This window comes from Blastopirellula marina (assembly GCF_002967715.1).
GTDB lineage: Bacteria > Planctomycetota > Planctomycetia > Pirellulales > Pirellulaceae > Bremerella > Bremerella marina_B.
Genome location: NZ_PUIA01000016.1, coordinates 57672 through 288357, shown reverse-complemented (window position 1 = coordinate 288357; position 230686 = coordinate 57672). Strand labels below are relative to the sequence as shown.

Below are 230686 nucleotides of genomic sequence, written 5' to 3'. Positions count from 1 at the left end.
GCGAATCGGCACTGTGATTTCTCACGGGGCAATAGCCTACCGATTCTGTCAGTCGACGAGCCAATCTATCGCCGTCTCCCATGTTTTCTCATTGCGACGGTCGATAAATTTGCCGCGATGCCGTGGACAGGCGAAGTCGGCGGGTTCTTTGGACGTGTCGACCGCGTCGATGCGGAAGGGTTCTATGGACCATGCAATCCTTCCTCAGGACGCCCTTTACCAGTCGATCGACTGCCACCGATAGACCTGGTGATTCAAGACGAGTTGCACTTGATTTCAGGACCGCTAGGAACGATGGTCGGGCTATATGAATCGGCGTTGGATGAATTGTCGGCGAGAGAGGTGGATGGCCAACACATTCGCCCGAAGATTATCGCTTCGACGGCAACGGTTCGGCGCGCCCAGAGCCAGATTAGAGCGTTGTTCAATCGGCGAGACGTCGATGTGTTCCCGCCGCCAGGGCCAGACATTCGAGATTCATTCTTTGCACGTACGCACACCACGCAGGAAAGCAATGCCCGTCAGTACGTGGGAATTGCGGCGCAAGGCCGAAGCCCCAAGGTGATTATGTTGCGTGTGTACCTGGCTCTGCTGGGTGCAGCCCAGAAAGCTTACGATGAAGCCGGTGGCCGCAAAGTCGAAAGCAATCCGGCTGATCCCTACATGACCCTACTTGGCTACTTTAATAGCTTGCGAGAACTAGGTGGCGCACGTCGGTTAATTGAGGACGAAGTCCGCACCCAGCTGATAGCTCGTGGTTCTCGCAGGCGTATCGGTGAGGTAGACGGACTGTTCAAGGACCGCACAATAGCCTACGAGCCGGTTGAACTTACTAGCCGAGTTACGACCGACAAGGTTTCCGAGGCCAAACGTCGTCTGGAACAGCAATTCAAAGAAAAGGAACATGTCGACGTGGCGATCGCCACCAACATGATTTCGGTCGGTCTCGATATTACACGGCTAGGCCTTATGGTTTGCTTCGGCCAGCCTAAAACCAGTTCCGAGTACATCCAAGCAACTAGCCGCGTTGGACGTGATGATCAGCGACCTGGCCTCGTGGTTACGATTCTGAACATCCATCGCCCAAGAGATCGTTCGCATTACGAACGATATGCAGCCTTCCACGAATCTTTCTATCGGAGTGTGGAGGCAACCAGCGTGACGCCATTCTCACCACGAGCACTCGATCGTGGCCTTGCAGGCACTTTAATCTCTCTGATTCGGCAAGGGCACTTGCCGATGACGCCACCTCGGGGAGCCACGGAGATACTGAGAGAACTTCCTAGACTTGCATTTGCCGTGAAGCTACTCGCAGAACGTGCCTTCGAGACACAGACACACGACACGAGCCAACAAATAACAGATGCCAGGGAACTGCGCATGAAAGTCGAGGCACGATGCAAGGATCTCCTCGACGAATGGGAGAAGATAGCCAAGGAACTTCACGACTCAGGGGGAGCCTTGCAATACCAGACGGAAGCAGGAAGCGCCCAGCGGTTATTGTACGAGTTTCTAAATCCTGAATTGAAGACGCTTCCACCTCGGCACAAGAAGTTTCGAGCCAATCGCTCGATGCGAGACGTTGAACCAAGCGTCAATCTGTGGCTTAAGACGATCGACGGCGTTGAAATCGAGAGTGAGGAGGAAGACACATGAGTCGCCGACCAGGAAGCCGGCCGCATGGCCAAGTCAGACGCAGCCAGTTAATCACATCATTCGGTCCGGGCTCCATGATGGACCTGCCCAACCATTCTGTACTGATTGGTGGTCTGGATTCGTGGACTTTGGGTGGAGATGAAATTATAGAACCACGCTTGGTCGACAAGCTGAAGGATCTTTTCGATCCCCCTCTTCAAAACCTGAAGCTCTATACTCCTCCTGCCGACAATGACGATCCAACAGCCCCCCAAACAGGAATAACGGCATGGCAGTTCCCTGAATGGTTCATAACACAAGATGTGGATAGCGAACCACGAAATGGCGTGATTCGAGCGCGCATGCTGGTTCATCGTCGAATGTTATCTAAAGGCAAGTTTATCGACGACGCCAAGAAGAAACGCAGTGTCGTTCCCGTACGTTTTGTGCGAGCCTGCCGTAATGGACACATCGGTGATATTGACTGGTATTTTTTCGTTCATGGTGGTCATACGGACTGCCGACGCCAAATGTGGATCGAGGAACGGGGCACGAGCGGTGATCTTGCCGAAGTCTGGGTACGATGTGAATGTGGGAGAGGTGAGCGTAACATGGCTCTGGCTGCCGAATCTCCGCAAACGCTGGGACGATGCGATGGGCACCGCCCTTGGTTAGGTGCACTTGCCAATGAATCATGTGGAGAGCCTAATCGCCTGCTGATCCGAACTGCCAGTAACGCGTATTTCCCTCAACTCATGAGTGTGATTTCCCTGCCTGACCGCAATGAAACGTTGCGTGAAGCCGTCGAGGCTGTATGGGATTTCATCGGTGAAGTAGAAGATGCGGGCGAAGTTAAATACGAACGCAAGAAGGCGAAGGTTAGTGCGGCGCTTGATGGCTTCAAGGATGAAGAAGTGTTTGCCGAGATAAAGGTCCGTAGAGGTCAATCCGCGGGAGCCGGCAAGTCCATTAAGCAAGCCGAGATGGAAACACTGATCGCGAGCAAGGACGCGATCGGTGATGATAAACCGGACGGCAATTTCTTTGCTCGCAACCTCCCACGAAACGAGTGGGATATGCCCTGGATGAACCAAGTGGAACGCGTCGTACTCGTCCACCGCCTACGCGAGGTCATGGCTCAGGTTGGCTTTACGCGATTTGAGGCTGTGTCACCAGATATCGACGGTGAATTAGAGATGGGCGTTCGCCGTGCATCACTGGCCAGGGAGATTAGCTGGCTACCTGCCATTGAGAACCGCGGTGAAGGCGTCTTTATTCAATTTCGTAAGGACGCGGTCGAGCAATGGGCGGCTCGCCCAGATGTGATTACCCGAGGGAAGCGACTTCTGGCGGGATATGAAGCCTGGAAGGGAGAGCACTCTGGGGCAAGCAAGAAATTCGTCGAAGCAGGTGGCATGCTTCCTTACGTATTGTTTCACTCGTTCTCGCACCTGCTGGTCACCGCCGTCTCGCTGGAATGCGGATATCCGGCCAGTTCGATCCGGGAACGCATCTATACGATTCCTGAAATTGGATATGGCGTCCTCCTCTATACCGGGACATCGGATGCAGAGGGGACGTTGGGCGGTCTCGTGCAAGTGGGACGGCGAATCCATGAACACATCCGCAACGCACTGGAGATGGGTGAGCTTTGCTCGAATGACCCGGTTTGTGCCCAGCACGAGCCTGCGAATCAACACGAGCGCCGTTTTTTGCACGGCGCGGCATGCCACGGGTGCCTACTGATATCGGAGACCTCTTGCGAGCAACACAATGAGTTCCTCGACCGGGCTCTTGTTGTCCCAACGGTGGATCATCTCGGAGTCGAATTCTTCCGTTCGGGAGGCCAATGAACGGCACCCTAGTAGAACTTAGCATTAGTGACCTGCAATCGATCGTTTCGGCACTGCGATCGGAACGACTTCGTCCACCCTTCTCCGCGCTACAGGTTGGCCGACTTGTGCCCGGTTCCGTGGTCGATTCTACCCGGTTATCTCTCACAGAATTGGCAGAACAGGGGTTTTCCGTTAAGCAGATCGCCACGGCGCTTGATTTGATTGTGGCAGATCGCACTCGACACCAAAGATCGAAGCCTCCGATTGACCTAGTTACATCTGGCCCAGAAGCTCCAGGAATAACAAACCGCGATACTTCGGTAGTCGTCCGCGAGTTATTCTCTCATGCAAAGGATTCCGTCGTCGTTATTGGCTACGCCGTTTATCAGGGACAACAAGTCTTCGAGGCGCTTGCGCGTCGTATGGAGCAAATTCCTTCGCTTCAGGTCCAGTTTTTCCTCAATGTCCCCAGGTCTGATGGAGACGCGACCTCCTCCGAAATCCTTGTTGCTAAGTTCAAACAGCGTTTCAAAGACAAACAATGGCCCAAGGGCTGCCGACTTCCTGAAGTCTATTACGACCCACGATCGGTGTCAGACGATGTCCCAGTGCGATCTTCGCTACATGCCAAATGCGTAGTGGTCGATTCAAGAAAAGTGTTTGTCTCATCAGCGAATTTTACTGAGGCCGGCCAAGAGCGAAATATCGAAGTCGGTCTTCGGATCGAAAGCAAGTGGCTTGCTGGACAAATCACAAACCACTTTCGACAACTACACTACCATGGTTTTGCGAAACGCGCCTTTTGACAAGGACGTTCTTTAGCATTCTAGGTACTAGCCAATCCTCTCCCCCGACAGACCCTTCCCATAGCAACGTCGAAACAATGAGCCACAGCAACGAACTTCTCAAGGCCCTTCTTGACCGACTCGCCAAGCAACACACTTGCACTACCGTCGAAGCGGCGGAGCTTCTTACCCAGCATGATTGGAAAGAGGTGGAGGAACGCGAGGCATTCTATCCTCAACTGAATGAGGTTCTGATCCGCTCGCCTCTCAACACGAATGATATTCAGAGTTGCATTCAAAAACATGGATCGACGATCCTAGGAGGGCATGCGGTTTTTCGGAGCAGAGTAAAGAGTTTTCTCGAATGGGACGGGGCTGAATCGGCACTCAGCACTTTGATTCAAAGTGGCGATGCCATTCCAACAGTCGAGTCAATCGATCACTTCGTCCAATTGGTCACTGATCATGGATTTCATTCTCCAGAGGGCAATCCATCGGGTGGAGGTGCTGCCTACTTCACAAGCGTGTTGCTAACGGCAGTATTTCCCGATCATTTTCTAGGTTGTCGTCTCACTCGTTGGGATTGGATGGCACGCCAGTTTGATTTACCTCCAGATTCCGATATGGAATCTTATGGAAAGCGAATCGATATCGCATCCGCAGGGGCTCGCGAGCTTGTAGCATCTTCGGCCTTCGAGGAATACTTTCCTTCTGAGCACCCCTTGTGGACACTGGGCGGTTTAACCTTTTTGCTACATCGCGAAAAGGAACTCCGGCAGCTTGTAGAAGAAATTGCACTTACTGCGGACCATGACGCCAGTCTTAAAACCGTGTACCGTCGATTCAAGGCAGACCGGCAGGCTCAATTTGCCGTACGCTTAAGACACCACCGGGCAGCACAGCTTCGGAAGCTGCTTGCCGACCCACAAGCCATCGATCTTGACGCGTTCAATCGCGAGGTTTGGGTTGTTTGGCACTCGGCTTTTCTCAATGGAAATGATGTGTCGAGTCAACTGACTCACGACGCTTCCATTTCGAGTGAACAATTGAAAACCCTCGAACAGGGACTTGAGTCCGGAACGCTTGAGGTTCACGGAAACTGTATGTGGGGGTCTGGAACAAGAATCTATGGCCCAATGCTCACAGGCGGCGATGAAGTCAGACTCAAGAATATTCAGCGAGCATTGACGATCCTAAATGATGACCAATTGAGCCCTATGGCCAAGGCCAAAGATATCGAAAAAATTCCTGGCTTCGGTCAAAACATTGCGACTGGGCTCGTCATGACATTTCATCCGGATTCGTTCGGGATTTGGAATGGGCCATCGAGTGATGCAATCCTCAAGCTAGGATATCAAGCGGCGGACTTGGACAATTTCGAGCAGGTGATCTCTGACATCCGAGAGGTTCTGGGAGCTGAGGATTTCATCGAACTTGACTACTTCTTCTTTTTAATCAATCAAGGCTTCTATGAATTTGAAGCCAAGCAACCTGGCTGGTGGATTTGCCAGGGAACGATGTACGATTCGGAGAATGCCAAGGGATACGTATTCGCTCCTATGGAAACAGCGAACGGCCGTTCGGTTCAACACCACGACAATCTCGCACTTATGAGGCCAGGCCAGAAAATTCTGCATTATTCAGGCAAGGCGATTCGCGCGGTTGGCACGGTACGGGCATCTGCCATTGAGCAGACTCGACCTGACACGATGCCGGGGGAGGAGTCAGGGCGTTTGGGGTACTATGTATCTGTGCACTATCGCGAACTAAAGAATCCGATCAAGCTCGATGACATCCCAGAAGAGTGGCGTACGAAGGGAGAACAGCCATTCACTAGGAAAGGAAAGGTAAAACAAGGATATGCATTCCCATTATCACAATCATTTCTAAAGAATCTCGAACAAAGGTTTCCCGAATTGGCTGATCCGCAGGAATTACCCCCTAGCTCTGATCGACGCATTGTGAAGATAGCCCCCGGTGGTGGTGCCAAGTTTTGGGAAGAATGTCTTTCGGAAGGGTTCATCTGTATTGGATGGGGCGATGTCGGAAACCTACTCGATTTCTCATCGAAAGAACAGTTCCAGGATCGCTTTGAGGAAGTTTACAGCGATTTCTACAACAATCACGGTCCGACCATAAGCCGAAAAGGTAATGAACTGTGGAAGTTGACGGAGTTGAAGCCTGGTGACCTTGTCGTAGCAAACCAGGGAGTTTCGCACGTACTGGCTATTGGCGAAGTTGTTGAACCAACCTACGAATTTCTTCCATCTCCAAGCCGCGACGATCACTCGCATGTAATCCATGTGAAATGGGATACCTCAGTCGCAAAGGATATCCCGAAACAAGGATTCTGGGGGACCACAACCATCGCCGACGTCCCGGCTGACCTGTATGAATTCATCATTAGCGAGGAAACTATCCCGACAGCATCAACGGCAGATTACGTTGAACCCTCTTTCGCCGATATCAAGACGCGAATCCAATCCAAGGGTTTGCGGATCAGCGATAGAACGCTCCGAAGATATCACCTATCGCTTAAAACCCGTGGCTTCGTGATTCTTTGCGGACTAAGTGGGTCTGGTAAAACCTGGCTCGCAGAGCTTTATGCCGAAGCGATTGACGCCGAACGTGAGTTGGTTCCGGTGGCCCCTAATTGGACCACCAATGAAGATCTTATCGGTTACCTAAATCCAATGGATGGGCAGTATCATGACACTGGATTCAGCCGTTTCCTTCGTCGAGCCAGCGAACACTATGAAGAAGCAGTTGCAGCCGGCAAGATCGCACGCCCCTTCCATTTGATTCTTGACGAGATGAACCTGGCCCGCGTCGAATATTACTTCGCCAAATTCCTTTCGGCGATGGAGCAGCGATCGCGAACGAACGACGGAAAGATAGAACTCGGCGGTTCAACGCATGTTTTGCTACCACCGAATCTGCACTTCGTCGGGACGGTTAACGTAGATGAGACGACGCATGGTTTTGCCGATAAGGTCTACGATCGAGCACAACTAATTGAAATCACCGTTGATCGAGATCTTCTTGCCGAACATTTGGGAAAGACTCCTTACACCGAGTCATTGTTGAGCGTTTGGGACGCGATCGGTGAAGTTACACCCTTCGCGTTTCGAGTTTTGGACGAAATTAAGACCTATGTAGATGAAGCAACCAAACTTGATGTCCCGTGGCAGGAAGCTGTCGATGAGCAACTACTTCAAAAGGTTTTGACCAAGATCAAAGGAGCAGAACAAAGAGTCGAGAACGCCCTGCAAGCATTTATCGAGATAGCCACCGACAAGTTTCCACTCAGTCAAGCCAAAGCAAACGCTATGCTGGAGGTGCTACGGCATCATGGAATCACATCTTACTTCTAAGATCTGCTTTCGGGACATAGCTGGGGCCAAAATCAATAGTCCAAGCGAATGGGCTCCTGCACTGATTGAGTTGTCACTGCCAGTCGAAGAATGGGAAGCGGCTATTTTAACACTAAACTCTCATACCGTGCCCATTCGCTTGGCCAAGCTTAGCGACAAAGTTTGCGTGCTAGCAGATTGGCCACTCTCAAATCCCGGGCACTATTCCTTACATCTACGTTGGTCCGAAGGGGAGGAAAAGCGGACGATTTCGATCTTACCGTCGAAGATCTCAACAGCAAGTTTCGACCGACTATTGTTGGACTTGGAATCGGACCTTCCCTCTGCGATTTCAATCGCACTACAAGATATGGGGGCTTTGTCAGGAGTCGCAATACTCCCACCCGATGATTCACTGCTTTCGCAGGAACTTGTGAAGCTGCATCGTGCCATTCACGGCACATCAGAAAGAGCAGGACTCGCCGCCATACTCGAGGATTTATCCGAGCGACCGCATGAAATCCTGCATGCGGAACAGGTCTGGGTGAAGTCCGAATTCGCGAGGCGACCTCATCCTGCCCGACTGAAAGATGCGATTTGTCGGGGATACAATCATACGGACAACGGATCTCTCAAATCCGTCTTAGACACCCGTGTTCGTCACACGTATGATGTCTATGAAAATCGTCTACTCAAGACCTTTGTCGCTCAAGTTAGTCAAAGAATACGTGCCGTTAAACGATACTCAGCCCGCAAGAACTTATCCCCGGCCATCGACGAGCAACTCTCTCAATTTGACTTATGCCTGAGCAAGGCAAATCGTCGGGCCAAATTTCTAGAACATGTTAGCCTTCCCCGTCAGTTGCCCGCTCGAACGACGATGGTTCTACTCAACCGCCCTCCGTATCGCTCCGCTTTTCAAGGACTGCTTGAGTTTAACAAGAGCCTAGCCCCTAGAATCAACGAGCCCAAGTTAGAATCTCCCCTTAAGAATCTTCCCTATCTGTATCAACTCTGGGGCACCTTAATGGTGACACAGGTCCTTCTGGAGGTCGGCAAAGAGCTAGGTTATCAAGTTCATCTACAGAAACTCGTTAGAAGGGAGTCGGGTAATCTCTTCGTACGAGTCATGCCAGACGGAAAACCATCGATCATTCTCCGACACCCCGAGACTTTCACGGAAGTAACGCTTATACCCGAAAGAAGCTACTCCTCAACCGGTACTTTGAGGAGCATCAGTTTCTCGCAACGCCCCGATATCGCCATCGAGATTCGCTATCCAGATGGACAAACTGCGATTGTTCTGTTTGATCCAAAATACAAACTCAGAAGTGAACAGGCCTCAATCGAGGAGGAAGACGAGTCGGAGCCATCACCCCAACCCGGAACCCCCAAAAAGATCGACATCGACAAAATGCATTCCTATCGAGATGCTATCCGAGATAGCGAAATCCGGCGAGTTGTCCAATATGCGGCAATTCTTTACCCGGGAAAGGAGTTTCGATACGCCGATGACATTGAGGCACTTCAAGCCAATCCATTGTTAAGGTCACACCTCACGGTCCGCGTTAGGCAAGTTCTGATTGCAGCACTATGCAATGAACCAGTCTGCAAGGACACGGTTGACTGAGTTGCACATTGTATTCGCCAATCCATACTCCGAACTCTCCTACAACTCGGATTGATTCCGCGACCTCCTCAGAAATTGGAATCGGCTGGCAGCTTGCATCTGGGTTTAGGCGTTGATGCACAATAGTATAATGGGGCCAGCCCTCTAGATGGACTTCCTTCGTGAATGATAGCGATTCACCATTTAGTAGCCTCTATCTTCCGGGTCGGAATGTTAGTTTGCTTGATAGAACAAGAGCCCCTTCCCGACTGCCAGCCTGACATGGTCGAAATAGGCACTGCGTCCCTGTCCGAATGGGAATTATCACATCAATCAAGACGATCTCAATGACAGCTCTAAGTCAAACCTCCGAAGAATTGGAAGCCACCGTTGCGGCAGCGAGTTCAACGAAAACTAGAAGACTTGGGAATTCGTCAGCCAGAGCCTGGTATCATCGTCGATGGTACGATCCCTTCTCAAGGCGGCTAGGGCAGGAGTTTCGGGAATGACGCGAAAGGCACTCAATCAAACTCTTCTGAGTCGATACGAGCTAGGGAAGTCCTACATCGATAAACGGTCCGAAGCTCTTGCGACATCCAAGAGCGAAGCCGAATTCTGGCGCAGCTTGGCAAAAGGCACGTTGGCTCGGGAACTAATGAACCAGCATAGCCAGAGTCTTGGCATTTCTTTCAAGACCCTAAGGTCGGCTGTTGAATTCGCAGAGGCAGTTGAATCACTACTCGCCAACTGTGGAAATGGGGCAATGGAAACCATTTTCCACGGCAAATACCTGCAAACAGAAGAAGCGATCAAAAAACTAAGCCGTACGTCAGACGTACGTCAACAATACCGCATGCTTGGGGTGTCTGAGGGGCGATTTCGGTCCCTCGCGCCACAGCCAACCGATCTGGTTTTTGATACGGTTTCATTTCAGGAGGTCAACAGCCGCTTAGCTCGTGCCCGCGGGGCAATTGTAACCATGGACACTGAATCCAGGAGCGGTAAGCCACCCTCCACTCTTTCAATTGCGATACCAATTCTTGAAGACACCAAGAAGGCCGCATTTCTACTTGCGAAGTTTCTCGACCTAACGTCTGTGTCTGATTCGGATATTCCAGAGAAGCTGACGAAGAAGTCTATTTGGGAGAAATTCAAATCGGGTGAACGTGCCGGCACATTTGTTGGAAAGGCTCGCTTAGCTCTCCGTCTCACGATTAAATCGGCATGGGATTATCCCGAGATGTGTCGACGACAACTCCGGCCTTCCAAGGAAGACGCAGAATGTACCAGGCGAGAAGTTAAAACGATTTCTAAATCGATCGCGTCCTTAAAAAGAACATGGCAATTCGCCCAAAACAGCAAGCGATAGTGGGCCTTCGTACCTAAAAAGCAGTTTTGAGGTCGTCCGATCGTCATTCGTAGCCTGGTGCCTCAGTTTCCAATTACACCAACAAACTCTCCCACAACCCTGATCGAGTCCGCTACATCCTCAGTAATAGGAATCGGTTGGTAGCTTAGATCTGGATTCAGTGGTTGAAGCTCGATCGTCTGATGCGTCCAACCATCCGCATCGGTCTGCTTCGTGGAATGGTATCGCTTGACGGTGTAGCGGCCTCCGTCCTCCGGATCGAGATGCGTGTTCACCTGAACGAGAAGGAGCCTTCCTTCTCTGCTGCCTGCTGGACATGGTCGAAACAGACACCACGATCCTGATGGAATAGTCGGCTCCATGGAATGACCTGTAACCTGTGCGGCGAACATTCCTTCTCTCAGGCGTTGGTTCGGTACAGGGACCCAGCCAATGGCTTCAGGACTTCCCTCGATACCCCAGTTGCCGGCCGCGATAAACAGGTCGTAAACGGGAGCATGCGTGGTGAATTGTTCTTCGACGGGGATGTCATCGAGGATTTCGATCGTGGAAACATCCTCAAGTAGATCGGGAACTTCTGCCGGGTGAACTTCGGGCATGCCCTCGGGCTTGGCTTGCCAACCTTCACCGCGGTTTTCAAACTCAACCGTGAAATTGGTACCAGGTAGACCGGCGTTTGGCCCGAACCATTCTTGAAGAAGTGAGCCAAGCTGATTCTTGGTTTCGCCCAAAGGCTTGGCCACGTTACATGCCACCTTAACGAATTTGAACTCCCAAACCGCGCCATCGGGAAGTTGGACCTGGGTCACTCCCACTGGGCGATTCGGCTCCTTCGACTTATCAGGCACGAACAGAATGGGACGCCCGCCAGCATGGGAGACCTTCGCGGTGAATGCTACTTCACCAGGCTCGGTAGCTACCAAACGCCGGCTTTTGGCATAGGCTGCCAGTCTCCATTCAACGATCTCTTCCGTCATTGCTTCAAATGCCGACTTCATGTGCTCGGGAACGTCGAATGCCAGCCGGAAGTGCTCACCTTCCTGGAGAAACCAGGTCTTGTCTTTTTGCTTGGCGAGCCAGCGACCGATCGGCCATTGGTTCCACCAGGCAGTCCAAGCTTCATCCTCCGCCGTCTCATGATTAAGAGCGTGCCCGTCTCCTTCAAGATCGCGACGGAGAACTTGGTGATTCATGAGGTATTGCCGGCATTGGCTCGCAAACTCTCCCAGGTCTACGCCTTCAAATAGCTTTCCCTGGTCTAGGAGAACTCGCAAAACAACCATCTTGTAGGATTTATTGAGATTGGTGGTCTCAAGCATTCTTAGCCAGCCAGCAAATTCAGCGGTAGCTTCTTGCTCATCCTTGGACAAATCGCCTTCCGACTCAGCAAATGGGAACCAACTGCCTTCTGCGGCTGATATAGTTCGCGGGAGAAAGCCACGTGAAAACACTTCCAACATGGCCGGCCGTCGCCCCAAGTCGTCGCGGATGCTCCGATATCCTTCGATCGCAGCTGATCTGCCTTTGGGAAGGAACTCCTTAAGCATGTCCTGGGCATCCAATTCGACATCCAGCAAGCATCCCTCGGGTAGATTCGGCGGGTCGCCGCCGAGCCACTGCCTAAGAGTCTGCCATCCTTCCTGAGAACTCCGTAACGAAAGAAGGTGGATGATTCGCTGGGCGAAGACTCGATGGTTCCCGACAAAATCGATCACCAACAGGCGAGACTTGCCCTCACTAGCTCGTAGCCCTCGACCAAGTTGCTGTAGGAAGATGACTTTCGACTCGGTCGGTCGCAACATGACAACGCGATCGACGGCCGGAATATCGAGCCCCTCATTGAACATGTCGACGACGCAGAGAGTCTCCAGCTTGCCGGTCCGCAAGGCCTCCAGAGACTCACCGCAGCTATCACTGCCGGCCCCAGAGAAGACAGCTGCGGACGACATGCCGATTGATCGAAGCCAGTCCCGGGTGAATAGGGCATGTCTTCGAGAACAGCAGAAGACGATCGTTCGCTCACCGGGATGCGAGTTGAGGGCAACCTGAAGGCGATCCATGCGTTCGCTTGTCTCGACGCGTTGTTCTAGTTCGTCGAGGTCAAATCGACCATTTCGCCACGGAATTTGCTGGAAGTCGACAGTGTCCTTGATCCCGATGTAATGGAACGGCACCAGCGACTCCTCGGCAATACCGTCGCCAATGGTCGCATGATAGGCCAGATTGTCGTCGAAGATGGCGGCCACGTCGAAACCATCCGTCCGTTCTGGCGTAGCAGTCAGCCCCAGAATAAAGCCCGCCTGGACCTTGGCGAGAACTCGCCGGTAAGTGGGAGCATGAGCATGGTGGACCTCATCGACAATTACGTAGTCGAACTCTTGCTGGGCGATTTGCTCCAACCCCTCAGGACGTGAGAGCTTCTGAATCGAGGCAATGACCGTATCGCCGTCCAAGTTACTTCGATCGCCTACATACCAAGCCGTCGTCCCTGCGGCGTTAGCTGCGTCTAGAACCAGCGAAATGGCAGCTTCGATTTGAGCCAGGATCTGGGCGCGGTGAGCAATCACGAGGACTCGCGGCCGGCGTTCCAGGCCCGCTCCGACTTGCCTCACATCAAAGGCTGCCAGCCATGTCTTGCCCATTCCTGTGGCTACTGCGACTAAGCCCCGCTGATAACCTGAGGAACGAAGGTTATCGAGAGCCTGAAGGGCTTCTGCCTGCCAAGGACGTGGAACCAGCGGCACTTCGCGAAGGTCCGTTGCCTCAGGCTCAAAATGCTTCGCCCGGTATTTGGCGGCAAGCTGCGAGTAGTCTTCAACCAGTCCTGGCGTTAAAGGAGAAGCGAGTTCCCACAACGAATCGAACTCGGTGGTCGCCTGAGAATGGGCTTCAGGCTCCTCCTCTTGAGTCGAAAGCAGGTTCCACTCGACACCTGTCTTTAATGCGGGCCTTGAGAGATTACTACTCCCAATCGAGATAAAGCCATGGTGATCGTCGGCAATTCGCCACGCCTTCGGGTGAAACGATGCCGGCTTCGATGGCAGCTTAGCGATCTCCACCAACTTGACGAATAGCCGCTCCGCTTGAAACTCCTCAACGGCCAGGTCACACCACCCCAGCAGACGCCGCAGCGCCTGAGCATCGGAGATGTAGAGATAGTCACTCACCAGAATGCGGACGCGTGCTTCATTCCGTATGGCATCAAAGATCCGCTCCTCGATGACATCCAAGCCTGATAACTGGACAAACGAGGCCAGGATATCTACAGAACGAGCACCGGCGATTCTCCAGGAGAGATGTTCCCACAACGGCGAGTCCGGGTATCCCGAGCTAAGCTGTAAGCCGATCTGCTTGGAGCCAGATAAGCCCTGCTTCGGCGACTCCAGCAAATAGTTACCTTTGCTGGGAATCACATGGCGAACGCCACCACGGGGGTCGGACATATCGCCCAGGTAACGCGGAATCACATGAATGTGCACATGAGGTACTGTCTGCCCAGCTGCTTTTCCCGCATTGAAACCCACGTTATAGCCATCGGGCTGCGGTTCGAGTGTTTCATCGAGCCTTGCCTTCACCTCTTTGACCAGGCCCATCAGGCCAACTTGTTCGGCCGACGTGGCATCGAACCAAGTAGGCACCAGACGCCGAGTGATCACCAAAGCGTGCCCAGGGCTGACGGGAAAGCCGTCAAAGATTGCGAAGGCAACCTCGTTGGATGCAATCCACTCGCTGGAAGGAATCGAAAGAAATACCGATGGCGGCATACACCGGCCCCCAAATCATCTGTAGTTGGCTCAAAGCTGGACAATGGTTGCCCTATGATCCAATCCAAGCCGCACAGATGCAAGTCGGCGTCACTGCCCCAACACTAGGACGAGGCATACTATTCCAGTGGAACAACTCATCCCGTGTTATTTCAAAGGGGCACCTGAAATGACCGAAAAGCATGTCGAAAAGAAGCGTATCCTCGTCGGAGACCGTGTGACTCTCGTCCAGCGTGGCAAGAAGAGAATCTGGCAGATGGATTTCTATTATAATGGGCATCGGATACTGACAACCAAAACCCGGAACCTGAAAATCGCCCGTAAGAAAGCTCTCGTTGTGGAGGCACAACTCATCCAAGGCACGTTCGGTTCCAATATCCAGGAAAACAGAATCGTCAGAACTGATCTTGCGGACGCTATCAAGCAGTTCATGGAATATCGAGTAACCGAAGGCAATCGCCCGGGAACCATTGCCCGCTACTCTTCAATCCTTGATCGATTCAGTGATTTCGCTTCCAAGGCGAGAGTGCAGCGTGTCGACCAAGTTACGGTTCCGCTCTTCGATCGCTATCGCAGCATGCGAAAACCGGTCATCAGTGGGCATTCCCTTTGGCAAGAGTCGCGACTGTTGAAGGACTTTCTCCACTGGTGTTTTACGCGTGGCTACATCGAGACCAGCCTTCTAGCCAACGAGAAGTTCCACGTGCCTAACGTGAAAAAGAAGTCGGTGCTCGCGTTAGAACAAGTGAATCTGATCCTTGGGTCAGCTACACCAAGCCGCCAAACGATGTTTAGTGTGCTGGCCCTCATAGGCATACGCAGCGGCGAACTGCGAAACCTGCTGACTGAAGACGTGGATCTCGAAAACGGCTGGATCTACATTGTGTCTCGAAAAGGACGAGAAACCAAAACCGGCCAAGATTGGAAGGTTCCCATCCACCCACGACTTCGCGACGTCTTACTAAGGTACCAACCCAATAAGACAGGCTGGTACTTCACGGCGATGGCCAGCGAAAAGTACCCTGATGGAAATCATCACATTGATCCCGATGATCTAAACGACGACTTTAAGGCAACACTCCGAAGGGTTGGAATACCTGATGGCCAGAAAAGCGGAGGTTTCACGCTTCACTCTCTGAGGCATTTCTTCAAGAGCCACGCGATTGCCCAAGGTGTTCCCCGTGAATATGTCGATGATTGGCAGGGACATACTCCCAATTACAAGGTCGCCTCGGATGCTTACGTTCATGTCCAGGATGATGACAGTCAACGCTGGATTCGGAGAATTGACTTTTCAGAAATTGAAGACGTCCCAACTGCACGTAACAACAGAGCAAATCAGATTCCCTCGAACAAAAACGGGCTGAATGCTAAACGCACAATGACTCACGGTGATAGCTCTTAAACAGGCGTTCGGAGAAATAAGTCGTGCGTTACGAGTCTGCCAGGCAGTTGCTACCTCCCAGTTGCTTATAGTGTTGTCGTCGAAACTACCTCTGCGTAATCACCACAACCGTAATCATTAAAAAAGCCATACATATTTCGAAGCAGGCGGGGGCATGGAAACATACATCAAGGCTAATTTTTGTTTGTGCTAGGGCACACTCTGCAATACCATAGAGGGGGGATAAACCCATCGGTGTTCACGGATGATCTAACTACGATTTGACGCCTCAGCCAGCTGGCCAGTTTGAATGATGTTTGCGCGGATCACCCCAAAGAACTTTGATGTATTGTTGTCTCGCCAGAAACTCAAGTACCAGCGATTAAATGCCATTCGTCGTCCCGAATGACCCGGGGGCGGACTAGTGGACACAAACGCTTGGGTAGAAGCATTGGATAAGTTCTGGGGAAACCAGGCTCCGGGTTCATTTGCGCTGTTGATGCTTGAGCCATCGCAGCTTCCTCATATTGCCGAACTTGTCGGCTCTGAGTTTGATTCTCCCGAAGAAGCGGAAATAGACTTCCTTAGGGTTGCGAATGGTTATTTGTGTTCGAAGGCCAATCGTCCCTGGTATCCCGAACCATTTTATGCGAACCATCCGCCGCGTTTCTTACTTCAAATTGCCGTACAGGTTTATGCGGCATCAAAAATGGCCGACGATCCGGATGGTGAACATACGTCAGCGGCTTACTATGTTCAGCTTCAAAACCTAGTCGGCGAGTATGGAGCCAGGGAGCGATTCAACTCGAACGATCAAGGGGATTATCACCAGATATTATGGCGAGAACGTTTGGCGGAGTGGGCCAAGGCGAGAGAGCTTCGGCTCGATTTGCCCGAAGACCATAGCGGTGCCGGACGACACGTTCAGCTTCCCAAATCGCAAACAGCATTTCGCGTCGGGGACCTAGCGCGTTTACCGTTGTTCTTCCATAAATATGGATTTGAGCCAATAGGCTCAGAAGTCGAGAAGGCGGACAGTCAAGTCAATCGCATCGGCAATCAACTGTTCCGACAAAGACACGACTCCGTTTGTTTTTCATCCTGGGCACAGAGGGTCCTTGACGATAAGCGGAAATTCCCAATTGCTAAGGCCCAAGTCGAGTATGCCTACAAAGCGTGGGATGGTCGCCTTGCCCTTCGTGATCCTGCCCGCGGATCATACGTTAAGTCCGAAAGAACTCATTGGATATGGCTCGATATGCGTCTGCCCCAAAGACAATTGCGAGCGGTCGGTGGTACTTCAGCGGCGATAGCCAAAGGGATGATACTCGACGACTTTGCTGCTCTGCTCTCGGGGAAAAAAATCAATGACAGATACCGGCTAGAATTTCATGATGGCTTGGCGTTATTTTCCTATGAATCCGAAGACGCCGCATTCAAGCAAGCCGAATACATTGATGCAGGTAACCGCGGAATACTTCTAGCCGGGCCAGAACAGCCGGTGAATTGGCATCATGTTCTGAATTGTGATCGCGTTGCATTCATCGAAGAGCAGTTCTCAAGTGAAGACGAAGCTGAATGGCAGATGCTGAATGGGTTACCCTTGGGATGCCGTGCAGTCGTCTTCCGTGTTTATAACTCATTGCCAGATGCCGAGTTTATTCCGGAAACCTGGCATCCATTCCTTCGCCTTCCTCCGGCAAGACTGTCGTTATCAGGCGGCTTGCGAATCGGACGCAAAGAACATTTCATCGCTGGTGCCGGGCCGCAGCTCATGATCTCTGGCAAGATCATGCCGAGGTTTCTCTTCGTTGATGGACAAAAAGTTAGAATCCACAGTCGAACGGTTCAGCTGGCGCAGTTTTCACTAGCAGGCGATCACGAGATCGTTGCCAGGATCGACGGAAAAACTACCACGAAGCGATTCAGGGTTTCACATCCCAAAAATGTGCTCCCTCGTGATATGCCTCACCAAGGCTGGCAACTCTATGGCGACAAGTGGCCGACATGGGACTCAACACTGAGACGGGAAAGCGAAAAGGAACCATCTGCCGACGAAAGCAAGCCGCGAATTTTTGGCATTCGAGGTGCCGGCTTGGGGATGACTGACCAGAAGAAATCGGAACCTGTAGACAATTGTGCCACGGCTATTCGGCTGTTGGCGGGCATGCCACTACGCGAAAGACCAACCTCTGCTTCAGACCATCCGCTAGTGCGACAACTGTTAATGCAATCAGATGAGCGATGAGGAGTACTTTAGGTTATATCATGACCATGACCGCAGAAGAACTAGTCGACAAACCCGTTGTTTTCGCCTTAGCACAGCAACCTCATGAGCTGAATCCGGACGAACTTATTGCTACGTTATGGCCGCTGATGTGCCTCACCACGGGCCGCCCAGTCAACGCATCGGCATCAACTTTCCCGAGTGCCGGCTTTGCACGCTGGTATCGCGTTCCCCCGGGAGTCTGGGAGCATGGCGACCTTGTCATCGGCCATTTGCGCCGCAATGAAAGAGGATATGGTCTCGAAGACAAAGAGTGGTATCAAGTCTTTGGCGATGCGGGATATCACGCGGGCGGTCAGGTGTGTGAGCTATTCGACTTAGCCGAGCCTCTCGCCAAACTAGGCGACCTTTTAAGGAGGCCGCTACCAAAGACACGCATTCCTCGCGGTGATGTCTATTTTCGGTGCCGCGATGCCGTCGCTGGCCCATTTCGGGTCGCTAACGGTGATGGTAGTCGATCTGGTAATTTCTACTTCACCCCTGACAGGAAGGCCGAATGCGACGTCGATGTCTTTGATCGACAAGCGTTCGACAATGCAAATATCTCGATTGTTCGTAGCAGGGCGGTCATTTCTCCGTCTGAGTACATGCCGACCTCTGGTCGGGGCGGCGCGTACGAAACGAACTATCAGATCTTTCGCAAGCAGGATCTCGATCAAGCAACTCTTGAAAAACGTGTCAAGTACTTCCTAACAGATGAACTGTTAGTCACTAAAGCATGCAAGCAGATTAAACATGGTAAGAGCTGGAAAAAATTACGAGATGAATTGAAGCCGCTTGTTGCCCTTTTGGATCAGGACACCCACGGAGTATCTGAAGCGGTCATACAAGGGTTACCTGAATTGATCGGTGAAATAGAGCAGAGGATCACGATGATCGATCCACTGGTCGAGGCGATGATGCAAAGTGCAGCGATCGCAGAAAGGATTCGGCAGGAAGGAAATGCAGCGGTGCAAGCACAAGTCAAGGCGAAAGCTATTGAAATCGAGCAACTTGCAAAAGAAGAGGCCGCTTCCAAGTTGATTGAGTTGGAAGGAATTGAGAAGAAGGTTGAAGCCGTCCGCAAAGAAAAAAGTCAGCTTCTAGAGGAGTTGAAAACACTGGTTAGACAGCGAGAGCAGGACGAGTCACGTGCCGAGGACCTGATTGCTCGAGTAGATGAGCGGTTGCGAAGTGGTCGTAATGAGTTACTCTCTGACTTAGCTTTGATTACGCCACTATTGCAGCAGTTCGCATCAGTACCTTCATCGAGCAATGGGCATGCGACTAAACAAACGCACGATTTGAAAGCAGACGCTCACCCTTGCTCGCAACAGCCCACTTCGACCGACACGCCTTTGGCAAAATCGCCTAAGTTGACGGAGAGTGAATTCGTCGAAAAGCGATTGTGGCCGATACTGAACAATCATGCAGCTAGTGTTGACCTCCGCGAAGCGGGGCTTTTCCACGCTTCGATCGTAGCTGGCCGCCTCATAGGCGTTCCGCATCCAGGCTGGGCCAGTGGCTACGCAGCTGCCATGGGTGAAACGGCACGATGCATTACGGTCGCTGCATCACCACGTTGGATCGATTTCGATTCGATAGCCAACGGGAGTTTGTTGTCGAACTGGCGATCGGCAGTAGCAGATGATCAATGCCTCCAACTGATCGTAATTGAGGGAATTGATCGTTGCCCAACTCATGCTTGGCTTCGACCTTGGCTGAACATTCTTGCCGGTTGGTCTACGTCCTTACCCGATTCCCAGCAAACGGGTTGGCCCGAACATGTCCGCCTCGTTATCACGGAGGAAAAGTCTACTTCTTGCTTTGACCTGACCGATGAACTACGGCGATGGGTGTTCGCATTCAGTTCGCGTGGGAAGCCACAAATAGTTACGAATGCCATATCGGGGCACCTTCCGTTTCAAGTTTGGGAATTAGCTTCGTCCAGCTATGACAACAATAGCTTGGACACCTACCTGAAAGCGTTACAGTTCCCTATCGGCGACCCCAGCACGCCAATGAAGACGAGTCTAGCATGTCGGCTGCGCGAAGCCTTAATGCGTCTGCACCCGAATGACCCACCAATGGCTTCAGAGCAGGTAATCATTCAACGTCTGTTCAACTGCTGGCTTGCGGAGGAAAAAGCGTGAGCGGACGTCCACCCAATCACTGGGACAGCATGCTTGCCTGGCTATCTACCGAATCAAATCACAAATGGAGCAACGTCAAAGCAAGATGCATGCGATTGTCGGCGATATCGCCGCCTCGACGCGAGCTGACGCCGTATGGTCATGCGATGCGTTGGACAGATCCATTGATTCGCCTCGGGCACGCGGAGTATGATCCCAGCCGGCGAACGCTCAACGCTATTTCGCCGGGACTCATCTTCAGTAGTTCGTTGGGCAAAGCAATTTGCTACGGCTACTGGGATCCGATACGAATAAGTGCTCTTCGGCGTTATGAGTTTAGACCTCTTCGCCACGCCCCCAAACTTGGTCCCACTTGCCGAGCATTTCACGGGGAACGCCAGCAACTTCTGACATTCGCAGCGAAGGAGGGTGTTTGGCTTGCCGATGACCCGGGCATTGATGTGCTTAGCCGCATGCCTACGCTGTCACATGCACTACACGACCTAGAGCCTTGTCCTTTTGTTTCCAAAGGATCTTGGGAACGTTATGAGTTTCGATCCGCACTGTATGGTGAGTGGCGCAACTCCCCTCAACTCCCAATTGAACGGGGTTTATATCGGCACCGTGATGGGAAGTTGCAGCAGATCTTTATTGGAGAAGATCTTCGCTCCTATAAAATCGAAACTCGCGATCAGAAAATCGCTGCAAAGTGGTCGTGCTACAAATCGCGTTCGGCTTGGATCTACAACCCGAAAACGTGGCAACTCTTTATTCCCCATGGAACGCCGGAATTGCCCGTTCTCGTCTCGCGAGGTTTAACTACAAAGTCAGCACGAATGGCGACACGTGTTGCGTTTGACAAATCACGATGGTGGCAATATGTCGCTGTCGATCAGTTACAGGCAGAGCACGCTGCTCGTATCATGCAGCAGAAACTTTTGGTAAGGAATACTTTGAATGTCTGATGCGGCCGCGATGAATGATCCCATTGGATTGGCAGATCACTTATCGAATCTATATTTGCAATACATCGACAGTGCGATTCCCCTACGAGACGAGTCACTTCATCGAGAGCGTAACGAATTACTTCGTGCGTCTGGACGGCTCCGACAGGAACCACGAATTGAATTCATTCCCCGTTACCGGGAGACCTCAAACCTGCATGCCATCTGTGATGAGCTGGGCATTGAGCGAGACCTTGCGGATTTAGCCGATTGTGGCCTATTCCCCTCAACACGAAGGCTGTACGAACACCAAAAGCAGTCTTTGGATGTAGTCGCCAATCAACGTCGCAATATGGTGGTCACTACTGGTACAGGTTCAGGCAAAACTGAATGCTTCCTCCTGCCACTTTTCCAGGCCTTGGTCGCTGAATCAAAAAAATGGTCCAGCGCCTCTCGACCACGTGCCTTACGCTCCCTGATCCTCTACCCTCTCAATGCGTTGGCTGAAGATCAAATGGTCCGTTTAAGAACGGCTTTAGATAGCCCTGACCTATTGAACGGCGAGGGAAAAGGAGCGAGATCGTGGTTTGCGAAGAACCGTAAAGATCGTTTCTATTTTGGGCGATACACTGGCCGAACTCCTGTTCCAGGAAGACCAACCTCGACCAAACAGAGAGAACTGGCTTCAGAGGAACGCCGATTACAGCGTCAAGCCACCGAGGTAGCCGAAGATCTGCGACTGCGGTTTCAGTTTCCTAGTCTCGACAAGGAAAGCGGCGAGCAATGGCATCGCTGGTCCATGCAGGATGCTCCTCCAGACATTCTGATCACAAACTATTCGATGCTAAACATCATGCTGATGCGTACCATCGAATCGCCTATCTTTGAGGCAACAAAAACCTGGCTGGCTCAAGATGCCGGCAACACGTTCCACTTCATCGTTGATGAGTTGCATTCGTATCGTGGGACCGGTGGGACTGAGATCGCGTTACTAATTCGCCTCTTGCTCGATCGATTGGGTCTCTCTCCGGATTCACCGCAGGTCAGGTTTATCGCGTCATCCGCTTCGATCACCGAAGACGCCAAAAGCAAAAAGTTTCTTTCGCAGTTTTTCGGCGCTTCCGGCGACAGTTTCACAATTGTGAAGTCGCCAACGCGCAAGACGGACCCGGAGTCCATCCCCACAATCCGAAAATACAGGTCAAGCTTTGCTGAGTTCTCTAGTGAAGGAGGTTTCAAAAGCACAGAGGCGCTCGATAAGTTGTTGAATGCGACCGGCGCGACGGACATCAATACCGATTCTATGTCCGTGAAAGCATACAGTGTTGTTAAGCAGACGATGGCGGACGACGCGGCGCTCGTAGAATACAACCGGCCTGAGACGCTAGGCGAGTTATCTCTACGTGTGTTCGGTTCAAGGAACGACCTCCACGCAGCCAATGGGTTGTTGCAAGTATTAGCACAATCCAGGACAACGACCGACACATTTGCGTCAGCTCCGCTGCCGTTTCGATTGCATTTGATGTATCGAAATGTTGGGGGTCTATGGGCATGTTGTAATCCAGAATGCGATCAGATCGAACATCGTGACGGAATCCATCGTCGCGTCGGAAAGCTATATACTGCCCCACGGCTGGTTTGCGATTGTGGGTCGCGAGTGCTTGATGCATTGCTTTGTTCTCAGTGTGGCGATCTCTACTTTGGAGGATTTCGACAGATTGACGAAAGAGATCCAAACGGCCCTTTCAACTTAGTTCACGACCAACCGGATCTTGAAACTCCATCTGCCTCAGGACGTGACCGCTTCTATCGCCGCTATGTCGTGTTCTGGCCAACTACCGATGAGCCATTGTGCAATCCATCTTGGCAACAAGGTGTTCGTGTGGATGGCAACTCATATTCCGTTAGACGAATGTTTACGCAGGCACACCTCAATCCGGCAACTGGACAAATGACGTTCGGTGCACAGATGAGCGGAGAACCGAATGGTTGGCTGTATCGGATAAATCTCGATGGAGTACCAGACGACGCGACCCAGGTACTAGCAGCAATGCCATCAAAGTGTTGCCGCTGCGATGAAGACTGGACCCGAGTCGGTTCTGGGGGCAGGGTTCAAGAGGCGTCCCACATCGAAGATATTGCTAGTCCGATTATGCGACATCGGACTGGTTTCCAGAAGGTCAATCAAGTACTCGCTGACGGCTTAATGCGAGAATTACAGCCTATGGACGAGTCCGCGCAGAAGCTGGTTGTTTTTACTGATAGCCGACAAGATGCGGCGAAATTGGCTGCTGGTGTTGAACTTGACCACTACCGAGACTTGGTCCGTCAAACACTCTTACAGGGTCGCGGTGATCTTGGTGGCTCGCTTGATGTATTTCTTCGCTGGGCCGACCGACCAGCAGAAATGCCGCCAGACGATCGAGATATATTTAACTCGTTCATTAATGAAAACCAGAATGATGCTAATGCCTATTTTGCAGTTCGTGATGGCTATGCCACCCCTGAACAAACTCAACGAGTCGCAGAGCTTCGCGGTTCTAGAAATGGGCCATTTTCGATCACGGCATTGTCACGACGAGTAGAAAACTCATTACTGCGACTCGGCGTCTGCCCCGCTGGCCCAAGTCGGGAACATTCCGAACTTAGCGGCAAATCTTGGCCTTCTTTGTATCTGTGGAATGACGAAAAGAACATCGTCGCCAAACAGTCCAATGCGTTGGAAACCGCTGAAGAGCGGTGGCTGGAACGAATTCGACAGGCTTGTAAGTCAGGCTGCCTAGGCACACTGTTCTTCCACCGCCGAAAATCGATCGAAGCACTTGCGTTAGGAATGGTCGTTCCCGATCCGAACATATCGCCGATCCGTATAGCTGGCCTAACCCAAGAAGAATCGGCAGCATTACTACTCGTTGCGATTCGTATGCTCGGAGAAAAACTGCGTTTTGATTTCCCTGTATTTCAATACGCCTATGATATGCACGAACTTCCCGCACCAATTCGACGTTACATCGAGCATGCCGGACATCAAGGTGATGTCGCTCAAATCTCGTCGGATCTAATGTCAGGGATGATCGAGAAGGGGCTGCTTACTCCCACGGTCAAATTGCTTGACCAACGGCTTTGCTTGTCGCTGATGACAACCGATGCACCGGTGTGGCGATGTACGCAGTGTGGCCTGAAACATCTTCATCGAGGTCTTGGGATTTGCATTAGTTGCTACCAAGATTTGCCGACGTCGCCCAACAAAACACAGGCAGACAGTGAACAGGACTATTATGCCTATTTAGCCTCGTCAGATGCTTCTGCGTTCCGTTTACACTGTGAAGAATTGACCGGGCAAACAGAAAAAGACAAAGCCGGAGATCGCCAACGCCACTTTCAGAGCCTATGCCTGGATGGTGAAAATGCCCGTGTTGATACGATCGACTTGCTGAGCGTAACGACAACGATGGAGGCAGGCGTTGATATTGGCTCTTTGCTGGCGGTAATGCTGGGCAACGTTCCCCCCAGACGTTTCAACTATCAACAGCGAGTCGGCCGTGCCGGTCGACGAGGTGCCGGCTATTCAATTGCTTTGACGGTTGGACGTGGACGCAGCCACGACGATACCTATTTCACAAATCCCCTGCCGATGATCGCGGGCGATGCACCATCTCCGTACTTGGATATGGATCGCCCCCGCATTGTCCGGCGAATGCTTCATAAGGAAGTCCTGCGTCAAGCGTTTGAAACAGTCAACTTATCAGAAGCGGGCGTCAGCGCCGCAGAACAAGGCCCACAGATCCACGGGGAGTTTGGCAAAGCGGAACAGTGGTCCGATGTCGCCAAATCGGTACAAATCTGGATCACCGATAACATAGATCGTGTTGAGCGGATTTCTGATTTGCTACTAAACGGTACAAACCTCAGTGCACATCGAGGCGAGTTGATCGAATACGTTCGCGATAGCTTGGTCGATAAAATAACCGAATGTGCTCTGGACAATGAAAGCTTCAATCAAGATAGCTTGAGCGAGCGACTTGCATTTGCAGGTGTCTTGCCCATGTTTGGTTTTCCAACACGCGTTCGCAATCTCTACGCAAGGGAACCTCGCCGATTTCCTCCTAAGGGCGTCGTTGACCGCCCACTCGACATTGCTGTCAGCCAATTCGCGCCGGGTAGCCAAACCGTGCGAGATAAGCAAGTGCTGAAAAGCGTAGGCATTGTTGACTATGAACCGGATACACCACGTCCTCCACGAAGTGTCGATGGTCGCGGTTGGCAATCACGCTGTGGCGTATGCCGGCAATGTCAAGCTCTTGTGCGAAATCCTCAAGACTCACAGTGTTGTCCCGTTTGTGCGTCAACGTCGCGGTACAAGGTAGTCAACGCATGGGAACCCCGTGGATTCACGGTAGAGCCGGGAGTTCCCTTGCCCGACTTCGATGGGAAGTTTGAATGGCAGCCACGATCGACAATAGCTCGAATGGATTGCCAGCTTGCACAAGGGTTCACTACCCTACCCGGCACGTGTCTTCAAATTGCTTCCGATGCAGACCTCTCTGTATTAACTGTAAACGACAACAACGGTCGGCTGTTTGACTTTCGGCGCATCAATAATCATCGGGCTTGGGTGGTTGAGGAACATCTACGAACCGGATTTGGCTGGCGGAATCAACTGATTGCTGGGAGATCTACACAAGCCGCGTTAGTTGCTCGAAAGCAAACTGATGTACTTTTGCTTCGAATCGCCGTCGATTCACCTGAGATACAGCTTGACCCGCTGGATATTCGTAGCGGCTCAGCAGTCCGTGCAGCATTTCTCTCATTGGCGAATCTAATTCGTCGACAAGCTTGCTTGTCACTTGATATTGAATCGGACGAGTTGAATGTTGGGGTTCGATTGGTGGCAGGTGAAGATCAACGATACTTCGAAATCTACCTTACTGACACGCTCGAGAACGGAGCAGGTTATTGTGCCCACCTTGGCGATCCAGATAACTTCCAGGAACTCATTCTCAATCCGCTACTGCCAGGTGGTGATGCCTATCAACGTTTACGGGATCATGGAGATGAATGCGACAGCTCTTGCTACGATTGTCTTCGCGACTACGGAAATGCGGGCGAGCACGCACTCCTGGATTGGCGTCTCGGCCTTGATTTAGCTCGTCTAAGTTGCGTAGCCGATCCTCAACCACCTACATTAGATGACTATTGGCTGCCCGTTGTGCGAGCTGCATCGCAGGGCTTAGAAAAGGCTTTACCCGGGTCATCGATTCAATCAGTTGGAGGACTTTCTTGCATAGTTCGCAACGGTTTCGTTCAGTGCGTCCTAACCCATCCACTATGGCCGGTATATCACGAATCAGTTTGGCGTGCATCCGATGAACTGGGAATTTCGGTGACTCGTTTACCAACGGCAAATCTATTTGATGCTGTGCGGCGGCTAGGGATGATCGTTAGCGGGATTGAAAGTCGGACTACAACTCAACGAGTAGCCGTAAACCAAACATCACAGCCAGAAAACGAAGATACAAGTCGAAAGGTTCAGGCACTATCGCTTGAAGATCTCCCGGAGAAGCTTCCATCACGAGGTGAATTTGACCTTTTGCTTAGCGACGATCGTATGCAACGGTTAGCATCAGCTGGATCGACCCTAAGATTCCGGAAACTTCCTAAAACAGTAAAGCCCGACGAACTTCGCTCCAAGGTCGTCATCGTCGAGAATCCAGAAGATCACACGGAAGCTTTGATCGGCAAACTGCACTTGCAACCGATGCAAGACTCCGATGGACGACTATTGGAAATCCGAGTCGCACTTCGACCACAGACAAAGTCCGACTTCGAAAGCTATCGCTGGACGATCCCAATTGATCAATGGCCTGATAGCTTTAATGCCATAGCACAACTATCTGACTAACCAACTTGTAACTATTTGATGGCACGCCTCATGGCTCGACTCTTCCCAAATCTGGACCCTGAAACGATCACACTTAAACCCGAGCGTGACGTTGCTCGAGCGCTCGTCCGAGACCTTCCCGACGACTGTCTTATTTACCATAGCTTTTGTTGGCTGCGTCGGGATGAGAACGGCAACCGCGAGACACTTCGTGAAGGTGAAACGGACTTTCTAATTCTCGATCCGAACTTCGGAATCCTGATTCTTGAGGTTAAGGGCGGTGACGTGCGTCACCGCGTGCGAAATGGCCACGACGATTATTATCGAGTGCTACCTGGAGGTGGTGAAAGGGACCCAGGCAATGCGTTCGAGCAGGCGAGGAAGAGCATGCATGCAATTACTGAGATTCTACAAATCAAGGACTTGCCTGATTGGTTCGGTGGCTGTTTTGGATACGCCGTCAGTTTTCCAGATCAAACCAATCGAGGCGCAATCCCAAACGATGGTGATACCAGCATCGTGTTTCTCGCGGAGCACCTCGATGATATGGGCCGGGCGGTGCGTGGTGCATTTAAGCGTTGGAATCGCCGAAAACATCCCTCCCTCAGTTCGGATGCAATGAAGCTATGTCGCGAACGATTGCGCCCCGTATTTGGACTTATTCCGGCAAGATGGCGTGAACTCGAGAAGGACGAAGAGCAACTAGTAACACTGACCACACAACAACAATTGGTACTTGATGGACTAAGCGACAACCGCCGCCTTGCTATCCGAGGAGGCGCAGGCACTGGCAAAACAATGCTAGGCCTTTGGAGAGCGGTAGAATACGCGAAAGAAGGAAATGACACGCTGTTCCTCTGTTTCAACAGGCAACTGAGTCAATGGCTAAATGAACGAATGGATGAAGAACTTGACTTCAAGACTCGGAAGCGTCTACACATCAACACATTCCATGGTCTTTGTCGAAAGTTTTATCGAGAAGCAAAGCTTCCGTTCTCGCCGCCCCAAGATCCAAAGCAGATTTCCGAATTCTGGGCGAATGCCGTTCCGAATAAAATGTTTGATGTTTTACTCGACGAAGTTACCCATCTCCGCTTTGATGCGATTGTTGTTGACGAAGGCCAAGACTTCCGGAGCGATTGGTGGCTAGTAGTTGAAGCACTCAATCGCGAGACAAATGGTCGTTTGGCGATATTCTACGATCCGAATCAGAACATATTTAACGACGACAATACACTTCCACAAACCGACGCTGTATTCCATTTGAAAATCAATTGCCGCAATACGCGAGAGATACACAACTACTCCGTAAAGAAAATGAGTGCTGATGTACAATCGAGTATGAGAGCTCCGGCAGGATCACCGCCAATCGAGATAAAAGTTGGCGACGGCCATCAACAACGAGACCGCTGCGAGGCATTGATCAAGTCATGGAAGTCCGATTATCGCGTTAGCGCAGACCGCCTTGCGATCCTTTCGCATCGAAAGCTAGAACGCTCCTGCTTTCACACCGTCTCGCGAGTCGCTGGAATGCCAATCACAAGCGATCTCAAAGAGTGGAAAGATGGGGGAGGCGTCCTGTTCTCCACATTCGCTGCTTTTAAGGGGCTGGAGGCTGATGCAGTTATACTCCTTACATCTAATTCCTCCCCGCCTTCGCCGGGCGATTTCTATGTTGCTTCGTCTCGCGCAAAGCATCTGCTTGGCATCATTGAAACTGCCGACTGTTAGATGAACCCTCGTCTGCTTTGCGTAACGGATATTGTATTCTGAAACAGCGTAACTTGTTATGGGAGCAAGATTCGCTGCACAGCCCGCAGTTTAATTACGTTTGTCGGCGACCCAACGGCGGCGCTTAATTTATTAACCAGCGTCTTGAGTGAACCACCCCGGTGAGGGAAATTAGAACCCATCTTCCCCAATAAGATGAAGCATCTATTTTCCTGTCTTGTAATCGAGAATGCTCGTGAGTGACACGTCTGACGAATCTTTCCGTCCATTGGAACCGCTGCCGTATCACAGGCAGATACGGGACTATTTAATGGAGGAAGAGGCGGAGATTTGGAATTGGTATTGCTCGCACCGAGTCCGGGAGGACCAGGCAGAATCGATTCGGTTCGAGTTGCTTAAGTCGACCTATCGAATTGATCGCGACTCGCAGCCTGACTGGTACGAGATTGCCGACCTCGCCCTATCTCGGCTAAATCTTGACGTGCCGCTGACGATTTATCAGGCCCAGCACGCAGAAGGGATGAACGCCAGTTTGGCCTATTTACCCAGCGAGGCTCATATCATCCTGTTTGGCCCTATATCATCGAAGCTGAGCCGCGAGGAGTTGCTATCCGTATTTGCTCACGAGCTTTCCCACCTTCTGTTATGGCAGCAATGGGACGGTGAGTTCCTGATCGTCGACCAAATCTTGGCCGCACTGACCAACGATCGCAAAGCTCATCCGGCACATTTGGAGAGCATGCGGTTGTTTTCCTTGTACAACGAAATCTTTTGCGACCGTGGCTCTCTGTTTGTAACAGACGATCCAAACGTAGTTGTTTCTTCCCTAGTAAAGATTTCTTCTGGATTGGATTCAGTCAACGCCGAAAGCTACCTCAAGCAGGCCGCAGAGATCTTTGAGCGGGAGTCTGGGCCGTCGCAAAGTCTTTCGCATCCGGAAAGCTATATTCGGGCCAGGGCTGTCCAATTGTGGCATAACCGAGATGTCGATGCCGAAACGAAGATCACTGACATGATCCAAGGGCAGCCTGCACTCAATGAACTTGACCTGCTTGCTCAACGGACCATTGAAGTCAAGACGCGACGAATGGTCGATTCATTACTGGCTCCCAATTGGATGCAGACGGAAGTGATGCTAGGACATTCCCGGCGTTTTTTTGATGAGTATGCCCCTCCAGCCGCAAGCCACTCTGACGAGGCGCTGGCGACTGATCTGAAGACAGATGATCAGCTACTGCTTGATTATTACTGCTACGTGCTGCTTGATTTTGTAACTGTTGATCGTGATTTGGAGGAATGCCCGCTGGCAGCCTCGCTGATTTTGGCAGAGCATGCGGGAATACAATCTCGATTTACTGAGATTGTGAGGAAGGAACTCAAGTTGCGAAAAAACCAACTGGATCGCATTGATCGCGAAAAGAACAAGATCGTCGAAAATGCCGCGAAAGAGTTCGCACCGAAGCCATGAAATTTCAATCCTATCTTACGCAACGATTAGACGCCGATGGGTTCTCAACCGAGGATGCTCTTGGGGCCTTTCTTCCACTCGTGCGCGAAACCCTGGAAGCCCACGCAGCCGAACTCGTCGCTCCGCTTGTCGGCATTGAAGATTTGAACGTCGAGGGAAACCGCATTTGGTTTGAAGAGGCGAAGCGGCTTCCGTTTCGACGAAACCCAAGCGAACTCAAGCAAATTCAGTCGCTGAATCCTTCGAGCGTCGAAATTGTCAACGAGATTAGGCGATCCTCATCGATCGACGAAGGGGAAGAAAGCACGACGTACCTATCGATAGGTGTACCTGGTGAAAAGATTACCCGACCTGTATTTCTGCCAGGCTACGTTGCCTGGGAACATGAATGCGAACACCACGATCCATTAACCGATATCTTTAGCCTGGGAATGATCCTGGCGAGCCTCGCATGTGGGCTCGACTTCTCTGAACCAAATGACCTGGAACGATTCGCGCACTCGCGTGACAACCTCTTCCAGATTCAGCCTGCGCTGCATCCCGTCCTGGCCCGGGCCATTGTCAGGATGACTGAGGTCGATCGGCACCGCCGAGCACAAGACTTACCTGCTATCTTGTCGACCCTGGAAAACTACCGCGATCAAGGCGTCGACTTTGAAATCGATTTGGCGCGCATTGAAGGCTTAAAGGAGAAGGATTCTAGAACGAAGCAAGCAGTGGTACTGACGCGATTGCGCGAACGGCTGTTCGATCTTACTCGGCGAAATCGTTTGTTGCACTTCAAAGCGACGATGCAGAGCGTCAATTTAACCCAAGCCTCCGTTCCTCTTTCGTTTGACGTAAAGAACGTCCGTCCCGATCAGATCTTGGTCTGGAACGACGCAACACAGCGGGAATTCATTAGTGGCAAACCGGTTTCCCTGAACAAGTATCTAAACTTTTCCGAGGCGATCTACTTACCGAGCCTGCTGGATCGCACGATTGCCGAGGCGCGGCGAGATCAAGCCGAATATGGCTTTGCACAATTACGACTGGTCGTCTGCTTTCTGCATTGGGCAAATCTAAAGGAAAAACCAATCGAGCAATATGATTCTCCATTCATACTGCTGCCGGTCCAGTTGAGCAAGAAGAAGGGAATCCGAGACACGTTCCAATTGGAAGTGCTCGAATCCGACGCCGAGATAAATCCGGTCGTCCGGCATCAATTCAAGCAGTTATACAACATCGAATTGCCCGATCGGATTGATTTGAAGAAAACCAGTTTGGATGAGTTCTTTTCTCTGTTGGCCCAAAGGATTGAGTCAAGTGACGTTTCCGTAACGCTCAAGAAGGTCGATCGACCACGAATTTCCCTGATCCACGAGCGGGCGAAACGTCGCCTTGATCAATATCGCCGCCGAGCCCGGTTGGCTGGAAGAGGAGTTCGTAAGTTTCAAGACCTCGACTATAGCTATGATCCGGCCAACTATCATCCGCTCGGAGTCAAGTTATACAACGATCGCGTTCGGGCTCCTGAGACTCACCTGCGTTCGATCATCGAAGAAAAGCCCCGGCCGCGGACGTTTGCTATCGAACCTCATGCGCCGGCTGAGGTAGTAAAAGAGAAATCGTTTTACAGTTTGCACGAAGGTGGAGAAGACAATCCCTACACATGGACATTTGACCTCTGTAGCGTGACCCTGGCAAACTTCAAGTATCGCAAGATGTCGCTTGTACGCGATTACGATAGTCTGGCCGAAGAACAGCCGGCGAGTATCCCGTTTGAGTCAATCTTCTCATTGGCTCCCCGCACGACCCAGCGAACGTTGCCGCCGACGCCTGCATTGGAAGATCGTTTCGACGTGGTCCCTTGCGATCCGACACAAGCGACCGCCATCGAGGAAGCTCGAACAGGAAAGAGTTATATCATTCAAGGCCCTCCAGGCACTGGTAAGTCGCAAACCATTACGAATTTGATCGCTGACTATGTGGCCCGCGGCAAACGCGTTCTCTTCGTCTGCGAGAAGCGAGCCGCGATCGACGTGGTGTTCGCTCGACTCCGGCATTGTGGTCTCAAGTCTCTCTGCTGCCTGATTCATGATTCACAAACCGACAAGAAAGAGTTTGTGATGGATTTAAAGGAAACGTACGAGCGATTCCTTCAGGAGGAGCATTCCAGAACAAGGCTTATCCGTCGCGATACCGTACTACGCCGGATGGATTCCGACCTATCGGCTTTGCAGAAGTACGATGATGCGATAACCTCACATCGCGAAGATGCTGGTATGTCGCTTCGCGAACTCTTAGATCACGGCATCGCCTTGCAAAATCAGCGAACAGACCATACCTCGGTCACGAAGGGGCTTCTGCCGATCTATTCACTATGGTCAGGCTCACGCGTAGCAATCGATCGCTATACCAAGGCACTGACTCGGGTACAGTCCGATGCGATAGCTTCTCGGCATCCGCTCTTTCTTGTTTCGCCAAAGATGGCTCGTCAGGAACACCCTATCGACATCGTCACATCCGCGATCGAAAAGGCACGCCCCCATTGGGAGTCGCTCGTGCAGCAGTTGGGCAAATCCGGCGTACCCGCTAGTCAGTGGGAAACGTTGAATCTTGCGAGGGAATTGGTCGACTACGCCCGAAGAATTCACCCTGCCAGTTCCTTGGGGCTCGTGTCGCTCTTGGATGAACAATCCGAAGTTGCCCAGCGATGGGCAGGCCGTACCCATGAATTCAACCAGAAGCTGAAGGAAGTTTCTGACGCTGCCAATAAGACGAAAGCATGGCGCAAACGACTACCGGAAGAAGAGGTCGAAACGGCGATCGAGCAAGCGCAGAGCTTTGAAGGGAAATGGCTCGCCTGGCTCAGCCCACAATGGTGGCGGCTGCGAGGAATCTTAAACCAGGCGTATGATTTTTCTTCGCACGTCGTTCGACCGAGTTGGCGTCAGGTACTGGAGGGACTACGTGAAGAATACGGGCTGCAAAGGCAAGCTCAAGAGTTTGCCGCTTCGATATCGCAAGATTTCGGTGCACCAGCAAATATTGAGTCGTTCCTGAATGATCTCAATCAACTCAAAGCAGATCTCAAGACATTGCCTGCGTCTCTAACCCGAGTCCACCAGGCGATTCTCAAGTCTCCCAAGGCTCAGCAAATTATCGATCGCGTCTTTGCAGCGGAAGCGTCGCTTGTCGGTCTAGAGCACGAGCTGAGCCGCTTTGCGGAAGATGCGGACATGTTGCCACTCAGCCAACTAGGTGACGCGCTGGCGGGTGCTGACGATTCACTCGAAGATCTACCTGACTTTCTTGAGGCACTGGAGGAACTTCTGGAACTGCCACGAGAGATCCGCCGCGCTCTACGCACCGCTCCCCTGTCTCCCGCCCAGTTAGAAGCGGCGTCAATAGCCCATACAGTGGAGCTTTGCTATCGACGAGCAGATTCGTTGGAGCAGTTTGATGGAGGCAAGCGTGCCAAGCACGCATTGGAATTACAACGGCAGTATGATCGCTGGCTGGGATCCAATGCGAGGGAAATTCTGCGGAGCGTCGAAGAGCGATTCTCCGAGAACGTTCGACTTTGCGAACAACCTGCCGCCAAACTTAGTGCCGTGGAAAAGGAACGCAAAAAGACTTATAGCCGCGGTCGACGAGAACTAGAACACGAGTTTGGTAAGTCGATGCGGTACAAGCCGATTCGCGAACTCGTATCAGGCGATTCTGGTGAGGTCGTTAAAGATTTGAAACCCGTCTGGCTAATGAGCCCTCTGAGCGTATCGGACACGCTACCACTGGACACGGATCACTTTGACATCGTGATCTTTGATGAGGCGAGCCAGCTTACGCTTGAAGAATCGATACCTTCGATTTTCCGAGCAACTCAGTGCATCGTGGTTGGCGATGAAATGCAGCTTCCGCCAACCGACTTCTTTTCTACCAAACGCAGTGAGGATGACGACGAGGAACTTTTAATCGAAGAAGAAGGAGAACTCGTCCAGTATGACCTGGAAAGCGACAGCTTCCTGAATCACGCCGCGAAGAATCTTCCTTCTACCATGCTGGGGTGGCATTACCGCAGTCGAAGCGAGTCACTGATCAGCTTTTCCAATTGGAAGTTCTATGATGGCCGCTTGCTCACCGTCCCAGAAGAACAAATCTCAGATAAGCTTCGCCCATCAATTGAGGTCGCTCGCGATTCGGCAAAATCTCAGGGATCGCAAGCATTATTGGAGCGGGCTGTCAGCTACCACTACCTACCACACGCAACTTATGAGAATCGCCGTAATTCCTCTGAGGCTGACTATATCGCTCATATGGTCCGGGAGTTGATTCGTGATCCAGGGGGCAAGACCATCGGTGTTGTCGCCTTCTCGGAGGCCCAGCAAGGCGAGATTCAAGACGCATTGTTGCGATTAGCAGGTGAAGACAAAGTGTTTGCCAATCGACTTGAGTTGGAATATGAGCGAGATGACGATGGTCAATTCGTCGGCCTGCTGGTTAAGAACTTGGAGAATATTCAAGGGGACGAACGCGACGTCATCATTCTCAGCGTTTGCTACGGCAAAGACCGCCACGGCAAAATGCGAATGAATTTTGGTCCGATCAACAAGAGTGGTGGGGAAAAGCGGCTGAACGTAGCATTCTCTCGGGCAAAAGAGCACATGGCGCTCGTTAGTTCGATCAAACATACGGAGATCACGAACGACTATAACGATGGGGCGAACTGCCTCAAACAATACTTGCGGTACGCCGAGGCCGCTTCGATCAGCGATAGCGCAACTGTGCACAGCGTTCTCCGAGGATTATCCCGCTGGATGGACTCCTCGGAGTCGAAACGGCAGCAAAATACATTGGCTGAAGCGATTTCGGCGAAACTGAAAGAGAAAGGCTTCATCGTCGATGCCGATGTAGGACACTCTCATTTCCGGTGCGACTTGGCTATTCACCGTCCCGGAGACGAAGCGTATCGCCTGGGCGTCCTTCTAGACACATTGGAACACTATGAACAGTCGGACCTACTGGAACGCGACATGATGCGCCCACGTCTACTGCGAAACTTCGGCTGGCGAATCACACAAGTGTTCGCGAAAGATTGGTATGCTGATCCCGCAAGCGAGCTGGATCGCCTTTTGCAGATACTGGCGGGTGCGGAAGATCCGTGGCTTGCGAGTCATGAGAAGGAGCTAGGCGAATCGGTCGACATCACCGATGAAGAACAGCCGACAACGGCTGTCGAGGTAGATGACGCGTCCGAGCATTCAGAGCTGGAGTTAGCAAGGTTAGAAAAAACTCCGGTAGCCGAAGACACATCCATATCGAAAGAGCAGTCGTATCTCGAACTCAAGGACGATCATTCCCAGAAGTTTTGGGAGATCACGCTTAGCGGCAATTCATATACGGTTCGCTTTGGACGAATCGGAACATCGGGGCAATCCAGGACGAAGACATTCGCAGATAATACGACGGCAGCCCAAGATTATCAGCGTTTACTTCGTGAGAAGACTGCGAAGGGCTACATTCACCCAGACGTGCAGAAAGACTAAGGTGGACGTAAACCAAGTCGGCCAACTTCAAGAATCTAAAAACCACCTTTTAGCAATTCCGGCACAAATTCGTTGAGCTTCAGAAATGAGAGTCCTCGACTTGGTCGATACGCCATAATAATTTGACGGCTATTGCCTCTTAGGCCCCTGGTCAGGAAAGATGACTAAGGGGCACTGGTAAAGAAACTCGCCAAAAACTTTACTAGCGTCGGCGACAAGTAAAGCCTGCTTTACTAACGAATTTTTTCTAGATCCAACCTGAATCTTCCTGGCTACCTCTTCAAGGCCAATTCATTGAGTAACTTTGCGGTCTCTCTCTATCACGTTGGAGTTCGCTCTTAAGCCTCTTTCGGAGATCCATTCTGTTCAAATTTTCGTCCCAAACTGGCCCCAAAGGTATCACCGAAGGTATCGCAAAAGGTATCACCAGAGCCGCTCCCAAAGGTATCATTTTTTTCGCGACATAAAGCCCTTCCATAAAATCACTTACATCAACGTAAATTCTCCCATGGGTATCACTTTCTGCGTTCGGGACGCAGAGGTCGCACGTTCAAATCGTGTCACCCCGACTTCCTAAAGCCTTGCAAATGAACGACTTGCGAGGCTTTTTCTTTTGGCCGTTTCTGGTAAGACTTTTGGCAAGCGCTGGTTCGATTGGCATGCCACCTTTCGCATAGGCAAGGTTGTGCTCTTTGGACCTTGGAGGTGACCTGGCATGATCAACACGTGCCAAACTTTTCAGCCCGCTTGCCTCAATGCATTAGATACTCCGAGCAAAGGCAAGAGATTTGAGCCCCGATGACTGCTACCTATTTGGCTGGTCATAGGAGCCAGTCGAGGAGCAACATCTCGTATGCTGACTCTTCCTGACTTGTAGGCGTCAATGATTCGTATTCGGCTGAAAATGCCGCGTCGATTAATCGCACATCGAGTTGGTAATGGGTCGACTCTTCCGACGTGATATGGGAACCGGTTTGTACCGTTGGTTCCACATTCTGCTTCTCGGCTCCAGGGTTTCGACCTAGAACGTCATCCAGCGAGTTGGTGCCCACTGGTTCAGGTGCCAAGGAATACCAGAATTCGGCGTCCGCTTCGCGCTGAACAGGTTCACCTTCTAGCAAGAGTTGTAGTGGAGCGGTCTGCGCTCCGAAATCGATTGGCGGTTGGATGATGTCGACATTCACGGTTGACTTGCGTCGCCCGTAGTTCCTGATCAACAACGAGAAGTCGGACAGCCCAACCTTACCACTTTGGTCGTAATCAAACCGATACGCCTTAGTGTTTTGGCTGTCGGGAATTCGACCATATACCGAAATGAATTCGGCGAAGTCCTGGATGCCAATCTTTCCATCATCATTGGCATCGTAGACCACAGGGATGAAGGCCCCTTCAATTTCTGAAACAACGCCGAGATCCTGCGATGCATTGATCGCCGACGAAAGTAGCTGAAATCCATTGTCGGGGGCGCTATGTGGATACTCCGTAAGGCTCGCCATGGGGAGACCGACAAGGTCTTGAACGTCAGGCGAAAACTTTACCTTGGCGATAAGTACCTGTTGGCCCTGAGCATAGCCAGATAGATCCAAGTCGAAAACATTCACAGTACTCGTTGTCAGGCTTCCGTTAACAACGGTCGAAATCGTGGGACTGCTTCCCATATGATCGACGACAACGGGGTCTGTAAACCAATCCGTAAACGACTGAATTTCCGCAGTCAGATCCAATGGCTGATCAGGCAATAATTCGCCAACTTCCATCCACAGTTCGGCGACGACATCTTGCCATTCATGCAAAGTCGGTATGGAAGGCTGACTGCCGGCATTCCGTGCATCACCGACATTACCCGAAGCAGCCGTGCTGTTGAGGAAGATAGAAAGATAGCTATCCGAAAAACTACCAGGGAACTCAATAGCACCGACATCGGCAAAGGAATTGAAAGGCACCAAGCTTACCGAATTGACTTCCGATAGTTCGTCAGCGCCATCATAGATCGACAGCAAAGAACTGCCAGTTCCGTAACCGATCCCAATGGTTGGCGAAAGTTGCGAGTTTCCCGTCCCAAAATCGATTCGGATTTCTCCCGTGGCCGTCAGCGTAACCTGGAATTGAACGTCACCTCCCGTCGCAACGAGGGTAGCGTCCCAACGAATGGTAACCTGATCGGTCGTGGAAACATCAATGTAGATGTCATCGCCGACACCAGCAGTTGAAAGATCATCCCACAATGCAGCGATACGCACATTGGTCGTCAGCGCCGCGGGGTCATTCTGGCCACTGGCGGGATCGGATTGTCCAGCAAAATGAAGCAGTCCGTTGGATGAAACCTGAACTTCGCCGTAGTCGATTCCTGCCAGATCGAAACTGAACGGCAGCACGAGCGTCCAGGCTTGATCATCCGCATTCCAGTTCTGAGCGATTCCTCCCCCAGCCGAAATACCACTCTCCCCTAGCACTTGCTCTGCAAAGCCCCCCCAAACATCGTTACCGACTTCTGGCTCGTCGAAACGATTGATACCGTTGAAGTCCATAGCAGGAGCCGTGCCGTAACCTTTATCGATCGCTGGCGAGCCGGCCATCAATCCGAAGTCGTCATCCAAACCGCCGTCGACCGAAAGATCCTGATCGTAGCCCAAAAGATCATCGGCACCGTCGACGTCTCGATAAAGCGGATCACCCTCGAAGGATGCCGTATCAAGTCCGGTTTCCACTTGCCAGGCCGCCAAGGTTACATAGGCGATCGCATTCCACGTTCCGACACTTCCGCCGTTGAACACATGAAAAAGATTGCCCTCGCTTTGCTGAAACTTCCACGAAGATGGGTCCGCGCTGAGATCCTCGGAGGTGGTCTCGAACAGAATGCCAGTCCCGGAACCGATCGAAATCAAGTTACTTTGCACGATACCATTGGGGCTCAGGATATCGCTCATCCAAACAGCGTCGGCCACTGGCTCGTAAAAGGTATTAAACGAAACCTTCGTAAAATCGGTCGCATCACGCAGGTCGATGCCAACGACCTCGTTGTCGTAGATCAAATTGTTGTTAACGGAACCACCAGAAGTCACGGAAGCATAATGCGTAAAGCGTACGCCAGCTTCATTTCCGTAGATCCGATTGAGAACAATATCACCAAAGTCGCTCCCGGCAATACCCGTTCCGTTCGCGAAAATCGAGTTGCTGTTGATCGTATAGCGAGTCGGTTCGAAGCCGGGATAGTTTTGAATGCCAATGTCGTTGTCGTAGATCGAGTTGTCTTCAACCGTGGGCCCTTCAGCCGTTTGGATGCCCATGCCTCCTGCCTGGGGCGATCGGTGACCGTAGATCTCGTTTCCAATCACCTGAGTTCCGCCGAACGCTTGAATCCCCACCTGGTTATCGGAAACCTGGTTGGCCGATACGACGATCTGAGTTGCTCCGAGCGACGCACTTGCCGTGATACCGATTCGATTGTTCGTGAATTGATTGCCGGTTACCTCGGCACCATCCAATTCCAGGCTGACACCAATCCCATCGCCTGGATAGACATCGCTGAGATGGCCGCTTACCGTATTTCCGGAAATAAGTACGGAACTGGTCAACTGAGCGAACAATGCGATGCCGGCATCGTTATCGAAAATCTCGTTCTGCCTGATCTCGAGATCGGTGATTCCTTCCGTAGTCGCGCCGTAAATGCCGTAGCCATTGCCGTGCAGTTGATTGTGCATCAGCGTGATCCCATCGCCGATCGTATCGCCGCTTAGCAGCACACCGATACCTCCGCCTGTGACGACAACGTGACTGATCGTCAGATTATCGGCACCATCGATTTTTAGTACGGCATCTTGGAAAGAGCTGACGCCTGTCCTTTGCAACGTGGCGACCTTGCCGACGTCCGTAGGACCCTGCAACGTCAATCCAGTGTGGGCCGCGGTGAATACCAGGTCATGATCCGCTTTGTACGCACCGGTATCGATAAATACCTGGTCCCCTGGCTGAAAGGCGATTCCTTTGCCTAGCAAGGTCGCCAGCGAATCTACTGGCGTGGCAGCCGTAAGCCCGTCAGCTGCAGCGTTCCCCGCGGCCGTCGTGTACTGATTATCACCGAAGTCGATATCGTTCGCGACGTTTACAAAGTAGGTCGTCAACACGAGCCGTGGCTCTAGCGACTGCCAGCCCCGCAATCGATGTCGTTTTCGCTTTAACGTTCTCATGAGAGATCCTGTGGAGGATGACCGCCCCGCTGATCCGCAGGGCGCAAGGTGCACTAATGCCAGAAAGGTCCAGGATCCTAAATCGATTCAAACGCGATATAGTTCAAAAACTCGGTACCAGAAGTGTTGATCCGGTACGAGAAGGTTGTCGGCGTGACTTCCGTCAGTCGATTCCAAGTACCTCCGCTATTGTTGGTATCGCGCATCGTCGTCACGACACCTGGGAGAGTGGAAAACGTCGTGGGAAACGCGATCGTTCCTGTCGTCGACCCGACAGATTGGCTACCGACATACCAGTGAGCATCTTGGGTCACGTATTCACCAGGCTCCATGGCAATCCAATGCACATTATCGGCGGCGGCGTTAATCCAGACGTCGAATTGATTGGTCTGAGGCGTTCCGATCACGCGGATGTTGTAAGCAGCTCCTACATCGTCGACTGACTCGTCAATCATTAGAAAGATGATGGGAGGCTGATCGAACGTGGCATTAAACGAGATTGTGTTGCTACCGGAAACGGAGCCACTGAAACTTCCGGCCTGAATCATCTTTCCGTCGATCTCGTGAATTCCTTCATCCACGGCCATCCACTGCAGACCGTCAGTTGCTTCATTCGTTCGGACCGAGAACTGGCTGTTGAAGTTTCTTCGCAACCGTACCGTTGCCCCTCCGTTATCATCCATCGTCTCATCGATCGTGGCAACGACAACCGGCGAAGTGAGTGGTTCATCGTACTTTACCGTCTGAAAGTTGCCGTATACCAAATTGACCGAGCCTGGATAAGTCGTGCCGAAGCGAATTGGGCTGTAGCCGGGATCTACGTCCAACGCTAACGGCACCCACTCGGTTCCATTGGAAACGATGAGCTTGCCGAGATTCAGATCGTACGCAATCGTTCCGACGGTACTGGCGTCCGCAGGGCTCGTGGTACTGCCTAGCTTGATGGTTTGTGCTTGAAGCTGTCCGGTGACTTCAAGTTCTCCTACGGATCCTCCCGTCGTCGGAAGAAAGAGTCCTTCAATGGCAGCGACGACCTCAGCTTCTGTTGTAAACGCGCCTTGCGCGATCAATGCTTCGACCAAGGCCTGGTCAAGTGAGAATTCGGTACCGTTCAATAGAATCCCACTGCCTGCGGTGTAGGTGGTGTCGTCATCGCCATCGGCCAGGTCCCCGGGAATATTGGTCAGATCCGCCCAATTCAGAGCGAGGGGACCGACAAACTGCCCGGAAGAGTCGATCACAGTCGATCCATTGATACTGATTCCACCTTGAACGTCGATCCCGCCGTTGATCGTTCCGCCCGTCAAACCATTTACCGAATCGACTGTAGGCTGCGTGGAACCTTCATAAAAGAATCGCAGGCCCACAATTCGAAGTGATGCGAGTTGAGTCGGCGAGAACGTAATCGAGAGACTATCCACCCCAGCTTCGACACTTGCTGGAATCATCGACGAGATATCGATTTCGATTAGCTCGTTTTGTGTCGTGGTGATCGGCCCCACTCCGCTGAATTGCGTCTCGGCAGTTTCATATGACTCGCTACTGGACGCTGCCGACACACTGAGATCGTAGGCTGTGGAGGTCGTTGAATTGGCAACCGCGACCACCACAGCACCGGTTACGCTCTGAAGATCGACCGGGACACCAAACAAAAACCTGGCGTTGCCGTTGGGAGTAATGCGCCAATCGCCCAGTGACCGGCTATCAATGTTTGGCGCTACCCATAGTTCTTTCGTGGCCGAGGTGAAAGAACTGGCAAGAGTGACAGTAGACTCCCCTTCCAAAGCCCCGATCAGCAAACATGTGTTTTCCGTTTCGTCCCAGAACGCTTGCGAATCCGAAGCGGCCAAGCCAACGTCCGAAGCGAGCATCTCCCGGACTTCCAAAGACTCAGCAAACAACGACGATACTCGGGTTCTGTTTCGACGGCCACGGTACATAAGAGCAATCCTTAAGCGATTCACACAAGCCTTTGCGAGATAATTTCTCAAAACACGCAATTCAAATATTAATTACCGTGCCAGAGTATTCGCAACCCAGTGCGCGCAAATGGAATGTCGTAGAAAGATGGGTTTATTTCGAGAATATTCCGTCCGTGCCCCCCCCGATCTCACTCGGGCGATCCGCGAAAACCACGAAGGTATTGTCGGCAGCATTTCCAGTTCGGCTGCTGACCTACAACTTCACCTCGCAGTGTGTTGCGAAGTAACAAAAGACCGGAAGCTTAATCGCACAAGAGTGCTTTTCTACTTCTGCCTCTTGCAAACTCGAAGCCTACATCAAGACTGGCAATTCAAAATCAGAGGAGCACGATTTTCGCTCTCCCATGCATCCCATTCACCTCTGGGATATTGCCTCAATTCATATCCCCATGGCCGAGCAAAATAACACCACGCCCCTGAGAACTTAAGCCGTTCCAGTTAAACATGTTACACCCCCCACCAATCTCCCAGAAGACACCCCGAGAATTGATCGGGACGCATAGATCGCATGCTCAAATCGTGCCACCGTGAAAGCCCCCCCTATTCACGAAAGCCGAGCAAGAGAACTCAAGCAGAGGTTTGGCGACCAAGAAGACGTGCTGAACGTGTAAGGTATCGCCGTGCATCGACGACGGCTCAAACAATTCAGGCAATGCCAGCCCAGAGTTCACGTTACTCAACAACGCGAAGGCAAAGACTTTTTTGGGGTTAGCTCTCTCCGGCCGATCGCAGTATACTAAAGGCCACGCCAAATTCCCGCCTGCGATTCTCTCGCAATTTCCTCCGACAACACCCACCAGGCAATTTCAGGTAAATATGATGTCTCGTGGAATCGCCGCCGCATTATTGCTTGCTTTCGTTGCAAACTGCTATGGCCAGGACAAGGCCCATTTCGAGACCGACGTCCGCGGCATTTTCAAGAAGCATTGTTTTCATTGCCATGGCGAGGAAGAGACCGTCGAAGGTGGTCTCGATCTTCGCTTGGTGCGATGGATGGTTGAAGGGGGCGATTCCGGCTCAGCGATTGTCGCCGGTAAGCCGGATGAGAGTCTGATCTACCAACGACTCGAATCTCACGAGATGCCGCCTGACGCCAGCAAACAGCTCTCGACCGAAGAACTTGCGAAGGTCAAACGTTGGATCGGTGCCGGTGCCAAGACTGCTCGTCCTGAGCCAGAGTCGCTGGGAGACGAATATCTGATCTCCGAAGAAGAGCGGGCACACTGGGCCTACCAGCCCATTAAACGGCCGGAAGTTCCACAGGTGAAGAATGCCGCCGCCGTTGCCAATCCGATCGACGCCTTTTTGTTGGCGAAGTTGGAAGAACACGGCCATCAATTCAATGAGCCTGCCACGCCAGATCAGTTGGTCCGCCGGCTGTCACTCGACCTGTTGGGACTCCCGCCAGAGTTGCCATGGTCTTCAGAGTTGCGGGCAAGCGAAGATCCGGCAGCATGGAACAAGCTGGTCGACAAACTGCTCACCTCGCCGCACTACGGCGAACGTTGGGGACGACACTGGTTGGACGTCGCTGGCTATGCCGACAGCGAAGGGTATAGCGACGTCGACGCCGAGCGCCCGCACGCCTGGCGTTATCGCGACTACGTGATTCGAGCATTCAACGACGGGATGCCGTTCGACCAGTTCATTCGTGAACAACTGGCCGGAGACGAGTTAGTTTCATCACCCATGAATGATCTCTCTCCCGAAGACATCGAACTGCTGGCGGCGACCGGCTTTCTGCGAATGGCCCCCGACGGAACTGGCGGCGCTGTTGACGACGCTCAGCAAGCAAGGAACGACACGATCGCCGATACGATTCATATCGTCTCCTCTTCGCTAATGTCGATCACCTTGTCGTGCGCCCAGTGCCACGATCATCGCTACGATCCTATTTCGCAGGCCGATTATTATCGTTTCCGTGCGGTCTTTGATCCGGCGTTCGACTGGCAAAAATGGAAGAACCCCAATCAGCGTCTCGTCTCGCTTTATACCGACGCCGACCGCAAGGCGGCCGCTGAGATCGAAGTAGAGGCGAAAGTCATTGACGCCGCCGTTATCGAGAAACGGAACGAGTTCATCCAAACAACCTTTGAAGAGCAACTGGCAAAGTTGCCATCCGAAATTCACGAATTGGCTCGAACCGGATTCGCCGTAGATGCCAAGAAACGGACGGCGGAGCAAAAAGAGATCTTCCGTAAGCATCCGAATCTCAACGTATCCGCTGGTTCGCTCTATCTCTACAACCAGAAAGCGGCCGACGAACTGAAGAAGATGCAAGAGGAGGCAACAGACGTTCGCGCCAAGAAGCCGAAACAAGAGTACGTACGAGCGCTGACCGAGACACCGGGACAGATCCCGACCACTCGACTTTTCTATCGAGGCGATTACGCCCAACCGAAACAAGAGCTGACGCCGGCCGGTTTGACGATCGTCCGTCAGGTATCGGGACTTCCAGAGATTGCGGTTTCATCATCTAGCCTGCCAACCTCCGGCAGACGACTGGCCCTGGCCGACTATCTTACCGACCCGAAGCATCCATTGACGGCCCGAGCGATTATGAATCGAGTCTGGATGCATCACTTTGGCGTCGGCCTGGTTACAACGCCAACCGACTTCGGAGCATTGGGCGATCCTCCGACGCATCCCGAACTGCTGGATTGGTTGGCCGACGAGTTTATCAAGAGCGGTTGGGACTTGAAGCATATGCACCTGCTAATCTTAACCTCCAACGCGTGGCGACAGGCAATACGCAACGATGCGGCACTGCAAGCCGAGGACCCCGACAATCAATGGTACGGGGGTGCCCGACTGCGACGACTCGACGCCGAGACAATACGCGACAGCCTGCTGACGATCTCTGGCGAGTTGAACACGAAACAATTCGGCCCACCGGTTCCTGTAATGCCGGATACCATCGGCCGGATCGTAGTTGGCGAAGAAAACACCAATGCTGGGCGACCTGGCGCGGTGGTGGATATGAAGGGGGAAGATCTGCGGCGGAGTGTTTATATTCAGGTCCGACGTAGCCGCCCCTTGAGCATGATGGAGACGTTCGACCAGCCGGCGATGAGTCCCAATTGCGATCAGCGCCGACCTTCGACCAACGCCACCCAGTCATTGCTGATGCTCAACAGCGTCGAGCTGATCGACCGATCTCGGAAAGTGGCAACCCATCTTTCGCACGAGTTTCCCGACGATCCGGCGAAAAGAATTGAGTCGGCCTGGCGAAAGATCTATTGCCGCGCGATCGAAGAGCAAGAGTTGGCCGACGCCCAAGCATTTGTCCAGTCGGTCGCGGAAAGTTTAAAGACGCAAGCGGCCTACCAGGCGAATGGGGAAAAGCTACCGGCCCGCTCCGCCGACGAGGAGGCGTTTGCCGTGTTGTGTCAGGTGCTGCTTAGCTCCAACGAGTTTTTGTACGTCCAGTAACAGGAAGAAAGAGCATGACTTCATACCACGATCTTGCCGTCAGCAGTCGCCGCCACTTTATGGCGACCAGCGCGATGAGTCTGGGCTCGTTGGCTTTCTCCTGGATGCAGCAGCAGGAAGCCTGGGCCGCCGAACAAGCGAAGCCGCCGATCGGACCGCAGGTGTTTGACACAACGCCGAAAGTTCCGGCAAAGCCGCCGCGAGCCAAGGCAATGATCTCGCTCTGGATGCAGGGAGGGCCAAGCCATCACGACTTGTTCGATCCCAAGCCGGAAATGAAAAAGTACGACGGGAAGGAATTCCCGGGCGAACTGAAACAAGACAACAAGGCCCAGGCCAGTTCCAAGGTGTTCGCGTCTCCCTGGAAGTTCTCTCCCAGCGGACAATGTGGAATGGAACTTTCGGAGTTGCTGCCCCACCTGCAAACGGTGGCGGACGACATCTGCCTGATTCGCTCGATGAAAACGGGCGTGAACAATCACGGTCAATCGATTCGGGCGTTGCAGGGAGGCCGCATCACAGGCGGTCGGCCGACGCTGGGAAGTTGGATGACCTACGGACTGGGATCGGAGGCCAACAACCTGCCGGCATTCGTTGCGTTGATCGATCCAGGACAACTGCCGGTGCTGGGAGTCGAGAACTGGTCGAATGGCTGGTTGCCGTCGATCTACCAGGGAACGGTCATTCGGCCGACCGAACCGCGAATCCTGGATCTTACGCCGCCGGCTCATCTGAAGGGAATTGCGCAGCAGAAATCGCTGGAATACCTGGAGCAGCTGAACTCACAACACGTCCGGCAGTTTGCGGACGTCTCCGACCTTCAGGCCCGGATGGCCAGCTATCAGTTGGCCGCCAAGATGCAGTTGGCGGCGACCGAGGCACTTGACCTGTCGCAAGAGACCGAAACAACGAAAAAAATGTACGGGATCGATCAAAAGGAGACGGCCGACTACGGCAGTCGCTGTTTGATCGCGCGACGCTTGATTGAGCGGGGCGTTCGCTTCGTCCAGGTTTACACCGCGAATCAGTTATGGGATAGCCATGGTCGTATCACGACGTTGCTGCCCAATGCCTGTAAGAAGGTCGACCAGCCGTCAGCCGCCTTAGTCGCCGACTTGAAACAACGGGGATTGCTGGACGAGACAGTGGTTCACTGGGGGGGCGAAATGGGGCGATTGCCGGTCGTTCAGAATGACGCAGGCCCCGATAAGATTGGCCGCGATCATAATACCTACGGGTTTAGCATGTGGGTCGCCGGGGGCGGTTTCCGCGGAGGCTACGTCCACGGTAAAACCGATGAGTGGGGACATCACGCGGTTGAAGGGGTAGTCAATCACTTCGACTATCACGCCACGCTGCTCCATCTGTTCGGTCTGGAACATGACAAGCTGACCTTCCGAAGGAGCGAACGGGATCAGACGCTGACCGACGGACAGCCGGCGAAGATTGTACACGAGTTACTGAACGCGTAGGCAAACGCGACCGCTTGCCTGGATGCTACTTGGCGAGCGGCGGTTGGCTGACGAGGCAGCGCTGCGTCTCGATGACGCGAATGGCCTGATCTTTGTCCATGGTCAAGTAGCGATCGCGTCCGTCGACCTGCGGTTGAAATCTGGTGAAACCGTCGTCATCTACCGAAACGAGCCCCGGCTCCGAAAGCCCGAAGTGGCAATCTTCTGGTCGCACGGCGTAGAGCACGCTGGTCAAATCCCAGGTTGGCCGGTCATGATTGGGGCCACTGTGCAGGAGATAGGCTTGACGCACAATATGGTGCGGCACGTAATTGAAGTCTCGGGCCACGCTTTCTCGCGGATAGGGCGCGGCGATCCCGATCAGAAAATCGCTCCACACCACAGGCGAATCGTGCGGCCACTTCTCTGCAAAACGCTGCATCGAGCCAATCCCATTTTTAACGTTCGCTTCCAGGTAATGGGCATTGCCGTTGACCGGCGAGAATGCGCCCGCCATGACCGAGGTCAAGCGAACCTTCTGACGAATGAGCTCTTTGCCCGTTAGAGGGCTAATTTCATCTGCGGGAGATTCGACCAGGTCGGCCAGGTTGGCGGCCAGCCCCACTTGGATCAACACTAAAGACTTGTCTTCTGCCGCGGCGAGGGTCTTTCGCAAGATGGTCACCGCATCGGGTGCATCATCACTGGAGAGCAAATCGTGCGGGTAACGCAATTCACCCTCATCTTTCGTTTTCACGAGTGAAAGATACTTGCTTTCCCGCTTTTGAGCGTCGTGAGTGACACCAATGGGAATCTGACCGCGACCATAGAACGTGTTCACCGCGTCGACAAACGGTGCTGTCAGCGGATTCACCTTGGAGATAGTGACGGCCTTAATATCGCACTCGTTTCGATCGGCTAACGCATGCAGCATGGCAAGGGCCAACACGTCATCGACGTCGCCAGAGATGTCGGTATCGAAGATCACGGGAACGGGTTCAGTCGCTCGGGCTTGACCAATTCCGAACACGAGAGAGCCCATCAAGACTGCGACAACTAGGTACGTGCGATTCATCTTTTCTTTTCCAGCCGGTTGAAGTGAACAGAGGAGCTTGGCATATGCGATACTTCCCGCCCCCAACAAGAAGTCGGTTTGATCAAAGCATCGCCGGGGGTTTATCGTCTGACGCAAAGAACCGCGAGGGTAAGTAATGCGTGGTTGATGACAGGTTTCAACAGGCCGATCTTACAGGATGTTCTTTCTCTTGCACAATCAAACGAACCGTTCTCAAAGTTTCACCACGGACTCTCGTTCCACGAGTGACGCCTCCAGTTGAATCTCGACATCAGGCATGCCAACGGGTTGCGCCATGCGGCAGGCCAACTGCTGCACAGCCACCCGGCCAATCTGCTCGGCATGAATGTCGAACGTGGTTAGGCCTGGATGCAGTCCGGCAATCAAGGGCTCGTCATTGTTGGCGGAGATCACGCTGATGTCTTTGCCTACTTGCAAACCTCGGGTTGCCAAAGCACGGTAAACGAGCGTGGCCACGCTATCGGCAGCGGCGAACACCGCCGTGGGACGGGGCTTCATTTCCAGGAGTTGGTCGACCAAGTGCATCACGTCCGAGACATCCGTGGGAGGCTGCATTGGCAATTGCCAGCCTTTGTCAGGGGCTTCGCTCAAACAAATGACGCTTGCTCCAAGACGCTGACCATGGGCGACGAAGCCGTCCTCGCGAACCATGAATTGCTGGTGATCCGGTTTAGGGTTGAGAACCGCTAAGCGTTGATGCCCACGCTTGATCAGGTATTCCGCGGCCCAAGCTCCCACGTGATAAGAATTGGAACAAACGGAGTCTCCCCAGCATCCCAGCGGCTTCCCCAAAAGCCATACCGAAGGCAAGCCTCTCAGACGCTTCATCAAATCGTTTTGCTCACGTCCGATCTCTTCTCCCTGCAAGGAGCCTAGCAGAATCACCCCATCCAGAGTTTGCGAAAGCTTGGCGGATGTCGGCGGAGCAAGTTGGGGAAAATGCCGCAACAGAACATGTGCTCCGGCATCGGACAGTCCTGCTTCGACCCCATTAATTGCCCGCGAGACGGCAGGAATCGAGAGTAGCCGGCGGTCCATCCCCAACGACATGAGCCCAATCGTTCGGCCCCGCAGGATTCCGCCGAGACCTTCTCCCACAGCCCCCTGTGGTCGTCGATAGTTCATACTTTCGGCCAGAGCGCGAATCTGTTCAGCCCGCTTGGCGCTGATCGTCGGATCCCCTTTAAAGACCCGGCTGACCGTGCTGATCGAGACATTCGCCGCTTCGGCGAGTTCCCGCATGGTTACCTTCATCAAATGGCCTTCGCTGTACGAAATACGATCGACTCCTCCATAGATCCCCCAACGGTCTCATCTGACGGAGAAGCCAACGCATATCATCCTAACCGAAATCAACGCAAATGAAACGCAAAATTTGCATTAGCCTAAATCAATGTCAATCCCTGGAAACAAACCGATTCCGCTATCCCACAGCATAAATCCTGCGTACAACCATGTATTCCTTGCGTAAGCAATCAAGGAATTGCTATGGAGATGACTTTATTTGAACGAAAATTCTGCTCTTATCCATACGACTATGATCAGTGAATTCAAACTCCCTCCAATTATTCCGTTTTCGACCCCCTTGAATTGTCTTGCATGATTTTTTGCGTAATTTGATCAAAAAATTTGCATTGAGTCTGGCGGATCAATATATTGAGACCACTCCGCTCTAGCCCACCTGGAGTGATCTGAAAATGCCGTGGTCGACTGGTCTTCCCCTTCGCCAGAACCGAGGCAATGCCGTACACACCCCAACTTCCTTATCGCGAAACCTCTGCAGAAGTAGATCCGCATACGAAATATCAGAGTTCGGGACGAATGAATACGTATCACCCTACATCGAAGTGTGCGAGGACTACCCCCAAGCCACGCGTGTCTCGGCAGTATTGGCGACCATTGAGGATGATTGCCTTTTGCTTGGTGTGTGGAACGCTCTTTATCTCGGGAAGCCAGGCAGAGGAGAACTGGCAGCCGAAGAATACTCAGGCCGCGGAACAACAACCTCCCTCCCCTCAGCAATCGCTGAACTTGCTTCGTGTACCCGATGGTTTTCAGGTAATACTAGCTGCGGCGGAACCCGATGTTCGCCAGCCGATTGCGATGGCCTTCGATACCCGGGGGCGTCTTTGGGTGGCTGAAAGCTACTCGTACGACGGCTCGAACTTTACCGACGAACGACGCGATCGAATTCTGATCTTTGAAGACCGGGATGGAGACGGCACACTTGAAACCCGCAAGATCTTTAAAGATGGCCTGAACCGCTTGTTCGGGCTTGCCCTTGGCTTCGGTGGGGTATGGATCGCCGCGCCGCCATATGTTTCCTTCATTCCCGACCATGACGGAGATGATGTTCCAGACGGGCCTCCCGAAGTAAGACTGGAGGGCTTCACACTCAAGGCCGAGCATAACTCCGTCAATGGACTTACCTGGGGCCCCGATGGATGGCTGTACGGGCGGCATGGAATCAAGCAGCCCTCGCTGGTCGGTGTGCAAGGACAGAAAGCCCGCGAGCGTGTACCGCTTAGTTGTTGCATTTGGCGTTTTCATCCGAAGCACAAGACATTTGAAGTCGTTGCCGATGGGACGGTGAACCCCTGGGGACTCGATTTTGACGATTACGGCGAAGCTTTCTTCAGCAGCAGTGTAGTCGATCACTTCTGGAACTTGATTCCTGGTGCTCGGTACACACGTCGTATAGGGTTGGACGAGCACCCGAACCCCTATACATACGAATTGATGGGCTCGGCCTGTGATCATTTGCATTGGGATTTTCACCGTGGCGAGAAAGCTGAAAGAGTCGGCTATGGCAACGATGCATTTGGTGGTGGACACGCGCACTGCGATTTAATGATTTATCTCGGCGACCGTTGGCCCCAAAAGTATCGCGGCACAGCGCTAATGAGCAATATCCACGGCCGCCGTATCAACTTGGACCGGATCATGACCGATCAGGCCGGCCGTTCGATTGCGCAGCATGAGCATGACTTTCTCAAAAGCGACGACTTCTGGTTTCGTGCCGTGTCGATGGAATATGGACCTGATGGCGACATTTTCGTTACCGATTGGTCCGACCTGGGGGAGTGCCATGACCGAGATGGAATCCATCGCACGAGCGGTCGTATTTACAAAGTTACCTGGGGAGATCCGCAGCAGATTACCGTAAATCTCGCAGCGATGACGAACTCGGAACTCGTCGCATTACAGAAGCATTCGAACCAGTGGTTTGTCCGGCAAAGCCGCCAATTGCTGCAGGAACGCAGCGTCAAGGGCGAACCCATGCAGCAAGCCCACCAGCAGTTGCGAGAAATGTATTCCACTGCGAGAGACGTCCGGCACCAACTTCGAGCCATCTGGACGCTGTATGTCACCGAGGGAGCGGAGCCGGAGTGGCTGCTAGAGCAATTGCAGAGCGATAACGCACACGTACGTGCCTGGTCCGTTCGCCTGCTGAGCGATCGTCCTGAGGCGAATGCAGAGCTTGTAATTCCGCTGGCCGCGTTGGCCCAAACGGAATCGACGTGGCTCGTGCGGCGAGAGCTGGCTTCGGCGGCGCAACGTCTGCCAGCTTCAAAGCGATGGGCAATACTTGCGGCATTGGCGACAAATCGTGAAGCCGCTAGCGAAGCCAACCTCGAACGGCTCATATGGTACGCCCTGGAACCTGCCGTTGCCGACGACGCCCCGCAGGCCTTGCGACTGGCCGAGTTGCCGATTCCATCCCGGCTGCGTCGATTCATCGCACGCCGCGTAGCTGACGACATCGAAGAATCTCCGCAAGCTCTCAATCGATTACTGGACAGCCTGAAAAAAGCGAAATCGACCGACCATTTGCTAGACCTGCTGACGGGACTGAATGAGTCGATCGTGCGTAATCGACCGCGTGTCCAACTCAAAGACTCACAGCAGCAAATGCTCGCACATTGGACCCAGAGTAACGATGGCCGGATACGTCAGGGCACGATTACGACGGCGCTTATCCTGGGAGATGAGTCCTTGGTTGAATCGGTTGGACAGCAGGTACATGACCCCGAAGTGGACCAAGCCCTGCGAGAAGATACCTTGGCAGGATTGGTGGCGCGGCATCCAGCTAACCTGGCTGGACATTTGATGCAATTGATCAACGAAGAACAGCTCTTGTCATCGGCGTTATTAGCATCGGCCAGCGTGGATGATGAGAACCTCGTCTCACTGCTACTGGCAAAGTACCCTCACTTCTCGCGAGACGAGAAACGGCTGTGTATCGATGCCCTGATTGCTCGTGCCCGTTCCGCCTCGCTTCTGCTGGATGCGGTCGAGGCAGGCAAGATTTCGTCTCGTGAGATTTCCCCTCAGCAAGCGGTCCAGATCGCGGCCTTGCCTGACAAGAAGTTCCGGGAACGAATCATCAAAACTTGGGGGTCGATTGGTTCGACATCGCAAGAGCGTCGTCAACAAATTGCCGCGCTAAAAAAATCGCTCCGATCAGATTACTTGCACGACGCCGATTCCAAGCACGGTCGCCAGTTGTTCCTAGAGAAATGTTCTGCGTGCCACAAGCTGTTCAATGAAGGTCGGAACGTCGCTCCTGATCTGACCGGTGCGCAGCGTAAGAGCCTCGACTACCTCCTGTTAAACATCGTTGATCCTAATGCCACCGTACCAGCCGACTATCGGACAAGTATCATCCTGCTTGAAGACGGACGAGTCGTATCGGGGTGTGTCACCGAGGAGAACGACCGCGTGCTAACGGTTCGGACACGCGAAAACGACCTGCATCTACGGCGCGAAGAAATTGAGGAAATGAAAACACTTTCCACATCGCTGATGCCCGAAGATCTGCTGAAAGGGATGGAAATGGATGATGTGCGAGACCTATTCTCCTATCTCATGTCTGACGGCGTGCCTAAGTAACAGACTTCCCATTCGTTTCAGTGACGATCCCCTCCTGAATTGAAAAGAGCCATGATGAATCGACGTGAATTCCTGACCAGCACACTGGCGGCTGGCATGCTAACTCCGTTAGCCAAGTCACTAATCGCCGCTGCGCCCGCCTCCACGATGACACTCGGTTACGGCACCTATGGGCTCAAGTCTTTTACTTCGGAACAGGCGATCGATCTGATCGCAGGCACCGGCTTCGATTCTATCGAGTTTACCATCTGGCCCGATTGGGACCTGGACCCGGCTAAGGTCGACACAAGTCGTCGCAAGTTACTTCGAGAGAAACTGGAGAAGAGCCCGCTGAAACTGACCTCGCTCATGGAGAACCTGTCTGTACAAAAACCGGGGGAGAATTTAAGCGTCCGACTGGAACGGATCAAACGTGTGGCCGAATTAGCTCACGACCTGTCTCCTAAGAATCCCCCCTTGATGCAAACAGTGCTACATGGCTCGATGACATCCAAGGGAATATTACGGCAATATGCCGATGAGCTTGCTGAATGGGTGAAAGTTGCCGACAGCGTCGATTTGACCATTGCCTTCAAGCCGCACCGAGGCAGCACGGTCAGCCGTCCGGACGAAGCCGTATGGATTATCAAGTCGCTGGGCCAGCCTGAAAGGCTCAAGATCTGTTACGACTATTCGCACTATGACCTGCGTGACATGACGCTAGAAAGCACCGTCAAAGAGGCGTTGCCTTGGATCGCGCACGTGGCAGTCAAGGATGTGGTTCCCACTGAGAAGGGAACCCGCTTCGTGTTGCCCGGTGCAGGCGGCCGCATTGACTATGCCCACTTACTGACGCTATTGCAGCAAGGAGGCTACCGCGGTGACGTTAGTTGCGAAGTAAGCGGCCAGGTCTGGTCGCAGCCCGGTTACGATCCGAAAGCGACCATGAAAACGTGCTATGCCAATATGTCCCAAGCCTTCGAGAAGGCCGACGTTCCCCGCCCCATGAAGAACCGCTAAGGAACTTTACCCGTGTATCAAGTGCTACTGCCTATTGGAGACGCCACCGAAGTCATGGATACCCTGTATCCGTTTTTCCGGCTGGGCGAAGATGGTTTCAACGTTGTTGTGGCTGGTCCGGAAGCGAGACTCTACCATGGAGTGATGCACGAGATTCCCCCAGGCGAGAACATTCCCTGGGACATCACACGCGAGCAGCCAGCGTACCACGTGAAAGCAGAAGTGGCGTTTCGCGATGTCAATCCAGATGACTACGCCGGGCTGTTCTTAAGTGGTGGCCGCGCTCCAGAGTACTTGCGCTACGACCAGGATCTGCTTCGCATCACCCGCCACTTTTTTGACTGTGGCAAACCGGTCGCAATTGTCTGTCACGGTGTAGAGATTGCTGCGGCCGCCGGCTGCCTGGTCGGTCGGTCGGCAACCACCGTAGCAAAATGCGAGTTGGACATAACACAGTTTGGCGGAACTTACATCAACCAACCCTGCGTCATCGATGGCAATCTCGTGAGTGCCCGAACGTGGCATGACTATTCGCCATTCATGCCGAAGTTTATCGAACTGCTGAAGTTGACAAGTGGAGTGCAAGACGCCGATCGCGGGGTGTCCTCATGACAACGGAAACCATCGCGGAGCATCACGGTCTGAGACGGACGCAATGGATGACACTGATCGCCGCTTTCCTGGGATGGATGTTCGATGGCGTCGAGATGGGAATATTCCCACTGGTAGCCCGACCGTCATTGCAGGACCTGCTTGGTGTCACGGATGACGCGGAAATTGGCCGCTGGATGGGTTTGATTACGGCAGGATTTCTTGTGGGTGCCGCGTTAGGCGGACTGGTGTTTGGCTGGCTGGGCGACCGGATTGGCCGGGTGCGGGCCATGTCGCTTAGCATCGTGACCTACTCGGTATTCACCGGCTTATGCTATTTCGCCGCCGAGCCCTGGCATCTAGGTGGCCTACGTTTCCTGGCAGCGCTTGGGATGGGTGGGGAATGGTCGCTTGGTGTTGCCCTGGTGATGGAGTGCTGGCCGGAACGGCATCGGCCGTGGCTGGCGGGCGCGATCGGCGCGGCGTCCAACGTCGGATTCCTGCTGATTGCCTGTATCGGTTGGATGATCCCCGTCACGGTCGAATCGTGGCGGTGGGTTATGATTGCCGGTGCAGCCCCTGCCCTGTTGACCTTCTTCATCCGTCTGTTTGTTCCCGAATCGGAACGCTGGAAAGAAGCGATTGAGCAGGAATCGGCGAACCCGTTTACCGAGATCCTCAAGCCAAAGATACTCAAGCCGACCCTCCTGGGTATTGCGTTTGCCTCGATCGCGTTGATCGGCTCATGGGGCTCGGTTCAGTGGCTTCCGCTGTGGGCCGACCAGATGACGGGCGGCACAGTGCCAGAAGCCAAAGCGATGACAACCGCACTAACTGCCGTTGGGGCGATTATTGGTTGTTTGGGCGGGGCTTATTTAGGCGGGGTGGTCGGACGTCGTCCCGTCTACTTCATGCTGAGCCTCTTGTCGCTACTGACATGCGGCTACCTCTTTCGCATGGTTGATGCCTACGGATATGAATTCCTGTTCATGGCGGCGATAGTGGGAACGGTAACCTCCGCGTTTTATGGTTGGCTGCCGCTCTATTTGCCCGAGCTGTTCCCGACCCGCGTCCGCGCTACCTGCCAGGGATTGAGCTTCAACGCTGGCCGGATATTTGCCGCCGTCGGTGCGTTGCAGATGGGGGCATTAATGAAGCATTACAACGGCAGCTATGCCCAGGCGGGGGCGACAATCTCGTTGATTTATGTCCTGGGCCTGCTACTAATTTGGCTGGCTCCCGAAACGAAAGGACAGTCCTTGCCTGATTGAACTTATAGCAATTTGTCACCGAATCGATCACATGCGACCACCGTTCTGCTCGCATCAGCCACCCCCTAATGCTACCTACGTTCCATCAAACTTACTAAGCGGACCTAAACGGGAATTTTCACGGAAACACGATGAATAAGCCTCCGCGAAGAAGCCACCCCGCAGAGGGGCCGGTTCATCATTTGTCGCAATACTGCGGCAATCAGCAACGCGGCTCACGTTTCGTTGACATCTCAACATATGTCGACTAATTTAAGCTTTGTTAGTCACTCCCGCCTTTGACGTTCTTTCCATGTCACCAAATGCTCGTTTAGTAGGATCCCGCCGGATATCGGTGTGCTTTCGAGTACTCCTACTGATCGCGATATGGACAGGCCCCATCCCTTATTGTCACTGTCACGGCACAATGCTTGATTCCGAGAATCCCAGTTCTGGCTGGTTTCTCAATCACTTGCAGGCATTCCATGCCGATGCCGCACTCTTCGCTGACGTCGACTTTGGATGGCATCTTCACTTCTCCCCGCCGGGTAATTCAGAAGATAAAGAATCCCCACAGGCAAAATGGCTCTCGCTGGCTGGCACAACAACCGCTGTCTCGGCGTGCTTGCAAGACTTGCGATCGCTCATTCCGCTGGCTATCCCGACGGGCAATTTGACTAGTAGCAAAGTTAAACCAGCCGCGTACGCGACGGGCCCCTTCTTAACGAACTTCGCTCCATCTCTGCCCATACCTCTTCGACTTGGCGTCATCCGCTGCTAGAGCCTCCCCTCTCACAGCTTCTTTGACGCAGACTCTCTGTCGCAATGTCCTTGCGTGAGTCGCTGCGCCAATCGATTTCGGCACTTCTTACTTTGGGCGACTTCGCTGGAGAACACCATCCATGACATCGGCAACGCTTGGCAATATGCGATCATTGATCTTACTTGTGGTTCTAGCAGTCTTTGCGATTGCTGCGGGAATGTGGTGGGTTTCCACCAGAGCCACTCAGTTATCTCACCAGGATACCGGCGCTGGGGCCGAACACGAACCGGATCCCCACGCCCCCCAGATCGCTGCGAATGATCCTACCGCTGAAACAATCGAATTCCCTCAGCATCGCTGGGAGGCTGGTTCGGTCGTCATCGAGCCCGTCCAGTTACACTCCTTCGAGAAACGAGTCGAAGTTACCGGCAAGATTGCCATCAATGAAGATCGTCTGGCTCATATCTTCCCGTTGGCCGAAGGGGTAGTGGATGAAGTCACGGTGCACCTGGGAGATCAGGTGAAAAAGAAGGACGTACTGGCGATCGTTCAAAGTCGCGAAGTCGGCCAGGCCAAGCTTCAGCTCTATCAAGATCGGTTGAAGCTCGACCAGATATCGGCCCAGGACAAATGGACGCAACAAATCGTAACGAACGTCCAAGAGCTGATCGAAATGATCCGGGCGGAAGCAGAGGTTAGTGAGATCGAAGAACGATTCCGAGGAAAGCCCATCGGCGAATACCGTAACCAACTTCTGACGGCCTATATTGGCAAGCATACACATCAGCAAACGGTCAGCCGTCTATCCCCACTTTCCCAGACAGGGGCCGTTTCGGGCAAACAATTGATCCAGGCCGAATCGGACAGCAATACCGCTCGGGCCACGCTTCAATCTTTGATCGAGCAGATTCAGCAAGAAGCCGTTCAGGAGAGCCTTCGCTCTTCCCACGCCGTAAAAGAAATGGAAACACGCGTGGCTGTTGACGAGGCGGCACTGAAGGTTCTGGGTTTTGATCAGGAGGCACTTGAGGAAATCAATCCGGTCATCCAGGGCGAGGCCGTTTCCCATATGCCCATCTTCGCTCCCTTTGACGGAACCATCATCTCCAAGGACGTCGTCCTTGCCGAGCGTGTCGGCCCCGAAAGCCAGATCTTTAGCGTCGCTGACCTTTCCACCGTCTGGGTAACGGCCGACATCTACGAAGGCCAACTTCCCCTGCTCTCCCAAGCACGCGGTAAGACGATTCAGCTAAAAGCCGATGCCTGGCCGGGGCGGACATTCGATGCCAAAGTTTTCTACACCGGCGATCTGGTTGATCCCGACAGTCGAACACTCACGCTTCGGGCGGTGGCCGACAACCAAGATGCGGCTCTCAAGCCTGGCATGTTCGTGCATGTTCTGTTTCCAACTAGCGATGCCGGAAAAAGCTTGCAAATTCCTGCCACTGCTTTGCAGGACTTCGAAGGTCGTAACTTTGTATTCCTGCACCTGGGGGGCGACCTCTTTGAGGCACGCGATGTCACCCTGGGACGCAAGACCGAAAACATGGTGGAAATTGTCGAAGGGTTGAAAGAGGGAGATCAAATTGCGGTGCGAGGTGGCTTCGCATTGAAGTCGAAAATGCTGGACAGCTTGCTTGAAGAATAAGCCGAGCTGACTGCTGCTTGAATGCGTTTTATCTGCACACATTTTCGATCCCGAATGCCGAGTCTACCATGGTTCAAAATATTATTGAATGGTCCCTGAACAATCGATTCATCGTGATGCTGCTCGCCGTGGTTTTACTTGGGGCGGGGGTTGTCTCCGTCGCAAGACTTCCGCTCGATGCCGTTCCCGACTTGACGAATGTTCAAGTTCAAGTCCTCACGACCTCCCCTGCCCTCGGCCCTGTCGAGGTGGAACAGTTCATTACTTTCCCAGTGGAAAATGCCCTAAGCGGACTTCCGAAAGTGGAAGAAATTCGGTCGATTAGCCGCATTGGTTTGTCGGCGGTAACTGTCGCGTTCGAAGAGGGAACGGATATCTACTGGGCTCGAAATCTCGTCAACGAACGACTGCAACAGGCTCGCGAAAACATCCCGCCAGGCATGGGGGATCCTCAGATGGGGCCGATTGCCACCGGCATGAGCGAGATCTACCAGTTCGAGGTGCGTGCCGAAGAAGGACACGAATACAGCCTGATGGATCTCCGCACCATTCTCGACTGGCAAATCGCTTTTCAGCTGCGCAGTGTGCCTGGTGTAATCGAAGTCAATACGTTTGGCGGCGAGCTGAAGACGTATGAAGTTCAGGTCAATCCCGATCGACTGTTGAACTTCAACATCTCCCTGAATCGCGTCTTTGAGGCCCTAGAAGAAAACAATGCCAACGCCGGTGGTGGTTATATCACCCATAGCGCCGAGCAGCGTCTCATTCGCGGTGAGGGACTCATTCGTAATATGAAGGATATTGAAGACATTGTTCTCGATAGCCGTCGCGATGGGACCCCGATCCGTATCTCAGACGTAGCTAACGTTCGATTTGCGCCCATGCTGCGTCAAGGGGCTGTCACTCGTGACGGTAATCGAGAAGCGGTCACCGGCATGGTGATGATGCTAATGGGAGGGAACTCTCGCCAGGTGGTCGAGGATGTGAAACACAAGATCGCTGAAATCCAGGAGACACTTCCCGAAGGCGTCTACATCGATACCTTCTATGACCGCACTGAATTGGTTGAGAAGACGATTCACACGATTGCCGAAAACATCAGTGTCGGCGTGATCCTGGTCATCATTATGCTCTTTCTTTTGCTCGGGGATATTCGAGCAGGCCTGATTGTTTCTGCGGCCATTCCTCTTTCGGCCATGTGTGCCCTGATTGCGATGAAGCTTGCTGGGGTTTCGGCAAACTTAATGAGCCTCGGGGCGATCGACTTCGGGATCATCGTGGATGGTGCCGTGGTGATGATCGAGAACGCCGTGCGACATGCCAGCCGTTACCAACGTGAGCATGGGGGTGTCGTCCCCAAGGAAGTCTTTAAGGAATCATCGAAGGAGGTCGGCACGCCGATTCTATTCGCGGGTCTGATCGTGATTATCGTGTTCCTGCCGATCCTCAGCCTGCAAGGAGTCGAAGGCAAGATGTTTCGCCCGATGGCCTTCACTTTCATGTCGGCACTGACAGGTGCTTTGATTCTGAGTGTTACCGTGATGCCTGTGATGGCCTCCCTCTTTCTCGCTCGCAGCGTCAGTTCGAAAGACACCTTCCTGGTAAACTGGCTTAAGAAGTGGTACGAACCGCTGCTTAACTTTTCGATGCGTCACCCCATCCCCATGCTCGGAACTTCGATCGCGGTATTTGCCGTGAGTGTTGTTGTCGCCAGTGGTTTCGGTGTCGAATTTGTGCCGAAGCTGGATGAAGGGGACATCGCGATTCAATCGGTTCGATTGCCTAGCGTTTCTTTGGAAACATCCATCGAAATGACGAAAGCGATGGAGCGAACATTGCTCAAATTTCCACAGGTAGAAAGCGTTATCTCTAAGACAGGACGTCCGGAAATCGCGAACGACCCGATGGGCGTTCATCAGACGGACGTCCTGGTAAGACTCAAGCCTGTGGATGAGTGGCCCGAAGTGATCGCGAAAACCGATTTGGTGGAACAAATGCAAGCCGCCTTGGAGGAGGAAGTGCCCAGCAACTCCTACGGCTTCACGCAGCCCATCGAACTACGCGTGCAGGAACTTGTCGCAGGCGTTCGATCGGACGTAGGCCTCAGCATTTACGGAGACGATCTCGATGTGCTCAAAGAACAAGGGGACCGAATTGTTCGTGCTCTGAACGGTGTGGAAGGGGCAGCCGACGTGCAAGCCCAACAGGTCGCAGGGCTTCCCTACATGCGGATCAACATTCGCCGCGATGCGATTGCCCGCTATGGAATCAACGCCGCAGACATCCTTCGCGCGGTACAAGTGGTCGGCGGTCATACTGTCGGGGAAGTCTTCGAAGGACAACGTCGTTTCCCGCTACAAGTTCGCCTGGCCCCCGAGTGGCGCTACAATATCGAGAAGCTGGAACAGATCAAGATCGAAGATCCCCAAGGCCGGAGTATTCCGATCACGCAGTTGGCGGATATCATCGTTGAAGATGGCCCTTCCGAAATCAGCCGTCATGCCATTCGCCGCCGACTATTGGTTCAGTGCAATGTGCGGGGACGAGACCTGGCTGGATTCGTCGCTGACGCCAAGCAGACCATTGCCCGAGAAGTAAAACTACCTGCCGGTTACTCGTTGGCCTGGGGTGGGCAGTTTCAGAATCTGGAAGAAGCATCGCGGCGTTTGCTGATTGCCGTGCCGGTCGCTCTCTTTCTGATCTTTTCGCTGCTGTACATTACCTTTAATTCCGCCAAGCTGACGATGCTGATCTATTTGAACGTGCCCATCGCGGCCACGGGTGGTATTTTTGCGCTGTGGATACGTGACATGCCTTTCTCGATCTCGGCAGGTGTCGGCTTTATTGCGTTGTTTGGGATCGCGGTGATGAATGGTGTCGTTTTGATCGAACATATCCGGCACCTCAGGCACGAAGGCTTCGATCAACTTACCGCAGTAACGACCGGCTCTATCGACCGACTTCGCCCCGTGCTGATGACCGCATCTTGCGGTGCGCTGGGCTTTGTCCCCATGGCGATATCAGGCAGCGCCGGTGCTGAAGTACAACGCCCCCTGGCTACGGTGGTTATCGGCGGGCTAATTACCTGTACGGTGCTTACACTGTTAGTTCTACCTGCGATTTACCGCTGGTTTGAACCCTCCGCCGCTGCCGATGAACACGATTAATTCGTGTATCAGCGAGCGTAAATCCGCTCGTTCCCCTAATGATCAATGATCGGGGAACGAGCTTTCGGTTTGGCGCAAGTCCCATGAGGACACTCGGGGCAAACTGCGGACAATACAAATTACCTATTTCAACCTGATCCATCGGCAGCCCCCGATCCCCTGAAACTCCGTTGATATAACGAAAAATCTCTTCACTTTGCGGGTTGACTTCGGGTATCATCAGGCATCAGCAATACTCCATCGCTGCCCCACCGACCAACCCTCTCTCTCTGAAGATGCCATGAGACTTTTCTACATAGCTCTCGTGCTACTCCTCATCGCTTTGCCTGTTTCGGCCGACGAGAATTACTACCAGGAGCAGATCAAGCCGCTGCTGGCCATGAAGTGTTCGGCATGCCACGGGGCGCTCAAACAGGAAGCCGATTTACGGCTGGATGCAGGTCGGCTGATCCATTCAGGTGGAGCGAGCGGCTCGGTCCTTGACCTCGAACACCCCGCCAAGAGCGAGCTCCTTACTCGTATACAGTCCGACGATGCCGATCTGCGGATGCCGCCGGAAGGTGAGGGGGAACCACTTTCGGCCGAGCAAGTCCAACTCTTGAGTACCTGGGTCCAAGCCGGAGCAAAGTTTCCTGATGCGGAAGAAGTTCCGCCTGACCCGCGAAAGCATTGGTCATACCAGGCACCGCTGAAGGCCGATGTTCCCCAAATCAAGAACGAACTGGGAGAAGTCCACCCGATCGATGCGTTCCTGCTAGCTAAGCTTGAAGCACGCCAGATAGCCGCTGCCCCACTTGCCAGTCCTGCGACTTCAGTGCGAAGGCTCTACTTGGATTTAGTCGGTTTGCCTCCGACGGCAGACCAGCAGCACGCTTATATCAACGATTCCTCGCCAGGAGCCTGGAATCATCTTGTCGACGAGCTTCTCGACGATCCCGCCTATGGCGAGCGTTGGGGACGGCATTGGATGGACGTCTGGCGTTACAGCGACTGGGATGGTTACAAGAACGAACTCCGCGGAAGTCAACGTCATATCTGGCGCTGGCGAGATTGGATCATCGAATCGGTCAACGCCGACAAGCCGTACGATCAGATGATTGCAGAGATGCTGGCTGCCGATGAACTCGCTCCTACGGACCAAGCCACTCTGAGAGCCACCGGCTTCCTGGCCCGCAACTTCCACAAAAGCAACCGTAACATCTGGCTTGATGCCACGGTCGAACATACGGCCAAGGCATTTCTTGGCATGACAATCGACTGTGCGCGTTGTCACGACCACAAGTACGATCCGATTAGCCAGTCGGAATACTATGCAATGCGGGCCGTGTTCGAGCCCCATGAAGTACGCACCGAACAACTGTCCGGCGAGGCGGATCTCCTCAAGCAAGGTCTGGTTCGCGCCTACGATGCCAAGCCGAACGCACAAACCTATCTCTATGTCGCCGGCAACGAGAAGCATCCCGACAAAGAGCACCCCTTAGAACCAGGTCTCCCTGGGGTGATCGAACTGAGCTACAAGCCGCAGGCAGTCGAACTGCCGCCACTAGCCGTATTTCCCAGCCTGCAGGAGTATATCGAGTCTGAACAGATTCAAGCAGCAGAAGCGAAAGTAAAGGCCGATGAAAAGAAGCTCGCCGAATCCACCAACCCAAACGACAAGCCGCTAAACGAACAGGCACTGAGTGCTTCCTCCGCGGAACTGAAAGCACTGCGACATCGCTGGACCGCCGATCGGGCCAAGTATGCCGACAAAGTCACACCTGACAAGCTACAGCCACTAGCCAGGCAGGCTGTCCAAGCCGAGAGCAGCGCGAAGCTAGAACGAGCTCGCCATACACTTCTGGTAAGGCAGCAATCGCTGAAGCAAGCCGAAGCAAGTGATCAGCCCGACGACAAAAAGAAGGCCGCAATCGAAAAGGCCCGCAAGGAAGTCGAAGAGGCCTCCAAGAAACAAGAGGAAGCTGCCGGCTTAGCCACAAAGCAGGATGCGACCGCGTACACATCGGTCGGCACGGCCTATCCGGTGACAAGTACCGGCAGACGCACCGCCTTGGCGCAGTGGATTACCGATCGCCACAACCCACTCACCGCACGTGTGGCTGTGAACCATATTTGGATGCGTCACTTCGGCGAGCCGCTGGTCGAAAACGTGTTCGACTTCGGCCTTCGCTCACCTCGGCCGGAACACGTCGAACTGCTCGATTGGCTGGCGATCGAGCTCATGGAACACGACTGGAGCATGAAACACCTGCATCGCTTGATTGTCACCTCGGCGGCCTATCGTCGTGCATCAAGCGTTTCCGGCAAGCGGTTCACGGTCAACCTGGAACAAGATCCGGATAACCTATTGCTCTGGCGATCGAACGTGCAGCGACTTGACGCCGAGAGTATTCGCGATAGCGTGCTGCATGTCGCTGGCAGCTTGGACCGAACGCTGGGTGGTCCTGATATTGATTTCGAGCAAGGCGAAAAGGTGCATCGCCGCAGTCTCTACTTCCGCCATGCCTACGAGAAACAGATGCAGATGCTCGTCACGTTCGATGCGGCGGCACCCAACGAATGTTACCGACGATCGCCAAGTATTATACCGCAACAAGCACTTGCTCTATCCAATAGCTCGCTCGTTGTGGAACAGGCCCGCAAACTGGCTGCCAGGTTAAATGATGCCGAGCCCGATACCGAGAAGTTCATTCACCGGGCCTTTGAAGCAGTTCTTTGCCGCGACTGCACTCCCGAGGAATTGGCTGCCTGCCGAGACTTCCTTTCAAACCAATCCGAGCGATTGAGTCAACCGGAAAGCTTGACACCGATTGCCGGTGTCGCGAAAGCAGGCGTGCCGGCGGCGAACAATTCTACCCAGCGTGCCCGCGAAAACCTCGTGCATGTCCTTTTCAACCACAACGACTTTGTGACCGTCCGATGAGCGATTCCAACCGTCCGACAGAACAGCCTTCAGATAGCTTTACCCGTCGTAGGTTTCTTAATGACCTGGGGCTCGGTTTCGGTAGCATTGCTCTTTCCAGCATGCTCGCACGAGATGGCTTTGCCGAAACGCAATTGCAGCAGATCGCACCTCGGGCGAAGAGTGTGATCTGGCTCTTCATGATCGGAGGAGCCAGCCATCTGGAGACCTTCGATCCCAAGCCGGCATTGAACAAGTATGCCGGTAAATCGATCGAAGAGACTCCGCATGCCGACGTACTGAAGTCCTCGTTCCTGGAAAACGAACGAGTCGTTGCTTTCGATCCGAACAACGGATTCATCCGCAACAAGCTGTTTCCCATGCAAGTCGGATTTCAGCGACGAGGCGAAAGCGGACTAGATATTAGCGACTGGCTGCCGCACGTTGGTGCCCGGGCCGACGATCTCTGCTTGATCCGTTCGATGTGGACCGAAGACAGCAACCACGGCGCGCAGTTGCAATTTCATACAGGCCGACATCGCGTTGAAGGATTCTTTCCCACGATCGGTTCCTGGGTGAACTATGGGCTTGGCTCGATCAACGACAACTTGCCTCAATTCGTCGTCATAGGCACACCGGTGGCCGACTGCTGCGGCGGCCAGGAATGCCATCGAGCGAACTACCTTGGCCCGCGTTATGACGGCGTTCCGTTGAATATCGACCCGGCCAATCCCCTTCCCTACGCCAAGCCGCCGCAAGGAACGTTCCAGGAAGAGCAAGCTGGGCAGTTTGAATTGCTCCGCAAACTAAACGGACTGACGGCTGAAAACTTCCCCGACGACGATGCCCTCGCGGCACGGATTCGCTCTTACGAACTCGCCTACCGTATGCAGACGGCCGTGCCAGAAGTGGTACAGTTCACGGAAGAAACGCAAGAAACGCTCGACCTGTATGGTGTTGATCAAGCAGAAACGAAGACGTTTGGCCAGCAGATGCTTGCTGCCCGCCGCCTGGTCGAACGAGGAGTTCGGTTCGTGCAGGTTTATCACGGCAGCAATGGCGGTGCCGGGCAATGGGACAGCCACAAAGGGCTTAAAGTAAATCACACGAAACTCTGCAAGCAAATTGATCAGCCGCTGGGTGCTCTTCTCCAGGATTTGAAGCGGCGGGGCCTGCTCGACGAGACACTCGTCGTCTGGGCCACAGAATTCGGTCGTACACCTGGTTCCCAAAGTACCGACGGCCGCGACCATCATCCTTACGGTTTCACCATCGCAATGGCCGGCGGTGGCATCAAAGGGGGCATTGCCCATGGTGCGACCGATGAACTCGGCTTCCATGCGGTCGAGAATCGGCATTACGTCACCGATATCCATGCCACCGTCTTGAATCAACTCGGTCTGGACCCCCGCGCGATGCATGTGCCCGGCAGAAAACGCCTGGAGAAGGACTTCGGGCATGTGATCCGGGAAGTCATCAGCTAACGCCTCCCGGCATCGTCCTAGCAGAACGTCTTCATCTAAAAGTAACCACCCAGGCGAACCAATTCCTGGCATCTTGGCTCAATGAAGGCAAAGATACTGGTTCAATATGATTCTGCGCCTATCAAATCTGCATAAATAAACTGGGGCTTGGAACGAGCCTCGCCAGAAGGCAAAATCGTACGTAAAACGAACTTGTCATTCCCCTCGCTCAGAGTGCTTAAATTGACTGCTTCAGATCAAAATCGATTTCAGGTGGAACTGCGTGGCCTTATCGATCTACTTTCCCAGCACCTATACAGCGGTCCGCATGTGTTCGTGCGCGAACTATTGCAGAACGGAGTAGACGCGATCCAGGCACGTCGCCAGATCGAGCCGCAACACGAAGGCCTGATCGAGATCGAAGTGATTACCTCCGCGGAGAGCGATCCTACGATTATCTTCCAAGACAATGGCGTTGGGTTGACCGAAGACGAAGTCCATCAGTTTCTGGCCACCATCGGCCAGTCTTCCAAGCGGGGGGAGATGACCAGTCGCCCTGAAGACTTTCTGGGGCAGTTCGGGATTGGGCTCCTCTCATGCTTTACGGTATCGGATGAGATCGTCGTCCTCACGCGTTCCGCCAAAGGAGATAACCAGCCTGGCATTGAATGGCGGGGCTCGACTGATGGCACCTACTCGGTCCGCAAGCTCACCCAGGCGATCCCCGTCGGCACCCAGATCTTTCTACAGCCTTCAACCGGGTACGAAGATTATTTCGAGCCCCAGAAGGTGTTGAAGCTGGCTCGTGAATACGGCAGCCTACTTCAGCCGAAAATCACGGTGACCAGCAATGGGCAAACGGATGTAGTCAACGCCAAAGCTCCCTGGCATCAAGACACCACCAACCCACAGGTACGAGAAAACCTGCTCGCGTACGGCACCGAGGTCTTCGAACGCAACTTTCTCGACGTCTTTCCCCTGCATTCCACTTCCGGCGGAGTGACCGGTGTGGCGTACGTGCTGTCGGAAGCCGTTCATGCCGGATCGCGACAACCGCATCGCGTTTACCTGAAAGACATGCTGCTGTCGACCAAGACGCACGAAGTGCTTCCGGAATGGGCCTTCTTCGTACAGTGCGTCGTGAATGCCTCGCAGCTTCGCCCGACTGCTTCACGCGAATCGTTTTACGAAGACACTGTGCTGGAACGAACACGTCAGGAACTCGGCGATTGCCTGCGGCGGTACCTGGTCGAAATGGCTCAAACGCAACCCCGTCGATTCGAGCAACTGATCGCCGTTCATCACCTGGCCGTAAAGGCCTTGGCCGTCGATGACGATGAGTGCCTGGAACTGTTCGCTGACTGGTTGCCGTTTCAAACTTCGTTGGGAACGATGACCCTGGCCGAATTCCGCAAACAGAACTCGGTCATTCGCTACGTCCCCAGTTGCGATCAGTTCCGCCAGATCGCCCAGGTCGCGGCATCCGAATCGCTGGCAGTAATCAACGCGGGCTACGTCTATGATGTCGACATCTTGACTCGGCTGAGCATGATTCGATCGGACTTCAAACTCGAAGAGTTCGACGCTGAGCAACTCTCTGATCGCTTCGAACAGCTCAGCCAGAGCGAACGGGAAGAAACGCTAGAATTCGAGCGTCTGGCCGACATGACGTTGCAACGTTTTAAGTGCGCCGTCGAAATCGCCAAGTTTCTTCCCAGTGACTTGCCGTCACTGTATGTTACCGACGCGAACGCCGACTTTATCCGCTCGGTGGAACAAGCCCAAGATGTTACCGAAGGAGTATGGAACGACATGCTGGGAGACCTGACGCGTGACGTTCCTTCCAGCTATGCCCGTCTCTATCTCAACTATTCCAATCCGCTTATCAAGCGTATTTGTCAGTTGGGTCAGTCGGATGGTCAGCGTCGAAGCGTCGAGATGGTTTACATCCAAGCACTTCTGCTGGGGCATTTTCCACTGAAGAAAAGTGAAGTCAAACTCTTAAACGAGGGGCTGTTGGGACTGCTCGACTGGGCCGTAGGAGGACAAGACAATGAGTGAGGAACTTGGCGATCAGATCTATGATCTGCAGATGCAGGCCTACAACCTTCCGACCGGCGATACGCAGTTGCGACTGTATGAAGAAGCCCTTCGTCTGGCGGAACAGACCCGAGACCTGGACATTATCTTCGAGGCACGGATTTTCGTAGCGGGAGCCGCAGGCTTCTCCGGTCATGAAGAGAAGGCCATGGCAGCGTTGGGGTGGTGCCTGGCGACGTTTGAGAAAAACGAAGATCGACTCCAGGAACATGCGTTTGACCTTCTATGGGCGTTTAAGAACTTCCTGAGTTCCATCGGCGATCTTCCGCAAGTCTCACAAGAACAGTTCGACCAACTTCTTGCGCAGATGGAATCGCTCTACAAACGCTTCGGCTACAATATGCGAACAGTCCATTTCGTGCGCATGTACTTCGGCATAATGATTGGCAACCGCGCCATGTCGATGGAATCGCATGCTAAATACGTCGCGATTCCGAGAGACGAGATGGCCCACTGTCTTGCCTGTGAGGCTGATGCCGAGATGTCTTACTACTCTTTTCTGGGAGACCCCAAGACGGCCATTAAAGTGGTATCCAAAATCCTCTCAGGAAAGCAATCGTGCGCGCACATACCACATCGGACCTTCAGTGGTATCTTGCGGCCTCTGGCCATGTTGCAGCGTTATGACGAAGCCGACAACTACCAGAAGCGGGGCTACCGACTCATCCGTACGAATCGGGACTTCCTAGACCTGGTTGGCGAACAGATCGCCTACCTTCTGCATCGCGGCAAAACGGTAGCCGCGATTCGAATGTTCGAGAGACACTTGGCCTGGGGCTTGGAAACTCACGAGCTGTCCGCTCGTTTTATTTTTTACACCGCCTCAAAACATCTCTTCACTGCGCTGCCCAGAAGGAAACCGACCCGTAAACTTAGCCTGCCCACCTCGTTTCCGCTGTACGAAGAATCGAGCGAATACGACGTTGCGCAGCTAATCGATTGGCTAGAACGGGAAACCAGTTCGCTGGCAGTAACATTTGACCGGCGCAACGGCAACGACTACTTCAGCAACGAGCTACCCACGCGGCTAAAGTATTGAGACGCACCGGCGAGTAGTGGAAAGCCATCACAGAGTACAAGCCATGACGGGGGACATTAGCGATCAGATATACGATCTCCAGGTCGAAGCCTACAACCTTCCCAATGGCGAAACGCAGCTTCATCTGTATGAGGCAGCCCTGCGCCTGGCGGAACGCAGTCGCGACCTGGATCTCATCTTTCCGGCCCGGTTGTACGTGGCGTGTGGTGCAGGCAACTCCGGCTACGAAGAGAAAACCATGGCTGAGCTCGCTTGGTGCCTGGCTGTCTTCGAGAAAGATCGAGAGCGTTTCCTAGACCACAAGAAATTCCTTTTGTCGATCTTGAAGACGTTCTTGTGTGGCGTCAGCCAGTATCCGCACGTCACACGTGACAAGTTTGACCAGCTATTAGGACAGTTGGATTCTCATCTACGTCATTTTGGCTACAGCCAGCGCACAATTCATTACGTGCGCATGAGTTTTGCCCGCTCGATTGGCGACCGGGAAACAACCATCGCGTCGCATGATAAATACCTTGAGTATCCCCGGGATGAGATGTCCCACAAAGTTCCCGCAGAGGCCGAATCCGAGTTCTGGTATTACTGGTTTCTCGAAGAAACGGAAAAGGAAGTCGAAACGGCAATCAAAATCCTTACCACCAAGCCGTCGAAATCGTTCACACCTCACGACACTTACAGTGGTGTCTTGCGTTCCCTGGCTCTACTCAAGCAGTACGAAGAAGCGGACCAATACCAGCAAAAGGGGTACCGACTGATTCGTGACAATCGAAAGTTCCTAGAACTAGTTGGTTTTCAGATCGCCTATCTACTCCACCGAGAACGCACCGCACCTGCGATCCGGATGTTTGAACGTCACTTGCTGTGGGGCCTGGAAACGCACGACCAAGGCTCGCGTTACATTTTCTACGTCGCTGCCCAGCACCTCTTCACTGCGATCGCACAGGAAAAGCCCGTCCACAAACTCAACCTGCCACCTTCATTTCCTGTTTACCAAGACTCGAGTGAATACGATGTCCAGCAGATCATCGATTGGCTAGAGAAGGAAACAAGCTCACTGGCTGCGGCATTCGACCAGCGCAACGGCAACGCCTATTTCAGTGTCGACCTGCCGAGACTACTGAAATACTGATTCTCTATGGCCTTCCATAATTGTTCGGAAGCATCACGCCGGCGCGTAAGATACGATCACGTTCTCCAATTGAACAGACTCTGAGCTGGCGCTATTTTCTCGCGGCAATTGCTCTCTCGCTCTGTATTTTCAATACGCATTTGCCAGGATCACGCGTGAGAAAACACCCGCGTAATCATGTCAAATAACATGCCCGCCCTAGTAGGCTTTCAACGTAATCGTTTATTAGCGCAAATCCTGCTTGTACTGGAACTCAATCGTTCCTTCACTGCGAGCAGAGTTGCTAGGCAAGAATCTCGTGCACAACCTTACCGCCTTCGGGGCCGGTCAGACGATGTTCTCTGCCTTCATGAAAGTAGGTCAATTCGTTGGGCTGTAATCCCAGGGCATGCAGAATGGTGGCATGCAGATCGCGGAAATGAACTTGCCCCTCGACCGCACGCGAGCCCGTTTCGTCGGTCTTGCCATGCGTGTACCCAGCCTTCACACCACCACCAGCCAACCAGAAAGTGAAGCCGCGGTAGTTGTGGCCTGTTTCATCCTTGCCATTATCAGGCGTCAGGCCTGGGCGGCCGAACTCACCTCCCCAGACGACCAGCGTGTCTTCCAGCAGTCCCCGCATCTCAAGGTCATCCAGCAATGCGGCAATAGGGGCATCGGTGACTTCGCAATTGGCCTCCAAATCTCGACGATGATTTTGATGCTGGTCCCAGCTTCCATGATTGAGTTCGATAAAACGCACACCAGCTTCGGCAAAACGTCTGGCCAACAGGCATTGCCGGCCGAAATCAGACGGCTTGCAAGTTCCGACGGAAAGTGACTTGCCGACACGGTATCGTCTGAGCGTTTCTTCCGACTCGGTACTGGTATCCAGCAGTTCCGGTGCGGCGGTCTGCATGCGATAGGCAAGTTCCATCGACTCGATCACCCCTTCCAGCTTCGCGGCATCCGGGTTTTGCTGGAGGTGCTGCTGGTTGAGCGATTGGATAAAATCCAACTGCTGCCGCTTAGCGGTTTTAGAAAGGTGCTCTCCGCGAATGTTATTGATCGTTGCCTGAGACATGCTCTCGCCGTTGGTGCCGATCGGCGTGCCCTCGAAGACAGGCGGCAGAAACGCACTCGTGTAGACCGACGGCTTCGAGGTATTCAGGCTGATGAAGCCTGGCAGATTTTGATTTTCGGTCCCAAGTCCATAGTTGATCCATGCCCCCATGCTGGGCCGTTGCCGCAGTCTTTCGCCGGTATGCAACTGCAAGAATGACTGGGCGTGGTTGCCCGTATCGGCATGCATACCGTTGATTATGCAAAGCTTATCGGCATGCCGCGACGTCTCTGGCAGAAGATCGGAAATCCATTGCCCACTTTCACCTCGCTTTCGAAATGGGTAAACCGAACCGGGATGCTTCTTCTGACCCGTTTGAGGTTTGTAATCGAACATATCCAGCTGTGCCGGCCCACCACTCATGCACAGAAAGATAACTCGCCTGGCTCGCGGACGATGCAGCGGAATCTTTGGCTGGAGCGTGCCGGAAGAATCGGCTTGAAGCGATTGCTGACAAAGAGCCGAAAGTGCCAAGTACCCGAACCCACATGATGCTGATTGCAACAGGTTTCTTCGAGATGGAATCATGGGAGACCTCGCTTCTGGGTGGGTACGAGCAATCGTCGCGAATCAGGGTTAATCGACATAGCGAAATTCATTGGACGCAAACAGGGCCTGACAAAAAGCGGCCCAGGGACGCATCTGCTTGCCGTCAGATGCACCAGAGCTTTCGCTTTCCAGTCGATCGAGTAGCGTCACCGCTTGAATCAATTCAGACTGAGTCGGATCGCGTTGAAACGCTCGACGGAATACTTGTGTGATCTTTTCTTCGGTTGTGGCGTTCGGGTCAGCAGATACCAGCGTGGACAAGCTCTCGGCCTGTTGGACAACGAAAGGGCTATTCAGCAGGAACAACGACTGTGCAGGCAATACGGTTTGATTGCGTTTACCAGTCACTTTCAGCCCATCAGGCAAGTCGAAAGCCGCCAGTTGGGCAGGCGGAGCGTTTCGCATGTAACAAAGATAGACACTGCGATGATTACTTGGTTGATGCAGTGTCGATGCCTCGTGCGGAGGCTGATTGATCAACGCATCGATCTCTTGAATCGGACTTCCCTGGCCAGGCTTCAAATCGAGAGTGCCACTTGCCAGCAGAATCGAGTCGCGTAACTGCTCAGCCGTAAGTCGCCGTTTTCGGTGCCGCGTCAGCAGTCGGTTTTCTGGGTCATGCTCAGCAATCTGGTCACCGTAGTCGCTCGACAATTGATAGGTTCGACTTAGCACGATCGATCGAATGAGCCCCTTGATCGATCCACCACCATCGATAAAGTCCTGGGCGAGCCAATCGAGCAACTCGGGATGAGTTGGTCGAGCACCGAACACACCGAAGTCATCTGGTGTCGCTACAAGACCTTCCCCCATCAATTTCAGCCAGACTCGATTGACGATCACACGCCAAGTTTGTGGTTGCTGTGGATCAGAAAGCCAGGCAGCCAATTCGATCCGGCCACTCTCTGCTTCTGGAATAACCAAGTTCGGTACGAATGGCGAAGTGCCGTCCCCTTGGACCACTTGCCAACAAGCGGTCAGTGTTCCGCGGGGGACCTCTGCTCCTAGCTTTTCACTGGTTCCATTGATATGCACTTTACAATGAGCAGGCTTACTGGCCTCGCGAACACCCATCGCGACACCAAGCTGGGTAATTCCTTTCGGGCGGCCGGAGGCTATGTGCAGGGCAGCTACGTCAGCATCGGAAACCGATTTTGAGAACAAACTAAAGTGGGCCAGGCTACCGGTAAGGGGCGCGAAACCTTCGCTTCGCCCCCCCAAGCTAAAACGTGATTCCTTCTCAAAGGTCGGTTCCAGCTTCCCTTCGATTTCCGGCTTCGACACGCCATTGAGATAGACACGAACCTTATTCCCTTGGCGAACCATGACCACATGATTCCAAGCCCCAGGGACAATGACAGTACTGCCGGCCAGGGAAGCCTTCTTCTTGTTGCCATTGAAAACGAACAGGCGGCCGGTTCGTTTCGGATCGTGTGTCCCACCGATACCTAGGTGGTCGCCAGGTATCTCTTTGTTGCCGAGTTCCCCGCGGGTAAACAGGTACGCGGTGATCGGCCGCGAGTTATTGGGCGAATCATTCTTGAACCAGAACGAAACGGTATAGTCCGCAGCCAGATCGGGCGCATTGCCTTGCAGGTAAGACTCTTTCAACTGTACGAACTCGGACGGCGAAAACTTCGGCGATCCGATTTCTTTCCAGCCGTCAGGCAATTGATCGAGTGCAACGCTTGCTTTCGGTTGCATTTGCTGAACCAAGTCGACGTACCCCGCAGGCAAAGCCAAGGGAGCTTTCATCTGGCCGAGCTTGCCGCCGTCGTCCGAAAGCTCTGAGCTTAAGACATGCAGTTCGGTAGGAGGAGCGGTCAGTTTTTCATTACCGGCGGCACCATACAGCGTTTCGCTGCTCGTAAAGATGCCTGCCATGGCGTAATAGTCGCGAGTTGGAATGGGGTCGTGCTTGTGGTCATGACAACGCGCGCAAGCCACACTGAGCCCCATAACGGCCGTGCTAACCGTATTGATTTGATCGTCGACGATATCCATTGGAAAGTCTTTGTTCATCGCCGACGCCGGTTTGGAACCGATCGCCAAAAAGCCAGTCGCGACCAGCAATCGATTTCGCTCCTGGGCAGTATCGGCCGGCAGCAGGTCGCCAGCGATCTGTTCGGTCAAGAAGCGATCGTATGGAATGTCTCGGTTGATGGCGTCGATGACATAGTCGCGGTAACGCCAGGCATGAGGAAAAGTCGCATTGCGAGAAAGACCATCGTTACCGTTCGACTCGCCATAGCGGGCAACGTCGAGCCAGTGCCTTCCCCAATGTTCGCCAAACTGCGGACGCGAGAGCAATTCATCCACCAGGGCTTCCGTCGCTTGCCGACGATCCTTCGACGCGGCCTCGACAAAGGACTCTATCTCACTCACCGATGGAGGAAGACCGATCAGGTCGTAATACAAGCGTCGAGCCAGGGTTCGCAGTTCGGCATCATCCGTAGGCTGAGCATTGGCCTGCTCCATTTTTTGCAATACGAACTGATCAATTGGCCCTAGAGGCCAGTCCTTCCGCGCGACACTTGGTGGCGGGATGACATTCCGGGGATAAAAGGACCACAGCTCCTGTTGCGTCCAGTTTTCTTTGGGGCCTGGATGGGCAGCTTCCGTTCGAGGGTCCCACGCGCCACGTTGAATCCATTGCGAAACCACATGGATCTCTGATTCCGACAGGGGCTTGTCCGGCGGCATTTCGAACGATTCGTAATGCAACGCATCCATCAGCAAGCTCTTATCAGGCTCACCGGGCACGACAGCGGGGCCGGATTCACCACCACTTAAGAGTCCGGCTCGGCTATCCAAGAGAAGCTTACCACCGATCTCTTTCGCGTCGGCCGAGTGACACCCATAGCATTTGGCGACCAAAATCGGACGTACCTTTTCCTCGAAAAAGGTACGCTCCTGATTGGGTATCTGCTCTTGGCCCCAAGCGATCGCTCCGTTTGCCGGACCGATCAGCAAGGCACATAGCAGTAGAGGAATCCGGTGCTTCATGTCCGGGTCCTGATTAGGCGGGGGAGGGAAAAAGAGATTAAAGGCAGGTTACCGCCGATTGTCCTCCTGCTGGCGTTCCCGTGCAACGTTTCTTTTCTCTGTTGCCGGGATTTTTTCTGACAAAATGATCCACACAAGAATGCTAGGTATTCTGGGTAGATATTTCATGACATCACTATTCCTCGTATTTCACCGTTGAGGAACGATTTTCCGGAATTCCTGCCGAGCCAGCAGCGCACCGAAAAGGACTTGCTTCACCTTGGCAATTGGTGAGTTCGACGGCCGTGATCCAAGTGGCAACGACAGCGTTCGCAGCTTAGATACGTTACCTAGATATGGGGCTAAGCAGCCCGTCTTAGTTGACTTCTGCACATCTGGCGAATCGTTGTAGCAACGAAATCGATATCTTCGCTTGCCAGATGGTTATAGGTTGGCAACATCAAGCCATTTTGGCCGAGCGTGTTGGTATGCTCCATGCTGCCAACAACTGGGCAATCGCGGTAAGGAGGCAAGCTATGGATGGGTACGAAGAATGGGCGCGAGTCAATCCCGGCGTCTGCCAGATGGGCGATCAGTTCATCTCTCGTATGGCCGAACACATCAGGCTGGATCACGATCGAATACATCCAGGGGCTAAGCGTCGCCCAACTGGCGACCGGCTGCAGATGAATGCCTGGGATCGAAGATAATTGTTCTGAGTATTGTTCAAAGATGCCGCTTCTTCGCGAAAGAATCTCCTCTCTCCGTTCCAACTGAGCACAAAGAAGCGCACAGGCAATGTTCGTCAGACGATAGTTGTAGCCAATGATTGGGAAATAATATCGGCGATTGGGGTCCATTCCCTGTCCCCGCAAGGCCTTCAAGCGAACATTCAACTGGTCGCCGTTGAACGTTACGGCTCCCCCTTCCCCCGAGGTGAAGATCTTGTTTCCGAAAAATGAGAACGTTGCCGCATCGGCCAGACCACCAACCGGGCGGCCTTTATACTCGGCGAATGGTGCTTCCGCCGCGTCTTCGATGACCCACACACCATGAATGGCGGCGATCTCGTTGATGCGGTCCATGTCGGCAGGATGGCCGAGAAGGTGGACGGCAATGATCCCCCGAGTTTTGGAGGTAATGGCTGCTTCGAGAGCCTCGGGATCCAGGCACCAGGTCTCTGGATCAACATCCACAAACACCGGGGTCGCGCCGCAGTAGGCTACGGCATTCGCAGTAGCGATATAGGTCATCGAAGGAACAATGACTTCGTCTCCAGGGCGAATCCCCAACCCCATGACTGCCAGATGCAGAGCGACTGTTCCATTAGCACAACTCAACGTGTATTTCGAGTCGCACATCTCGCCAAATTCACGCTCGAACCGTTCGATAAAAGCCCCGCTGGAAGAAATCCACGAACTGCGAATGGCTTCAACAACGAATTCCTCTTCGTTGCCGCTCACATCAACGCTCGCTACAGGGATTTTCCACATACGATTTGCACTCTGTTTGCTCGGATATTGACGAGGTATCTTGGCTATTAGGCAGGTCTGCTTTGGGAATAGACTGGGATGCCGGTCGGAAGTTTAGCAAACACTCGAACCATGGAGCAACATCAGCTCATATCCATCACTCCTGTGAGGTAATCCGTATTGACTTTATGCTTTGAAGTCGATGATAAAGCGAAGCAGTCAATCCTAGGGAATGTTTGACATAGCTTGTCCTTTTTTCGCGCGAAGTCAAAACCATGAAGGTACACCGAGATCGAGTAAGCATTGACGTTGCCTTATCTCCACAAAATACAAGTAGCGGAAGCGAGCCCCGAAGTGCCGTCACTTGCAACTTGGAATTGAAGGAAAAGAAGTCGATCTTCCGAAAGATCAAGGACGAGTTTCGTCGAACCCAAAAACGCGTTTCAGTCGGAATTTCTCGACTATCTGGTGGTCACCGCCCTATCGATGACGAGACAAATCGAGCAATCGCAGAGCTCCAGGACGCCAATCGCCAGCTACAGCAAACCGTAGCTCTGCTCCAAGCAAGAATGGACGAGGTCCAAAGACTCAGCTCGGGAAACCGCAACTCAAAAGCCTCCAACGGAATTCTCGTGCAAGTGAAGTCCGGATATGTCATGTGCCCTCCTCACGAGTCGACACTGTTGGGCTATCTGCGCGAGTCTGGGGACCTGGAACGCGGAACTCGATTGCTCATAGAGCGCATTTTACGACCAGGAGATGTCTTTGTTGATGTAGGCAGCCATATCGGATTACATTCCGTGGCTGCGGCGAATCGCCTGCAAGGTCGTGGTAAGGTTTATGCCTTCGAACCATCAACATCAACCTATGCGTTTCTGCAGGACACCGTTCAGGCAAACAACTTTCAAGATCTCGTAGAAACGTTTCAGTGTGCTGTTACTGATCAAGTCGGCGAGCAACGGTTTTATCTGGCCCCCATTGCGGGCCATCAGTCACTATTTCCACTTTATGAAGAGCAGGTAAACTCCGACAATTTTGAGATTGTGCGCACTACTCCTTTGGACGACGCCTTGCCAGCAGGGACCAATGTTCGCCTGTTGAAAATCGATGCCGAAGGGGCGGAGATCCTGGCGGTCCACGGGGCCCGACAAACCATTCAGGCCAGTCCGAACATTGGCTTAATCGTCGAGTTTGGCCCTTCTCATCTGGAACGCACCGGAGTTACCGCAGCCCAGTGGTTTGGGGCATTTGAAGAACTGCAGCTGGTGTATCGGGTAATTGAACCCTTTACGGGAACGCTAGAAGAATGGTCGATCGAACAACTTATGGAAGTCGAATCGGCCAATTTGCTCTTCGCGAGACCTGACTCTGACATTTGGGCATCCGCACAATGACGCAACGACACTGTGAAGTGGTAGTTGTTGGTGCAGGTGGACATGCCAAAGTCTGTATCGAACTATTGCAAGCCATGGGGCACGAGATTGCCTGCTGCATTGGCGGCCCCGATAGTCCGCCTTCATGTCTTGGCCATAAGGTACTTGCAGGCGACCACAATCTGCCGAACCTCTATGAGAAGGGATATCGGCAGGCTTTCGTTGCGATCGGTGCCAATCACGTTCGGGCTCGCATCTTTCACGAGCTTCACGCACTGGGATTCGATATAGTCAATGCCATTAGCCCTACTGCCGTTGTCTCGCCATCTAGCCAATTGGGGCGCGGCATAGCAGTCATGGCAAACGCAGTGATTAATGCTGATTCCCGGATTGGAGATGCTGTCATTATTAATACGGGAGCAACCGTCGATCATGACGTCATCGTCGCGAACGGAGTCCACATCGCACCCAGATGTGCTCTTGCAGGAAATGTCCAGGTAGGTGAGCGAAGCTTCTTGGGAGTCGGGTGCAGTATAATACCAGAGATTAAGATCGGCTGTGATACAGTCGTTGGTGCAGGTGCAGTTGTGGTTCAGGATCTTCCGGACTCAATCGTTGCCTACGGGGTTCCTGCGAGAGTCGCTCGAACAAGGGATTAGCTCCTCAGCTCATGAAAATTGCACTGTGCTCGTCATTTGTTCCATTCGTTTCGGGTGGGGCTCGAAATATCGTCAACTGGCTGGAAGCCATGCTCCAGGAAGCAGGGCACCACGTTGAGGTAGTCAATTTGCCTCAAGTCGATGATCCCAATTCACTCTTCAAGCAAATGTGTGCGTTTCGATGGGTGCATCTGGAAAATGCTGACCGGATCATCTGTTTCCGTCCTCAAGCTCATTTGATCCCGCACCCTCACAAGATCCTCTGGTTCATCCATCACATTCGTGTTTTCTACGATCTTTGGGATCACCCCGAATATAACCGGCTCGAGAAAAACATGGCCATTTGCGGTTTCCGCGATGCACTGCATGCGGCCGACTTGGAGGGGCTCAAGGAGGCAAAGACAATCTTCACGAATTCCACGATCGTCAGTGGACGCTTGCGCGAATTCAATGGTGTTGACTCGGAAGTGCTATATCCGCCTGTTTTTCGTCCAGAGCGATATCGCAACTGGGGTTCCAACGACGAGATCGTATGCATCTGCCGTCTCGAACATCACAAGCGTCAACATCTTCTCGTAGAAGCAATGGCCCATGTAAAATCGCCGGTCCGCCTGCGTCTGTGCGGCAGCAGCAATGGCAAATACCCGCAAGATTTAGATGACCTGCTCAGTATGTTGAGACTGAATCGGCGCGTTGTCATCGACAACCGCTGGATCACTGAAGAAGAAAAGGTCCAACTGCTTGGTAACTGCCTGGCTGCAGCCTATGTTCCGCTCGACGAAGATTCATACGGCTATCCAACAATTGAAGCTGCGCTCGCCAGCAAGCCTCTGATCAGCACGACAGACGCAGGAGGCGTAAGCGAGTTTGTTACTGATGGCTGGAATGGCTACATGGCGTTGCCTGATCCAGAAGCGATTGCCGAGGCAATTGACAAAATGTATTTCGACCGAGAGAAGACACGTCAAATGGGTGAAAATGCCCGAAATGAAGTGGCTACCCAAGGCATAACTTGGGAACGCGTACTGCAAAGATTGCTGGCATGAAAGTTCTAATCGTCAACAATATGGCTCCGTTTGTATGGGGTGGTGCCGAGGAACTTGCGGTGCATCTGCGCAAGAACCTGGAATTAGCCGGCCATGAAGCGGAGATACTGCGAATCCCTTTCAGCTGGGAGCCGCCAAGCCGGCTACTCTCGCAGATGCTCATGGCCAGGACCTTAGAACTTTCGAATACGGACCACGTTATTGCGTTGAAGTTTCCGGCTTACTTGATTCGTCACCCCAACAAGACACTCTGGGTTCTACATCAATATCGCCAGGCATATGACCTGTACGAAGCTGGCACGACCAATCTTGTCGGAAGCGAAGGCGATCAGATCCGGCAAGTGATTAAAAAGGCAGACGCGGAGGCGTTTGCTGAATCGAAACAAATCTTTGTCAATTCAAAGGTAACTCAGCAGCGTCTGCGGCAATTCAACAACGTCGAGTCCAAGGTATTGCTCCCTCCAGTAAACGACCCTGAAAGCTTTCAAGGAGGCTCTGATAGTGGTTACATCTTTGCCGGCGGACGCATCAATGGATTGAAACGCCAGCATCTATTGCTCGAGGCACTAGCACAAACGAAAAAGGGAGTTCGCCTGATTATCGCTGGTCCTCCAGACTCTGAAGCAGATGCCCAGCGACTACGGCGGATGGCTGAGGAATTGCAGGTCAGCGATCGCGTTCAGCTAGACTTGCGATTCCTTTCTCGCAGCGAGTACACCAACTATGTGCGTCATGCCAAGTGCGTGGCCTATTTGCCCTTCGACGAGGACTCACTTGGCTACGTCGCGATGGAAGCTGCCACAGCCAAAAAAGCGATCCTGACGACAGACGATAGTGGAGGCATCCTCGGTCTGGCAAAACACGGCGAGACCGGTTGGGTCACCCAACCTAACGCTGAATCGCTCGCGGAAGCCATGGCATCGGCTTTTCAGGATTCCGCTTACACCCGAGAACTCGGGTGTAATGCTTCGCAATATTGGGATTCTCTGGGAGTTAGCTGGCAGACAACAATACAGGCATTGCTTCCATGAAATTATCGATCTTCACACCTGGCCTGATACAATCCGCAGTTGGCAGGTCTGTCAGATTAGTCGTACGTACACTAGTGGACTCCGGACACGAAGTGACCGTCATACGGTCCGAATCGGAATCGCTACTGACCAGGTCCCCTCATAATTTCGCTTCGCCTGTCATCACGTGGCAGGACGTTCGCAACGTGACTCAAACCCTGCAGACGTCCGACTATACCTTCTACCACCTGGGTAACAACTATCATTTTCATGAAGGCTGCCTGAAATGGATGCCCAGTTTTCCAGGCATCGTATGTTTGCACGACTTCTGCTTGACCGACCTGGCCATTGAAGCTTGTCGACTTGAACCCGCGAAAATGCGAGACGTCGTATCGCATTGGTACAGCGATGAAATTGCCGCAGACTTTTTCAAGCCTCGCAAATCAGACAGCTTCATGGAACAGCTTCGCAAAACGGCCCCTATGACCGAATGGCTATGTTCACAGGCACTCGGAATATTAACCCATAGCAGTTGGGGGATCGATCGCGTAATGAGTTCGTGCCCCGGGCCCGTGATGGAGACTCCTCTCGCCTACGACGCGATGGAAGTGCCTCGCACCGACGAACCGCACGATTCGACTTTTCGAATCGTGACACTCGGACATATTAACCGCAATAAACGCGTCCACGAGGTGATTCAAGCAATCGGAGCCAGTCAGAGCTTACGGCAGAAAGCAGAGTATTGGTTGGTAGGCCCGATCGAAGCAGACATGCGAACAGAGGTCTCCTCGTTGGCCCAAAAACTGGGCGTTCGGCTTGTTATTAAGGGGCAGGTCAACGATGCCGAATTCGGTAACGCGATTCAGAGTGCCGATGTCATCTCCTGCTTGCGTTGGCCATCGCTCGAGGCGTCTTCCGCTTCATTAATTGAAGCCATGCTGATGAAAAAGGCCGTTATCGTCATTGACGATGCTCACTACAGCGATATTCCAGATAAGTGCGTTTTAAAGATTTCGCACGAGCGGGAAGTCGATGAGTTGACCAAGGCAATCGAAGAATTGGCCGCCCAGCCTGATGCTCGTCTCGAACTCGGAATACAGGCACAACGTTACGCGCAGTCGCAGTTCTCACCGGCGGCTTATATGAACGCAATGATTCAAATAGCCACTGCCGTTGCATCATCTCATCCACGACTTGCGGCAATTGATACCATGACAAACATCGCAAAGTCTTGGGGAGCCCACCCCAACTTACTCCATGCTGAAGAATTGATCGCACCCTTGCGGCTATTTGAAAATGCACCGACTCGCCAACCCAGCCTGCCGGAATAGCTTTGTCAGCCAATTTGGAAGTGCGATGAAGTCATTACTTCCGTCGCAATTGATTGATTTTCTCTTTCAACTGGGCAGCGACATCCTCGGTATCTCCCAGCGGTTGTGGCGATACGGTCTTTTCTCGAGTATAGCCGACGTGTTTCATCCAGTTGGCCGAACGATGTTTCCGCAATTTATCGACCTGCTTGTAGAGTGGATCTGCCTGAATTGCTTCGGGAGTTTGCTGGGGAACGGGAACATCCAGGGCGGCCAAAATTGATTGCGCCATGAACAAGTGCCCCTCAGCTCCGGGATGAACGCGATCTTTGGAAAAGACCTCCGTTCGAGCATCGCGTGCTTTCCGCATGGCCGAATGCAAATCAATGACATGAACCGCAGGCTTTTCGAGTGCCATTTGCCACGCCGCATACTTGGTCATCACCGAGTCATAGTTGAATTCTCCCGGCTTGGTCGTTTCATCGTAGATGGGAGGAGTCACCAGCACTATCTGCTCGACTCCCGCGGCCTGACATTGTTCGATAAGCTTATTCACCCCTTGTTGAAAGGCAGAGAATCGCTCGGCATCAAGCGGCTTATAGATCCCATCGTTGATACCATAACAGGCAAACACAACCTCGGGTTTGACTCGCTCTAACAACCGTCCGAGACGTTCAAACAGACAAGGGCGAGGAAACGCACCACCTGCATGACCGTCTTCGCTTAGCCCGGAAAGAGTTTCGCTTGCAAGCCCGAGACCGTAGATATCGAAGTCTTGTTGGGGGTACAGTTTCTCAAGATAGTAATCGACGAAGCTTACATATCCACCTGCCTGCGTGATGCTGTCTCCTAAGAATACCACGCGTTTACCGGCGAGATCCTGTGCCGTGAAGCTACCCAGTGAATGGGCACCGCTTGGGGTCGGATTCGTTTCTTCTGCCAAGAGACTCGATGGGACGAACAGTAGCATCGCACCTATAGCAATCTTCATCAAATTCATGATTCGCCTCGGTTTCGGTGAGCGTGGTTTGTTTCCATTGTAAACTACCGCCCTGGGCAATTGCGACCGTTTGCATCGGTGTGGCAATATTCGTAAACTAGCCACTGCCTTCTGTTTCAGCTGAATATCACTTGGTGTGTCTGGTCTGCCGCAACCCTTTCAGCGGTGCGGTAGTCGCGTTTTTCATTGTTTTGACGCAAGTTCTACTGTGCAAACCACATCTCACTCGTTTAAGCGTCCCAAGGCAGATCTTTCTATCCTGGAATTGCTCGCATTGCAGTTCCCCAATGCCGACGCGGCCATTGCCGAGACTGCTCGTCTGGCCGCTGTGCAGACTTTACCCAAGGGGGTCGTGCATGTGATCAGCGATATCCACGGCGAGGACAAGAAGCTACAGCACGTCATCAACAATGCCTCAGGCACGCTTCGCCCTTTGGTCGAAGACATGTTTGCCGGCTCGATGACAGGCCCTGAACTGGAAGAGTTCCTGAAGCTAACCTTCTATCCAGCCGAAGTGACCAAACGCGTTGGGGAAACACTTACACAGCCAGAAGAGATTCGAACTTACTCGCTGCGAATGTTGATGTCTCAGCTTGAACTGTTGCGATACCTGGTTTCCAATTTCAGTCTGCGTCTGGCAACGAACCTCTTTCCAGCAGAATACCGAGAACTTCTACTCGAGATGATGCATGCCCCTTCCACGGAACGGGGACCGGAATTCATCGGGGCAATCCTTGATGAGCTTGTCCGACGAGGCAAAGCGCTGCACTTGGTCCATCTGCTAGGGCGACTGATTCGCAACCTGGCCGTTGACGAGTTGATCATCGCTGGCGACCTGTGGGACCGGGGGCCACGCGGCGACAGGGTAATGGACTATCTTCAATTGCAACCCAATGTCGAATTCATTTGGGGCAATCACGACATGCTGTGGCTGGCAGCCTCCCTTGGACACGAAGCGGCGATCTGCACGGTGCTTCGTGTCTCACTCAGGTATCGCCGCATCGGCCAACTCGATGAAGGTTACAGCGTTCCCCTGACACCGCTGGAAAATTTGGCACGTACCGTTTACGCCGACGACCCTGCCGAGTTCTTCATGCCCAAGGGACAAGGGATGCGTCCCAATGAAGTCGTCGCGCGAATGCAAAAGGCTGTGGCGATCATTCAGTTCAAGCTCGAGGGGCAGATGATCGAGCGAAATCCACACTGGGAACTGGAACATCGAAGGTTAATGCATCGCATCAACTTCCAGGAGGGAACCATTGAAATCGATGGCCAAACCTACGCCCTTCGCGACACCAATTTCCCGACCGTCGATCCAGAAAACCCGTATCAACTCAGCGAAGAAGAGTCGGCTTGCCTTCATCGTTTGAAGCACTCGTTCCTTAACAGCCAGAAACTACGCGAACAGATGCGTTATATGGTTGGCCATGGATCGATGTACCTGAAGCGTGACGATTGCCTGATCTTTCATGGCTGCGTGCCGGTCGATGAGGAGGGCAACTTTCTGCCGGTGACCATCGATCAAAAGTCGGTCGCCGGGCGGGCCATGTTCGAAGAAATCGAAACGGTCGTTCGACGTGCTTTTGTCAATTCAGAACAAGCCGACCTCGATTTCCTGTGGTACCTCTGGAGCGGTCCACGATCTCCCTTGTTCGGCAAGGACCGTATCGCAACCCTGGAACGTGACTTCATCGCGGACAAGAAGCCCCACCACGAGACAAAAAACACCTATTTCACGCTCATCCACGAGACAGAGTTCTGCGACAAGGTCCTCTTGGAATTTGGCATGGAGCCTGATTGCGGCCTGATCGTTAATGGCCATGTTCCCGTAAAAGTCGAAGCCGGCGAATCTCCACTGAAACGAAGCGGTAAAGCGATTACCATCGACGGTGCGTTCTCGGAAGCGTATGGCGATTATGGTTACACCCTGGTACTAGAAACTGACCGCATCGTTCTGGCGCAACACTCCCACTTTGAATCGGTGGAAGCAGCCATTCGGGATGGGGTGGATATCATCCCTCATGTTCAGAATATTCGCGTCTTTGATTCGCCACGGAGAACCCGCGATACGGAACGCGGTCAACGAATCGGTTTCCGCATGGAAATGCTCGAACGATTGATCGAAGCCTATCAAGAGAACCGACTACACGAACGCCCTGTCGTAAGCAGGCCTTAGTCGACATCGCGAAGCAACTTGATCATCGACTGGTAAGTGGACGCTGGCCGCGGTTAGTTGCTAGGGCTGGCTGCCAGATCAACGCGGGTTCGGTAAAGAAACGCGTCGGATGTCAGCAGCGAGGTTAGCATGGCTTTCATGCTTCCCCCATTCTCCTTGTAAGCACGATACGCATCCTGAAGAACAGCCCGGTCGTTGAGGGTCTCGTTGCGTCCCATCCAGTACCGGAATGCATGACGCACGAAGACCTGCTCGGCCCGCTCGCTTTCTGCAATTTTCTTGATCATTTCGATCGCATCAGCGACTTCTCCATCCAGTTCGGGATCGCCCGAATCAATGATCTCGCCAGATGTGTCGACCGGCTTTTCCAGTTCGGTCTCTCGGTACAGACCGGCATGGTTGTACATTTCAAACGGCAATCCCAGCGGATCCATCTTTTGATGGCAAGTCCAGCAGTAAGATTCGCGTGTGACCCTCATTCTCTCCCGCAAGGTGTGATGAGGTTCATCGGGAAGCATCGCATCAACCGTTATCGGCACATCAGGAATACCGCCACCTAGCAGTCGTTCGTATACCCATCGACCACGGCGAATCGCGTGGTTGTCCATCGCGTCTGAGTGAGAAACGAGCCAACTTGGGTGCGTTAGAATTCCGAGTCGTTCCCCTTCTGGCACGGTTGCGAGAATTCGCTCAGGCTTCATCGATCCAGCACCAAAGCTCCGCCGCCCCACACGGGCATAAATTGGGTCGCCTGACAGGTTGGCCTCGGCAACCTTGTGATTAACGTTTCTGCCCTTGCTGGCAAGCGACTTGGGTGGCTCTTTTCCAGGATTGGCTACCTTCCAGGCTTCAAGTTCAGCTTCGTCTCTCTTTCTTTCCTCAGCGATCGACTGAGCCGTTTCCTTTCTCGTAAGTCTCTTGCCAAAAAAAGTATTGTCCCCCTTAGTGGCAACAACCTGGTCCGTCGTCAATAGTCGTTTAAGGACATCTCGGTCTTCCTCGAGAATCCGTTCGACCAGTCGATCCGTACTCGCCGTCGCATCGAACATCGACTGATAGTAACCCTGCCCTGCACCGACTCCTGTGTCGGCCAGTGCCTTGGTGTCTTTGCAGATGTAGCCGCCAAGGTCATAGTCGAAGTAGTCACGAAAGAACTGCAAAATGCGGGGCTTGCGAATGCTCTCATCGGCCAGCATCCGTTCGACTTCGCGCTTCACGTCAGCCTTGGTCCGCATACGGCCTTCGACAATTGCCTCACGCAGTGGACCATCTGGCGAGATATAACGCAGGGCATGATTAACTGCCAGCCCCAACTCCCAATCTTGGAGCATCACCCGGCCATACGGATCAGCCTCTCCGCTGGCGGCGAGTTCCGTCCGAAAAAGTGCGTCACGATCGAGAAAGATCGCCGAGAGTCCAAGCACGGCACCGTCTTCCTTGCCTAGCTTTTCGATCGATTGCTGCACAATCACAACGTAGGCATCCGACTCCTCAGGTGTCGGCGGACGAAACGTGAGGGCTTCGAATAGGTAGTCTACTGCTGCACGTATGGTCTCTTCGTCAGCGCCCTCGCTCTTCATCAAATCGTAGACCGGGGTGAGAGGACGCACGGTCTTGGTGTTATAGACGATCGACGTTGGTAGACCGCGGAGATCTCCCTGCATCTTATCTCGAATCGAGTTGGGATCGTCAGTGATTTGATACGGTTCGGCAATGCTCAGCGGACCATAGGCCATGTAGCGAATGATGTCCTCAGCAAAATTGACGATCTGCGTCGCTTCGGCACTGTTGACAGTAGAAAAGTGCGGGTAATTCTTCAGCCCGTGATCTCGCGACGAGGATAGCACGGCCGGAACGCTCTTGACCGCCGTCGCATAGGCTACCGTTCCCCCCTGCCACTTGATAATACGATCGACACCGAAGTAAAGCTTCAACTCCCCACCGTGATTGGTCGGCACGGCATCGCCATGGGCCCGCATACCTGGCTTGGCGGGATCAAACGCTGGCTCGCTATTGATTAACTCGTTTAACCGAGTCATGTGCTCTTGAGGCGTAACACGCCAGATACGGGCCGGCGAAGAAGTTGGCCGAAGATGAACATCTTCCGGCAAGACACCAAAGAGCAGATCGTGATCGACAAAGTTCCCTTTGCCAGGGTCAAGATGTGCCTGGAATCCACCTTTGTCTTGCAGTGCGCGTGATAGTTCCTGGACGATCCAATCGGAAAGCTGGAGCCGCTCGACGACTTCTAACTGAGGCATATCCTTAGGCGGCATCTGCTTCAAAGTGACCTGTGCCCAGACAGTATTCCAGGCCTGAGCATTCACTCCATCGACAGCATCCAGGTCATGCAAGGAAAAATTGCCTTCGTTGGCGTCGGGCTCTTTCTCTCCGTGACAGTCCGCACAGTACTTCGCTAAAAGAGGCTTCGCGAAACTGCGATAATCCTTGTTAACTCGTTGACCAGGCGTGTAGGTCTCCGCGTTTACCGCTGTAAGCAAAACGGACCAGAGCAGAACGCTACAAGCGTATACAACTCGGCTCATGCCAACAGTTCCTTGAGTGGACCGTTACCATCGTCAAACTTCTTGGCCAACTTTTCATCCATATTGTAGCGATCGCACGTTACCCCTGCTGCCCGCAGAAGCGAGGTATAGAGAGCGTTGATTGGACGCTTGCCGTCGATCTGGGTGAAGCGTCCCGTCTTGAAAGCTCCGTCAAAGTTACCCAGTAACATGACGGGCCAGTTTGCACCACTGGTGTGCTGACTATCCGCGTTATTGCTGGTGTAAACAATCAGCGTGTTGTCCATCATCGTGCCACTCCCTTCCGGCACGCTCTCGAGCGACTCGACGATCTTCACCAACATCCGGCAGTTGTACTGTCGGATCTTGATCCAAATTGGATTGTCAGGCTGCTTCATGTGACCAAGGTTATGTCCTTGTTGGTCGATCCCCAGCCCCTTCCAAGCACCGAAGATTTCACCTCGTCCTGATCCAATGGTCAAAGTATTCGTAATGCCTGAGGTTAGCGCCGAGATGCCAAGGTCTAGCAGAACGTCGTGCCAATCGGTCTCGAACTCTGGGTTGGTGTATCGCTCGTCGACTTCCGGTGCGAACTTTTTCAAGTGATCGGATACGGTATCAAGACGCTCACGAAGACCGTTGATATCCTGGAATCCATTAACGAATTGCTGGTAACGCTGACCATCGACCTCAGGAAGTGAATCTCCTTTGGCTGCGGCCAGGTGTTCGATTTGATCGAATACATTTGAACGGGCTTCATGCTGACGACGGATATCCCCAGAAGCGATTCTGCCATACAGCATCTGATAAAGGTGATTGGGGTTTGAGTGCATGAAAATTGGTTGCCCCGCTCCGCTGGCTGATAGGGTTGCCAATGTCGGCTTCGAGGTCATGTTCTCGATCGAGTCCATGCCGATGCACAGATGCGGCAGAAGCGTTTCCGGCAATACCTTGCTCAGTTCGTAGTCAATGGTCGCCGCGCTCGGCGGAACGCCATCCCCACCACGATAGCCACCCAACGCGCCAAAGAACGCGCTATGCGATGGACTAGTGTGCATACCATGCAGTCCGTTGATGATGTGCAGACGATCCTTATAAGGTTCAAGAGGGCTAATTGGCTCAGGCAATTCGATCTGAGCCAACGAACCGCTGTTGTGCTTTCCTTTGGGAATACAGGTCGCCGGGTCAAAGCCCTGGTTCTGCATGAAGAAAATGATACGCTTCGGCGTAGAGTTCTCTGGCGTCGATCCCATTAGCCGCTGAGTCGTCAGAGGAAGCCCTAGTGCGGCACCAGCACCAGTTGCGACAGCTTGCAGCATGGTTCTACGGGTAAGCATGATCGATCCTTCCGGATATCAATGAGGTCCATTGCCTCGATTATTTGCTGTTGCCACAAAAAGAGATCGCGTGGGTCTCTTTCAGCGTTAGATTGGCAAGGGAAGTCGTTGTGACGCAAATAGTCGACGTGGTGGGAACGTTCGCAAGATGGAATCAGGTGGGAATTACGCTTTTTAGTATATCGGCACGATTCGATATGAACCATGAAAATCGACGGGAATCGGTCATTTTTTGGTCGAATTGCAGGCCTTCCGGAGCCGCATTTCACGGGATCGTGACAGGGATATCCAATTGATCTGCTTGGTTTTGGGAGGATGAAGCGTGACTCCCTTGCCACATCATCAATCTCAACGTGAAATCGCCAGGCGAACGTAGCAGAAGAAGATTGGCCCGTCGTTGGAACGATTCTCCTGGGGCAACGTCGTATGGAATCTCAATCGGTGGCATCCACTCGATTCCCCCCGATGGGTCGATCCATCCGTAAGCAAGGTGGATAGCGTTCTTTCGCGTTCGCAGCCAGGTTGTCTTTCCTTCATTGACTACCACTATAGGGAGTTCCACATAGGCTTGGGGAAGACGCAGGCTCCCAAGCTCAATTTCATTGGCATCACGCTTGGCTGCGATTCGTCGCTTCAGTTCGCTCTGATCCAATTGAATAGAACAAGCAAGATCTTCGACAGGCGGCTGATCATCCGCACTGAACGGCTGCAGAATCTGGTAATCGGGAATAGGAATCAACCGCACCTCACCCAACACTTCTCGCAGACACTGGGAATAGGTAAGCACCGACGCAACAAGGACGACCATCAGAACCCTGGCAGCCCCCTTCGTCATCCAAGGTAAAGCGAGCACAATGAAGGCCAGGATGGTCCCCATGGCCTTCGCAAAGCCGCTCAGATCGATCCAAACGGTCTGGGACATCATGGAAAGTACGATGAAGTAGGGAAGCAGGATCAAGGACAAAGATGAGATCCGGCGAATGTTCCAAAGAACAAAAAAACCCAGAAGCATCACTACAAAATAAAGTGGACGCATTACCAGGCTGGGCGAAGTGATCGAGGTCCGTAAGAAAGCGACGAACGGGAAGTCAAGAATCACCCCTCCTGCCGACTCTGAACCAGATTGCCCAAAGAATGCACGCAGATAAATCTGCCAGCCAATAAACAGGACACAAGGAATCATCACGACGGCAAGTTGCCAAAGAGATGTTCGATAGGCCCAGTAGTTCCAAGCGTTTGGCATTCCATCGAAAATCGTATCAGCCATGTTATCATCGGGCCGAATCATCAGCCTATTTGCCAGACTTTCGAATCCTAGTCGGCGTAGCAACAGAATGACGTATCCTCCATCCTCCGCGGCTCCTTTCCAGGGAACCAATCCGGCAAGCGAAGCTGCGGCAACGGTTCCGGTAATCGCGAAGTACGGCTCACGCGTCAGGCACATCATCGAAGCCGCAACGGCATACGTCAGCGTCATTCCACGTATTAGCGCGAGCATCGCCAGAATAAAGAATGCGTCGGCAAGTGGATCTGGCTGCCCATGCAGAAGACAAATGGGAATGCCCACATTGGCTGCCCAGCCGAGACACCACAGCGGCGAATATCGATGAGCTACCAGCCATGCGGCGAGTGCCCCCATCGCGATCCCAACAAATGGCAGCGAAGCAAAGAGAAACGTATGAGGCGAAACATAGTCGCTGCCCGTTAGCTCACTGAACAACCGGGCAACAATCGGCAAACCAATTCGCTGGTAGCGGTATGGGGGCGCGTCGATATGCGAGTAGGCATCGGAGTGGGGCAAGAGATAGTTCGCCTGCAAGTAATAGAACTGGCCATCCCAGCCAATCTCTTGATTCGGAAGGTAACCTGTCTCCATCAATCGTTCTGGAACACCAAAATGGTATCCGGGAAGAAGCATCCCGCCCCATTGGCCGCAGTACTTGTTGTAAGCTGCGACAAAGAGAACCGCATAGGCGAGCAGCGTTCCTACCACGGCTGTCGTAAGAAACACGATCACAAGGCGGCGTGGGGGTACTCGATCTGACGCGGCGATTGATTCATCAATCATCGCATTCCCCTACTCTGCGTCGGTGATACCGTGATAGCAGTGACATCAGGCGCTCCATCGGCTTGATTTATCCTCGTAGTCCATGAGGGGGCCAGCATACCTGGGTAGCGCAAATCCACCAAGATGAATCCACAACCCAGGCAGGCCTGGAAAAATAGAAAAACAGCGAAAACGGGGTTCCCTGGACACCGGTAAGTCCACTCTCGTTTGTCCTGGTTTCGTGTTGCACCTGCGAGCAGCATCTGGTAATTACGTTCCACTCTCAGGAGCTGGATGCCCACCAACTGAGGCTGCCATTATTCGAGACAGGCTATGGAATCCCCAATCAACGTTCTGACGTGGCTTCGTCGCCAGACGATTCTTTCGCACTGGTATCGCTTTCGATACCTGATTGGGTTCGTCCTCATCGGCATGGCATCAATCTGCCTGGAATTGGCATTGATGAATACGATCATGCCGGAAAGCTGGCCGAGACTTGGCCGGGCTTCCGCGGCGCTCGTGTTTGGCATTGTATTTGGCTATGTTCTCAACGCTAAGCTCAACTTTCAGGTAGCCCCCAAGTACTTGCTGAGTACGTTCACCAAGTACTCGGTTGTTTCGGTACTGTCGTTTGCGCTCAACATGTCTGTCATTTCGTTTATCGAGGTCTCGACGGACACGCTGTACTGGGTCCTCCGATTGGCCACAGCCGGAGCCTTATTCTCATTTGCTTACACCCTGCATCGCTATTTCACCTTTGATCAGGCGCGTAATTTGGGGGTCGCCGTCTATGCGGCTTCCGATGAAGATGTGGGGGCTATTTTTGACTCGGTCGGTGATAGCTGTGATCATATCCACGTCGATCTGGTTGATGAGACGATGGGAGATGACCCGGGCCCGGTGAACGTTTTTAAGCTTCAAGAGGCTCGCAAGTACTGGCCCCATCGCCAACTAGCACTCCACTTGATGACTCGGCAGCCTTCGCGATGGCTCGATCTCGTATGGAACGAGGTGGACTGGGTGCTGTTACATCTGGAAATTGACGAAGACCTGAACAAGCTGATCTTCCAATGTCGGCAGCATGGCAAGAAAGTAGGGATCGTCTGGCGAGTAGGAAACGACCCTTCCGATTTATTGCCCTTCTTAAATCACGTCGATTTCATTATGGTTTTGGGAATTGCCAAACCAGGACAATCTGGGCAAAAGATTTGCCAAGAAGCCATTGACCTGGTGGCCGCTTTGAATTCCATGCGTTCAAAGTACAACTTTGAGTTGATGTTCGATGGCGGAGTAAACTCTGCGACCATCTCTCAAATCGAAGCAAAATATGTCGTATCCGCTTCAGCCATTCTGCGAGCGGAGAACCCGATTTTAGCAGTCGACGAGATCCGACGACGCGTTCAGTACCCCATCCGAGCGGCAGCTTAACGCGAATAAAGGATCGGCTTATGAGCCTCGTCCCGATTCATCGCAAAGGATTGCCATAATGAATCTTACAGAACTTCGGGAAGCGGTTTGTTACGCCAACAAGATGCTTCCCCAGACCGGTCTCGTGACGATGCATTCCGGCAATGCTAGCGGACTTGATCGTGAGTCGGGGCACCTGGTGATTAAGCCATCCGGTATCGACTACGACACTCTGAAGCCCGAGATGTTGGTCGAAGTCGACCTGGAGAGTGGCGAAGTCGTTTCCGGCGATCTTCGTCCAAGTGTCGACCTTCCGCATCATTTGGCACTATACCGCAACATGCCCGAAGTTAACGGGATCATCCATACGCACAGCAACTATGCAAGCTCGTTTGCTGCGGTTCATTCCAGCATCCCGCTCTGCCTGACAGCGATTGCCGATGAATTTGGCGGGGAAATTCCCTGTGCTCCATTCGCGGACTGCGATGACCACTCGATCGGGGATTGCATTCTCACACATCGCGGCAAAGCACCGGCGATTCTCTTGGCCAATCATGGCGTTTTTGCCTGGGGCCCCACTCCGAAGGATGCCCTCAAGGCAGCCGTCATGACCGAAGACGTCGCCAAGACCGTCTTTCTGGCCAAGCAGCTAGGAGAAGTGAAGATCCTGTCGTTCGAAGCCGCGGCGAAATACCACGATCGTTACCAGAATCGCTATGGGCAAAAGAAGGCAGCCTAAGAGATGACCTCGATCGTCACCGACTTCATCTCGATTGATCCGTCGCCACAATTCAGCCGAACGATCAATGCGTACAAGCAGAAGGTACGTGAGTTGGTGGGCGACCAGGTCTTCCTGAACGAACTGCCCCACATGACGGCCTATCTGGCACGTTTCGCGAAAGAGACCGATCTTCCCAAGTACGTGGCAAATCTGGCGAAGTCCATTCCTGTCGTCACAATCAGGACGACAGGTTGGCATGTGTTTGACGCAGATCCCATGACAGGGAATCGGACTTTGGTCGTCAATTTTGATGAGCCATCACAAAATCAGTTGCGATCGATTCAGAAACAAATCGGTTCGGCACTGCGAAAGCTCTACGATCAAGAAGCCACCAAGCAACGTTATGCTGAGGCCTGGCAACACTTCACTGCAGATCAGCGTGAGGCGGTTGAGTTAGCCGGTTTTCCATTTTGGGGCTCTGGCTGGCACCCTCACTTTACGATCGCCTCGATAAGCCCCACGGACTGGCCGGCCGTCGCCGAAACGTTGCTTCCGAATCCACCGTCAGGCGAAATCACCTGTCCGAGCTTGACGCACTATCGCGTTATCGACGGCGATTCTCATACTTTACACACGTTTGACCTTCAGTGAATTCCATGCCTGAGAACCAAGCGGCCAAACAACATCTTTCGGATCAGGATACTCCTTTCGACCTTAGTTCGCTGCCGCCGATGAAGCGTGACATCGTCCATGCTCTACATTCGGTAGCCGACTCAATTCCCTGGGTGCTTTCGGCCACGCTGACAGGTAGCTTCCTTAACAGCGACAACCTTTCCGGTGTGAGTGACATCGACTACATCGTCATTGTCGACCAACTTCACCGAGAACGCTTCGAAAGCATACAAACCGCTTTCCAGCAGCAACTCGAACCGGTTGTAATGTCGCATGGCTGGAAGCTTCGCATCAACCCAACACTTGGCCCGCTGAAATTCAACGACCAGCAAACGGCTGTCCTACATTTGATGCTGTATTCTCGCGAAGCCCACATAAAGCATGTGATCGAAAGCCCTTTTACGTGCTTTGACTGGCAGCTATCGCCAGTAAATCACCGGGCTTCCATGGTCGACATCTACCCTGCATTTGCACTGCAACCACGTCACTTCGTAAGTGCCCGTCGAAGCATTACGGACTACTTGAACGACTATCGATCGCGAGTTGTTTCTTATCGAGAACTGATCTGCAATGACGTTTCCTACGAAGAACGTAAGAAGCTAAAGCAAATGACCGTTCGCGACCAACATGAGTTCGCGTATCACATCATTCGGTTCCTGATGAAGAACGTCGTCAAGCTATTTTCACGATCGAATCACGATCTGCCAAGCGAAGCTTTACAAACTGCGTTCTTCCACTATTTCCCAGCGGAAGAGTCCTCGATCCGGGCCTTATTTGATGAACTTTCGACTTGTAAACACGCGCAACAATTTGATCGTCCGATAGACCACTTAGACGAGCGTCTAGAGTCATTTGCGGCAACGTTCGAGCAACAATTCCGTTCGACCTTTCATTCGAGAGCCACTCGACATGTCGTCTTTCGTCATGCACCTACATCACAGAATTATGCCGAAGATGGATCGGTGCGTTTCCTCGGCCAAAGCAATCCCGAGATCCTGCCAATGGAACACACAGCCCTTGGTGAATTGAGCGACGCAGTGTCGTCCTTATGCAATCCACGATACTTTTCGTCTCCGCAGACGAGATGCCAACAATCACTGAGATTGCTAGGTTCCACCGTCGAATTCGCGACAGACGATCGATTGCAAGAGATCAACTATGGTGCCTGCGAAGGAATGACGGTCCAGGCGGCGCGCAATTCCCATCCAGCGTTGTTTCAGGCCTGGCAACAAGGCCAAGACCCATGTTTCCCTGGCGGTGAATGCACTGAGGATGTATTGCAACGCGGTCTCGAGGCAATGTCCGACATCTGGGACAACAGCCCAAGCGATACTGTTACTTGCACACATAACGTGGTCTTACGCTGCCTGGTGGGCGATGCGATGGGCGTTCCACGCTCTCAGTGGTATCGCCTGAGAATCCCTCACCTGGCTCCCATTACATTTATCCGCACAAAAGAACACGGCGTTTACCTTGATTTGATGCCTGAAGTCGAGCAACAGATCTTCCAATCCTTTTCGGACTCCGTGAAATAGTCATGAATATTATCGTTCCCATGGCAGGTGCTGGATCGCGGTTCTCATCCGCAGGCTACTCGTTGCCCAAGCCGTTGATTCCGGTGGATGGAATTCCCATGGTGGTTCGCGCCATTGGCGATCTTCCTTCGGCAGAACGAATCATCTTCCTGGTGCATCGAGATCATGTCTCCGAGCATCAGATCGATCAGGTACTGCAAAGCCATTTCTCCGATTGCGAAATTGTGGTCGTCCCTGGACTAACCGAAGGCCAGGCATGTACCGTTCGCTTGGCAGCGGAAGCGTTCTCGGATGACACGGATGTACTTGTCGCCGCTTGTGACAACACCCATGTGTACGATGAAGACGTCTTCATTCAGAAGACAAAATCCCAGCAATGGGATGGCCTGATCTGGACCTATCGCGGTGACAATCGAGTCTTGCCAAAGCCTACAAGTTACGGCTGGGTGGCAACCGAACAAGCCAGCGAACAGGTATGTCATGTTTCGTGCAAGAAGCCAATCTCTGAACACTTATTAAACGATCACGTCGTGAGCGGGTTCTTCTGGTTCCGCTCTGCCTATCAATTATTCGATGCAATCGACTCCCTGGTTACTTCCGACCAGCGTATCAACAACGAGTTTTATTTGGATGTCGTCCCGAATGGGATGATTGCTGGAGGGAGCCGCTTTGGCACCTTTGAAGTCGAAAAATACATCGGCTGGGGTACTCCGGAAGAGTTACGGGACTACCAGCGATGGGAGAAATACTTTGCCCAACAATTACAACGAAAACTCGTCGCCTAAGGTCTCGCGTCAGATACTCCGCTTTCTCGTCATTGGCGGAAGCTCGGTCGCGATCGACGGTATCTGCTACGCGCTGATTACTACCTGGACTGGCCTTTCCCCGGATATTGCCAAGGGAATCTCGTACGTGTGCGGGATGCTGTTTGGCTTCTGGGGAAACAAGCTCTGGACGTTTGAATCGACCAAGAGATCGGTAAGCGAACCTGTTTTTTACGTGCTTATCTATGCCTGCACACTTGGTTTGAACGTAGGCATCAACCGCGCGGTTCTTTTACTAGCGGGAGACGAGTTCCGACTGCTCGGTTTCTTCCTGGCAACCGGGACGACCACGGTCGCTAACTTCGTGGGCATGAAGTTCCTGGCATTTCGAGAGCAGCCCGCGACGCAAGAGGATTTCTCTATGACGTCCGATGATTCCCCAGAAGTCGCGGTGATTCCAAGTTCCGACCGCAGAGCGGCCTAACGAGACACTCCATGCTATATATCGCTCATCGCATCAACACGCGAGAACAACTAGCTGTGGTTCCCTTGGAATATGGGGTCGAACTTGATTTGCGAGATCACGGCAACGACCTCATTCTCCAGCACGATCCGTTCCAGTCAGGCGAACGATTCGAGGATTACCTAGCCGAGTATCGTCACGGACTGATGATCCTGAACATCAAGAGTGAGCGAATCGAACATCGCGTTCTGGAAATGATTCAAGGTACCGTCGACGATTACTTCTTTCTCGACAGTTCATACCCCATGATTCGCACTCTCTGTCGCCAAGGAGAGAGTAAGATTGCGGTTCGTTTCTCCGAGTTCGAGCCGATTGAGTCGGCGATGGCATTGGCCGGCGATGTCCAATGGGCCTGGATTGACTGCTTTACCAAAATGCCCCTGACGGACGAAACGTACGACCAACTTAAGTCTCACTTCAAGTTGTGCATTGTTTCACCAGAACTTCAAGGAAGAAGCGTGGAAACGATTGCCGACTTTGCCAAGTCACTGGCTCCTTATCCGGTTGATGCAATTTGCACCAAGCGACCGGACTTGTGGCAAGCGGTCATGTCAGACTGAAAGCATCGCTGACCTTGACCCATTCTTGGCTTTTGGCCTATACCATCTGGCGAGGTTGAACGGCCCTATCGTCTAGCTAGCACCGCCCTTCCCTAAGGAAGATTACGTTGACACCTACCCTATCCATCGTCGTCCCGTGTTACAACGAATCAAAGAACCTGGACCGACTGGTTTCCGCTTTTCGATGTGCGATCGGCAGTCGCCAAGATATCGAGCTCGTGCTGGTTGATAACGGCTCGAAGGATGACACCGCAGACGTCATGGGCAAACTCTTGACTCATCCTGAGAATACGTTTGCTCGCTCGGTTACCGTTGATGTCAATCAGGGTTATGGCTATGGCATCCTGTTCGGGCTTCGCAAGAGTCATGGCGAGTACCTGGCCTGGACGCATGCTGACCTGCAGACTCCTCCTGAGGATGTCATCCGAGCTTTGAATTGCCTTATCCAGATGCCAGATCCAAGCAATTCGTTGGTCCGCGGCAACCGAAAAGGTCGGCCAATATTCGATCAGTTCTTTACTTCGGCAATGGGCTGGGTTGCTTCAGCCGCCCTGGGTGGTTCCTACTTCGATGTGAATGCTCAACCGAAGGTGTTCCACCACTCGCTGATGCAACACATGGACGAAGCACCGTACGACTTCACGCTTGACCTCTATATTCTGTATGTGGCCAGCGAACTGAAGATGGATATCGAGCTGGTCGATGTTCGCTTCGACTTGCGTACCGAAGGAGAATCCAAAGGAGGCGGAACTCTGCTGGGCAAGTATCGTCTGTGCAAGCGAACCTTTGGGCAGATCTGGAAACTACGCAAGTCGCTCCAGCAATCGCAGCGAGTTGCTTCCACCAAGGCCGTGAAAGCAAACGAGGCACCGGCTAAAACACGATCTGCCGCTTAACCACTATCTGCCGCTTAACCACCAGGTGATCGCACTGTTTACCTAGCGGTAAGAGATTGGAATATCGACGTAGTCTTTACCTTTTTCGTCGAACGAGAATTGTCCCAATTGTCGTAGCGTGATTCGCAAGGTGAAATCACCTGGGCTACGTGGAAGCAAGATCGGTACCTCGCGGGTGAACGATTCACCTGGCGCTACCTTGTTAGGCACATCGGTTGCTGGCTTCCAACTGGGAAGCTCACCCTCTTTGTACCAACCTGGCACGATTTGAATCGCGTTCTGTCTGGAATGCTCCCAGGTTTCCGTACCCTCATTTGTTACTGTCACGGGTACAGTAAAGTACGTTTGCGGATAGCGTCTTCCACCCAGTTCAAAGCGATAAACTCCGTTCATATCAGAGGCATGCTTCAGGAGTTCATTTTGATCGACTTCGATCGTACACTTGGGGGCTGCTAACACAGGCTGGGTATCTTGCATATCAAGATTCACCACCTGGTAATCAGGAATGCCGATCAAATCGACCGGACCGTAGACAAGCTTAAAGCACTGGGTGTAAGTCAGTACGCTCAATACCAAGAGCAACCCGACCGCGTAGTACATCTTTTTACCCACCAGCGGAAGGCAAATCACTGCGGCAGCCAATACCGTTCCCATGGCTTTCGAGTAACCGCTGAGATCAATCCACACGATCTCCGACATCATCGACAAGACGCAGAAGTATGGCAGGATAATCAGCGACATAGACAGCTTACGCCGTACGCTCCAGAGCACGATAAATCCCATAATCAGAGTCGCGAAGTAAAACGGCCTGAGTACGAAGTCGGGAGCCTTCATGGAAGATTTGAAGAATGCATAAAACGGAATATCAAGTATGACGCCTCCTGCCGCTTCGGAACCGGTATGACCAAATACCGACCGCAAGTAGACTTGCCATGCCAGAAAGACCACGCAAGGAACCAGCAAGATCAACAGCTGCCATATTGGCGTCCGATACGCCCAGAAATTCCAGGCACTTGGCCGACCACTAAGAATGGTCGACTGCTGCTCAACTTCAGGGGTAACCATCAACCAATCAGCCAACCGCTGAAGACCGATTGCACGCAAAATCGCAATCACCCATCCTCCCGTTTCGGGATTACCTTTCCAGGGAACCATACCCGCCACGGATGCGGCGAAAACGGCTCCGGCGATTGCAAAATAGGGCTCGCGAGTCAAACACATCAAACTCGCAGCTGCGGCATACGCTAAGGGCATACCTCGAATCAATGCCAACATCGCCAGAATGAACAACGCGTCGGCCAAGGGGTCGGGCTGACCGTGCAAAAGGCAGATTGGTATTCCCACATTGGCCGCCCAACCAAGGCACCAGAGTGGAGAATAGCGATGAGCAAACAACCAAGCCGCAAGGGCTCCCATTCCCAGCCCAACAAACGGCAGCGAGGCAAACAAATAGGTGTGCGGAGAAACGTAGTCGCTACCAATCATCCAACTGAATACCGCCGCAACAAGTGGCAATCCAATTCTCTGATATCGGTAGGACAAATCCGGAATATGATCGTAAGCCTCAGGGACAGGATTTAAGTAATTTGCCTGAATGTAATAGAACTGACCGTCCCATCCAATTTCATGGACAGGGTAGACCCCCTCATCCAACAATCGCTGTGGCATTCCAAAGCGGTAGCCAGGAAGAAGCATGCCACTCCACTCGTTGCAATACCGACTATATGCGGCAATACAAAGGACAAAATAAGCAATCGCCGTCCCCAGCAGCGCAGTAATCACAAACACGGCAAGAATGCTACGAGCAGAAACCTGTTCCGTCTTACTTGAAGAATCCGAATCCATTCGAAACTTACCTTGCCTTGCTAAACTCAGATTCACCGCTTTCGGGAAATATTGAGCGATTTAAATCAAGAGAACCGACTGCCGAAAGAAGCAAAACCCCAACACTAAAAGCCTTAACCAGGTTCTTCGAATGCAAGCCACTTCACAAACTGGATGGGAATTCAGTCGTCACTATCCCCCTAGATCACATAGACTACCCCAGCTTCGCAGATATGAAAAGATGGATCTGATCACACGCAACAAGGCGAACGGTGAGCTCGATGGCTAAATTTCAGGGCACTTCCAAGTTTCTCGAATGTGTCGTTCCAATCTGCACGTGTAATCGGAATGTCAGCACGGTATAAAGGCAAACATGTTTCAACAAGAATTGAGGCAACAAGACCGGCCTCGGTGACACAAGACACGTTAGTCGTCATCGCGTGCATTTCAACAGGACTAGCAACAGGAAGCAGAGATAATGAAGCGGACCGTGCTTCACCCGACAATCATTTTGTCGTTTACCCTTCTTATCGCTATCGGTTGCGGGCGAAGGCGAGAAATGCCCAAGGCCGAACCTCCGAATGTGACCGTGGCACCGGCAATCAAACGCCAGGTTGTCGATCTAAGCGAGTACACAGGCCACATCGAAGCGGTCTCTTCTGTCGATGTATATGCCAAGGTATCTGGTTACCTCCAGAATGTTGCTTTCCAAGACGGAGCGGTCGTCAAAGAAGGTGACTTGCTATTCGAGATTGATAAGCGAACCTATCAGGCCGAATATGATCAGGCCGTTTCTCAGAAGAATCTATACATCGCTAAGAACGAATTAGCCCAAGCAACCTTGGCTCGAAATAAGAAACTGGTTGGAAGCGGAGCGGTAAGTCAAGAACTATTCGATGAAAGTGTCGCCGCCGCAAACGAGACCGCTGCCCAGGTTGCGGCAGCCGATTCAGAAATTGCCGCTCGAAAGGTCGATCTCGATTACTGCACAATCAATGCGGCAATCAGCGGGCGTATTGATCGGACCTATGTCACCGATGGAAACCTTATCCAGAGTGGCGTTGGCCAGCCAACGCTCCTTACCACCATCGTTTCCATCGACCCCGTCTATGCCTATTTCGACGTCGACGAACTCGCTTTGTTGAGCTACATGCATCGGCACGACTCTGAATCCAGTTCGCGCATTCATGGCTCACTACGTGATCTGAAAATTCCGGTCCAAGTTTATCTTGCTGATGGCTCGGAATACCCAGAACTTGGCACGATAGATTTCGGCTCGAATCAAGTCAACGCAGGCTCTGGTACGCTGACGGTTCGAGCTGTTATTCCGAACGCTGCCGGTATGCTCCGCCCAGGTTTTTTCGTACGAATCAAGGTTGCCGCCAAAGCCCCTTACGATGCCGTGCTAGTTCCCGAGGGCTCGATCGGTGCCGATCAGAGTGATCGATATGTATACGTACTGGGCAAAGATGGTACCGCCGAGCGCCGTAGCGTTCAACTGGGAACCAAGCAGGGGCCACTACGTGTTATTCAAAAGGGGCTTTCTGAAGGGGAGAAAGTCATTGTCAATGGATTACTGTTAGTACGACCAGGCAAACCGGTTAAGCCGCAGGAAACGACCATGCCAGAGCCTCCTCCGATCAATCGCACCGTACTTCGTTCCGTAAGTTCAAACGATAGCCCGATGCCCAATCCGCCGCAGCAGCAACCTGACAATCAGACGAACCAGCCATCCCCATCCAGTGCCCGGTAGCTCTTAAAAATTACTTCAAATTCATTCGTTTGATCGCCAAATAACACCGACGAAAGATTGCAACGTGCTGGCTCGCTTTTTCATCGACCGCCCCATCTTTGCCTGGGTTATCTCCATTATCATCGTCTTGGCAGGCACGATCTGCGTATGGATATTGCCAATTGCTCAATATCCCGAAATCGCCCCGCCGACTGTCTCTGTAACGTGCCAATACCCTGGCGCGAGTGCGGATGTCGTCGCTGAAACAGTGGCAGCTCCAATTGAACAACAGGTCGTCGGTGTCGAAGACGCACTATACATGTCGTCTCAGTCGGCCAGTGATGGAAGCTACACGTTAACCGTCACATTCGCCCTGGGAACCGATCTGGACATGGCCCAGGTCCTGGTCCAGAACCGCGTCGCTCAAGCCACGCCTCTTTTACCCGACGTGGTCAAAGCAACTGGGGTGACCACAAAGAAGAAGTCTCCTAATATCTTGCTCGCGGTGAATCTCTTCTCAGACGACGATCCTAAAACCGGCGAGCCGCTGCTGGATAATCTTTACCTGAGCAACTACGCAACGATTCAAATCCGCGATCAACTAGCCAGCCTCGATGGAGTTGGCGACGTGGGGATTCTTGGCCAGCAAGATTACAGCATGCGAGTCTGGCTCAATCCCAATGCGTTGGCATCACGCAGCATGTCCGCGGGAGAAGTGGTTGCTTCCCTGAAGGAACAGAATGTCCAGGTTGCCGCCGGACAAATCGGCCAGCCGCCTGTTCCTCCTGGACAGGAAATGCAGTTGACGATGACAACCCTAGGACGATTGAGAACACCAGAGCAATTCGAGGACATCGTTGTTAAAACAGGTAGCGATGGCCAAATCACACGAATTCGCGACATTGGGCGCGTAGAACTGGGTGCCAAAAACTTAAATACGATCTGTCGTTTCGACCAAAAGCCTTCTGCCGGTATCGGTATCTTCCAATTGCCCGGCTCCAATGCACTTGATGTGGGGGAGCGAGTGAAACGCAAGATGGAAGAATTAAAAGAAAGGTTTCCACCTGGTTTGAAGTATGAGATCGGCTACGATACCACACCGTTCATTGAACAGTCGGTCGAAGAGGTCTTCAAAACCCTACGTGATGCCATCATCCTGGTTGCCATCGTCGTACTCTTCTTTCTGCAGGACTGGAAAGCCGTGATGCTACCGCTGATCGATGTGGGCGTTTCGCTCATCGGTACGTTCGCGATCATGGCCATGATGGGCTTTACGCTCAATAACCTGACCCTGTTCGGATTGGTGCTTGCCATTGGCATTGTTGTGGATGATGCCATCGTGGTGCTTGAAAACATTGAGCGATGGATCGGCATGGGCTATAAGGTACGCGACGCTACCATTCACGCGATGGAAGAGATCACAGGACCAATCATTGCCATCACGCTTGTGCTCAGCAGCGTTTTCTTTCCCAGCGCATTTTTGGGAGGGGTCACCGGGCAGTTCTTCCGGCAGTTTGCCTTGACCATCGCAGCCGCCATGTTGATTTCGGCCATGAACGCGATGACCATGACTCCGGCGCGAGCGACGTCGATCTTCCGCGATCCGAAGCCAGGCGAATACCACACAAAGCATCGCGAAGCGCTCCCTTGGTGGGGCATTGCCGCGCTGGGAGGTGTCCTGTTTGTTTGGCTAGGAAGCACTTTCCTTGGCGGTTCCGCTGCACATGGCGAAAAGGGAATGGCCTTATGGATGCAGGCCGCGATCTTCGTCCCTGGCACCGTCGTTGGTTATCTGCTTTCCCACACGGTAAATCGTGCCTTGGCGGCCGTTTTCGGTGTCTTTAACCGGGCGTTTGACTGGGCAACTAATCTCTACGGTCGGGGAATTGCTTCACTGCTGCGTATCAGTGCGGTGGCTATCGTTGTTTACGTTGGGCTGATTGGACTTACTGGCTACGGTTTCAACATGGTGCCGGCAGGCTTCATTCCAGTCCAGGACCAAGGCTACCTCGTCTTCGATGTTCAACTTCCTGATTCTGCATCGCGAGAACGAACCGATAAGGTCATGACCCTAGTCGAGAAGATTGCCATGGAAACCCCTGGCATCGCCCACGTGGTCGACGTATCGGGACAGTCCTTTGTACAAAACGCGGTCAGTTCCAATCTTGGCGGAGGCTTCTTTTCCCTAGCCCCTTTCTCGGAACGAACCAGCAAAGAAACCACGTCCGAGTATATCGCGACGGAACTCCGAAAAAGGTTTAGCGAGATCCAAGAGGCGCGAGTATCGGTCTTCGAAGCCCCACCTATCAATGGTTTGGGCAATGCTGGCGGCTTCAAATTGATGGTCGAAGACCGTGGAGACAATGGCTATGCGGTGCTGCAAGCCCAAGCAGATCGGCTGGCCAATCTAGCTTTGGAACAACGCGGCATCGTCGTAGCATTCAGCACTTTCCGCGCGAATACACCACAACTGTTCGTCGACATTGATCGCGAGAAGTGTAAGAGCATGGGGGTTGAGCTTGACGCCGTCTTCGACGCGCTTCAAGTCTACATGGGTGGATACTATGTCAACGACTTCAATCGCTTTGGGCGAACGTGGCAAGTAAACGTTCAGGCCGACTCAGAATTTCGCGTCAGTGCCGAAACAGTCCGGCAGTTCAAAGTGAAGAGTGTGACCGGAGAAATGGTTCCTTTAGGTACTCTTTGCACCATTGAAGACAGCACCGGACCGATGTTTATCAATCGCTATAACAATTTTCCTGCTGCAGCCATCAACGGTGTCAACGTACCGATCGTCAGTACCGGCGAAGTTCTTACGATGATGAATGACCTTGCCGCTCAAGAGCTGCCTGCTTCAATGGAAGCCGAATGGACAGAAATCTCGTTCTTGCAGGAACAAGCCAGCCAGTTTCAATCCTTCAAAGATGTGTTGCAGAATCCGATCTCGGCACTGATTGGTGCCGTGATCTTGGTTTACTTGATCCTGGCCGCACTTTACGAAAGCTGGGAACTGCCGGTCACGATCATCCTGGTAGTGCCCATGTGCGTGCTTGCTGCATTAACTGGTGTGATAATCGCACACATGGCTCTTAACATCTTCGTGCAGATCGGCTTTGTTGTGTTAGTCGGATTAGCATGCAAGAACGCGATTCTCGTAGTTGAGTTCGCTAAAGACTTGATGGAGAAGGAGGACAAGCCACTGCTGGAAGCCACCGTTCAAGCTTGTATCGTCCGCTTGCGTCCAATCGTCATGACCAGTTTTGCCTTTATCCTGGGCGTAGCACCATTGCTCTGGGGGCAGGGAGCCGGGGCTGAAATGCGCTATGCACTTGGCGTCGCCGTATTCAGCGGCATGCTGGGAGTAACCGGGTTCGGCCTGATCTTTACGCCTGTTTTCTTCTATGTTGTGATGAAGTTCTTGCAGAAGGAAGGCCTGTCTCCGATTCATCCGGACGAGTCAACTTCTAAATCGTAAGCCAGCCTAAATGCGAAACGCCGCTGAGAGGAACATCCTCTCAGCGGCGTTTTTTATAGACTCATCCAAAGCCTTAAGGAACAATATCGCCCAGCACAAGGATCTGACTCGCGCGGACGTTGGTCCCCTGATACTTGGGTGCCTTTAACTCTTCCTCCGGATTCTTCAAACGGAACGCAACCGGCTGCCGATCCGGTTGATCGGGGTGCACCTCGATCGTTACCTCATGAACAGTCTCTGGGTCGACATCGCCTGCCAGGGAAAGCGTCGCAATTCGGTGATACGTGCAATAGCTGTCAAACCGAGGCACAGGCTTTTCGCGAAGTTTGCCATCGACCGAAATAATGACCTGCCCACCATCGGGGCCAAGCAAGTCGTACAACTTGGCGGAAGAGCCTTTAAAACGGAAGGTCAGCTTGCTGCCAGGCTCGGTCGCTTCGTAAATCTGGCCCATACGTTTGCCAAACGACTTCTGAAGCTGGGCCTCTTCAGGCAGTGCCTTCCAGTTTCCGCTAAGCATGTCCGGTTGAATCGGCACCATCTTGGCGGCTTGCCAGTGATCTTCGACAAACGAGGTCTTTAGCTTGGCCTGGTGATCTGCAGGATGGGCATCTGTGGCCATCTGCTGGATCGCGTCGGCGAGCACTTCGGTATAGAGTTCGTGACCAGCATCTAAGGGATGTACACCATCTTTAGAGAATTGGATCTTGTCTTCTTCAGGCTCATCGCTTTGAAACGTGAGTTTGCCGTCCGATTCCAGCTCCACTATCTTCTTCGCGAAGTTAACCGATGGAATCCCATAGTGATCGGCTAACAATTCCATGGCTGACGCTGCCTGAGGACATTCACCTTTACGTAGTGGCTCCTCGTAATTAACCCGAAAGGTATAGACAAAGCAGATATCGGTCTTCGGATTTGCTGCCCAGGTCTGACGAACGATCCCTTCCATGGCCTTCCAGATCCGGTCCGGCGAGGCACCACCATCATTCACGGCAAATTCAACAAACAAGAGGTCTGGTTTGTATTGCAGGGCATCTCGCTCTAAACGAAAGACCCCCAAGTCGCTGCCAGTACCGCCGATTGCCGCATGGATCTCCTCGATCGTTGCCGTAGGGTACTTTTCTTTCAACCAGGTAGTCGTCTTGACTCGCCACCCATTGGCTGCCGTAATCGATCCTCCGAGATAGGCAACGCGAACGGTCTCGCCAGATTCCAGCTTTTTTTGCACATTGCCCAATCCATCACGAGGCTTTACTAACTCTGCTGGAACAGTGTGATAGGTAGGTTCAGCCGATGTGACCGTGGGTATGAATGCGACCAGAATGAGTGCCAACGCGGCAAACGCAGATTTCATGAGGACAACTCCGTTGAGGTAGGTTTTCAGAGGGCTCTTTAGTCTAATTGCGCCCGACAACGTTTGCGAGCCAACCAATAAAAAGCCCAGGCTCTAAAAACCTGGGCTTATCTTTCGGAATCGCTGCGAGAATAGCATCGACTACCCAAACAACGCGGCAATCGGCTTCCCACCGTCCGTAATCGGCACGGGCCTGTCTCCGTCGTAAAGGGACTTTGCGTAGTCGATTCCCAGCGAAGCGTGAATTGTCGCAAAGAAGTCCGGCACCGAGACCGGGTCGGAAACGATCTTCTGCGAAAGCTCATCCGTCACTCCGTACGCGCCTTGATGCTTCAAACCACCGCCGGCCAGCACGCAAGTGAATGCCGAGCTTTGATGCCCGCGTCCGCCGCCACCATCGAATTGCGGTGGCCGACCAAACTCAGTCGTAATGACAACGAGCGTTTTATCAAGCAACTTCTGGTTCTCCAAGTCGAGAATCAGTGCCGCGACGGCATCGTCCATTTCGCGAATCAGCTTATGCTGATCAAGAATACCTCGATTATGAACGTCCCACCCCGCCCCGTTCAGGAAATTCAGGTTGTGAGACACTTCAATAAAACGCACTCCTCGCTGAACAAGTCGACGGGCAAGAAGGCAACGTTGACCGAATTCACCACCATAGCTTTCCCGCAGTTCGGCCGACTCGCTATCCAGAGCAAAGCTCTTCATGAACTCCGGCCCACTCAGGCGAAGGCTCAATTCAGCTGCGGCTTCGTAGTCGCGCAGGCGCGCATCTCTTGTTTCTGGCTGCACGTCACGCAGAGACGTCAGATACTTCTCGCGGCGCAACTGTCGCTCAGGCGTGATCGCATCGGGACGAGAAAGGCCAGCCGGTCCGCGTCCTGTCTCGGTGAGATAAAGATAGCTATGCTGTGCTCCCAAGAAACCGGGGCCCCGCGAACTATTTGGGTATCCTATCAGTACGTACGGTGGTGCCGCATCGGAAACGGCTCCCCGCTCGTGCGCGATAATTGAGCCTAGCGAAGGATACACGACCGTGCCGCTGACAGGCCGACCAACATGCATCCAGTTTGTAGCCGCGGCATGCTCGTCGATCACTGAATGATTCACGGTACGAACCGCCGTGATACGGTCCATGATCGACGCCACCTTGGGTAGATGCTCGCACAATTCTACGCCGTCTACGGCAGTAGGAATCGAATCGTAGTACGAGCCGGCCTTCTTCTGACTGGGATCACCTTTACGTTTAGGATCAAACGTGTCGATTTGCCCCATCCCTCCACCAAGCCAGATCGAAATCACGTGCTCGGCCTGACCTTGAATACGTGGACCATCCAACGAAGCCCATGCCGGTGTTGCTGCCATGCTCGCAGCTGCGGCACTAGTCGCCAGGAATTCGCGTCGGTTTAATGCTGAGATATTCATTCTATATATCCTTATAGCGGATTTGGTATTTCTCTTTGAAAGAACTCGTGAGTCATCAACTGCTCTAGGGCATCCATACAAATTCTTTAAGATTGACGACACTCCACACGAAGTCTTCGTAACGCATGCGCCAGTCCGATTTAAGACGCGGATCAGCAGGTGGACCCTGGCGAACACGCTGGGCATGCTCCTGCTGAATCGTGTTCGCTTCCGATCGCAAATGATTCGACCATGTAACTTGGGGCAAACGCTCCCGTGGTTCTGGTTGAACGATCTCACTTGCGGGAACCAGTCGGTCTTCAAAGCCTTCGGATAGGCGTTCATTAAATAACAAACGTTCCTCATCCGTAGGATATCGACTCAATAGCCGAAGAAAGATGGAATCGATCAAAGCATCAACCGATTTGGCATCCACCGCCAAGTCAGCCAAAACCGAATGGTTAGATGCTTTTGTCAAGTTGATTGTCAAGTTGCTATTTGCCATGACGGCCGGTTGCCGAATATTCGGATCGGTTTCACGATCGGTCTTGGGTGCCTGGCGATCGGCCGACCATCCAAACGCCGTAAGCATTTCCGCAACCATGGCAGCATAGGGAAATGTCAGGCTCGGTCGATCTCGCTCGTTGGAGAGGCTCACGAACATCCAACTGCGATGCGGCGTCCCAAAGTTGTTCCGGCTACTTGCCGCACGACGACCGTCAGGATCGATCGTCATCGTTTCGACATCCATATCTTGTCCCGTTGCAACGTATAGCGAGTCGACAATTTGCTCGGCCGTCATCCGGCGACGCTCTGGTGCATTGAACAGCCGCTGGGCAGGTTCAGCACTCAGATTTTCGCCAATCGCCTCTTGCTGATACAGATCCGACGTCATGATCACCTTAACCAGGTGTTTAATGTCATAGTCGTTTGCAACGAGTTCTTTCGCCAACCACTCGAGCAGTTCTGGATGACTTGGCGGATTCCCTTCCCAGTCTTGCGGAAGTTCGACAATGCCGGCACCGATCAGGCGACGCCATACGCGATTGGTAATCACCTGTGCGAAACGTGTGTTCTGCGGGGCCGTGATTAACGTCGCTAGTTTCTCGCGGCTATCGTCCTTGTTTTGCATCAAACTCCACAACTGCTCGTCGTCATCTGCCCCTGTCAGTTTTGCGAAAGGCCAAGTCGGTGTCACGGGTTCCCCTGGCTTCAAGGTTACCTTAATCAAAGACTCTCGCTCTTTGGCCTCAAAAAACCCTGGAGGCACGGTACTCGACGTAGGCACCGTCACCGATTTCCGAGCAAACATGGCCGCAAGCGAGTACAGATCACGCTGGGTCGTGGAATGATAGGGAGAGTCGTGACAGCGAGCACATTGCATCTCGACTCCTAGAAACGCGCTCGCTACGACATGTCCCTTGGCTGCGAATGGAGAGTCATTCTGGGCTGCCTGAGCAAAACCAGCACTACCCCCTTCCGGTGCACTACCACGCATCATCATCAATTCGGTGACCATTCGATCGACTCCCTTGTCATCGACAAGCGAGTCGTACAGGAACCAGCGAAACGGTCCCGTCGCATTGAGTGTCGCGTTGATCATCGTCGGATTTTCCGCAAGAAGATCCTGCCAGTAGCTGACCCAGTGATCCGCCCAACGCGGGTCGGCGAGCAACTGATCGATCAGCTTTTCGCGTTTATCAGGAGATTCGTCGTTTAAGAACGCAGTCACGTCGGCCTCAGAAGGGACGACACCAACCGTATCGAGAAAAGCTCGCCGGATGAATGTAGCGTCATTCACGATCGGGGAACGTGTCGTACGGTCTGCAGCGAGTGACGGCTGTGGCCACTTCGCTCCATCGGCAATCCACTTCTCGATAATCTGGATCTTCTCTTCCGAAACAGGCTTGCCAGTTGGTGGCATCCTCGTCTCTTCGTCCTTACTTCGCATCCGCGTGATCATCGCGCTGGCATGCGGATCGCCTGGCGAAATAGCTGGCTCGCCTGAGAAACCTCCCATCACGGCCAGCTCACGGTCGTTCAGCGAAAGACCACCTTTGTCTTTATCGCCATGACAGCGAAAACACTCACTACGAAGAATGGGTAACACCTTCGAATGAAAATGATCCGATTCGGCCATGGGCGAATCACTTCTAGCTGCTTTGACTTCATCGAGTCGAGCGACGATAAACGCATCCACCGGGTGCTTTATAGCTGGCAAAGTTTTCGGAACGCTTGGCTGCGGATATGAGGCTACCCAGTCTCGTCCCATCTTGTGACGCTGCGTCCAGCGTTGATCTTCAATCGCTGCTGCGACATGGCGAGTGTGGTCATTGAGTTTTGTCATGGACGCTGAAATTTGATCAAGCTCTGCTTCGACAGCGGCGTCGATCAAAGGCAGCGGATCACTCGCAAGATTTAACGGTCGCAATACCGAGAAGGTCTCTTCGCCGTCGGTGCTGATAGCCACCGTCAGTTCGCCAGGCTCAGCTCGGAAACGCTTGCCACCGGCGATTGCTTCCACGACCACGCGAACAGGGCCTGATTTCTCAATGGAAATACGCTCTTTCACTTCCTGGCAACGATGCCACTTCGCTCGATGCCCCGGTGCAGGCGGCTCTGCTACAGGCGTAATCGGCTCTTCGCCATCGGGAGAACCCGAAAGAGGTTCGGTTTTCGCAATCAGTTTACCGTCGACCCATACCCGCGACATACTTCGGGCCCGCAGAAGCAGCGTGTGGTCGCCTTGCGGTAGCATCACGTTGCCTGCCATCCGTATAACAACTGGTGCCTTCCAGGCCGTACGAATTCCCCAATCGTCATATTTCAGGGGAAGCTGGTCAAGCAAGAACGACTTGCCAGTCCATCGTGCGGCAACTTCCGGGAAGCTCTCGTCCGTCATCAGCCAGCGATCATGGGCAGGAAAGTCCTCATGAAATGTGACTTGAATCTCGTTCGGAGCGATATAACCGAGAGCAGGCATGGTTTCTGGTGCCGGACCGATAATCGTTCGCTTGCCCTCGTAGCGAAAACGCTTCTGGATCGTTTCGTCACTAAGAATCTCGCGATGAATGGCAATCGAGTCGAGCCCACCTCGGAAGCTCGCCGTCGATGCACCTCCCATCGAGGAACCAATCCAGATTTCATCATCGTCGACAACGGGAGCGTCCTCTGTCGGACCACCCATATCCCAGAAGCCGTCGACCTTCTGCCCGTCGATCCATGTACCAACGCTCTTAGGCTCGCCAAATCGATAAGTTGCCGCGACATGATGCCAACCACTGCGAGGGACAAACCCTTCGCGTGATGTCCAGCGATGCCAATGCTTTTGGTCTCCCGTGGTGCTTGGGGTAGCGAACAGGAAACTCACGCATGCCTTGCCATCAAGACGTCGAATACGAAGAGCCCAGTTCTGATTGTCACGTGCAAAGCCTGCTCGATTCGTTCTCCCTTTGCCAATCACATAGGTGTTATCCCCCTCACCCAGTTCACGGATATTAACCCACGCCTCCAGGGTAATTTCATCGCCGTTGGTGAAATCGAATGGACTGAGCTTACCGGGGTCGGAGAAAACGAATCTCGCTCCACTGCCATCAAATTCAACAGCCGTGTTATTGACAGCAAAGTCGGGAAAACTCGGCGGCCTGGGGCCGGGTACGTCGCGATGGACTCCGCCCACAGATCTAAGCGGCGTCTCCTCTTCAGTCCCAAATTCCCAACTCGCAGCGGGCTCTTCCGCGATCGCAAAAGGCAAGCTCCATGTCGCCAGTAGCAAACACGGAATCAAGATTGGACGGATAAGATTCATAGGATGGCCTTCCTAAATCGTCATCATGGTGGGAGGTGATTGGTGGGCAAAAAGTGGAAAGGCAGGCGTCAGTCTCTAAGTTCAAGCGTGAATTTATTGTCACCACGAGCGACGACCTCAGCTGTGAGTTCGCTGGTGGAAAAACTGGTGTACTTCTTCGGAATCAATGACTTGGGAACCGCCATTTCGGTATTCGCAGCGGCCTCGGCCATGGTGCCTGCATCGGCTTCGGTTGCGGTGATCGATACTTGATGCGTTCCAACAATGGCTCCGTCACCGTTTCCGTATGTCGACAGCGAAAAGCTACCATCCGATTGGATCGCTCCGGTTGCCGGGGAGCCTGCTTCAGGCCGGAAGCTTACCCGGCCATATGGAAGTGGCTTGCCGTTGTAGGTGACAACTCCCGATACAGGTGCTGTCTCCAGCCCTTTCTGTCCGAAGCATCCGGAGCAGAGCATCACACTAGCCGAAGCCATTAACAGTAAACTAAAGAAGCGCATATCAATCTCCAAAAGTCATCAACGGGGGTGCGATGACGAAATTCTCAGCTTTGGGTTATTACTTGTAAGGAAGGTCTAAGGAATGGAGTGGGTTTCACCACCATTAATCGTGGCAACCGCTCTGTAGACGTCAAAGTTGATGGTCTCAGGTAGGAAATGAACACTGCCGTCGGCCGCCACAAAATTGGCACCACCGGGGTGTTTACTGGTAAATGGTAAGTGGTTGAACGCAATCCCATCATTTCGATCACGGCGCGAGTTGATCGTGTCCTCGTAAATGATCTTCACGTTGTAAAGAGCACCATTGACGGTACTGGTCGTTCCCGCGATCCAGACTCGCACGTTGCCGGGAAACCCGCTATTGACGCCTGTACGATCACTGTGCGTGTAATCACCAATCATGATCGTATTACTTAAACCGTCGACAATATCGGCAGCGCGACGCTCGCCATTGATCCGGAAGACACCGTTGGACGTGATCATCCCATGCCCGGCATTGCCCGGCAGGTTTTGATCACGGGCCGGGTCGTTGAAGTAGACGCCAGCAACCCCTTGGTAGGTAAGCAGTGCCCCGTCGGAAAACAGCGAACTCGACGTATTCTTCGAAGCTCCATTGAAACTCGGACAGATGTACCCATCGATGACCGTTCGACGGATATCTTGATGGGCGGTCCCTAAGGGATTCTGTGAAAAGTCGTACTGATCATACAAAGCGTTCTGCTCAATGAACGGTAAGATAGCCACGGCCCAACCATGTGAATTCCACTGGCCAGACTGCAGCTTGTAATAGGAACCAGGCGGGAAGCTCCCCTGACTGATATCCATATAATTATGACAAGCCAATCCCATCTGCTTCAGATTGTTCGAGCATTGCATACGACGAGCTGCCTCGCGGGCCTGTTGCACGGCCGGCAGCAAGAGAGCGATAAGTATTCCGATGATTGCGATAACAACCAGCAACTCGACAAGCGTAAATCCTGGCTGACGTGACCGTGAAAATGATGGATGCATAAAGGGTGACTTTCGTGAAGAGATAAATGAAATGAGTTCAAGGAATTAAGGGCTGGCCAAAAACAAATAAGGAATGTGGTTGGCCTTCTGCCGTAAGGCCATACTTTGATGGGGCAAGGGAGGATAAGGATGTCTCAGGTAAAAGCTGGGCGTTTCAGTGATTACTCGACCTCCGGCAGACCAGCAATGAAGGTTGGATCGACGATGTCATCGTCATTCAGGGCATCCTGAAAAAACAATCCGTCGACAATTGCCCCGTCTTCATAGCCTAGGTCGGAAAGGTCAATTCCTACTGCAATTGCGTGAAACTTGACGGCCTGAACGACGGGTATCGATTCAAATTTTTCTAATTGGGCCAGGGACCGGGGCACTTGCTCAAACTTCTGCAGGAACAGCGTTTGCACTTGCAACGCTTCCGGTGACTCCAAGGTAAGGTCGTAGGAAGTCACCGTATGCGAATGCAAGCCCTCTCGAAAATCGAGCGGGCTCACATGAAAGGCATCGCCTACAAGCGGGTTCGAAAACATTTGAAGCTCAAAGAAAACAACGTCCGCTCCGGGACCGTTCTTCACAGGGCGATCAAAACGGATCGCCATGCCAGGCGTACCGTATTGCCCTGCTTCTTCATTAACAGCCAGGTTGGGACTCGCATCTAATGGCTGCCGACTTCCGCCAATGTTGATAGCACCGGTGCGGATGCTTCGGTCCGAAGCGAAGCTGGAATGAACTTCCGGTAACTGTTTATCTCCGATCAAATAGCCGTGGCTGTCCTGAGCATGGAAATGCGTGATCTGAGAACCGATGAGGTCTTCCACCGTATAGTGATACCGCTCACCACCGCGCTGAACCTCAACGCCAACCAACTCGCCGGCACGGCCATCGCTTGACATCGCCGCTTCGTAAGCGACAACTCGATCTGGCAGATGCCGCGTGTATTGCTCAACCTTAAAAGGAACGGAGACTGCTACCTGCGGGTCCTCGTAGGAAAACCGACGGGCATCTGAGGAGCTAAGGCGCAATCCGGATGCCTCGCTTTCGACATTCGTTTTTACCGCCCTTTCCTTTCCGTAGATGTCAGCTGCCCCTTCAATAACTTGCACTTCAGTAGCATTATCTTCCAGCACAACAACTGAGAATCGCGTACCACGATCGATAACATTCACTTCCGGTGTCTCTACCTGAAAGCCCTCGGCACCTTCAGGAGCATGGACACTGCAACGGCCAATATCGAGGGCTAATTTCTCGTTAGATTCAATTCGAAAGACAGCCGGGCCTTCGATAATTGCAGACGCCCCCTTTTCAAAAGCGAGCTCGACCATGCCCTCCATCAATACATAGTCACGCTGCTGTATCGGAGAAGAATAAATCTTCGGAGGCATCTCACCGAAGAATCGAGCGTGGGCCAGGTTGGCGAATTGCACGCCGTCGATCCTCTGACTATGTGTTGTTGGCTGAGAGCGAGTCTTTTGGGAACCTGAGTCTTGCGCGACAGGCCTTGGCCCCAGAGGAAGCATCGCTCCGATCAGGAACGCGATCGGCAACAAGATGGCAATTGCCAGTCCCGATTGCCAAAGGGCTACGCCTGAACCACGAGTGCTGTTTGCTTCACCATCTCGTGATGCGAGTTCCGACAAGGACTCTTGATTCACAGAGAATACAACTTCAGGTAGATCCTCGTGAATTTGCAAAGCATCTAAATAGAGTTGCCTTGCTGTCGGATCTTCTTTTAGCAACTGGTCGAGCCCAAGAAACTGCTCATCGGTAATCGAGCCATCGATCAATGCGGTGATCAAATCGCTCATTTGGCGATTGCCATTGCTATTGGCTTCACTCACAGTGTACCCTCCGCAGCAAGCGATTTACGAACGCAGACAGCCAGCAAGTATCGGATTCGAGCCAAAGAACGATAGAGCTTTGCCACAGGCTCTTCAATTCTCTGTGCCAAACTCTCAACGGTCTCGTCACTGAAGTATCGCATTTCAACCAAACGTCGATCTTGGTCCTCTAACTTATGCAGACATCCGGCGAGGGCCGCTTTTCGCCGTTCCGACAACTGCTGATGTTGCTGGTATTCGGCTGCGATCGCCTCGACCACTTCCTCCGAAAAATGACGCCTTCGCGTCTTGGCACGCTTTCGATGCTGCAAGACCTCGTACAAGGCAAAACGGCATGCCCAATTGAAGAATGGTTGCGTCGAATCGAATTGGTCGAACTTCCGCATCAGGGCAATTGCCGTTTCTTGGAGAATGTCGTCTACGTCAGCCATCACTGGAACCAGTGCGCAAACATATCGCCGCAAGCGACCTTCGTCCTTGGCATACAAACGAACAAACTCTTCATTCTTTTTGGTGAATGTCACGTGAGCTCCGCCTTGGCCTTACACATGAGAGTCATCCTTAAACCAACCAATTCTCGCCAGAAAATTGTGAAACTTATACTTTCCCAGTTCAAATTCACCACAAAGACGAACGCAAGCCCTTTTCAACAAACAACTTACGCAATCCGCAGCCACTACAGAAATCTGCCCGATTCTAAGCGTGCGGATCCAGACTTGGCATTCTCTTGAGACTCTTCATCGATATGGCTTGGCCAAGAAATGGTCTTCAATGCCAAGGAACACACTGCACGACCACAACAGCGTTTACCTATCATTAACATGGCAGTGATGCGATTGCAGCGTAGCAAGTGATGCTTGACGGCAGATGAGCCAGGAACACCCCCAAGGGCAATAGACAACACAAGCTCTTTAAATATAACAACTTACAGTCTACCACTACCCCTGACGACTATCTTATTTCGTCGTAGGCTACTCAAACCCGGGCTTCTGCTGTCGCCATCTATATTCACACCGCATCATCACTGCGCTAACACGTCCTTAACAATCGCCTCTTAGACTCATTCGTTTGAAGTCCCGCTCAGCTTGCCGACAGGGAAGTAGGAACTTCGATCGGTTGAATTAGCAAATTACGCATCTCTCGGTAACTATGGCTTCGGGCGAAGTACAGGACGACCTTCAGTATCACGGTGCTCGTCATCGGTGGGACCTGATCGACATCCAGGAAGTCTGGAGGTTTCGCGAGTTGATCTGGATGTTTGCCCTACGTGACTTGAAGGTCCGTTATCGTCAGACATACGTCGGCATTGCCTGGGCAGTCATCCAACCGCTCGCCATGCTGCTCGTCTTTAGCTTCTTCTTCCAAATATCGGGCGGCAGTCCCTCGGATAGTGGCCTGCCCTATGCGATTGTCGCACTATGCGGCTTGATTCCCTGGCAACTGTTTGCCTCGACGGTAACTTCAGGCACCCAGTCGATCGTGATGAACAAGCAATTGGTGACGAAGGTATACTTCCCTAAGATTATCCTGCCTATCTCTTCTGTTGCCATTTCGTTGGTCGATTTCAGCATCGCTTTTTGCATGTTGCTTATCGTCATGGCCTGGTATCAGGTTGTGCCAACAGCGGCGATTTTTCTTTTACCATTTATGATCGTGAGCGTTGTTGTCTGCTCGCTCGCCGTCTCCCTATGGCTGTCTGCTCTCAATGCGATCTACCGAGATGTTCAGTATCTCGTTCCATTTATGCTCCAGGTGGGGCTACTGGCGAGTCCCACCGTGTACGAAGCCTCGATGGTTTCACCGCAATGGAGATGGCTGTACTCGCTCAATCCAATGGTTGGCCCTCTAGAAGGATTTCGCTGGGCATTGCTGGGCACGTCTCCACCGGCAATGGCCCCGATGGCAATCTCTCTCGGTTGTATGTTCGCCATCCTAATCGGAGGCATGATCTATTTCCGACGGATGGAACGTTTCTTTTCGGATCGAATCTAGATGCAGAATCCCGCGATCCGAGTCGAAGGACTGGGAAAGAAGTTCAAAATCGGTACCCATCAATACGGTCATCGCCTGACCGAGTTGATCTCAGGCTATGCGCGTTCGGCCATCACGGCCCCAGCCAAATACTTCGGCGGTCAAAGCAACTCAGTTACTCACACGCCAGCTGAATTCTGGGCATTTCGCAACCTCAACTTCAACATTCAGGCAGGGGATGTCGTCGGAATCATCGGTCGCAATGGAGCAGGAAAAAGCACTCTACTGAAGGTCCTATCGCGTATTACGGAGCCAACTGAAGGCCGCTTTGGCGTTCGGGGGCGAATCAGTTCACTGCTGGAGGTCGGTACCGGGTTTCATCCTGAATTGACAGGCAGAGAGAATGTTTACCTCAGTGGCGTTGTGCTGGGCATGAAGCGAGCCGAGATAAAGCGGAAGTTTGATCAGATCGTCGCGTTCTCTGGTACAGAGAAATTCTTGGATACGCCCGTAAAGCGATTCTCATCAGGCATGCAAGTACGACTCGGATTCGCCGTGGCAGCGTTTCTAGAACCAGAAATTCTCATCGTGGACGAAGTCCTTGCGGTGGGCGACCACGAATTTCAGAAGAAGTGCCTGGGGAAGATGTCTGATATTGCCCAGGAAGGACGCACGATTCTTTTCGTTAGCCATAACGCTGGTGCCGTGAAACAAATGTGCACGCGATGCATTTGGCTCCGTGACGGGTCGGTCCACAGTGATGGCGATCCCCAGTCGGTGCTCACCGACTACATGTCCCCTGACCAGGGAGACCTCTACCACTTGCCTGTGCAGGGAAATCTGGGCGTAGAAGTCCGCTCCGTTTCGCTCAACGAGGTCCCCCTCCGTATCGATCGGCGTGTCCGCTTCACTTCGCCATTCGACCTGACATTCGAGATCGCTTCGCAGGCATCCCTACCCAATCTCCAGTTGGCGGTGCGTATTGGCAAACGCGAGACTCCGCTCTGCGAACTTAATACTGCCTACGACGGAAATTGTGTATCTGTCGATTCAGACGATCTGGTTTCGGTTACTTGTCACATTCATTCTCTGCCACTACTTCCAGGCACCTACGACCTCTCGCTAAAGATCAGTGGTACCGGATTGAGCAGAGACCTGCTTCCCTGGACTCCGGTCGGAGAGCTTGAAGTTATCCCCAATCTCGAAAACGAAGACTGTAACGACGCTCAATTCCACAGGCCCTTCGAGTCGCGTCCTCCAGTCCACTGCGCTCACACTTGGGCGGTTCGGCAAAGAGAACCATTGACTACGAGAAATGAATAGCCCAAGACATTCTCGCAATTGCCATGCGATGCGAGAGCACCTCATTGACATTAAACATGCCCCAAATGGCCAAGAGCCAATTTGACATTTAGGTTGAAAACGACGAATGAACGACTCCATGAACAGCATTCTTATCACCGGCGGCACGGGGTCGTTCGGAAATGCCTTTGTCAAACGCCTTCTTACCCTGAAGGATGTCCCATCACGCATCGTCATCTATTCTCGTGATGAACTAAAGCAGTATGAAATGCGGCAGAGGTTTCCCGCTGACGAATATCCTCAACTCCGGTATTTCATTGGAGATGTTCGCGACGGCGAACGATTGGCTCGTGCGATGGAAGGGATCGATACGGTCGTTCACGCCGCTGCATTGAAACAAGTTCCGACCGCGGAATACAATCCGTTTGAGTGCATTCAGACCAACGTGATGGGCGCTCAAAATGTCATCTCGGCTGCCCTGCAGCAGAAAGTCCGCAAAGTAGTTGCCTTGTCCACCGATAAAGCGTGTGCTCCCATAAATCTGTATGGTGCTACTAAACTATGCTCGGACAAACTGTTTGTCGCAGCGAATAATATTAAAGGGTCTCGTGAGGTCACGTTTTCCGCAGTTCGTTATGGAAATGTAATGGGCTCCCGCGGTTCGGTTATTCCATTTTTTATGGAACGTCGCAACAGCGGAACGCTGCCAATCACCGACCCACGCATGACTCGCTTTAATATCCTTCTTAGTGAAGGTGTCGACTTAGTGCTGACGGCGTTAAACAAATCATTGGGAGGTGAGTTGTTTGTCCCGAAGATCCCTTCCTATCGGATTACGGATGTTGCGACAGCAATCGGTCCAGATTGCGAACAAAAGATTATTGGCATCAGGGCAGGCGAAAAACTACACGAGGAAATGATTACCGCGATCGACTCCTTGCAAACTCTGGAGACTGCCAATCATTTCATTATGATTCCATCGCACCCACATCGAAGCTTGACCGAGCAAATCAAAAGGTTCACCGACTTCCACGAGGCTGAGCTTGTCCCAGAAGGTTTCTCCTATTGTTCTGAAACAAATGATCAATGGCTAACAGTTGATGACATCAGGAACTTGATCGAAACTCAGATATTCTAGAGTTCCTAGTCACGGTTTCACTTCACCCCGTTTTTCTAAGCGGCTGCACCATGATTCCCTATGGGCGTCAACAAATCGAACAGTCCGATATCGACGCCGTCGTAGCCACGCTAAAAAGCGATTGGCTTACCAGTGGCCCACGCGTTGAAGAATTTGAGAAGCAGTTCGCGGAATTCGTCGGTGCCAGTCATGCGGTTGCGGTAAACAGTGGTACGGCCGCACTACACCTGGCAACCATGGTTGCCGAGCTTGGGCCTGGTGATCGATTGCTGACCAGTCCGATCACATTTCTTGCTTCAGCAAATTGTGCCGCGTACGTTGGAGCAACGCCTGACTTCGTTGACATTGACAGGGCAAGTCGAAATCTTTGTCCCCGGGCCCTTGAAGCGGCCTGGCAACCGGATACGAAGGCGGTTGTGGCAGTCGACTTCGCCGGTCAACCGTGCGATATCCAAGGCATCTCCGAGGTAGCAAGACCCCGCGGTGCAATTGTGATTGAAGATGCTTGCCATGGGATTGGCAGTGCGATTCGCAAGGACGGAAAGGCCGTGAGAAGTGGCGGACACGACTGGGCAGATATCACAACGTTTAGCTTTCACCCTGTCAAAACCATGACCACGGGCGAAGGGGGCATGCTTGTTACCAATGACGAAGAATTGGCAAAGAAAGCGTACATCCTGCGTAACCACGGCATGACGCGAGAGGCGAGCGAATTTACCGGTTTGGGCAGTGGTGGAGCGCAATTTCAGCCAGGCCCCTGGTATTACGAAATGCATGAACTCGGCTTCAACTATCGAATTACCGACTTGCAGTGTGCGCTCGGCATTTCACAACTATCTCGCTTACCGCAATTCATAAAACGACGCCAGGAAATCGTTGCTGCCTATAACGAAGCGTTTCATAATCTCGAGTTCCTTCATCCCCCTGCCCTAAGTTCGCATGTCGAGCCTGAGCTGATATCTTGGCATCTATACTCGGTTGAAATCGATTTCGAATTACTTGGCATTACTCGTGCCGAATTCATGACGGAAATGCGAGAAAACGGAATTGGAACACAAGTTCACTACATTCCGATCTATTTGCAGCCATACTACCGGCAGAACTACGGATACTCGCCTGGCAAATGCCCCGAAGCCGAAGCCTACTACGGCCGAGCGTTAAGCCTGCCTCTGTATGCTGCGATGACAGACTCCGATGTGCAAACCGTAATCGACACGGTAAGAAGCATGTGCCAGAGGAGGTCATCATGAAAATCGCAATCATTCCCGCCCGAGGGGGGAGCAAAAGAATTCCCCGAAAGAATATTCGCATCTTCGCTGGAAAACCGATTATCGGATATTCTATCGAAACTGCGATCGCCAGCGGACTTTTCGACGACATCATCATTTCGACGGACGATCACGAAGTAGCTGAAGTCGCCAAGTCTTTTGGGGCCAGCGTTCCGTTCCTGCGACCCAACGAACTCTCATGCGACTACACACCGACTTTACCCGTGATTCGGCATGCAATCGAACAGATTGAAGCCAATGCCGGCCAAGTTGAGTTGGCGTGCTGTATTTATCCAACGGCTCCGTTTCTACGAGCTCAAGATTTGGCCGATGGGTTTCGTTTGTTAAAGAACAACCAACAGGCGGAATTCGCGTTTTCGGTAACTAGTTTTTCTTTTCCCATATTTCGATCGCTCAAAATTGAAGGGGATCGTGTCGGCATGTTCTGGCCGGAACATGAAATGACTCGCTCTCAGGACCTTCCCGAAGCATTTCATGATGCGGGCCAGTTTTACTGGGGAACGCGCGACGCCTTTCTGCATGCGGGTGGCATTTATTCAGCAAATTCCCATGCAGTCGTTCTACCGCGTTACCTGGTCCAAGATATCGACACAGAAGAAGACTGGATTCGAGCGGAACAAATGTATCTTGCCAGCCAATTCACTTTACAAGGAGACAAGCCGTGCTCCTGATCCGCGCGGATGCGAGTGTTTCGATGGGGACCGGCCACATCATGCGCTGCTTGGCTTTGGCTCAAGCATGGCGAGGTCAGATTGGTCCCGTCAAATTTGTTTCCTCGGAAATGCCGAACCGCTTGATTGATCGTCTTAAGAACGAGTCGTTCGAAGTCATCATGAACGACGCGGCAGCGGGAAGTAAAGAAGATTTACAACACCTTAAAACACTCATCGACGATGAAAAGGCCGTACGTGTCGTTGTGGATGGATATCAGTTCGATGATTCTTACCAACAAGGCTTGGCGGATCACAATTGTCGCGTCCTTTTTTTTGACGATTACGGGCATTGCTCGCATTACGAAGCTGATTGGATATTGAACCAAAACTTAGGTGCCGATCCCGCATTGTATGACAATCGCGGTGGCCGTACGAAGCTATTGCTGGGCAGTGCCTACGTCCTACTTCGCCAGGAATTCCTTGGTCTCGGAGTCAAATCCCGTCCTCGTCGGAAGCAAATCGAAAATATATTGATAACGCTCGGCGGCAGTGATGCTCACAATTTAACCTTGCCAGTACTGTTTGCCTTAAAGCAGATTGCAGAGAAGACTATGGACGTGAAAGTCCTTCTGGGCCCCGGAAATCCACATAGGTCATCAATAGATGACGTTTTGTCAGAATTCCCTTGCTCCATAGAAATACTTGATAATGTTTCCAATATGGCTCCTACATTAAGTTGGACAGACATCGCGATCTGTGGGGGTGGGAGCACCAATTGGGAGATGGCTTATTTTGGCATTCCACGAATCGTACTCATACAGGCGGACAATCAGCTACTCGCTTGCCAGTCGCTAATGATGGCTGGATGTGCATCGATTCTCGATGCTCGCCACACTTTCGATGAGTTCCAGTTGATCAATGAATTACGCCTCCTCCTTACTTCCACTTCACTTATTCAGCAAATGTCGCATGCCAACCAAAACATCGTGGATGGGCATGGAGTCAATCGAGTTTTGTTAGAAATCGCTCCAGATGGATCCAGTTCACATAATTGATGGGGCATTACCTTATGAATAACAATAGCCCGCGACATATTTCGCTTATTCCCATACTAGAAGTGGATTCGAATATCCAAAGCAGAGTCAGAGACATTCGAAATGAGGATGCGGTTAGAAAATGGATGTATACCGACCATTTTATTTCTGAGGACGAACATCTAGCCTGGCTGGACCAACTCAGAATCGACTCCAAACAACGGGTCTTTGTCGTTCTTAACGAAGACAACAATCCACTGGGTGCGGTTAGCGTAAATGCACTAGATCGTCGACATCGAAAGTCTGATTGGGCGTTTTATCTAACAAGTACATCTCGTGGTGGAATGGGTGCAGCCCTCGAATTCGCATTTATCGATTTTGTCTTTGATACGCTGGCATTAGAAAAGCTGAATTGCGAGGTCCTTGAGGGAAACGATAGCGTCGTGAAGCTTCATAAGAAGTTCGGTTTCGTGGAAGAAGGTTTTCGTCGATCGAACATCATTAAGGAAGGAAGGCGAATTGGAGTCCACTTATTAGGACTGCTCAACTGTGAATGGAGAACGTCCCGCCAAGCCATCTATGACAAATACAAGTCTCGATTCGACCAGTTCACGTTCTCGATCAGCTTTAATCGAGAGTAACAGACGATCTGTAATGACATCAGCGTGTGCTCATTACTTTTCTAGAGTAACAACACATGAACGACTTCAAAATTCTCGGCCGTGAAATAGGCCATTTTGCACCGACATATGTCATCGCCGAACTTTCTGCCAATCATCATCAGAGTATTGAAAGGGCCAAGGAATTGGTACATACCGCCAAGGATGCAGGGGCGGATGCCATTAAACTCCAAACCTATACGGCCGATACGATAACGATTCACTCGAGCAACAAACCATTTCAGATTAGCGGCGGAACAATTTGGGACGGAAAAACGCTATACGACCTTTACCAAGAAGCCTATACGCCCTGGGAATGGCAGCCTGAACTGAAAGCATATGCAAACGACTTGGGCATGGATTGCTTTTCATCGCCATTCGATCCAACATCTGTAGCGTTTCTCGAGAAAATGGAGGTTCCATGCTACAAAATAGCTTCTTTTGAGATCGTCGATACCGGCCTTTTAAGGGAGATTGGCCGAACGGGAAAGCCAGTCATCATGTCGACAGGCATGGCCACACTGGGCGAGATCGACGAGGCCATTTCAACACTCCGCGGCGCAGGTGCTGGCCCGATTGCGTTGCTCAAGTGTACCAGCAGTTATCCTTCGCCTCCGGAGGAAATGAATCTTCGCACTATACCTCACATGGCATCTGCCTTTGGAGTCCCAGTCGGACTATCTGACCATACCCTAGGAATCGCAGTCCCCGTCGCGGCGGTAGCCTTAGGCGCATGTATCATTGAAAAACACCTGACGCTTTCGCGTGATGAACCTGGACCAGATAGCGCCTTCTCTCTTGAACCTGACGAATTCAAGGCAATGGTTGAGGCCGTGCGAACCACCGAAAAAGCGATGGGGCAAATCAACTACTCCCCAACCTCAAGGGAACAAGCAAGCCGTACGTTCCGACGTTCGCTATTTGTCACACAAGACATCAAAGCTGGTGAATCATTCACTCCAGATAACGTCCGATCAATTCGCCCTGGTAATGGACTCGAACCAAAGTGGCTGGATGTCGTTTTGGAATCAAGAGCGACGACGGATCTCAAGCGTGGCACGCCACTAGAATTAGCTCATCTCGCCCAGACAACTTCGGCATACAACAGCTGACATGAGTACCATCCCAGAGTATTCCAACGCCGGCGAACTTGCCTGGCTAATTGAGCGTTTACCGGAAGTCAAAACTCGGCACCCCCGTGCAGAAGCAAACTACTATGGTGCAGCTTCAGAAGTCGCTAAGCAGCTAGGTAAACCAGCTGACAGCATTCAAACCGGAGCGTCTTGGCTACATGGGTGGATTTGGGATCCGATTCAGTTTCCCGAGCAGGTTACAGACGTCAAGCTGCGATGGTTTCGGCATCTACTTGCAAGGCAAGATCAAGTCGAGCTTCTGAAAAGGTCTGGTTATACCGATGTGCATGCGGTTGGCTCACCTTACATCTATGCTTCGAGCGAAGAAACGCAGCGACGCCCCAATTCGCTGCTGGTGATGCCTTATCACTCGTTGCCTCATACCGTTCATGACTTAAATGAAGAGACTTACGCCGATGAAATCGCTGCTCTGAAGAGTGAGTTTGATGTCATCGTTGCATGTATTTCGGGCACTTGCTTGAAACGTGGCATGTGGAAAGATGCGTTTGAGAAGCAAGGCATTCCCTGGATTCGTGGAGCCAAACAGGACGATCAGAATGCGCTTTGTCGAATGGCTACCTTGTTCCGCTCTTTCGAGTGCATGACGACCCATACAATCGGGTCTCATGTTGCCTATGCCGGTTACTCAGGCTGTCGCGTTTCATTCCATGGTACCTATTTTGAGCCAAACGAAAACGTATACCGTTATGCCCCCGACTATCATGGCAAGCCCCAACTCTTAGCAGCCAATCTGCATAAATGCTCTCAGAACTTCCTTCGAGAACAGTTCCCACAGTTCTGGGCTCATCCGCGCGAAGGCTTCTCAGACTACCATTGGTATGCCAATCAACTTGGTGAGCCGAACAGGTGTTCGCCTGAGGAACTTGCAGAACTACTCAACTGGTCACCTTCATTATTGGGTTTTGCTCAAATCCGCGCTGATTGGGCAGCGAAAGACCTGAAAGTATGGATGAAGAAGATACGGAGTCGGCTTATCGGCCCAGCGGCTTCGACAGAGAAGTTATAGCGAATTCGTTGCTCATAGATTCGCAATCGCTTCGTGACTTTGAGATGACTGAGCCAACCCCTGATAGAGTTTCTCTAAGTCGTCGACAACCCTATCCAGAGCAAACCGCTCAACGGCCAGGCGTCGTGCGTTTTGTTGGTACTCCGATCTTTGCTGGGCATCGCCAAGAAGGTTTCTGAGCGCCAAAGCGATCGATTCAATCTCGGCCTCAACGACGTGACCTGCTCTGTATTCAGTTACCTCAGGCACATTGCAGCGGTGGGTCAGCAGCATTGCCAGGCCGTATCCCAGCGCTTCGATCACCGCGTTTGGCAAGCCCTCAGAATGACTCGTAAGCGCGAAAATATCGGCGGCCTGCAGTGTTCTGTTTTTTTCTGCACCGTCGATAATGCCTGGAAATCGGACACGATGCTCCAGGCCATGCTTCCGCACGAACTGCTGCAGATTGGCCTGTATACCCTCGTCCGGACCAGCAATGATTAATTGGGCCCTGGGGAACTCGGCACTTAGTCGCTCGAAGGCACCCAGCAGTAAGTCGATTCCCTTGATTTGAGAGATCCTTCCCATGAAAAGAATCAAAACATCATCTTCGGCATGTCCCATCTGATGACGAATGGCTTGCCTGGACTCCCAAGTCTCTATCGGCGGCAAAGAAAAACCATTAGGAATCACGGCGATCCGCTCAGGGTGAACTCCCCACTCGAGAAGCGTCTCTCGTTCGTATTGTGAAACGGCCTGGCAAACGGCCGCTTCGCGCACGATTCGATTTTCGTAGCAGTATCGAAAGAGCTTCTTCTCAATTGATTTGATCTGCAAACGCTTAGGACACAATGCTCCTTCCGCGTTGTACACGTACGGAACACCGACTCGCCCGGTCAACTTCCGTACCATCTCATTGGTTAGCGTGAGGCCAATATTGGTTTGAACGACGTCCGCTTCTGCAAGAATCTCCTGAAGCGGACGGCGAATGCCTGGGGTGTAAAAAGGTGGCATTCGATGGTGCGGAGAAGTTGACGTATAGCGGATCTGATACCCGTCGTTCTCAATCCACTTGTCGCGAGGGAATTCCTGGGGCAAGTCAATGTCGGTCGTCAAGACACGTACTTCGTGACCTCGAGCCGCGAGTTCCCGGCAAACGACCTGGGCCTGAACTACAGGACCACCAAATCGAAGGACAGGTAGTGGATAGGGAATCACCTTGACGATCTTTAAGGGACGATCCACAACGAAAACCCAGGAATTCTGATCAATCGAAAACAAGAGCCCGATCCGTTCGCAGAAACCAACATGATAGTTGCCGGAACAGGCTAATCCCTCATTTTATCAGGCAAATCGACTACTTCGCGTTAAGTGACTGGAAAGAAACGGTTAACTCATCTTGGGCCTTGACTAGTCTAGCTTGTTTGCCCGTGCGATCTTTTTGCTTGCCAAACAGCCTAATATCGTGGCAAACTTGAGTATTGGCAGGCCCTTACGAGATCTCCCTTCGTCACTCAGGGCCAAGCCCCCGCCTCACGAGCCCCCCTATGTTACGTTCTACTCCCCAATCAACTCGAGCAGTCTGTCTCTTCCTATGGTTCACCTTGGGCGGCTGGACATACGCCCAGGAAGAAACTTTGCCCCAAGACTTCTTCGAAAAGTCGGTCGCGCCAATCCTCTCCTCTCACTGCGTTACCTGTCATAACGACCAGAAGCAGGAAGGAGGTCTTTCGCTTTCCGATAGACAGTCTGCTCTCAACGGAGGAGACAGCGGCGAATCGATCGTTCCTAGACAAACTGAAGCGAGCCTTCTGCTCGAATACGTCATAGGCGATCCACCCGAAATGCCCAAAGGAGGCCAACCACTATCCAACCAAGAGATCGCCATCCTTCGCAGGTGGATTGCTGGCGGAGCTACCTGGCCCAAAGAGCTAAAACTGGAAGCAGAAGATCGTTGGTGGTCTCGCCAATCATTAAGCCGGCCATCAGTCCCGGAAGTCCCCCTGGCATCCAAGTCCCGTGTAAGAACCCCTATCGATGCGTTCATCTTGGCTCAACTTCACAAGCAGGAAATGGACCTGTCTCCCGAGGCAGATGCGCGAACGCTTGTGCGTCGTTTGTACTACGATCTGATAGGTCTTCCTCCGACACCCGAGGAAATGCGTCAATGGACCTCGCGACTCAATCAGGGAGAAGAGGGATACCAACAGTTAGTTGAACACCTTTTGGCCTCGCCTCACTATGGCGAACGCTGGGCACGGCATTGGCTAGACGTAGTGAAATACGCCGATACATGCGGTTACGACAAGGACAAGCTCCGCCGTAACGCGTGGCCTTACCGCGACTACGTCATCCGTTCTCTTAATGATGACAAACCTTATGCCCGCTTCGTCGAAGAACAGATTGCCGGCGATGCCCTTTTTCCTGGCGAGCAAGATGGCATCTTGGGGCTTGGCTTCATAGCAGCAGGCCCTTGGGATTTCATTGGTCACGTTGAAGTACCTGCCAGCAAGATCGATGGTAAGAATGCGCGAAACCTCGATCGGGACGAGATGGTATCCAATACGTTGAACACGTTTTGCAGCGTGACCATTCAGTGTGCCCGATGTCACGACCATAAGTTTGACCCTTACACCCAACAGCACTACTACGGTCTCCAGGCTGTATTTGCGGCGGTCGATCGGGCTGAACGCCCCTTCGACATGGATCCGCAAATAGAGAAAAAGCGATTACAGCTTGTAGGCGAAAAGCAAGCCATTGAGCAACAACTCGCCAGCCTGCAACGAGAAATGGCTGCCGACGGGGGAAAACGACTAACGGAACTGCGTGCCCAGGTCCAATCGCTAGGACAGCAGGCAAAACCTGAGTCAACAGTCCCGCAGCATGGCTATCACAGTCATATAGAAAAGACAGGCAATCAATCCAAATGGGTGCAAATTGACTTAGGCAACCCCACCGAAATTTCGAAAATTGTCTTGCATCCTTGCTACGACGATTTTGCAGGTATCGGACCAGGCTTTGGTTTTCCACTGCAATTCACAATTGAAGCCGCTAGTGATGCCACTTTTGCTGATTCCCAAAAATTGTCCGACGAAACCACTCAAGATTACCCCAACCCTTTACTAGCGAGCTACGAAGTCGAAGTGCCCATCACGGCTCGGTTCGTTCGTATTACGGCGACCAAGCTTGCTCCAAGACAGAATGATTTCATCTTTGCGTTATCCGAGGTAGAGGTATTCGACGCAAACGATCAAAACATTGCCCTCAAGAGCACGGTCCAATCTCTTGATTCCATTGAAGCCCCCGTACGCTGGCAACGCTCCAATCTTGTTGATGGCCTTTGGCCAAAATCTATTTCAGCCAAAGCATCCGAAGAGCTTAATCAGGCGAAGCAGGCACTGGCTGAGCTAGAAAAGCAAATCGAAACGCCTGAGCGAATCACTCAGAGGGCTGAATTCACAAAGCGCATCCAAGACATGGATGCACAGCTCAAGTCCCTACCTTCCGGCAAAATGGTCTACGCAGCAGCAACGCATTTCAATCCACAGGGATCTTTTCAGCCGACCCAAGGCACACCGCGTGACGTCCATGTTCTCCATCGAGGCAATGTCACCGAACCACGCGCCAAAGCTATGCCAGGCACTTTGCCGTTGCCAGGGAAGAACGCGTACGAATTCGCTCTACCTACAGATCACGATGAATCAGAACGCCGCGCGGCATTGGCCAAGTGGATCACGTCTCGAGATCATCCACTAACCTGGCGAAGTATCGTCAACCGCCTATGGTATTACCACTTCGATCAGGCAATCGTTGGCTCACCGAATGACTTCGGTCGCATGGGGCAGATGCCGACACATCCGCAACTACTCGACTGGCTGGCCGTGGAATTTCGCGACAACGACCAGTCTTTCAAACATCTGCATCGTCTAATTGTCACCAGCAGTGTCTATCGCCAGTCATCTCAGCACAATGAAGTTCATGCTGCGAAAGACAGTAGCAATCGATTTCTATGGCGTATGAATCGACGGAGATTAGAGGCCGAGGAGATCCGCGATTCGATTCTTTCGGTCAGCGGGAAGTTGGACACGTCGATGGGTGGGCCAGGCTTCTTTGTCTTCAAGCTTGAAAAAGAAGCCCACTCTCCTCACTACGAGTACCACAAATTCGACCCAAGCGATCCGGCTAGTCATCGCCGAAGCATCTATCGGTTCATCGTCCGTTCGCAGCCCGATCCCTACATGACGACGCTCGACTGTGCCGACTCATCCCAAAGCACTCCGAAGCGGAGCGAAACACTCACGGCACTTCAGGCCCTATCGATGCTCAACAACCCATTTCAGTTGACCATGGCGCAATCGTTTGCCGAACGACTTCAGCACGAGGCACCAACGCTGCCGGAGCAGGTCGAACTTGGCGTCCAGTTGACACTCGGCCGTGAACCAACTGACTTCGAGCGAGAGAAGTTCACCGCATTTGCCCAAGAGAATGGGGTGGCCAATCTATGCCGCGTGTTCTTCAATCAAAGCGAATTTGTTTACCTCGATTAACCCTGGTATTTTCCTATGTTTTCCTCACGACGCGATTTTCTGCAGCAGAATGCCTGGGGCTTCGGTGCGTTAGCATTGTCTTCGCTACTTCTGAACGACGAAGCGAGTGCTGCCCCTGGCCAGAATGGCGTGCTCGCGGCCCCCCATCATCCGCCGAAAGCCAAACGCGTCATACAGCTTTTCATGAGCGGAGCGGCCAGTCCGATAGACACCTTCGACCATAAACCGATGCTCGAAAAGCATCATGGAGAAGAGTCGGATTTCGGCGAGCACGTTGAGGCCTTCCAGAATGGTCTTGGTCCATGGATGAAATCTCCATTCCATTTTTCGCCGCATGGACAATCAGGCAAGATGCTTAGCGAGGTTGTCTCCCCCCTGGGGGCCTGCGTCGACGACATGGCCTTCGTTCACAACATGGTCGGCAAGAGCGGTGTTCATTCTCAAGCAACATACCTTCAAGCCACCGGGTTCGACACACCCGGATTTCCTGGCATGGGTGCCTGGGTGAGCTACGGACTGGGTAGCATTAGCGACAACTTGCCAGCATTCGTCGTCCTGCCAGATCACCGCGGCTTCGCCAGTAATGGCCCGAAGAACTGGAGCAGTGCGTTTCTGCCTGCCAACACTCAAGGGACCGCGATCTTCCCGCAACGTGAGAACCCCATTGAAGACCTGACGCCCAAGTCATCCTTTACTTCCAGCGCAAGTGACGATGCAAGTTTACGCCTGCTAGAACAAATCAATGGCCGCTACCAGGAACAGCGTCTAGGCGACTCGCGACTAGAAGCTCGTATCCGCAGCTACGAACTCGCGGCCAAAATGCAGTTGAGCGCTCCTCAGGCCATGGATATCTCGCAAGAGCCAAGCCACATCCTCAAGATGTATGGACTTGATCGGATGGGTGCCGAATATCCTTCCGAGATCAATGCGCCGGAAGAAGCTGAATATTTCGGCCGCAAGTGTCTCATCGCGCGACGACTGATCGAACAAGGGGTTCGCTTCATCCAGATCTGGTCAGGAAACGATAACGGCTTCCCTCGTCGAAACTGGGACAGCCATGAAGATATCCGCCGAGACCACGGCCCGTTGGCCACTGGCATGGCGGTTGGCACGGCCGCACTCATTCAGGATCTCAAGCAGCACGGATTGCTTGAAGATACGATCATCCTTTGGACAACCGAATTCGGCCGGATGCCGTCGACGCAGGGGAGCAAGGGACGTGATCACAATCCTTACGTTTTCACCAATTGGTTATGCGGAGGAGGTATCAAGCCCGGTATTACATTTGGCGAATCCGACCAATGGGGCTACAAACCGCTCGATCGCGAGCATCCCACCCAGGTCTATGACATCCATGCCACGATACTTCATTTGCTGGGGATCAATCACGAAAAACTAACCGTCCGCCACAACGGAATCGATCGCCGCTTAACGGACGTTCATGGTCATGTGATTCGCGAAATCCTGGCTTAGACGACATAATTCTTGGCCAAGTTATAATTTTGCACATTGGGCATACAGGCTCATTTCAGGTAGAATAACAGTACCTGCCTACCGCCCTATCTTCAGTGATCTCATGAAAACAATCCTTGTAATTGCCCTTGCGTTGGCTTTCCCATGCATGGCTCTGAGCGAAGAGATCGACTTCGCTCATCAAATCGCTCCTTTACTTAAGAAACAATGCGGCACCTGCCATAGTGGTACGCAAAAAGAAGGGGGTTTCTCGCTCAACACGCGTGAAACACTTCTTGCCGGAGGTGAATCGGGGCTCCCCATTGCGCCTCGAAACGGGGAACAGGGAGAGTTAATTGCTCGGGTTATGGCCGATGACGAATCGACCCGGATGCCACCTGAGGGAGCCCCACTCACTGCTGACCAAGTCAAGCTCCTCAAACGCTGGGTCGAATCGGGCACATCCTGGGAACCGGGTTTCACATTCGGCGAAAAGATCTACGAACCACCCCTAAAGCCACGTCGTCCTGAACTGCCTCCTGCAATCGCAGGCCGCACCAATCCAATCGATAGAATTCTTGACGCCCAACTAGTCCTGCAGAATACGGCTCCGCTAAAACCACTCAATGACGAAGCTTTTCTGCGCCGAGTGTATCTCGACCTTATTGGCATACTACCAACGCCCAACGAGCGTGAGGCGTTTCTACAAGACACCTCCCCGGATAAACGCACCAGGTTGATTCGTGAGCTATTAGCTCGTGACGTTGACTATGCGGAACATTGGCTTACGTTCTGGAATGACCTGCTACGCAACGACTATACCGGCACCGGTTTCATCACCGGTGGACGAAAGCAAATCTCAAGCTGGCTGTACGAAGCACTTGTTACCAACAAGCCGTACGACCAATTTACGCGGGAACTAATCGCTCCGCCCACACCAGAAAGTGCCGGCTTTGGCCAAGGCATCCAATGGCGAGGGGAGGTCAGCGCCGCGCAAGCGGTTGAAATCCAGTTTGCGCAAAACGTCGGACAGTCTTTCCTGGGCATCAATTTAAAATGCGCCTCGTGCCACGACAGCTTCATCGATCGCTGGAAACTCAAAGAGGCCTACGGGCTCGCTGCGATTTACGCTCAGCGATCACTCGAACTTCACCGCTGCGATAAACCAATCGGCGAAACCGCGCAGGCATCCTGGTTGTTTCCTGAATTAGGACAGGTCGATCCCGACGCACCACAACCCAAACGGCTACAGCAGTTAGCCGAACTAATGACTCACCGAGAGAACGGCCGTTTCACTCGTACGATCGTCAACCGACTTTGGCATCGGATGATGGGGCGTGGAATTGTTCATCCTACCGACGCGATGCAGAGCCCCCCCTGGAACGCAGATCTACTCGATTTTCTAGCGGAACATCTAGTCGAGAATAACTACGACCTCAAACAAACACTCCTACTCATTGCCACTTCTCAGGCATATCAAACGCAAGCCGAGCGTGTCTCTGAACAGGTTGAACAAGCAAGTTACCAGTATGCCGGTCCTCGTAGCAAACGCATGACTGCAGAACAATTTGTCGACTGTGTATGGCAAGTAACCGAAACTTCTCCCAGTAACTTTGATGCCCCTGTAATTCGAGGGAGTGGCGCGACCGACTCGACAAGCCACGTTGCTATCTCCGGTCAATGGATCTGGAATCAAGCGGATGTTTCCCAGACCGCAGCCGGGGAAACCATCACCCTGCGTAAGCAATTCGAGCTTTCAGAATTGCCTACGGCCGGATTTGCTCTGGTAACCTGCGACAACGAATTCACGCTCTATGTCAATGGAAAGAAACTGGCCTCCGGCAATAACTGGATGGAACCGGAACTGGTGCGACTGACCTCGCTCAGCAAGGGCACCAACGAGATCCTGATCGTGGCGAAGAACGCTGGCAACGGCCCGAATGCCGCTGGACTATTCTTCGAAGCACGGCTCGACGATCAAGTCATTTCATCTGATGAAACATGGCAGTGGACGGCCCAAATCCCCAAGAACACCGGAAAGTTTGAAAAGCAGCCTGAGGACTGGCAGCCTGCCGCGGTTACAAAGGCCCAGGATGTGTGGATGAGTCGCCTGCACCCCGTCATGGCTCAAATGCTTTCGCAGGGCATTGACGGCCAGCGTTACATGGTAAGGGCCTCGCTACTAAAGAGCGACTTCCTGATGCGTTCATTAGGCCGCCCGAATCGAGACCAGGTGGTCAGCGTACGACCTCTTGAACTAACAACGCTTGAAGCCATCGACCTTTCAAATGGCGAGGTCTTGGCGAACATACTTCGCCAAGGAGCAAGGCAACTAAGTCAACGCGAGTGGGAGTCCCCCCACCAGTTCGTCTCTTGGTTGTACCACTTCGCGTTGAGCCGAGATCCTTCCGACGCGGAACTGGCAACCCTCGTCGATTCACTCGGCCCCAAAATGACTACTGAGGCAATCGAGGACGTCCTGTGGACGGTCTTCATGCTTCCAGAATTCCAACTCGTTCATTAAGGCAGGTTCCCATGGACCGCGCACAAGTACGGCGACACTTCCTAAAACAATTGGCCGCTGCATCGTCAGCAACCATGATGGCTGGCGCGCCACGTCTTGCAACGGCGAGTGATGTCGCGGTCGAGCATCCAGCCGCCAAGGCCGATTCCTGTATCTTGATCTGGATGGCCGGCGGGATGGCTGCTCCCGACACATTCGATCCGAAGAAGTACGTCCCCTTCGAAGTAGGCCTGCCGGTGGCAGAAGTGGAGAGTACCTTTCCAGCGATCGATACTAATGTCGACAACATCAAGATCTCGCAAGGAATGGAAAATATCGCCCAGGTGATGGACCGAGCCACGCTGATTCGATCGCATGTCCTACCAGACCTGGGCAGCATTCTCCACTCGCGGCATCAGTATCACTGGCATACCGGCTATGTGCCGCCGCAAACGGTGGCGTGTCCCCACATCGGTGCCTGGATGGCGAAGGTCTTGGGACCGTTAAATTCTGTGATGCCGGCATTCATCAATATCGGCCAGCGGCTGGAAGGAGTCGGCGAGCAGGAAGAACTCAAAGCATTCACGACGGCCGGTTTCTTCGGCAGTGAATTCGGCCCGATGAACCTCCCCTACCCGGAACAGGCAGCGCAGTCCGTGCGACCTCCGGCAGGAATGAAGTCAGAGCGGTTTGCCAATCGCAACAAACTCTTTCAGAAGCTGATCGACCAGTCCCCTCAGCGCGACTATATCGGCGACTTCCAACGCGAATCTCAGCTACGTTCGATGGAGAACGCTTATCGACTTCTGTCAGCGAAAGAGCGTGAGGCCTTCGACATTTCGCTGGAACCGAAAGAGTCCTACGAGAAATACGATACGGGTCGCTTTGGCAGAGGATGTCTATTGGCCCGACGACTGGTCGAGAACGGTACCCGCTTTGTTGAGGTCACGACCGAATACGTTCCGTTTCTCAACTGGGACACACACGCGAATGGCTTCACAACGCTTCAGCGGATGAAGCAGGAAGTCGACCGGCCAATCGCACAGTTGATTCTCGACCTGGAAAGCCGCGGACTGCTCGATCGTACGCTTGTTATTCTGGCCAGCGAATTCAGTCGCGATATGATCATGGAAGGCAAGCCAGGCTCCAATGCACGCGACCAAGCCACGGAAAAGGTCGATGTCCTAAAAGAGCTGAAGCACTACGGGCAGCACCGGCACTTCACCGGCGGTTCGTGCGTTGCCATGTGGGGTGGCGGAGTGAAGAAAGGCCAGCTCTACGGTAAGACTGCTAACGAACGCCCCTTTGTTGCGATCGAAAACCCCGTCTCCGTGACCGACCTGCATGCAACCATTTTCACGGCCATGGGTATCAGCCCAAAAACCCAATTCGAGGTCGAGCGTCGACCGTTTTACGCAACCGAAGACGGCAAAGGCAAACCCGTGATGGACATCTTTGCCTAGAAACAAAGAAAGCCGCTGATCCATTCAAATCAGCGGCTTTTCAGTTGTAATTCAAGGGTCAAAGGCAATCCTAGTTCAGGATTGACTCCAGACCTTTCACAACGGCGTCAACCTTCAGGTCCTTAGCCGACGAGGCAGCGAAGTTGCCCTTCACCTCACCACCCTTGGCCAGGATGATGGTCACTTCGGCATTTGGGTTGATGCCGTAATCTTCCGGGCCGTTTTCAAATTCGTTCGGCAGCACGAAAGGAACGTTTTCGGTCTTGGCGGTCTTGGCCAGCTTTTCAGCAGCTGCCTTGGCAGCGTCCTTGTTTTCGCCCAGGTAGTTCACGAAAGTACGAAGCTGCTTGTCTTCGTTCTTGACGATTGCCTTGTCCAGTTGTTGCACCAGATCAACAATCGCCTTGTCGCCACTACGGGTGAAGATGATCACTTGAGGACGACCACCGTTCTTGCAGCGGTAGCACAAGTTCTTACCGACTGCCACGCCATCTTCGGAAGCGCCGGCAAGTTTGGTTACGTAGAAAGCACCAATCATTTCGCCTTCTTGCAGACCGCTCTTGGTTTCTTCGGCCATAAGCAGCGAAGAACCAGCCATCAAAGCGACCACAGTCAAAGCCATTGTCAAAAACTTCATTGAGAGTCTCCTGGGACAAACCAAGGGGAAACAAAACGGGGAGGTAACGGAAGGGACAAACGCCCATTTCGAGCGCTGAGGTTGACCTGGGAGTTTTTTCCAGGTCAGATGCAGTATCCGCAATCCGGAGTCACGCTACAAGTCTTAGGAATGATTATCCTATAGATTCCGCAATTCTGTTATGCTGCTAACAAACCCCGAAAATGCCTGCCGGTTTTCCTCAAACAGGGCCATTGTTCGATGAATTTCCGCCGCCTGATCTACCTTGGAATTGCCCTCGGCGTCATATGTGTCCCGGTGCTAGCCGTACCTGCCCCACCACTTACGGCCGATTACCGCTCTCCCGTCGATCTGGTTTTGCTGAACAACGACGCCTGGCTGGTCGTTGCGAATCAAACGTCTAACAGCATTAGCCTGATCGAAACGGAAAGCGGCAAAGTTCTTGACGAGCTCCCTTGTAGCGAACATCCGACGGCCATCGCGGCCTGCCTGGATGGACAACACCTATTGGTCAGCTGCACTTACAGCGGCCAAGTCTCACTCATTCAGATTGAGGGAGACAAAATGCGCGAAATGCACTCGATCGATGTCGGCTTCGAGCCAACAGGGCTAGCCGTATCCCCCGATGGCCAAACCGCTTACGTAGGACTTGTCGCGACCGGCGAAGTCGCTCAACTTGACTTGAAAAGAGCGAAAGTCGCCCGCAAGATCCCGGTGGGGGCCTGGCCCCGCTATCTTGCGGTATCCCCTAACGGCGATCGTCTTGCCGTCGGCTGCAGTGGTGAAAGCAAGATCGTCGTAGTCGATTTGATCAAGGGAGAGGTCGATTTCTCCTCGAAGCTTTCTGGTGGGATCAATATTGGGCACATGCAATGTTCGGCGGATGGGAAATATGTCTACTTCCCGTGGATGATTTACCGCAGTAACCCGATCAATCGAGACAACATCCGTCGCGGCTGGGTGCTTGGCAGCCGCATTGGGCGTGTTCCTCTCGACAAGCAGGAATACAGAGAAGCGATCACGCTGGACGTACCTGGCATGGCAGTCGCCGATCCTCATGGAATCGTGATGAATAGCTCCAACAGCCGAATAGTTGTTTCCGCATCCGGCTCGCACGACCTTTTAATCTATCGCCAAGCTGGCTTGCCTTGGGAAAGCGTTGGCGGCCCAGGCGATCTGATCGACCCGAAACTAATGCAAGATCGCGACCTCTTCCAGCGACTCGACCTTGGAGGCCGTCCGATGGGGCTCGCCATGGCGAAAGATGACCGCACGGTCTATGTTGCCGACTATCTGCGAGATGTGATTCACGTTGTCGATATCGAAGATCGCCTCGTCGTTCGTCATATCCCTCTCGGCAAGCGGCCCGGGCCTTCTCAGGTTCGCCACGGTGAAGAACTGTTCTACGATGCCCGGCGAAGTCTCGACCAGTGGTACAGCTGCCACACGTGCCATTACAACGGTGGCGTGAACTCCAAAGCCATGGATACCTGGAACGATGGCTCAGCCCTAACCATGAAAACCGTGCTCCCTCTGGAGAACCTCGACAAGACCGGTCCCTGGACCTGGCACGGCTGGCAAGAAGATCTGCATGATGCGATGCACAAGTCATTTACGACGACCATGCAAGGACGACCTGCTAGTCCCAGAGAAGCCGACGCTTTACTAGCCTACCTGAGGACTGATCGCACTCCACCCAATCCGTTTCGCGAAAAAGACGGCTCACTAAGCGCGGCAGCAAACCGTGGCCAGAAAGTCTTTGAAAGCGAGAACGCCAACTGCGCTAGCTGCCACAGCGGTCGGTACTACACCGACGGGAAAATCCACGACGTAGGCCTTGGTTCGGAAGAAGATGAATACGAAGGCTACAACACGCCCAGCTTAACTGGTAGCTATCGTAAAGTCCGCTTTCTCCATGACGGTCGAGCGGGCAGCCTGGAAGAAGTGCTGATGGACTATCACTCGCCAGAAGAGGTCTCCGGCACGCGTCCCCTGACTGAAAGTGAACTTTCCGATCTGATTTCGTATTTGAAATCGCTATAGAAAAGTGACCTCGCCAGGAATCGAACCTAGACTACGAGCGTCGCATGCTCGCGTGCACATCCATCACACTCCGAGGTCAAAAATAGTAGCCTGTCCAGGAATCGAACCTGGTCCGACAGCTTCGGAAGCTGTTATGCCAGTCCAGCACACTCACAGGCCAAACAGGGGTGATTGAGGAGATTCGAACTCCTTCTTCTTGCTTCACAGGCAAGCGTGCCTACCAGGTACACTTCAGTCACCATATTGGGGCGGCCGGGGCCGCATGCCGAGGAGCCCTCTCCACTTCCCCAGACTCAACTCGGCAATCAATCCCCAGGGGTAAGGTCCCAGCCGCCCATACGCCGTTTAGTCGATAAACGCCACGTGACGCATGGCTACCGATTCGGTTTCGGTATTCATGATCACTTGATGCCATCCATCCAGGCAAATCGTCTTATGGTCGGCATGGCGAACCTTGCCGCGGACGAAAACGCCTGGATTGCGACGCTGCGTAATCCATGAAAGCTTCTTCAGCTTAGGTTTCTTGCTGATCAGCTTCTCGTATTGCCGCTCGGTCAATCCGTTAGGATGCTGCGGACTTACATAAACCAACTCGCCGCCTTGGCGTACTAGCTCTTCACAGATGTGAGGCTTTCCGCCGCCGCGATTAATCGGCTCGTTTCGCAGAACCCACCGCTGGTCGATGTGCTGCCACGGCTGAACAGGCACAAAGAACCATTCCCCTTGTCGAACAAACGCATCGTTCTTGCGGCGATTCCGTTTCTTCGGCTTCACCTTCAGCTGACGCTCACGGTTATGCACATCGCGTGGCTTTAGCGCATCGAAGGCGGTGATTACGTTCGAGACGGTTGCCCGCTCCGGCACAGCAGCAACGAACCAATGGCGTTCGTCATGGCCACACAGGAACTTGTGCTTACCGTCTTCTTGTTCGGTCAAAAGCAGCAGGTGGCGAATATCAGGTCGAACATCGATCACACGCAGGTCAGGTTCTGCCTGGGTGCCTAGCGAGATCTCGAAGAACTCTCCCTCGGCATCGCGACCAACGTCGATGGAGACATCGCTTCGTATTTTTCGACCACGGGCCGGCACAACCTTAACGCGTCCGCCCATTCGCTCGAACTGCCGCTCGATAACATGAGCGTCCATCGTCGAGTCTCCTCATACCTAGAAAATACGGGCGAACGCACCATGCGATCACCTCAGTGGACCGACTGGGAATCGAACCCAGGTCTCTGCCCCGCCAGAGCAGTGTCGTCCCATTGGACCATCAGCCCTCAAATTAAGAGTGGACCTGATCGGAGTCGAACCGAACACACCGATCTTGCAAGGATCAGTCGCCTCCATCGGCATGCAGGCCCATTGAATTGAAGAGGTCCGTTCGGGAATCGAACCCGATCCGCGTCCTTACCACGGACGTGTGCCGCCAGAACACCTACAGACCAAAAAGTAGCGGGTCCGGGAGTCGCACCCGACCGTCCAGGCTTATGAGGCCCGAATGAGCACTGGCTCACCCGCGTCGATTATTAAGTAGCCAAGGGGAGACTTGCACTCCCACGCCCCGTGGACACGACGTTCTAAGCGTCGCGCGTCTTCTAATTCCGCCACTTGGCTATGTCGATCCGATACAGTGGGTCGTGAAGGAATTGAACCTCTCGTCGCCACCTCGCTTCTTTTGTGACCACGGTGTTACAGGCCGCTGCGAGGAACACAACCCAAATTGTTTAAGTAGCACGCGAGGGATTCGAACCCCCATCCACCTGGGTTTGAGCCAAGTCGCTCTATCAAATTGGCGTAGCGCGCCATCTTCAAAAAGCGTTCCCGACCGGATTCGAACCGGCGATCTCTTGCGTGACAGGCAAGCGAGCACTCCGCTGCTCCACGAGAACTTTTCATGCGCGATAACTCGCGATGTGCTGTTGAAAGCCAAACTTAGCCTCGCAGGTAATACGTGCCAGGAATGGTACGTCGAAACAATGATGAATCTCGTTGTTTCGGAGCCGCGAGGGGCAAGAGCCGGCATGATGCCGTCTCTTGCCCCAGCTAAGTAGTCCTGGAGGGATTCGAACCCCCGATCCACTCTTTGTAGGAGAGTTGCCTTCGCCGCTAGGCCACAGGACTATCGTATTGAATCAAGCACGCCCCCAAGGATTTGAACCCTGACCTGACTGGGTTGGAACCAGCAGTGCTGCCGTTACACCAGAGACGTATTTAAACAAGGCTGCGAGGGTTGGAATCGAACCAACGACCTCCTGGTTCAGAGCCAGGCGATACTACCAACAGCGTCTACCTCGCAGTGCTGACAGAAAGAGACGTTTCTTATTGAGCAAGGTTCGCGAGAAATGATCTTTTCTTTCTGAAGGAGAGTGCTCTGCGGGAGTCGAACCCGCCTCGCCAGGTTGGAAGCCTGGCACCTTTGCCGCTCGGCCAAGAGCACTTGTTGAATAAGGCTGTGGAGGCAGGAATCGAACCTGCGACGAAGCGGTTAACAGCCGCCTTCCCGTACCAACACAGGACCCACCACAAAATTAAGAAGTCAGGATGGCTGGAGTCGAACCAGCGATCTCGTGCGCCCGAAGCACGCGGATTAAACCAAGCTTTCCCACACCCTGAAAATGAATAGAGCGCCCAGTGGGAGTCGAACCCACACTTCCGCCATGGCAAGGCAGTAGGCTGCCGCTACATCATGGGCGCTGATTGTTCGTTTTCGATTGCCAAAGAACGCTGAGTCTGCTGAGACACAGAGAGCACCGGGAGGGACTCGAACCCTCGTAGCCGCATTACGAATGCGGTGTCTTTGCCGCTGGACGACCAGTGCTTGATATGGAAGTGGGATCGGAAGGATTCGAACCTTCACCCGCCTGGTTAAGAGCCAGGGATGCCGCCGTAACACCTCGGTCCCATGTTGTGTGGTTTGGTCGGCGCGGTGGGGTTTGAACCCACGACTCACATCTTATAAGGACGTCGCTCTCACCACTGAGCTACGCGTCGAATAAAAGTGAGGCTGGCAGGATTCGAACCTACGCCCACCTGATTAAAAGTCAGGGATGCTGCCGTTACACCACAACCTCAATGCGAGTTTGTGAAATGCGTTTACAGCGAAGCGAATCGTTCATGTTTCGTCTCCGTTTCCCACGCCCAGTGGTAGCCCTGGGAATCGAACTCAGCGCGGCCTGAGTATCAGTCAGGCATGGACAACCAGTCCTCGACTACCGTGGTTCTGAATGGGCACAAAAAAAGCCCGGTGTCGCTTATGACACCGGGCTTGAATCAGCCGTTAGGGAACATATCCCTAAAGTCATAAGCGTAGAGGATGAGCCGGATAACCGTTCCCTGTTGGCACAGGCAATCGCTTACCAGCATTGTTTTGATTTCGATCGTTGTGGTTTTTGATCAACATCGAAGGTTATTAGCTCATGCTCTTAAATGGTTTGTTTTTGTAAGGTCTGAGTGTTTAGACGAGTCACATAAGAAATGGTTCGCGGAAAACCTGATATTCTTGAAAAAGAATATACCTACCGAGCTCCCGAGTGTTTCGTTCGCTCCAACGGGCGAAAAGGGAAAACCTAGTCACGCCATTCAAAGAAACCTAGCTTCTTCAAATCGCCTTCCAGGGTCTTCTTCTCTTGTGCCGTCAAATCGCGCCAAGGCAAACGAGGCGGGCCAACGGGCATACCGACCATTTCCATCATCGCCTTCTGAGCAGGCAGCGCAGGATATCGAACAAAAGCCTGAACCATCTCCACCGACAGCAATTGCAGTTCTCGCGCCGCTTCGTTTTCTCTCTGTCGGTAGGCCTCGATGATGCGGCGATAAAGCCCAGGTGCGAAGTTGTAGGTACTGCCAACGGCCCCATCCGCACCTGCGGCCAGCCCACTTAGCAGCATTTCATCGCAGCCGTATAGCAGATCGAACTGCTCGGCAAAGTGTGCGCGACACGCCTGGAATTCATGGATCGACTGGGCAGTGTATTTCACACCGTTTAGTTCCGGTAAATCCGTGGCTGCTTGCGTAAGCAGTGCGTGCAGGTCGAAGTCGACGCCAGTGATCCTGGGAATGTGATAGTAATAGAACGGCAGCCCAGGTGCACCACGCATGATCTCACGCAGCGAATCGAGAAGCAGCCCGATACTGGCCGGCCTGAAGTAGGTTGGTGGCGTGGCACTGATGGCGTCGGCACCGATCACTTGTGCATGTTCGGCCAGTTCACGTGCTTCTTGAACACTATTGTGCCCCACTTGAACAATGACTGGAATTCGCCCCGATACAGCTTCCACGAAAGCTTCCGCCATTTGCCGACGCTCATTGCCGGTTAGCGAAACCCCTTCGCCCGTGCTGCCGTTAACGTACAAGCCAGCCACGCCCGATGCAACGAGCGCATCAACCATCCCACCGACCGGATCACGATCGATTCTTCCTTCAGCCGTAAAAGGAGTGAACGTGGCCGCGACCAGACCTTTCAATTGCATACGATCAAATCCCTGCGAGTTCGACTGCGGCTCAATGGCTGGTCCACAGTTCGTTTCCGCTTTCATGGTGTCTGAATTCATCGATTCTTTGCTTCCGATTTTGGCAGGTCTATGATGAAAAGGGAAATGGTCTCGTAGGGGTTATTCTCCCCAACTTCAGCCAAACAGCCCACCTGTCCGTCGCCTAAGGGAGCTAGGCACGAATAAGCCGTGTGGCTGGGAAATAGGGTCTTCTTCCACGGCCAAGTCTTGTTGTCGTCGAAGCTGGCGAGTACGGTCAGGTTCCGCCGCTTGGATGGATCTCGCGGACTAGAAAAAAGTAACACGCCCTGCTCGTCCGTTGTGGGCCACTGATAGCGGATCAAGCTGGCCTGACAAACCGGCGAAACCAACTCACGGGCATCGGTGATTTCAGACCAGGTCTTCCCTCCGTCGGTGCTAATTGACTGGGCTCGGCAGCCTTGACCGCGATAAGATCGCATATCAATGACCATATGCCCCTGAACCCCAATTTCGACCACTTGGCATTCGTTCATATTGGGATGAATCGTTCCACCCAATTGCCAAGTCTTTCCGTGGTCGTCGCTGAAAATCACATGCGAGCCGAAGCCATAACCCTTTTTATCGACTGCGGGATCGATCGAATAGCTATGGTCACACGGAATCACCAGGCGACCCTTGTGGGGACCATGTTTCAGTTGGATACCGACACCTGGTCCAGTAGCATACCAGCCCCAGTCAGGGTTTTTCGTTGAATCTGTAATCTCGATCGGAGCAGTCCAAGTTTTGCCATGATCGTCGGAGTGACATACCCAAACGGTCCGTGTTCCCTTCGATTTCTTTAGTTTGATATCCGACTCGTGATCCTCACCCAGGTTATGAGTCAGCAGCAAATGAATCCGCCCGGTTGACTCATCCACCACCGGGCAGGGATTTCCACAGGTGTTGTCTTTATCCTGCCAGACAACGATTTGGTCGCTCCAGGTTTTCCCTTGGTCGGCCGATCTTTTCATCACCAGATCGATGGCCCCCGTATCGCTACGCGAATTGCGACGCCCTTCGCAGAAAGCCAAGAGGGTACCGTCCTTGGCCTGGATCAACGCCGGAATGCGATAGGTATCGTATCCATTCTCACCACTTTTCCAGATGGTAATCGGTTGACCTTCCTTCGCGAGGCGATCAAGCTCATCGATGGTGAATCGCACCGAGACGACCGAATTCTTCTCATCAGGCCGATAGCCAACATAAGTCGTTGCGACGAACGTTCCATCCGGAAGTCGTTCGAGGCCAGGATAGCCAGTATCAAGCGGTCGCCCGTGATGCTCCAACAGGCGTGCCCTGTACTGCCCTGGTTTGCCAGCCAGGATGTCGTCATACGCTCCGACCCACACCACAAAGTGTCCGTAGGTTGGGCTCTTCTTAACGACATCTCGAAACGCAATAACCAAGCGGCCATCTTCGGTATATCTGGCACAATGGCGGTCGCCGGTCAGGGCTGCGTTCACTTCTTGCGGATCCGACCAGGTTTCACCTTCATCGTCGGAAACCATCACCAGCGAGTTCAACCGACGTGCGTTCTCCCGCATGAGACACATGATCTGCTTCCCGTCCGGAGATCGCAGCAGAAACGGCTCACACGGATTGGCCCCTTCGACTGCGGCCACCATGGTTTGATTCCCCCAGGTCAGTCCACCATCGGACGAGATCGCTTGCCAGATCTGCAGTGGCGGGCGGTCTTGGTCCTCTGCCCCGCGATGATAGATCGCCAGGTGCTTGGTGCCATTTTCGATCGGCAGGATCGTGATCGGAGCGACGATACACTTCAGCCCATTCTTTTGCATCGGAGACCAGGTCTTACCTTGGTCGAGGGAAACCGACTGTGTCATGTCTCCGCGACCGGCGAAAACAAACAAACGGGCGGTACCGCCAGAGTCTACCAAGCGATGAAGACAGGGGCAGTTCTCGACATCGCTCCAGTTTTTGGGAACGTCGATCAGATCGCTCCACGTTAGCCCTCCATCGTCACTACGCTTCAGCGGCCCGCACTTTCCACCATGGTTATAGGTCCACGCAGCGAAGAGCGTCTTGCCGTCCGGCATCAATAGCGTTGTGGGATGTCCTTGATAAACGTCCTTGGTCCCTCGAGCGATCACCGTCTGGCGCAAGAAGTCGCTGGCAAGGTCGATCGTGGGAATCGTGATTTCGTCGCTAAGCTTTTTGGGTAGCCACGCACCATCGCTGAGATCCCCTTCAAGCGTAAACTGCAGAACAGTCATCGTAGATCGCCAGGGGCGTAAGCCGACCAACCCCAGGGGGCCTTTCAAAGGGCCTTCGTAAACCTGTTTGCTATCAATCGAGATATTCAGACGGCCGTCAGCCGTCGTCAGTTCGACGAGAAACATTTTCCCAGGCTGAATGCTCGATTCCGCAACTTTCAGGAACTTGGTTTCGCCACCAAACACAGCACCTTGGAGAAACAACCGCTTGCCTGCACCATCGAAACCAAATTGACTGCCTGGCCCTAGAGAAATCGATGCGGCCGTATGGTTTAATTCATTGAGAGCAAGTTGAATCCGAACTTTGGCATTGGGGCCTACGATACCTCGCGACGCCCATGCGACGTTGCCTACTCCTTGTCCCTCTAGGCCCTCTTCCTTGGCACTCCATACGGGCCCGTCGAATCGCACTTGCTGCGCGACCCCGCTTTCTATTGCGTGGAGCACCTCTGCGGATAGAGGCACCCAAGTAACTGCGACACTGAGAAGCATCGCGTAACATCTCAAGACTAAGCGAAAAGGACGCATGATTGGCAGGATCTCAGAAAGGACACAACTGGGTAGGAAAGAGTGGGCATCATCCGGTCGGTGACTTACCACTACCTTAAGTCAGTCTAGTGTCCCATATAATTATTTTCAATCCAGAGGGAAATATTCTGGTGGATTACAGAAATATATATTGCATTCCTCAAACTCGGCGGTAACCTTAGAAGCATGGACAGTTCAACTACACCTCGCGTAATTCAATTGGCCGATCAAATCATGGCCGATATTGCCGGCCGCGGCCTTCAATCAGGCGATCCCTATCTGGGCACTGCCGAAGCCGCTCGCATGCTCGGAGTGAGTACCACTTCCGCCAACCGTGCCATGCAACTGCTCGTCCAAAGAAACATCCTCAGTCGACGGCAAAAGAGAGGTACATTTGTTGCCGATGGCATTCATGGCGAAACCCAGCGGACGATCGACCGTGTTCATCTTGTCGTCAATAACACGTACCTCGCCACCGAAGGCATGATGGCCGATGGTGTGATCGTGGGAATTCAGAGCGTGCTTCCTCACGCCGAGATCGAGTTCAACCACCTTCCAGGCAGCGATGATACGGCTTGGGTTTCGGAACTCATCGCGAAGACAGCCCGCTCGCAACAGGCCGAAGGCTTCGTCCTGGCCCGCTCGTCCCTTACCTCGCAACGGCTATTCCAAGCGAGCGGCCTGCCGACGGTTATCTTTGGCTCGAGGTTTCCCTCCATACAATCACTTCCATCGATCGACCGCGACCATATTGCAGCGGGACGGCTTCTTACCCAATGCCTGGTTGAGCAAGGCGTGAAAAAGCTGGGCGTGCTGATGCGTAGCCAGGTTCTCCCTGGTGACCATTCCTTCATGGACTCGATCTGGCGGACGGCAGCGGATTTAGGGCTAACGCCGAGTGATTTGACAATTCGGTTCTTGCCGACCGACGATCAGGCAATCCAGCACGCTACACGTGATCTCCTGCATGAGCATGGTGCCAACGGGCTCATTTGCCGATCACAGCCTCTCGCCGAATCCGCCTCGAAGACCATCAAGGCTTCCAAGCAGAAGAAGATTCAGGAAACGCCCATTGTCGTATCCGACGTCTATAGTCGAAACCAAGCTAAGCTTCCCTGGCCAACCATACGCACCGTCGATTCTTCGGAATCTATCGGGGCGAAACTAGCGGAGATCCTGGTCGAGCAAGCCCAAGGCAATACACCCGATATAGCCGTTCGACGCCTGGAAGTTCAACTAAATAAACCTCTAGCATAACTATGCGATCGGGCCCTACACCTTTTCCATCATCCTTTCTATTCATCCCTGAAAGAGGTTGCGTTATGCAAAAGCGAACCGGGTTCACGCTCGTCGAACTCCTTGTGGTGATCGCTATCATTGGCGTTTTAATCGCACTGTTGCTGCCAGCGGTTCAACAAGCACGAGAAGCGGCGCGTCGAATGCAATGCTCTAATAACATGAAGCAACTTGCTCTGGGGCTGCACAACTATCACGATACGTTTGGGACGCTTCCACCAGGCGCGATTAACGACAACACCCTCGGCTGGCATAGCTTCATCCTTTCGTTCATCGAACAGGGTGCTCTTCACGATCAGTTCAATTTCAACCAAGGGGCCTGGAACGCCGGCACTAACAAAGAGGGTCCCAACAAAAACATCCATGGCTTGTTAGAAATCGATATGTTTATGTGCCCGAGTTCTCCGCGTCTTCTCACCACTCATGGCAGCAGTACCTTGGGTGATGGCCGCAAGACATACACAACGCACTACTACGGAGTGATGGGGCCTTATGGCACGAATCCTGTATCCGGCACTGCCTACCCGCATGAACCCAACCCCTCAGGGCATGGCGGTTTCTGTCAAGGTGGAATGATGCTGCTAGATGCGGGTGTCCGATTCCGAGACGTAACCGATGGCTTATCTAATACCTACGTGCTCAGTGAAATTGGCGGAGCCAACGGAAGTTATGCAAGCTGGGTCCGGGGTGTTTTTGGCAACGGCATGGCGGCATCCAAAAACATTCGTTACGGCATCGGCCTGCAGAATGAGTCAGGCGGAAACTTTAATAACATTAGTTTCAGCAGCGAACATCCCGGCGGCGTCATGTTCACCATGTCGGATGCATCAGTCCGCTTTGTCGCCGAAACGATCGACTTTGAAGTCTATCAGTCTGCGGCAAGCAAGTCTGGCGGCGAGACCAGTAATCAATAACCCCCACGCCTCAGAGTGAAATTCGAACTGCGAAAGCCCCTGATATGAACTACAGACTCTTCTCCCTCGGTTTCCTCGTATTTGCTGCTAGCGTAATGACGGGATGCTATGGAGGCACTGAAAGTGCGACGGCCTTTCATGTTCGAGGACAGGTCCAATTTGATGGCAAACCGCTTCCTGCAGGAAGAATTTACTTCACTCCGAATGCCTCGCTTGGAAATCAGGGCCCCCAGGGAACCGCAACAATCGAAGATGGCAAGTACGATACTGAGGATTCACGCTTCGGTATCGTTGGCGGGCCGTATATCGTGAGAATCGAGGGGTACGACGGAATTCAGCCCCCCAATGATGAAGATGGCCTGTTTCCTGATGGGCAGGTCCTTTTTCGTGACTATGAACTCAAGCTGGAATTCCCTCAAGCGAATCATGTCGAAGACCTGGACATTCCTGCCTCCGCTTCGAAGCGAAAATAGCCCCTGGCCATCATGGCCCTAAGCATTTACCTTGCAACTCGTTCCCTACAATCTAGCCACGCCATGTCAACTGGCAGTCGCTGAAGTTTTCCGTGACTTGGGATTATCTGCTGCTTAGGACCACTCGGTCGTTGCCAGCCTCCTCTTTTCTGCCTTAAATTAAGAAAAGCTCTTGGATGTAGCGTATCACGATTTCGTCCTGCGAAATCGTGTGACTATTCTCTCCCAATGACTTTTCTGACACCTGCATGCGTATCGTCCATAAGTTGCTGTTGGCGACGGTTCTGCCTGCCCTGTTAATTTGGGTCGTTGGTTACTATGCGGTTGCGGTAAGCGAACGAAGTCTTAAGGAAGTAATCGAGGCTCGTTCGGCGGCTCGTGCGGCAGCTGTGATGGACGAAATCGATCGTGCCCTGCGATCCCACATTGCCAATCTTCAAGCACTGGCACGCAGCAAACAGGTTCGCGAGACGCTCGCGGAGTCTAACGCAACCTTCGCCGAACTGGCTGATCCTGCGGCCGAAGTCGAAAGATTGGATCGCATCTGGCAAACCGGCAATGTAAACCAACAACAAGAGCTACTTGCCAGACTCATCGACAACGACTTGTCGCAGGAACTGCGACTTAGGAGCGAGAAACTTCAAGAGGCGACCGGATATGCCGTCTACGGCGAGATCTTCGTTACCAACCGCTACGGTGCCATTGCCGCTCTGACAAACCGGACATCTGACTTTCGCCAGGATGATGAGTTGTGGTGGCAAGAAGCCGTTCAGAATCATATCTACGTTGGAGATGTGGCATTCGACGACAGTGCCCACGTTTACTCGGTCGACATCTGTATCGCGGTTGAATCACCCGACGGCAGATTGGCCGGCGTGATGAAGGCCGTTCTCAACATCCAAGAGGTCTTCAGCATCATTGACGGCCAGTCTCGGGCCGACACGAATGCCTATACCGAGTTCTTTCTGTTCACCCAGGACTATCGCATCGTTCGAGGGCCAGCTGGCCAGTCCGAACCACTTTCCGACGGTAGCAAGTACTTTGAAGGCCTGGAGCAAGACTTCTCGCAAAAGGGAGTCATCGCGACGCGACATCGTCCGGATGGAAATGGGGAAGTCCTTGCCGCTTATGCCACATCGGTCGGCGAAGGAGATCAACGTCACAATCTTCATTGGATCGTGATGGTCCAACAAGAAGCCGCGCTCGTCTTTGCCCCCATTCATGCGATGCGGCAAAACATTTGGTCGCTCGCCTTGTTTGCAACCCTTCTTACCTTGGCCGTAGCTGGGGGATTCTCTTGGTCTTTGTCGCGTCGCATTCAGGAAATCACCGATGCCTCGGTTGCTATTGGAGAAGGAAATTGGGAGTCGAAAGTTCCCGTTCGCGGAAGCGATGAGGCAACTCAGCTTGCCCGTCAATTTAACTTGATGACCGACCAATTGACTGAGATGAATCGGCAACTTGTTTCTGCCAAGGAACAAGCCGAATCGGCCAATCGGTCAAAGAGCGACTTCCTGGCCAATATGAGCCACGAAATCCGTACACCCATGAACGGAATCATTGGCATGACCGAGTTGCTGCTCAATACCGATCTGACGAGCGAGCAGCGCGAGTACCAAAAGCTTGTTCAAAGTTCGGCCGATGCGTTGTTGGTCTTGCTGAATGACATTCTCGATTTCTCAAAGATCGAAGCGGGCAAGATGGAATTGGAAGATTTGCCATTCCGCTTGCGAGATACACTCGGATCGACACTCCATACCCTTGCCGCCAGGGCCTCGAAAAAGGGAGTGGAACTAGCCGTTCGTATCCTGCCAGAAGTGCCAGACGAATTGGCAGGTGACGCAGGTCGCTTACGACAGATCGTTGTCAACCTGGTAGGCAATGCGATCAAGTTCACCGAGCATGGCGAAGTTGTCATGAAGGTCGAGAATGAGTCCTTCTCAGGAAACATGCTCACGCTTCACTTTTCGGTCCGCGACACCGGGATCGGTATCTCGCCGGAAAAGCAGGTTCAAATATTCGATGCATTCACCCAAGCCGACGCCTCGACAACACGACAATACGGAGGCACCGGACTCGGCCTGGCGATTTGTTCTCAGCTTACGAAGATGATGGGGGGCAGAATCTGGGTTGAGAGCGAACCAGGCTCCGGAAGCACGTTCCACTTCACCGCGAAGTTCAAGCGATCTGAAAAACAACTCGACTCGAAACCTGCCGCATTCGATACCCTATACGACCTCCGCGTGCTTGTCGTTGACGACAATTCCACCAATCGCATCATTTGCGAGGAAATGCTCAACAACTGGGGAATGAAACCCACCGTGGTGGCCAATGGCGTGGAAGCCCTGAAGGAGTTGCAAAACGGCTTTCAGTCCGATTCTCCTTACCAACTGGCACTAGTTGATGTCATGATGCCTGAAATGGATGGCATCGAACTGGTAAGGCACATCCGCCAATTCACCGATACGTCTTCTTTGACGATCGTCATGCTATCGTCTGCGGATCGCCCCACCGACCCAGATTTCGCACGTACCCTTGACGTGGCAAAATGCATCACAAAGCCTATTACCCAGTCGATGCTCCTTAATGGAATTGCATCAGCCATGGGCACCTCTCGATCCGATTCGGTACACGGCGGAAAATTTGTGTCGGAAACGCCCCAGCGTTTCATTCCTCGCAATATTCTTTTGGCAGAAGATGGGGTAGTGAATCGGAAGGTAGCCCAGAGTCTTTTAGAAAACCGAGGGCATCACGTTACCTCGGTCGAGAATGGACAATTGGCAGTCGACGCCTATCAAAATGGATCTTTTGATCTTATTCTCATGGACGTTCAAATGCCGGTGCTGGACGGGTTTGCCGCTACCGAAGAGATTCGCCGATTGGAAGCAGGGATGTCCCATAAGATTCCGATCATCGCTCTCACTGCTCATGCCATGAAAGGAGATCGCGAACGCTGCCTTGCTGGGGGCATGAATGATTATGTCTCCAAGCCATTTCGCCCCGAAGAGCTTTTTGCCGCTGTAGAACGTGTTCAGCCCATCGTGATTCATTCACCAAGTGAAAATAACCAGCCTGATGATAACTCAGAGGTAAATCACTGCCCGTTTCATCGCGGTCGCGCACTCGAAAACGTTGGCGGTAGCGAAGATATCCTTTATGAAATGATCGACCTGTTCACAACGGAATGCCCCAAGCAACTGAACGATATCCAAGCAGCGTTTGCAGCGGGCGACAACGAGAAATTCATTCGTTCCGCGCATACCTTGAAAGGATCTGTAGCGTTGTTCGCGGCAGACGAGGCCACTGCCGCTGCTCGACGTATCGAGTTCATGGGGCGAGACAACGAACTGGGAGACTTCCAGAATGCATGGAAGGACTTAAAACAACGTATCAATGAACTGATGGCCGCATTGGCGGAAACGAAAGCACATCATGACAAACATACTTCATGAAGCACATTTCGTAGCGAATTGCATAGGCCCATGGTAAGGCTCTTTCGCGAGGGATCGGAAATGGGCACCACAGATTTTGCCAACTAGAAGACAACTATATTTTTTGAGCCAATCAAGACGGACCTTGGCCTGTTGAGTCGAGAATTGTATGAGAGTACTCGTTGCAGAAGATGGGATGATGATGCGACGGATTCTCGTCCGGGCGCTCGAAGGCTGGAAGTACGAAGTCACAGAAGTCGAGAATGGTGCCCAGGCCTGGGAGGCATTCGAAGCCGAACCTTTTCGCTTGGTACTGACCGACTGGGTCATGCCTGAAGTTGACGGTCTGGATCTGATTCGGCGGATTCGCTCGGCCAAACTGCCGTTCTATGTCTACATCATTCTGCTCACCGCAAAAAGTGAGAAGGAAGACTTGGTCGTTGGCATGGAAGCTGGTGCCGATGACTTCCTAGTCAAACCGGTTGATCACAACGAACTGCGAGTGCGACTACGCGAAGGAGAACGTATCGTTCGCCTGGAGCAGGAGTTGGCCGAGCAAAATCGCCAACTGCGAGAGACACAGGCCGCCTTGGTGCAGAGTGAGAAGCTGGCTAGTCTCGGCCAGATGGCCGCCGGCATGGCTCACGAGATCAACAACCCAATTGCCCTGGTAGCCAACAACCTGGCAGTACTCAAACGAGATGTATCCTCGGCTTTCGAACTCTTAGATATGTACCGCTCGATCCACGACGAGATTGCCAAGATCAATCCAGAACTTGCCAAGAACGCGGCAGAACTGGAAGAGGATTGCGACTATCAATGGATCCGAGATGAGTCGCCTGAGTTGTTTGATCGCTCTTTAACCGGTCTACAGAGGGTCCGAGATATCGTCCAGAACTTGCGTTCCTTTGCCCGTTTGGACGAGGCGGAACTCGACCACTTGGATGTCAACGCGGCTCTATTCGCCGTTTCGCAAGTTCTGCATCACGAGATCGAAGCTCGACAAATTGAACTAATTGTCGACCCAGGCGATATTCCTTTGATTCTCTGTGAACCCGTCAAAATTCAACAGGTACTTCATCACTTGCTTTTGAATGCCATTCAAGCCAGCGATGTAGGCGGTAAAGTCACCCTCAGTTCCTCACGCTGTGACGAAGGTGTCCAAATTGACGTCCAAGACCACGGTTGTGGCATGTCCGGAAGTGATTTAGCCCATATTTTTGAGCCTTTTTTCACAACCAGGGCCGTTGGTAGCGGCCAAGGTCTAGGGCTTGCGGTCAGCTATGGAATTGTCCGGGACCATGGCGGATCGATTCAAGTCCGCAGCCAGTTGGGCCGCGGCACTACTTTTAGTGTACAATTGCCCGTACGACCGCTCGATAATCAATCACCGGGAGGTAGTCATGAAAGCTAAACCAGCAATTCTGTTGGTAGACGATGAGCCCGACATTTTGCACTCGTTAATCGGCTTGTTGCGCCGTCAGTTCACGGTTCACACCGCCCAGTCCGGAGAAGAAGCTCTGCAGATCATGGCCGAGCACCCCATTGCCGTACTGATGACCGACCAGCGCATGCCAGAGATGACCGGTGCCGAGTTAGCTCGTCATTGCTGTCGTAAGTTCCCCAAGACGACGCGAATTTTGTTCACGGGGTATGCCGACATCAAATCGGTCATCGAAGCCATCAATACCGGCGGCCTATATCGTTACGTCACCAAACCCTGGGACCCTGACGACTTGATTGACCTGCTGACTGAAGCGGCTGAGGTCTACGAAAAGGAAGCCGCCCACCAGAAGCTCATTCAAGAGATGCAGCGATACGTTGCGATGGGACAACAGATTTCCCAACAACTTCGGTTAGGGAGTGATGGCCAGCAGGTCGATCCTGACTTGCTACAGCAGTTCCACCAATCCGGCAACCTATTGGAAGACTTGACCAACGACACATGTAAGCCTGCCGCTGGAGACTAACCCCCTTGCCGACCAAACAACCTGTGCTTCTGACCGTGCTCATTGAAACGGCCTCATTCCGTTGGTATGTCGCAGGCATCGACCAAGAAGGCAACACGACCCCACTGCTCTGCTCGCAGGAAGGTGATCTTTCTCAGTACGTCGGAGAGTCCTTCGACGAGCAAGCGAGCTTTCTTCGCCACCGATTGTCCGGTGTCTTGCAGCGTGGGTGTGATCGGCTTTGGGGTAAGATGATGAAGCCGTACGAAATTGTCTTTATCGCGGACAACCTGTTTCGCGAAGCGGATGAATCCCTGACTCAAAGAGTTGCTGAACATTTCGACCAGTGGATGACCAGCCCACCGGTCGTATTCTTTCTAATCGAAACAGATTCACAACCGTGTAGCCCCAAACTATCAACGGTTGCCGGTCAAATCGCTGCCGAGTGGCGTGATGCTCTCGACAAGGGATTTCCATCGATGATCAGCAAGTGCGGCGAGAAAGATCCCTGGGAATTGGTTGTCTCGAAACCGCACGCAACGTGATCCGAACTATGCTGCCTCAAGACCGCTCATGGTCCCGGTGCTTGTGGCGAACTGATCGACTTCCAGACCCGATTGCTGCAGGACCGAGAGGAATAGATTCGGCAGCGGGTAATTGTTCTTCTTGTCGAATGCCAAATGCTGTCCATGCTTGAAACCACCGCCAGCAAACAGGACTGGCATGTTTCGGTTGTCATGGCTCGAAGCATTCCCCAGGTTACTGGTCAGCAAAACCGAAGTATTCTCTAGCAAGCTGCCGCTCTCTTCCTGAACCCCATCGAGACCTCGCAGGAAATCTCCCCAGGCATGGACGATGGCCGTCTCGATCAGTGCAAGCTGTTCGAGCTTCTCTTCATCGAGACCATGGTGACTCAGTGAGTGGTATCCTTCATCGACCCCTTCCAGCGGAACCACGCCGCCACTACCACCCAGGTGATACGAAACGAATCGCGTCGAGTCGGTCGACAGTGCCAGGCGGATCATATCACTCATCAAGCGCTGACGACCGATGAAATCATTTGGATTGCTGATATCGATCGGCTTCTTCGCGTCAACCTTGGGCTTGGGCAAGTGCGCCCACTGCTCGGCCTCGAGCATGCGTTTTTCCAGTTCCCGAACGCTATTGAAATAGGCGGCTAGTCGATCTCGGTCACCTGCCCCCAGTTCGCGAGAAAGCGACTTTGCATCTTCTGCAACGAGGTCCATGATGCTTTTGCCTTGGCGGGCACGGTGCAACTGCTTGGCCTGCTCTTCCGGGGAGTCGTTCACGAACAACTGCATAAACAGCCGAGCCGGCGAACTTTCCGCTGGAATCATCGACCCGTTCTCGGTATACGAAGGGCTGCTATTCCCCGACGAACTGAGCACGAGCGAAGGGAACCGAGTATTGTGCCCCATGTGCTTGGCCAACAGTTGATCGATTGAAATCGTTGTACGTGCTTGGGCTCCTTTTCCCATCGGAGTTGCCGAAAGGAGACTGGCCTCGGCGCGATGACCTCCAGAGACCTCGGGATGAGACGTGCCGGATACGACGGTGTACTTGTCGCGAATGTCCTGCAACTTCTCCAGGTACCGCGAAGGCTTGTAATCACGACCAGCCTTCTCGGGGTTAAGGTTCTCGGCATGCAAACCCAGCCCTAGCGTCATCGCGACGAACCGTTTGGGCGTCTTCTGCTCTTCACTTCCGGCGAACGCTTTCTGCATTGCGCTCAGCCAAGGAATAGCCATCCCAACACCAGCGGTGCTGCGCAAAACTGTTCGGCGGTTCAGCTTCTTCCCGAAGTTGAAATGAACTTGGCGCGACATGACTTGTCTCTTTCCGTTTCTGGTGTGGTTGATTACTTGCTTAGGAAAAGATCACTGGTAACGACATGCTCGATAATCGAGCGGAATCCGTAGCCGTCTGCGGCCGCTTTATTGGCAATCAATTCGACCTGCGGACGATCGGCAAACTCAATCGTCGCCCCGGTACCGTACACTAACAGATGCTCGGCAACGTTCGCCGCCAGACGATGGGGATGGCTCGTTACGATCTTCTGAAAGCCATCGATGTTTCTGAATTCTTGCCCGCTGGGCAATTCGTAACTCGCATCGATCTTCGGACCAGCTTTCACTCCGCGTCCTTGAACTTGCGGATAATTGTCTCGCCACCTTCCGGTCGGATCGTAATTCTCCAACGCAAATCCGGCTGGGTCGATCTTTGTATGGCAACTGGCACACTCCCCTTGGCTACGATGTTTAGCCAATTGTTCGCGAATGGTCTTGGCACCACGAATATCAGGCTCAACAGCCGGAACGTTACTCGGTGGCGGAGGCACGTCCACACCTAGTAATCGCTCGGAGACCCACACGCCACGAATCACCGGCGACGTGTTCGACCCATTCGCGGTCACTTTCATGATCGCCCCCTGGGTAATCAAACCTCCACGTCGGTCTTGCGGCTTCAGCTTGATCCGTTGAAGTTCGTCCCCAGTGATTCCGTCGATTTCGTAGTAGCGAGCCAAACGGCTATTGAGATAGGTGAAGTCCGAGTCGATCAAATGAGAAACGCTAAGGTTCTCGTTCAGCATTTCGCCGAGATAGGCCTCTGTTTCGGTCAGCATGGCCTGTTCGACGATCGGATCAAAGTCTCGATACAGCTTTGCATCTGGCTGCGTGAAGTCGATCTGATCCAGGTCGAGCCATTCTCCCGCCCAGTCGTGAATGAAACGCTCGGCCTGATTACCGGACAACAACCGTCGCGTTTGCTGCTTGAGCGTTTCTGTGTCACGCATTTTTCCAGCGGACGCCAACTGCATTAGCTCCGCATCAGGCGTGCTTCCGGTAAGGAGATAGCTTAGGCGAGTCGCGACCTCGTAATCATCCAGCGAACCCGGCTCTTCGGCAAAGTAAATGAATCGCGGCGAACACAAGAGAGCACGATAACCCAAGCGAATCGCTTCGACGAATTCGGCTTTTTTGTCGATCGCTTCGTTTACCTCTGCCAAGTAGGGTTGCATCTCTTCCGAGGTAACCGGACGTCGAAAGGCTCGACTGGCGAATTGCGTTAACAGTCGTTCGGCATCTGCCTTGGGATTCTTACTAATCACTATCCAAGGCTTACGTTTGTCTTTTTGCGGCTCAACCTTCAGGTCCCCTAGCAGGAACTCACGGACTAGGTCATCGTTTCCGTTAAGATGAACCTGCTTCATCGTCACCCGGTCGAAAGCGATCCCAGGCAAGTCTTGCGGTTCCCCTTCGCCGACTCCTACCTGACCACCAGCAAAGCGTCCCTTTTTCAAAGTTGTATCGCCTGGGCGAATTTCAAGCATATGCCCTCTGGGAAGCCAAGTGGTGAACTTAATCACCTTGGGCTGCTCCATGGCCTCGAAGGTTGTGATGTGGGCTAGAAGAGGAGCACTCGAGACGCATGGCCCGCTACGAACCGTCGACCAGACGCCCCCTGTTTTAGGCAACTTGACCCCGGAAACGGTCACTTCAAACTCATACCATCCATCCTCTTTCGCTGTGGTGGCTGGCAATCGACCGTAATAGATCAAGCCTGAACTCCAGATCACGGCTTTGCCTTTGCGCATCTCAGGCTCACGGCAGCGACGTGTTGGACTCGTTCGAGCAACACCTTGAGCATTGAAGTCTTTTTGATATTCATCTTCAGGACTTAGTGCGCGACGAAAAGCCTCATCAAGGGCAACGTCGACCGTCTCAAGATGGGCAGCCAATTGAAAGTGGGACATCCCTTGCCCGGAAGCAACGGTCGTGAATCCCTCTGTCTTTTGCTCTGCCGGTAAATAGTCCAACAGCGGGATATCGATGGCCAACAAATCTTGCATCGATCGCTCGATCTGCTTTCGCGTCAACCGACGCCCGCGAACACGCCCGTACTTGGTTTGGATATTCTTTTGAAAGTTCATCAATCCATGGTTCGTGGCAGCGAGAAACGTCTGACGCTCTTTCGCACCGGGTTCCCCATAATCAGCCGGAGGCATTTCGCCATCGTGAACTCGATCGTAGATACGCACCCAGCGTTGTAGATTGCTGCTGTCACCAAGGTCGAATGAAAGCTTTTCCAAATCGAGCGCAGCCTCGGCGGATTCGCCTTGGTGGCAATCGTAACAATTGTTTTCAAGAAAACTGCGTACCGCGTTGGGGGATGCCGGTTCCGCGGCTTGCGACGCGATGGTCGAAATCAGCAATAGAATCAGACCCGTCACACCAGCAATAGAAGTGTGATGCGCGCATATCGAAGCACGTAGGGAAAGTTTCATGGCAATCGCTAAGCAGGTAGGAAGGGCCGCAATATTAGGTCACGGCAAATTCTGGGAGGGGGTGTCGACACCGGGGCATGTATTTCTATTCCTTCGGCATCTCCTACGAATTCTAGCCAATATGTTCAAGAAAAGCGAGAAGCTTTGCGGTGACAAGCGTACAGCCCCCCGCCCACAAACAGCCCAATCGGGTGGACTATTCGGCTAAGTAGACGTCATATGCTGGAGGAAGGTCGATGGTCGGACGTATGTCCATATCCAGCAAGGCGATAATTCGCAAAGTGCCCACGACAAAGCGAGCATCGAATGTCCCTTTTCCGGCCAATATGACATGCCCCCACTTGGAATAGATATGCCCTGCCAGGCTACCGTTGCCCAGCAGATTCTCCTGAACGAATACCATTGGTCGACGATCCGTTCGACGCTGGTAGAAAGAAAAGCCATCAAACGGGCTGCTTGAATCGTTGATGGGCGAGATATCACTCCCCAACAGTCCGATATTGACCACTGCCGAGGGCAACAGCCCGACGACATCGGCCAGCAGTCCGCCGGCGTCGGGACGCGTCTCGCCATCAGAAGCATCTGGCGTACCTAATGTGGGTGAGTAACCTGCGTTGTCGGTGATGTAGAACATAACCCCATCCGCCTGGATCTCGCCGGCCAACATCGTCAGCGAAATCTGTGTAAGGGGATCGGTGTTGCGAATGATGTAGACACCTGGTTCAAACTCGACGCGACCTGCTAGTACCGTAATCCACTCGTACACACCAGGCCTCATCGTGACCGGGGGCCCGATCAACGGAATGCCAACAATCGTACGACCGCCATGGAAGTCTGCTTTCACATTCGTAGCATCGACCCCAACCGTTGGCACCGGCAACTCGCGAAACGGATCAGGCACAGGGCGACGTTTCGCATGTAGAAAGTTTTCCGATCCAGAGCTTCCAAACTTGGAATAGTTTTGCAGTCGATCGACTCCGCCTGACGTGCGAATATCGGTTGCAGCGAGTTTCGACGTGGCAAGTATCGGCGTACAGGAAATGCCATATGGCGGAAGGGCATTCTTTCCCACATTTTCGTTATGCTCATCAACTCCTCCCCATTTGGTGTTCACGATCACCGCGCCGTCGACGGTGACTTGCCCGAGCCCCAAAACCTCCATACCGCCCAAGATCGCCGGCAACGACGGCACAATAGGCAGTACCGGCGACAAGGCGAACGGTGGTGGATCGTCATCCAACACGATGATCGCCGAGTCGTCGGTAACTGCCTTCAGGCCTGCCACCGATCGGGCACTGATGGTGGTCTCTTCATTCCCTAGGCGAGTCGAGCCGAAGGAATTACGAACTGCGTCACGCAAGATCACTTCCACATGACTGGACGAGCCTGCGAAGCTTCCAGTCAAAGGTGGGCAGTTGACTTCAATGGTGGCACTGTTTGTTGAGACGTTTGCCTCGGCAAACGCACTCGCAATTGCCTCGACTTCACTAGTCGACGAACCGAAGAAGAGTTCGTCAGCCCCAGACAATGCCGCAGTATCTGCTACCTGCTGAGCATCACGAAAACTAGCCGTAACGTTGCTTCCGTCAAGCACCAACAGCAGAAATGTAAACAGCGTCGGCAGGAGTACAGCCAGAAAGACAAGCACCTTTCCGCGTCGCGTAGATTGACCAGCATTTCGTCTCATTGGTTTGCCCCTCGTAATCAATGAATCGACTATTCGACTCGTTCTACGGCTCGACTGGATAGAAGTATCGAATCCATCCCCCACAGTGCTCCGAGTAGCAGCGGGTGCTGACTAGTCACCTGGACCGTCAGTTCCGAATTCGTTGTTGCCACACTATCTTGCCAACTCATTTCAACGTTTACCCGACGTGTATCCAGCATGTAGGCAGCAGGTCCGATTTCCGCGAGCAGGTCTGCCTGGGCATCTAAAGTGGAGGAGATTGTCTCAGGCCCCCATTCCCCCAACGAGGAGCCATCGCCGCGAATTGCTCCGGCCCGAGCGAGCCGATGTGCCGCTTCATCGAGGATGTTTTGTCGAATGGCTGTCATCCCAAACTCGAAAATCCCAAAAATGGTGACAAACAAAATCATGAGCACCAGGGCCGTTTCGACCATTGTGGCACCACGCCATCGACTTCGTATTTTTCGGGTATAGAGGGTCATCGATATTGCCGAATTCTCAGGTTGCGGCGGACATGAAAATCACCAGGCATCAGTTGCAATGGTGAATCGATCGTCAGATGCATTTCCATTTGAATCTCAACGCGTTCGTTTTCGGTTGTCGTTTCCAGTTTCAATATGAGGCCATCTGGATCGAAGGCTGAAAGCTGAGACAACTCTTCCACCGCCTTGGCAGTAACATCGGCCTTCCACTGCTCTATTTCGTCTTCATCAAAATGCGTGGTACTGGCGTAACGAATTGCTCGCCACGCCGCTTGGTTGGCAACCGACTTAATGTGATATCCCTGCGCAAGTTGCACGCAGAACATCGTCATGACGAATAACAGCGGCAGGCAGATCGCCATCTCGGTGGCCGCCAATCCTTTGAAGCGAGTGTTGGGGGATGCTTTCACTTCTTGGCCTCCGCTGGCTTGGCTTCCTGAGGAACCTCTTGGAAAGACTGCTGGATCTGCAGTGCGGCAGGGCCCGCTAAGACGACAAAGATCGTTGGAAAGATAAACAGGAGTGTCGGCACCAAAATCTTGACGGAGGCCTGCTGAGCCAATTCCTCGGCGCGTTGTTCGCGTTGAAATCGCAACATATCGGACAACTCCCGCAGGGCCGAGCCCATTTCGGAACCAAACCTCTGCGACTGTTCCACGAACGATGCCAACGCCCGAGCCTCGTCGACGCCGGTGCGGTCGCTCATACGGCCAAACCCCTGCCCCAGGGTTTGCCCCAGGTGAACGTCCCGCAACACGAAGTCGAGTTCGGTGGCCAATACGGCATGCGTTTGCCGCATCTCGGAATGAACTTGACTGATCGCTTCAGAAAGCCCCATGCCCCCTTCCACACACGTTATCGCCAAGTCAACAAAATCAGGCAGGGCTTGGCGAAAGTAGCGTTGGCGATTTCGTGTTATCGAACGAAGCATAATGTCTGGCACCAACATCCCCACGAAACCTAACAGCGCCCCCACCATCAAGGTCCAATGCCAAGGCCACGGAAATGCCCATGCAAGCAGAGTAGCCGCAGTGACCGGTGCGACCATGAGAATGATCTTTGCAATCATGAAGTACCCCAACGCGGCTGGCTCGTAGTAGCCTGCCCGAATCAATCGCCGCATCATCCGAGTGCGACGTGTCTCGTCATCAGGCATCAAGCGGCGCATTAATTCCTTGGCGGTACTACTGACAGCTACTCGGCTTAACAGTTGCGAAGCCTTCGACGGCGACTTTTCCCGCCCTCCCTCAATCAGGCCATCGACGCGTGACAGGGCCCTGTCCGGCACAGTCGTTAAGACGCTCGAAGCCGCGATCACCAGGCATGACACACCAATGAACACCGAAGCCACGACCAACCACGTCGACCATTCCAACTCAAACATGTTTCTGCCCCTTGAAATGCGGACCTTGGTTAGTAGGAAAAGTTAACGATCCGATAGATACAGAATGCACCAAGCAACTGCGAGAACACACAGCCTGCCAAGATATCGTGGCGTTCGAGCAGCACACTGATGTACTGCGGAGCGATGAGAGACATGATCATCACGACGATCGTCGGCATGGCGATCAGAACGGCCGCCTGCATGCGGCCTTCGCCTGTCAGTGACTTGATGCGGCGTTTCATCTTCACGCGTTTTCGAACCAGCTCGGACAACTGCTGTAATAGTTCTGCCAGATTACCCCCAGCTCGTTTATGCACTATCAATGCGATCGTAAAGATTCGAAGCTCCATCACGTTCACCCGGCGAGCCATATCACGCAGGGCCACTTCCGGAGGAACGCCCAGATGTTGCTGCTCGTAGAAGTAGTTAAACTCTTCGGAAAGTGGCTTGGGGAAGTCGTTCGCGATCATTTGCACGACTGCTGGAACGCCTTGGCCAGCACGCAGACCGCGGCTCATGGCAGAAAAGGCATCTGGCAACTGAGTCGAGATCTGCTCGCTTCGCGCATTGCGTCGAGAGTACACGACAATCGCAGGCAGAAACAGTGACAGAAACGTGCCGATTCCCAATACCCATCCCAATCCAAAAGCAAGCCACGATGCTCCCCCAGTCAGGCAAGAGATCATGATGCTTACCGCGGCAAACTGCCAGACGGTCATGCCTGTGGCCGCTTGATCAAGCCACGTTTGAATACGGTCCTGCACGCGTCTGAGCAGAGGTTTGTTCCCGCCGCTAATTGGACGCACCATGTCTTTGATGATCGGTGAGTTTTCCTGCTGTCGCTCAACTCGATCACGCATCGCGTCATTGATACGTTCGGAAACCCTGTTCTTGATGCGAAAGAACACGTCATACACAAGCCAGGCAACGGCAACGATCCCGACAGTCACACCGAGAAACGTGTTGATCAAGATGAAAGATTCTGACATCGGACCTGCCCCCTAAATGTCCTTGTTAACAACGCGAGTTCATTTTGCTGACTAGATCGGAGGGGATCTCTCTACGCTCAAACGTCGGTTCACCTCCGTCTTCGGAAAAACGACATACGAACATTGGCTTCAATCGAATGGCATCCCCATCTTTGACGACCTGACCAATTTGGGTCACTTTTCGTTTGCCGTTGGCAAGTCGTTTGACGTGAACAACAAGATCGATTGATGACGCGATCTGCTGGCGGATGTACCACATTGGCAGATTGTCTTGAGCCAAGCCCAGAAGCATTTCGAGTCGACTGATCGTGTCTTCTGCGCTGTTGGCGTGAATGGTGGTCAGACTTCCGTCGTGCCCTGTGTTCATCGCTTGCAGCATGTCGAACACCTCCTCCCCGCGACATTCGCCGACGATGATTCGATCGGGGCGCATACGCAGTGCGTTTCTCACAAGTTCACGGGTTGAAACGAGCCCTTTTCCTTCTAGATTCTCACAGCGTGTTTCCATTCGAGCGACATGCGGTTGTTGCAAGCGAAGTTCTGCAGCGTCTTCAATCGTGACAATTCGCTCTCTGGGCGAGATGCAACCGGACAGCATGTTCAGTAGTGTCGTTTTGCCGCTGCCCGTTCCTCCCGCAATCACCATGTTTAACCGGGCATGGATGGCCGCCTGAAGAAATGCCATCATTTCTTCCGACATGCCGCCAGTGCTGACAAACTGCTGGGCCGTAATGGCGTGCGACGCAAACCGACGCACTGAGACCAATGCCCCATCCAAAGCGATTGGCGAAATCACGGCATGAAAGCGGCTTCCATCAGGCAATCTCGCATCGACTGTAGGAGAGGACTCATCGATTCGACGACCAACCCGGCCGGCGATGCGTTGGACAATGCGAACCAGTTGTTCATTGTCAGAAAACCGGACCGAAGTCTCTTCCAATTGCCCGCCACGTTCTACGTAAACGTGCTGCGGACCGTTGATCAGAATATCGGTGATCGAACTATCGCGGAGCAGAGACTCGAGCGGCCCAAAACCAACCATTTCGTCGATTAATTCTTGAGCCAAACGATCCTTTTCACCATGACGTACTAATTCTGGATGCGAGAGAAACAGCTTTTCGATCGCTGTACGAAGCTCGCGTCGGACGACCGCTTCATCCAACTGCAACATCGCTCGAACGTCAACCATTTCGATCAACCAGCGATGGAACTTCTCTTTGATGACCTTGTCATCTCTTCGAGAAGATCTCTCGTCTGTCCTGGCTCTTACCGCATCGTTATGCGTTTGCTGAAACATGGACTTCCATCTCCCGAGTTGGCGTCGCCGACAACACCGTATTGGTGAGTTTCGTGATGGCTTGACTGAATTTGGAACGCGGAAATTCAAGTACCGCCGGCTCTCCCATGTTCACTCCATTAAGAACACTGGATGGTTCATGTGGAATCACGACGCTCAAGCGACGCTTCATGACCGACTCGAACTTCGCCTCGGGGATACTTGTGCCCTTGATATATTTATTGGCAACGACGATCAGACCACTCAGATCGCGACCTTCAAGGTGTTCCATCAATCGCTTCGTGCGAATCAGACTGGGAAAATCAAGCCGTGTCACAACAATGACAACGTCAGAGCATTCCAACGCTGCGAATTGCTCTTGATGAAACGCATCCTCGACATCGAGAACAACGAATTCATTTAGCTGAGCGAGATTCGCGATAAGGGCTTTTACCGACTCACTCGGCAAAAGACTGTGATCCCCCAAGTAACTGGGGCCAGCAATGAGCTTCAGACCCGATACATGCTGCTCTAACAACGTCGAAACAGTGACCGTATGGATCTCGTCCGCAAAGCGTGGGCAATCGGCAATCGATTGCCGCGGCGTAATGCCAAGTTGTTCGGCGGCGTCTCCACCGGTCAAGTTGAGATCGACAAAAACGGTGCTGCGGCGTTTGTTCGCTGCCAGGTTGATAGCAAAATTTGTCGCCACGGCGGTCTGCCCCGCTCCTCCCACCGCCGAGACGACACTAATCACCTGACCACTCCGTTTCGTCAGGACTTCCGAATCAAATAGACGTTTGAGTGAGTCCTCCAAGTCATGCAGGAAGTCGGCGGACATTTCAATAAAGTCCGCCGCTCCACTACGAATGATTTGAATCACGTCGTTGGCAGAGCGTGCCACCCCGAAAACGAGAATCGGCTTGCTCATGAGAATCTGCAGGCCGCAAATCACGCTACGCGTTTCTTGAAGATCGTCTCGAGCGACGACCAACATCAAATCGCACTGCGTCGAGTTTTGCTCGAAATACGCGCGAATCGCAGACAGGTCGCTGTCGATTCGATCGACGACCGTTACTCCACGCTGCTGTACGACCGGCGCAAGCGTTTCCGCAACCGCGCTCGGCCCGAGTATGACCGCTTTCATAGCGAGCCCCGCCCCTCGGTTCGTTTGTTGTGCCCCACTTTCGGTGGATATATGCCCCCACCTCAAGCAACTATCGAAACTTGCGGTATTCCGCGGGTGAGGTCAAACTGGAGGAAAGAAATTTGGGCGATCTCCACGAAGCGAAGCGTAGTTCGTTCCACCTTTGCGGATTGCCGGGGGCCCAGACCTACCCGAAGTAAGTATATATACTCAATGCAGGATAGTTCCTCGCAATCGCTGGCTAGCGGGAAATGAAATCACCATCCAGCCTTTAAACTCCTATTAGCACCCAACAAAGGAGTAAAAGCCACAATAGTGACTACACGAAATAACGAACTAACGTGTGACGGAATTTGATCACATCTGATAGACATTTATTAAGCAATCCAAACTATCTCGCCCCACATCCCAGGAAAAGCCTGCCGTGTATCGCTCGCATCTATTCACTACCACTGTTCTGTTCGCTATTTTCCTCCTTGCCTCAGTTGCCTCAGCAGATTGGCCGGGATCTGAGTCGCAGTGGAATGGGTACTCAAAATACGACTTCAAGGTCGACCAGCGGCCTGCCTACGTTGTCGTCCCTAAGCAGACCGCACCCGGAAATCCCTGGGTTTGGCGAGCTCGCTTCCCTGGCTTTCATGCGGAAGCTGACGTGCTGCTATTAGAGCGTGGGTTCCATGTCGCTTACATCAATACCGATGACATGCTCGGCAGCCCCAGGGCGATGGGGCACTGGGATAACTTCTACGATTTCGTCACAGCAAAGGGACTGTCCAAGCGAGTTGCCCTGGAAGGTGTTAGCCGTGGTGGCTTATTCGTCTACGGCTGGGCAGCTCGGCACCCCGATAGGGTTGCGTGCATTTATGCCGATACGCCCGTATGCGACATCAAGAGCTGGCCAGGAGGCAAGGGAAAAGGAGTCGGCAGCAGTGGAACCTGGCAACGTTTGCTCAAGGAGTACGACTTCTCAGAAGCCGAAGCGTTGGCCTACCAAAAGAACCCTATCGACATCCTGGCCCCGATCGCCGAAGCCAAGATCCCCGTCTTGCATATTGTTTCGCTGAATGATGTCGTCGTTCTACCGACGGAAAACACCTTCATTTTGGCCGAGCGTTATCGCAAATTAGGTGGCGATATCGAAATCATTGAAGTCCAGGAGGGAACGGAAAAGTCGCAAGGACATCACTTTACTCACCCCGATCCTAAACGAGTGGCCGACTTCATCGAGAAGCATGCAGCCCAGAACTAAGGGAATACGATCCAGCGACCAATTCTCGGCATCACCAAGATAATTTGACGCCACCTTAGATAGCGAGGACAAAACAGGTCCGCGCTATCACTCGATCTATCTTCTGATCAGGCTATCCGAAGCACTGGACTCCATCATGCTTGACCGGTTCGCCCTGCGCGCTCTGCCATTGACGCTTGCTATTCTAATGGCACCCGTTTCCCGTCACTCGTCATGGCTCAAGCAAAGCTCAACATCATACTAGTGATGGCTGACGACAAGTGAGATATCCGGAGCTCGTTTGGCTGAAAAACTGAGGAACTCGTGATTCCTTGTTGGGAACGATGGGTGTCCAGGTTCTGTTAGATTTCATCAAATCCAGGTCGAATCGGAACGATTAACTACACTTTGCCACACCTTCCCAGTAAGTAGGCGAATTTTCTGGGGGAGTGATGACAGCCGTACGGAATTCTATGCATAACCATGGGAGTACCCATGAACGTGCAGAGACGAACTGGGATTGTTCTTTTGGGAAAATCGAAAGCTTCGGGAATCATCCGGTAGTGCCATGCACATTGTTTTCGACAATACTAATCTGTGCTTCCGATGGTGTCTTATGTAATACGCGTGAAGTGTAAATGGGCCTGACGAATATGCGAGACGGTTCTTTTATCCCTATCACATTGGGATTGGTCTTGGTGGCTTTTACCTTGGGGTGCGGGACAGAAAAGGCTCCAGAGGTGGAAGTCATTCGCCCCGTCAAAACGCTACTGGTCGTAGAAGGCGAGGAGTCTCGCCAACGCTCGTTTCCTGGGACCGTTGAAGCGTCCCGACGCGTAGAACTGGCGTTTCGAGTTGCTGGCCTGCTTTCGGAATTGCCGATCAAAGAAGGCGATAAGGTTGCCAAAGGGGATTTGATCGCCCGGTTGCGACAAGATGAATTCCAGGCTCGCCTGACCTCCTTAAAGGGTGAACTCGACCAGGCCAGAGCAGCGCTGAGGGCGCTATTGGCAGGGGAACGTCCCGAAGAGATCCGACGAAGAGAAGCCCAGGTTCGTGCCTCGGCACTCAGGCTGGAAAATGCTCGGACGGAGTACACGCGTGCCATTGCACTTTCCCAGCGCAATGCGGTTTCGCAACAGGAGCTGGACCGGATTCAAACGAACTATAAGATCTCGCAAGAAGATTACGCTTCAGCGCAAGAGTCACTTGAGAAAGGGACTATCGGACGTGAAGAAGATATCGAGGCGATGGAAGCTCAGGTTCGAGGGTTGGAAAGCCGTGTTGTTGAAGCGCAGATTCAACTCTCTGATTCTACTATTTTCGCTCCCTACGACGGCGTGATTGCCCAGCGTTTCGTTGATCAGGGGCAAAACATTACGGCCGGCGATCGCGTGGTTCAGTTCCAAGACACAGAAGAGATTGACATCGCCGTCGATGTACCTGAAACCGTTATGGTTGCGGATATTCTTCAGGCGGACATCCTGCAGATGACGGCGACTCTTAGCGCCGCTCCAGGCATTGAGTTCCCAGTGCGAATTCGTGAGATTGCTCAGGTCGCAGATCCGGTCACGCAAACATTCAATGTTCGTGTGGCCATGGAAGCTCCAGAAAACATAAGAGTCCTGCCAGGGATGACCGCTAGTGTATCGGTTCGCTATCGCCGCGCAAGCGTGCTAGACGCACGGGTTCTCGTTCCGGTCGAGGCCGTTACCCAAAACTCTTCAGGTGAACAGGTCATTTGGAGCCTAGGTGAAGATAGCAAGGTAAGCCCCCGCAAGGTTACCCTGGGCGAGGCTACCGGCGGTCGGGTGGAAATCATGGAGGGAGCCGAACCTGGAGATCGCATTGTCGTGGCCGGCACTCGATTCCTGCGAGATGGAATGCAGGTTCGAGATCTTGGGAATGCCCTAGGAGAAAGCCGACCATGAACCCAGGTGTTTTCTCGGTCAAATATGATCGCGTTGTTTTTGTAGCGATGGTAATTCTCATCGTGGGGGGGATTGGTGCCTACAACTCGCTCGGGCGTCTGGAGGATCCCGAATTCACGATCAAGGAAGCCTTGATCATTACGCCCTATCCTGGCGCAAGCGCGGAAGAAGTTGCGATGGAGGTGACCAATCCCATCGAAAACGCATGCCAGCAACTAGGCCAGCTTGAACGGGTCGAATCGGAGTCGGTTCGAGGGCGTTCAATTGTGAAAGCAATCATCCGCGATCGCTTCGATAAGAGACGCATCCCCCAAGTTTGGGACGAACTGCGGCGTAAAATCTCTGACGCACAGTCTCAATTGCCTCCATCCGTCCGAGGCCAGTCGATGGTGATCGACGATTTCGGCGATGTCTACGGTATTTTCCTCGCCATAAGTGGCGAAGGATATACCTACCCGGAACTGCGGCGCTACGCCGAATTTCTCCGCCGCGAACTGCTTCTGGTAGACAACGTCAAGAAGGTTGAACTGTTTGGCGAACAGCAAGAGCAAGTGTTCTTGCAGATTCCTCGCCAACGACTGGCGCGGTTGGGAATCAACGAACAACAGATATACGATTTACTTCAAGCGCAGAACATCGCGGCAGACGGTGGCCGCATTCGAGTCGGCGGGGAGCATCCGGCGCTCGACCCGGAAGGTGGTTTTCAATCGCCTGCTGAAATGCTTGATCTGGTTGTCGGCTCGAACGACTCAGGGCGTCAGTTTACGCTGCGTGATATCGCCGATATCGAAAGAGGTTACGCCGACCCGCCTCGCCGTATTCTCCGTTTCGACGGTCAGCCAGCTATCGGCATCGGCATCTCGACCATCCAGGGTGGGAACGTCGTGCGCGTCGGCGAAGGAGTTCGCGAGAAGCTGGCCGCATTGAAATCGGAACAGCCGATCGGAATTGAAATTGGCGAAATCAATTTCCAGCCAGAGGCGGTCAGCGAGGCGACTTCTGATTTCGTTTTCAACCTTGTGAAGGCCGTCAGTATCGTGATTGTGGTATTGCTGCTGACCATGGGGCGAAAAACGGGGATCATTATCGGGGTGGTCTTGTTCCTGACGATCATGGCCACGTTCATGGTGATGTCCTTAGAGGGGAATCTGCTCATGGAGCGGATCTCACTAGGGGCGCTGATCATTGCTCTGTGCATGTTGACCGATAATGCCATCATCATCATCGAAGGTATCAAGGTTCGCATTGAAGCAGGCGAAGACAAGTTGGAAGTGGTCCGTGACGTCGTTGGACAGAACCAATGGCCGTTGTTTGGTGCTACGGCCATTGGCGTGCTCGCATTTGCAGCCATTGGCTGGTCGGAAGATGCGACCGGCGAATATACCAACTCACTGTTTTGGGTGATCCTGATATCACTGAGCCTCAGCTGGCTTTCTTCCGTCACGGTAACACCGCTTCTGGGTTACCTGTTCTTTAAGCCACAGCAGAATTCGGCAACCGATTCTGTTCCGGCGAAAGCGTATTCCGGAACCGTATTTCAGGCATATCAGAAGCTTCTGGGCTTAGCGCTGCGAAATCGCTGGGGAGTCGTTATTGCCTCAGTCGTGATGTTCGTCCTTTCCCTGTATGGATTTACGTGGGTTGATCAAAGCTTCTTTCCTCCGGCAACTCGACCGCAGTTTATGGTCGACGTGTTCCTTCCTTCTGCAACACATATCCGCCAGACGGAAAGCTTTGCGGAAGAGATCGAGGACTATCTTCAGTCGCAAGACGGTGTCTCTCACGTCGCATCGTTCGTTGGTAGCGGTGGTATGCGGTTTTTGTTGGTCTATTCGCCCGAATCCGAGAATCGCGCGTACGTGCAGTTCCTGGTGCAAGTTGACGATCCCGACAAGATTGGCCCGCTCGTGGCATCGGTCCAGAAACACCTGGATCAACAATATCCTGACGCAAACGCCGTGGCGAAACAATTCTTACTCGGTCCCGGTGCTGGCGGGCGAATTCAAGCTCGGTTCCAGGGGCCAGATCCGAAGGTGCTCCGCCAGTTGGCTGATCAGGCTCTGACAGTCATTGAAGACGATGGCAACGCGGTAGGTATCCGCCATGACTGGCGCGACCGCGAAAAGGTGGTGCGTCCTAACTTGTTCGAATCGCAGGCTCGACGAAATGGCCTCACACGCGTCGATGTGGCGAGAACACTGCAAAGCAGTATGGAAGGGCGTGTCGTTGGATTCTACCGCGAACCAGGAAGCGCGGGCTCTGGCGTTTACCCGCAGGAATCTCGCCTTCTGCCAATCGTCTCGCGGCCCCCTATTGACGAGCGGAGCGATGTGGCGGCAATCGACAGCATGCAAATCTGGAGCCCTGTCGCAGGCCGAATGATTCCGTTGAGTCAGGTGGTCGCCGATGTCGGCGTCGTTTGGGAGGACCCGATTGTACATCGCCGCGATCGCTTCCCAACGTTGACCGTTCATGCAGATCCCCGGCAAGGTTTGCCGAGCCAACTTTTCAATCGAATTCGCTCCGATATCGAGGCGATTGAGTTGCCTCCTGGCTACAGTTTGCAGTGGGGGGGCGAATATGAAGACTCAGCCAGAGCTCGAACCGCCCTGGCCCAACCACTTCCTTACTTTTTGGCGTTGATGGGCTTCATTGTCGTCTGTTTGTTCAATTCGTTTCGTGTTACGGCGCTGATTTGGTTGATCATGCCCCTGTCGATCATCGGGGTAACGGTCGGCTTGTTATTGACTGGCCAGCCATTCGGCTTCATGGCGCTTCTCGGCGTGTTATCGCTGGGGGGTGAACTGATTAAGAATCAGATCGTGGTCGTAAGCAAGATCGAGACAGAAATTGCCAACGGCAAGTCCCCCTACGACGCCATTATTTATGGCGGCACCAGCAAAATGCGTCCCGTCTCGATGGTCGTTCTTACGACGGTCTTGGGGATGATACCGCTGCTTAAGGATCCGTTCTTTGGCGCGATGGCCGTATGCATTATGTTCGGACTGTCGTTTGCCGCTGTGCTATCACTGTTCGTTACGCCTGTTATGTACGCCATCATGTACAACATTCATGAGAAGCCAGGTGAGACGTCGTAAGAGGCAGGCCTGCTGTCTGTGCCTTTCCACCGCATGCCATTCACTGGATAGCTTGATCAGATGACATTCGAATTGCTTGTCGTATTGGCGTTGCTCATTTCGGCGATTGCTATGTTCGCCGTCAACAAACCGCGCATGGATGCGGTAGCGTTGATCATGCTTGTCGCCTTGCCGTTGACTGGGATTATTACCGTCAACGAATCTTTAGCAGGATTCAGCGACGCAAATATCGTCTTGATTGCCGCGTTGTTTGTGATCGGCGATGGATTGGTAAGAACCGGCGTCGCCAGATCTATCGGGGATTGGCTGTCGAAAAAGGCGGGGAGCAGCGAAGTTCGCCTGATCTTGATGTTGATGTTGGTTGTCTGTGCACTTGGTGCCTTCATGAGTTCGACGGCCATCACGGCCATCTTTATTCCCGTTGTGCTGCGGATTTCACAAGGCACAGGCTGCTCTCCCGGACGGTTGATGATGCCACTGAGTACGGCAGCGTTGATCAGCGGCATGATGACGTTAATCGCTACGGCACCGAATCTGGTTGTCAGCGGTGAGTTGGAACGTCATGGTCTTGATGGTTTTCACTTTTTCGCATTCACCCCGTTTGGGATTCCGATCCTGTTCGCCGGTATCGGCTATATGTTGTTCGCGCGACGCTGGCTCGGTTCGAGCGAGTCGGAAACGCAGCAGCAAAGCGGGCCGAATCTCGCGAAGTGGGTGGAGGAGTATCGCCTGGCAGAAGCCGAGCATCGCGTTTCAATTTCTGCTGCTTCACCACTTGTGGGAAAGACGATCGAGAGTATTCGTTCGGCGGAGGACACCGGTGCCAAGATTATCGCGATTGAACGGGGCAAAACGCTCATCCAGCCAACCAATAAGACGCTGTTGGAAGTCGGTGATATCCTGTTCATCGATTTGCGGGCCGACGCGACCGTTGTCGAAGAGCTTTGTACGCGATATGCCGTCGACAGACTGCCATTGACTGGCGGTTACTTTTCCGATCGTTCGCAAGAGATCGGTATGGCCGAAGTATTGTTACCGGCGACATCGGAGTTGGTAGGCAAATCGTTAGTCGAAGCCCACTTCCATGATGAATACGACTTGCGCGTGATTGGGCTTCGTCGAGGTCGTCAGGAACATGTCGGCAATCTAAAAGACGAGGAGATGAAGGTCGGTGATGTGTTGTTGGTAATTGGACCGTGGCGGGCCATTCGCAACTTGCAGTCGCACGGTGGTGACCTGGTTTTGTACAACGTGCCGGTTGAAATTGAAGAAGTACTTCCAGCCCCAGGCAAAGCAATCCCAGCAGTCGTCTGTCTGGTGTTGGTTGTGGGATTGATGGTTAGTGGTTTGGTGCCCAACGTCCTCGCCGCACTCGCAGGTTGCCTGTTGATGGGTGCCTTCGGGATCATCGATCTGAACAGCGCCTATCGTTCCATCGACTGGAAGACGTTGGTGCTGATTGTGGGTATGTTGCCGTTTTCCATCGCTCTTCAGCGCACTGGGGGAGTGGACCTGCTTGCCGACGGATTGATGGCGGTCATCGGTGGCCTTGGTTGGCGTACCGTGCTGGCCTGCATTTTTGCAATCACGGCAATCCTGGGCATGTTCATTTCCAATACGGCAACGGCGGTGTTGATGGCCCCGGTCGCGTTGGCACTTGCCAAAGACTTCGACGCATCGCCCTACCCATTTGCCATGATTGTTGCTTTGGCTGCGTCATCCGCATTCATGACGCCAGTTTCTTCGCCGGTGAACACTCTCGTGGTAACTCCGGGCAATTATTCGTTCGGTGATTTCGTCCGAATCGGCGTTCCGTTTACGGTGATCGTCATGTTGATCAGCATCGTTTTGGTGCCAATTCTCTTTCCCTTTTAATCTGAGCTAAACCCCTTCTGGTCCCCTCTTGCACGAGAATGAAGCACCGGAATCCGGAGGGAGAACGAATCGACTAGGCTTCAGGTTGGGAAACGAGCAGATCCATCCCCAATCGTTTGGAAAGGAACTTGGCGGCCAGTTGTCCCTTGACACTGTTACCGGTGTTATCAAGCGGCGGAGCAAAGGTTCCCAGCCCCGCTTTTCCAGGCGAGACCGTGGCAATTCCTCCTCCAATCCCGCTCTTTCCCGGTAGCCCAATTTCATAAAGCCAGTCGCCGGAAGTTTCGTATAGTCCGGCCGTCAACATGACCGCGAGAGCGTAATGGCATACCGTAGATGCCACAACTCTTTCCCTTGTGATTGGATTCACTCCACCGTCTGCCAACGTGGCACCCATGACGGCCAAATCCTTCGCGGTCACGATCAACGAACACTGCCTGGTATATAGGTCAATCGCTTCCATGGGTGGCATATAGATACGCCCGAAGCTTTGTAGCATGCGTGCTATCGACTGATTGCGAAAATTCGTTTCCATTGCGCAGGTGAAAACTTCTTCATTCATCGCCAGATCGCGTCCTGCGAATCGCGACAAACCCTGGTGAATGAAGCTCCACTTTGCCTCCAGTGTGTCGCCAGGAACCAGGCTTGTGGTTGCAATCGCACCTGAATTCACCATCGGATTCGTCCGGCCGTCATCCCCACGTTCAATTCCTTCGAGCGAATTGAACGCTCTGCCAGTGGCATTTACACCGACCTTATCGCGTACTTCCTCAGGCCCTAGACACTCGCACACGAGCGCCATGACGAACGGCTTGGAAACACTCATGATTGTGAATCCGTGATCTGAATCCCCGGCGGAATAGACCTTGCCTGCCGAACTCACAACGCAGATACCAAACAAATCGGGACGAACGCGTGCGAGGGCTGGGTAGACCTGCGAGTTTCGTCCTTCGGAATTGCTTTTGAATTGCTCGTAGGCTTCTTTCACGAGCGACTCGACGACATACTCATCTGGCAGATGGCCCGTAGAAACATAATGCGAAGGCAGTTGAGGCCCGTCCGCCATATGCGGCTTCTCCCAGAAGGTCTGAATACAACGCGGTGAGTACTTGAATGATACTTGGGAAAGATGCGTCCATCAGGAACACGTTGATTGTAGTCCAACGCAAATCCAAAGTCATTGAGGTTGCTCTAAAACGAAGATGGGTTTAGCGATTAAATATCGTGGCGTGATGAAAGATAAGACAGAGACCAACTGCCCCGCGAAAGTTGGCTTAGCTTCGAAAATGTACACTTGGCCTCGAGCCAAATAAGTTTTGACGCCCCTTGGTAGATCAATGATTATAATCCGGTGAGCAGAGGAATGTTTCACCAGGAGTACCATCATGGCGTATGTGTGGATTTGCGTCTCGATTGTGTTGCTTTTTGCTTCCAGCAGCGAAGCACGTGAGTGGACGGCGCGTTCGGGAGACTATTCTCTAGAGGCAGAACTCGTCGGATTTGACGACTACTATGTCGTGCTTCAGCGCGCCGACATGGAAATGGGGATTGCTAAGATTGATGATCTATCGGTTCAGGATCAAAAGTATCTAGCTTCAGAAACCGCCGAAGCGATCCACGAAAAGAACCTGGGTGGAATGCAAACCTGGGTAACCGCAGACGGCCAGAAACTGGTGGGGCGAATCGTCGATTTCGCCAGTCGGGATGTCACGGTCCAACGACGACGCGGCAGGGTCTACGTTAACGATCGACTGCTTAATAGCTTGCCCGATTTCTATCGCCAACTAATCCCTCAGATCGTTTCGCATTTCGACGAAATCGATCTACCCGATCAACGTGCATTCCAAAACTGGGTGCTTCGCCAACGGGGTGTTGCCCGAACGTTCCAAGTGAATGGAGTGATCTTTGAATCGGAAAATGGCGATGAATATGCCGTTCCATTCTTTGTTTTTGACGAGAAGGATCACGATTGGCTAACTGCCGGCTGGGCCGAATGGAAGATTAGCCAGATCGACGCCGAGCTACAAGCCAGCGATGATTTGCCGCGTGAGCAAGCTTTTATGCTGCAGACGCTGGCTGCGGCACACTTTCGTAATCAAGAGATCCAGACGCAGATCGCCAAGATGAATCTGAATCTTTCTGCGGTACGAGTTGGTCTGACTTCGGCCTGGGAAGTGACTCTATATCCACAACCAGGCAACCCTCTACCGCCGCAATGGGTAGTAGCCTTAGGGCGTGACAGTGACCAGGCAATTGCCGCTGCCCTGAATCAAAACCCTGGCTTTATGGTCGGTACGGTTCGCAGGGTCAGTCGTTGAGCGAAAGCGACAAAAAGGCTATAAAGCCAGACTTCTGGCATATTCCGGTTCTTTATTCGGGAAATCAATCCTGCTTCTGTTGACTTCACCTAAAGGTAGGGTATTTTCCTGGAAGGAGTGTATGGGTTGCGAAAACCCGACTATCCCGCCACTGATTAATGCGTCTAGCTTGTCGCTACCTAGAACATCTTTGTGCCGAGAATAACCATGCAGACCGAAACGACGCCCACGAAAGAACCTCAAGATCTGCAGGGTAATTGGGTTTGGTTTTTAGTCCTTGGGATCGGCATGGTCGTCATGGGCTTATTCGCGATCAGTTGGGCGTGCTTGGCGACGGTTACCGTGGCGGCAACCTGGCTGTTTGGGTTTGTGATATTGGCCAGTGGCATCTCGATCGTTGTTCACTCGTTTTCCACCGGTCGCTGGAGCGGCATGTTGCTGCATCTCCTGATCGGGATCATGTACATGGTTGCCGGTTTCATCATTATCGAGCAGCCAATGGAAGCGGCTATTAACCTCACGCTTGTGATCGCAATTATTTTGATTATGAGCGGGATCTTTCGCATGGTGTTTGCGATGTCCGAGCGGTTTACCGGCTGGCCGTGGGTCTTGCTCAATGGCGGCATCACGCTGATGATGGGCATGCTGATTTATAAGCAGTGGCCAGCCTCCGGGCTGTGGGTAATCGGTCTGTTCCTTGGGATCGATCTAATCTTCAACGGATGGGCATGGATCATGTTGTCGTTCGGCATCCGATCACTACCTAAGCAGCAGCCATCCTAAGTCGAATGGCTGCTCGTCCCCATTCCTTCTCAGCGCTATAGCTTCAGTTGTTTACGGCTCAGTATTTACGTGCCGTATGATGACGGAGTTGATCGCCTCACGGTAAACGCAATTTACCACCGCTGGACGCGACCGTCGTTCCTTCTTTGATCTTCTTTTCGCACGCCCTGCGTGCCTGTCACCTGGGGAGAGATCGGGCACGATGCTCTCCTAGTTGCAATGCATCTAGGAGAGGGAAAAAATCATGTTTTTGAATCCGGCATGCGCAATTTCGGTCTTGATCATATTCCGGTGATGGTACATTTCGGATCTGAGATATTCGGGCATTTCCATTTGGTACGGATCGAAGAAGCGGAGTACGGCATTGAGTAGTTCAACCAATATGCAACGGAAACGCATTATTCACTCGACTGTCTATCACTACAGCGAACCGGTCACATTTCACCAGCATCGAATTCTAATGCGCCCCCGCGAGGGACACGACTTACGGATCATCAACACGAAACTCGAGATTGAACCAGCGGCTAATGTGCGCTGGCTAAGGGATATCGAGGGGAATTCGGTAGCCATTGTCACCTTTGAAGAGAAGGCCGATCGCTTGAAGGTTTTGGCCGAAATTGACGTGGACGTCTCGGACGACAATCCGATTGAATGTTTGATCGATCCTCGTGCCCGGTCCTACCCGTTTCAATACTCACCAGACGAACAGGTTGAACTCGTTCCTTACCGCTTGCCGAGCTATCCATACGACGGCTTGGCTCTTCATGACTGGCTTCGCGAACTGTATCAGCCAGGACAGATCGTCGATACCTTCCAGTTACTATGTCAGTTGAACACACGCATTTTTGAATCGCTGACTTACATGTCCCGCGACACCATGGGAGTTCAGTTACCGCATCAAACACTGGCACTCGGCAGCGGATCCTGCCGCGACTACGCAGTGCTGATGATGGAAGCAGTGCGTTACTGGGGTTTCGCGTCTAGATTCGTGACTGGCTACATCCAGATGGAAGCCGGGCAACATGGGGCAACCCATGCTTGGACCGAAGTATATCTGCCAGGATCAGGTTGGCGTGGTTTTGATCCCACCAATAATAAGTTGGCCAGTGCAGAACACATCTCGGTGGCAGTTGCTCGCGAACAAGAAAAAGCGGCACCTCTCTCCGGCAGTTGGGAAGGGCCAAGCCACGCCTATCAAGGAATCGAGGTGTCTGTCCAGGTGGTCGCCGTTTAGCTCCACGTATGGTAGGTATCCGATACCAAGAGTGCTCCGCAGTGGCCACAAAATTCATTCAGCCAGGATAGGCAAAAACAAACTATGGCGTGGTCATGGTGTTCGCGATTTACATCTCGCAGACTTGATCGATTGTCCAGTCTTTCAATAGAGCCGACGAGGCAGGCATCAGTTCGTCAGTCAGTTTAATACGGACCAGCGTCAACTGAGCCGCTTCTTTATTCTCCTTGCCGCGAATCTGCTTCCCACCCTCGTCGAAGGGAGCCTCTTGCTTCTTCGTGCTGGGAGGCGAGTAATACCAGCAATCCGATTGATTCCAGTGCCATGCAGTTGGTGATGCGGTTTCCGACTCCTTACTTTTTACAGAATCCCTTCTAGGGTGTCCTCGCTGCCGCTGGGAATTGACTTGTGAAATACGAGAGAGGACACTAAGAGCTGGAATCGGTTTCGGTTCCTTGCCCCCAAGGGATCAGCATGCGGTTTGCCGACCGCAAGCCCTTGGTCTTTTTATGCGCGCAAACCATAGATGCCGCCGGTCACGAGATGGAAGTGACCGCAGCACGCTCATCATCCAAAGAAGGGGATTCCACATGTTTCAATTCCTTGCCATTTCGACGCGTCGTTCTGGAACGCCCGGTTGCCGCCGAACATCCCCACGTCATTTGCTACACAGAATAGCTACTCTCGCTTTTGCGGTGAGTTGGGTACTCTTCGCACAACACACCTTTACAACATCACTTAACGCCGAGCCAAGAGATCGTCCCAACATCATTCTGATGATGGCCGACGATATGGGCTTCTCGGATCTTGGCTGCTACGGTGGGGAAATCGAGACCCCCAACCTAGATCAACTGGCCAACAGCGGAATTCGGTTTACCCAGTTCTACAATACAGCTCGCTGCTGTCCGACACGGGCCGCCTTGTTAACAGGCCTTTACCAACACCAAGCTGGCATCGGTCACATGGTAGGGGACTATGGCGTTCCGTCCTACCAAGGCTATCTGAATGACCAATGTGTAACGATCGCCGAAGCACTTCGCGGTGCGGGTTACACAACGCTCATGACCGGCAAATGGCATGTCGGCTCCCAACCGGAGCATTGGCCTACCAAGCGAGGTTTTGATCGCTATTGGGGCACACCGTCAGGAGGTGGAGTCTACTACAAAGACACGCTTCAAATCCGAAACACTGTATTCTTCGTCAACAACGACGAAAAGATCGAACTGCCAGATGACTTCTATGTCACAGACGATCTAACCGACCACGCCATGGAGTTCATCGACGAAGCAGTCAAAGAGACCAAGAAACCTTTCTTTCTTTACTTGGCGCATATTGCACCTCACTGGCCCTTGCAGGCCAAGCCAGAAGACATCGCCCATTACGAAGGGAAGTACGCTCAGGGATGGGATGCCGTTCGCGATGCACGCTTCGCACGACAAACAAAAATGGGGCTATTCCCCAGCGTCACCAAAATGAGCGATCGCGATAAAGAGGCCAAAGCGTGGGAGAAGATGCCACAGTCGGCTCAGGAAGACCTGGCACATCGCATGGAAATCTATGCCGCCCAGGTCAGTTGCATTGACGAAAACGTTGGCAGAATAGTGACGCAACTCAAAGAGCTTGGACAACTCGAGAACACGCTATTCATCTTTCTTTCCGACAACGGCTGTTCGGCCGAAGGTGGCCCAGGTGGTTTCAGCCGCGGGAAGAAAGACGCACCGATCGGCACTGGCCTTTCTTATGCCAGCGTTGGCTTGGAATGGGCCAATGCGAATGACACTCCTTTCCGCAAGTTCAAAATGGATACACGTGAAGGAGGTATTGCTTCGCCACTGATCATTCACTGGCCGCAAGGCGTAAAGAATAACGGACGCCTGGTCGATGCTCCCAGTCATGTTATTGACGTTATGCCAACCCTCTTGGAAATAGCCGGAGCGACCTATCCCGACAAACGAAACGACAAGACAACTATTCCACTCGAGGGACAAAGCTTCGCTAGTCAGTTTTCGTCAACCAAGTCGGTCCCTGCTCGTGATCTGTTCTGGGAGCATGAAGGAAATCAAGCCATTCGTCGAGGTGACTGGAAAGCCGTTCGAATCAAGAATGGCCCCTGGTCCTTATTCAATCTGAAAGACGACCGTACGGAAACGACGAATCTCAACCAGGCTCATCCCGAAAAGACGAAAGAGCTTGCAGCAGCCTGGGAGGCCTGGGCCCAGCGCTGCGGAGTTTGGGATTGGGGCAAGCTTCAACAACAGCGACGCGGCAAATAATCTCATACCGATAACACCCTGAGGGTCTAACACCATGAAACAACTATTCCTTGCCGCAATCATAACGGTATTCAGCTGCACCAGTTTGTTAGCTGCCAAGCCCAATATTGTTCTGGTGATCACCGATGATCAAGGCTACGGCGATTTGGCTTGCTATGGCAATCCCGTCATCAAGACGCCCAATATCGACAAGCTTGCTTCCGAGTCGTCACAACTGTCGAACTATCACGTCGCGCCGACATGCTCTCCAACGCGTGCGGCGCTTCAATCGGGTCATTGGACCGATCGTGCTGGTGCCTGGCACACAATCATGGGGCGTTCGATGCTTCGCGCAGAAGAAACTACGCTCGGACAGCTTATGAAAGACAATGGATACGTCACCGGTATGTTCGGCAAGTGGCATCTTGGTGACAACTACCCTTATCGCCCCGAAGATCGTGGCTACGACGAAGTTTATCGCCACGGTGGTGGGGGCGTGGGACAGACGCCTGACCTGTGGGACAACGCGTACTTCGATGGACAGTACTTCCACAACGGCAAGCTCTCCCCTGCCAAAGGGTTTTGCACCGACGTCTTCTTTCGCCAGGCGAATCAGTTCATTCGCGATAGCGTGAAGAAGAACGAACCCTTCTTTGCGTATATTTCAACGAACGCCCCGCACGGTCCCCTGCACTGCCCTCAGAAGTACATGAATATGTATGCAGGGCAAAAGGCAGACATTGCCGCGTTCTTTGGGATGATTACGAACGTCGATGACAATGTCGGCAAAACGCGAAAGCTGCTCGACACTCTAGGCGTCGCGGACAATACGATCTTCATTTTCACGACCGACAACGGCACCGCGACCGGTGGCTCAGTATTCAACGCCGGCATGCGAGGCAAAAAGGGCAGCGAATATGACGGAGGCCATCGAGTGCCACTGATGTGCTACTGGCCAGCGGCGGGAATGAATAAGCGGTACGTGAATGATCGGCTGACCCACGCAGTCGATATCGCTCCGACGCTGTTGGACATGACCGGCGGTTCTGCTCCTGACAATTACAAATTCGATGGAAAGTCGATTCGTGCCCTTCTCGATCCGGCTGTCGATATCGACTGGGAAGATCGTTACCTGGTCACTGATTCGCAGCGAGTTCGTGACCCTCGCAAGTGGAAACAAACGGCTGTGATGTCGCAACAGTGGCGGCTCATCAATGGCAAAGAACTCTACGATATCCAGAAGGACCCAGGCCAGAAGAACAACATTGCCAAGGGGCACCCAGACGTGGTCGCCAAGATGACGGCGTTCTACGATAAGTGGTGGGCCGAACTTGAGCCAACCTTTGCCAAGCCCACCGAAATCTACCTTGGGCATCCCGATGCACCAGAAGCATCCCTAACGGCGCACGACTGGATCCAGACGGACATGCCGCCATGGAACCAAGGGCATATCCGAGACGGCGATGGTTACAAGGGCAAGAAACAGAATGCCAAGCACGAAGGACATTGGGCCGTCAAAGTTATTCGTGACGGCACCTACGAAGTGAGCCTTCGACGTTGGCCGGTCGAAGCGGACCAATCGATTCTGACCGACCTAGCACCTGGGGACAACGTACCGGGAGCAAGCCGTGCGATGCGTGCTCGACCAGGCGTCGCATTGCCAATTGCATCAGCCACGTTGCGAATCGACGGAAAAGACTTGGAGTCAAAACCGGTAGCATCGGATGCCCACGAAGTCACTTTCACGACCAAGCTTCAAGCGGGATCGCGTCAGTTGTCTCCCCTGTTTGTCATGAAAGATGGCAACGAACTAGGTGCCTACTATGTCGTTGTTCGCTACGTGGGGGACTAGCGTGAAACACTTAATCATCGCCGCTGTTGTTTTTCTCAGTTTCACCGGGGCACTCCGTGCGGCTGAATTGCCCAACGTTGTCATTCTGTATGCAGATGACATGGGATTTGGTGACCTCGGTGCCAATAATCCTGATTCCAAGATTCCCACACCCAACCTAGATCGTCTGGCAAGGGAAGGTTTGCGATTGACCGATGGGCACAGTTCGTCGGGGATCTGCACACCAAGTCGCTATGCCCTTTTAACGGGTCGATATCATTGGCGGAAATTCCACGGGATCGTTCAAGCATTTGGTCCACCGGTTCTCGACAAGGAAGAACTAACGCTGCCCGAAATCCTGAAGGAAAAGGGATACAAGACGGCATGCATTGGCAAGTGGCATTTAGGCTGGAACTGGGAGGATATCCTTCGCCCTGATGCTGATATAAAGGCGAATCGTGGCAATCGAGTCATCCAACCGGAAGCATTCGACTGGTCGCAGCCGATCTCCGGAGGACCAACGTCGCATGGGTTCGACGAATACTTCGGAGACGATGTCCCCAACTTTCCACCCTATGCCTGGTTCAAGAACGATCGAGTCGTTGGCGAGCCCTCGGTAATGCTGACCGAAACTCCCAAGACACCAGAGGGAAGCTGGAGCGCAAGACCTGGCCCTGCAGTCAAGGATTGGGACTTCTGGGCGGTTGTCCCTGCCCTGGCCGATAAAGCCGTCGATTGGATTGCCAGCCAGAAAGGGAAACCAGAACCATTCTTCTTATACGTTCCATTCAACTCGCCACATTCGCCGATTGTTCCAACCGAAGAGTTCGTCGGCAGTTCCCAGGCCGGCCCCTTTGGTGACTTCGTCCATATGACAGATGCCATGGCCGGGAAGATCCTGGCTGCCCTTAAAGAAAACGGATTCGAAGATAACACGCTCGTTATCTTCACCGCCGATAATGGGGCCGAGAATTACGCATACGAGCGAGTAAAAAACTTCGGCCACTGGAGCTCTGCTCCGTTTCGTGGTGTGAAACGGGATCTTTATGAAGGGGGGCACCATGTCCCGTTCATCGTGAAGTGGCCAGGCAAAATCAAACTAGGCAGCACTAGCGATGCGCTGACCAGCCAAGTCGATCTGATGGGCACAATCGCGGCTATTGTCGACTATCAATTACCCAAAGACACTGCCCACGACAGCTATAACCAACTAGCCGCTTGGACCTCGAATGAAGCTAGCCCGCGCAATACGATCGTTCATAATACGGCCGCCAAGGCGTATGCGATCCGTGATGGTAAGTGGCTGCTCGTCGATGCCAAATCAGGCTCTCAAAACCGAATTCCCGAATGGTTCGACCAGCAGCGAGGCTATCAAAAGGATAACCTGCCCGGCGAATTATACAATTTGGAGAGTGATCCGGCTCAAAAGAAGAATCTTTACGAAAGCAAGCCGGAACTCGTGCAACAATTGAAACAGAAACTGAAGACGATCCAAGCAAACGGTCAGGTACGCTAACTACCGAGTTGCTTTCCCACGACGAAGAGTGCACCTTATGACACGCATCCTTGTTCTTGCCATAGCCTGTCTGATTACGTCTGGCCTGTCCGTTGCCAATGCCCAAACGGAACTTTCGGAGAAGCGCCCCCACATAATCTTTGTGATGGCAGACGACATGGGCTGGGGGCAGACGGGGTATCGAAATCACCCAGTGTTGAAAACGCCAAACCTGGATCTGATGGCCGCCAATGGCCTGCGTCTCGAAAGATTCTATGCAGGCTGCTGCGTGTGCTCTCCGACCCGAGCCAGCGTGCTTACTGGTCGTACGCCTGACCGCTGCGGGGTCCTGACACATGGTTACGCTTTGCGGCATCAGGAAAAGACGATTGCCCAGGCCCTCAAAGATGCCGGCTACGTCACCGGGCACTTCGGCAAGTGGCATCTCAACGGACTTCGCGGTCCCGGTGCCCCGGTCCTCGCAGAAGATACCTACGGTCCAGGTCACTTCGGTTTCGACGAGTGGGTCTCGGTAACGAACTTTTTTGATGTCGATCCGTTGATGAGCCGGCAAGGCAAGTTCGAGCAAATGCAGGGAGACTCCTCCGAAGTTGCCATGAACGAGGCCATCAAATTCCTCAAAAAACACAAGGACGGGGACAAACCGATGTTTGCGGTTGTGTGGTTTGGCACGCCCCATAGCCCTTTCAAGGCTCTCGATGACGACAAGATTCCTTTTGGCAACCTCAAAGCCGATTCAGAAAATCACTACGGCGAACTGGTCGCAATGGATCGCAGCATCGGCACTTTACGCTCCGCACTACGCGAATTGAAGATTGCCGACGATACGCTGTTTGTCTTCTGTAGCGATAACGGCGGACTTCCGAAGATCGAGCCTGACACCGTCGGTGGTCTGCGAGGCAATAAAGGGAGCGTTTATGAAGGTGGCCTCCGTGTTCCTGCGATCATCGAATGGCCATCAATGATTCAGCCGCGTATTAGCAACTACCCTGCATGCACCATGGATCTCTTTCCTACCATCGCTGATGTCCTGGGACTTCCTGAGGATATTTTTGTGAAGCCACTGGACGGCGTTAGCCTGAAGCCACTGCTTTCCGATGAGATCGGGGCACGCGAGCAACCGATTGGTTTTCGATTTCAAAAGCAATCGGCCTGGGTCGACAACAATTGGAAACTGGTGACCATCAATCGAGAAAAGGACAACAAGTTCGAGCTTTACAATCTCAAGGACGATCCACACGAAGAGATGGACCTTGCCCAGGCCAATCCGGACCAACTTGAGAAACTCAAAGCGGCTTACCAGGCGTGGGACTCCGGCGTCGAATTAAGCTTTGCCGGTAAAGACTACGCAGCCGGAAAACTAACGGAGCCTGATCCTGAACCGCACTACTGGACAGTCGACCCCCGTTACGAGAAATACCTGCCTGAGTGGAAAGATCGCTGGGAATATCGATCGTATATCCAAAAAGCCCTGCAAAAGTGATGGCGAATCATCTACCACTATACGCCAGCATCTGCCTAACAATGGCTTAGTAAATCGACGCGTCCTGGCAGGCGATCTTTTTTTCTGCTTTTCTGTGAGAAATAAGAGTAAAGCACCGATTCGTCGTACGACTTTCTTATGGAGAGCACTACCTCATCATGCTCTCGAACCTTCTCCATTCGCCCTAACCTCTTTTCAATATTTCCTTTAAGAGCTTTGCCAAGGCATGCTGGCCAGCATGTAAGGACTTAGGCAAGGTTTTGTGGTTTGTGCAAACACACCAGTTTCGCGCATCGTATCTCATTCATTTCTTTTCCACTCAGGGAATGCACTATGGCCCTTCGATCTCACTCAGTCGTGAAGAACGGCTTTACGCTTGTCGAACTTTTGGTAGTCATCGCCATTATTGGTGTCTTGATTGCTTTGCTTCTTCCCGCCGTGCAGCAGGCACGTGAATCCGCCCGCCGTACGCAGTGCGTCAACAACCTCAAGCAGGTCGGACTTGCTGTCCACAACTTCCACGATACTTTTGGCGAACTGCCTCCTTCACGGATTCAGTATGAATATCTGGGTTGGTCGGCGTTATTGCTTCCCTTCATGGAACAAAACAATCTCTTTGATCAACTCGACCTGAAACAAAAATACAAAGATCAAACCACGGCCGCGCAGCAAGCCAGTGTCTCTGGTTACGTCTGCCCTAGTCGTCACCAGGAAGGTGATTTAACGAAAGTGGTACAGTCTATCAATGCCGACAATGGTGCAGTCTGGGACTACGCCACCGTCAGCGGTTCTAGCGGCGACAACTCGATCATTCGCCAACTTGGCAAGGAAAAAGGAATGCTCATCGTTGCCAAAGGCAACAAGGACCAATACTCCAGCCAAACAAACTTTGCATCGGTGACCGACGGCTTAACCAACACAATCATGATCGGCGAACGCCATGTTCAAATCGACAAGCTGAAAGATGAAACCACCGGCCATGACGGCCCGATTCTCAGCGGATGGGCGTATACGACCATGAGAGCGGCCGGTCCTGATTACCCGCTCGCCAGCAACATGCGGGACGACGTCGACGGCGTAGCACATCTGGTGTTCGGTAGCTTCCATCCAGGAATTACCAATTTCGTGATGGGAGATGGCAGCGTTCGCTCCATCCAGGTCAACATCGATGAAGATAATCTTGGTCGACTGGCCAGCCGCGATGACGGTCAGGTAATCAGTGTCGAGTTCTAACTCGCTGCCCCCTCTCATCTTTAAAACTCCCCATTAGGAGGTTCGCCCCACCGTGAAAGCCTCGACACTCGATTACCGTCTCTCAATAGGGATGATCGCCCTTGTCTGCCTTGCTTTCGTTGGCTGCGAAGCATCGGTCGCGACCCACCCCGTTACCGGCAAGGTCGTGCTACCCGATGGGTCGCCGGCAGGCGGAGGGATCATCAAGTTTCGCACGTCGTCCCAAGATGGAGAAATCGTCAAAGCCCACGGAGAAATCCAACCAGACGGGTCCTTTCAGTTAACGACCTTCCACGAAGGAGACGGTGCCCTCGAAGGAGAACACGAGGCCATCCTCTTTAGCCCAGCCACCGGAGACGGCGGTGGCACCGCAGTCATCCCCAACTTTCCACCGAGGTATCGGAAGTACGAAACGTCGGGACTCAAATTTCATGTAACTCCTGGTGAGAACAATTTCGTCATTCAGTTGGCGACCCGTTAGGCAGTTTTGTGGGCCCACCTGGCCCGTAAGGGGCGGGGATACACCATTATCCGTTCGATTTTATCGAGTTTTCCCTAGTAAACTGGTCCTTAAGTGTACGATTAGAGGGTAAGAGCCCGTCGAAACGTTTTCTGTTTCATGCTCACCTTCCGAAAAACCGCCGGCCTCCGTCATGTCCTACGAAATCCCAGAACGTTCTCCGCTCGACGAAGCAGCGCAAGATCAGCGTTATGCGGACTTTCTAGCGTATTTTTCGGCCGATTGCGACCGACTGCATGCCTATATTTATTCCTTGCTGCCGCACCATGCGGACGCTGATGATGTTTTTCAGCGTTGCAGTCTGCTTCTGTGGAAGAAGTTCGACACATTCGATCAGCAGCGAGACTTTCTCTCGTGGGCATGTGGCGTGGCGTTTTACGAAGTGAAAAACTTCCTGCGAACCGCCCAACGCGATCGACTGCAATTCAGCGAAACGCTGTTAGACCTACTGGCAGAGCAGCGAAGCGACGACTTGTCGCAGGTGCCTGATCACCTGGCAGCGCTACGCTTGTGCGTTAAGAAGTTAACCGAGCACCAGCAACAGTTGGTTTGGAAGGCTTATGGTGGCGCGACGACGGTCGCCGACCTGGCTGCTGCCACCGGTCGATCTGCCCAAACACTCTATAATCAGTTGGCAACCATTCGCCGCAAACTGGCCCAATGTGTCCAGATGCGACTCACCGCAGCTGGAGAGGACGCATGACAAACGAACCCAACAGACGACTCGCAGAACTGGCTCACCGAAGTGTTCATGAAAGCCTGACGGCGGAAGAACACGCCGAGCTGGAAGGATTACTATTGGCCAGCCCGGACGCCCGGGACGAGTATTTCCTTTTGCTAGACCTGGAATATGGTCTCGCCAAATTGGCAGCGGAAGAAACCGGACGACAATCGCTTAGCTTGCCCAAGGGCGTCGTTCGCCCAGCGACGGTGCTGCGTGATCGTCCTTCCCCAACGCGGAGCATGGCAAGCTACTGGCCACTGCTGGCACTAACGCTACTTGGACTGATGGCTGTGCCGGTGCTGTTTTGGAACGCCAATCAGAAGCCAGTCGCCCAAGATGATCCTCCGGTTGAAGTGAATCCCAAGGGTGATCAACCACGGCCTGAAGTTGCCCCTGCTGCGGCAGAAATGCAAATCATGCAGCTGGCAAGAAGTCGCTTCTTTGGCGAGCCGCGTGCTTTCGCTCCTGGTGACACCCTGGACCTGGATCACGACTACGCTCTGGTGGAAGGAAGCGTTCAGCTTCGCAGCCGCACTGGTGCCGAGATGATCGTTCAAGCCCCAGCGGTGTTTACGATTCAATCGGCCGAAAGTGTCTTGCTGAAAGTAGGCGAATGCTCTGTCTACGCCCCTGATGGTGCCGAAGGTTTTCGTGTTCTGACCCCCCAGGCTGAAGTTGTCGATAAGGGGACTCGGTTCTCGATCAGCGTCAACGAATCTGGCGAAGCGGACGTCGAAGTTATCGAGGGTGCCGCCGAGGTATTTACTGCCCAGGAATCGAGCAAGCCGCCTCATGCCGGCCTCCTTCTCGAAGCAGGCGAAGGCCGTGTCATTAGCTCGATGGGGGAAGTCGCCGCCGGCGATGCCTCGCAGTTCGGACGCACCTACAAGTCGATTTTGCCCGACCGTATCATCTCGTTTGATGTTTCCCCCAAGGGAGCCCCTGAGCCTGACAAGCTTCTAGCGGTCACCGCCCAGCGAGGCGGTCAGACGGTTACCTATGATGTGGACCAGCTGATTGGCTTCGATTTGATTCATTTCAAAGTCAATCAAAACATCAACAACCTGACGACTCCTCTTCTAAGTATCGACCCAAAAAGTGGAGACAAAACCCGGCGTCGAGCAGAGTACCTGGATCGTGACCATTGCCTTTGCACTGGCATCTTGAATCCCGGTGGCAACGAAATGCCACTAACCTCAGATCCAGATATAAGCAACGAAGACCCAGGCAAGCGCACGCCCGGACTGGCAGTTCGTTTCCACGAGCCTATCGTCAATGGCCCTGGCCCCGATGTCGTTTTCTTTGATCTGCACGTGGTCGTGCACCCTGAAGACGGCGATCCGTTCCACGTATCCCCCACGCATTTCGAGCCTGGGCTTAAGTCTCATACCATTCGTGAGTACGACATCTCGCTCGTCGACCATGGCTCACATCAGCTCAGCAGCTTTCGCTTGTATGGATTCGACCGACGTATTCGTAGCGTCGAAGAACTATGCGAATCGAATCACAACGGCGGCGTTCCTCACGCGGTTCCTGCCAAAGTGATCGCGGCCGGTATCGATCTTTCCGACCTCGGCTATCCCGAGGGTGCTGAAGTTCGCGAATTGTTCATCCAAGATGCGATGGACGACGAGAACTACATCGACCCGGTCTTCATCGGGGGCTTCCCACCTGTTTCCACCACCTCGCCCGAAGAGCCCAACTCAACGGAAGAGTAAGACATGCCTATTACCCTTCGCCAACACACGTCGCTGGCACTGTTGCTTTTGACGGCGATGATTTCGCCTGCATTGGCGGCAGATGAAAATAAACAAACGATCTTCTTCGAAACCAAAGTTCGCCCTTTACTGGCTCAGCACTGCTTTGAATGCCACGGTGCGAAAGAACAGAAATCGGATCTGCGTCTCGATCGCCGCAATCACTTCATGAAAGGTGGTAGCAGCGGCCCGATCGTCGTGCCTGGCAAGCCGGAGGAAAGCGAACTTCTTGCTGCGGTAAAGTACGAGAGCTACGAGATGCCACCGTCAGGGCCTCTTCCAGATGACCAGATCGCGATTCTAGAGACCTGGATCAAGAATGGTGCCTACTGGCCGGAACACCCAGGCGAACCACGTGAGGACGAGCTCTTCACGAAGGAAGATCGTGCCTGGTGGGCGTTCCAACCGGTCGAGCGTCCTAGCGTCCCTACAGTCGACCAGGAAGCAATGGCACACAACCCGATCGACAACTTCATTCTGTCGAAGCTGAAAGAACAGAAACTTGCCGCAGCACCACCGGCCGAGCCTCGCGATCTGATTCGCCGTCTTTACTTCGACATGCTCGGCGTTCCACCAACACCAGAAGAAGTGAGTGCATTTGCGAGCGATCCGAGCCCAGCCTCCTACGAATCGCTTGTCGACAAGGTTCTAGCCGATCCCCGCTATGGACAACGCTGGGCGACTCACTGGCTCGACATCGTTCGCTATGCCGATTCAGATGGCTATCGCCAAGATGCCTACCGGCCCCTGGCGTATCGCTACCGTGACTACGTGATCCAGAGTCTCAACGAAGACAAAACGTACAAGCAATTCATGACCGAGCAACTGGCCGGCGATGAAGTTGCCCCTCATGATCCGGATGCATTGGTCGCAACTTACTTTTTGCGTGGAGGCGTTTATGAATACAACAGCCGCGACGCTGAAGGTCAGCAAGTTCTCATCAACGATGAACTGACCGACACCGTGGGGGATGTTTTTCTGGGCATGGGAATCGCTTGTGCTCACTGCCATAACCACAAGTTCGATCCGATCTTGCGGGATGACTATTATCGCTTGCAGGCATTCTTCAAGCCGTTGGTCTGGAAAGATTCCCACCCCCTAGCTTCCGAGGAAGATCTAAAAACCTATCACGACGAGTTGGCCCAATGGGAAGCCAAGCATCAAGACCTGATCGATCAAATCGCTGAGATCGAAAAGAAGCCGCGAGAAAACGCTCGCAAGAAGGCGGTCGAGATGTTCCCCGAAGAAGTCCAGGAAATGTACTGGAAGCCGGCGGACCAGCGAAATACCTACGAAAACCAGATTTTCTATCTCGTGGAAGAACAAGTCGAGTTTGAATATGACCGCTTACAAGGTCGAATTCCCAAGGACAAACAACAGACCTGGGAAGACCTGAAAAAGAAGCTCCAGGATGTCCTGAGTAGCAAACCCAAGAAACCAGCTGTCGCCGATATTGTTGGGGACGCTGAAGGTGACGTCGTGCCGACGACGATTCCCGATGAACGTTCTCAACGCGAAATCAAGCCCGGATTCTTGACCATTTTAGAGCCAGGCACCGCAGAAATTGATCGTTCTTCCATTGCGAACCCGAAAAGCAGCGGACGGCGTGCCGCGCTTGCCAAATGGCTCTGCCGGGACGACAACCCCCTTACGCCGCGTGTGATCGTCAATCGAGTTTGGCAATATCACTTCGGCGTGGGGCTTTCGTCAAACTCCAGCGACTTTGGCCGCCTCGGTGAACCACCTACCCATCCCCAACTGCTGGATTGGCTGACCAGCCAATTCATCGACAACGGCTGGAGGCTCAAGCCGCTTCATCGCGAGATCCTGCTTTCGGCGACCTATCGTCAGTCGTCTTTGATTGACGTTCCAGAGGCTGCCAAAATGGTGGATCCTAAAAACCGTTTGCTGTGGCGGTTCCCGGCCCATCGCTTGGAAGCCGAGCAAATTCGAGACGCGATGTTGGCTGTCAGTGGCGAGCTTCAAGCCAAGACCGGCGGGCCGGCATCGTCCAGCAACAGTGCCGTGAGGACTGTCTTCACCAAGAAGATGCGTAACTCACCGGACTCCCTGCTGGATAGCTTTGATGCTCCTACCGGATTTGCCAGTGTCGCTCAGCGGAATGCGACGACAACCGCCACGCAATCACTATTAATGTTTAATGGCGATTGGACGCTGAAGCGTTCGGAAGCGATGGCCAAACGGCTTAACCGCGAACACGGCACCGACTACGAAGCCATCGTTCGTGAAAGTTTTCGCGAATGCTTCGGACGAGTGCCTCAGCCAGAAGAGCTCGAAGCGGCCGTAACCTTCATCGAGGAACAAGTCGCTTACAACCGCGATCTTACCAAGGCCCAAGAGGGAGAACTCCCTTCGACTGTCCTGCTGGATGAACCCCAAATGCAGCGTTGGAGCACGGCCTTTAACATCAGCGATGCAACGCCACATCAGTTCCTGACACTACCTGACACCAAGACTCTCCCGTCACATAACTTTACGATTGAAGCATTGGTCTTTAATCGGACCTTATTCAAGGATGCCTCGGTTCGTACGATCGCCGCTCATTGGAATGGGACGCAATCGACACCCGGCTGGAACTTTGGCATTACCAGCACCAAGTCTGCCTATCGCCCGCGGAACCTGATTCTTCAACTGATCGGCAAGGACAAGAGCGGCAAGGTGAAGTACGAAGTCGTTGCGTCCAACATTCGCATACCTTCTGACAAGCCATACTACGTTGCGGCTTCGGTCGACTTCGATGCAGGCACGGCCACTTTCTTCGCACGTGACATGTCGTATGACGAATCGGAACTGGAAACGGTCGTCGTCAAACACTCGATCGTAGGCGACTGTGGTTCCAATTCGCTTCGCTTCAGTGTCGGTGGCCGTGACGCCCAAAGCCCACATAACTGGGATGGCCTTATCGATGATGTTCGCCTGACGCGAAGTGCAATCGAAGAGGAAGCGAAGATCATGATCAATACCCCCAACGATCCCGTAACCGAAGACACCGTTGGCTTTTGGCAATTTGTTCGATCGAACCCCAACGGGCCTCTGGCCGATGCCTCGAACGCAGAGCACGCACTGGAACTTTCACGACGTTCCGATCGAAGTGGTCTGGGGCCGATCTTGATTGCTCTGAGCGACTACTGCCACGTCCTGTTGAATTCAGGCGAATTCCAATTCGTCGACTGATCCAGCCTTGCCGGTGCCTGCCACTGAAACTCCGATGGGAGAATCGCAATGAACAACCAACCCCATATCGAAATCCCCACCACTCGCCGCGAGTTTCTGGCCAAGTCTGGCGGAGGCTTCGGCGCAATGGCCCTGGCAGCACTCATGGGTCAGTCGGCCTCGGCTGCTCCGGCCGATCCTCGGGCACCGAAGACGACGCACTTTCCGGCCAAAGCCAAGAACGTGATCTTCCTCTTCATGGAAGGTGGTCCGAGCCATATCGACCTGTTCGATCCCAAGCCACTGCTCAACGAGTTGGCCGGTCAGAAACTTCCCGAAAGCTTCGGCAAAGTTATTCTGGCGATGGGAGAAAACGACGCCCCCTTGATGCGATGTCCTCGCAAGTGGAAGCAGCACGGTGAAAGTGGCTTGTGGGTTTCAGACTGGTTCCCCGAGATTGCGACGTGTGCCGATGACCTGTGCGTGATCCGGTCGTGCGTTTCCGACGGCATCAACCACTCGTCCGGCGTTTGCCAGATGAACACCGGTCATGTTATCGGCGGTCGACCATCCTTGGGTGCCTGGGCAACGTATGGTCTCGGAACTGAAAACCAGGACATGCCCGCTTTCGTTGTGCTGACCGACGGCAAGGGACAGCCAGTTAACGGATCACGAAACTGGGGAAGTGGCTTCATGCCGGCCGCCTACCAGGGCGTTCAGTTCAAGTCTGGTGCTGACCCGATATTGAACCTCAATCCCCCAAGTCACATCACGTCCAAACGTCAGAAGTCCAAACTTGATTTCCTCAGCCAATTGGATCGCGAACACGCTGCAGAGCGGGAAGACTTCTCTGAATTGGAAGCTCGGATCAAATCGTACGAACTCGCATTCCGTATGCAGTCTGCCGCACCGGATATTGTCGATCTGAGCAGCGAGTCGGAAGAGACTAAACAGTTGTATGGAATCGACCAGAAGGAAACGAACGTTTTCGGCAATAACTGTCTGTTGGCCCGTCGGCTGGTCGAAAACGGCGTCCGTTTCGTTCAGCTATACAGCGGTGCAGGCAGTGGCTGGGACGCCCATTCCAACATCGAAGGCAACCACGGCAAACTCTGCAAAGAGGTCGATAAACCGATTGCCGGCTTGCTGAAGGACCTTAAGCGGCGGGGTCTCTGGGATGAGACGCTTGTGATCTGGGGCGGCGAGTTCGGCCGAACTCCGATGTCTGAAAAGGGGAACGGGCGAGATCATAATCCCACCGGCTTTACCATGTGGATGGCAGGCGGCGCGGTCCCCGGTGGTCGTACGATTGGCGCGACCGACGAACTAGGGCTCAAGGCCGTCGAGAACCCCCTACACGTTCACGACCTACACGCGACGATCATGCGTGTGCTGGGGGTCGACCATACGAAGCTCATTTATCGTCACAAAGGACGCCCCGAACGAATCGACATGAACGAAGGGCGGGCTGAGCTGAAGGTACTTGGACTCGCCTAAGGATTCAGATTTTCAAATCTCACGTCGCTCATGCTTGAACTTATGTACCTGCGCACTGCGGCTACCCGCATGTCGGCAGGTCGACACGTGGTCATTTTCTCCCCAGAAAACTCGCTAATTGGTATCGTTTCGCGCATGAGTGACTACGCGATTACCACCTTTTATTCAGTCTCCATGAAATTCTGACATCGTGAAATTTTTCCCATTTACAGCTTCGGCAACTCTTGGGAGACTACCGAAATAAGGAATAGTCGTCGCAAGGAATTAGTGACGATGTCGCAACGTTCTAGGCGGAAATTGGGACGCTCGGCATTTGGATTAAATTGTGCATCTGCTACCACAAAGGAGTCCAACGTGGTCCGTTTCGCCATCATTGAGGTCAACCAAAGCCTCACCATCGCCCAAGTTACGCCAGGACAATTGCCGGAAGATACAGCCCGTCAGGAACGTGGCTACTTAATCGATCCGGCCACCTATCGATCCTACGATCAGGCTCGTGAGGCATTATTCAAGATGCTACGCAACAGCCCGGCAAGCACGGATCAAACTGTCCTCCAAGCTTAATTCTCCAAGACTAAATGCCCTCGAAAGAGACCCAATGGCATTTGGTTACCAGAAAATTTATTCAGCGCTGTTCGCGGCTCTGCCATATCCCTCCGGGTAGCAACACCCCATACCTAGAGGGATCATCTTCGGTGCAATCGCTTCAGCCCGACCCAAAACTCTTTGATTGTCTCAGCTACCCGCTAGACAATGGGCACACTATCCTCTGTGGTTTCTCACCCCTTTGCCCGTATTCAATCTGAGGGTAAAGAATCAAGCTGGACCAGGCTTTCTCGCTGATTACGATGACATAGAGACATCCACCGCCCCCACGTTTGATGTCCAGTCAATCGCTAATTGTTTTTGAGAGGCTCTTCACCATGATGACCCGCATCGTAGCTTCCGTAGTATTCGCTGCCCTGGTTGGGACCACCTTTGTCACGACCGCCGAGGCTGGCCTGTTCGGACGCCGTGCCTACGGTCCGTTTCACCACCATGCTCCGCGTGTCGAATACCGTACCTACGAATCATCTCCAACGTACTACCCCCCAAGCACTCAAGTCATTCGTCACGTAAACGATCCATCGCTCTACCGCGATCAATCTGGATATGGCGAAAGCTAAAACTCGGCCACGCTACTGAAAGATCTTACGAGCCCTGGTCGCTTCAATGTGCCAGGGCTTTCTTGTTGACAAAGTACGTCCAAGAAACAACCATGCCCGCACTCGTGCGGGCATGGGCCTGGGATCGGAGCCGGACAACTCCTGGGGAACAGTTATTCGCCATAACCTGCCTGGTTACTTGGCAAAGACGCGACGTGTGGCACGTCTTTCTCTTTAGAAGTCGCGTCGCTGGCGGCGAAATCAATCGCGCCACCACAACCGTCACAGCAGTATTCGACCACGCACTTGTAAACTGGCACTTCCACCGTGATCGTCTTCTTCACCAAAACCTTGCGAGTCCGGCAATGACTGGCTTGCGGGGCTTTTGGGCAACAACCAGCAGCGCAATCGCCACACCCAGCCTCGCCGCATCCCACCTTTTTATGTCCCCACAGCGAAATACCGAACAACGAATCGGGCAGCATCGAACTTGGGTTCAGGCCACAGACGCCTTCGCATTCGCAATCGAATACCGTCTTCTTGACCTTCTTAATCTCGCAAATTACGTGCTTGCGTTTTTGACACGCACACTGCTGTGTGCAGTGGGCACAACAGCCAGGCTCTCCATAGACCATTTGCTCCATGGATTCGACTGGTGGGTGACCGTCTACTTGAGGTGGCGTCGGAGGAAGAACCACCAGATCCTGAGCTCGGACCGAACCGATCGAGCTGACTAACATGACAGACAGTAAGGTAATTATCGCTTGGTATCGCATGATGATTCTTTTCCCATCAGGGTAAAGCTGCATTGAATTCCGATCGTCTTTGACCGCTCGAATTAAGTCGGGACTAAAAGTCGAATTGCAGACGTGTCTGAAATACGTGCAATTCACCGTTGGAAGCGACCTGGTCATCCGTATTCGAGTACACGTACTGAAACATGACGCGAGTAAATGGGCTCAAGTACCAGTTCAGACCTGCCAAGTGCCGATAATCGGTACCGCCGAAAATGTTATCGCTGTTCAGGTCGTCATGCGAAAAGCGGTAGGCCAACTCCCAGGCCCCCAGCCCATTGCAGATATAGTTATCTTCCGTGCGAACCCTGAAGAAATTTTCGTAGGGAACCACTCGGTTCGAGAAGGAACCTGAGCGGCGGTTATACGAGCGATTCTCGCCGGTCAGAAAGTAGCTTGCCTGAACGTAATAGTGATCGAACGACTCAGAACCGAAGTTGTCTGTATCCACCGATACCCAGTGATACGCTGACTGCAACGTGAACGATCCGTAAACGTAAGCGGCTTCCAGCCCAGCAAGGTGGTAGTAGTCCGCATCGATCAGCCCAGTATTGACAATAACAGGTGCCAACGCTGAATCTGGGCGATTCTGGAACTGGGTATTGCCATCACCCAGGTGCCGCCAGCTGTAGCCGGCACCCAAATGGATCAGACCACGCCCGTCACTGGCTTCGTCGTACCACGGCAAGTAGGTCACGCGCCCCGTGATGGCCGAAGCATCGGTATCCCCTTCATAAAACGGCGGCTTCGATCCTTGCTCGGAAACGAACAAGCCCACACCGTACGTCCAGTTAGCCTCTGCGTTATCGGAGTGAGCCATGATGCCCATATTGCGTCCCAGCAAAAACGGGCTCGAACGTTCCATGGTCTCCAGATACTTGTTGGGCGTTAGCTGTTCCATGCTGAACGGTTCAAAGAAGTGTCCAACGCGAAAGTTCTGGATAAAGGGGAGTTCACCGAAATCGAGGTAAACGTCTAGAAGACTTACCTGGGCGGCAACATCGAACCAAACACGGTAGGTCGTGTTCTCGAGAACGTTTCCCCCTAATTCGATCCAGCACCAGCGAAGCCGCATTTCGTCTTCCGCGTCTCCAACCTGATTCAAGCTGGCCTGATTCTGACTGAAGTCAGCGACGTCGTAAAAGAATCGTCCACCGACTTTGACCGATGGCTTCAAGGCAGCGGCCGCGGCTGCTTTTTCCTCCGACCTCTCAACGGACTCTCGCCATTTCATCAGGCTGTCGACATCTTCGACGATATCCGGTGCACCATTGTTTGGAACGCTGACGTTCATGGCAGGCACACCGCCGTTGTTGAACTTTTGACGAGCCAACTCTCGTTTCAACTCGTCGATCTGGGCCTGCAAGGCCGCGGCTTGATCCGCGGAAACCGCACGATCGGAAGGAGATGCTGGTATCGGCGGTGCATACAAGTTGATGTCTGGCGTGTCGTACTGCGCGCTAGCCGTACGTATCCCCAACGCCATGGCCATAGCGGTGGCCATCACGATCCATCGTGTCATAGATTTCTGCCCCAATGCTATTCTCAGAAGTCTGCCGGTCCATCCGTTGTCCGGCCCCATTGGGTTCGACGAATTGCTATCAACGCCTATACACAAATTTGCGCGGAAGAAAGCGAGATAGCGTTTCCCGCATCGTGCAAAACGTCGTTATGCCATCTGCGGCAAGCTTAACGAATTTATCCTATTAGTGGGGTTCAGATGAGTACCACCCGACCATTGCTACCGCCCCACCAGTTGGTGTGACTTCCTTTCGATCAGACCTCTGAAAGCCTGCTGTTACCCGCAACAGAGGCCCAAAACAGGCTCAGATTTGCGTAATTTCGTATTCATTATCACCATGTGCAAACCGCATAACCTAGGGTTCCGCAGTCACGTCGCCATTGTGGGCGACACGCTTTTTGAATGAGTTTCGATGACGGCCAAAGTTTGGCCATGGGGCAGGAGATTCAATGATGCTCAACACAAAAGGGAAAATCGGAGGGTTGGTAGCAATTAGCTGCCTGGCCTTGGTGCTGCTGATTGGGATCGGCTGGTCAGCACTTTCCCAGCAAGTTCGCAGTTTGAACGATATCGTCGACAATCATTTCCTGGTTCTGATTGACGAAAAAATCACACCTCTTCTCAAGACTGAGATCCTGCCGTTCTTGAACGAAGAACTGGTAGAGACGCAAGAAATGCAAGGCAGTATCGTGCTGATGCTGGATGCCGATCGCGATGCCTACCAGGTGCTGATTGCGGAAATCGAAGCCCGCAATATGGCTCGTTCCGGCGAACATGAAGAGAAACGCTATAAGCAGTTCGTCACCGACCATGAAGACAACTTATCGCAGATCGATCGCCGTATTGCCGGGGCTCGCGAAGGAATTTTCAGCGACGAAGCCATGGCCCATCTCGATGAATCACTGGCCCGTCTCGACGCCTGGAAGGGCATCACCCGCAAGATTGTCGCTTTGTCGGCTCCAGGGCAAGAGTTTTCACCCGAAGAGATGCAACGTCTAACCGCCGAATCGCTTGTCGCCTTCGAAGCGTTCCGAGCACCGCTGGACGGAGCGAAAGAACAGCTTCAGCTCGATATCGCTGCCGCACTCCAAGCGATTGACAAGAAAAAGCAACTCATCAACGAGAGCGAACAGAAAGCCAGCGAAAGCCGCGAGTCGGTCGTCGTAACCTCGCAATGCGTTCGGGAAACAGCGTCCGCCTCGGTCAGCAGCTTTCTCATCATCGGCGGCCTCTCGATCGCACTGACGATGGTTTTAGGCGTTGTGATTGCCCGTTCGATTATCGCTCCGCTCAATCAAACAATTCACATGCTAGATGGCATTGCCGCTAGTGGCGGTGACCTGACTCAGCGTCTGGTCATGAACCGCCGCGATGAGTTTGGTCGACTGGCCAACTCGTTCAATCGCTTCGTCGAGAAGATCCAAGGAGTCGTCAGCCGAATTGCCGCCGACTCGGAAATCCTTGTTTCCTCATCCGAGGAACTCAATGAGACATCCGGAAGCCTCTCGAAGGGTGCGGAAGATACGTCGCTACGTAGCTCGTCAGTTGCTGCCGCGGCGGAAGAGATGTCGGTGTCGATCTCCAATATCCAGCGAACCACTCATGAGATGAACCACAGCTTCTCGATGGTTTCGACCGCTGTGGAAGAGATGACTCGCAGCATTTCGGAAATTGCCAATAACACCGAACAGTCGTCGACCATCGCAAACTCGGCTCAGATCACCGTAGGCAGTAGTCACGAAAAAATGCAGCTTCTTAGCCAAGCCGCCGAAGAAATCGGCCGAGTGACTGAGGTGATTCAAGACATTGCCGAGCAAACCAATCTACTGGCCTTGAATGCGACAATTGAAGCTTCTCGTGCCGGCGAAGCTGGACGCGGCTTTGCCGTCGTGGCAACCGAAGTAAAAGCCCTGGCCCGGCAGACTGCCGAAGCGACGGACGATATTCGTACCCGTATTGCAGGCATCCAGTCGTCGGCGAGCCTGGCCGTGGAAACGATTTCCGATGTGGACAGTGTCGTGAAGCAAGTTCACAACATTTCGACCACGATCGCAGCTGCCGTGGAAGAACAGCGTTGTGTCGCTCAGAGCATTTCCGAGCAATTGACCAGCGTCGCAAGCGGCGTTCAATCGGTCTCGCACAGCCTCGACCAATCGACCGATGCCAGTGCCGAGGTTAGCCGCAATATTGCCCAGGTCGAAGATGTCGCCAAGCGAACCTCAGGCGATGCCGCCAAGACCGGCACCGTCGGAACTCGCATGACATCGCTGGCCTCGCGACTAAACGAAACACTGAGCGAGTTCAGCTATTAAGCGTTGCTGACGCTAAATACACAATCCTTGAAGACTCGGTCAGGGCACACCGACCGAGTCTTTTTATTTCTTGTTCGCTTCAAGTCGCTCAATTTCCGTTACACCGAGACCCCGCGAAGTTCTCCTTCCCCTACCAGTACTCCCAACGTGCCGAGTGCCCACGTTCCTGGTTGATCTGCCAACGGCAAAGCACATTGAGTTAGTTGTACATTACCGGACAACTCGACATGGATATCGCCCGTCGCCGCTTGGGAATCGACAAGCCGAATAACTGCGAACGCCGATTCATCTCCGTGCTGATATTGAAGAATCGCCGCATGTGACAACGCATCCCAGCGAGCCTGAAGATGAGCACCAGCGAAGAGCCCTCGCTTCTTCCACGACTTGCGAAGTGCAATCAAATCGCGATACCACTGAAGCGTCTCCTCACTCCCCTTCTCCCGCGGACCGATCTTCGACTTTCGAAACGCGGCCTGCGACAAGCACGATACCGTATCCGTCCAATCGTGCTGTGGATACTCACGATGGCGTCCCTTCTCAACCGCATCTCGCAGGTGAGAGTCGCCAAAATCGGCGAAGAAATAGAACGGCTTCTCCGAGGCGAACTCTTCCCCCATGAACAGCATCGGGATCGCCGGCAACATACAAATCAATGCGGCTGCGGCTCGATGTGCCTCGTGAGATGTAACCTGATGCAAACGCCGGCCATCGGGATGATTGCCAATGAAGTCGTGATTTTGGATCGAAAAGATCAACGACTCCCAGTTCGCTGTGGAGCTATCTTCTGCCAGTGGGATGCGTCGACGTTTTTCCTCGAACGTCCCGCGAAACACGTATCCACGGCGAAGAACCATATCGATATCTTCACCTGGGATGTAACGTCGGTCCGACATATGCTCGTCCGGGCGGGTTTCTGCCGCGACAGCATGCAGGAAGTCATCACACCAGATAGCATCGAATCCGTACCCACCTGACTCAAGGGACTTGAGAAGCTCCGGGTCATAGACGTTACTTTCGGCGATCAGATGCAGTTCGCGTTCCAATTCAACTTGCATCTCTGCAAAGGCCTTACCAACTTCAGCCACGATATGCGTGGGGGATTCATCGAGAATACAGTGCGTTGCGTCGAGTCGCAGGCCATCGAAGTGAAACTCTTCGATCCAGTAGCGAACATTGGCGACGATATAATCCCGCATCATCTCGCTTCCGTCACCATCCAAGTGAGGCGCATCTCCCCACACCGTTTGGTGTCTGGGTGAAACGTAGCCGCCAAACGGATGCAGATAGTTCCCCTCGGCACCGAAGTGGTTGTAGACCACATCCAGTATCATCGCGATTCCGCGCCCGTGTGCCGTATCGACCAGTTGCTTAAATTCGTCCGGCGTACCGAATGTGTTGCGTGGTGCGAATAAGTTTGTTCCGTCGTACCCCCAGTTCCATCTTCCTGTCGACTGCGCTACCGGCATGACCTCAATCGCCGTAACACCGAGATCAACCAACTCGTCCAGGCGGTCGATCGCTGCCAGATACGTTCCTTCCTTGGTAAACGTACCAATATGGAGTTCGTACAGAATCATTTGATCCTTGGGCAGCCCACGCCATGACTGATCACTCCAGCAATACGTATCTGGATCGATCCACTGCGACGGGCCGTGAACCCCATCAGGCTGAAATCGACTGGCAGGATCTGGCCGAGGGTTTCCGTCCGGCACGCGAAACCAATATCGAGTGCCGGGAGATACGCTCGCGGTGGCCGTGAACACGCGATCCGACGTCGCGATCATGGGTACCTCCTGCGCGTGCTCTCCCTCGATCTGCAGCACCAGCTTTTCGCACGCAGGGGCATGAACCGTAAACAGAACGTTGCCATCTTCCAGACGTCGGGGGCCAAACACGCGAAGCATAGCGAACTCAATTCCAATGCAAAGGATTTCAATTTCCGCAAAACATCTAAAACGGCGAGTCGATTATTTCGCAGTCAAGCCGATTCGACAAGGATTCGTTTTCTCGACCATTTGTGGTTCGTGTTTTGGTTTTGTTTCAGCTACAATCAGTGCCACCACTCTCAACGCTGCTTTTCGAGAACTCACCATGCCCAAATATCCCACCTGGGTTCCTACGTGGACCTTCGCCCTGTTTCTCTTGGTAACCGCTACTCTGTCCGCCGCTGATCGCCCAAACATCATCGTCATTCTTTCCGATGACATGGGCTACTCAGATATTGGCTGCTATGGCGGCGAAATCAAAACGCCAACACTCGACGCGTTAGCCGACAACGGTTTGCGGTTTTCGCAATTCTATAACACGGCCCGCTGTTGTCCGACGCGAGCATCTCTGCTTACCGGTCTCTATCCGCACCAGGCTGGCATCGGACATATGGTGACCGGCAACTACGATATTAGCAAGTTCCCTGGCTTTCAAATGGGATTGACTCAGCGTTGCCAAACCATGGCCGAAGTGTTGAAGCCAGCCGGCTACAAAACCTACATGACCGGCAAGTGGCACGTTTGTAACAACATTCGGCCCGAAGGGACTAAGAAGAATTGGCCACGACAGCGTGGCTTCGATCACTTCTATGGCACCATTACCGGTGCTGGCAGTTTTTATGATCCCGCCGCGCTATGCCGTGATAACACCCTGATCACGCCAGAGAACGACACCGAGTACCAGCCAGAGTCCTATTACTACACCGATGCCATCGGCGACAACGCCGTCCGCTTCCTCAAGCAGCATCACGATCAATCTGCGGATGCTCCCTTCTTCCTCTATGTTGCTTTCACGTCTGCCCATTGGCCAATGCATGCTTTACCGGAAGACATCGCCAAGTACGACGGAGTTTATGACAACGGCTTTACCGAGATCCGTGAAAACCGCCTGGCCAAGCTCAAGAAACTGGGACTAATCGATCCTTCCTGGGAAATGTCAGAACAGGCAGGCGATTGGGGCAAGACGAATCATAAGGACTGGGAAATTCGCAATATGGAAGTCTACGCGGCAATGATCGACCGCATGGACCAGAATATCGCCAAGATCACTGCCCGCTTGAAAGAATCAGGCGACTTCGAGAACACGGTCATTTTCTTCATGCAAGACAACGGCGGCTGTGCCGAAGGAGTCGGCCGCGCCAGCGACAAGAACTTGCCAGAGCCTCGCCCGGCCATGGCGAAAGATGAGTTGCAACTGGATATCATTCCCCAGTTTACCCGCGACGGTCGCCCAGTTCGTCACGGCCCCGAAACGATGCCCGGTGCCGATGACACGTACATTGCCTACGGCCGTGACTGGGCGAATGTCTCGAACACACCGTTCCGTGAGTACAAACACTGGGTTCACGAAGGAGGGATCTCGACACCGCTGATCGTGCATTGGCCGAAGGGGATTGCGGCTTCGCAAAACGGCAAACTCGATCATACGCCGAGCCACCTTATCGACATCATGGCAACCTGCGTAGACATCGGAAAAGCCGAGTACCCTCAACAAGTCAACGGCAACGTCATCACTCCGCTTCCTGGCATCAGCCTGGCACCTGCTTTTGCTGGCAACCAGTTGCAGAGAAAGACACCGATCTTCTGGGAACACGAAGCGAATTGCGCCGTCAGGGATGGCAAGTGGAAGATCGTTCGTTACGGCAAGATGGGCTCAGGCAAGACCACGCCGTGGGAACTGTACGACATGCAGGCCGATCGCACCGAACAGCACGATCTGGCCAGCCAACATCCCGAACTTGTCCAAAAAATGGCCGCTCAATGGCAGGCCTGGGCGGAAGCCTCCGACGTGCTACCGTGGCCTTGGGGTCATCTAGGTAAGAAGTAAGTTCACTTGAGTAAACTCCCCATGAATTTCAGCTTTTCATGCGCATGCTTATGCGTCCTGCTCCTTTCGTCAATCGCTCGAGCCGATGATCGCCCCAATATCGTCGTGATCATGCTCGACGACTTGGGGTATTCGGATCTCGGCTGCTATGGCGGTGAAATCCAAACGCCGAACATCGATTCGCTGGCCCAAAACGGGCTGCGTTTCACGTCATTTTACAACTGCGCCCGTTGCTGCCCGACACGAGCGGCATTGCTGACAGGTCTGTATCCGCACCAGGTCGGTCTCATTCGCAATGGTCGTTCGCTGACCAGGAATGGCGTTACCATTGCGGAAGCCCTGGGTCAGGCAGGCTATCAAACGGCGATGGCTGGAAAATGGCACCTGAGTCAAACTAATCCGATTGATGATCGGCAAAAGCAACTCGATTGGCTCAATCACCAAGCCGACTTCGATCGTCCTTTCGCGCCACTGGATACTTATCCAGCCAAGCGAGGATTTCAGCGTCACTTTGGACCGGTTTGGGGCGTTGTAAACTACTTCGATCCCTTCTCGCTGGTCGACGGGACCGAGATCGTGAAAGAGGTTCCGGATGATTTCTACATGACCGATGCGATCACGGACAAAGCCGTTGACTACATCGAAGCGATGTCGAAGAAGGACGCTCCGTTCTTCCTTTACGTCGCACATACGGCCCCGCACTGGCCCCTGCATGCCAAGCCAGAGGACATCGCCAAGTACGAGAAGACCTACGTCGAAGGCTGGCAAAAGCTGCGTGACGAGCGTTATGCCCGCATGATCGAGATGGGTTTGATAGATCCCCAAACCTATCCCAAACCACAGCTACAAGGGGAAGGCCCCGACTGGCAGGCCATGGATGACGAGCACCGCAAGCACATGGCCCAGTTGATGGCCGTGCATGCCGCCATGGTCGATTGTGTGGATCAGGGGATCGGTCGAATAGTGGAAACACTTAAAGCAACCAATCGCATGGATAACACGTTGATTCTGATCATGGCTGACAACGGGGCCTCGCCGGAACGCTATCTCAACCCTGGCTTCGATCGTCCTAACAAAACCAGGGACGGTCACAAGATTCAGTACGAAGGAGTCTTTAATCCCGGTAGCGAAACAACCTGGGGCTACATCGGCTCGTACTGGGCCAATGCCGCCAACACGCCTTTCCGCTACTGGAAAGCACAGTCGTTCGAAGGAGGAACCCATACGCCGATGATCGCCCATTGGCCTGGTGGCTTGAAAACAAGACCAGGCTCGTTGACCGATCAACCTGGCCATGTGATGGACGTCATGCCCACGTGCCTCGAAATCGCGGGAGCCAAGTATCCCAAGACGTACGCTGAGCATGACATCACCCCTCTGGAAGGCAAGTCCCTTTCGGCCATCCTTCGCGACGAAAAGCGTGCAGGCCACGATCAACTCTTTTTCGAGCACGAAGGGGGCAAGGCAGTCATTGCTGATGGCTGGAAGCTCGTCCAACCGAAGCAAAACGGCAAATGGGAACTTTACCACCTTGCGGCAGATCGCACGGAAACCATGAACGTCGCTGGCGATCATCCCGAGCGACTTCAGCAGATGAAAACCAATTGGCAAACCTGGTTTGACCGGGTGAAACCAGCCAACTAGCTTCCACCCCCACTGGAATTGATTCTCTCTGCAAGGAGCCTCTTTATGCGTTTCGCACTTCTCGGCGTTTTGTTGTTCGCGTGCTCGGCCAGCCAACTCTTTGCGGCCGAGCTTCCTGATATTGTCCTGTTCCTTTCGGATGACCACACAATCGGTGATTCGTCGCTGTATGGTTCGCCTGACTTGAAGACCCCTAACATGGAGCGAATCGCCAAACAGGGGCTTACGTTCGATCAGGCCTTTGTCGCTTCCCCTTCGTGTGCGCCCAGCCGTGCTGCGTTGCTGACCGGCTTGATGCCGTCGCGAAACGGTGCCGAGCCCAATCACTCGCGTCCTAAGCCCGAGATCAAGAAGCTGCCGGCGTACTTTCAAGAGTTGGGCTACGAAGTGGTCTCGTTCGGCAAGGTGGGACATTACCGTCAGACGCCGGAGTATGGCTTCGACATCGCCAGGCATTTCAACTACCACGAAGACGTCGCCGTCCCGGAAGCACTGAAGTGGCTCAACGCACGTGAGAGCGACAAACCACTGCTCCTATTCGTCGGTACCAATTGGCCACATGTGCCGTGGCCAGAGCCAGAAAACATCGATCCTGCGTCGATCAAGATTCCTTTGCACCATGTCCACACGCCCCAGACGCGTGCTGCTCGGGCACGTTACTACCAAGCCATCAAAACCATGGACCGTGAACTAGGTGAAGTCTTCGACGCCGCCTACGCGAAACTCGGTGAGGACACCTTGTTTCTGCATACCAGCGATCACGGTGCCCAGTGGCCTTTTGGCAAGTGGACACTCTATGACGAAGGAATCCGTACCCCCATGATCGCCGTCTGGCCAGGAAAGATCGCTCCTGGCAAGCGAACCGACGCGATGGTCTCGTGGATCGATATTCTTCCGACCCTTTACGCGGCCGTTGGACAGACGCCCCCAGAAGAACTCGACGGCCGATCCTTCCTGCCGGTGCTTCTGGGCGAAAGGGATAGTCATCGCGACGTCATCTTCACGGTACACAGTGGCGACGGGAACCATAACGTCTATCCCACGCGAAGTATCCGCACGCCGCGTTGGAAGTACATTCGCAACCTTCACCCCGAGTTCAAATTCACATCGCATATCCTAGGGGACAACCGGCCTCAACCGTATTGGGGCAGTTGGGTCGAGAAGGCCAAGACGACGCCTGAAGCGGCTCGCAAGGTGAAACGATACCTCCAGCGGCCAGCGGTCGAACTGTACGACCTGGAAGCCGATCCGACCGAACAGAACAATCTGGCCACTAATCCTGATCACGCGGACACCCTGGCCAAACTAAGCGACCAGCTAGATGCCTGGATGAAGAAGCAAGGGGATCAGCAAAAGGTGTTTGGCGAACCTATTCTGCTTGAAGAATAAGATGTCGAATGTCCTACGGATCAGGCTGATAGAAAATGCGGTAGAACAAAGTGGGCATTAACAACGATAGTAACCCTATCAAAAAAACACCGATTCCCATTACCGCAATTTGTGCTTCCGTCTCTCTTGTCGATTCGAAGGCGGAGAGAACGACCATAGCTCCCAGCATCACCACGACCAGCATCGATACAACCACCATGGATATCCGTACCCACCTGAGATCACTCCGCCACGTTTGGACGAAAGTCAAATACGCATATCCTGTTACCAAGGCGATTCCCTGTAAGTATTCTAACTTGAGCCCAATCCCCGCGATGAGTACTGTCCCCCATATAAGCAAATAGAGCGTCAGCAATAAGCCACCCACAGCTTCCCAGCGAGTCGCCAGCAGCCTACCAGCAGTTGTTAGCAAGGCGAATGCCTGCGAAATAGGCTCGATAAAAGTTCCGGTGACGGCAAATGCAAGCAGAATGGGGGCAAACGCCAACATCCTATTCCCCGTTTCCAAATCGACACGAAATAGAAACGCGATACCGTATCCGATCATTAACAAGAGAAAGACGACGATCCAACTGAATCCCACGGGCTGACGATCAAGCCAATAGCGATAAACGGATATCCAACGGAACGCTGGATTGCTGGCCCGCAAGATTTCACTAACGCCCAATCGAGCAAATTCATAATGGGGATCCAGACGTAGCGCATCTCGAAAATGCTCTTCCGCAGTTGCCCAATCGCCTCGCTGCAGATCGACATAGCCAAGGTTCGCGAGGGAGGTTGGGTTCTCAGGCTTGAACCTAAGAGCTTGCTCCAATGCTTGCTGTCCATCATCAAGTTTCCCCAAACGCAGGCACGCAAGCCCTTGAAGATTAAAAGCATCCGCGTTATCTGGCTGCAAAGCGATCACCTGTTCGGCCGTGACCAACGCCTCTTCCAATCGGCTACGATCTAGAAAAGTCCACCCCATCAACAGAAGTGCCTCGGCGAAATCAGGCTCACACGCCAACGCATTTCGAGCCGACTGCTCGGCTTTGTACTTCTCACCGATGCGGTTGTAGATCCATGCCAGCTGGTAGTGGACATCGGACCATTCCGGCTTCAAGCTTACCGCCTTACTGCCGTACTCAAGTGCCTCGGCGTTCATGCCCAGAAGAGAGCAACAAACACCAAGACGACAATAGGCCGATGCTTCTTCAGGATCGCTGGCTATCGCATTCAAAAACTGGACTCGGGCATCCTCATACCTCTTCGCATCCATCAGCATTTCAGCACGCTGGATAAACAAATCGGCTGGCGATTCCGTATTCTCAGGGACCTCCTCTTCCATCACACGGAAAACCTCACCGCATGCTCAAAATGTTCGCCAAGATGATCGACCCTAACGGCACAAAAAGAAATCCGCGCGAGCAGTTTTCACATATCGAGGCAACAGCCGTCGGCAGGTTTTCCAGCCCGTAGATCTCACCGACGCCAAAACCCAACGCCATCGCAAACGCAGCTACCGTGACCGCTGCCATGACTTTGCGTGGAGTTCCTTCTCGCGATTGAAACATCATTGCCATTGGAATCGCCGGAAAGCCAACGCACATCGCCAGGATGATGCCGACGTCATTCTGCAAAAACATTTCGCTGACCAGTGCTGCAACCGTAAGCACAATCGCCGAGCCAACTGCCAGGCCGCCGAAGCGTTCCCAGGGCGTTAACACCAGACGCCCAAAAGGGTGCAGAACGAGGAACGCGTCTGAGATCGGTCCGGCAAACCAGGTTGTCACGCAGAACAGCAAGTACAATCCCATAAACGCATAGGCGAGTCCCTGCGTAGCTGGATTTGAGGCCAAGGCCACGAAGATGACCTTGTAACCGAAGTAGAGACCAATGATGATCACCCACTGCATGCCAGCTGTCTTGGTCGCCATCCAAAGGAAATAACCCAAGATCCAGCGATAGATCGGCACCTTGGCTTTCAGTGTTTCGAGTGCCCCTTGGCGTGCCCATTCTAGTTCCGGATTAATCCGTAAGGCCTCGCGAAAGTGCGTTTCTGCTTTGCTCAGTTCGCCCTTTTGCAGATAGGTCCATCCTAAGTTGGCATGCGACGTGGCGTCTTCCGCGTCTATCTGGAGCGAACGCTTCAGCTCTTCAACCGAGGCACCTGCTTTGCCTTGGCTGCGCAGGGCGAGTGCCCGGATGTTGAGGGCTTCGGTATCATCGGGATCGTGTGACAGGGTCATCTCCGCTGCGCGAAGTGCCCCGTCCCAGTCTTTGTGGTCAGCACAAACCATCGCGATCACGTTGGAAGCCATTGTGTCGGCAGGATCTAGCCGCAGAGCTTGCTCGGCACCCAGCCGAGCGTCTTTGTACTTGTGCGTCTTCAAGTAGATCCATGCGAGGGTCGAGTGAACTTTCGACCACTCGGGTGCCATCCGCACAGCCAACTCGCCGTGCTCGATCGCCATGTCATTCTCTTTAAGCTCACTGTGGCATAACCCCATCAGCATATGATTGCTGGGATTTTCGGGATCTTCGGCCATGCTCAGGGTGAGTTCACGTTTCGCTTCTTCGTAGCGACGCATCTGGATCAGCATGGTGGCACGCTGGAGTCGTTGGCTCATTTCAATTTCATATAGCTGAGGATGTCGTCGTACAGCCCGCCTTCGTTGGCGTACAGGGCATAATTCTTCGCCGTCGCAAACCATTCTTTGGTGGTCGGCTTGTGTCGTTTGGCTGCTGCAAGCAAATCCTTGCCCGATACCGGTACCAGTTTGCCAGTCTTCAACGCTTCGCCCAATTTCGATTCGACGGCCAGGTCGACGACGGCTTTCATATCGGCACCCGAGAACTGATCGGTCTTCTTGGCCAGGTAGGCGAAGTCAACGTCCTTGGTCGGTTTGCCTTGGCAAAGAACCTGCAAAATCTCTGTACGCGATGGCTGGTCTGGTGGGGGCACAAAGATCACACGATCGAAACGCCCGGGGCGACGAAACGCAGAATCGACGTGCCAGGGAGCATTCGTGGCCGCCAGAATCAGCACGCCTTCGTTGGAATGCTCGACGCCGTCCATTTCGGCCAGAAACTGATTGATGAGTTGCCGGGCACTGCCGCCATTCATGTCGCTGCGACGCCCCCCCAGTGCATCGACTTCGTCAAAGAAGATCACGCAAGGACTACTCGTGCGAGCCACTTGAAACAGCTGATGCAAATTGCGTTCGCTGTTTCCCATCCACATATCCAAGACATCGTTGATACCGATACTGATGAAACTCGCATTGATCTCGCCTGCGGTGGCCCGGGCCAGATGCGTTTTCCCACAGCCAGGCGGGCCGTACATCATGATCCCGCCTCCGATTGTTTTACCGTAGGCCTTATAGATCTCGGGATTCTGCATCGGGTAAATGATCTTCATGCGAATCTCTTCCTTGAGATCCTCCATGCCGCCGACATCCGCGAACTTGATCTTGGGACGCTCGACCGATGCGCTGACATCTGCTTGACTATCCCCAGAACCAACACGAATTCGCCCATCAACGACTTCGCTCTCCTCGAAATGAGTTCCCACGCCCAGACGTTCGCTAAGCTCTTCATCCTCTAACTCTGGATCAAGATCGATCGCCATCTTGTAGTGATAGACCGCCGAAGAGGTATTACCTTCGGCCATTGCAATCCGAGCAGCCAGCAAATGAGCGTCTGCTGATGCATCTTTCCCGTGAACCACGCGTTCAATAACAACAGCGGCTTCACCAATCTGATTGTTTTGCAGGAACGAATCAGCCAGGCGGAGGGGCCAGTCACTCTTGTGAGGTTCGAGACGCGATAGCTCCTTGAAATGATCGATCGCCGATTCAAACTTTCCCAATCGGTACAGCGTATCAGCCAGGTGGGATCGCAAAGGAATATTATCCGGGCTAAAACGCAACGCCTCTTCCAGCGCGCGGAGCGATTCTTCAGAAGAACTCATAGACACCCATCATCTACAGCGAAAGTCAGTTCCGTAAGACTCCCCTATCATGCCACGTGGGGGATGCCTTGCCCACTCTCCCTCGGGCATTTTTCCGAGATCGTCTCCCCGCAGGTCGATTAGGTCAGTGCGGCCTGAATCCGCTGCACAAGCCGGTTATCTGCCCGCTGGGAATCCCTGAGCAGGAAGATATTCGAGGCCAGATACGTGTCTCGCCACTGGGGTGATACGTGGTAGTAATCTTCCAGGATTGCGGAACTGAATTTGTAGTCGTGGGCGTTGTCTCCCTTGCGGAACACCAGCACGCGGGCCGCATCGATCAACTGCTTGGCCTTGGCCGAGTGGTTCTCTGAATCTTGCAAATAGCCCAGCGTCATTTTCGCAGCATTCATTGGGTTACTACCCAGTTCAGCGAAAATGGTTTCTACTGCCTCTGCCGGATCTCCTTCCGGCTTCTGAGGGTCAAGTGTGGTAATACTCACATCCTTAACCCCACCACGTCCTCGCATACCGCCGCGGAACATGGGCAGAAACGCAGCGTTTTGCAGCAGCAACAGCCGACGCGTTGCATCATCGCCGCAGGTTTCGTAGGCGTAGCGGAGGGCATTCGTCGTGGTGACGCTGTGCAACGGAACAATTGCCGGTTGCTGCATCACCATTTCACCGGCCACCACGTGCAAGGCATCCCATATCGATTGCGGATGGGCTCCACCGTTGATCAACTGGACAACCTGATCACAGGCATCGTCATTCGAGCCGCTTCGCAGCGCCTCGATCATCGCCTGCGTTGCGACTGGATCGAGTTTTCCGGTAGTCCAATCGTCACGCAACTTCGCGGCGATTTCTTCGTTACGCCTGAAAGGCCGGTCGGCCTCGTCATCCCGCTTGGCGGGGTTGCTTCCTTCATGCATCAATAACGCATAGGTCAAGCTGCGAAGCACAGGCTCGGCATGCTGCCAGCCGATACATCCTAACGTGCGATAGCTGTTGGCAACGTAAATCGCCTTGTGGCCGATACTGCGATAATCGCGCGATCCGTATCGAAACAGCAAGCGATAGATTTCATTCGCACCGCCGGTACGTGCCAGGCTGGCTGCGGCGACGCCTGCTTTTTCTTCATCCCAGTCATCCATTGCTTCGCTGAACTGCGTCTTGGCCTTGCCGTGCGGCAGGATCTTGCTGTCGTCCATGGCCGACATCGTCCAATCACCCCGCTCTTCGACATCACGCTGCGCGGCCGACTTGTAGTGATCCAGCGCCCAGAAGATCGGTAGCCAGCGATGCTCATCCGGCGAAGACAAGCTTGCCAGGTGAGCCGAATTCACAACTAGTACGGCGTGAAACTTGTGCCCGACACTTGGTCGCGGCTCGACGTTCTTCACCCCCACCAGTAGCAGCGCAGCGAGCACTTCGCGATAACTGGTCCCCTTCTTTACCTTCGCGGCGATCTCTTCCAAGAGCTTGTCGCGCGGTGTTTCCTCGATCAGCCGTACCAGCGGTTCAATGCTGGGATCAAGCCGCACGACGCTAGGATCCAATTTCGCTTCTGCGGCCGAAACGGGACGAAGCTGAGAGAGCAGACCAAGATCTCCCAGGGAAAGCAGGCCACCGGCGAGGGCACTCGATTGAAGCATCTGACGACGAGATAGGGGCATGGCGATTCCTCCGGGGAATGAGGATGGGTGGGGCTTCCGCGCACCTATCTTTGTATCGCGCTGCAAGGGGAAAGGAAAACAGATTCCCCAGGATTACGGCATCGATCAAAATGACCAGATATCTTCCTCACTGTCAGGCAAAGGCTGTTCGAGCGAGAAAGTCTTATCGTATAGTCGCTTGTTGTATTGTGACCAATTCGGATCGGAAATGAACAACGGGTTCCGTTCGAGCGTGCCTTCCCATCGGACCAACTTCCCAAGTAGTCGAGCCGCTGTCTCAGGTTGATCCTGAATCAGGTTGGTCGTCTCGCCGATGTCGTCTTTCAGGTTGTACAACTGAGGCAACTGCGAGGCCGGAAGAAGCAGCTTCCAGTCCCCTTCGCGAATGGCCGCACCGCGTAGTGCCATTCGCCAATAGAGCGTGTCGTGGGGGGCTTCTTTAGTTTCTCCTCGAAAATGTGGTACGAGGTCGACACCATCGTAGATCGGCAAGTTATTTTTCCCGCGTCCTGTTCGTGGTTCGGTCTCCCCAGCAGAAGGAACCTTGCCACCAGCAGCAATGACAAACGTATTCATCACGTCCAGAGAGATCACTGGCTTATCGTAAACTTTCCCGCGAGGTAGTCGGGCCGGCCAGTGATAGATGGTTGGCACGCGAATGCCTCCCTCGAGAAACGTTCCCTTGGTACCTCGCAGGGGAGCATTCACCGCGTGAGAAACTTCCACCGACCCGCCATTATCGGAGATAAACGCAATGAGTGTGTTCTCAAGCTGGCCAGTCGACTCCAGCGAGTCAATAATTTTGCCAATGTTCTGGTCCATACACGCTTGCATAGCGCAGTAGATTTGGCGGGTCTTGTTATGGATATGAGCGTATTGTTCGATATCTTCCGCCTTGGCTTGCATGGGTCCATGAGGCGTGTTGTACGAAAGATAGAGAAACCACGGTTGTTCGCCATTCATCCCTTTCGCTTTGCCTTCGGCTTGTATGAAATCGATCGCCTCTAGCGTAAACCAGTCGGTGAGGTAAGGAGTTCGAATCTCTTGGGGTGCCTCATGATTGAAGAGCAGGCGATTCTTCTCCACGGTTGGAAAGTAAGCGTGACTACCGCCTAACATTCCAAAGAAGAAGTCGAAGCCACGCTCCAAGGGGTGATGCCCTGCCACTGACTCGCCTAGATGCCACTTGCCGATCAGCCCAGTACGGTATCCCTGCTCTTTGAGCCGTTGCGGCAGCAGTATTTCATCAAGTGGGATCCCGGCGAACTCATCCTCGAGCCCCTCAGGATGGCTGAGATTATGCTCGAAGCCAAATCGCCCACCATAACGACCGGTCATTAATCCGGCACGGGAAGGAGCGCAAACAGAGCCAGAAACATATCCGTTTGTGCAACGCACACCACCGCTCGCCAGGCGATCGAGATTGGGAGTCTGAATCTGCTGCGAGCCATAGCACGACAGGTCACCGTATCCCATATCGTCGGCCACAATGAGAAGCAGATTTGGCTTAGCGGCAGAAATTGTGGTGCAACAAATAGCCCAAAGAAACAACGTGGCAATCGTGCGGTACATGAGATTCATAACTTTCAGGAAAAAACAAATCGACATTGCTCCTTTCTAAAGCCAAAGTCACGGTTTCCTGACGAGAAAACCGTGACTTAAAAAAAACTTTCCCCGCAATTTCGACTATTTCAGCTGCAGCGTGACCGCTTTCGTCTGCGTGTAGAGCTGAATCGCTTCGTACCCCATTTCACGTCCCCAGCCTGATTGCTTGTAACCACCAAAAGGAAGCGAGGCATCAAACACGTTATAGCAGTTCATCCACACGGTACCGGCCTTGATACGTTTCGCGATCCGGTGCCCCAGACTGATATCCTTGGTCCAAACCGCCGCAGCCAGGCCGTAGATGCTGTCGTTCGCAGTGGCGATGACTTCCTCGATATCGTCGAAAGGCACCGCGGCAACGACTGGGCCGAAGATTTCTTCCTTGATCACTTTCATGTTCTCGTGGGTATCGACCAGAACGGTTGGCTCGACAAAGTACCCTTCGCTATCTGCCCTCTTGCCGCCGCAGACTGCCGTGGCCCCTTCCTTCTCACCAATGTCGAGATAGCTACAAACGCGATCTTGTTGAATCTGGGATACCATCGGCCCCATGTCGGAATCAGGATGCATCCCGGGACCGAGCTTGATCTTCCTGGCTTGCTCCGCCACCCCTTCGACGACTTGATTGAAGTGGCTGCGATGAACGAACAAACGCGAACCGGCACAGCAGCACTGGCCGTGATTGAAGAAGATCGCGTTGGCCGCCCCGGCAATCGCGGCTGGAATATCGGCATCCGGCATGATGATGTTCGGGCTCTTACCACCCAGTTCGAGCGAGATCTTCTTCAAATTAGTTTCGCCTGCCGCTTTGACGATCAGCTTGCCCACTTCGGTCGATCCGGTGAACGCCACCTTGTCGACGTCGGGATGAGCTGACAGAGCCGCCCCGGCGGTCTCGCCGAAACCGGTAATCACATTCACAACGCCTGGTGGAAAGCCTGCCTCTTGAATCACGTGAGCCAACCGCAAGGCACTCAGCGGTGTTTCTTCCGCGACCTTGAGCACAACGGTGCATCCAGCGGCCAGTGCCGGCCCCAACTTCCAAGCTGCCATTAGCAAGGGGAAGTTCCACGGGATAATCTGCCCGACCACACCTACGGGTTCTCTAAGCGTGTAGCTATGGAACTCAGCCCCATCGAGATAGGGTACCGAGATTGGAATCGTCGTTCCTTCAATCTTGGTGGCCCAGCCGGCCATGTAGCGAAACAGATCGATTGCCAGCGGAACATCTGCTGCTGCGGCAACAGCTTTGGGCTTGCCATTGTCAAGTGATTCGATCTCGGCAAACTCTTCGATGCGCTGTTCCATCAGGTCGGCTAGTCGCCATAGTAGCTTGCCTCGCTCAGAAGCTGTCATCGCCGGCCATGGCCCACTCTCGAATGCCTTTCTCGCAGCGGCGACGGCTTTGTTGACATCTTGCTGGCCACCTTCGGCTACTTCAGCGATTACCTTGCCTGTAGCCGGGTTCACCACTTCAAACTTCTTTCCCGTCTCCGCCGGTTGCCAATGACCGTCAATCAGTAGCTTATGGTCCTGATCGATGAATGCTTGGGTTTCAGGACGGGCGACAGGGGCAGTCGTCGTCGTAATCATGGGTCTCTCCTTAGGCGATGGGGGGAAGCGACTAGGGTTAAGCTCGCTTGAAAATCTTCTGATTGGCCTACTGCGCTGGACATGCAAGCCTAAAGACATTCTACGCGTTTCTGGGCAAACACCAGAATTATTTACTTTTACAGGTTGTCTTCGATCTACCCCGCTCGGTCTACCACTTGTGAGCTAAAAAACATCCCACACATTACTCGAAGAACAAGGTCTAGGGCTATGAAAACGTTTGCCCAATTGAAACGCACATACGATGCGTTTCACGCAGAGGCCGTCCGCCTGGCTGGAACAACTCGTCAGCTATCGCAGCGTGCTGCTACCTATCATCACGTCTACGAAGACTCGGGTCGCAACCACATTTTTCCGCTTATCGCCGCCCATGGGGCACTCTGGGCGAGGGGCTACTTTGCCTTCGGAATGAACCTGGGCAAGCTCCTCTCGTGCCAATACTGCCTTGCATCTGCCCAGCGAAGGCAAAAGCTCGACGCCTTGGAAGCATTCGCCGAAGCGTTCCGAGAGGTCAACCGCAGGGTCTGCGTTCAGATCTACACGACGTACCACTTTACCAAACTCTACGGCGATCATCCTGACACGGAAAAGCTGGTAGATCCACACTTACTCGCCGCACTGAAGTGCGTGCACACCGCCAATCGCAACGGTGAGCAGCTCACCGATCAAGCGAAACGAGACATCTTTGAAACGCACTTTTTGAATGAACAAGAGACCGTCGTCGGTCCACGAATCGAAACAGCCGTCGATCAATTCGATTGGCCGTTGATGAAGTCACTGGCCCTGATGCCGGCGGTTCGCTTTGCTTACTTCCCAATCGGCTACTGGCTTCAGTTTTGGAAGTTCGATCGCAAAGAGGAACGTATTCACCATGGACTCAAGGCCTTCGACATTGCTGCCCAGATGGGGTGGAAACACACCGAGGCGACCCTCGATCGTTACGCCATCCTGCCTGAAGAATTCTTCGCCGATTCGATTGGACATTTCTCTCACTTGAAAAATGAGATCTTGGCAGCGGCGTAGGCGAAAGCTTGTTTCGCTGTACAGAACCGCTATCCTGAAACGCACCTGCTTGAGCCCATTCCCTCGTTTAATGAGATGGCCTGTATGCGTGCGTTGATTGGTATTGTTCTGCTTTTTGCTCCAGCTGTTTTACTGGCGGCCGACCGTCCGGCCAACATCGTGTTAATCGTTTCCGACGATCAAGGCTATCACGATTTAGGATCGTTCGGAGCTACCGATGTCCGCACGCCTCGCTTGGATCGATTAGCCCAGGAAGGTACACGGCTAACCAGTTTCTATGTCGCCTGGAATGCCTGCACGCCGTCGCGGGCCGCTTTTCTGACGGGGCGGTATCCCCAGCGCAACGGAACCTACGACATGATTCGTAACGACCGCGTCGACGACGGGCATCTTTACTCGCCCGAAGAATATGCCGTCTCGCCTGAGCATATCCTGGGAACGGATGTGCGTGAGATCTTTCTATCTAACGTCTTGAGCGATGCGGGATACGCATGTGGGTGTTACGGAAAATGGGATGGAGGTCAATTGAAGCGATTTCTGCCGCTACAACGAGGCTTTAACGACTTCTATGGTTTCTGTAATACGGGCATCGACTACTTCACCCACGAGCGATACGGCGTGCCGTCGATGTTTGCAGGGAACGAGCCCACTACCAAAGATAAAGGGACGTACTGCACGACGCTGTTTCGAGACCATGCGCTGAAGTTTATCGACCAGAATCACGATCGCCCCTTCTTTCTTTATATTCCGTTCAATGCACCTCACGGGGCTTCCAACCTCGATCGCGAAGTTCGCGGCAGTGTCCAGGCTTCACCGGAATATCTGGCCATGTACGAGACATCCAATGGGAAGAGTCTCAAGGAACAGCGACGTTTGGGGTACATGGCCGCTGTTACCGAAATGGATGCCGCCATCGGTACGATTCTCGATCGACTGGACCGTTACGAAATTGCTGACAACACCCTCGTGATCTTTTTCTCCGATAACGGCGGCAGCGGCCTGGCCGATAACCAGCCGCTGCAAGGCCAAAAGTCGACCATGTGGGAAGGTGGCAACCGCGTCCCCTGCATCGTTCGCTGGCCTGGACAAGTTCCTGCTGGCAAGACGAGCGACGCCTTTCTCACGGCCTTAGAAGTCTTCCCCACCGCATGCTCGGCAACAGGCACGCCCCTTCCCGTCGGCACAACTTACGATGGCTTTGACATGCTTCCGGTACTGCAAGGAAAGATCGAGTCACCGCGAAATGAAATGTTCTGGCAACGGCGAAATGAAGTTGCCGTTCGGATTGGCAACTGGAAGTGGATCGACAGCAAGAAGGCCAAGGGCCTGTACCACTTGCCGGACGATATCGGCGAAAAGAACGACTTGTCGCAAAAACACCCTGACAAAGTCCTGGCCCTCAAGCAGCGACTGGCCGAGTGGCAACAAGAAATGGAAGCCACCGAGCCTCGGCAGCCATTTCGAGACTTCTAGACGCCCCATTTCGCTCTCCTCCTCTAAAGAAAATCGGAAAACATTCGATTCTCGCCTCTTTTAACTTATTGACATATCGCGAACTGACGATATATTTATGGCAGGAGATGCGATTATGCCCAAGAAAACGACCAACAAGCCCCCTCTAGAGATGGATGCTCTTAGCCAAGCGGCTGAGTGCCTCAAGGCATTGGCTCACCCGGTACGTCTCCGGATGGTCCAGCTTTTGCTCCATGGTAGGTATACGGTCGGAGAGATTGCAGAGGACTGCGGCATCGCTGAAAACCTCGCATCGGAGCACCTTCGTTTGATGCAACGATGTGGCTTCTTTACAAGCGAGCGAGATGGCCGGCGTGTCTACTACTCGGTGGCAGAACCCCACCTAGAAGACATCATGGCCTGCATCGAAAGTCGATTTTTAACCGGGGCCGGCACGTAGCCTCCCCTTTTTTACCAAGACATATCGTCACATCACGACATTACAGTTAAGGCGACAAAGGAGGGAATGATGAGCGTTAATACAATTTCTCCTCAAGAACTGAACAAGCTCCTGGAATCGGGGCACTGCGATCTGATCGACGTGCGAACTCCCGCTGAATACGAGGAAGTCCACGCCACCAAAGCAGTTAATAAACCACTTGATCGCCTCGCTCCTAAGGAAGTGATGGAAGCTCGCAATGGTTCGGCCGACAAGCCTCTTTATGTGATCTGCAAGTCCGGCAACCGCGCCGGCAAGGCCTGCGAGAAGTTTGTCGCCGCAGGGTATGAGAACGTCGTCAACGTCTCCGGCGGCACCGATGCCTGGGCCTCGGCTGGACTGCCGGTCGTGCGTGGCAAGAAGACGATCTCCCTGGAACGCCAGGTACGAATTGCAGCAGGCTTCCTCGTCCTGGTAGGGGCGCTACTTGGCATATTCGTCCACCCTTACTTCGCCGGTCTCTCGGCGTTTGTTGGTGCAGGACTAATGTTCGCCGGCATTACCGATACCTGTGGCATGGCGATGCTGCTGGCCAAGATGCCATGGAACCAGGGCGCTAGTTGCTCGAGGTAATACGGGGGTTTGGGCAGCGAAGTTGTAACCGATACGAGTAGTTCCACCCATCACTCGTGCGACACGCTTCGCTGCCTTCCCCTCATTATTTCACTACTTCATGCCATAACACCAAATTGTGCCGTGCTGACGTAGGTACAGCTTGCCATTGGCCAAGGCCGGATAGGCCCATTCTTTGCCAGTTCCTTCCGGCTGGTCCGGCAGCGTGAATTCGCTGATCATGTCTAACTTCTCAGGCGTCGCTGCAACCATCATGACCTTGCCATCTTCCGTGTGCAGATACAGACGCCCGTCGGCAAAAAGAATGGATGCCGCCGCACTGATGCGTTCCTGCCACGCGATTTTGCCAGTTAAAAAATTGACGCACATGAGCGTCGAGTTGCTACAGCCGTAAAGGTAATCACCTACTTTGACCGCCCCGCCAATCGCCGTGGGGAGCTTTGGATCAAAATACAATTCTTCGGACAAGACGCCCAGTTGCTGAGCAACCAACCGAACGGCACCGCCGCCTGCTCGTGAACCGCCGCTATAGACGACTTCGCCGTCAATAACCGGCGTGGGCATGTTGGCGATCCCTTTGGTGCGTGTGTAAGACCAGAGAAACGTTCCGTCCTCGGCACTGACCCCGGCAAGGCCATTGGCCATGAAGGCAACGTACTGCGGCTTTCCTGCCGCGGTTATCTTCTGGACCGAAGCATAAGCCGCCGCACCCATCTCAGGCGTCTTGGCCTCCCATATCGTTTTGCCGGTCATTTTATCGACCGCTACGATTCCCACCTCCGGGCCACCTGGCGTGACAATCACCTTATTTCCATCGACCAGCGGTGACTCGGAATAGGCCCAAGTACCTGGCTTGCCATCGTATTCGCTACGAACATTCTTCTGCCAAACGACTTCTCCGCTCTTGGCCTTCAGGCAAACCAGGTCGCCGTCGGAACCTAACACGTAGGCCATCTCGCCATCGATGGTCGGCGTGCTACGTGCAGCCGGGTAGCTTGGCTTCTGATCGGGATTGCCAACTTTTCCGATTCGGGTTGCCCAAAGCGTCTGTCCATTGGTCGCATCCAGTGCTTTCACCAATTCATTGTCCAAGCCTTGGTTGACTATCAGGTAAATCACGCCATCGACAATCGATACCGCGCCGTACCCGTCTCCCAAATCGTTGATTTGCCATACAATCGGCGGGCCGGCTTCTGGCCATTTGGCACTTAAAGCTGTTTCGCTGGAAACACCATCGCGATTTGGACCTTGCCATTGCGGCCAGTCTTCGGCATGAAGGCCAGTGCACAAGATTGCCAACAAGGTGGTACTAAGCAAAAATCGATACGAAGCGGACATCGGCTGCTTTCCCTGGTTAAGACTCTACGAGAATAGACCAACGCAGATTATTCTAACGGTCTCTCTCTGGTAATCTCAATCATTACCAGGTCTCCCTTAGTTGCAGAGGACCGCCTGGCAACCTAGGGTGATGAATAGTTGTTTCCACCGCGAAGACGGATCCCATCTTTTCCCCAACCTTTGCATGACGCACTCACCACCACTTATTATCGGCGCTGGTCCAGTCGGCATGGCTGCCGCTGCGTTCCTGTCGCGCCATGGGATGACCCCTCGGATTGTGGACAAGCGTGCCGAGCCTTCCAAAAACTCGAAGGCACTTGCCGTTAATCCACGCACGCTGGAACTATTTGAGGCCTCAGGGATTACCGACAAGCTGTTGGCCTTGGGGCGCAAGATTCATGGAACGACCATTCATCGCAATGGCCGCATCGTCGCCGAGGTCAACTTCGAAGAACTCGAACATCGCTTCCCGTTTATGCTGGCCCTTTCCCAAGCCGCAACCGAACGCGTCCTGCGAGAAGATCTTGCCGAGCGAGGAATCGAGATCGAGCGTCAACTCGAACTGGTCGATTCCCCCAAACTAGCCGAGGGAAAAGCAGAATTAGTCCATGTCGAAACTCAAGCCAACGAGTCGGTAACGGCACCGTGGATTCTCGCGTCCGATGGAGCACACAGCCTGGCCCGCAAGTCGGTGCACGTACCGTTCCCTGGTGACACTTATGATCGAGCCTGGGTACTCGACGATATCCCGTTGGCGACCGACTTCGCACCGGATCGAGCTCATATCAAGCTGCAAGACGATGGCTTTCTCTTCTTATTGCCGGTCTTCACTGGAGAGGAAAAGCCTGGCGAGCCAACGCTTTGGCGTGTCCTGGGCAACTACCCAGAACCACTCGCCCAGTTGACGGAGTGCACTCCGATTGGTGAGTCGCAATGGAACTCGTCTTTTCATATTGCCCATCGGCTGGTCGAGGCCATGAATGTGGGAAAAGTCTACTTCGCCGGCGATGCCGCGCACCTTCACTCACCCGTGGGCGCACGCGGGATGAATCTGGGAATTGAAGATGCCTGGGTGTTTGCTGAACTGGTTAAACGAAACGAGCTTTCCCTCTACCATCAACAACGATGGCCGGTCGACAACGCGATCGTGCAGCGCATTCGTACCATGACCGGCTTTGTGAAGGGAGAGTCATTCATCAAGCGAATGCTGCGTAACTTCCTCGCCCCCAAGATGCTCCACTGGAAAAGCGTCCGAGAAACAATGCTTAAAACAGTAAGCGGGCTGGATCACCCAGTCCCGCTATTTAGCACCGAATCGGAAGAACCGCCCACCGAAGAGAAACCGCGTTCACGAAGACGGGACCGGGATCGATAACGCATCCCAACTAGTAAGAAACCACCGGTTACTCGTTGCAAGCTATTCGGCTGGCAAGCACATACATGCCGAACTCATTTTCACGTCGGCATCCTTCCAGGCTACCTCGAATTCAGCTTGGACCTTAGCGGCCTCGTCGAGCTTCCCCTGCATTTGCAGGCTGCGTGCCAAGTCGTACAAAGCCCACCCATTATGTGGATGGATACGCAGATCGCTTTGCAAAACGGCCTCGGCCTCTGGGTACCGCTTGGCATCCATTAGGGTCGCAGCCAAAGCATGGCGTACCGGCTGGATCCAGTCAGGCGGTTCCGTGTATCGCAGTGAGTCTTCCAGTTCGACCGCTTTGGTCAAGCTTGCAACGGCTTCGTCGGTCTTGCCTTCGCGGTAGAGGATCTCTCCTTCGAGCATATGATCGGCGATATCCAACACGACTGAGGCCGGGTTCTGAGCAAAGAACGCCTCTTCTGGAATCGCCCTCTTTAGTTCGCGAAACGTCACTTGCTCTTGGCGAGCCTGGCCTGACTGCTTCTTGGCAGCGTATGCAACTCCCCGGGCAAAATGCCGCATCGCTCGGCAAATCGGAAAGTGCTCGGCCGGTTCGGGTTCTTCCAGAATCGCGTCCCAACGGCCGAAACGAATGTGCATCTCGTAGGGCATACTATGCATGCCATCGACGAACGGCGCATTGGCTGTTACCCAACTCTCAGGCATCTCTTCGAGCATCAGGTTGATTTGATCGGTAGCGACCTTCTCTTGGCCAATCATCATCGCGGCAAACGCCAACATATGACGATTGTGGGCCATGTAGATTCGGAAAAAGTCCTGTTCGGGAGACTGCTGTTTATAGGCCGTGTCGGCAGTGATGGCTTTTTCATTGGCCGCAATCGCTTTCCGCCAGGCTCCTAAACGGACGTCAATATGACTCGGCATATGGACCATGTGCCCCAACCCAGGCTGCAAATTGCGAAGTCGATCGGCTTCGTCGGCTGCTTTAGCCACTTCACCCGAGGCTTCGAGCGTGTGAATGTACAGATGCAACGCCAAGGGATGTTCAGGGGACTTTTTAAGAACGGCCTCCAGCGTCTGAATGACTTCTCGGGTATCTGGATTGGCTACCCCAGCTTTCTGCCACAGATCCCAGGGCCAAAGATCCATCAAGCTCTCCGCGAAAAGTGCTCCCACGTCTGGCTCGTCAGGATACTTCTCCCAAAGCTTGCGCATCGCATCAGCATAGGCTTGGTCCAGGGGCTTGCGGTCTTCTGGCGGCGTCTGGGTATATCGCTGCTCAAGCGCTGCGATCAGTCCCTGCTCTAGCGGCGAACCATTACTTGCCAACTGTTTCGCTTTCTGCAAGGCCTCCCAGGCGAGGGGAGCATGCTTTTCGTCTAACAGCGGGTAGTTGATGTTGGGACCGTTCGCCAGCGAGATAGCCCACCAAGGAGCGGGGCAATTGGGATCGAGCCGGGCAGCCTCATGAAAGCTACGGATCGCTTCGTCGTGGTTAAAGCCGTACATAAACGCCAGGCCCTGGTTGAAATAGGCCTGGGCCTGAGGGTTGTTGCTGGAAATCCCCCAGCGATGCTCGCCCAAACCGGAAAACAAAGGGACTTCAGCACTTGCGAAAGAACAGGCCGTCAACCATACCGCTACAGCCAACACCATGATTGTGGACGGCGAACAGCAAACCTTCATCGATTCGATCCCCCGAGATAGTTTTGCCCCTTGAGCGTTTTGACTGATTTGCCTACTTCACAGGTGATCGTAGACGCTTTAAGTTTAGCGAAAGTGGCCGTTGAGTAAGAGTTTTCAGCGGCGGAAATGTTCGGGCTGAGTTTAGACTTCGCTGATTCCCAGCGGTAGCACTTACGAAAGGTGGGCAAAAATTGATCTCCCTCGCTAGTGCTATCGGCACCTTATTTGCAAAGTTTAAAAAACAGGCCTCGGCAAGTCTTTTTTGCTACATTTCTATGCAGGTCACGCTGCTTTTGCGCGCAGACGATGCCCTTTTTGGGGTCATTTTCTAGGGATTTTGCGTCTTATAGTGATGCGGCACGGTAATTGCTATCACTCCGCACCATGCTTTCGCAGGGATCGCGAAACAAAAGATCGTAAGGGAATTTCAACAACGAAAAGCGTGGAGCGGATCCCTGATGGGGCTCGCCGTTCGCGCTAGGCTTTGGAGGTCACACACTAGTGAGTACGGTATCGAAAGGTAAGGCGGGTTCCAACGGAACAACTACCACAGGCAACGGTAGCGGGTACGCTGGCGGGTCGGCGCGAATGGCAGCCATCGCGGCGGTTACCAACTACAAGCCCTCCGCTCCAGCCATGAACTTCTTGGAGACACCTACCCAAGAGCTGTTCTGCGCGAATGTCTTCAGCAAATCGGTCATGAAGGACCGTCTTCCCAAGCCAATCTTCAAGACGCTGATGAAGACGATCGAAACGGGCGAGAAGCTCGACACGACCGTCGCCGACTACGTTGCCTCGGCAATGAAAGACTGGGCCATCGAAAAGGGTGCAACCCACTACGCCCACGTCTTCTATCCGCTGACTGGTTTCACTGCTGAAAAGCACGATAGCTTCCTGAGCCCAGATGGCAGCGGCAGTGCCATCGCCGAATTCAGCGGCTCCCAGTTGATCCAGGGCGAACCGGACGGCTCCAGCTTTCCATCGGGCGGTATTCGCCAAACGTTTGAAGCACGTGGTTACACCGCTTGGGACGTTACCAGTCCTGCTTACATCATGGAAAACCCGAACGGAACTACGCTGTGTATCCCCACCGCGTTCGTTTCGTGGACGGGTGAAGCTCTCGATAAGAAGACCCCGGTTCTGCGCTCGATGCAGGCTTTGAACAAGCAAGCTCAGCGTATCCTGGCTCTCTTCGGTCACACCGATGGTGCCATGGTCAGCTCGACCGCCGGTCCTGAACAGGAATACTTCCTGGTCGATCGCAACTTCTTCTTCGCTCGCCCCGACCTTTTGAACGCAGGTCGCACCTTGTTTGGTGCCAAGCCACCAAAGGGGCAGGAATTTGACGACCACTACTTCGGTGCGATTCCAGATCGCGTTCTGGCATTCATGCTGGAAACCGAACGTGAACTGTTCAAGCTGGGTATCCCAGTCAAGACTCGTCACAACGAAGTAGCTCCAGGCCAGTACGAAATCGCTCCGATGTTCGAGTTTGCCAACGTCGCAACCGACCATCAGCAGCTGATCATGATCACGCTGAAGCGAGTCGCCGAGAAGTACGGCATGGCTTGCTTGACGCACGAAAAGCCTTTCGCTGGCGTCAACGGTAGCGGTAAGCACGTCAACTGGTCGATGGGTAGCTCTTCGCAGGGCAACTTGCTGGATCCAGGCGACACGCCACACGAAAACGCTCAGTTCCTGGTCTTCTGTGCCGCCGTTATTCGTGCCGTACACAAGTTCCAAGGCCTGCTGCGTGCCGTGGTTGCTTCGGCTTCCAACGATCACCGCTTGGGTGCCAACGAAGCTCCTCCGGCCATCATCTCGATCTTCTTGGGCGACCAGCTGACGGACGTCTTCGAACAGATCAAGGGTGGCGGTGCCAGCAGTTCGATTCCTAGGGGTACGCTGGAAATCGGTGCCGACGTTCTACCGCCATTGCCGAAAGACGCTGGCGACCGCAACCGAACCAGCCCGTTCGCGTTTACCGGGAACCGTTTCGAGTTCCGTGCTGTCGGTTCTAACCAGTCGATCGCCGGTCCGCTCGTCGCGATGAACACCATCGTTGCCGAATCGCTTGACTACTGTGCGACCAAGCTGGAAGAAGCAACCGGTGGCGACCCATCGAAACTGAACGCTGCCCTGACCAAGCTCATGGGCGACATCATGAACGAGTACGGTAGCATCATCTTCAATGGCGACGGCTACTCGGAAGAATGGCACCAAGAAGCTGAAAAGCGTGGCCTTCTGAACCTGAAGACCACCGCCGAAGCTCTTCCCTACCTGGAAAAGCCGGAAGTCAAAGAACTGTTCACCAAGTACAACGTGCTTTCCGAACGCGAATTGGAAAGCCGTCTGGAAATCTACCTGGAACAGTACTGCAAGTCGGTCGCGGTCGAAACCAATCTGACCATCGAAATGGCTCGCACGATGATCTTCCCAGCTGCGGTCCGCTACCAGAACGAACTTGCTTCGACATGTGCGAACCTGCTTGCCCTCGGCTACGAGTTCGACAAGGATACCCTGGACAAGATGACCTCGCTGGTCAAGTCGCTCCAGGACAGCATCTCGACGCTCGTTTCCCTTTCGGCTAAGGCTGAAGGCATCGAATGCTGGCACAAGAAGTCGGATTGCTACTGCAAGGAAGTCTTGCCGGCAATGAACGAAGTTCGTAAGTACGCTGACGAACTGGAAGACTACGTGGCCGACGACCTGTGGCCGCTACCAACCTACCAGGAAATGCTCTTCATCCGCTAAGCGGTTGATTGCATTCGCTAATTCAATCTTTTCCTAAAAAGCGGGCCAAGACTTTACATCTTGGCCCGCTTTTTTTACCCCCACAATATTATGGCATGGCTCCCTCTTGAATGCCCTGCCTCATCGCTACGCCCCCCCTAATCCAATGCCACCTCCCCACTGGCACTCAAAATACCCATTTGCCTGCTTCGGGTTCACGCCATTTTTCCCCAACGCGGTGTAATCTGACCTACGTTCCTGCATACGTTTTGTCGTTCGTAGGGGCATCAACTGTGAACACTGTATCTTCCAAACCGAAGCCATATGTCATTGCTTTTGCCGCCTGGCTTGCAGCAGTGGTATTTGTGTTCGTTTCCCTTGGCGTCTACGCAGGCACACAAGGCCCCCGTTCGCTGCCTCCCAGCCAATGGCCGACGAGTTCTAACCTCGAGCGAACGATCGACTCTCATACTTTGCTGGTCTTTCTACATCCTGGCTGCCCATGCAGCCGGGCAACGCTCGACAACCTGCTGCCAATCAGTACCACTCCCTCCCTGTCGATCGTTCTAGTATGCATGGGAGACGAGTTCCATCCCGGCGAGAATGCGAACGACTTTGCCTCGTGCCGCCAGCAGTTGAACGAATGGAAGACGCGAAACAACGTTTCCCTGCACTTCGATACCAAAGACGAGGAAGCTCATCGCTTTCAAGCCAAGACCAGCGGCCACTGCATGCTGTTCAATGCCCAGGGGAAGCTCAAGTTCAGCGGAGGAGTTACCTCTAGCCGAGGCCATCAAGGCGCAAGCGCTGGACTAGCAAGCCTTGAAGCCGCATTGAATGGCAGCCCTGAGTACGAGACCTATCCCGTGTTTGGTTGTCCGCTGCACTCGAAACCTCATAACTCATCGTCAAACGATATCGCACCAACGCCCAAGCGTTTGCTACCTGCCTGCTGTAAAGGAAATTGCCGTGCTTAAGAAGATCCTGTTTCCGCAATACCTTGGGCTTGATCAGGAAGAGCGTTCTCTCTTGCGACTTGAGGAGCAAAAGGCAGATGCCCACACGAATCGCTTGTTCGCAGGGCTCATGCTGCTCCAAGCGATCATCGCACTTGGAATGGCGATTTTCCTTACGCCACAAACGTGGGCTGGAACGCAGTCCAGTGTCCATATGCATGTCTGGGCCTCTGCGATTCTTGGATTCTTGCTGGGCGCAATCCCTGCTTACCTGGGCTGGTATCACGGCGAAAACCCTCTGACGCGTTATGTCATGGCTGTTTCTCAAGCAGGCTTTTCCGCGTTATTTATCCATATCAGTGGCGGTCGCACGGAAGTTCACTTCCATGTTTTTGCTTCCTTGGCATTTCTATCACTTTATCGCGATCCACTTGTTTTGCTTTCAGCCACATTATTCACGGCCGTTGACCACCTGGTACGCGCCGTGCTATGGCCGCACTCGATCTTTGGACTTGCCGATCCGGCTTTGGCTCTGGCTCTCGAACACGCTGCATGGGTGGTCATTGAAGACGCGGTTCTGCTGGTGGGAATTTATTCTTCCTTGAGAACGTCGAACGCACGAGTTCGCGAACAGATCGCGAACCGCCGTCAACATACGGTATTGCGTGAGGCGATCGACCAACTCCGACCGGTGTTCGATCGTGCCGCCCACGGCGATTTGACGGTCGAGATACCAAACGTCCAAGATGGGCTGGTGCAGTCTCTGCGTACGGATCTCAGTCGAACAATCGATTCGTGGAATCGCGTGATTGCTACGTTCAGTCGCAGTGTGGAGGGGGTCGCAGCCAGCTCTGGCCATTTGCATGGCAGCGCATCCACGCTGTCCTCTGGAATCCAGAACCAAGGTCAATCACTCGACGCGATCTTACAAGAAGTGTCTGTCCTGAATCAGTCGATCCACTCGATCCGCGAGAACGTGGCACGTACCGAAGCCGTTACCATCAGCGCCAGTGAGATTGCCCAACTGGGTGAAGCCTGCCTGACGGAATCGGAAAACTCGATGAAGACGATCGAGCAGAGTGCGGATCTGATGATCGCTACGATTGGGACGATCCAGGAACTGGCCAAGCAGACGAACTTGCTGGCATTGAATGCCTCGATTGAAGCGGCACGCTCTGGCGAAGCAGGTCGCGGTTTCGCGGTCGTCGCACAACAGGTCAAAGAGCTCGCTTGTAGCTGCGACGAAAATATCACGAAAGTGACCCAGCTCGTCCAACAGACTCGCGAACACATCCAAGTCGGCGTCGAAAAAAGCAGCCGCACCGCCGGCCAGTTCAAAGAGGTTTGCTCCGCCGTTCAATCGATCAATACTGAAACGAACGAGATCGCTAAGCTGACGGCGTCCCAGTCCGATTCGGCCCAACGATTGCAGGCCCAAGTCGCCAGCCTGCAGGCAATTCAGCAGACTACTGAACAGAACGGACAGCAACTTTCCAACGAAGGAGACAACCTCGCCATTCTGGCCAAGGAACTTCGTAATTGCGTCCATCAGTTCCAGTTTCTGGAGCATGACAAACCGCTGGAAAACTCGATGGCGACCTAAACCAGGCGAGTGTCAAATCGAACGAAAAACGACTTTTGCTTGTTGTTGACGGTGGGTTTCCTATACTGCACGTTTGATGGCATTGTGCAGTTACCCTCCTCATCATCAGGCTCGTCTTATGCAACATGACGTCACTAGCCTCGGGTTCGTCAAAACGTACGTCTATCCAGCACTCGCTCTCTTCTTAGTTCCACTGGCTTGTCTTGTATTCTACGAATACGTCCAGTCGAGCTACGATCAAGAGTTTCTTGACGCCGCGATCGCTGAAATCAATGCGGACGCAACGCTAACCCCCGAGGAGAAAGCGCAGAGCATCGAGGGTGCCCGGAACCTTCCCCTTTCATGGCTATTAGTCATTGACGACCCCGAAGTTGCCGTCTGGCGAGCGCAACTTCCGACGGAATACCTCTACTACAATCTGTCTCTCATTTGGGCGATTCGCATCTCTTGGTTCTGCATTCTGGCCGGCATCGGGGCGTTCATGCTGACAGGATTCATGGTCATTCTTTCACTTGGATCTCAATGGATGCAGTATTACAGCTTGCTCCTGGGCTGGTATACGTTGCGAATATTCTGCACGCTGGAAGTGATTGCCCAGGCCCTGCTCGTCTTCTCACTGTCCTTCTGGATCCCGGCCTTCTTCTTCAATATTTTCATCGTCAAATTGCTGTTCATCATCGGCTTCATTGGAATTTGTGCGGTCGGTGCGGTGATCGCTGCGATCTTCAAGAAGGTCGACAATGACTTTGTGATTGAAGGGGAAGAAATCACCCGCGAGATGGCACCGGCACTGTGGTACGACCTGGAGCGACTGAGCAACTCGATGGAAACGGCTCCGCCAGACCATGTCATCGCAGGTATCGACGACAACTTCTTCGTCACCCAGATGCCGGTTCAAGTTGCCGGGCATGAAGATCAAGAGCCACGCACCATCACGGGCCGAACACTCTTTGTCAGTCTTTCGCTGCTGAAGAAATTACCCCACCAGGAAGCAGACGCCGTGCTGCTGCACGAGTTGGCCCACTTCAGCGGAAACGACACCACCTACACGCAAAAGATCGCTCCTCTGTTGTCGCGATACGGCCATTATCTGCAAGGGCTTTATGACGGAGGCATTTCGCGACCGGTCTTCTACTTTGCTGTCATGTTTCGGGCGCTGTACGAGTTATCGCTGGGCAAACTGAGCCGACAGCGCGAGTTCAGGGCGGATCGCCTTGCCTCCGAGAAGACTTCCCCCGAGTCGATGGCACATGCCCTGCTTCGCATTACGGCCTATTCTCAATATCGCCACGAACTAGAGCAGGAGTTCTTCGAGGCCGAAGAAGCCCATGAGCAAGTGAATCTCTCGCAGCGTATCGACGGAGGCTTCCAAAACTTTGCCACCGCGTTCGTCGACAAGCGAGACGTCGGCCAACTGGCAACAGCACATCCCTTCGACTCGCACCCACCTCTTCAACAACGATTGGAAGCCCTCGGTTTTCGTGCATCTGCCGACGCGATGCGGGACGCGCTGTACGACGATTCGCTTGGCCCCTGGTTCGAGAAGATTGACGGGGCCGAAACGTTAGAGCGTGCTCAGTGGAACCAATACGAAGAACGCTTCCGCCAATTCCACGAGCAAATCCTGGCCTATCGCTATATCCCATCGAATGAGACAGAGCAGGAACTTGTGGAGAAGTTCTTCCCCCCTGTCGAGCGAACTGCCGCCAAAGACCGCGCGGTCCGTTTTGACTTCGAGAAAGTTGTCTACGAAGACTGGGACCAGCCCTTGTACTATCGCGAGATCGAAGGGATCACCCTCGAAACGGAATGGGGAACGCGGCTTGATATCGTGGTGAAGCGTGACGGCAAGAGCAAGACCCTCAAGCTGCCAGTGAGCAAGAAGCAAAATGAACAGCAAGAATTGATCGGGACCATGGAGCAGTATTATGGTCGGGCCGCTACGGCAATCGCTTACCAGGCAAGCCTGGCGCAGATAGACAATCCTTCTCCCGATGAATCGCTGAGCAACGAGACCTTTTCGATCGAATGAGCCTTTGACGCTCGCCCGACCTCGTTAACACTCTCACTCTTTTCCCACACACAAGGATTCAATCTGGAACGTCATCTGAGCGAGAGCGATTGAGTGCCCCTTGGCATTCGCGTCGCCAGCTCGCGGCGATATTCGATCGGATAGATAGCTCGCTCCGCCATCTCCGGATCGTAGGTTGTCCACGTCTCGCGGTATTGGCCAGCAATCACATTGCGAAGCATTTCCGCATCGAACCAGCGGGCTACATAGACTCGCTGGTTCCAGACTCGCCGTGGAACCTGACCCGGCGAGCGCAACAGACGCCAGGCCACCACTTGATAACGAGCATCAACGTGGCTCCACTGATAGAAGATTACCTGATCGAGAACAGGATGCCCCGATGAATCGTAAACGTGATTCACCTCGACGAGATCAACCTGGTCCAAGATCGCAGGATCGGAAGGAACAAGGCCTAACCAGGCACAGGCTAACAACAGGGGGACCATGACAAAGCCTCAAATCGATGTGAGTGTCTGCTTCACTTCCCCCTAGCACTTTAATTCTTCGTCTCTGCCATCCTTAAATCAATTGTTGGTGGTTCATGCGGCGCATGAAAAAAGCGAGGATGCCAGTGACATCCTCGCTTTGTTTTTTATCAAGCGAATGATCCGGTGATCATTAATACTCAGGAATAACCTGACCGTCCTGACGGTTTGCCAAGCTGACAAGCACTTGGCCAGCAACCGTTTCGGAGATGAACTGGCACGAACCATCGGTCAGAACCGTCAGTACACCGCCTGGGTGAGGCGAGTTCAGCGGAATGGAAACTTCACCGGCGGCACCGTTTGCTGGATTGGTACCATTGTTTGGCGAGTTGATGCCACCGAGGTAAGGCGAGTTGGAGCTGAAAGCAGGGTCAATGTCAATCGTGGTGACATTCTGGGCACTACCAAAGTCACCAGCAGTCGAGTTGTCTTGCCATGCACGACCGTTCCAAGCACCACCGCCAGCGGTACCACCGGCACCGTAGCTGGTGCGGATGTTGGCCGACTGCTTAGTACGGTTAGCATCGTAGAAGTAGTTGCTGCTTTCGCTGATCATCATGGTGTTGCTGGTACCGTCGGTAGCAGCAGCCATGTTGATTGGGCTCGAGCCGTCACCACGGGCCACAACCATACCGTTGTAGTACTGGGACTTCTTGGTCGTGTCGATGTTGACCACGGCAGTGCCGTTCCACTTCTGGGCAGTACCACCGATGCCGGTGTAGCTGGTCAGCTGGAAGTTGTTGTCGATTTCCGGCAGTGGGCTGGATGGACAGTACAGACCATCAACACGCAGCGTGACGAGCACTTCGTTCGTTCCAGCGTTGTCGGCGATGAAAGTACCGTTGTTAAAACCGCTCCAATCAAGTTGATCGTAAGCAGCACCCTGCTCGATAAACGGCAGCAGGCGGACGAAGAACGAAGGTGCCGTACTGCCTGCACCGGTCGCACAAGCATTGAAAGGCATCTTCAAGTAGGTGTCGTGGTAGTTGTGCATTGCCAAGCCGAGTTGCTTCAGTTGGTTGTTGCACTGAATACGACGAGCGGCTTCACGAGCCTGCTGAACGGCGGGCAGAAGCAATGCGATCAGCACACCAATGATGGCAATCACAACAAGCAGTTCCACCAGGGTAAAACCCCGGCGGGCATTCCAAGAATGAGTCACGTA

Annotated in this window: 144 protein-coding genes and 16 tRNA genes (1 of these 160 running past the window's edge); 96 read left to right on the top strand and 64 right to left on the bottom strand. The window is 53.2% G+C overall.

Annotation, left to right across the window (positions count from 1 at the left end):
* From drmA to C5Y96_RS03015, 6 genes are all read left to right on the top strand, one after another.
* A protein-coding gene (drmA, locus tag C5Y96_RS03040; RefSeq protein ID WP_105350062.1) for a DISARM system helicase DrmA crosses the window boundary here: on the top strand, positions 1–1656 show its final stretch. 1743 nt of this gene lie to the left of the window's left edge; the window shows 1656 of its 3399 coding nt (coding positions 1744–3399); the start codon falls outside the window, past its left edge; its stop codon occupies positions 1654–1656.
* The gene (drmB, locus tag C5Y96_RS03035) at positions 1653–3488 is read left to right on the top strand and encodes a DUF1998 domain-containing protein (protein WP_105350061.1); all 1836 of its coding nucleotides are present in this window, start codon (positions 1653–1655) and stop codon (positions 3486–3488) included. The genes drmA and drmB overlap by 4 nt, the downstream gene beginning before the upstream one ends.
* On the top strand, positions 3485–4276 hold the full coding sequence (gene drmC / locus C5Y96_RS03030; protein WP_105350060.1) for a DISARM system phospholipase D-like protein DrmC: 792 nt from the start codon (positions 3485–3487) through the stop codon (positions 4274–4276). Before drmB ends, drmC begins: the two co-directional genes overlap by 4 nt.
* A 77-nt stretch (positions 4277–4353) precedes the next feature.
* Positions 4354–7629, top strand: a complete 3276-nt coding sequence (locus C5Y96_RS03025) for an McrB family protein (protein ID WP_105350059.1) — start codon at positions 4354–4356, stop codon at positions 7627–7629.
* The gene (locus C5Y96_RS03020; RefSeq protein ID WP_105350058.1) at positions 7607–9238 is read left to right on the top strand and encodes a DUF2357 domain-containing protein; all 1632 of its coding nucleotides are present in this window, start codon (positions 7607–7609) and stop codon (positions 9236–9238) included. The genes C5Y96_RS03025 and C5Y96_RS03020 overlap by 23 nt, the downstream gene beginning before the upstream one ends.
* 484 nt (positions 9239–9722) lie before the next feature.
* The gene (locus tag C5Y96_RS03015) at positions 9723–10586 is read left to right on the top strand and encodes a hypothetical protein (RefSeq protein ID WP_105350057.1); all 864 of its coding nucleotides are present in this window, start codon (positions 9723–9725) and stop codon (positions 10584–10586) included.
* Positions 10587–10648: 62 nt separating this feature from the next.
* On the opposite strand, the gene C5Y96_RS03010 is transcribed toward C5Y96_RS03015, so the two are convergent.
* Positions 10649–14350: a DEAD/DEAH box helicase family protein gene (locus tag C5Y96_RS03010; RefSeq protein ID WP_105350056.1), complete on the bottom strand. Its 3702-nt coding sequence runs from the start codon at positions 14348–14350 to the stop codon at positions 10649–10651.
* Positions 14351–14519: 169 nt separating this feature from the next.
* On the opposite strand from C5Y96_RS03010, the gene C5Y96_RS03005 reads away from it, so the two are divergent.
* The 8 genes from C5Y96_RS03005 (at position 14520) to C5Y96_RS02970 (ending at position 35684) form a co-directional block, all read left to right on the top strand.
* Entirely contained in the window at positions 14520–15755 is a 1236-nt protein-coding gene (locus tag C5Y96_RS03005; RefSeq protein ID WP_105350055.1) for a tyrosine-type recombinase/integrase, read from the top strand.
* 403 nt (positions 15756–16158) lie between these two features.
* Entirely contained in the window at positions 16159–17982 is a 1824-nt protein-coding gene (locus tag C5Y96_RS03000) for a hypothetical protein (protein WP_146115497.1), read from the top strand.
* Between the two features lie 20 nt (positions 17983–18002).
* Entirely contained in the window at positions 18003–20153 is a 2151-nt protein-coding gene (locus tag C5Y96_RS02995; protein ID WP_146115496.1) for a coiled-coil domain-containing protein, read from the top strand.
* Positions 20150–21097 (top strand): hypothetical protein, encoded by a 948-nt coding sequence (locus tag C5Y96_RS27000; RefSeq protein WP_146115495.1) that lies wholly within the window; start codon positions 20150–20152, stop codon positions 21095–21097. Before C5Y96_RS02995 ends, C5Y96_RS27000 begins: the two co-directional genes overlap by 4 nt.
* A complete protein-coding gene (locus C5Y96_RS02985; RefSeq protein ID WP_105350051.1) occupies positions 21090–26978 on the top strand; it encodes a DEAD/DEAH box helicase in 5889 nt (1962 codons plus the stop codon). Before C5Y96_RS27000 ends, C5Y96_RS02985 begins: the two co-directional genes overlap by 8 nt.
* A 30-nt stretch (positions 26979–27008) precedes the next feature.
* Positions 27009–28688, top strand: coding sequence for a nuclease-related domain-containing DEAD/DEAH box helicase (locus tag C5Y96_RS02980; protein ID WP_158261066.1), 1680 nt, complete (start codon positions 27009–27011; stop codon positions 28686–28688).
* A gap of 268 nt (positions 28689–28956) precedes the next feature.
* Positions 28957–30156, top strand: coding sequence for a M48 family metalloprotease (locus C5Y96_RS02975; protein ID WP_158261065.1), 1200 nt, complete (start codon positions 28957–28959; stop codon positions 30154–30156).
* Positions 30153–35684, top strand: coding sequence for an AAA domain-containing protein (locus C5Y96_RS02970; protein WP_105350048.1), 5532 nt, complete (start codon positions 30153–30155; stop codon positions 35682–35684). The genes C5Y96_RS02975 and C5Y96_RS02970 overlap by 4 nt, the downstream gene beginning before the upstream one ends.
* A gap of 821 nt (positions 35685–36505) precedes the next feature.
* On the opposite strand, the gene C5Y96_RS02965 is transcribed toward C5Y96_RS02970, so the two are convergent.
* On the bottom strand, positions 36506–39871 hold the full coding sequence (locus tag C5Y96_RS02965; protein ID WP_146115494.1) for a right-handed parallel beta-helix repeat-containing protein: 3366 nt from the start codon (positions 39869–39871) through the stop codon (positions 36506–36508).
* A gap of 77 nt (positions 39872–39948) precedes the next feature.
* Positions 39949–41742, bottom strand: a complete 1794-nt coding sequence (locus tag C5Y96_RS02960; protein ID WP_105350046.1) for a hypothetical protein — start codon at positions 41740–41742, stop codon at positions 39949–39951.
* Positions 41743–42669: 927 nt separating this feature from the next.
* Between C5Y96_RS02960 and C5Y96_RS02955 the strand changes: the two genes are divergently transcribed.
* Both C5Y96_RS02955 and C5Y96_RS02950 read left to right on the top strand, forming a co-directional pair.
* Positions 42670–45285: a PSD1 and planctomycete cytochrome C domain-containing protein gene (locus C5Y96_RS02955; RefSeq protein WP_105350045.1), complete on the top strand. Its 2616-nt coding sequence runs from the start codon at positions 42670–42672 to the stop codon at positions 45283–45285.
* Between the two features lie 14 nt (positions 45286–45299).
* Positions 45300–46757 carry a DUF1501 domain-containing protein gene (locus C5Y96_RS02950; RefSeq protein ID WP_105350044.1) on the top strand — a complete coding sequence of 486 codons (1458 nt, stop codon included), beginning with the start codon at positions 45300–45302 and terminating at the stop codon, positions 46755–46757.
* 25 nt (positions 46758–46782) lie between these two features.
* On the opposite strand, the gene C5Y96_RS02945 is transcribed toward C5Y96_RS02950, so the two are convergent.
* Positions 46783–47811, bottom strand: a complete 1029-nt coding sequence (locus tag C5Y96_RS02945; protein WP_105350043.1) for a nucleoside hydrolase — start codon at positions 47809–47811, stop codon at positions 46783–46785.
* A 213-nt stretch (positions 47812–48024) separates the two neighbouring features.
* Positions 48025–49086, bottom strand: a complete 1062-nt coding sequence (locus C5Y96_RS02940) for a LacI family DNA-binding transcriptional regulator (RefSeq protein ID WP_105350042.1) — start codon at positions 49084–49086, stop codon at positions 48025–48027.
* Between the two features lie 651 nt (positions 49087–49737).
* On the opposite strand from C5Y96_RS02940, the gene C5Y96_RS02935 reads away from it, so the two are divergent.
* From C5Y96_RS02935 to C5Y96_RS02880, 11 genes are all read left to right on the top strand, one after another.
* Positions 49738–52725, top strand: a complete 2988-nt coding sequence (locus C5Y96_RS02935) for a PVC-type heme-binding CxxCH protein (protein ID WP_158261064.1) — start codon at positions 49738–49740, stop codon at positions 52723–52725.
* Between the two features lie 51 nt (positions 52726–52776).
* Positions 52777–53724, top strand: a complete 948-nt coding sequence (locus tag C5Y96_RS02930) for a sugar phosphate isomerase/epimerase family protein (RefSeq protein ID WP_105350040.1) — start codon at positions 52777–52779, stop codon at positions 53722–53724.
* Between the two features lie 12 nt (positions 53725–53736).
* Positions 53737–54336 (top strand): DJ-1/PfpI family protein, encoded by a 600-nt coding sequence (locus C5Y96_RS02925; RefSeq protein ID WP_105350039.1) that lies wholly within the window; start codon positions 53737–53739, stop codon positions 54334–54336.
* On the top strand, positions 54333–55586 hold the full coding sequence (locus tag C5Y96_RS02920; protein WP_105350038.1) for an MFS transporter: 1254 nt from the start codon (positions 54333–54335) through the stop codon (positions 55584–55586). The genes C5Y96_RS02925 and C5Y96_RS02920 overlap by 4 nt, the downstream gene beginning before the upstream one ends.
* Before the next feature lie 881 nt (positions 55587–56467).
* Positions 56468–57976, top strand: a complete 1509-nt coding sequence (locus C5Y96_RS02910; protein WP_105350036.1) for an efflux RND transporter periplasmic adaptor subunit — start codon at positions 56468–56470, stop codon at positions 57974–57976.
* Positions 57977–58044: 68 nt separating this feature from the next.
* On the top strand, positions 58045–61143 hold the full coding sequence (locus C5Y96_RS02905) for an efflux RND transporter permease subunit (protein WP_105350035.1): 3099 nt from the start codon (positions 58045–58047) through the stop codon (positions 61141–61143).
* Between the two features lie 280 nt (positions 61144–61423).
* Complete coding sequence (locus C5Y96_RS02900) at positions 61424–64066, top strand: PSD1 and planctomycete cytochrome C domain-containing protein (RefSeq protein ID WP_105350034.1); 2643 nt, start codon at positions 61424–61426, stop codon at positions 64064–64066.
* Positions 64063–65529 (top strand): DUF1501 domain-containing protein, encoded by a 1467-nt coding sequence (locus C5Y96_RS02895; protein WP_105350033.1) that lies wholly within the window; start codon positions 64063–64065, stop codon positions 65527–65529. The genes C5Y96_RS02900 and C5Y96_RS02895 overlap by 4 nt, the downstream gene beginning before the upstream one ends.
* A 222-nt stretch (positions 65530–65751) precedes the next feature.
* Entirely contained in the window at positions 65752–67569 is a 1818-nt protein-coding gene (locus C5Y96_RS02890) for an HSP90 family protein (protein WP_105350032.1), read from the top strand.
* The gene (locus tag C5Y96_RS02885) at positions 67562–68647 is read left to right on the top strand and encodes a hypothetical protein (protein WP_105350031.1); all 1086 of its coding nucleotides are present in this window, start codon (positions 67562–67564) and stop codon (positions 68645–68647) included. Before C5Y96_RS02890 ends, C5Y96_RS02885 begins: the two co-directional genes overlap by 8 nt.
* Positions 68648–68690: 43 nt before the next feature.
* The gene (locus tag C5Y96_RS02880) at positions 68691–69776 is read left to right on the top strand and encodes a hypothetical protein (protein ID WP_105350030.1); all 1086 of its coding nucleotides are present in this window, start codon (positions 68691–68693) and stop codon (positions 69774–69776) included.
* A gap of 283 nt (positions 69777–70059) precedes the next feature.
* On the opposite strand, the gene C5Y96_RS02875 is transcribed toward C5Y96_RS02880, so the two are convergent.
* The 3 genes from C5Y96_RS02875 to C5Y96_RS02865 form a co-directional block, all read right to left on the bottom strand.
* A complete protein-coding gene (locus tag C5Y96_RS02875; protein ID WP_315850638.1) occupies positions 70060–71352 on the bottom strand; it encodes a DUF1501 domain-containing protein in 1293 nt (430 codons plus the stop codon).
* Between the two features lie 102 nt (positions 71353–71454).
* Positions 71455–74433, bottom strand: a complete 2979-nt coding sequence (locus C5Y96_RS02870) for a DUF1553 domain-containing protein (RefSeq protein WP_105350028.1) — start codon at positions 74431–74433, stop codon at positions 71455–71457.
* 341 nt (positions 74434–74774) lie between these two features.
* Positions 74775–75905, bottom strand: a complete 1131-nt coding sequence (locus C5Y96_RS02865; RefSeq protein ID WP_105350027.1) for a DegT/DnrJ/EryC1/StrS family aminotransferase — start codon at positions 75903–75905, stop codon at positions 74775–74777.
* 254 nt (positions 75906–76159) lie between these two features.
* Between C5Y96_RS02865 and C5Y96_RS02860 the strand changes: the two genes are divergently transcribed.
* The 5 genes from C5Y96_RS02860 (at position 76160) to C5Y96_RS02840 (ending at position 81303) form a co-directional block, all read left to right on the top strand.
* Positions 76160–77278: an FkbM family methyltransferase gene (locus C5Y96_RS02860; RefSeq protein WP_105350026.1), complete on the top strand. Its 1119-nt coding sequence runs from the start codon at positions 76160–76162 to the stop codon at positions 77276–77278.
* Positions 77275–77916, top strand: a complete 642-nt coding sequence (locus tag C5Y96_RS28090; RefSeq protein WP_105350025.1) for an acetyltransferase — start codon at positions 77275–77277, stop codon at positions 77914–77916. Before C5Y96_RS02860 ends, C5Y96_RS28090 begins: the two co-directional genes overlap by 4 nt.
* A gap of 11 nt (positions 77917–77927) precedes the next feature.
* Positions 77928–78962 carry a glycosyltransferase family 4 protein gene (locus C5Y96_RS02850; RefSeq protein WP_105350024.1) on the top strand — a complete coding sequence of 345 codons (1035 nt, stop codon included), beginning with the start codon at positions 77928–77930 and terminating at the stop codon, positions 78960–78962.
* On the top strand, positions 78959–79993 hold the full coding sequence (locus C5Y96_RS02845; protein WP_105350023.1) for a glycosyltransferase family 4 protein: 1035 nt from the start codon (positions 78959–78961) through the stop codon (positions 79991–79993). Before C5Y96_RS02850 ends, C5Y96_RS02845 begins: the two co-directional genes overlap by 4 nt.
* Positions 79994–80067: 74 nt before the next feature.
* Positions 80068–81303 (top strand): glycosyltransferase family 4 protein, encoded by a 1236-nt coding sequence (locus C5Y96_RS02840; protein WP_158261063.1) that lies wholly within the window; start codon positions 80068–80070, stop codon positions 81301–81303.
* A 34-nt stretch (positions 81304–81337) separates the two neighbouring features.
* Here the strand turns inward: C5Y96_RS02840 and C5Y96_RS02835 are convergent, their stop codons facing one another.
* Positions 81338–82282 carry an SGNH/GDSL hydrolase family protein gene (locus C5Y96_RS02835; RefSeq protein ID WP_233198746.1) on the bottom strand — a complete coding sequence of 315 codons (945 nt, stop codon included), beginning with the start codon at positions 82280–82282 and terminating at the stop codon, positions 81338–81340.
* A gap of 208 nt (positions 82283–82490) precedes the next feature.
* Between C5Y96_RS02835 and C5Y96_RS02830 the strand changes: the two genes are divergently transcribed.
* Positions 82491–84458: a fructose-bisphosphatase class III gene (locus C5Y96_RS02830; protein ID WP_105350021.1), complete on the top strand. Its 1968-nt coding sequence runs from the start codon at positions 82491–82493 to the stop codon at positions 84456–84458.
* 53 nt (positions 84459–84511) lie between these two features.
* On the opposite strand, the gene C5Y96_RS02825 is transcribed toward C5Y96_RS02830, so the two are convergent.
* From C5Y96_RS02825 to C5Y96_RS02815, 3 genes are all read right to left on the bottom strand, one after another.
* Positions 84512–87004: a DUF1588 domain-containing protein gene (locus tag C5Y96_RS02825; RefSeq protein ID WP_105350020.1), complete on the bottom strand. Its 2493-nt coding sequence runs from the start codon at positions 87002–87004 to the stop codon at positions 84512–84514.
* Positions 87001–88320 (bottom strand): DUF1552 domain-containing protein, encoded by a 1320-nt coding sequence (locus C5Y96_RS02820; RefSeq protein WP_105350019.1) that lies wholly within the window; start codon positions 88318–88320, stop codon positions 87001–87003. The genes C5Y96_RS02825 and C5Y96_RS02820 overlap by 4 nt, the downstream gene beginning before the upstream one ends.
* 265 nt (positions 88321–88585) lie before the next feature.
* Positions 88586–90388 carry a hypothetical protein gene (locus C5Y96_RS02815; protein ID WP_105350018.1) on the bottom strand — a complete coding sequence of 601 codons (1803 nt, stop codon included), beginning with the start codon at positions 90386–90388 and terminating at the stop codon, positions 88586–88588.
* Positions 90389–90700: 312 nt separating this feature from the next.
* Here C5Y96_RS02815 and C5Y96_RS02810 point away from each other — a divergent pair, with 312 nt between their 5' ends.
* The 8 genes from C5Y96_RS02810 (at position 90701) to C5Y96_RS02775 (ending at position 97445) form a co-directional block, all read left to right on the top strand.
* Positions 90701–91795 carry a GtrA family protein gene (locus C5Y96_RS02810; RefSeq protein ID WP_105350017.1) on the top strand — a complete coding sequence of 365 codons (1095 nt, stop codon included), beginning with the start codon at positions 90701–90703 and terminating at the stop codon, positions 91793–91795.
* Positions 91796–91853: 58 nt separating this feature from the next.
* On the top strand, positions 91854–92513 hold the full coding sequence (locus C5Y96_RS02805) for an L-ribulose-5-phosphate 4-epimerase (RefSeq protein ID WP_105350016.1): 660 nt from the start codon (positions 91854–91856) through the stop codon (positions 92511–92513).
* Positions 92514–92516: 3 nt separating this feature from the next.
* A complete protein-coding gene (locus C5Y96_RS02800) occupies positions 92517–93146 on the top strand; it encodes a 2'-5' RNA ligase family protein (RefSeq protein WP_105350015.1) in 630 nt (209 codons plus the stop codon).
* A 5-nt stretch (positions 93147–93151) separates the two neighbouring features.
* Positions 93152–94702: a histidine phosphatase family protein gene (locus C5Y96_RS02795; RefSeq protein ID WP_105350014.1), complete on the top strand. Its 1551-nt coding sequence runs from the start codon at positions 93152–93154 to the stop codon at positions 94700–94702.
* 2 nt (positions 94703–94704) lie between these two features.
* Positions 94705–95487, top strand: a complete 783-nt coding sequence (locus tag C5Y96_RS02790) for an NTP transferase domain-containing protein (protein ID WP_105350013.1) — start codon at positions 94705–94707, stop codon at positions 95485–95487.
* On the top strand, positions 95453–95950 hold the full coding sequence (locus C5Y96_RS02785; protein ID WP_158261062.1) for a GtrA family protein: 498 nt from the start codon (positions 95453–95455) through the stop codon (positions 95948–95950). The genes C5Y96_RS02790 and C5Y96_RS02785 overlap by 35 nt, the downstream gene beginning before the upstream one ends.
* Before the next feature lie 11 nt (positions 95951–95961).
* Positions 95962–96549 carry a hypothetical protein gene (locus C5Y96_RS02780; protein ID WP_105350011.1) on the top strand — a complete coding sequence of 196 codons (588 nt, stop codon included), beginning with the start codon at positions 95962–95964 and terminating at the stop codon, positions 96547–96549.
* A 107-nt stretch (positions 96550–96656) separates the two neighbouring features.
* Entirely contained in the window at positions 96657–97445 is a 789-nt protein-coding gene (locus tag C5Y96_RS02775) for a glycosyltransferase family 2 protein (protein WP_158261061.1), read from the top strand.
* A gap of 42 nt (positions 97446–97487) precedes the next feature.
* Here the strand turns inward: C5Y96_RS02775 and C5Y96_RS02770 are convergent, their stop codons facing one another.
* Positions 97488–99290 carry a hypothetical protein gene (locus C5Y96_RS02770; protein WP_105350009.1) on the bottom strand — a complete coding sequence of 601 codons (1803 nt, stop codon included), beginning with the start codon at positions 99288–99290 and terminating at the stop codon, positions 97488–97490.
* Positions 99291–99828: 538 nt separating this feature from the next.
* On the opposite strand from C5Y96_RS02770, the gene C5Y96_RS02765 reads away from it, so the two are divergent.
* Together C5Y96_RS02765 and C5Y96_RS02760 are read left to right on the top strand one after the other, a co-directional pair.
* Positions 99829–101022 (top strand): efflux RND transporter periplasmic adaptor subunit, encoded by a 1194-nt coding sequence (locus C5Y96_RS02765; RefSeq protein ID WP_158261060.1) that lies wholly within the window; start codon positions 99829–99831, stop codon positions 101020–101022.
* 64 nt (positions 101023–101086) lie between these two features.
* Positions 101087–104476 (top strand): efflux RND transporter permease subunit, encoded by a 3390-nt coding sequence (locus tag C5Y96_RS02760; protein WP_105350007.1) that lies wholly within the window; start codon positions 101087–101089, stop codon positions 104474–104476.
* A gap of 73 nt (positions 104477–104549) precedes the next feature.
* Here C5Y96_RS02760 and C5Y96_RS02755 read toward each other — a convergent pair whose 3' ends face one another.
* From C5Y96_RS02755 to C5Y96_RS02725, 7 genes are all read right to left on the bottom strand, one after another.
* Positions 104550–105830 carry an SGNH/GDSL hydrolase family protein gene (locus C5Y96_RS02755; RefSeq protein WP_105350006.1) on the bottom strand — a complete coding sequence of 427 codons (1281 nt, stop codon included), beginning with the start codon at positions 105828–105830 and terminating at the stop codon, positions 104550–104552.
* Positions 105831–105971: 141 nt separating this feature from the next.
* A complete protein-coding gene (locus tag C5Y96_RS02750) occupies positions 105972–107198 on the bottom strand; it encodes a DUF1501 domain-containing protein (RefSeq protein ID WP_233198805.1) in 1227 nt (408 codons plus the stop codon).
* 124 nt (positions 107199–107322) lie between these two features.
* Positions 107323–111045, bottom strand: coding sequence for a DUF1553 domain-containing protein (locus tag C5Y96_RS02745; RefSeq protein WP_105350004.1), 3723 nt, complete (start codon positions 111043–111045; stop codon positions 107323–107325).
* A 68-nt stretch (positions 111046–111113) separates the two neighbouring features.
* Positions 111114–111545, bottom strand: coding sequence for a hypothetical protein (locus C5Y96_RS02740; RefSeq protein ID WP_233198744.1), 432 nt, complete (start codon positions 111543–111545; stop codon positions 111114–111116).
* 75 nt (positions 111546–111620) lie between these two features.
* Positions 111621–112556, bottom strand: coding sequence for a DUF1559 domain-containing protein (locus C5Y96_RS02735; protein WP_105350003.1), 936 nt, complete (start codon positions 112554–112556; stop codon positions 111621–111623).
* Between the two features lie 161 nt (positions 112557–112717).
* Positions 112718–114391: a FecR domain-containing protein gene (locus C5Y96_RS02730; protein ID WP_105350002.1), complete on the bottom strand. Its 1674-nt coding sequence runs from the start codon at positions 114389–114391 to the stop codon at positions 112718–112720.
* Positions 114388–114915 (bottom strand): sigma-70 family RNA polymerase sigma factor, encoded by a 528-nt coding sequence (locus C5Y96_RS02725; protein WP_105350001.1) that lies wholly within the window; start codon positions 114913–114915, stop codon positions 114388–114390. The genes C5Y96_RS02730 and C5Y96_RS02725 overlap by 4 nt, the downstream gene beginning before the upstream one ends.
* A gap of 625 nt (positions 114916–115540) precedes the next feature.
* On the opposite strand from C5Y96_RS02725, the gene C5Y96_RS02720 reads away from it, so the two are divergent.
* The 9 genes from C5Y96_RS02720 (at position 115541) to C5Y96_RS02680 (ending at position 124597) form a co-directional block, all read left to right on the top strand.
* Positions 115541–116383, top strand: coding sequence for an ABC transporter permease (locus C5Y96_RS02720; RefSeq protein WP_105350000.1), 843 nt, complete (start codon positions 115541–115543; stop codon positions 116381–116383).
* Positions 116384–117685, top strand: coding sequence for a polysaccharide ABC transporter ATP-binding protein (locus C5Y96_RS02715; protein WP_105349999.1), 1302 nt, complete (start codon positions 116384–116386; stop codon positions 117683–117685). It abuts the gene before it with no gap.
* A gap of 118 nt (positions 117686–117803) precedes the next feature.
* Positions 117804–118802: a UDP-N-acetylglucosamine 4,6-dehydratase (inverting) gene (pseB, locus tag C5Y96_RS02710; protein ID WP_233198741.1), complete on the top strand. Its 999-nt coding sequence runs from the start codon at positions 117804–117806 to the stop codon at positions 118800–118802.
* 50 nt (positions 118803–118852) lie between these two features.
* Complete coding sequence (gene pseC, locus C5Y96_RS02705; RefSeq protein ID WP_105349997.1) at positions 118853–120052, top strand: UDP-4-amino-4,6-dideoxy-N-acetyl-beta-L-altrosamine transaminase; 1200 nt, start codon at positions 118853–118855, stop codon at positions 120050–120052.
* Positions 120049–120762: a pseudaminic acid cytidylyltransferase gene (pseF, locus tag C5Y96_RS02700; RefSeq protein WP_105349996.1), complete on the top strand. Its 714-nt coding sequence runs from the start codon at positions 120049–120051 to the stop codon at positions 120760–120762. Before pseC ends, pseF begins: the two co-directional genes overlap by 4 nt.
* Positions 120753–121799 (top strand): UDP-2,4-diacetamido-2,4,6-trideoxy-beta-L-altropyranose hydrolase, encoded by a 1047-nt coding sequence (gene pseG / locus C5Y96_RS02695; RefSeq protein WP_105349995.1) that lies wholly within the window; start codon positions 120753–120755, stop codon positions 121797–121799. Before pseF ends, pseG begins: the two co-directional genes overlap by 10 nt.
* A 14-nt stretch (positions 121800–121813) precedes the next feature.
* Entirely contained in the window at positions 121814–122419 is a 606-nt protein-coding gene (gene pseH / locus C5Y96_RS02690) for a UDP-4-amino-4,6-dideoxy-N-acetyl-beta-L-altrosamine N-acetyltransferase (protein ID WP_158261059.1), read from the top strand.
* A 56-nt stretch (positions 122420–122475) separates the two neighbouring features.
* Positions 122476–123549 (top strand): pseudaminic acid synthase, encoded by a 1074-nt coding sequence (gene pseI, locus C5Y96_RS02685; RefSeq protein WP_105349993.1) that lies wholly within the window; start codon positions 122476–122478, stop codon positions 123547–123549.
* Position 123550: 1 nt separating this feature from the next.
* A complete protein-coding gene (locus tag C5Y96_RS02680; protein ID WP_105349992.1) occupies positions 123551–124597 on the top strand; it encodes a hypothetical protein in 1047 nt (348 codons plus the stop codon).
* Positions 124598–124609: 12 nt separating this feature from the next.
* Here C5Y96_RS02680 and C5Y96_RS02675 read toward each other — a convergent pair whose 3' ends face one another.
* A complete protein-coding gene (locus C5Y96_RS02675; RefSeq protein WP_146115492.1) occupies positions 124610–125821 on the bottom strand; it encodes a glycosyltransferase in 1212 nt (403 codons plus the stop codon).
* A 302-nt stretch (positions 125822–126123) separates the two neighbouring features.
* On the opposite strand from C5Y96_RS02675, the gene C5Y96_RS02670 reads away from it, so the two are divergent.
* The 4 genes from C5Y96_RS02670 to C5Y96_RS02655 all read left to right on the top strand — a co-directional run bounded on the left by C5Y96_RS02670 (position 126124) and on the right by C5Y96_RS02655 (position 134541).
* Positions 126124–129123, top strand: coding sequence for a DUF1553 domain-containing protein (locus tag C5Y96_RS02670; protein WP_105349990.1), 3000 nt, complete (start codon positions 126124–126126; stop codon positions 129121–129123).
* 15 nt (positions 129124–129138) lie between these two features.
* On the top strand, positions 129139–130596 hold the full coding sequence (locus C5Y96_RS02665; protein ID WP_105349989.1) for a DUF1501 domain-containing protein: 1458 nt from the start codon (positions 129139–129141) through the stop codon (positions 130594–130596).
* A gap of 103 nt (positions 130597–130699) precedes the next feature.
* The gene (locus tag C5Y96_RS02660) at positions 130700–133099 is read left to right on the top strand and encodes a DUF1549 domain-containing protein (protein WP_105349988.1); all 2400 of its coding nucleotides are present in this window, start codon (positions 130700–130702) and stop codon (positions 133097–133099) included.
* Between the two features lie 11 nt (positions 133100–133110).
* The gene (locus tag C5Y96_RS02655) at positions 133111–134541 is read left to right on the top strand and encodes a DUF1501 domain-containing protein (RefSeq protein ID WP_105349987.1); all 1431 of its coding nucleotides are present in this window, start codon (positions 133111–133113) and stop codon (positions 134539–134541) included.
* A gap of 70 nt (positions 134542–134611) precedes the next feature.
* Here the strand turns inward: C5Y96_RS02655 and C5Y96_RS02650 are convergent, their stop codons facing one another.
* Positions 134612–135178 (bottom strand): hypothetical protein, encoded by a 567-nt coding sequence (locus tag C5Y96_RS02650; protein ID WP_105349986.1) that lies wholly within the window; start codon positions 135176–135178, stop codon positions 134612–134614.
* Positions 135179–135418: 240 nt separating this feature from the next.
* Here C5Y96_RS02650 and C5Y96_RS02645 point away from each other — a divergent pair, with 240 nt between their 5' ends.
* On the top strand, positions 135419–137221 hold the full coding sequence (locus C5Y96_RS02645; protein WP_105349985.1) for a cytochrome c peroxidase: 1803 nt from the start codon (positions 135419–135421) through the stop codon (positions 137219–137221).
* 86 nt (positions 137222–137307) lie between these two features.
* Here C5Y96_RS02645 and C5Y96_RS27230 read toward each other — a convergent pair.
* The 19 genes from C5Y96_RS27230 to C5Y96_RS02560 form a co-directional block, all read right to left on the bottom strand.
* Positions 137308–137380: transfer RNA gene (locus C5Y96_RS27230), tRNA-Arg, on the bottom strand.
* Positions 137381–137386: 6 nt separating this feature from the next.
* A tRNA-His gene (locus C5Y96_RS02640) sits at positions 137387–137461 on the bottom strand.
* Positions 137462–137566: 105 nt separating this feature from the next.
* A complete protein-coding gene (locus C5Y96_RS02635) occupies positions 137567–138367 on the bottom strand; it encodes a hypothetical protein (RefSeq protein WP_105349984.1) in 801 nt (266 codons plus the stop codon).
* A 57-nt stretch (positions 138368–138424) separates the two neighbouring features.
* Positions 138425–138495: transfer RNA gene (locus tag C5Y96_RS02630), tRNA-Ala, on the bottom strand.
* 452 nt (positions 138496–138947) lie between these two features.
* Positions 138948–139022 (bottom strand) — tRNA-Leu (locus C5Y96_RS02625).
* Positions 139023–139034: 12 nt separating this feature from the next.
* Positions 139035–139107 (bottom strand) — tRNA-Asp (locus C5Y96_RS02620).
* A 159-nt stretch (positions 139108–139266) separates the two neighbouring features.
* Positions 139267–139339 (bottom strand) — tRNA-Val (locus C5Y96_RS02615).
* 16 nt (positions 139340–139355) lie between these two features.
* Positions 139356–139427: transfer RNA gene (locus tag C5Y96_RS02610), tRNA-Trp, on the bottom strand.
* A 12-nt stretch (positions 139428–139439) separates the two neighbouring features.
* Positions 139440–139514 (bottom strand) — tRNA-Gln (locus tag C5Y96_RS02605).
* 69 nt (positions 139515–139583) lie between these two features.
* Positions 139584–139655 (bottom strand) — tRNA-Gly (locus C5Y96_RS02600).
* A 13-nt stretch (positions 139656–139668) separates the two neighbouring features.
* Positions 139669–139743, bottom strand: a tRNA-Asn gene (locus tag C5Y96_RS27225).
* 11 nt (positions 139744–139754) lie between these two features.
* Positions 139755–139830: transfer RNA gene (locus C5Y96_RS02595), tRNA-Pro, on the bottom strand.
* Positions 139831–139841: 11 nt separating this feature from the next.
* Positions 139842–139912 (bottom strand) — tRNA-Gly (locus tag C5Y96_RS02590).
* Between the two features lie 52 nt (positions 139913–139964).
* Positions 139965–140036 (bottom strand) — tRNA-Thr (locus C5Y96_RS02585).
* A 12-nt stretch (positions 140037–140048) separates the two neighbouring features.
* Positions 140049–140120, bottom strand: a tRNA-Lys gene (locus C5Y96_RS02580).
* 13 nt (positions 140121–140133) lie between these two features.
* A tRNA-Ile gene (locus C5Y96_RS02575) sits at positions 140134–140209 on the bottom strand.
* Positions 140210–140217: 8 nt separating this feature from the next.
* Positions 140218–140289, bottom strand: a tRNA-Lys gene (locus C5Y96_RS02570).
* 495 nt (positions 140290–140784) lie between these two features.
* Positions 140785–141768 (bottom strand): dihydrodipicolinate synthase family protein, encoded by a 984-nt coding sequence (locus C5Y96_RS02565; RefSeq protein ID WP_233198739.1) that lies wholly within the window; start codon positions 141766–141768, stop codon positions 140785–140787.
* Positions 141765–144374, bottom strand: a complete 2610-nt coding sequence (locus tag C5Y96_RS02560) for a sialidase family protein (protein WP_158261058.1) — start codon at positions 144372–144374, stop codon at positions 141765–141767. The genes C5Y96_RS02565 and C5Y96_RS02560 overlap by 4 nt, the downstream gene beginning before the upstream one ends.
* A gap of 303 nt (positions 144375–144677) precedes the next feature.
* Here C5Y96_RS02560 and C5Y96_RS02555 point away from each other — a divergent pair, with 303 nt between their 5' ends.
* The 7 genes from C5Y96_RS02555 to C5Y96_RS02525 all read left to right on the top strand — a co-directional run bounded on the left by C5Y96_RS02555 (position 144678) and on the right by C5Y96_RS02525 (position 153099).
* Positions 144678–145748 carry a GntR family transcriptional regulator gene (locus C5Y96_RS02555; protein ID WP_105349982.1) on the top strand — a complete coding sequence of 357 codons (1071 nt, stop codon included), beginning with the start codon at positions 144678–144680 and terminating at the stop codon, positions 145746–145748.
* A gap of 65 nt (positions 145749–145813) precedes the next feature.
* A complete protein-coding gene (locus C5Y96_RS02550; protein WP_105349981.1) occupies positions 145814–146701 on the top strand; it encodes a DUF1559 domain-containing protein in 888 nt (295 codons plus the stop codon).
* A 44-nt stretch (positions 146702–146745) separates the two neighbouring features.
* A complete protein-coding gene (locus tag C5Y96_RS02545; RefSeq protein ID WP_105349980.1) occupies positions 146746–147174 on the top strand; it encodes a hypothetical protein in 429 nt (142 codons plus the stop codon).
* Between the two features lie 248 nt (positions 147175–147422).
* Positions 147423–150626, top strand: coding sequence for a response regulator (locus tag C5Y96_RS02540; protein ID WP_105349979.1), 3204 nt, complete (start codon positions 147423–147425; stop codon positions 150624–150626).
* Positions 150627–150774: 148 nt separating this feature from the next.
* Positions 150775–152019: a sensor histidine kinase gene (locus C5Y96_RS02535; protein ID WP_105349978.1), complete on the top strand. Its 1245-nt coding sequence runs from the start codon at positions 150775–150777 to the stop codon at positions 152017–152019.
* The gene (locus C5Y96_RS02530) at positions 152009–152575 is read left to right on the top strand and encodes a response regulator (RefSeq protein WP_158261057.1); all 567 of its coding nucleotides are present in this window, start codon (positions 152009–152011) and stop codon (positions 152573–152575) included. The genes C5Y96_RS02535 and C5Y96_RS02530 overlap by 11 nt, the downstream gene beginning before the upstream one ends.
* A 5-nt stretch (positions 152576–152580) precedes the next feature.
* Positions 152581–153099 (top strand): hypothetical protein, encoded by a 519-nt coding sequence (locus tag C5Y96_RS02525; RefSeq protein ID WP_105349976.1) that lies wholly within the window; start codon positions 152581–152583, stop codon positions 153097–153099.
* A gap of 6 nt (positions 153100–153105) precedes the next feature.
* Here C5Y96_RS02525 and C5Y96_RS02520 read toward each other — a convergent pair whose 3' ends face one another.
* The 9 genes from C5Y96_RS02520 to C5Y96_RS02475 form a co-directional block, all read right to left on the bottom strand.
* The gene (locus C5Y96_RS02520) at positions 153106–154401 is read right to left on the bottom strand and encodes a DUF1552 domain-containing protein (protein WP_105349975.1); all 1296 of its coding nucleotides are present in this window, start codon (positions 154399–154401) and stop codon (positions 153106–153108) included.
* Positions 154402–154433: 32 nt separating this feature from the next.
* Positions 154434–156860, bottom strand: coding sequence for a DUF1592 domain-containing protein (locus C5Y96_RS02515; protein WP_105349974.1), 2427 nt, complete (start codon positions 156858–156860; stop codon positions 154434–154436).
* A gap of 196 nt (positions 156861–157056) precedes the next feature.
* On the bottom strand, positions 157057–158547 hold the full coding sequence (locus C5Y96_RS02505; RefSeq protein WP_105349972.1) for a pilus assembly protein TadG-related protein: 1491 nt from the start codon (positions 158545–158547) through the stop codon (positions 157057–157059).
* A gap of 29 nt (positions 158548–158576) precedes the next feature.
* Entirely contained in the window at positions 158577–159029 is a 453-nt protein-coding gene (locus C5Y96_RS02500; RefSeq protein WP_105349971.1) for a TadE/TadG family type IV pilus assembly protein, read from the bottom strand.
* Positions 159026–159439 (bottom strand): TadE/TadG family type IV pilus assembly protein, encoded by a 414-nt coding sequence (locus C5Y96_RS02495; protein ID WP_105349970.1) that lies wholly within the window; start codon positions 159437–159439, stop codon positions 159026–159028. Before C5Y96_RS02495 ends, C5Y96_RS02500 begins: the two co-directional genes overlap by 4 nt.
* Complete coding sequence (locus tag C5Y96_RS02490; protein WP_105349969.1) at positions 159436–160413, bottom strand: type II secretion system F family protein; 978 nt, start codon at positions 160411–160413, stop codon at positions 159436–159438. Before C5Y96_RS02490 ends, C5Y96_RS02495 begins: the two co-directional genes overlap by 4 nt.
* A gap of 29 nt (positions 160414–160442) precedes the next feature.
* A complete protein-coding gene (locus C5Y96_RS02485; protein ID WP_105349968.1) occupies positions 160443–161402 on the bottom strand; it encodes a type II secretion system F family protein in 960 nt (319 codons plus the stop codon).
* 25 nt (positions 161403–161427) lie between these two features.
* Positions 161428–162699: a CpaF family protein gene (locus C5Y96_RS02480; RefSeq protein WP_105349967.1), complete on the bottom strand. Its 1272-nt coding sequence runs from the start codon at positions 162697–162699 to the stop codon at positions 161428–161430.
* On the bottom strand, positions 162680–163825 hold the full coding sequence (locus C5Y96_RS02475) for a CpaE family protein (RefSeq protein ID WP_105349966.1): 1146 nt from the start codon (positions 163823–163825) through the stop codon (positions 162680–162682). Before C5Y96_RS02475 ends, C5Y96_RS02480 begins: the two co-directional genes overlap by 20 nt.
* 424 nt (positions 163826–164249) lie before the next feature.
* Here C5Y96_RS02475 and C5Y96_RS02470 point away from each other — a divergent pair, with 424 nt between their 5' ends.
* From C5Y96_RS02470 to C5Y96_RS02455, 4 genes are all read left to right on the top strand, one after another.
* Positions 164250–165074 (top strand): alpha/beta hydrolase family protein, encoded by an 825-nt coding sequence (locus tag C5Y96_RS02470; protein WP_105349965.1) that lies wholly within the window; start codon positions 164250–164252, stop codon positions 165072–165074.
* Between the two features lie 677 nt (positions 165075–165751).
* A complete protein-coding gene (locus C5Y96_RS02465; RefSeq protein ID WP_158261056.1) occupies positions 165752–166984 on the top strand; it encodes an efflux RND transporter periplasmic adaptor subunit in 1233 nt (410 codons plus the stop codon).
* On the top strand, positions 166981–170082 hold the full coding sequence (locus C5Y96_RS02460; protein ID WP_105349963.1) for an efflux RND transporter permease subunit: 3102 nt from the start codon (positions 166981–166983) through the stop codon (positions 170080–170082). The genes C5Y96_RS02465 and C5Y96_RS02460 overlap by 4 nt, the downstream gene beginning before the upstream one ends.
* Before the next feature lie 60 nt (positions 170083–170142).
* Positions 170143–171957, top strand: coding sequence for an SLC13 family permease (locus tag C5Y96_RS02455; protein WP_105349962.1), 1815 nt, complete (start codon positions 170143–170145; stop codon positions 171955–171957).
* Between the two features lie 73 nt (positions 171958–172030).
* Here the strand turns inward: C5Y96_RS02455 and glsA are convergent, their stop codons facing one another.
* Complete coding sequence (gene glsA / locus C5Y96_RS02450) at positions 172031–173023, bottom strand: glutaminase A (RefSeq protein ID WP_105349961.1); 993 nt, start codon at positions 173021–173023, stop codon at positions 172031–172033.
* Positions 173024–173342: 319 nt separating this feature from the next.
* Here glsA and C5Y96_RS02440 point away from each other — a divergent pair, with 319 nt between their 5' ends.
* The 15 genes from C5Y96_RS02440 to C5Y96_RS02375 all read left to right on the top strand — a co-directional run bounded on the left by C5Y96_RS02440 (position 173343) and on the right by C5Y96_RS02375 (position 193445).
* A complete protein-coding gene (locus C5Y96_RS02440; RefSeq protein WP_105349959.1) occupies positions 173343–174275 on the top strand; it encodes an SHD1 domain-containing protein in 933 nt (310 codons plus the stop codon).
* A gap of 207 nt (positions 174276–174482) precedes the next feature.
* Positions 174483–175058 (top strand): HdeD family acid-resistance protein, encoded by a 576-nt coding sequence (locus tag C5Y96_RS02435; protein WP_105349958.1) that lies wholly within the window; start codon positions 174483–174485, stop codon positions 175056–175058.
* 364 nt (positions 175059–175422) lie between these two features.
* Positions 175423–176292, top strand: coding sequence for a transglutaminase N-terminal domain-containing protein (locus C5Y96_RS02430; protein ID WP_146115491.1), 870 nt, complete (start codon positions 175423–175425; stop codon positions 176290–176292).
* A gap of 695 nt (positions 176293–176987) precedes the next feature.
* Positions 176988–178565, top strand: a complete 1578-nt coding sequence (locus C5Y96_RS02425; RefSeq protein ID WP_199188621.1) for an arylsulfatase — start codon at positions 176988–176990, stop codon at positions 178563–178565.
* Positions 178566–178599: 34 nt separating this feature from the next.
* Positions 178600–180396 carry an arylsulfatase gene (locus C5Y96_RS02420; protein WP_105349955.1) on the top strand — a complete coding sequence of 599 codons (1797 nt, stop codon included), beginning with the start codon at positions 178600–178602 and terminating at the stop codon, positions 180394–180396.
* Positions 180368–181891, top strand: coding sequence for a sulfatase-like hydrolase/transferase (locus C5Y96_RS02415; RefSeq protein WP_105349954.1), 1524 nt, complete (start codon positions 180368–180370; stop codon positions 181889–181891). Before C5Y96_RS02420 ends, C5Y96_RS02415 begins: the two co-directional genes overlap by 29 nt.
* Before the next feature lie 37 nt (positions 181892–181928).
* A complete protein-coding gene (locus tag C5Y96_RS02410; RefSeq protein ID WP_105349953.1) occupies positions 181929–183374 on the top strand; it encodes a sulfatase in 1446 nt (481 codons plus the stop codon).
* 333 nt (positions 183375–183707) lie between these two features.
* Entirely contained in the window at positions 183708–184607 is a 900-nt protein-coding gene (locus tag C5Y96_RS02405; protein ID WP_105349952.1) for a DUF1559 domain-containing protein, read from the top strand.
* Between the two features lie 52 nt (positions 184608–184659).
* Entirely contained in the window at positions 184660–185088 is a 429-nt protein-coding gene (locus C5Y96_RS27220) for a hypothetical protein (RefSeq protein ID WP_158261055.1), read from the top strand.
* 172 nt (positions 185089–185260) lie between these two features.
* A complete protein-coding gene (locus C5Y96_RS02400; protein WP_105349951.1) occupies positions 185261–185830 on the top strand; it encodes a sigma-70 family RNA polymerase sigma factor in 570 nt (189 codons plus the stop codon).
* Entirely contained in the window at positions 185827–187569 is a 1743-nt protein-coding gene (locus C5Y96_RS02395) for a FecR domain-containing protein (protein ID WP_105349950.1), read from the top strand. The genes C5Y96_RS02400 and C5Y96_RS02395 overlap by 4 nt, the downstream gene beginning before the upstream one ends.
* 3 nt (positions 187570–187572) lie before the next feature.
* Entirely contained in the window at positions 187573–190803 is a 3231-nt protein-coding gene (locus C5Y96_RS02390) for a DUF1553 domain-containing protein (RefSeq protein ID WP_105349949.1), read from the top strand.
* Between the two features lie 48 nt (positions 190804–190851).
* Positions 190852–192279: a DUF1501 domain-containing protein gene (locus C5Y96_RS02385; protein ID WP_105349948.1), complete on the top strand. Its 1428-nt coding sequence runs from the start codon at positions 190852–190854 to the stop codon at positions 192277–192279.
* Between the two features lie 354 nt (positions 192280–192633).
* The gene (locus C5Y96_RS02380) at positions 192634–192843 is read left to right on the top strand and encodes a hypothetical protein (RefSeq protein WP_105349947.1); all 210 of its coding nucleotides are present in this window, start codon (positions 192634–192636) and stop codon (positions 192841–192843) included.
* 359 nt (positions 192844–193202) lie between these two features.
* Positions 193203–193445, top strand: coding sequence for a hypothetical protein (locus C5Y96_RS02375; protein WP_105349946.1), 243 nt, complete (start codon positions 193203–193205; stop codon positions 193443–193445).
* 152 nt (positions 193446–193597) lie between these two features.
* On the opposite strand, the gene C5Y96_RS02370 is transcribed toward C5Y96_RS02375, so the two are convergent.
* A complete protein-coding gene (locus C5Y96_RS02370; RefSeq protein ID WP_105349945.1) occupies positions 193598–194200 on the bottom strand; it encodes a hypothetical protein in 603 nt (200 codons plus the stop codon).
* Positions 194201–194273: 73 nt separating this feature from the next.
* Positions 194274–195740 (bottom strand): OprO/OprP family phosphate-selective porin, encoded by a 1467-nt coding sequence (locus tag C5Y96_RS02365; RefSeq protein ID WP_158261054.1) that lies wholly within the window; start codon positions 195738–195740, stop codon positions 194274–194276.
* Positions 195741–196189: 449 nt separating this feature from the next.
* Here C5Y96_RS02365 and C5Y96_RS02360 point away from each other — a divergent pair, with 449 nt between their 5' ends.
* Positions 196190–198052: a methyl-accepting chemotaxis protein gene (locus C5Y96_RS02360; RefSeq protein ID WP_105349943.1), complete on the top strand. Its 1863-nt coding sequence runs from the start codon at positions 196190–196192 to the stop codon at positions 198050–198052.
* Between the two features lie 98 nt (positions 198053–198150).
* Here C5Y96_RS02360 and treZ read toward each other — a convergent pair whose 3' ends face one another.
* Positions 198151–199956: a malto-oligosyltrehalose trehalohydrolase gene (gene treZ / locus C5Y96_RS02355; RefSeq protein ID WP_105349942.1), complete on the bottom strand. Its 1806-nt coding sequence runs from the start codon at positions 199954–199956 to the stop codon at positions 198151–198153.
* A gap of 187 nt (positions 199957–200143) precedes the next feature.
* Between treZ and C5Y96_RS02350 the strand changes: the two genes are divergently transcribed.
* The 3 genes from C5Y96_RS02350 to C5Y96_RS02340 are packed head-to-tail and all read left to right on the top strand — an operon-like array spanning position 200144 to position 204898.
* Positions 200144–201865: an arylsulfatase gene (locus C5Y96_RS02350; RefSeq protein ID WP_105350883.1), complete on the top strand. Its 1722-nt coding sequence runs from the start codon at positions 200144–200146 to the stop codon at positions 201863–201865.
* Between the two features lie 6 nt (positions 201866–201871).
* Entirely contained in the window at positions 201872–203509 is a 1638-nt protein-coding gene (locus C5Y96_RS02345; RefSeq protein WP_199188620.1) for an arylsulfatase, read from the top strand.
* Positions 203510–203554: 45 nt separating this feature from the next.
* Positions 203555–204898 carry a sulfatase gene (locus C5Y96_RS02340; RefSeq protein WP_105349940.1) on the top strand — a complete coding sequence of 448 codons (1344 nt, stop codon included), beginning with the start codon at positions 203555–203557 and terminating at the stop codon, positions 204896–204898.
* Between the two features lie 13 nt (positions 204899–204911).
* Here the strand turns inward: C5Y96_RS02340 and C5Y96_RS02335 are convergent, their stop codons facing one another.
* The 6 genes from C5Y96_RS02335 to C5Y96_RS02310 all read right to left on the bottom strand — a co-directional run bounded on the left by C5Y96_RS02335 (position 204912) and on the right by C5Y96_RS02310 (position 213703).
* The gene (locus C5Y96_RS02335) at positions 204912–206183 is read right to left on the bottom strand and encodes a tetratricopeptide repeat protein (RefSeq protein ID WP_158261053.1); all 1272 of its coding nucleotides are present in this window, start codon (positions 206181–206183) and stop codon (positions 204912–204914) included.
* Between the two features lie 55 nt (positions 206184–206238).
* Positions 206239–207507 (bottom strand): tetratricopeptide repeat protein, encoded by a 1269-nt coding sequence (locus C5Y96_RS02330; RefSeq protein ID WP_158261052.1) that lies wholly within the window; start codon positions 207505–207507, stop codon positions 206239–206241.
* Positions 207504–208850 carry an ATP-binding protein gene (locus C5Y96_RS02325; protein WP_105349938.1) on the bottom strand — a complete coding sequence of 449 codons (1347 nt, stop codon included), beginning with the start codon at positions 208848–208850 and terminating at the stop codon, positions 207504–207506. The genes C5Y96_RS02330 and C5Y96_RS02325 overlap by 4 nt, the downstream gene beginning before the upstream one ends.
* 119 nt (positions 208851–208969) lie before the next feature.
* Positions 208970–210505, bottom strand: coding sequence for a hypothetical protein (locus C5Y96_RS02320; RefSeq protein ID WP_105349937.1), 1536 nt, complete (start codon positions 210503–210505; stop codon positions 208970–208972).
* A 105-nt stretch (positions 210506–210610) separates the two neighbouring features.
* Positions 210611–212113 carry a sulfatase-like hydrolase/transferase gene (locus tag C5Y96_RS02315; RefSeq protein ID WP_233198737.1) on the bottom strand — a complete coding sequence of 501 codons (1503 nt, stop codon included), beginning with the start codon at positions 212111–212113 and terminating at the stop codon, positions 210611–210613.
* A gap of 78 nt (positions 212114–212191) precedes the next feature.
* Entirely contained in the window at positions 212192–213703 is a 1512-nt protein-coding gene (locus tag C5Y96_RS02310; protein WP_105349936.1) for an aldehyde dehydrogenase family protein, read from the bottom strand.
* A 228-nt stretch (positions 213704–213931) separates the two neighbouring features.
* On the opposite strand from C5Y96_RS02310, the gene C5Y96_RS02305 reads away from it, so the two are divergent.
* From C5Y96_RS02305 to C5Y96_RS02290, 4 genes are all read left to right on the top strand, one after another.
* The gene (locus C5Y96_RS02305) at positions 213932–214744 is read left to right on the top strand and encodes a hypothetical protein (RefSeq protein ID WP_105349935.1); all 813 of its coding nucleotides are present in this window, start codon (positions 213932–213934) and stop codon (positions 214742–214744) included.
* Positions 214745–214828: 84 nt separating this feature from the next.
* Positions 214829–216217 (top strand): sulfatase-like hydrolase/transferase, encoded by a 1389-nt coding sequence (locus C5Y96_RS02300; protein ID WP_233198735.1) that lies wholly within the window; start codon positions 214829–214831, stop codon positions 216215–216217.
* Positions 216218–216332: 115 nt separating this feature from the next.
* Positions 216333–216656, top strand: coding sequence for an ArsR/SmtB family transcription factor (locus C5Y96_RS02295; protein ID WP_233198733.1), 324 nt, complete (start codon positions 216333–216335; stop codon positions 216654–216656).
* A 66-nt stretch (positions 216657–216722) separates the two neighbouring features.
* Positions 216723–217268, top strand: coding sequence for a rhodanese-like domain-containing protein (locus tag C5Y96_RS02290; RefSeq protein ID WP_199188619.1), 546 nt, complete (start codon positions 216723–216725; stop codon positions 217266–217268).
* Positions 217269–217361: 93 nt separating this feature from the next.
* Here the strand turns inward: C5Y96_RS02290 and C5Y96_RS02285 are convergent, their stop codons facing one another.
* Positions 217362–218606, bottom strand: a complete 1245-nt coding sequence (locus C5Y96_RS02285; protein ID WP_105349931.1) for a PQQ-binding-like beta-propeller repeat protein — start codon at positions 218604–218606, stop codon at positions 217362–217364.
* Between the two features lie 184 nt (positions 218607–218790).
* Here C5Y96_RS02285 and C5Y96_RS02280 point away from each other — a divergent pair, with 184 nt between their 5' ends.
* Positions 218791–219981 carry an FAD-dependent oxidoreductase gene (locus C5Y96_RS02280; protein WP_158261051.1) on the top strand — a complete coding sequence of 397 codons (1191 nt, stop codon included), beginning with the start codon at positions 218791–218793 and terminating at the stop codon, positions 219979–219981.
* A gap of 42 nt (positions 219982–220023) precedes the next feature.
* Here C5Y96_RS02280 and C5Y96_RS02275 read toward each other — a convergent pair whose 3' ends face one another.
* Positions 220024–221673: a tetratricopeptide repeat protein gene (locus tag C5Y96_RS02275; protein ID WP_114322154.1), complete on the bottom strand. Its 1650-nt coding sequence runs from the start codon at positions 221671–221673 to the stop codon at positions 220024–220026.
* A gap of 588 nt (positions 221674–222261) precedes the next feature.
* On the opposite strand from C5Y96_RS02275, the gene C5Y96_RS02270 reads away from it, so the two are divergent.
* From C5Y96_RS02270 to C5Y96_RS02260, 4 genes are all read left to right on the top strand, one after another.
* Positions 222262–224427 carry a glutamine synthetase III gene (locus tag C5Y96_RS02270; protein WP_105349928.1) on the top strand — a complete coding sequence of 722 codons (2166 nt, stop codon included), beginning with the start codon at positions 222262–222264 and terminating at the stop codon, positions 224425–224427.
* A 272-nt stretch (positions 224428–224699) separates the two neighbouring features.
* Entirely contained in the window at positions 224700–225383 is a 684-nt protein-coding gene (locus tag C5Y96_RS27215; RefSeq protein ID WP_158261050.1) for a hypothetical protein, read from the top strand.
* Positions 225376–226965, top strand: a complete 1590-nt coding sequence (locus C5Y96_RS02265) for a methyl-accepting chemotaxis protein (protein ID WP_158261049.1) — start codon at positions 225376–225378, stop codon at positions 226963–226965. The genes C5Y96_RS27215 and C5Y96_RS02265 overlap by 8 nt, the downstream gene beginning before the upstream one ends.
* A gap of 118 nt (positions 226966–227083) precedes the next feature.
* Entirely contained in the window at positions 227084–228997 is a 1914-nt protein-coding gene (locus tag C5Y96_RS02260; RefSeq protein ID WP_158261048.1) for a M48 family metallopeptidase, read from the top strand.
* A 71-nt stretch (positions 228998–229068) separates the two neighbouring features.
* Here the strand turns inward: C5Y96_RS02260 and C5Y96_RS02255 are convergent, their stop codons facing one another.
* Positions 229069–229482: a hypothetical protein gene (locus C5Y96_RS02255; RefSeq protein ID WP_105349925.1), complete on the bottom strand. Its 414-nt coding sequence runs from the start codon at positions 229480–229482 to the stop codon at positions 229069–229071.
* A 172-nt stretch (positions 229483–229654) separates the two neighbouring features.
* The gene (locus C5Y96_RS02250; protein WP_158261047.1) at positions 229655–230683 is read right to left on the bottom strand and encodes a DUF1559 domain-containing protein; all 1029 of its coding nucleotides are present in this window, start codon (positions 230681–230683) and stop codon (positions 229655–229657) included.
* Positions 230684–230686 lie beyond the last annotated feature (3 nt).

Bases quoted from the DNA above. Each gene is read 5' to 3' on its own strand.
- drmB (WP_105350061.1), top strand. From the start codon at position 1,653: ATGAGTCGCCGACCAGGAAGCCGGCCGCATGGCCAAGTCAGACGCAGC.
- drmC (WP_105350060.1), top strand. From the start codon at position 3,485: ATGAACGGCACCCTAGTAGAACTTAGCATTAGTGACCTGCAATCGATC.
- C5Y96_RS03025 (WP_105350059.1), top strand. From the start codon at position 4,354: ATGAGCCACAGCAACGAACTTCTCAAGGCCCTTCTTGACCGACTCGCC.
- C5Y96_RS03020 (WP_105350058.1), top strand. From the start codon at position 7,607: ATGGAATCACATCTTACTTCTAAGATCTGCTTTCGGGACATAGCTGGG.
- C5Y96_RS03015 (WP_105350057.1), top strand. From the start codon at position 9,723: ATGACGCGAAAGGCACTCAATCAAACTCTTCTGAGTCGATACGAGCTA.
- C5Y96_RS03010 (WP_105350056.1), bottom strand. From the start codon at position 14,350: ATGCCGCCATCGGTATTTCTTTCGATTCCTTCCAGCGAGTGGATTGCA.
- C5Y96_RS03005 (WP_105350055.1), top strand. From the start codon at position 14,520: ATGACCGAAAAGCATGTCGAAAAGAAGCGTATCCTCGTCGGAGACCGT.
- C5Y96_RS02995 (WP_146115496.1), top strand. From the start codon at position 18,003: ATGACCATGACCGCAGAAGAACTAGTCGACAAACCCGTTGTTTTCGCC.
- C5Y96_RS02985 (WP_105350051.1), top strand. From the start codon at position 21,090: ATGTCTGATGCGGCCGCGATGAATGATCCCATTGGATTGGCAGATCAC.
- C5Y96_RS02980 (WP_158261066.1), top strand. From the start codon at position 27,009: ATGGCTCGACTCTTCCCAAATCTGGACCCTGAAACGATCACACTTAAA.
- C5Y96_RS02970 (WP_105350048.1), top strand. From the start codon at position 30,153: ATGAAATTTCAATCCTATCTTACGCAACGATTAGACGCCGATGGGTTC.
- C5Y96_RS02965 (WP_146115494.1), bottom strand. From the start codon at position 39,871: ATGAGAACGTTAAAGCGAAAACGACATCGATTGCGGGGCTGGCAGTCG.
- C5Y96_RS02960 (WP_105350046.1), bottom strand. From the start codon at position 41,742: ATGCTCGCTTCGGACGTTGGCTTGGCCGCTTCGGATTCGCAAGCGTTC.
- C5Y96_RS02955 (WP_105350045.1), top strand. From the start codon at position 42,670: ATGATGTCTCGTGGAATCGCCGCCGCATTATTGCTTGCTTTCGTTGCA.
- C5Y96_RS02950 (WP_105350044.1), top strand. From the start codon at position 45,300: ATGACTTCATACCACGATCTTGCCGTCAGCAGTCGCCGCCACTTTATG.
- C5Y96_RS02945 (WP_105350043.1), bottom strand. From the start codon at position 47,811: ATGAATCGCACGTACCTAGTTGTCGCAGTCTTGATGGGCTCTCTCGTG.
- C5Y96_RS02940 (WP_105350042.1), bottom strand. From the start codon at position 49,086: ATGAAGGTAACCATGCGGGAACTCGCCGAAGCGGCGAATGTCTCGATC.
- C5Y96_RS02935 (WP_158261064.1), top strand. From the start codon at position 49,738: ATGATTGCCTTTTGCTTGGTGTGTGGAACGCTCTTTATCTCGGGAAGC.
- C5Y96_RS02930 (WP_105350040.1), top strand. From the start codon at position 52,777: ATGATGAATCGACGTGAATTCCTGACCAGCACACTGGCGGCTGGCATG.
- C5Y96_RS02920 (WP_105350038.1), top strand. From the start codon at position 54,333: ATGACAACGGAAACCATCGCGGAGCATCACGGTCTGAGACGGACGCAA.
- C5Y96_RS02910 (WP_105350036.1), top strand. From the start codon at position 56,468: ATGACATCGGCAACGCTTGGCAATATGCGATCATTGATCTTACTTGTG.
- C5Y96_RS02905 (WP_105350035.1), top strand. From the start codon at position 58,045: ATGGTTCAAAATATTATTGAATGGTCCCTGAACAATCGATTCATCGTG.
- C5Y96_RS02900 (WP_105350034.1), top strand. From the start codon at position 61,424: ATGAGACTTTTCTACATAGCTCTCGTGCTACTCCTCATCGCTTTGCCT.
- C5Y96_RS02895 (WP_105350033.1), top strand. From the start codon at position 64,063: ATGAGCGATTCCAACCGTCCGACAGAACAGCCTTCAGATAGCTTTACC.
- C5Y96_RS02885 (WP_105350031.1), top strand. From the start codon at position 67,562: ATGAGTGAGGAACTTGGCGATCAGATCTATGATCTGCAGATGCAGGCC.
- C5Y96_RS02880 (WP_105350030.1), top strand. From the start codon at position 68,691: ATGACGGGGGACATTAGCGATCAGATATACGATCTCCAGGTCGAAGCC.
- C5Y96_RS02870 (WP_105350028.1), bottom strand. From the start codon at position 74,433: ATGAAGCACCGGATTCCTCTACTGCTATGTGCCTTGCTGATCGGTCCG.
- C5Y96_RS02865 (WP_105350027.1), bottom strand. From the start codon at position 75,905: ATGTGGAAAATCCCTGTAGCGAGCGTTGATGTGAGCGGCAACGAAGAG.
- C5Y96_RS02860 (WP_105350026.1), top strand. From the start codon at position 76,160: ATGAAGGTACACCGAGATCGAGTAAGCATTGACGTTGCCTTATCTCCA.
- C5Y96_RS28090 (WP_105350025.1), top strand. From the start codon at position 77,275: ATGACGCAACGACACTGTGAAGTGGTAGTTGTTGGTGCAGGTGGACAT.
- C5Y96_RS02850 (WP_105350024.1), top strand. From the start codon at position 77,928: ATGAAAATTGCACTGTGCTCGTCATTTGTTCCATTCGTTTCGGGTGGG.
- C5Y96_RS02845 (WP_105350023.1), top strand. From the start codon at position 78,959: ATGAAAGTTCTAATCGTCAACAATATGGCTCCGTTTGTATGGGGTGGT.
- C5Y96_RS02835 (WP_233198746.1), bottom strand. From the start codon at position 82,282: ATGAATTTGATGAAGATTGCTATAGGTGCGATGCTACTGTTCGTCCCA.
- C5Y96_RS02825 (WP_105350020.1), bottom strand. From the start codon at position 87,004: ATGAGCCGAGTTGTATACGCTTGTAGCGTTCTGCTCTGGTCCGTTTTG.
- C5Y96_RS02820 (WP_105350019.1), bottom strand. From the start codon at position 88,320: ATGCTTACCCGTAGAACCATGCTGCAAGCTGTCGCAACTGGTGCTGGT.
- C5Y96_RS02815 (WP_105350018.1), bottom strand. From the start codon at position 90,388: ATGATTGATGAATCAATCGCCGCGTCAGATCGAGTACCCCCACGCCGC.
- C5Y96_RS02810 (WP_105350017.1), top strand. From the start codon at position 90,701: ATGGAATCCCCAATCAACGTTCTGACGTGGCTTCGTCGCCAGACGATT.
- C5Y96_RS02805 (WP_105350016.1), top strand. From the start codon at position 91,854: ATGAATCTTACAGAACTTCGGGAAGCGGTTTGTTACGCCAACAAGATG.
- C5Y96_RS02800 (WP_105350015.1), top strand. From the start codon at position 92,517: ATGACCTCGATCGTCACCGACTTCATCTCGATTGATCCGTCGCCACAA.
- C5Y96_RS02795 (WP_105350014.1), top strand. From the start codon at position 93,152: ATGCCTGAGAACCAAGCGGCCAAACAACATCTTTCGGATCAGGATACT.
- C5Y96_RS02790 (WP_105350013.1), top strand. From the start codon at position 94,705: ATGAATATTATCGTTCCCATGGCAGGTGCTGGATCGCGGTTCTCATCC.
- C5Y96_RS02780 (WP_105350011.1), top strand. From the start codon at position 95,962: ATGCTATATATCGCTCATCGCATCAACACGCGAGAACAACTAGCTGTG.
- C5Y96_RS02770 (WP_105350009.1), bottom strand. From the start codon at position 99,290: ATGGATTCGGATTCTTCAAGTAAGACGGAACAGGTTTCTGCTCGTAGC.
- C5Y96_RS02765 (WP_158261060.1), top strand. From the start codon at position 99,829: ATGCCCAAGGCCGAACCTCCGAATGTGACCGTGGCACCGGCAATCAAA.
- C5Y96_RS02755 (WP_105350006.1), bottom strand. From the start codon at position 105,830: ATGAAATCTGCGTTTGCCGCGTTGGCACTCATTCTGGTCGCATTCATA.
- C5Y96_RS02750 (WP_233198805.1), bottom strand. From the start codon at position 107,198: ATGGCAGCAACACCGGCATGGGCTTCGTTGGATGGTCCACGTATTCAA.
- C5Y96_RS02745 (WP_105350004.1), bottom strand. From the start codon at position 111,045: ATGAATCTTATCCGTCCAATCTTGATTCCGTGTTTGCTACTGGCGACA.
- C5Y96_RS02740 (WP_233198744.1), bottom strand. From the start codon at position 111,545: ATGCGCTTCTTTAGTTTACTGTTAATGGCTTCGGCTAGTGTGATGCTC.
- C5Y96_RS02735 (WP_105350003.1), bottom strand. From the start codon at position 112,556: ATGCATCCATCATTTTCACGGTCACGTCAGCCAGGATTTACGCTTGTC.
- C5Y96_RS02720 (WP_105350000.1), top strand. From the start codon at position 115,541: ATGGCTTCGGGCGAAGTACAGGACGACCTTCAGTATCACGGTGCTCGT.
- C5Y96_RS02715 (WP_105349999.1), top strand. From the start codon at position 116,384: ATGCAGAATCCCGCGATCCGAGTCGAAGGACTGGGAAAGAAGTTCAAA.
- pseB (WP_233198741.1), top strand. From the start codon at position 117,804: ATGAACAGCATTCTTATCACCGGCGGCACGGGGTCGTTCGGAAATGCC.
- pseC (WP_105349997.1), top strand. From the start codon at position 118,853: ATGATTCCCTATGGGCGTCAACAAATCGAACAGTCCGATATCGACGCC.
- pseF (WP_105349996.1), top strand. From the start codon at position 120,049: ATGAAAATCGCAATCATTCCCGCCCGAGGGGGGAGCAAAAGAATTCCC.
- pseH (WP_158261059.1), top strand. From the start codon at position 121,814: ATGAATAACAATAGCCCGCGACATATTTCGCTTATTCCCATACTAGAA.
- pseI (WP_105349993.1), top strand. From the start codon at position 122,476: ATGAACGACTTCAAAATTCTCGGCCGTGAAATAGGCCATTTTGCACCG.
- C5Y96_RS02680 (WP_105349992.1), top strand. From the start codon at position 123,551: ATGAGTACCATCCCAGAGTATTCCAACGCCGGCGAACTTGCCTGGCTA.
- C5Y96_RS02670 (WP_105349990.1), top strand. From the start codon at position 126,124: ATGTTACGTTCTACTCCCCAATCAACTCGAGCAGTCTGTCTCTTCCTA.
- C5Y96_RS02665 (WP_105349989.1), top strand. From the start codon at position 129,139: ATGTTTTCCTCACGACGCGATTTTCTGCAGCAGAATGCCTGGGGCTTC.
- C5Y96_RS02660 (WP_105349988.1), top strand. From the start codon at position 130,700: ATGAAAACAATCCTTGTAATTGCCCTTGCGTTGGCTTTCCCATGCATG.
- C5Y96_RS02655 (WP_105349987.1), top strand. From the start codon at position 133,111: ATGGACCGCGCACAAGTACGGCGACACTTCCTAAAACAATTGGCCGCT.
- C5Y96_RS02650 (WP_105349986.1), bottom strand. From the start codon at position 135,178: ATGAAGTTTTTGACAATGGCTTTGACTGTGGTCGCTTTGATGGCTGGT.
- C5Y96_RS02645 (WP_105349985.1), top strand. From the start codon at position 135,419: ATGAATTTCCGCCGCCTGATCTACCTTGGAATTGCCCTCGGCGTCATA.
- C5Y96_RS02635 (WP_105349984.1), bottom strand. From the start codon at position 138,367: ATGGACGCTCATGTTATCGAGCGGCAGTTCGAGCGAATGGGCGGACGC.
- C5Y96_RS02565 (WP_233198739.1), bottom strand. From the start codon at position 141,768: ATGAATTCAGACACCATGAAAGCGGAAACGAACTGTGGACCAGCCATT.
- C5Y96_RS02555 (WP_105349982.1), top strand. From the start codon at position 144,678: ATGGACAGTTCAACTACACCTCGCGTAATTCAATTGGCCGATCAAATC.
- C5Y96_RS02550 (WP_105349981.1), top strand. From the start codon at position 145,814: ATGCAAAAGCGAACCGGGTTCACGCTCGTCGAACTCCTTGTGGTGATC.
- C5Y96_RS02545 (WP_105349980.1), top strand. From the start codon at position 146,746: ATGAACTACAGACTCTTCTCCCTCGGTTTCCTCGTATTTGCTGCTAGC.
- C5Y96_RS02540 (WP_105349979.1), top strand. From the start codon at position 147,423: ATGCGTATCGTCCATAAGTTGCTGTTGGCGACGGTTCTGCCTGCCCTG.
- C5Y96_RS02535 (WP_105349978.1), top strand. From the start codon at position 150,775: ATGAGAGTACTCGTTGCAGAAGATGGGATGATGATGCGACGGATTCTC.
- C5Y96_RS02530 (WP_158261057.1), top strand. From the start codon at position 152,009: ATGAAAGCTAAACCAGCAATTCTGTTGGTAGACGATGAGCCCGACATT.
- C5Y96_RS02520 (WP_105349975.1), bottom strand. From the start codon at position 154,401: ATGTCGCGCCAAGTTCATTTCAACTTCGGGAAGAAGCTGAACCGCCGA.
- C5Y96_RS02515 (WP_105349974.1), bottom strand. From the start codon at position 156,860: ATGAAACTTTCCCTACGTGCTTCGATATGCGCGCATCACACTTCTATT.
- C5Y96_RS02505 (WP_105349972.1), bottom strand. From the start codon at position 158,547: ATGAGACGAAATGCTGGTCAATCTACGCGACGCGGAAAGGTGCTTGTC.
- C5Y96_RS02500 (WP_105349971.1), bottom strand. From the start codon at position 159,029: ATGACCCTCTATACCCGAAAAATACGAAGTCGATGGCGTGGTGCCACA.
- C5Y96_RS02490 (WP_105349969.1), bottom strand. From the start codon at position 160,413: ATGTTTGAGTTGGAATGGTCGACGTGGTTGGTCGTGGCTTCGGTGTTC.
- C5Y96_RS02485 (WP_105349968.1), bottom strand. From the start codon at position 161,402: ATGTCAGAATCTTTCATCTTGATCAACACGTTTCTCGGTGTGACTGTC.
- C5Y96_RS02480 (WP_105349967.1), bottom strand. From the start codon at position 162,699: ATGTTTCAGCAAACGCATAACGATGCGGTAAGAGCCAGGACAGACGAG.
- C5Y96_RS02475 (WP_105349966.1), bottom strand. From the start codon at position 163,825: ATGAAAGCGGTCATACTCGGGCCGAGCGCGGTTGCGGAAACGCTTGCG.
- C5Y96_RS02460 (WP_105349963.1), top strand. From the start codon at position 166,981: ATGAACCCAGGTGTTTTCTCGGTCAAATATGATCGCGTTGTTTTTGTA.
- C5Y96_RS02455 (WP_105349962.1), top strand. From the start codon at position 170,143: ATGACATTCGAATTGCTTGTCGTATTGGCGTTGCTCATTTCGGCGATT.
- glsA (WP_105349961.1), bottom strand. From the start codon at position 173,023: ATGGCGGACGGGCCTCAACTGCCTTCGCATTATGTTTCTACGGGCCAT.
- C5Y96_RS02440 (WP_105349959.1), top strand. From the start codon at position 173,343: ATGGCGTATGTGTGGATTTGCGTCTCGATTGTGTTGCTTTTTGCTTCC.
- C5Y96_RS02435 (WP_105349958.1), top strand. From the start codon at position 174,483: ATGCAGACCGAAACGACGCCCACGAAAGAACCTCAAGATCTGCAGGGT.
- C5Y96_RS02420 (WP_105349955.1), top strand. From the start codon at position 178,600: ATGAAACAACTATTCCTTGCCGCAATCATAACGGTATTCAGCTGCACC.
- C5Y96_RS02415 (WP_105349954.1), top strand. From the start codon at position 180,368: ATGTCGTTGTTCGCTACGTGGGGGACTAGCGTGAAACACTTAATCATC.
- C5Y96_RS02410 (WP_105349953.1), top strand. From the start codon at position 181,929: ATGACACGCATCCTTGTTCTTGCCATAGCCTGTCTGATTACGTCTGGC.
- C5Y96_RS02405 (WP_105349952.1), top strand. From the start codon at position 183,708: ATGGCCCTTCGATCTCACTCAGTCGTGAAGAACGGCTTTACGCTTGTC.
- C5Y96_RS02400 (WP_105349951.1), top strand. From the start codon at position 185,261: ATGTCCTACGAAATCCCAGAACGTTCTCCGCTCGACGAAGCAGCGCAA.
- C5Y96_RS02395 (WP_105349950.1), top strand. From the start codon at position 185,827: ATGACAAACGAACCCAACAGACGACTCGCAGAACTGGCTCACCGAAGT.
- C5Y96_RS02390 (WP_105349949.1), top strand. From the start codon at position 187,573: ATGCCTATTACCCTTCGCCAACACACGTCGCTGGCACTGTTGCTTTTG.
- C5Y96_RS02385 (WP_105349948.1), top strand. From the start codon at position 190,852: ATGAACAACCAACCCCATATCGAAATCCCCACCACTCGCCGCGAGTTT.
- C5Y96_RS02375 (WP_105349946.1), top strand. From the start codon at position 193,203: ATGATGACCCGCATCGTAGCTTCCGTAGTATTCGCTGCCCTGGTTGGG.
- C5Y96_RS02370 (WP_105349945.1), bottom strand. From the start codon at position 194,200: ATGCGATACCAAGCGATAATTACCTTACTGTCTGTCATGTTAGTCAGC.
- C5Y96_RS02365 (WP_158261054.1), bottom strand. From the start codon at position 195,740: ATGACACGATGGATCGTGATGGCCACCGCTATGGCCATGGCGTTGGGG.
- C5Y96_RS02360 (WP_105349943.1), top strand. From the start codon at position 196,190: ATGATGCTCAACACAAAAGGGAAAATCGGAGGGTTGGTAGCAATTAGC.
- treZ (WP_105349942.1), bottom strand. From the start codon at position 199,956: ATGCTTCGCGTGTTTGGCCCCCGACGTCTGGAAGATGGCAACGTTCTG.
- C5Y96_RS02350 (WP_105350883.1), top strand. From the start codon at position 200,144: ATGCCCAAATATCCCACCTGGGTTCCTACGTGGACCTTCGCCCTGTTT.
- C5Y96_RS02340 (WP_105349940.1), top strand. From the start codon at position 203,555: ATGCGTTTCGCACTTCTCGGCGTTTTGTTGTTCGCGTGCTCGGCCAGC.
- C5Y96_RS02330 (WP_158261052.1), bottom strand. From the start codon at position 207,507: ATGAGCCAACGACTCCAGCGTGCCACCATGCTGATCCAGATGCGTCGC.
- C5Y96_RS02325 (WP_105349938.1), bottom strand. From the start codon at position 208,850: ATGAGTTCTTCTGAAGAATCGCTCCGCGCGCTGGAAGAGGCGTTGCGT.
- C5Y96_RS02320 (WP_105349937.1), bottom strand. From the start codon at position 210,505: ATGCCCCTATCTCGTCGTCAGATGCTTCAATCGAGTGCCCTCGCCGGT.
- C5Y96_RS02315 (WP_233198737.1), bottom strand. From the start codon at position 212,113: ATGTCGATTTGTTTTTTCCTGAAAGTTATGAATCTCATGTACCGCACG.
- C5Y96_RS02310 (WP_105349936.1), bottom strand. From the start codon at position 213,703: ATGATTACGACGACGACTGCCCCTGTCGCCCGTCCTGAAACCCAAGCA.
- C5Y96_RS02305 (WP_105349935.1), top strand. From the start codon at position 213,932: ATGAAAACGTTTGCCCAATTGAAACGCACATACGATGCGTTTCACGCA.
- C5Y96_RS02300 (WP_233198735.1), top strand. From the start codon at position 214,829: ATGCGTGCGTTGATTGGTATTGTTCTGCTTTTTGCTCCAGCTGTTTTA.
- C5Y96_RS02295 (WP_233198733.1), top strand. From the start codon at position 216,333: ATGCCCAAGAAAACGACCAACAAGCCCCCTCTAGAGATGGATGCTCTT.
- C5Y96_RS02290 (WP_199188619.1), top strand. From the start codon at position 216,723: ATGATGAGCGTTAATACAATTTCTCCTCAAGAACTGAACAAGCTCCTG.
- C5Y96_RS02285 (WP_105349931.1), bottom strand. From the start codon at position 218,606: ATGTCCGCTTCGTATCGATTTTTGCTTAGTACCACCTTGTTGGCAATC.
- C5Y96_RS02280 (WP_158261051.1), top strand. From the start codon at position 218,791: ATGACGCACTCACCACCACTTATTATCGGCGCTGGTCCAGTCGGCATG.
- C5Y96_RS02275 (WP_114322154.1), bottom strand. From the start codon at position 221,673: ATGAAGGTTTGCTGTTCGCCGTCCACAATCATGGTGTTGGCTGTAGCG.
- C5Y96_RS02270 (WP_105349928.1), top strand. From the start codon at position 222,262: ATGGCAGCCATCGCGGCGGTTACCAACTACAAGCCCTCCGCTCCAGCC.
- C5Y96_RS02260 (WP_158261048.1), top strand. From the start codon at position 227,084: ATGCAACATGACGTCACTAGCCTCGGGTTCGTCAAAACGTACGTCTAT.
- C5Y96_RS02255 (WP_105349925.1), bottom strand. From the start codon at position 229,482: ATGGTCCCCCTGTTGTTAGCCTGTGCCTGGTTAGGCCTTGTTCCTTCC.